Below are 223,422 nucleotides of genomic sequence, written 5' to 3'. Positions count from 1 at the left end.
TGCGCCTTGAAGTTGGGGGACCATCATTGCGGGATAAGCGAACAGGCCGTGGCCCAGCTCCCGCCTTCCCGCTCCGGTGTGTGACCAGTAATCCGGGCATTCCAGTTCACGCTGTTCTAGGGCGGCCTTCAGCCTGACCGCAGCTGGGGCGGACTGGTCTTCCCGCATGGGTTGACCCACAGTCGGTTCGCCCGAGGGCTTCGCCTGGCCTGCAAGCGCGTCTGAGGCAGTCTGTCGGCTTCCAGACAGACAGCTAGCGGTGTTTGTGCTACCTGGTCTCACGGCTAGCTGCTCCACAGCATGATCCTAGACATTCGGTGCGCCGGATGTCTGCCTCCGATGTGTCCCTCTCAGATAATTGACCAAGAGGTCGACGCGCCGGCTCACATCGTCGTGAGGGAACAGGCCGTGTAGCGCCTCCTCGGCGGCAGAAGCGGAAAGAGCTGTTCGGCCGGACTGAGGCTGTTGCCGGTGCTAGTCGACGCTCGGCAGCTTCGGCCCGAGGACGTCGTCGGCGTCCACGATGGTGTATGCGTACCCCTGCTCGGCCAGGAACCGCTGCCTATGAGCCGCGTACTCCGTGTCGATCGTGTCCCGCGACACCACGGTGTAGAAGTGCGCCTGCCGCCCATCCGCCTTCGGCCGCAGCACCCGCCCCAACCGCTGCGCCTCCTCCTGCCGCGACCCGAAGGTCCCCGACACCTGAATAGCGACGGCAGCTTCAGGCAGGTCAATGGAGAAGTTCCCGACCTTGGAGATGACCAGCGTCTTCACCTCACCCGACCGGAACGCGTCGAACAACCGCTCCCGCTCCTTGTTGGTCGTCGACCCCTGCACGATCGGCGCGTCCAGATACTCCCCGAGCTGGTGCAACTGGTCGATGTACCCGCCGATGACGAGCACCTGCTCGTCCGGATGCCGCTCTACGAGCGCCCGAACCACAGGCAGCTTCGTCCGGGCGGTGGCCGCCATCCGGTATCGCTCCTCGGCCTCGGCCGTCGCGTACGCCATCCGCTCCGCGTCGGTCAGCGTCACCCGGACCTCGGTGCACTCGGCCGGGGCGATCCAGCCCTGCTGCTCGATGTCCTTCCACGGCGCGTCGTACCGCTTCGGCCCGATCAGGCTGAACACGTCGCCCTCGCGGCCGTCCTCGCGTACCAGAGTCGCCGTGAGGCCGAGCCGGCGGCGGGCCTGGAGGTCCGCGGTGAACCGGAAGATCGGCGCGGGCAGGAGGTGCACCTCGTCGTAGACGACCAGGCCCCAGTCGCGGGCGCCGAACAGGTCGAGGTGGGTGAAGGCGCCCTTCTTGCGGGAGGTCAGCACCTGGTACGTGGCGATGGTGACCGGGCGGATCTCCTTGCGCTCGCCCGAGTACTCGCCGATCTCGTCCTCGGTGAGCGACGTGCGGGCGATCAGCTCGCGCTTCCACTGCCGGCCGGCGACCGTGTTGGTCACCAGGATCAGCGTGGTCGCTTTGGCCTCGGCCATGGCCGCTGCCCCGACGAGGGTCTTGCCGGCGCCGCAGGGGAGCACCACCACGCCGGAGCCGCCGGCCCAGAACGCCTCGACGGCCTCCCGCTGGTACGACCGCAGCGTCCACGGCTTGCCGCCGTCCTTGCCCGCCTCGGCCAGCTCGATGGGGTGCGCCTCGCCGTCGACGTAGCCGGCCAGGTCCTCGGCGGGCCAGCCGAGCTTCAGCAGCGCCTGCTTGAGCCGGCCGCGCTCGGAGGGGTGCACCTGGATGGTGTCGTCGTCAAGCTTCGCGCCGAGCATCCCGGCGAGCTTCTTGCTCTTGGCGACCTCGACGAGCACCACCCGGTCCAGGGCGCGGAGCACCAGGCCGTGCGCCGGGTCGTTGGCGAGCTGGAGCCGGCCGTAGCGGTCCATCGTCTCGGCCACGTCGACCAGCAGCGCGTGCGGCACCGGGTAGCGGGAGTACTTGATCAGCGTGTCCACCACGCCCTCGGCGTCGTGGCCGGCGGCCCGGGCGTTCCACAGCCCGAGCGGGGTGAGCCGGTAGGTGTGCACGTGCTCGGGGGAGCGCTCCAGCTCGGCGAAGGGCGCGATGGCCATCCGGCACGCCTGGGCGTCGGGGTGGTCGATCTCCAGCAGCAGGGTCTTGTCCGACTGCACGATCAGTGGTCCACCGCTCACGCCAGCGTCCTCTCCAAGAGCCGGAAATTCTCGCCCGCACGGCGGCTGACCTGCCGAAGGCGGACCATCCAGTGTTGCACGCCGACAGGTGTCCGGAAAAAGTCTCGCTGGACCTGCAACGTCACACTGCTCCCGTACGTCTAGCAAGCGGGACAACTGTCCAGGGGGAGGGCCCATGAAGCGTGTCCGGTTCGCCGTCCGGGCCGTCTGCCTGGCAGCGGTCGTGCTGGTCGGCGTCGGTGCGTGCGCGCGCGATCCGCAGGGCGACGGGACCGGGGCCGCCGCCCCGGCGCCCGTCGGCGTGACGGAGGAGGCATCGGGGGCGAGCGCGCCGCCCACGCCGGAGCAGCCGGCCGCGTCCCCGACGGCGACGCCGAGCCGGCCGGCCACGCCGAAGCCGAGCCGCACCACGCCCAAGCCGACCACGCCGAAGCCGACCAAGCCCGCCGGGTGCCCGGAGGGGGAGCAGCAGAAGGCCGTGGAGACGTATCTGAGCCGGCTGGGCGGTTTCGGGACGCTGAGCGTGGACGGGAAGCAGTCGGCCGCCGACTGCGCCGCGATCAAGAAGTTCCAGCTCCGGTACGGCATCAGCCCGGCCACGGGTCGCGCCGGCCCCACCACGTACGACGTGGCGAAGCGGCTGGCGAACACCGACACGGGGCGCTGCAACGCGGGCTCCCGCACCACCTTCTGCGTCGACCTGACCCACCAGACCGTCTGGGCCATGCGCGGCGGGAAGGTGGTCATGGGCCCGACGGTCACCCGCACCGGCATGGCGGGCTACGCCACCCCGACCGGCACCTACTCGGTCGGCGGGAAGAACATGCGCGAGTGGTCCAACCCGTACGAGGTGTGGCTGCCCTACTGGCAGCGGTTCAACGGCGGCATCGGCTTCCACGAGACGACGACCTACCTGCACAACGGCTCGATCGGCTCGCACGGCTGCGTGAACCTGCTGCACCGCGACGCCGTACGCCTCTGGGAGCTGGGCTCGGTCGGCACCCGGGTGGTCGTCTTCGGCCACCGCCCCGGCACCTGATACCCCGCCGTCCGTGACCCGCGCGCCCGGTTCAGGGTTTTATCCCCTGTCCGGGTGACCCCCTCCGGTGCCACGCTGGAGGCCGGGTCCACCACGGTGCGGGGGAGGGGCTGCAGATGACGGTCGACCACGACGTGCTTCCCGAGGACGACCGGGCGCGCCAGCCGGAGGTCTCACCGGCGGCCCTGTTCGGCTACGCGGCCGCCGCCACCGGCATCTTCGGCTGGTTCCTGTTCGGGTTGCTGGTGCAGCGGCAGGGCTTCGTCGACTCGGTCGGCGAGTCGGCCGGTGCCGCGTTCGCCCTGCTGCTGGCGGTCTCGGTGGTCGGCACCCTGCGCCGCAACGGCGACTAGTCCTCCAGCACCGCCGCGGTGATCCGGTGCAGCGCGAAGGTGTGCAGCATCTCGGTGCGCTCGTCCTCGGCGCGCAGGTAGCCGGCCCCCATCGAGACCGGCCGGACCAGCCGGGACCCGGTTGCCCCGTGCGCGTCGACGTAGCCGACCCAGACCAGCGCCTTGTCCCGTACCGCCTGCTGAAGCACTGCCAGGGCGTCGCTGTGGGTGTGCGCCGGCCCCGGGCCCTTGCGCGCCGTCCCCCGGACCACGTCCGGGGCGCGCCGCGCCGCGCGGGCCGCCGCGTCGCCCCGGCGGATCTGCTCGACCACGCCGAGCAGGCGGGGCATCGGCAGCCGCGGCGCCGCGAGCGGGTCGAGGGTACGGCCCGCCGCGTGCACCCGGGCCGGTGCCCGCCGCGTCTTCGGCCGGGCGAGCACGGCAGCGCCGCCCGCATCCTCGGCGACCGGCGCGTAACCGGCGTCGCGCAGCGCGGTCAGCATCCGGTTCACCTGGTACGGGGTGATCAGCACCGTCGGCGCCAGCCGGCGGAAGGCCAGCGCCTCCAGCCGCCTGTCGGCCTGCACCTCGGTGAGCAGCGCCTCGTCGTCGCTGCGCACGTAGCCGCCGGCCGAGCCGACCCGCAGCCCGCCGTGCTTGCGCGCCACGTCGTCCACCAGGTAGGTCAGCCCCTGCGGCACCGGGGTACGCGACCGGCGGCGGAACAGCGCGTGCAGGTCGTCGGCCGAGTAGCCGGCGTCCAGGGCGCGCCGGACGCTGGCCGTGGTGACCCGGTAGACGCTCGCCCCGCCGGCCGACTCGTGCTCGGCCACCACGTCCAGCTCGCCGGCGAGCGCCGGGTCGGGCGGGCCGGGCACCACCACGGTCAGGTCGGCCTGCACGAGGAAGTGGTCGACGGGTGCGGGCAGCAGCGCGTCCAGCGCGCGGACGGCGGTGGACGGCTCGCCCGACTCGGCCTCGGAGTGCAGCCCGAGCGGGTCGGCGGCCCGCTCGTCGGCGTCGCTCAGCTCGGCCAGCAGCAGCCGCCCGTACGAGGTCAGCGCCCCGAGCCCGGTCACCCCGAGCTGGGCCGCCTCGGCCAGCACCTCGCGGTGCGCCGCCTCCCGGCCGCGGGCGCGCCGGGGCGCCCGCCAGTCCAGCAGCTCCAGCACCTCCTCCGGGGTCGGTGCGGTGCCCGGGGGCAGGTCGGCCAGCTCGGCGAGCACGGACCGCCGGGCGGCCGGCGCGCCGGCCCGTTCGGCCTCGGCCGAGAGCACCGAGATCGGCCGGTCCCGGTCGTCGCGCTGGCCGACGAGGCCCACCTGGCGGGTCATCATGAGCCACGCCCGGGCCAGCTGCTCCCAGCGCTGGGCCAGTGAGGCGGCCCGCCACACCTCGTACCCGCCGGTGGGCAGGATCTGCTGGTCGCCCCCGTACCGGGTGGTGACCGACCCGGTCAGGTCCAGCTCGCCGGCCAGCCCGGCCGCGTAGGCGACCTCGAAGAGCAGCGCGGTGGTCGGGTCGTCCAGCCCGAGGTTGCGGGCCAGCCGGCGCAGGTCGCGGACGCCCACGCCCCCGGACCGCAGCACCGGGGCCGGCTCGGCGGCCAGGGCCTCCAGCAGGGCCTCGGTGTGCCGGACCACCTCCATGGTCTGCCCGGCGCCGGCCGAGTCGACGGACTTGGCCTCCCGCGGCGGGCTCGACACCTCGGGCGGGGTGGTGCGCATCGGGCCGAGCGGGCCGGTGTCCCGCCGCAGCAGCAGCCCGACCTCGCGGGGCAGTTCGACGCTGCCGCCGCCCTTGACGGCCGACATCCGGACGAGCAGCCGGTGCTCCACGAGCCAACGGATCGGGGAGCCGGTCGCCGCCCCGCCGTTGACCAGGTCGGGCGGGAGGACGTCCTCCTCGCCGGTGGCGGGGGCCTCCAGCGCGCCCGGGGGCACGGTGCCGACCGGCGGCCCGGCGGCGAGCCGGTCCAGGATCGCCCGGGCCGAGGGCGGCGCGGCCAGCAGCGTCCGCCGCAGCTTCGCCGGGTCCGTGCACACCGCCGCCGCGCGCGGGTCCAGCTCCGCGGCCGGCCGGCCCAGACCCGCGAGGTACGGGGACACCTCGTCGACGCCACCCACCACGTGCAGGTCGTGCTCCGGCCCGTACAGGAGGAAGAGCGCGCGGAGCCGGTTCACCGCGCCGCGGACCGCGGCCGGGGCGGGCGGGTGCGGGCCGGAGGTGGCCAGGGCCAGGATGGCCTCGGTGGCGGTGCCGCCGCCCTCCGGATCCCGGGTGAGCCGGGCGGCGTCCAGGATCTGGAGGGTGAACTGGTCCAGCCCGTCGAGCGCCCGCGCCACGGAGACCCGCGACTGGGCGCGGATGGCGAGGGCGGAGACGTCTGCCGGCACCGGTACGACGAGGTCCGGCCGCAGCTGGAGGAGGGCGGCCAGGGACTCGTCGGGAAGGGTCCGCAGGTGGTCGGCGAATGAGGTGGTCATCGTCGTTCCACGCTAGCCCGGCCGGGGCCGGTCGCGCCCCTCGGACGGGTACGTTCTCGACATGCCCTCGCTCATGGTCGGCTTCGACCTCGACATGACCCTTGTCGACTCGCGCCCCGGCATCGCGGCCGCCTACCGGGCGCTGACCGCGCAGACCGGTGTGCCCGTCGACGCCGAGCTGGCGGTTTCCCGCCTCGGACCGCCGCTGCGCACCGAGATCGCGCACTGGTTCCCGCCCGAGCAGGTCGAGGAGGCGGTCCTCGCCTACCGCGAGCTGTACCCGGCGTACGCGATCACCCCGAGTCTGCCGCTGCCCGGCGCGGAGGCCGCGATCAAGGCGGTGCACGCGCGCGGCGGCCGCGTCATGGTGGTGACCTCCAAGATCGGCCGGCTGGCGAAGCTGCACCTCGACCACCTCGGCCTGGCCGTCGACGAGCTGGCCGGCGACCTGTTCGCCGAGCAGAAGGCGACCGCGCTGCGGGAGCACGGCGCCACCCTCTACGTGGGCGATCACGTGGCCGACATGGCCGCAGCGCAAGCTGCGGGAATCCCGGGCGTGGGAGTGGCGACCGGCCCCTGTACGAGGGATGAGCTGAGCGCCGCCGGAGCGCACGTGGTGCTGGATGATCTCACCGAATTCCCGGGGGCGCTGGACCGGATCATCGGGCTAGCCTTGGAGGGGTAGAGGTTCCGAGCGAAGCAGGGGTTTCAGGTGCCGACGGGTCGAGTGAAGTGGTATGACGCGGCCAAGGGATACGGGTTCGTCACCAGTGACGAGGGTGGCGACGTATTCCTGCCCAAGGGCGCGCTACCGGCGGGTGTCGCCGACCTGAAGGGCGGCCAGCGGGTCGATTTCAGCGTGGTGGACAGCCGGCGGGGCGCCCAGGCCATGGGGGTCAAGCTGCTGGAGGCGCCGCCCTCGGTGGCGGAGCTGCGCCGGCGGCCGGCCGAGGAGCTGCACGGCCTGGTCGAAGACATGATCAAGGTGCTGGAGGCGAAGGTCCAGCCGGACCTGCGCCGGGGCCGCTTCCCGGACCGGAAGACCGCGCAGAAGATCGCTCAGCTGGTCCACGCGGTGGCGCGCGAGCTGGAGGTCTGAGGGACGAGCCCGGCGTCGGCGGCCCGGCCCAGCAGCGCCTCCACGGCGGCGAAGCCGGCCTCTCCCAGGTCGGCGGTGAACTCGTTGACGTAGAGGCCGATGTGCCGATCCACCACGTCGGGCTCCATCTCCTGCGCGTGCGCGAGCACGTACTCCCGGCTGGCCTCCGGGTCGGCCCACGCCTGCCGCACCGACTCGCGGATCCAGGCCGCGGCCTCGACCGGGTCGACCGCGCCCTTGCGGGCCAGGATCGCGCCGAGCGGGATCGGCAGCCCCGTGTCGCCCTCCCACCACTCGCCCAGGTCGACCAGGGCGGTCAACCCGTGCCGCGGGTAGGTGAAACGCGCCTCGTGGATGACCAGCCCGGCGTCGTACCGCCCGGCCGCCACCCCCGGCATGATCTCGTGGAACGGCACGACCTCGATCCGCGCCGGAGCCTGGTCGGCAGCCCAGAGCCGGAACAGCAGGTACGCCGTGGTCCGCTCACCCGGCACCGCCACCGTCGCGCCGGACAGGTCGGTCCGGTCGCCGCGGGTGAGCACCAGCGGACCGCAACCCCGGCCCAGCGCGCCCCCGCAGGGCAGCAGGTGGTAGTCGTCGAGTAGCCACGGCAGCGCCGCGTAGCTCACCTTCACGAGGTCGAACGCCCCACGCTCGGCGGCCGTGTTGGTGACGTCCACGTCGGCGTAGGTCACCTCGACGGCCGGCGCGCCGGGCACCCGGCCGTGCACGAGGGCGTCGAAGACGAAGGTGTCGTTGGGGCAGGGCGAGATCGCCAGAGAGAGTGCCACGCCCCCACCGTAACCCCGCCCGATCCGGTGCCCGCCACCCCGACCCCGCCAGGTGTGACGGGCGACCTGTCGAGCCTGTCGGCCCGTCAGCCCCCGGGACCCGCAACGGCGTGCCGGCGTTGGGTGGGCCTCGCCGCCTCGGCTTGGGACCTCTCGTCAGCCGCTAGGAACTTGATGACGTGAATGGATCGCGGCAGTCCGTTGACAACGTGCGCCCGATGCATGGCGTCGGCGTTTTGGGGCCGGTGCGCCGAGTCCGCCGCTGCGCCGAGTCCGCCGCTGCGCCGAGTCCGCCGCTGCGCCGAGTCCGCCGCTGCGCCGAGTCCGCCGGTTCGCCGGTTCGCCGGTGCGTCGAGTGCGTCGAGTTCGCCGGTGCGCCGGCTCACCGCTCGGCCTGGGCACCTGTTGTCCAGCGGCTAGGAACTTGATGACGTGAACGGGTCGGGGCATGCCCCCGGCCACGTGCGCCCGGGGTCGTGACGTCCGCAGCAGCCCTGGCCTGACCCGCCTGGGACCTCAGTGATGTTGTCAACGAGCACACCGGAGCCGCACTGCCTGAGGTCCTGACTCGTCCACGTCATCAAGTTTGTAGTCGCCAGCGACCTCACCCGTCCCCAGCCACCGCTGTTTTCCACATGGTTATCCACAGGTGGAAAGGCCGGGTTGAGGGTGGTCGCGGCAGCGCCCCAACATGGCTCGGTGACCGACGCCGAGTCCGTGACCGACCTGGCTGCGACCCTGCGGGCACTGCGCCGCGCCGCTGATCTGAGCCAGCGGGAGCTGGCCTGCAAGTCCGGGGTGCCGCAGGCCACGATTGCCCGCATCGAGTCGGGGCAGTCGTCGGATCCGAGCTTTCGCACCGTCGAACGTCTCTTCGGTGCCGTGGCCGGTCGGATCGTTCTCGAAGGGCCGGTGACCGGCGAGTTGGCGGCGGTGCCGCACGAGGACCTGCGGGACGCGGCGGGGCGGCACTGCCCCGCCCACCTGGACGCCCGCGAGGTGCGTGAGCCGAAGGACTGGCCCGGTGCCTGGTGGGCGCACTGGTTCAACGTGCCACCAAACCGCTGGCCGCAGTTGCCGGCCGTGACGTTCCGGCTCGATCGCACCATGCGGGACCGGGACCGGCAGCGTGAGCGGGTGCGCAGCGACTACCTGGTCCGCCGACACGTCGATCCGGCTCTGCCGTCGACCTCCTGGCGGTTCGTCGCCGAGTTGCCGGATGGTGATCTCGTCGGTGAGCTGCGTGCGCACGAACGCAGCTCCGACCTGCTCATCGGGCATCCCGAGCTGGGTCAGCGGCAGATCGTGGTGGACGGTGTGCTCGTCGCGCCGGCTTACCGCTTGCTGGGCATCGGGCGCCGGCTGGTCGCCGCGTTTTTGGCGGAGATGGACCGGGCCGGCGTGCGGTCGGCGCACGCGATCGCCGAGAGCGGCGGCGCGAGCTTCCTGCTCGCCTGCGGATTCGAGTTGGAGGCGAGCCGGCCGGCGGCCTTGCGCTTCGAGCGGCCGGTCCGCCGCGGGCAGCCACCGCCCACAAGCGAAGGGCCGGCGCCGGTCAGCGGAGGGCGGCTGCGGCCGCGGTGAGTGCGGCGAACGCCTCGCGCATCCGCCACGAGCCGCGGTCGCGGGGGCCGATGGGGTTGGAGATCGTGCGCAGCTCGGCGAAGGGGAGGTCGGCCTGGGTGGCGGCGACCGCGACGCCGTACCCCTCCATGGCCTCGGCCACGGCGTCGGGGTGACGGTCGGCGAGGGCTGCGGTGCTCGCGGCGGTGCCGGTGACCGTGCTGATCGTGAGTACCGCGCCGACGGTGGCGTCCGGCAGGGCGGTGCGGAGGGCGCCCAGCAGGCCGGGGTCGGCGGGTACGACGCTGCCGCCGCCCAGCAGCTCGGCGGGCATGCCCAGGTCCTCCAACGGGATGAAGCCGGTGGGGGACTCGGCGCCCAGGTCGGCGGCGACACTGCGGGTGGCCAGGACGGTGCCGCCGACCGGTGCGCGGCCGACGAAGCCGCCCGCGATGCCCGCGCTGACCACCGCCCGGTACGGGCGTCCGGCTGCCTCGGCGAGCGCCAGCAGCCGTGCGGTGGCGGCGCCGGCGACGGCGGGACCCACCCCGACCGGCGCGACGGTGACCGTGGGGTCGGTGAGGCCCGCCCGGACCGCGTCGGCCTCGGCGGGCACCGCGGTCACCACCAGCAGTCCGCTCACGCCACCGGTCCCCGGGGTTCCCGCCGGTTCTCCTCCTCGCTGCCGCCCGGTCCGCCGACGGAGGAGGAGGGGCGGTAGATGTGGAAGCCGGGTGGCGCCAGCCCCTCGTCGTCGGCCGGGTGCTGCGGCGGGTCCGCGCGGTGCGGGGCCGGGGAGGTGGGGGCGGGGTCGTCGAACTCCGTGCCCGCCTCGGTGGCCAACTCGTCGTCGCCGAGCGGGCGGCCGACCAGGTGCTCGCTGCGCAGCCGGGTGGCCACCAGCACGCCGCGGGCGGCCACCAGCGCGGCCACGCAGGCGGCGACCGCCACGCCGACCGGGCCGGTGAACGGGACCAGGCCGAGCCCGCCGCCGGCCACGAAGGCCAGCATGAGCGCGGTCTCCGAGTGGGCGAACGAGCTGGCCCGCAGCCGCTCCGGGATCCGCTCCTGGATCGAGGCGTCGACCGCGAGCTTGGCGATCCCGCTCATCATCGAGGCGACCAGGCAGAGCAGCGCCACCATGGGCAGCGAGAACTTCAGCGCGGCCAGCACCGCCACCCCGGCCACGATGACCGTGCCGCTGGACTGGATCGCGGCCGGGCGGTGGATGCGCAGCCGGGTGCCGATCGCGGTGGCCAGGAAGGTGCCCACCGCCAGGGCGCCGCCGACCAGGCCGAGCGCGCCCTGGGCGCCCAGGTCCCGGCCGAAGAAGTCGGTGGTCAGGTCGCCGGCCTTGATCGCGAAGGCCAGGAAGAGCAGGAGGAAGCCGTAGAGCCCGCGCAGCGCCGCCGCCCCGATCAGCGTGGCGATCACCAGCCGGCCGGCGGGACGGCCCCGGCCCAGCGGGCGTTCCCCGTCCCGGCGGCGCAGCGCCCGCAACGGCCGGGGCACCCGCTCCGGCGGCTCCGAGTCGGCCCGCGGCGGCAGCCGCAGCGAGATCACCATGCCGATCAGGAAGATCACGGAGGCGACCCGGAGCGGCCACTGCGGTCCGAGCCAGAAGGCGGCGAGCCCGATCGGGGCGACCAGCGCGCCGGCCACCGTGCCGTAGACGCTCGCCCGGGCGCCCACCTGCGACAGCCCGAGCCCCTCGGGCAGCAGCCGGGGCACCGCGGCCGAGCGGGCCACCCCGTACGCCCGGGAGAGGGCGAGCACCCCGAACGCGGCGGGATAGAGCCCGAAGCCGCCGATGTAGTCGGAGATCAGCCAGGCCAGGAAGGCCCGGCCCAGCATGGTGGCGGCGAGCGCGTAGCGGCGGCCGTGCCGGAAGTGGTCCAGCAGCGGACCGACCACGGGGGCGAGCATGGCGAACGGGACCATGGTCACCAGCAGGTAGAGCGCGACCTTGTTGCGCGCCTCACCCAGCGGGACGTCGAAGAAGATCGTGCCGGCCAGCCCGATGGCGATCAGGGTGTCCCCGGCGCAGGAGAGGGCGTGCAGGTCGAAGAGGCGGACCATGCCGACCTCGTTGCCGGCGCTGCGGGCCCGAGCCGTGCCGGCCCGCCGGGTCATCCAGCGGCCGCCGTGCAACGAGCCCCGGAGCAGCAGGCGGGTGGCACGGATGCCGGTGCCGACGGTCCGCCCGAGGACGGACCGGCCGGAGCGGGAGGACAGCGGCATGCGTCCCATCCTCGCCCATCTGATCCACGCGTGCCGCATCACCCGGAGAGAACGACTCCGGGGAGTCCCTGTCACCCGACCGTGGGCATGGGGAACAATGGTCCGGTGACCAGGCCCGCCTCCGCCCGCGCTCCCCGGCTCGACCAGGTGTGCGCCGCCGCCGTCGACGTGGCCCGCGCCGCCATCACCGAGGTGGACCCCGCCGACGTCGGCGAGCACCTCCAGGCCGTCGCCGAGGGCGACCGGCTCGTGACCCACTACTTCGAGTGCCGCCTGGCCGGCTACCGGGGCTGGCGCTGGGCCGTCACGGTCACCCGGGTGCCGCGCAGCCGCACGGTCACCATCTGCGAGACGGTGCTGCTGCCGGGCTCCGACGCGCTGCTCGCCCCGGGCTGGGTGCCCTGGCAGGAGCGGCTCAAGCCGGGCGACCTGGGCCCCGGCGACCTGCTGCCCACCCCGGCCGACGACGAGCGGCTCGCCCCCGGCTACCTGCTCTCCGACGACCCGGCCGTCGAGGAGACCGCCTGGGAGCTGGGCCTCGGCCGGGCCCGGGTGCTGTCCCGCGAGGGCCGCGCCGACGCGGCCCAGCGCTGGTACGACGGCGACCACGGCCCCGACGCCGCGATCTCGGTGGCCGCGCCGGCCGCCGCCCGCTGCGGCACCTGTGGCTTCTACCTGCCGCTGGCCGGAGCGATGCGGCAGGCCTTCGGCGCCTGCGGCAACTTCTACGCCCCCGACGACGGCCGGGTGGTCAGCGCCGACCACGGCTGCGGCGCGCACTCCGAGACGCTGATCGAGGCGGCCGAGACCCCGGTGGACGAGCTGCCGACGGTCTACGACGACAGCGCGGTGGAAGCGGTGTCGGTGAGCCGGGCCCCGGGCTCGGTCGAGGCGGCCGAGCCGGCGGAGCCCTACGGTCACCCCTGACGGATCAGCCCTGACGGCCTGACGGGATCAGCCCTGGCGGGCGGTGGCGGCCCGGCGGCGGCGCCGGTTGGCGTCGTGCCGCATCATCACGGCCAGGCCGGGAAAGCCCCACAGGAAACCGGCCAGGCAGGTCCAGAGCCAGTTCTGGTGCCCGTGCGCGGTGAGCCAGTCGCGGAAGAAGAGCAGCAGCACCAGCCCGGCCACCGCCCAGGCGATCAGCCCGGCGACGGCGAACGGCACCATCGGCGGGTCGAGCGGCTCGGGCCGCGGCGGTTCCTCCTGGGGCACCCGCCCAGCGTACGCGATCGTCCTTCCCTGCCCGCGAGTGATCTGGGACGATGCGCGCGACACCCGGTCGATCAATATGTGAGGACCCGATGGCGATAGCGCCGCCGCCCGACCACGGCACTCCACCCGATCCCGCGCACCCGCGTAACGCCTTCGACCGCTTCTTCGAGATCTCCGCCCGCCGGTCGACGCCGGGCCGGGAGGTCCGGGGCGGGCTGGCCACGTTCTTCACGATGGCGTACATCGTGGTGTTGAACCCGCTGATCCTGGGCAGCGCGGTCGACGGCGACGGGCGCAAACTGGCCATCCCGGCGCTGGCGGCGGCCACCGCGCTGGTCGCGGGCGTCATGACCATCCTCATGGGCGTGGTGGCCCGGTTCCCGATCGCGCTGGCCGCCGGGCTGGGCGTCAACGCGCTGGTCGCGTTCGAGATCGCGCCGCAGATGACCTGGGCGGACGCCATGGGCCTCGTGGTGATCGAGGGTGTGCTGATCGGCATCCTGGTGCTCACCGGGCTGCGTACGGCGGTGTTCCGCTCGGTGCCGACCCAGCTCAAGACGGCGATCGGCGTGGGCATCGGCCTCTTCCTGACGATCATCGGCCTGGTCGACGCCGGCTTCGTCCGGCGGGTGCCGGACGTGGCGAACACGACCGTGCCGGTCGGGCTGGGCATCGGCGGCAAGATCGTCAGCTGGCCCCTGCTGGTCTTCGTGGTGGGCCTGCTGCTCACCCTGGTGCTGGTGGTACGCCGGGTGCGCGGGGCGATCCTCATCGGCATCCTCGTCTCCACGGTGCTGGCGATCGTGGTGGAGGCCGTCGGCAACATCGGCCCGTCGTTCGTCGACGGGAAGCCGAACCCCAAGGGCTGGGCGCTCAACGTGCCGGAGCTGCCGAAGAAGGTGGTCGACATCCCCGACCTCTCGCTGCTCGGCAACTTCAACGTGCTGGACTCGTGGACCCGGGTCGGCTGGCTGGTCCCGCTGATGTTCGTGTTCACCCTGCTGATCACGGACTTCTTCGACACCATGGGCACGATGGTCGCCATCGGCCAGGAGGGCGACATGCTCGACGAGCGGGGCACCCCGCCGCGGGCGCGGGAGATCCTGCTGGTCGACTCGATCGCCGCCGCCGCGGGTGGCGCGGCCTCGGTGTCGAGCAACACGTCGTACATCGAAAGTGCCGCCGGGGTCGCGGAGGGCGCCCGGACCGGGGTGGCCAACCTGGTCACCGGCGGCCTGTTCCTGCTGGCCATGTTCCTGGCGCCGCTGTCGGCCGTGGTGCCGTTCGAGGCCGCGTCGACGGCGCTCGTGGTGGTCGGGTTCCTCATGATGACCGCGGTGCGCACCATCGACTGGACCGACTACGAGATCGCCATCCCGGCGTTCCTCACCATCGTGCTCATGCCCTTCACCTATTCGATCTCGAACGGCATCGGCGCCGGCGTGATCACCTTCGTGCTGCTGAAGCTGGCGAAGGGCAAGGTCCGCGATGTCCACCCCCTGCTGTACGGGGTGGCGGCGCTGTTCATTCTCTACTTCCTGCGCGGGCCGATCGAGTCCGTGCTGCCCTGACCCCTCTGACCCCTGGTGAGCCTGGTCATATCGCATGTCGTTAGCCAGGCTCATTAGTTAAGCTAACTAGTGTGACGGAGCGGACGGTGACGGCGAAACGCGTGCCACCGGCGCAGCTGGCCCCTCAGCTGCGTGATGCGATCACCCGACTCAACCGGCGGGTCCGGCAGGCCCGACCGGTCGGCGACCTCACGGTCACCCAGCTCTCGGCGCTCACCAGCCTCAACCTGGCGGGCGCCCTGACACCCCGGGAGCTGGCCGACATCGAGCGGGTGCAGCCGCCCACGATGACGAAGATCGTTGCGAAGCTGGAGGACCGCGGCCTCGTGCAGCGGACCCCCCACCCGACCGACGGACGGCAGGTCATCCTGGCGGCTACCGAGGGGGGACGGGCCGTGCTCGACCAGTTCGAGCGGGCCCGCAACGAGTGGCTGGCCAGTCGGCTGGCCGCCCTGACCGAGGAGGAACGCGACACGCTGCGACGTGCCGCCGACATCCTGCAGGGCATCGCTCGCGCCTGAGCGGGTACCCGCGTCCCGCGGTCCGCTTCGTCCGCTGTGGATGAGGCGTACCTGACCGCGAGGAGGCGCACCTAGAGTGCAGGCCAAGTTGAGCACGATGTTCCAGTCCCTACGAGTCCGCAACTACCGACTCTTCGCCACCGGGCAGCTGATCAAGTTGATCGGCGTCTGGATGATGTACATCGCTCAGGACTGGCTCGTCCTCGACCTCAGCGGCAACTCCGCGACCGCGCTCGGCGTGGTCACGGCGCTCCAGTTCACCCCGGTGCTGCTGCTGACGCTGATCTCCGGCCGCCTCGCCGACCGCTACGACAAGCGGATGCTGCTCTTCGTCGCCAACATCTTCTGGACCGTGCTGGCGCTGGCCATGAGCCTGCTCGTGGTCACCGGGCTGGTGCAGCTCTGGCACGTCTTCGCGTTCGCCGCCCTGCTCGGGGTGTTCAACGCGGTGGAGACCCCGGTGCGGCAGGCGTTCGTCTCCGAACTGGTCGGCATGCCGCTGCTGCCGAACGCGCTCTCGCTCAACGCGGCCACCTTCAACTCGGCCCGGATCCTCGGCCCGGCCGTCGCCGGCCTGGCCATCGCCGCCTTCGACGTCGGCCCGGTCTTCCTGATCACCGCGTTCAGCTCGATCGCCCCGCTGGTCAACGTGGTCCGGATGCGCACCGACGAGCTGTACCGCAAGGACCTCCCGCCGGCCGGCGAGCGCGACCAGGCCAAGGTCGTGGACGGCCTCCGGTACGTCGCGCGCCGCCCCGACATCCTGCTGCCGATGGCGCTCATGTCGGTGGTCGGGATGACCCTGTTCAACTTCCAGCTCACCCTCGCCGCGCTGGCCAAGACCGTGTTCAAGACGGGTGCCGCCTCGTTCGGCCTGTTCACCACCGCGCTGGCGGTCGGCGCGCTGGTCGGCGCCCTGGCCGGCACGGGGCGGCGCAGCCGGCCCACCGTGTGGCTGGTGCTCGGCGCGGCCGTCGGCTGTGCCAGCTTCGGCACGCTGGTGGGGCTCGCGGGGTCGTACTGGCTGGTGGTGGCGCTGCTGCTGCCCACCGGGTTCTTCATGGTGTTCTTCGCGCAGGCCGCCAACCAGCGGGTCCAGCTCGGCGTCGACGCAGCCTTCCGGGGCCGGGTCATGGCGCTGTGGGTGCTCGTCTTCCTGGGCACCAACCCGGTCGGCGCGCCGATCATCGGCTGGGTGGCCGAGACGTTCGGCGCCGGCGCGAGCATCTGGATCGGTGGCCTGATCTCGCTGGCCGCCGCCCTGCTGGCGCTCACCTGGCAGCTGCGCCGCTCCGGCGCCCGGCTGCGGCTGCGCGTGCTGCCCATGCCGCGCTTCTACGTGGTGTCGCCCGGAGCCGAGTGACCCGTCGACCACCCGAAGGGCCGGTTCCCGCCCGCGGGTACCGGTCCTTCCTCATTCATTCGCGTCCGGATCTCGCCAATCGGGTGGCGGGCGGCGACAACGAGGCTTAGCGTCGATATGTGGGAGTGGGGCGGGGACTACTGCTGGTGCTGGCGATCCTCGCCGTCTGCTGCCTGCCCGCTCTCTTCGCACTGGTCTTCTGCGCCGACGAGATCCTCGACCGGGTGGCCTGCGGCTGGGCGGAATGGCGGGAGCGGCGGCGGACACGCCGCACCATCGCGCGGCTGGACCGGGCCATCGAGGCCGAGTCGCTCACCCGCGACATCGACCTCACCGAGTTCGACCGGGAGAACCGCCGCCCGCTGGAACAGCTCGCCGTCGACCTGCGCCGCCTCGGCGGCCACCGGCTCGCCGCCGCCGACCGCTCGGTGGTGTGGCACGGCGCGGTCATCGACGCGTACGACGAACGGCTGCGGGCCGCCTGCGCCGCACTCGGCATCGCCGAGCACCTGGCCGAGCTGGACGGCGTCGACCGGGAGATCGAACGGGTACGCGTCGAGGGCCTCCTGCACGCCGCCGGGCTCACGCTGCCCGCCGCCCGCCCGGGCCACCACCAGCGACACCGCTGAGCGGTGCGGCTCTTCGTCGCGGTCTACCCGCCGAAGCCGGCGGTCGACGACCTGAGCGCCCAGGTCGCCCGGCTGCGCACCGGGGCCGCCGCGGCGGCCGGCACCAACGTCCGGCTGGCCGACCCGGCCAACGCCCACCTCACCCTGGCCTTCCTCGGTGACGTGCCCGACGACCGGCTGGTCGACGTGGAGAGCGCGCTCGGCTTGGCCGCGCAGACCTTCCGGGAGGCACGGGGCAGCTCGCCGCGGCTGCGGCTCGGCGGCGGGGGCAGCTTCGGGCGCGGCCGGTTCACCGTGCTGTGGGTGGACGTGCGCGGCGAGGTCGACGGGCTGGCCGTGCTGGCCCGGCTGATCCGGTCCGGGCTGCGCCGGGCCCGGCTGCCGCACGACGAGAAGCCGTTCCGGGCCCACCTGACCATCGCCCGCCCCGGCGACCGGATCGACCGCGCCGACGTGCTCGCCGACCGGGAGACCCTGCACGAATACCTCGGCCCCGAGTGGAGTGCCGGCGAACTAATCCTGATGCGCAGCCACCCGGGGCCGCGCCCCACCTACGACCGCCTCGCCGCCTGGCCGATCTGACCGGGCCGGCAGGGAAGGCCCGGCCGGCCCGGTCAGCGGGTCACCAGGCCCAGGCCTCCGGCCCCGGACCGCCGTTGCCGACCGGCGGGAAGAGCTCGTCGAGCTTCTCCAGCGTGGCCTCGTCGAGCTTCACGTCCAGCGCGCCGAGGTTACGGTCGAGCTGGTCCATGGTGCGCGGGCCGACGATCGGGGCGGTCACGCCCGGCCGGGAAAGCAGCCACGCCAGCGCCACGTCGGCCGGGTCGTGCCCCAGGTCGGCGCAGAGCTTCTCGTACGCCTCGATGGTGGTCCGGTGCTCGGCCAGCGCGTCGGCCGCCCGGCCCGTGGTGCCGCGGGCCGCGCCGCCCTCGGCCATCTTGCGGATGACCCCGGAGAGCAGCCCGCCGTGCAGCGGCGACCAGGGGATGATGCCCAGCCCGTAGTGCTGCGCGGCCGGGACCACCTCCAGCTCGACGTGCCGGGTCAGGAGGTTGTAGATGCACTGCTCGGAGACGAGGCCGAGGAAGTTGCGGCGGCCGGCCGCCGCCTGCGCCTGGGCGATGTGCCAGCCGGCGAAGTTGGACGAGCCGACGTAGAGGACCTTGCCCTGGGCGACCAGGGTCTCCATGGCCTGCCAGATCTCCTCCCACGGCGTGGTCCGGGAGATGTGGTGCATCTGGTAGAGGTCGATGGTGTCGGTCTGGAGGCGGCGCAGCGAGTCCTCGCAGGCCCGGATGATGTGCCGGGCGCTCAGGCCCTGATCGTTGGGCCACTCGCCCATCTTGCCGTAGACCTTGGTGGCCAGGACGACCCGGTCGCGGCGCCCGCCGCCCTGGGCGAACCAGCGGCCGATGATCTGCTCGGTGACACCCTCGCCGAGCTTCCAGCCGTAGACGTTCGCGGTGTCGAAGAAGTTGATCCCGTGTTCCAGCGCCCGGTCCATGATGGCGAAGCTGTCCGGCTCGTCGGTCTGCGGCCCGAAGTTCATGGTGCCGAGGCAGAGCCGGCTCACCGACAGGCCGGTGCGTCCCAGGTTCGTGTACTCCATGGGTCCACCCTGGCACGCGGGCACTTAGAGTGCCTCGCCGTTGCCAGGGTGGACGGACGGTTGGTCAGGAGGACTCGCGGGCCGCCGGACCGGTGCCGAAGAGGACGTCGTCCCAGCTCGGCAGGCGCTTGCGCGGCTTGCCACCGGCCTCGGTGGACTCGGTGCCGGTGCCACCGGTCGCCGCCGGGGCGCCGGTGCGGCGCGGCCGGAGCACGGCCAGCGACGGCACGGCCGGGATCTCCTTCGGCGCGTCCGAGTCGTCGTCGAACGCGGAGCCCTGGCCGCCGCCGAGCAGCGCGGCCGCGCCCCCGGTGACCGCCCGCTGGCGGGGTGCGTCGGACCCGGCCAGCGCGGCCGGGGAGCGGGTGTCCAGGCCACGACCGGACGTGCCGCCGAGCGGCCGGTCCAGCGAGGCGAGCAGCGCGTCGCGGCCGGCACGGATCGGGTCCCGCCCCGGACGGGCGTGCTCGCCGGGCGACGGCAGGCCGTGCCCGCCCCGGCTCGGCTCGCCGCGCGACGGGCCGGGCAGCGCGTGACCGCCCCGCTCCGGCGCCGGCTCCTGACCGAGGATCGGCGTGGGACGCTCGGCGCACAGGTATTGCGCCATGTCGTCGTGCGGGCTGACGTTCTGCCGGGTCTTGTCGAGATCCCAGACCGCCTGCGCCGTGGCCTTGCCCGACGGCCAGGTGGCGATGATCCGCCAGGTGCCGTCGTCGCGGCGGTAGGCGTCCCAGGAGATCTTCTCGGTGTCGATCCCGTGCTGGGCCAGCCGGCCGTTGACCACCTCGGCCAGCGGGGTGGGCTTCTCGGCGCCCTTGAGTCGGGTGCGCCGGGCGTGCTGGGCGAGCATGGCCCGCTCCTGGAGCACCGGGCCGGCGTAGCGCAGGACGCGGTCGACCGGCACGCCGGCGATGCGGGCGACGTCCTCGGCGGACTCGCCGGAGCGGATCCGGGCCTGGATGTCGCGCGGGGAGAGCGACGGCGTCGGATCGGCGGCGCTCGGCACCACGGCGAGCGGGGGCGCGCCCGGCTCGGCGTGCAGTGCCGAGGCGATGCGCTCGTCGATCGGCAGGGCGAGCAGGCGCCCGACCTCGTCGGCGAGCACCAGAGCCTGGCCGTCCTCGGAGAGGGCGACGAAGCGTACTGGGCGCATGGGCTTGCCTCCGTCCCGCTTCGCTGGCCGTCACGCCACGAGCCGGCCACCCGGGCGTCTCGGACCACCGTACGCTCATCTACCCGAAGCTGGGGGATGCGACACTCGGCATGTCGCGACTGAGCTGCAACGATGATCACGGTGGGTGGTCGTCGGGGCCCCGACGACCACCCACCGTGATCAGCTGATCAGAGTCGCTCGACCACGTAGTCGATGGACGCGGTGAGCGCCTCCACGTCGGCCGGCTCGATCGCCGGGAAGAGCGCGACGCGGAGCTGGTTGCGGCCGAGCTTCCGGTAGGGCTCGGTGTCGACGATGCCGTTGGCGCGCAGCGCCTTGGCGATCGCCGAGGCGTCCACCCCGTCGGCGAAATCGATGGTGGCGACCACGTTGGAGCGCAGCGCCGGGTCGGTCACGTACGGGGTGGCGAACGAGGAGCGCTCGGCCCAGCCGTAGACGATGCCGGCGCTCTCGGCGGTGCGCTTGGCCGCCCAGGCCAGCCCACCCTGCGAGTTCATCCAGTCGGTCTGCTCGGCGGCCAGGAAGATGGTGGCCAGCGCGGGCGTGTTGTAGGTCTGCTCCAGCCGCGAGTTGTCGATCGCGGTGACCAGGTCGAGGAAGGCCGGGATGTAGCGGCCCGACTCCTTGATCTCGGTGGCCCGGGCCAGCGCGGCCGGCGACATGAGGGCCAGCCAGAGGCCGCCGTCGGAGCCGAAGCACTTCTGCGGGGCGAAGTAGTAGACGTCGGTCTCGCCGACGTTGACCTCCAGGCCGCCGGCGCCGGAGGTGGCGTCGACCAGCAGCAGCGAGCCCTCGTCGGCGCCCGGCACCCGGCTGATCGGCACCGCCACGCCGGTGGAGGTCTCGTTGTGCGGGGTGGCGTAGACGTCCACGCCCGCCTCGGCGACCAGCGTCGGCGCGCTGCCCGCCTCGGACCTGCGAACGGTCGGCTCACCCAGGAACGGCGCGTCCTTGACCGACTTGGCGAACTTGGCGCCGAACTCGCCGAAGCTGGCGAACTGCGCCCGGTCGCGGATCAGGCCGAAGGCGGCGACCTCCCAGAAGGCGGTGGTGCCGCCGTTGCCGAGGACCACCTCGTAGCCCTCGGGGAGGGCGAAGAACTCGGCGAGGCCGCGGCGCAGCCGGGCCACCTGGTCGCGGACCGTCTTCTGCCGGTGCGAGGTGCCCAGGTAGCTGGTGGCGACGTCGGCGAGTGCGGAGACCGCCGCGGGACGGACCTTGGACGGCCCGCAGCCGAAGCGGCCGTCGGCGGGCCTGATGTCGTCGGGAATCCGGATGGTCGGTGCGTCAGCCACGGTCTTCTCGATCCTTCCGCGTGGGCGAGCGGGCCCTGTCAGCGGGGCGCGGAGCGGCGGCGGCCACGCGCGGGCGCGCGGCGGAGCCGGGTCCGAGCCCGGTCCGGCGGCACTGCCGGCCTTCATCCTCGCACCCGCGCGGCCCACCCCGGCGGCTGGTCCCACACCCGGGGCTGAGGGATGCGCCACAGAAACGCCAGGGCCCGGTCCGCGACGGACCGGGCCCCGGCAGGGGTACGCGGGGAGGATCAGACGCCGTGCGGGATGGCGTCCCAGCCCTCGACCTCCTGCGGCTTCCGGCTGCCCGGGCCGACGTAGCGGGCCGACGGGCGGACCAGCCGCTGGAGCTTCTTCTGCTCGAGGATGTGCGCGGACCAGCCGCCCATCCGGGCGCAGGTGAACATCGAGGTGAACATGTGGGCCGGGACCTCGGCGAAGTCGAGCACCACGGCCGACCAGAACTCGACGTTGGTGGCGAGCACGCGGTCCGGGCGGCGGGCCTGCAGCTCGGCCAGGGCGGCCTTCTCCAGCGCCTCGGCGATCTCGAAGCGCGGCGCGCCCAGCTCCTTGGCGGTGCGGCGGAGCACGCGGGCGCGCGGGTCCTCGGCCCGGTAGACCCGGTGGCCAAAGCCCATGAGCCGCTCGCCCCGGTCGAGGACGCCCTTGACGTAGCCCTCGGCGTCGCCGCTGCGCTCGACGGCCTCCAGCATGCTGAGTACCCGCGACGGCGCGCCGCCGTGCAGCGGGCCGGAGAGGGCGCCGATGCCGGAGGAGATGCAGGCCGCGGCGTCGGCGCCGGTGGAGGCGACGATCCGGGTGGTGAAGGTGGAGGCGTTCAGGCCGTGCTCGGCGGCCGAGATGAAGTAGGCGTCGACGGCCTTGACGTGCCGCGGGTCGGGCTCACCCCGCCAGCGCTTCATGAACCGCTCGACGATGGTCTCCGCCTTGTCGATCTCCTTCTGCGGCACCGCCGGCAGGCCGAGGCCGCGCGCGGACTGGGCGACGAAGGAGAGCGCGGTGACCGACACCCGGGCCAGGTCCTCGCGGGCCTGCTCGTCGGAGATGTCGAGGAGCTGGCTGAGCCCCCAGTACGGGGCGAGCATGGCGACCGCGGACTGCACGTCGACGCGGATGTCACCGGAGTGCACCGGCACGGGGAACGGCTCGGCCGGCGGCAGGCCCGGGCCGAAGCGCCCGTCGACCAGCAGCGCCCAGACGTTGCCGAAGGAGACCTGGCCGATCAGATCCTCGATGTCCACGCCGCGGTAGCGCAGCGCGCCACCCTCGCGGTCCGGCTCGGCGATCTGGGTCTCGAAGGCTACGACGCCCTCCAGGCCCGGTTTGAAATCGGACATGTCGTCTCCTGGCTTCCGGCGGTGGTGGTGGCCGCGCGGGCTGGACGGGCCCGCGGCTCGGGCGACCCCTCAGGGATGTGTTCGGAACATCTTGCCTGCTCGGTAACCGGATTCGCGACCCGCAGCGACTGTGCGCCACATGACATCCCCGCCGGTGGACAAGCTCACGGGCTGGAGAAGACTGGGTGGTGGGGCCTGGCCAGCGTCGGGGGACGCCGGCATCCCCGGGAGAGGGACGACGAGAGTGACGGGCGACACACCCGCCCCGGCCGGCATGCGTAACGAGTACGCCGCCGACCTGGGCCTTTCCGAATCGGATCTCGCGCCGGACTGGCACACCCAGTTCGCCCGCTGGTTCGCCGACGCGGTGGCGCATCCGCTGCCTGAACCGAACGCCATGGTGGTCGGCACGGCCGACGCCGACGGGCGGCCGAGCGGCCGCACCGTGCTGCTCAAGGGGTACGACCCGGACGGGTTCGTCTTCTACACCAACTACGACTCCCGCAAGGGCGGCGAGGCGACCGCCAACCCGTGGGCCAGCCTGGTCTTCCCCTGGTTCCCGATGCAGCGGCAGGTGACGGTCACCGGTCGGGTGACCCGGGTCGACCGGGCCGAGACCGAGGCGTACTTCGCCGTCCGGCCGCGCGGCTCCCAGCTCGGCGCCTGGGCGAGCACCCAGTCCCGGGTGGTGCCGGACCGGGCGGCGCTGGACGCGGCGTACCGGGCGGCGGCCGAGCGCTTCGCCGACGTGGCGGAGATCCCTGCCCCGCCCAACTGGGGCGGGTTCCGGGTGCGGCCGGAGACGGTGGAGTTCTGGCAGGGCCGGGCCAGCCGGCTGCACGACCGGCTGCGGTTCCGGCGTACCGGGGACGGCGCCTGGGCGATCGAGCGGCTCGCCCCGTGACGGGGGTGAAGGAGGCCCGGCCGCGCGGAGCGCGCCGCTGGGCCATCGACCTGCGGCCGCTGGGCGTGCCCGCGTACCGGCGGGTGTGGCTCGGCAACGCCGTGGCGATGTTCGGCTTCCAGTTCACCGCCGTGGCCGTGCCGGTGGAGATGTTCGACCTGACCGGCGGCTCGTTCTGGGTCGGCCTGCTCGGGATCGCCGGCTTCGTGCCGCTGCTGGTCTTCGGGCTGTGGGGCGGCGCGGTCGCCGACGCCCGGGACCGGCGGCGGGTCCTGCTGGGCGGGGGCGCCCTGCTCTGGGCGTCGACGCTGGCGCTGCTGCTCCAGTCGCTGCTGCGGGTGGGCAGCCCGGTGCTGCTGCTGGTCCTGGTCGCGGTGCAGTCGATCGCGTTCGCGATCACCTCGCCGACCCGCAGCGCCATCCTGCCCCGCCTGGTGCCGGCCGACCTCGTGCCGGCGGCCAGCACGCTGAACTTCACCACGTTCACGGCGACCTCGGTCTTCGGGCCGCTCGCCGCCGGCCTGATCTTCGCCACCTGGCGCACCGACATCGGGCTGCCGATCGCGTACGGCGTCGACGGGCTGCTGTTCACCGTTTCGCTCTGGGCCACCCTGCGGCTGCCGGCCATGCCGCCCGAGCCCGATCCCGACGGTGCCGCCACCCCGCGCAAGGCGGGGCTGGCCAGCATCGTCGACGGGCTGCGCTACCTGGCCACCACGCCGGTGCTGCTGCTCTCCTTCGCCATCGACCTGATCGCCATGATCCTGGCCATGCCCCGGGCCCTCTTCCCCGAGCTGGCGCACGAGCGGTTCGGCGGCGGGGCGGCGGTGGGCTGGCTCTACAGCGCCATCGCCATCGGCGCGATGCTGGGCGGCCTCACCTCCGGCTGGATCGGCCGGGTGCGCCGGCAGGGGGTCGTGCTGGTGGTGGCCGTGGTCGGCTGGGGCGTGGCCATCGCCGCCGCCGGCCTGGCCCGCCAGCTCTGGCTGGTGGTGGCCCTGCTCGGCCTGGCCGGCGCCGCCGACCTGGTGAGCGCGACCCTGCGGCAGTCGATGCTGCTGATCTACGCGCCGGACCGGATGCGCGGCCGGCTCCAGGGCGTCAACACGGTGGTGGTCGCCGGTGGCCCGCGCCTGGGCGACCTCCGGGCCGGCGCGATGGCCGCCGCCTCCGGCACCACCATCGCCATGGTGGGCGGCGGCATCGCCTCGGCCGTGCTCGCGGTGCTGCTCGTGACGGTCTTCCCGGCCCTGCTCCGCTACCGGGCCGCCGGGGCGGGCGAGCGGGACCGGACGGGCTAAGGTCGCCGACATGGAGACCGACGCGCGCCCGTCCCCGTCGGGGGCACAGTGGACCATTGCCGCCGACGGCCACGAGGCCGTCGTGGTGGAGGTCGGCGGTGGCCTGCGGGCCTACCGGCACGACGGGACCGACTACCTCGACGGGTACGAGGCGGACGAGCTCTGCCCCGGTTCGGCCGGTCACGTGCTGGCCCCCTGGCCGAACCGGATCCGGGACGGCGCGTACACCTTCGGCGACCGGTCGTTCCAGCTCGACCTGACCGAGCCGGCCCGGCACAACGCCATCCACGGCCTGGTCAACTGGGTGCGGTGGCAGCTCGTCGAGCAGTCGCCGGACAGCGTCACGATCGGCTACGAGCTGCCGCCCAGCCCCGGCTACCCGTGGGCGTTGCGGCTGCGGAGCCGGTGGAGCGTCGGTGCGGACGGCCTGCGCGCCGAGCACGAGGTCACGAACCTGTCCGGCGAGCCGGCCCCGTTCGGCTTCTCCGTCCACCCCTACCTGCAGTTGCCCAAGGTCGGCGTGGACGAGCTGACCATGCGGGTGCCGGGGCGGACCCGGGTGCTGCTGGACAACCGGCTGCTGCCGGTGGCCGCGACCGGGGTGGCCGGCACCGAGTACGACTACAGCGAGCCCCGCGCGATCGGCGCCGCGGTGCTCGACCTGGCCTTCGGCGACGTGGTGCGGGACGCCGACGGCGGCTCGTCGGTGACCCTGGCCGCCCCGGACGGCTCGGCCGCGGTGCACATCTGGGCCGACGGCGAGTTCGGCTGGTGGCAGGTCTTCACGGGGGACACCCTCACCGGGGAGCGGCACCGGCGCTCGGTGGCGGTCGAGCCGATGACCTGCCCGGCCGACGCGTTCCGCTCGGGCCGGGACCTCATCACGCTGGCCCCCGGGCAGACCTGGCGGGGCGCCTGGGGCATCCGGCCCGGGGCCTGAGCGTGGAGTTCGCCGAGGTCGTCCGGCGCCGCCGGATGGTCCGCAACTACGACCCGGACCGCCCCGTCCCGCCCGAGGTGGTGGACCGGCTGCTGGACCACGCCGTGCGGGCGCCGTCGGCCGGGTTCGCCCAGGGCTGGGGCTTCCTGGTGCTGGAGGAGCCGGCGGACCGGGACCGGTTCTGGGCGGCGGCCAGCCCGGGCGGCGGCGGCCGGGAACGCTGGCTGGCCGGGATGCGCAAGGCCCCGCTCATCGTGGTGCCGCACGCCAACCGCTCGGCGTACCTGGACCGATACGCCGAGCCGGACAAGGGCTGGGCGGACCGCTCCGAGGACCGCTGGCCGGTGCCCTACTGGCACGTCGACACCGGCTTCGCCGCCCTGCTGATGCTGCTCACGGCGGTGGACGAGGGGCTGGGCGCGTGCTTCTTCGGCATCCCGCCGCAGCGGATCGGGGCGTACCGGGAGGCGTTCGGTGTGCCGGCGGAGTACCACCCGATCGGCGCTATCACGGTAGGTTACCGGGCACCCGACCACCGGTCGCCGTCGCTGCGGCGCGGCCGCCGGCCGGTGGACGAGGTGGTCCGGCGGGGCCGCTGGAACTGAGGGTGGTTCAGCGCGTCCGGGCTGGGTACCGGCGGTAGCGAACCCGACATGAGGGAGTAAAACGCGGTGTGGCGGGTGCGGCTAGGCTGGCACCGACATCAACAGCCCGGCCGGGGGGAGGGGAGCGTGCCGTGATCTTCAGGGCGGTCCGGGACGGGCGTCCCTACCCGGAGCACAACCTCACGCTCAAGCAGTGGGCCGAGATCCCGCCGCGCCCGCTGCGGCTGGACCAGCTCATCACCACCAAGCGGGAGCTGGCGCTCGACAAGCTCCTCGCCGAGGACTCCACCTTCTACGGCGACCTCTTCCCGCACGTGGTGCAGTGGAACGGCGGCCTCTACCTGGAGGACGGCCTGCACCGGGCGCTGCGCGCGGCGCTCCAGCAGCGCAACCAGATCCACGCCCGGGTGCTGGTGCTCAGCGGTCAGGGCGAGTGACGCGCCCCTGAGTCTTCGTTAAGGTGACGCCATGACCCCTCTCGACCTGCTGGACATCGACGCGTCGCTGAGCGAGGAGGAGCGTCAGATCCGCGCCGTCGTGCGCCAGCTCGTCGACGACCGGGTCCGCCCGCACGTCGCCGGCTGGTACGAGAACGGCCACGTCCCGGCCCGCGAGCTGGCCCGCGAGTTCGGCAAGCTCGGCCTGCTGGGCATGCACCTCACCGGCTACGGCTGCGCCGGCGCGTCGGCCGTCGCGTACGGGCTGGCCTGCCTGGAGCTGGAGGCCGGCGACTCCGGCATCCGCTCGCTGGTCTCCGTGCAGGGTTCGCTGGCCATGTACGCCATCTGGCGCTTCGGCAGCGAGGAGCAGAAGCAGCGCTGGCTGCCCGCCATGGCGGCCGGCGAGGCGATCGGCTGCTTCGGGCTGACCGAGCCGGACCACGGCTCCGACCCGGCCTCGATGGCCACCCGCGCCCGCCGCGACGGGGACGACTGGATCCTCACCGGCAGCAAGCTGTGGATCACCAACGCCCCGATCGCCGACGTCGGGGTGATCTGGGCGCGCACCGACGAGGGCGTCCGCGGCTTCGCCGTACCCATGGACACGCCCGGTGTGACGGCGCGGGAGATCCGGCACAAGATGTCGCTGCGCGCGTCGCTGACCGGCGAGATCGCCCTCGACGACGTGCGGCTGCCGGCGGACGCCCGGCTGCCCGAGGCGATCGGGCTCAAGGCGCCGCTGAGCTGCCTCACCGAGGCCCGGCACGGGATCGTCTGGGGTGCGCTCGGCGCGGCCCGGGACTGCCTGGACACCGCCCTGTCCTACGCGACCACCCGGACCCAGTTCGGCCGGCCGCTGGCCGGCTTCCAGCTCACCCAGGCCAAGCTCGCCGACATGGCGGTCGAGTGGAACAAGGGTCTGCTGCTCGCGCTGCACCTGGGCCGGCTGGCCGACGCCGGGAAGCTGCGCCCCGACCAGGTCAGCGTGGGCAAGCTGAACAACGTGCGGGAGGCCCTGGCCATCGCCCGGGAGTGCCGCACCATCCTGGGCGCGAACGGCGTCTCGGGCGAGTACCCGGTGATGCGGCACGCCAACAACCTGGAGAGCGTGCTGACGTACGAGGGCACCTCGGAGATCCACCAGCTGGTCATCGGGCAGCGGCTCACCGGGCTCTCCGCGTTCGCCTGAGCTGCGGATTCACCCGTTCGGGTCGCTCGACGAGCGACTGTCGCACGGTGGCCGTACCGTCATTCTCAGTCGATGTGTCGGACGAGGACGGTGAGGGGCGATGGCCCGCGACGGTGACATCAACGAGCCCACCAGGGAGTTTCCGGAATACCCGACCGGCGAGTCCCTCCGGGCCCGGTCGGACGTCCCGTCCGACCCCCGGCCCGCTGGCCCGGCGTCGCCCGGTGCCCCGGCCCGCGGCCTGCTCTGGGTGCTCGGCGCGGCAGCGCTGGCCGTGGTGGTGCTGCTCGGCGTGCAGGCGACCGGCCTGCTGCCGGACTTCCGCAACCCGTTCGCCAAGGAGCAGACCGACCGCAGCCAGCCGCCGCTGCTCAAGTCGATCCGCGACCTGAGCCGCTACGTGGCTGCCGAGGGCAACTTCCAGGTGGTGGTCGACGTGCAGAAGGACCGGCGCAACGTGCCCGACTTCCTGCTCAACGAGCGCACACTCTTCGTGGGGGCGGGCCGCATCGAGGCCTACGTCGACTTCGCCAAGATCGCCGACGGGGCCGTGGTGGTCTCCGACGACGGCAAGTCCGTCGAGATCAAGCTGCCCGCGCCGCAGCTCGGCGAGACCGACCTGGACATGGACAAGAGCTACGTCTTCGCCGAGCAGCGCGGCCTCATCAACCGGCTGAACGACCTGGTCGGCGGCGACCCCAACCGGCAGCAGCAGGTCTACCAGCTCGCCGAGGACCGGATCACGGCGGCCGCCCGCGACAGCGGGCTCACCGCCCGGGCCGAGGAGAACACGCGCAAGATGCTGGAGGGCCTGCTCCGCTCCCTCGGCTACGAGAAGGTGACGGTCACCTACACGGCGACCTGACGCCATCTGCGCCACCCGCCCCGGTCCCACGGGGGCGGGTGGCGCACTGGTCAGCTCGCCGCGGGGGACGGGGCGGGGCTGAGCGCCTTGCACGCCGTCAGGGCCTCGGCGACCTTCGCGTCGGACGTGTTCTGGCCGGCGGTCAGCTGTACGCCCCGGTCGGCGAGACAGTTGGCGTACGCCGTGTTCGTGCCCTGCCCGCCGTTCTGCCCGGGCCCGCGGTTCCCGCCCGGCCCGCCGGTGGGCAGCGCGGAACGGCAGGCATCCTGCGCCTTCTGCCAGGCCGCGTCGTCGACCCCGTCCGGGCGGAACCGGTCCATGCCCCCGCCGGGTCCACCGCGCCCACCGCCCGGTCGGCCGGAGAAGCCGGGCGACGGCGTGCCGGACGGGAAGGGCCGCCCCGAACCGTCGGGCCGGGGCTGGCCGGACGGCCGACCGGTCGGCAGATTGTCGGGGAGGTCGATGCCCTGTTCCTTGAGGCAACTCGCGTACGCGGCGAAGCCGCCGGCCGGATCACCGGCCCCCGGCGTGCCGTCGCCCGCCGCGCCGTCGTCCGATCCACCACACGCCGCTGTCACGAACAACGCGGCACATCCCGTCGCCAGGGCCAGGCCCCATCGCGCTCGCCGGTTCAGCACCGAAACCTCCTCTGTGTGGCGCCCCGGGTCCGTCCGGCTTCCGCGGCGTCGATCCAGGCAACCCGGGCCACCTCCGGGCCACGTCGGACGAAGCTGGTAGCTGCCTCGGAATTCGCCGCGCGGCGCCGTTCCGGCCCGCTGCCTCTGAGGCAACTCCGAGGTTTGGCCGAGGGAACTGCGAGGCGCTGCCCGCAGACTCCTCGCCATGGGGATCGGTCTGAGTGCGTTGCGGCGGCTGGGACGTGACCGGCGGGCGCGGTGGACCGCCGGTGGCCTGGTCGTGGTGGTCGGAGTGCTCGCGTCGACCACGGCGTACGCGTTGACGGGGGAGTCGCGGTCGCCCGAAGCGCCGACGACCGTTCGCGTGGACCGGGGGGACGTCACGCTGGCCGTGGCGACGACGGGTGCGCTGCAACCGGCGCAGACCCGGAGCCTCAGCTTCGGCACGGCCGGCACGGTCAGCGAGGTCAGGGTCCGCGCGGGTGACGAGGTGCAGGCCGGCCAGGTGTTGGCACTGATCGACGCCACCGATGCCCGGGACCGGGTGGATTCCGCCCAGCAGGCGCTGGACAAGGCGGAAGCGGCACTCGACACCGCCGAGGCCAGCCAGGACGACCAGTCCGTCGACACCTGCCCCGTTGCCGCCAGCGGCGGCGGGGCGGCGGTGGTGCTGGCGGTGGCGCCCACAACGGTCCCGGCGTCCCCCACGCCTGCCTCGTCCGCCACGCCCACGCAGTCCCCGAGGCCCACGGTGTCGCCGACGCCCACCGCGAAGCCCAGCCCGGCCGGCCCGACCCCCACCCGTGACCCGGCCGGACAGCCGGGCCGCTCCGGCCCGTCGGCGCCTGGCGGCGACAGCGGGGCGACCTGCCCGAGCCGTGGCGGGCAGTCGGGCGCCGGGCAGTCGGGCGCCACCGGCACCGACCCGGTGCTGCGGGCGCAGCAGCAGCTGACCAGCGCTCGGCTGGCCGTGGCGGAGGCGGAGGAGGCACTGGCCGGTACCACGATCACGGCGCCGCTGGCCGGCAAGGTGCTGTCGGTCGCGGGCGCGGTGGGCGGCAGGGTCAGCGACGGCGGCACCTTCATCACCCTGGGCGATGTCGCCGGCATGGCGGTGTCGGCGAAGTTTCCCGAGGCGGACGCCGGGCGGCTCGCGGTCGGTCTCGCGGCGACGGTCACCCTCGCCGACCGCCCGGGCGAGGAGTTCGCGGCCACGGTCTCCCAGGTGGACCCGGTCGGTACGACGGACGGGCAGATGGTCCGGTACGGCGCCCTTCTCGACTTCGTCGACGTGCCGACGGGGACCCTGGTCGGGCAGAGCGCGAACGTCCGCGTCAAGATCCAGTCGGTGTCCGGTGTGCTCCGGGTGCCCGTCACGGCGGTGGGGGCGATCACCGGCGACGCCGGCACGGTGTTGCTCCGAACGGCTGTCGGCACCGAGTCCCGGCAGGTCACCGTCGGCGTACGCGGTGACCAGTACACGGAGATCACCGCCGGTCTCGCGGAGGGTGATCAGGTGGTCGTCAACGGGTGACCGCCGGCACCGACGCGCCGACCGCCCACCGAGCCTCAGCGGGAGCAGGGGTAATTCATAGGTGGCTCTCAGCCGACGCCGATAGAGATTCTCCGGGATCCGAGGCGAGGAGGAGAGCGGTGCGCCAACTGGCAGGGGAGCAGGCCCGGCGGCCGGCCAGGGTGCTCGTGGTGGACGACGAGCCGAACATATCCGCCCTGTTGTCGGCCACACTGCGGCTGATCGACTTTGACGTACGGGTGGCGAACGGCGGGCGGGAGGCGCTGACCAGCGTCGCCGAGTTCGAGCCGGATCTCGTGGTCCTCGACGTGATGATGCCGGACCTCGACGGCTTCGCCGTGGCGCAGCGGCTGCGGGCCACGGCCAACGGCCGGCAGGTACCGGTGCTCTTCCTGACCGCGCGGGACGCGGTCGAAGACCGGATCTCGGGACTCACCGCCGGCGCGGACGACTACGTCACGAAGCCGTTCAGTCTGGAGGAGGTGGTGCTGCGCATCCGGGCCATCCTCCGGCGGAGCCGGGTCGATCCGGACAGCGGTGTGCTGGGCTACGCCGACCTGGAACTCGACGATGACGCCCACGAGGTGCGCCGTGACGGCCGGCTGATCGAGCTGTCCCCCACCGAGTTCAAGCTGCTGCGCTTCCTGCTCCTCAACGCCGGCCGGGTGGTCAGCAAGGCACAGATCATGGACCGGGTGTGGGGCTACGACTTCGGCGGCGACGGCCGGATCGTCGAGTCGTACGTCTACTACCTGCGCAAGAAGATCGACAGGTGGGACCCGCCCCTGATCCACACGCTGCGCGGGGTGGGCTACACGCTGCGCCTGCCGCGGACGACGGACGAGTGAGCCGGGCGCCGGGCCCGGCGGCTGCCGCCATGGTGCGGCGGCTGCCACTCCCGCGCCGGTGGGGTCACTGGACGCTGCGGTCCCGGTTGGTGGTGGTGATCGCGACACTCGCCGCAGTGGCCCTGATCGTGGCGAACACCGCGGGTCTGGTGCTGCTCCGGTCCTATCTCACCGACCGGGTCGACGAACAGTTGGCGCGCATGGCCCGGATCTACCAGAACGGGATCCCGCCCGACCTGGGACAGGGCTTCGCCCGACCCGGACGGCCCCCGGGCGGCGGCCCGGGACAGGCGGTGCTGATCTACCGCGCGGACGGCACCGCGCTGCCTGGCCTGCTCTCCGCCGAGGATCTCTCGCCGCCGGAGTTGCCCGGCCATGCCGAGCTGCTGGCGCGAGCCGTCGACCGGCGGCCGTTCACAGTCGACGCGGAGGACGGCGGGAGCGACTGGCGAGTGATCGTCGTACCCACCGGAGACGGCGGGCTGGCCGTCGCCGGGCAGTCCCTGCGCGACGTCGAGGCGACAGCCGACGGGTTGCTGCTCATCGACGGCGCGGTGATGCTGCTCGTGGTCCTGGTGCTCGTCCTCGTCGCGGCCTCGGTGGTGCGCATCGGGCTGCGACCGTTGACGCGGATGGAATCGATCTCGGCGGAGATCACCGCGGGTGACCTGTCCCGCCGGGTCGAGGACACGGACCCGCACACCGAGCCCGGCCGGCTCGGCATCGCGTTGAACGTCATGCTCGACCGGATCGGTGCCGAGATGGCCGCGCGTAGCGCCTCCGAGCAGCGACTGCGGCAGTTCGTCGCGGACGCCTCCCACGAGCTGCGTACGCCGCTCACCTCGATCCGCGGCTTCGCCGAGCTGTACCGCCGGGGTGGTGCGCCGCCCGGCCCCCTGCTGGACGAGTCGATGAGCCGGATCGAGGCGGAGGCCGCCCGGATGGGTGTGCTCGTCGAAGATCTGCTGCTGCTCGCCCGGCTGGATCTGCACCGCCCGCAGCGGCGTGCGCCGGTCGACCTGCTCGCGATCGCCGCCGACACCGTCCGGGACGCGCATGCCCGGGTGCCCGACCGGCCGGTCCGGCTGGCCACCATGCGTGCCGGGGAGAGTGGACACGCAGACGGCGGCCCCGAGGACGGCGGGTTCGAGCCGGTGACCGTGCACGGCGACGAACACCGGCTCCGCCAGGTGGCCACCAACCTGGTGGCCAACGCGCTGCAGCACACCCCACCCGAGGCGGAGATAACCGTCCGGGTGGGTCGACTGGACGCAGCCGGGTTGGCGGTGCTGGAGGTCGCCGACACCGGTCCGGGCATCCCGGCGGAGCACGCCGGCCGCGTCTTCGAGCGGCTCTACCGGGTCGACGCCAGCCGTACCCGCGGCCGGGGGGTCGGATCCGGGCTCGGCCTGGCCATCGTGGCGGCGATCGTGGAGAGCCACGGCGGCCGGGTCGGCCTGGTCACCGGCGTGGGTCGGGGCGCCACCTTCCGGGTCCTGCTGCCGGTCGGCGCGGCCGGTCCCGCGCCGGCCCGGGACCGGGCCGGCGGTCACGGTTCCCAGCCTGCTCCGAGCTAACCCCGGGTTCGCTCCGAGCCCGGCGGTCCAGGCTGAGCGCCATGCCTGTGCGACGTCTGCCCTCCGTGCGCCGCCCCGCGGTGCTCGTCAACGCCGTACTCGGGGTGGCGATCGCCGCCGGCGGAACCTGGGCCTACACCATCTTCGTCAAGCCGGAGTCCAGCGCCGCCGCGGGCAGCGCCGGCACCCGGACCGTCGCCGTCGCGCAGGGCAGGGTGACCTCCACCGTCTCCGCCTCCGGCACCGTGCGCAGCGCCGTCACGGCCAGCGCCGAGTTCGCCACCGCCGGCACGGTCAGCGAGATCCGGGTCAAGGTCGGTGACGTGGTCAAGAAGGGTGCGGTACTGGCCCGGGTGGATCCGTCCTCGGCAAAGCGGCAGCTCACGGCCGCCGAGGCGAATCTGGACGCCGCCGAGGCGGCGCTCGACCGGGCCACCGACGCCGACAGCGACACGACGGACGCCGAGGCGCAGGTGACCAGCGCCGAGCTGGCGGTCGAAGAGGCGCAGGAGGCGGTTGACGGCAGCGTCCTCAAGGCACCGATGGCCGGTACGGTCGTGGCGGTCAACGGCAGCGTCGGCGGTTCCTCCGGCGGCGGGTCCAGCGGCAGCAGCAACGGGAGTTCCGGGGGCAGCGCGCCGAGCGGATCCACCAACAGCAGCTCCACCTCGTCGTCGAGCGGCTCGTCCGGCGGCTTCATCGAACTTGCCGACCTGAACAGGTTGGAGGTCTCCGCCTCTGTCGCCGAGGCGGACGCGACGAAGTTGAAGGTCGGCCAGGCGGCGACCGTCACCTGGAACGCGTTGGCGGGTGCGACCGCCACCGGCAAGCTGACCTCGATCGACCCGAACGCGAGCACCTCGAACAACGTGGTGACCTACGGTGTGGTGTTCAGCCTGGACCGGCTGCCGGACGGCGTACGTGCCGGGCAGACGGTCGAGGTGTCGGCCACGGTCGGCCAGGTGGACGACGTCGTCTACGTCAACTCGGCCGCACTGACGACCGTCGGCAACCGGCACACCGTGACCGTGCTGCAGAACGGCCGACAGGTGACCCGGACCGTCGAGGTCGGGCTGACGGGCGACCAGGCCGTGGAGATCACGTCCGGCCTGGAGGTCGGGGAGCAGGTCGTCCTGAAGACCTCCTCGACCAGCACCAACGGCAACAACGGTTTCCCCGGCGGTGGCCCGCCGGGCGGCGGGTTCCCGGGTGGCGGCGGATTCACCGGCGGCGGCATCAACGGCGGCAGGGCGGGCCGATGATCGGGCCACTGGGGAACGGTGCGGATGACCGGTCGACCGGGTCCGGCCACCCGCCGGTGCTCGACGTCCGCGAACTGACGAAGGTGTACGGCGAGGGCGAGGCGGCCGTCCACGCGCTGCGTGGCGTGAACCTGGTCGTCGAACGCGGCGACTACGTGGCGATCATGGGCTCGTCCGGATCCGGCAAGTCGACCCTGATGAACATCGTCGGCTGTCTGGACGTGCCGACTTCCGGCCGGTACCTGCTGGACGGGGTGGACGTCAGCCGGCTCAACGACCGTCAGCTCGCGCTGGTCCGTAACCGGCTGATCGGCTTCGTCTTCCAGGCGTTCAACCTGATCCCGAGGACCAGCGCGCTGGCCAACGTCGAGCTGCCGCTGGCGTACGCCGGGGTGCCGGCGGCCGAACGCCGCCGCCGGGCGCTCGCCGCGCTGGACATGGTGGGCCTGGCCGGCCGGGCCGGCCACGAGCCCAACCAGCTCTCCGGCGGCCAGCAGCAGCGCGTCGCGGTAGCTCGGGCGCTGGTCACCGAGCCGGCGCTGGTGCTCGCCGACGAGCCCACGGGCAACCTGGACAGCCGCTCGACGGCGGACATGCTGACGATCTTCGACGAGCTGAACGCCGCCGGCCGGACGATCGTGCTGATCACCCATGAGCCCGAGGTGGGCAGCCGGGCGCGGCGGCTGATCAAGCTCTTCGACGGGCAGATCTCCGCCGACGTTCGCCAGGACGGTCCGGCCGGGGCTGGCGGTGCGGATCGGATGCTCGACCAGCCGACCGCCACGATGGAGCGAATCCCGTGAATCTGTTCGAGATCCTGCGGTTCGCCGTCCGCGGGGTGACCGCCAACAAGCTGCGCTCGGCGCTGACCACGCTCGGCATCCTCATCGGCGTCGGCGCGGTGATCCTGCTGGTCGCGGTCGGCAACGGCTCGGCCAAGCAGATCACCGACCGGATCGCCGCTCTGGGCACCAACACGCTCACGGTGCAGAGCACGTCGCGCGGCGGTGCCAGCAGCACGGCGATCACCGTGGAGACCGCCGAGGCGCTCCGGGATCCCGTCCTGGCCCCGGACGTGCGGTCGGTGTCGCCGGTGGTCAGCGCCTCGGCCACCATCACGTACCAGGGTGCCGACCACTCGGTGCAGCAGTTCGTCGGCACCTACCCGACGTACTTCGGTGCGTCGAACACGCCGGTCGGCACCGGTACGGCGTTCACCGAGGAGGACGTCGCGCAGGGCCGGCGGGTGCTGGTGATCGGGCGGACCGTCGCCGAGGAACTCTTCCCCGGTGTCGAGCCGGTCGGCGCGGAGGTGACCGTCGGCGGCTCGCTGTTCACCGTGGTCGGCGTACTCGAGGAGAAGAGTTCGTCGTCCGGCTTCCAGGACGCCAACGACGTCGCCATCGCGCCGTTGACCGCTGTGCAGCAGACGTTGACGGGGTACGGCCCGGTCAGCTCCGTCGTCGTCGAGGCCGCCGGCTCGGACCGGGTGGACGAGGCCCAGGCGCAGATCGCCACGATCCTCGACCAGCGACTCAAGGTCTCCACCACCGGCTCCGGGAACGGCTCGAACCCGAATTCGAGCCCCTACCGGATCCAGAACGCGTCCCAGCTGCTGGAGACGCAGTCCGAGACGGCGGACACCTTCACCGTCCTGCTCGGCGCCGTGGCGGGGATCAGCCTGCTGGTCGGCGGGATCGGCATCACGAACATCATGCTGGTCACGGTGACCGAGCGGACCCGGGAGATCGGCATTCGCAAGGCCCTGGGCGCACCCCGCCGGGTGATCCTCACCCAGTTCCTGGCCGAGGCGACGATGCTCAGCCTGACCGGTGGTGGCCTGGGCGTGGCGGCGGCGCTGATCGGCAGCCGGTTCACCGTCGTCGGCGTCAAGCCGGTGATCGTGCCGAGTTCGATCGCGCTGGCACTCGGCGTCTCGGTCGCGATCGGGCTGTTCTTCGGCAGTGTCCCGGCCAGCCGCGCCGCCGGCCTCCGGCCGATCGACGCGCTCCGCTACGAGTGACTTCGGGGAAGTGACCATGACCAGAGCAGTGAAGTGGGGCCGTCAGGGGCGGGGAGTTCACCGCGGCGCCGACGGGCCGGGCCCTGATCTGACACCGCCGGCCGACGGATCCGGCAGCGGCGACGGGCTCGCGGGCGACCTGGCCGCGGCGGCGGGCCGGCGCTGGTGGAACCGGGGAACTCTCTACCTCGGGGCGTTGGTACTCGTGACCGGCGGCTTCCTCGGCGGTGTCCAGGTGCAGAAGTCGTACGGTGAATCGACTGCCGGGCCGGCCACCGCGGCCAGCCGTGGGCAGCGGGGAGCGGGCGGCTTCGGCTTTCCGGGCGGACCGGCGGCCGCCGGCATGCCGACCGGGGCGCCGGGCGGTGCCGCGCCGAACACCGGCAACTCGGGCGCCGGCGGCGCGAGCACCACCACCGGCACGGTGAAGCTCGTCGACGGCACGACCCTCTACGTGGAGACCGCGGACGGCACCGTGGTGACCGTACGGACCAGCGGTGACACCGCGATCAAGCTCGCCAGGGACGGGGCGCTGAAGGACCTGAAGGCCGGCGACGCGGTCACCGTGGAGGGGGCCAACTCCGCCGGCACGGTCGCCGCGACCACCGTGACCGGGCCGGCGAAGTAGCGGTCCGCCGGCCCGGCCGGGCGGGTCAGTGGCGGATGGTGGCGAGGTAGCGATCCTCGTTCGGCATGAGGACCCAGAGGATCAGATAGACGATCACCTGGGTGCCGGGCAACAGCAGCGACAGCAGGAACAGCAGCCGGACCAGGCCGGCGGACATGCCGAACCGCTGGGCCAGGCCGGCGCAGACGCCGGCGAACACGCGCCCCTGGCGGGGCCGGACCAGTTTGCGACTCATCGTCGAACTCCCACTTCTGCGGCGATCCGCCGCGCTGATTCCACGGTAGGAACGGGTGCACGTCCCGCCCTCGGCCCCGAGGAGGATCGGCGACCCGGGAACCCGTAGGTGCTTTACCCCGGCGGTCCATGACCGATTCACCGGCCGGCCAGCCGGTGACGGTGGGTTGACGGCAGGCGCGGAGGGTAGGCTCGCCGGTCGGGCGCCCACACCCCGGGTGCCGCCCGCCGCCTCCCGGAACCGGGGAGCGGCACACACCGGGCCGGACCCGCACGACGGGGACGACGGCGAGGAAAGTGCAGCCATGATCAGTGTTTTCGATCTCTTCAGCGTCGGTATCGGGCCGTCCAGCTCGCACACCGTGGGGCCGATGCGGGCCGCGCGGACGTTCGTGGCCGGGCTCAAGGCCGACGGCCAGCTCGCCGACGTCGTGCGCGTGCAGGCCGAGCTGTTCGGCTCGCTGGGCGCCACCGGCCACGGCCACGGCAGCGACCGCGCCGTGCTGCTCGGGCTGGAGGGCGAGGCCCCGGAGACGGTCGACACCGACACGGTCGGGCCGCGGGTGGAGCGGATCCGCGCCGAGCGGCGGCTCAGCCTGCTGGGCAGCCAGGAGATCGACTTCGACCCGGACCGGGACCTGGTGCTGCACCGCCGCCGCTCCCTGCCGTACCACCCGAACGGGATGACCTTCGCGGCCTTCGACGCCACGGGGGAGCAGGTCCGCGCGCGCACCTACTACTCGGTCGGCGGCGGGTTCGTGGTCGACGAGGCGGCCGCCGGGGCGGACCGGATCAAGCCGGACAGCACCCGGGTCCGCCACCCCTTCCTCACCGGCGCGGAACTGCTGGCGGTGACCACGGAGACCGGCCTGTCGATCAGCGAGGTGATGCTCGCCAACGAGCTGTCCTGGCGCAGCGAGGCGGACGTCCGGGCCGGGCTGCTGGAGATCTGGCGAGTCATGCAGGAGTGCGTCGAGAGCGGCTGCGCCCGCGACGGCGTCCTGCCGGGCGGGCTGAAGGTGCGCCGCCGGGCGGCCGAGCTGCGCCGCAGCCTGGCGGCGGAGGGCGACGCCACCGACCCGCTGCACGCCATGGACTGGGTCACCCTCTTCGCGCTCGCGGTCAACGAGGAGAACGCGGCCGGCGGGCGGGTCGTCACGGCGCCGACCAACGGCGCCGCCGGGATCATCCCGGCCGTGCTGCACTACTACACCCGGTTCGTGCCGGGCGCCTCCGAGGAGGGCGTGATCCGCTTCCTCCTGGCGGCGGGCGCCATCGGGGTGCTGTTCAAGGAGAACGCCTCGATCTCCGGTGCCGAGGTGGGCTGCCAGGGCGAGGTCGGCTCGGCCTGCTCGATGGCGGCGGCCGGGCTGGCCGAGGCGCTGGGCGGCACCCCCGAGCAGGTGGAGAACGCGGCCGAGATCGGCATGGAGCACAACCTCGGCCTCACCTGCGACCCGGTCGGCGGCCTGGTGCAGATCCCCTGCATCGAGCGCAACGCGGTGGCCAGCATCAAGGCCATCACGGCGGCGCGGCTGGCGCTGCGTGGCGACGGGGTGCACGCCGTGTCGCTGGACAAGGTCATCAAGACCATGCGGGAGACCGGCGCCGACATGAAGATCAAGTACAAGGAGACGGCGCGGGGCGGCCTCGCCGTCAACGTGATCGAGTGCTGAACCCGAAGGGGTGACCCGGCGCGTCCGTGCGCCGGGCCGGGACACCCGGGGCGAGGATGGGACGGTGACGTCCGGCGTCGCCGCGCTCTGGTCCGCCCGCACCTCGCTGCGCATCCTGGTCCGGCGCGATCTCGCGGTGAAATACCAGCAGTCCGTGCTGGGCTACCTCTGGTCGCTCATCGAGCCGCTCGGCATGGGCCTGATCTACTGGTTCGTCTTCGGCGTGCTCTACTCCGGCGCGACCCGGCGGCACCTGGGCGACGCGGCCGGGTCGTACCCGCTGTTCCTGATCACCGGGATCTTCGCCTGGATGTGGGCCAGCTCGGCGCTCACCGAGGCGACCAACGCGCTGACCGGGCAGTCCCGGCTCATCACCACCATGAACCTGCCCCGGCAGGTCTTCCCGATCGGCCGGGTCACCGGCCGGTTCGCCGAGTACCTCGCCGGCCTGCCCATCCTGGCCGCCATCGCGATCCTCTACGCCGCGCACGGCCGGATCCACCCCGGCTGGAACCTGCTCGCGCTGCCGCTGGCCGTGGCGGTGCAGTTCGTCCTGCTGGTGGGGCTGGCGCTGCTGCTGTCGGCGGGCAACGTGCTGATGCGCGACATCGAGCGCTTCATGCGGCTGATCATCCGGGTGCTCTTCTACGCCACCCCGATCATCTATCCGCTGAACCTGGTGCGGGACTCGGGCATGCCGGCCTGGCTGAAGATCGCGTACGAGCTGAACCCGCTGGTCGGGATCTTCCAGCTGCACCACGCGATCTGGTACCCGGACGAGTTCCCCGACGCCCGGCTGCTCACCGTCACCGTGGCGGGCAGCCTGCTGGTGTTCGCGGTCGGCTGGTGGTCGTTCCGCCGCCTCGAACCGGCCGTGCTCAAGGAACTGTGAATGGCGGCGATCATCGAGGCGGACGGGCTCGGCATCCGGTTCGTCCGCAACCGCCGCCGCCAGCTCCGGCTGCGGGAACTGCTCATCCACCGGGGCTCCCGCGACCCGGACGCCGGCCGGTTCTGGCCCCTGCGGGACGTCTCGTTCCGGATCGAGCCGGGCGAGACGGTCGGCGTGGTGGGGCGCAACGGCACCGGCAAGAGCACGCTGCTGCGGCTGATCGCCGGGGTGCTGATCCCCGACGAGGGCGCGATCCGGGTGCACGGCCGGGTCGCACCGCTGCTGGAACTCTCCGCCGGTTTCTCCGGCGACCTGACCGGCCGGGAGAACCTCTACCTGGTGGGCGGGCTGCACGGGCTGTCGTCGGCGTACCTCCGGCGGCACTTCGACGAGATCGTCTCGTTCGCCGGTGAGCAGGTGGAACGTGCCATCGACACCTCGGTCCGGCACTACTCGTCGGGGATGAAGGTGCGGCTGGGCTTCGCGGTGATCGCCCACCTGCCGCACCCCGTGCTGCTGGTGGACGAGGTGACCGCGGTCGGGGACGCGGAGTTCCGCGCGAAGTGCTATGCGACCATCGAGCGACTTCTCGCGGAAGGGCGCACGCTGGTGCTGGTGTCACACAACGACAAGGACCTCACCCGGTTCTGCCGTCGGGGGCTCTACCTCGACGCCGGGCGGTTGACCGTCGACGGGACGATCGACGAGGCGCTGCAGGCGTACGCCAGCGCGACGCAGCGGTGACGCTCGCGATCGTGCTCGCCGCCGGGCCGGCGGCGGGCCTGACCACCGAGGCCGGGGAGCGCCTGGCCGACCGGCTCGCCGGGCAGTGGCGCCGGGCCGGGGCGGACGAGGTGCGGGTGGCCGCCGACCTGTCCGAGCTGGCCGACCTGGTGGCCGCCGCCACCGGGCCGGTGCTGGTCAGCGGGGCCGACCTGGTGGCGCACACGGCCGTACTCAAGCATCTGGCCACCAGCCCGGTCGGGCCGACGGTGGCCCTGGTGCTCACCGATCCGCCGGCCGCCGGGCAGGCGACGGTCCGCGAGGAGCGCGGCCAGGTGGTGGCGGTGGACGACCCGGCGGGCGCGACCGGCGTGTTCGGCGGCGCGCTGCGGGTCGGTCCGGCCGACCTGCCGGCCCTCGCCGCCGCGGCCCGGAGCGCGGCCGGGGGCGGCGTCGACCGTCTCTTCGCCGAGCTGGCCGGCTGCGGCACGCTGACCTTCGCCCACCGGGTACGCCTGCTCGTGGCGCACCGGGTCGGCGACCCGGCGGAACTGGCGGCGGCGCAGGCCGCCGTGGCGGCGGTCGACGAGGACCGGGCCGAGCTGCGGCTGTCGGTGAAGGAGCGCGACGACTTCTTCACCACGTTCTTCGTGAGCACCTGGTCCCCGTACGTGGTGAAGGCGGCCGCCCGGATCGGGCTGGGCCCGACCGCGGTCACCATGATCTCGGTGGCCTTCGCGGTGGCCGCGGCGGTGCTCTTCGGCGCCGGCGGTCGGCCCGCGCTGGTGGCCGGCGCGGTCCTGCTCTACCTGGGCTTCGTGCTCGACTGCGTGGACGGCCAGCTGGCCCGCTACACCCGGCACTTCAGCGCCTGGGGCGGCTGGCTCGACACGATGGCCGACCGGGCCAAGGAGTACGTGGTCTACGCGGGTCTCGGTTACGGGGCCACGCATGCCGGCTTCCGCTACGGCTGGGCGCTGGCGATCGCCGCCATGACCCTCCAGACCGTGCGGCACATGACCGACACCTGGTACGGCGTGCTGCACGACGAGGCGGCCCGCCGCCCCCGTGCGGCGACGGCTGACACGGGCGGCATCGGCGGGAAGCTGAACGCCGCCTCGACGAAGGTGCAGGCGGACACCGGCTCGGTGTCCTACTGGCTGAAGCGGACGGTGGTCTTCCCGATCGGCGAGCGGTGGGCGCTCATGGCGGTGGCCGCCGCGCTGTTCGGGCCGCTCGTGGCGCTCTGCGCCGTGCTGGTGTGGGGGGTGCTGGCGTTCGCGTACACCGGGGGCCTGCGCACCCTGCGGGCGCGGTGGATGCGGGTGCCGGTCATGAGCAGCGTCGACACCGGCCTGCACCGCGACGACGGGCCGCTGGCCCGGACGCTACCGGCGCCCGGGCGGCTGCCGGCGGTGCGGCAGCCGCTGGTGCTGGCGGTGCTCGGCGCGCTCGGTGCGACGGGCCTGCTGCTGTGGGCGTTGCTCGCCGTCCGCGCCGGGGACGACCTGCCCGGCTGGGCGGTGGCGTTCGCGTTCGTCGTCCTGCTGGGCGGGGCGCACGGCGCGCGGGCCGCGCACGACGGGCCGCTGGACTGGCTGGTCCCGGCGGCGTTGCGGGCCGGGGAGTATCTCTTCGCGATCGCCGTCGGGGTGGCCGGGCGGGTGTCGCCGTGGCTCATCTTCGGGTACGTCTTCGTGCTGACCCTGCACCACTACGACCTGACGGCCCGGCTGGAGAAGCGGCAGGCCGCCCCGCCGCTGCACGCCGCCACGGTGGGCTGGGAGGGGCGTTCGGCGCTGCTGACCATCGGCTCAATCGCCGGAATTGCGAGCATCGCTCTAGCTACACTCGGTGCGTACCTTCTCGTGGTTTTTGTCGCGAGCGTGGTCCTCGCCTGGGTGGTCCTGCCGGCCCGCGCCCGTGGGGGTGACCGCTCGCCGGGCTGACGGAGGGCCGGCCGGGATGACCCTGATCAGCTTCGTCGTACCGGCCTTCAAGGTGCAGGGTTACCTCCGGGAGTGTCTCGACTCGATCCTCGACCAGCCGTTCGACGACGTCGAGGTGATCGGGATCGACGACGCCTCCCCGGACGACAGCGGCGAGATCCTGGTCGAGTACGCCGAACGCGACCCCCGGGTCCACCCGGTCCGGCTCGCCGAGAACGTCGGGCTCGGTCCGGCCCGCAACATCGGGCTGGACCGGGCCACCGGCGAGTACGTCTGGTTCGTGGACGGCGACGACTGGCTGGTCCCCGGCTGCCTGCCGCACGTGGCCGACCGGCTCCGCGCCACCCGCCCCGACGTCCTGATCGTGGACCACGTCCGGGCGCACTGGAACAACGTCGGCACCCGCAGTGCCATGCGGGACGTGTTCCCGGAGCCGCCCGGCGAGGCGACCTTCCGGCTGCGGGAGCGGCCGGAGACCCTGCGGCTGCTGCACACCGCCTGGAATCGCCTGGTCCGCCGGGACTTCCTGGTCGGGCAGGGGCTGCGCTTCGCGCCCGGCTGGTACGAGGACGTCTCGTTCAGCTATCCCGTGCTGCTGGCCGCCGAGCGGATCGGCGTGCTGAACCGGGTCTGCCTCAACTACCGGCAGCGCCGCACCGGGGCGATCACCCGCACCCGCGGCGACCGGCACTTCGAGGTCTTCGCCCAGTGGCACCGGGTGTTCCGGCTCATGGACCAGTGGGGTCCGGCCGTGGTGGACGGGCTGCGCCCGGCCGTCTTCGAGCGGATGATCTGGCACTACCTGACCGTGCTGGGAAACGGCCAGCGGATCGCCCCCGAGCTGCGGCCGCCGTTCTTCGCCCAGATCCACGCGGATTACGTGCGCTTCCTGCCGCCCGAGGGCTACCCGGTCCCGCCCGGCCTGGAGGGGGTGAAGCACCGGCTCGTGGCAACCGGGCGGTGGCGGGTGTTCACCGCCCTCCGGGCCGCCCATCAGGCCGGGGAGCGGGCCCGGCGCTCGGCCCGGCGGGCCAAGCGGCGGGTGCTGCCGGTGGCCCGGCGCAACGCCCGCAGGGCCCGGGACGCGGCGCTGCGTGAGTACTACCGGGCCGAACTGCACCGGCCGCTCGACCCGACGCTCGCCGTCTACGCCGCCTACTGGTACCGGGGTTACTCCTGCAACCCGGCCGCCATCTACACGGCCGCCCGCCGGCTCGCCCCGCAGGTGCGCGGCGTCTGGATCGTCCGCCGGGACCGGGTGGCCGGGCTGCCGCCCGGCGTGGAGTACGTGGTGGCCGGCACCCCGGACTACTACCGGGTGCTGGCCCGCGCCCGCTGGCTGGTCAACAACGTCAACTTCCCGGACTTCGTCCGCAAGCGGCCCGGCGCCGTGCACGTCCAGACCCACCACGGCACCCCGGTCAAGGTGATGGGGCTGGACCAGCAGCGCTATCCGGTCGGGGCGATGGGGATGAACTTCGCGAACCTGCTGCGCCGGGTGGACCGCTGGGACTACAGCGTCAGCTCGAACAGCTTCTCGACCCAGATGTGGGAGCGGGCGTATCCGGCCGACTACACCACCCTGGAGGTCGGCTACCCGCGCAACGACCGGCTGGCCCTGGCCACCGACGAGGAGTGCCGCCAGGCCCGCGCGGGGCTGGGCATCGGCCCGGACGAGTACGTGGTGCTCTACGCGCCGACCCACCGGGAGCACCTGCCCGGCTGGCGGCCGCCGTTCGACCCGGACCGGCTGCGTGACGTGCTCGGCCCGTCGGGCCGGCTGCTGATGCGCAGCCACTACTTCCACGACCGGGAGCGGCAGTTGCGCGGCGTGTCCGACGGCGCGGTGCTGGACGTGAGCGGGTACGACCGGGTGGAGGACCTCTACCTCGCCGCGGACGTGCTGGTCACCGACTATTCCTCCGCGATGTTCGACTACGGCGTGCTGGACCGGCCGATCGTGGTCTACGCGCCGGACTGGGACGCGTACCGCGTCTCCCGGGGTGTCTACTTCGACCTGCTCGCCGAGCCGCCCGGCGCGGTGGCTGTCGACTTTCCCGGGCTGCTCGACCTGTTCCGCAGCGGCGCGGTACGCGGAACGGCGGCCGAGCAGGCCCGGCAGCGGTTCCGGGCCCGGTTCTGCGCGCTGGACGACGGGCACGCCGCCGAGCGGGTGGTCCGCCGGGTCTTTCTGGACGAACCGGCCTGAAAAGTCATTACTGAGCGGTCGCTTTACCGATGGAAGACCGCCAATCTCATTAATGGTTCTTTCACGAGCTGAACATGGCACGTTTACCCGATGTGCGGAGGCCATGATCCTGGTCACAGTCATTCCCGGGTTCGGCCGAGAGCTGGGGAGGCAGACGGTGACCACCGTCGCGCTCAAGGATGTCACCAAGGTGTTCCAGGACGGGACAGTCGCGGTGGACACCATCAATCTGGACGTCAACGACGGCGAGTTCATGGTGCTGCTCGGCCCTTCGGGCTGCGGCAAGTCCACCGTGCTGCGAATGGTCGCCGGGCTTGAGGATCCCACCTCGGGCGCGGTGATGCTGGGCGGCGAGGTGGCCAACGACCTGCCGCCCCGGGAGCGGAAGATCGCCATGGTCTTCCAGGACTTCGCGCTCTACCCGCACATGACCGTCGGTGACAACATCGGCTTCCCGCTGCGGCTCTCCGGCATCGAGCCCGGGCCGCGTGGCGAGCGGATCCAGGACGTGGCGAGCGCCCTGGGCATCGGCGACGTGCTCGCGCGCAAGCCCAGCCAGCTCTCCGGCGGCCAGCGGCAGCGGGTGGCCATGGGGCGGGCCATAGTGCGCCGGCCCGGCCTGTTCCTCATGGACGAGCCCCTCTCCAACCTGGACAGCGGCCTCCGCGCCGAGCTGCGCGCCGAGATCTCCGGCCTGACCCGCGAGCTGGGCGTCACCACCATCTACGTCACGCACGACCAGGCCGAGGCGCTGACCATGGCCGACCGGGTCGCCATCATGCGCAAGGGCGTGCTCCAGGACGTGGGCACACCCACCCAGGTGTACGGGCGCCCGGCCACCCTCTACGTCGCCGCGTTCCTCGGCAGCCCGCGGATGAACCTGCTGGAGGCGTCGGTCTACGTCCACCTCGACCGGTACGTGACGTTGAACCTCGGCGAGCAGGCGCTCTACCTGCCCTGGGACGACATCCGCAGTCGGGCCGTGGCGCACTACCACGGGGAGCGGATCGTGGTCGGCATGCGGGCGGAGGCGCTCACCCCGGTCACCCCGGACACCGCCGGCGACGTGCTCCACGGCCGGATCCGCTATCTGGAGCACCACGGCCACGAGTCGCTGGCCTTCCTCGACATCGGCGCCACGGCCATCGTGGTGGACGAGATGGGCAGCCGGGGGGAGAGCAGCGCCCCCGGCCAGCGCGGCCTGCGCCGGTTCGGTCAGGTCATGCAGCGGATCGCGGGGCGCTCGGCGGACGCACCGGTCTCCGCGGCGCCGAGCGGCAGCGGGAACCGGACCAGCGTGCTGCCCGACCCGGGCCGGCACCACCGGCGTCCCGCGGAGCTGGCCGTGCGGCTGGCGCCGTACCCGGCGGTGTCGGCGGGCCACCCGCTCACCGTCCAGGTGCGGATGGACGCCCTGCACTTCTTCGACGAGCGCGGCGACCGGATCGACGTCGGCTGGCGCTGACGGGCTTCGCCCGTGGGATTTCCCGCCGTGGCGCCGGCCGGCGACCGCGTGCTGCACGAGACGTCGTTCATCCGCCGCGGGTCACGCTACGTGACGCGCCGCCCCACCCGGGGAGGACCTCGTCCGCGCCTTTGCTCTGCAGCCACGGACGCAGCACTTGCGCTGAGTGACCGCGATGACCCAGGGGAGCGTCGGGGCGCCGGAGAGAAGCAGCAGCTCAAGCGTGTGATGCATGGATGGCTGCAGAGCAAAGGCGGCGGAAGGGCTTTCCCAGGGTCGGCCGGAGGCATTACTCAGGGTGAGACCGGGGGCCGTGCACGCACAGTGACCTCATCGGTCGAGTGGAGCGGCTGACCGGTGAACGGGGAACGCGGGAGTGGCTCGGCGGCGAGTGGGTGACCAACGAGCAGGAGGCGACCGCGCTGCGCAGCTTCCAACCGCTGGTGGTTCCGGGGCTGCTGCAGACCGAGGCGGCCCTTGCCGGGAAAGTTACTGCCGAGTAGCGTCTGGGCATGTCCATCGACTCTCGCCAGGTTGCGGCCGGTTTGCTGGAGGCCGTGCCGTTCGCCCGCACGCTCGGTATCGAATTCGTCGAGGTGGCCCCCGAGGCCGCGGGCGGGGTCCGCGCCGTGGTCCGGCTCCCCGATGTCCCGGAGCACCACAACCACGTCGGCGGCCCGCACGCGGGCGCCATGTTCACCCTCGGGGAGACCGCCTCCGGCGCGGTGGTGCTCGCCGCGTTCGGGCAGGTGCTCGACCGGGCCGTACCGCTGGCCGTGACCGCCACCATCCGCTACCAGAAGGTCGCCCTCGGGCCGGTGCTGGCGACGGCGCGGCTGGGGCGTACCCCGGCCGAGGTCGTCGCCGAGCTGGACGCCGGCCAGCGGCCGGAGTTCCCGGTCGAGGTGGAGATCGGCACCGAGGACGGCACCGTGACCTCTGGGCTCACGGTGATCTGGACACTCCGCCCGAACCGCTGACGTCCGAATCGGGTTTGCCCGGCCGGTGCCCTGGATAGATTCAGGCAATGCTGGGTCTACCCGCGCAGGTGACCGCCTGTCTCTTCGATCTGGACGGCGTGCTGACGCAGACCGCCAAGGTGCACAACGCCGCCTGGACCGAGACGTTCAACGCGTTCCTGAAGGCGCGCGCGGTGGCCACCGGCGAGCCGTTCCGCCCGTTCGACCCGGGCCCGGACTACAACCGGTACGTGGACGGGAAGCCGCGGGCCGACGGCGTGCGCTCCTTCCTGGCCTCGCGCGGGATCACCCTGCCCGAGGGGTCGCCGGACGACCCGCCCGAGGCGGAGACCGTCAACGGGGTGGGCAACCGGAAGAACGTCATCCTGCTCAAGCGGATCCACACCGACGGCGTCGAGGTCTACGAGGGCTCGGTGCGCTACCTGGAGGCGGCCGCCCGGGCCGGGCTGCGCCGGGCGGTGGTCTCGGCCAGCGCCAACTGCCGGGACGTGGTCGCCGCCGCGGGGCTGGACCCGCTGCTGGAGGCCCGGGTGGACGGGCTGGTGGCTCGCGAGCGCGGGCTGCGCGGCAAGCCCCACCCGGACACCTTCCTGGCCGGCGCGCAGATGCTCGGGGTCGAGCCGGCGAATGCAGCCGTCTTCGAGGACGCGCTGGCCGGCGTCGCGGCCGGGAAGGCCGGCGGTTTCGGGTACGTGGTCGGTGTCGACCGGGTCGGCCAGGCCGACGACCTGCGCGCGCACGGCGCCGACGTGGTGGTCACCGACCTGTCGGAGCTGCTGACCGGGGCGCACGCGTGATCCGGGAGCGGGCGTACCCGGTCGAGCCGTGGCACGTCCGGGAGACCCGGCTCGACACGGACGTGCTGGCCCAGTCCGAGTCGGTCTTCGCCCTGTCCAACGGCCACGTGGGGCTGCGCGGCAACCTCGACGAGGGCGAGCCGCACGGCCTGCCCGGCACCTACCTGAACTCCTTCTACGAGCTGCGCCCCCTGCCCTACGCGGAGGCCGGCTTCGGCTTCCCGGAGTCCGGGCAGACCGTCGTCAACGTGACCAACGGCAAGCTGCTCCGGCTGCTGGTCGACGACGAGCCGCTCGACGTCCGGTACGGCGAACTCATCTCCCACGAGCGGGTCCTCGACCTGCGCGCCGGCACCCTGCACCGCGAGCTGCACTGGCGCTCGCCCGCCGGCCGGGACGTGAAGGTCCGCAGCACCCGGCTGGTGTCGTTCACCCAGCGGGCGGTCGCCGCCATCCAGTACGAGGTCGAGGCGCTCGACGGGCCGCTGCGGCTCATCGTCCAGTCCGAGCTGGTCGCCAACGAGACGCTCCCGCCGCAGAGCAAGGATCCCCGCGTCGCCGCCGTCCTCGAATCGCCGCTGCAGGCCGAGGAGGAGCTGACCACCGACGACGGCGGCCTGCTCATCCACCGCACCAAGGTCAGCGGCCTGCGGGTCGCCGCCGCCATGGCCCACGACGTGGAGGCCCCGGAGCGCACCACCATCGAGTCCGAGGGCTACGAGGACTGGGTCCGCACCACCATCGGCTGCGTGCTCAAGCCCGGCCAGACGCTGCGGGTCGTCAAGTACCTGACGTACGGCTGGTCCAGCCGGCGGTCCCTGCCGGCGCTGCGCGACCAGGTCGGTGCGGCGCTGGCCGCGGCCCGCCTGGACGGCTGGGACGGGCTGCGCCGGGAGCAGCGGGAATACCTCGACGAGTTCTGGGACGCCGCCGACGTGCGGGTGGAGGGCGACCCGGAGGTGCAGCAGGCGGTCCGGTTCGGCCTCTTCCACGTGCTCCAGGCCGGCGCCCGCGCGGAACGCCGGCCCATCGCCGCCAAGGGCCTCACCGGCCCGGGGTACGACGGCCATGCCTTCTGGGACACCGAGATGTTCGTGCTGCCGGTGCTCACCTACACGCAGCCCGGAGCGGTGCGGGACGCCCTGCACTGGCGCTACTCGACCCTCGCCCAGGCGCAGGAGCGCGCCCGGACGTTGAATCTCTCCGGGGCCGCCTTCCCCTGGCGGACCATCGAGGGGCCGGAGTCGTCGGCGTACTGGCCGGCCGGGACGGCCGCGTTCCACATCGCCGCCGACGTCGCCGACGCGCTGCGCCGCTACGTGCTGGTCACCGGCGACGACGCGCTGGAACGGGAGATCGGGCTGGAACTGCTGGTCGAGACGGCCCGGCTGTGGCGCTCGCTCGGCCACCACGACCGCACCGGCCGGTTCCACATCGACGGGGTGACCGGCCCGGACGAGTACACCGCTGTCAAGAACGACAACGTCTACACCAACCTCATGGCACAGCGGAACCTGCTCACCGCCGCGGACTGCGCGATGCGGCACCGCGACCAGGCCCAGGACCTCGGCGTCACCGAGGAGGAGGCGGCCGCCTGGCGGGACGCCGCGAACGCCATGCACCTCCCGTACGACCCGGAGTTCGGAGTGCACGGGCAGGTGGAGGGCTTCACCCGCTTGCAGGAGTGGGACTTCGAGCACACCCCGCCGGAGAAGTACCCGCTGCTGCTGCACTACCCGTACTTCGACCTGTACCGGAAGCAGGTCGTCAAGCAGGCGGACCTGGTGCTCGCCATGCACTGGCGGGGTGACGCGTTCACCGGCCCGGAGAAGGTGCGCAACTTCAACTACTACGAGCGGCGGACCGTACGGGACTCCTCGCTGAGCGCCTGCACCCAGGCCGTGATGGCGGCCGAGGTGGGCCACCCCGAGCTGGCCCACCGCTATCTGCGCGAGGCCGCGCTCATGGACCTGCACGACCTGAACGAGAACACCCGCGACGGGGTGCACATGGCCTCGCTCGCCGGGGCCTGGATCGCCCTGGTCGCCGGCTTCGGCGGCCTGCGCGACCACGACGGGACGCTCTCCTTCTCGCCCCGGCTCCCCAGCCGGCTGGGCCGGTTGGAGTTCGCTCTCCAGTGGCGCGGGATGCGGCTGCGGGTCGACGTCCGGCCGCACCAGACCACCTACTCGCTGCGCAGCGGAGGGCCGGACACCGTCGTGGAGCTGCGCCACCATGGTGAGCCGATCCGGATCACGGGTGCCCAGCCGGTCACCGTGCCGGTGCCGCCGGCGCACCCGTCCGGGCCGCAGCCGGAGCAGCCGCCGGGCCGGGCGCCCCTGCTGCACCTGCCCGAGAACCTGAGCTGAGCGAAGCCCCGACCCGCATGCGCGGGCCGGGGCTTCGTCGTGGCGTACCTCAGAACTGGCGGCCGTTGGACGGTCGGCCGCCGGCGTCACGCGGAGCCGTCGCCCGCGCGTCGTCGGCGGTGCGGGCCACGGAGGCGCGGTCCGCCCAGTCCGGCGACTGCTTCAGTTCCTGTTTGCGGCGTTCCTGGTCGGTGAGGCCCTGTTCCCGGGACCTGTCCTGTTTCGCCATCACGATCCTCGCGATCCGTCGGGGTCCGTGGTCACCCCGCGCCTTCCCGATCCGGGCCGGCTCACGCCTCGAGGTGCCGGGCGAAGCTCAGCCGCAGGTGGTTCTTCGGCCGGGCGCCGACGATGGAGCCGACCACCTGGCCGTCCCGGAACACCAGCATCGTGGGCATCGACATCACCTGGTAGGCGCGCGTGCTGTGGGGGTTCTCGTCCGAGTTGACGGTGACGAAGCGCAGGGCGTCGCCGAACTCCTCGGCAAGCTCCGCCAGGTGCTTGGAGACCGGGCGGCAGGGCGGGCACCACTCCGCCCAGAAGTCGACCACCACGGGCCGGTCGGCGGCCAGCACGGTGGCCGCGAAGGTCTCGTCGGTGACCGGGGTCAGTCGGCCCTGCTGCGTGTCCTGAGGCATGTTTCCTCCCGATGGGCGATCGCGCGGGCGAGCTGGTCGTGCAACTGGTGACGGACCGCACCGAGCCGGTCGAGGTAGTCGTCCACCTCGGCCAGCTTGCGCCGCAGCACCGCCACGGAGTCGGGGCAGACGTCGCCGGAGCTGTTGCCGGCCCGCAGGCAGGCCACGAACGGCCGGATGTCGTCCAGCCCGAAGCCCACCGCCAGCAGCGCCCGGATCTCGTGCACGACGCGCAGCTCCGCCTCGTCGTAGACCCGGTAGCCGTTCGCCGACCGACGCGGGCACACGAGCCCCTGCGACTCGTAGTAGCGCAGGGTCCGGGTGCTGGTCCCGGCCCGCTCGGCCAACTCTCCGATCCGCACCCCACCCGCCCCCCAACCTGCCTGCTCGCCCCCTGACCACCGTCACGCTAAACCTTGCCGCCGACGTCAAGGCAAACCCTCGCGGCCATCCCCGAAGCCCGCCGACGCTTTCCGGCCCGCCAACTTCATGATCAGCGCGCCGGTGGGTATGAGCGGGCGGGAGGTGTGGGGTTATGGGGGACACGCGTGAGGTGAGCGTGCCGGTCGTGGACGGCGGGTTGGTCGCGGACGTGATCGTGCCGTCGGGGGCCGTGGGGGTGGTGTTGTTCGCGCACGGGAGCGGCAGTTCGCGGCACAGCCCGCGCAACGTGGCGGTGGCGCACGAGTTCAACGGGCGGGCGCTGGGCACCGTGCTGGTCGACCTGCTCACCCCCGAGGAGGACGAGCGGGACGCGGTCACCGCCGAGCTGCGCTTCGACATCGGGATGCTCGCCGAGCGGCTGGCCGCGATCGTGGACTGGATGGCCGCCGAGCCGACCCTGGGCCGGCTGCCGATCGGGCTCTTCGGGGCCAGCACCGGCGCGGCCGCCGCCCTGGTCGCCGCGGCCGCCCGGCCCGAGCAGGTCGGTGCGGTGGTCTCGCGCGGCGGCCGGCCGGACCTGGCCGGCAGCTCGCTGTCGGCGGTGCGCGCACCGACGCTGCTGCTCGTGGGCGGGCTCGACGAGCAGGTGATCGTGCTCAACGAGCAGGCCCGGTCGGAGCTGGGCGAGGTCGCCGAGCTGCGGATCGTGCCCGGGGCCACTCACCTCTTCGAGGAGCCGGGCACCCTGGAGCAGGTGGCCGACCAGGCGGGGGCCTGGTTCACCACCCACCTCCGCCAGCCGCACCCGGCCTGATCCGCGGCCGGGCGGCCGGGCGGGTCAGTCGGGCAGGGCCGCGCGGTGGCGTTGCACGGTGTCCAGCACCCGCCAGGTGACCGCGGCGATGGGCACCGAGACGAACGCACCCGCGATGCCGGCCACCAGCGTGCCGGCGGTGACCACCACCAGGATGACGGCGGGGTGGAGCTGCACCTGCCGCTTCATCACCAGCGGCTCCAGCAGGTTGCCCTCGATCTGCTGCACGGCGATCACCGCGGCGAGGGTGAGCAGGGCGGTGGTCGGGCCGTTGGCGGCCAGGGCGACCAGCACCGCGATGGCACCGGCCACGGTGGCCCCGATGATCGGCACGAAGCCGCCGAGGAAGGTGATGAGCGCGAGCGGCAGGGCCAGCGGGACGCGCAGCAGCACCAGCGCCAGCCCGATGCCGATGGCGTCGATCGCCGCGATGATCATCGTGCCCCGGCTGTACGCGCCCAGCGTCCGCCAGCCGGCCCGGCCCGCCTCGGCCGTCACGTCGCGGCGCGGCCCGGTCATCCGGCGCAGCACCCAGTGCCACATCGACCGGCCGTCCTTGAGCAGGAAGAAGAGCAGCACGAGGCCCAGCAGGAGTGAACCGGCCACCTCGGCGGCGGTGCGGGCCCCGGCGACCGGGTCGGGGGCGCTGCCGCTCAGCCCGTTCCGGATCTGCTCGATCTGGCGGTCGAGCTGCTCGTCCGTGACGGGAAGGCTGGAGGTGACGAAGTCCCGGCTGCGCTCCAGACCCTGGTCGAGCTGCTGGCTCAGCTCGCCGAACTGGCTCGCGGTCAGGTTCCACACCAGCGCGCCGACGCCGACCAGGACGCCGAGCAGCAGCAGGACACTGAGCAGGGCGGCCAGCGCCGGGGGCACCCGGAGCCGGCGCAGCCGCAGCAGCACCGGGTCGAGCAGCGCGGTGAGGAAGAGCGTGCCGGCCAGCGCCACGGCTAGCGGGGCCAGCAGCACCGCGATCTTCCCGAGCAGCCAGAGCGCGGCGACCACCACCACGAGACAGGCGCCCCAGGTGACCGCCGTCCGTACCGGCCAGGGCAGCCCGGCCCAAGCCTGCCGCGGGCCCGCCGCTCGGCCCGGTGCCGCCGGCTGCGGCGTTCCAGCGTCCTCGTCCACGTCGCCTCCTCGATCGTGGCCGTTGGTACCCGACGCACGCGAATCCGACACCCGGGCACCCATGGGACGGGGTGAGTTTGTGCCGCCGGCGCCAGGGAAGGCATTCACGGTATCGAAGGGAGAACCGACATGAGTGACTTCATGGACAAGGCCAAGGACTTCGCCGACAAGCACGACAAGCAGGTCGACCAGGGGATCGAGAAGGGCGGCGACATGGCCGACAAGCGGACCCAGGGCAAGTACGACCAGCAGATCGACAAGGGCGTGGACATGGCCCAGCAGCGGACCGGTCAGGGCGACACCGGCCGCTGACCGGGCTCCGATCCCGGGCCGTCCCGCGCGGGCGGCCCGGGATCGTCGTCCCGAAGACCGGAATCGCCCTCTGGTCTTCATCGACCACTCTCGCTACCATCCGCAGTCGGGGCATGACTCAGCGTCGAGTCGTGCGGAGTCGACCCGCACCGCCCGCGGTGCCGTGGACGAGAGCGAGCCAGCCGGTGACCGACACTTCCCAGGCGACCATCCCGCAGCGCTACCCGTTCAACGCCCCTGTCCGGCTCGACCTGGACGCCCGCTACGCCGAGCTGCGCGAGCAGCCGCTGGTCCGGGTCCAACTGCCCTACGGCGAGCCGGCCTGGCTGGCCACCCGACACGCCGACGTGAAGACGGTGCTCGGCGACCCCCGGTTCAGCCGGGCCGCGTCGGTCGGCCGCGACGAGCCGCGGAACACCCCGCGCCAGCAGGAGACCGGGATCCTCTCGATGGACCCGCCGGAGCACACCCGGCTCCGCCGGCTCGTGGCGAAGGCGTTCACCGCGCGCCGGGTCGAGGAACTGCGGCCGCGCACCCGGGCGGTCGCCGACGAGCTGGTCGACGGCCTGCTCGCCGCCGGACCGCCCGCCGACCTGGTGGCGCACCTGGCCACGCCGCTGCCGATCCGGGTGATCTGCGACCTGCTCGGCGTGCCGGTGTCCGATCAGGACAGGTTCCACACCTGGTCCGAGGCCATCGTCTCGACCACGTCGCTGGAGCCGGAGCTGGCCCAGCAGTACGTCGACAACCTGCTCGCCTACATGGGCGGGCTGGTCGCCCGGCGCCGGGTGGAACCCACCGACGACCTGCTCAGCGCCATGGTCCGGGCGCGCGACGACAACGCCGACCGGCTCACCGAGGAGGAGCTGGTCACCCTCGCCGCCGGGCTGCTCGCCGCCGGCCACGAGACCACCGTGACCCAGATCCCCAACATGGTGTACGTCCTGCTCACCACGCCCGGCGCCTGGGACACCCTGCGGGACCGGCCGGAGCTGGTCCCGGTCGCCGTCGAGGAGCTGATGCGGTTCATCCCGCTCGGCGCCACGGCGGCCTTCCCCCGCTACGCCACCGAGGACGTCGAGCTGGGCGGGGTGCTGGTCCGGGCGGGCGAACCGGTGGTGGTCAACATCGCGGCGGCCAACCGGGACGACGCCGTCTTCGCCGACGCCGACCGGCTGGACCTGACCCGCCAGGTCAACCCGCACCTCGGCTTCGGGCACGGCGTGCACCACTGCGTCGGCGCGCAGTTGGCCCGGATGGAGCTGCGCGTGGTGCTGGAGACGTTGCTCGACCGGGCCCCGGGCCTCCGGCTCGCCGTGCCCGTGGAGGAGCTGACCTGGAAGAGCGGCCTGCTGGTGCGGGGCCTCGTGGCGATGCCGGTGGCCTGGTGACCCGGGCCGGGACGGGGGAGGGCGCATGAGCGGAGAGATCGAGTGGCGGCTGCACGTCGACCCGACCCGCTGCATCGGCTCGGGGATCTGCGCCGGGGTGGCGCCGCGGCACTTCGTGCTGGTCGACGGCCTGTCCCGGCCGGTGGCCGAGCGGATCGCCGCCGACGAGTCGGTGCTCGACGCGGCGGAGTCCTGCCCCGTCGAGGCGATCGTGGTCTCCGAGGAGGAGAGCCTCCGGCGGATCGCCCCGGAGGGCTGACCGTCACCGGCCGGGGTATCGCGCCCCGTTGACGTTGACCCGCAGGCTGAACAGCGAGCTGGAGGCGCAGATGTAGAGCTGGTTGCGCTTCGGGCCGCCGAAGGTGAAGTTGGCGACCACCTCCGGCAGGTGCAGCTTGCCGAGCAGCGTGCCGTCCGGGTCGAAGCAGTGCAGCCCGTCGTGCGCGGCCGCCCAGACCCGGCCGGCCTCGTCGAGGCGTACGCCGTCGAAGGAGCCCGCGTCGCAGGTGGCGAAGACCTCGCCGCCGCGCAGCGTGCCGCCCTCGGTCACGGCGAACCGGCGCAGGTGCTTCGCCCGGGTGTCGACCACGTAGAGCAGCGACTCGTCGGGGCTGAACGCCAGCCCGTTCGGCTGCCCGAAGTCGTCGGCGACCCGGCGCACCTCGCCGTCGTGCGGGTCGACCCGGTAGACGTGGTTGCCGCCGATCTCGCTCTCGGCCCGGTGGCCCTCGTAGTCGCTGTCGATGCCGTAGCTCGGGTCGGTGAACCAGATCGAGCCGTCGGAGTGCTCGACCACGTCGTTGGGGCTGTTCAGCCGCTTTCCGCGCCAGCGCTCGGCGAGCACCGTGTCGGTGCCGTCGGCCTCGGTCCGGGTGACCCGCCGCCCGCCCTGCTCGCAGCTCACCAGCCGTCCCCGCCGGTCGACGGTGTGCCCGTTGGCGTAGCCGGCCGGCTGGCGGAACACGCCGACCGCCCCGGTGGTCTCGTCCCAGCGCAGCAGCCGGTCGTTGGGGATGTCGCTGAAGACCAGGTAACGGCCCGCGGGGAACCAGGCCGGCCCCTCCAGCCAGCGGCCGCCGGTCCAGAGGCACTCCGTCCACTCGTCGCCGTTGACCCGGCGGAACCGCTCGTCCCGCACCTCGAAACGCGTCCTGAACCGATCCATGCCGACCGCCTCCGCCCGTGACTGATGTTCGGCATGACGCTAACATGGCCGAACGAGAATCAGCCGTGAGGCAGAACACCGAACGGAGGCGTGGTCGTGGACGATGTGGACCGGAAGCTGCTCGCGGCGCTGCAACACGACGCCACCCAGTCGTACGCGGCGCTGGCCGGGCAGGTCGGGCTCTCCACCGGCGCGGTCCACGAGCGGGTGCGCAAGCTGCGCGAGCAGGGGGTGGTCCGGCGGACCACGGTGGACGTCGACCCGGCCGCGGTCGGCCGGGGCGTGCTGGCGTTCGTTCTGGTGGAGGCGAACGCCTGGATGGGCGACCGGCCCACCCGCGAGGCGCTCGCCGCGCTGCCCGAGGTGGAGGAGGCGCACGTGATCGCCGGCCCGGCCTCGCTGCTCGTGAAGATCCGGGTCGGCACGCCCGAGCAGCTCCAGGCCAGCCTGCGCCGGCTGTTCCAGGTCGAGGGCGTCACGGGCACGCAGACCGTGGTGGTGCTGGAGAGCTTCTTCGAGCGACCGCTCGACCCGTACCCCCAGACCCCCTGACACGCGGCGGCGGCCACGCCCCCGGGCAGGGAGCGTGGCCGCCTCGGTCGGTGGGTCAGTTCTTCTCGCGCAGCTCCCGCATGGAGGTGGGCCGGCCGCTGAGCGCGTCCCGCATCCGGTCGACCAGGCCGGTGCCCGGGGCGAGCAGCTTGTTGGCCGGCGGGTGGTCCGGCGCCGCCGGGTGCGGGCGGGTCGGCGCCGACTTCTTCGCGGCCTCGACCTTTCCGGCCAGCTCGACCAGCTCCTCGCGGGCGCAGGCCGCGCGCAGCCGCGGGAAGAGGTCGGCCTCCTCGTCCTGCACGTGGTGGCGGATGGTCGCCGTGAGCTGGGTCAGCAGCTCGTCGAAGCGCGGCTCGGAGGGATCCAGCGACTCGAGTTCCTTCATGGTGCGCTCGGCGTCGGAGTGCTCGGCGATCTCGTGCTCGGCGAGCTGGTCGCCGTCGGGGAGCGCCTTGCGGGCGGCCGGGTAGACATAGGCCTCCTCGGCCACGGAGTGCCGGACCAGCTCGGCGATCACCACGTCGGCGAGCCGGCGCCGGTGCTCCGGGGTGCCCTGCCGGCTCTCCAGCTCGACGAAGATCGCCTCGACCTCGCGGTGGTCGGTCATCAGGACGTCGACGACGTCCCGTTCCGTCTGTACGTCGGTCATCTTGGTAGCCCCTTACCGGTGGGTTGCGGAACGGCTTGCCTGGGCCACTACCCCCGTGCGGTCGGCCGAACCAGCCGGATTGCCGTTGCCTCGGGCGACAAAAGTCCCGGCAACGGCCGCCGCCCGTTAATCCGCCGGCCAACTGCCCGGCCGGTGGCTGCGGTTGCGTGGGGCCTGCAAACGTTCCATCCGCCAGGAGGAAACCCGTGACATTCCGTTCCCGCCGCTGGCTGCTGGCCCCCGTCGTCGCCGGGGCAGTGGCCGCCGCCGGACTGAGCCTGGCCAACCCGATCACCGCCGCCGACGCCGGCGTGGCGAAGGGCAAGGCCCGCAACGTCATCTTCATCAACGGCGACGGCATGGCCGCCGCCCAGCGCGAGGCGGCCCGCCTCTACCTGGCCGGCCTCGACGGCCAGCTCACCATGGACAAGCTGCCCTACTCCGGCCAGCTCACCACCAGCCCGCACGACCCGAAGACGCCGATCACCGACTCGGCCGCCGCGGCGACCGCCTGGGCCACCGGCGAGAAGACCTACAACGGCGCGATCAGCGTCGACGTGGACGGCAACCCGCTGCCCGTCCTCGGCGCCCAGGCCAAGGCGGCCGGCAAGTCCACCGGCCTGGTCACCACCGCCCAGGTCACCGACGCCAGCCCGGCGGCCTTCTTCGCCAACACGGCCGACCGCGGCAAGCAGGACGAGATCGCCCGGCAGTACCTGGAGGTCACCCGGCCGGACGTGATCCTGGGCGGTGGCGAGGACTGGTGGCTGCCGGCCGGCACCGCCGGCGCGTACCCCGACCAGCCGGCCGAGGACCCGTCCGAGGCCAGCAAGGGCACCAAGGGCGACCTGATCGCCGAGGCGAAGAGCAAGGGCTACCGGTACGTCTCCACGGCCGCCGAGCTCCAGGCCGCCAAGGGCGGCAAGCTGCTCGGCCTCTTCGGCAACGAGGAGCTGTTCCAGCAGCGGCCCGAGGGCCAGGGCGACGTGTACGCCCCGCCGGCCAGCCTGGCCACGATGACCGAGAAGGCGCTCTCGACCCTGTCGACGAACAAGAAGGGCTTCTTCCTCCTCGTCGAGGAGGAGGGCATCGACGAGTTCGCCCACAACAACAACGGCACCCGGATGCTCCAGGCGCTCGGCGAGCTGGAGAAGGCCGTCGCGGTCGCCCGCAACTACGCGGCCGGCCACCCGGACACCCTCGTCGTGGTGACCGGCGACCACGAGTGCGGCGGCCTGACCGTCGAGGACACCGACGCCTCCGACGAGTCCGGTGACGGCATCTCGGCCGAGGACGGTCCCTTCGCGATCAAGGGCAGCAGCCAGAGCTTCAAGCTGGACTGGACGACCAGCGGCCACACCGGCGCCGACGTGCCGGTGACCGCGTACGGGCCGCTGGCCGAGCAGTTCACCGGCAAGCACCCGAACACCCACGTGCACGAGGTGCTGGCCCAGATCCTCACCCACTGACCGGCGGCTCCCGGCGCCCTCCCGTCCCCGTGGCGGGAGGGCGCCGCCGGGTCAGCGCCCCCGGGCCGGCTCGTGGAGCAGGTCGGGCAGCTCGCCGAGGGCGGTCAGCGCCCGGCCGGCCCAGCTCGGGTCGGTGTCGTTGTGCTCGGTCGTCCGGACCACCGTCATGCCGACCGCCGCGGCGCCGGCCAACTCGCCGTCCGCGCCGTCGCCGACGAAGACACAGTCGCCCGGCGCGACACCGAGGCGTTCGGCCGCGAGCCGGTAGATCGCCGGGTCGGGCTTGGCCAGGCCCACGTCGCTGGAGAAGACCGAGACGTCGAAGCGGCGGGCCAGGCCGGTCGACGGCCACGCCTCGGCGGTCTCCGCGGTGGCGTTGCTGACCAGCCCGATCGGGTGGCCGTCGGCACGCAGCGCGTCCAGCACCGCCAGGGTCGACGGCCGGACACGGCCCAGCAGCCGCCGGGCCAGCTCCCGGCGGTGCGCGGCCGCCCGGGCCACCTGCTCCTCGGTGGGCGTGCCGCCGAGCCGCCGGGCCAGGACGCGTACGGTCTCCGCGGCGTCCCAGCCGGTCATCCGGTCCCGCCAGGTGGCGTGGTACGCCTCGACCAGCGCGGCCGGCTCCACCCCCACCATCAGCGCCATCTCACCGACCACCCGGTCCCGTTCGGGGTCCCCACCGGGCACCAGGGTGTGGAACAGGTCGAAGATCACCGGTCGCGGCACGGTCAGACTCTAACGGGGCCGCCCCGGGGCCGGAGACGGAAAGGGCCGGCCTCCCGCTCGGGGAGACCGGCCCTTCGATGCTCGGTCAGGAGCTGTAACCGCGGCCGGCGATCCAGTTGGCCAGCTCGGTCACGTCCATCCAGTACGTCGGCTCGTTCGGGCTGGCCGGGTCGGCGATCAGCACCGTGTTGCCGTCGTCCTTGTACTCCACCACGGTCAGGTAGTGGCCGGGGTAGCTGTGCTCGACACCGTCGATGTCCAGCGCGCCGCCCAGGATGTTGGCGACGACCGGCCGGCCCTGGTCCACGGCGGCCCGGACGTCCGCCCGCAGCCGCTCGACCTGCTCCTTGGTGGCCACGTCGTCCCGGATCTCGGTGGTCTTGTACTTGCCACCCGTGTACTCGTTCAGCACCCGGGTGATGTCGATGGCCGAGTCGGTGCCGTTCTCGGTGGTGCCCAGCTTGGCGGCCAGCTCGTCCTGGCTGACCTCCTTGCCCTCGGCCGACAGGGCGATCCGGGTCGAGGCGGGGCCGCAGTAGAAGAAGTTCGGCTGCGCCTCGTACTCGTAGCCGGCGCTGCGCTCGCCCTTGCCCTTGCCGGCGGTCGCCGGCGCGGCCTGCGCGGCGACAGCCGGACCGACGACGGTCCCGCCGCACACCATGAGGCCGGCGACGGACAGCATGCTCTTACGGAAGATCGAGTTCATGTCGAAGCTCCATTCGGGGGTAGACGTCGCCGGGGTCCGGAGACGCGGCACCGGGAGTGGCGCTCGGCGTGCCTCGGGGATTCTCGGTGCGCTCCAGGGCGCGGCCCCGCTCGCTCACCGGGGGCGGCGGGCCTGCCGCCCGCTCGCTGGTATCGCTCGTTGGTTTCGCTCGTACGAGAGGTGCAACGGGCCGCTGCCGGCCCCGATTTCCGCAGGTGGCGGTCGTCACGGTTTAACCGGACATCGGGCGCGGGCGGGTCGCCGGCGCGGTGACGGGTGGGTCAGTCGGTGCCGGTGGGAAGGCTGCCGAGGAGGCGGGTCACGGCGATCTCGATGACCACCCGCTCCGGATTCGGACGCGGGGTGCGATAGCGGGCGGCGTACCGCCGCTCGGCCTCGGCCACCGACTCCGGATCGCGGCGCAGCACCGCCCGGCCCTCCACGGTCAGCCACCAGCGGCCGTCGAGCTGGCAGACCGCCACGGGCGTGCCCGCCGGGCCCGCCGCGGCGACGTGCCGGGCCTTGGCCGAGGTGCCGGAGGTGATCACGCGGGCCAGGCCCGCGTCGGCGTCGAAGGTGACCCCCACGGGTACGACGTGCGGGGTGCCGTCCGCGCGCAGGGTGGTCAGCGTGGCGAGGTGGCGGTCACGGAAGAACCGGGCGACCCGCTCATCGTGTGGGTCCAGCCGGTGGTCGCCCGCCATGTCGCCCCCTTCCTCGATCGACACGATCCTCACACGCCGGAAGGTCGTTCGCCGCGAAGCGGCCTCACCGCCGCGAGGTGCGTCCGCTGTGACCCTGTTCACCGCCGGGCGGGCAGCGGGTGAACCCGGGACATTCATACGGTGGTGTTCGTCGGATTGGTGAAGCGGGATCGGGCGTCGGGCGATCGGGGTGATGGTGAGCCGGAGACTGGTTCTGGTGCTGTCGGCCACGGCCACGGTGGTGGTGCTGTTGCTGGGGCTGGGTGGGTACGTCGCGATCCGCTTCGTGCTCCGGGAGGCGCCACGAGCGATCCCGGCTGACGTGGTCGGCGACTGGGGCGGCGCCGACGGCGCGTCCCTGAGCCTTCGCGACGACAGCGGCTTCGCGGCGCTGAACCTGCCGGTGCAGATTCAGGTTCCGGCCCGTTTTTCCGCACCGTGGAGCGGGTCGGGCGGCTGGCGCCTGTCGAATCCCGACCGGTACGGGAGTCAGTATGTGATGGTCACCCTCGACGGCTACGGGGTTCCGCTCCAGGTCGAGAAGACGGACGAGGACACCCGGTTGTACCTGATCTACAACGAGCCCGGTCAGTCCCGCCGCTTCTGGCTCGACCAGAAGTAACGCCGTCACCGTCGGGGGCCGGTGGGCGGGGCGGCAGGCAGTGTTCCCGACGACGCGTCCCCGGCGGCGCGCTGCGCCGCCCGTTGCTTGGCGGCCAGCCGGCCCAGGTAGATCAGCGCACCGGCCAGCACACCCATGTCGTCCAGGTAGATCGGGTCGGGGAGCACGTCCACCGGCAGGATCGTGTAGATCAGCGCGCCGTAGAAGGCGACCTTGCCGCCGACCCCGAGCGCGCCCAGCATGCGGCGGGTGCGGACCACCCGGACGGCGAGCAGCACCGCCCCGACCAGCGTCGCCAGTGCGGCGACGGCGGCGAGCACGACAAGTACCCAGGCTTCACGGGACACGAAATCACGCTAACCGAGCCGGGCCAGCTCCGCCCGGAGGCGTCAGTACGCCGGCACGGCCGCCCGCCCCCGGGCCACCGGGGTCAGCTCGCGGGTCGTCTCGGCGGCCCGGGTGGACGTCGGCAGCTCACGGGTGGCCTCCGGCCCGGTCAGCTCCACGATGGACAGCGAGGAGTTCGGCTCGGTGGCCGGGCGGGTCGCCGCGTACGCCTCGTCGCGCAGGCTCCGCGCCGCGGCGGCGGCCAGCTCGGCGGCCCGCCACGCGGCCTGCTCCCGCTCCAGGGCGGCCTCCTGGCGGGCCCGGAGGTTGTCCCGGACCAGCCGGCGCAGCAGCAGCTCCTGCTCGACCGGGTGCCGGCGCGGATCCCAGCCCCGGTGGCCGAGGATGTCGCTGAGCTGCTGCACCGTGATCTCCTTGCGCCACTGGGCGTCCAGCGCCGCCCGGTGCAGCCACCGCTCCCGGTCCGCGTACTCGGCGGGGGTCCGGACGGTCCGGGGCAGGGGCAGCGCCGCCGCGGCGGCCAGCCGGCGGACGTCCTCCTCCGCCGCCTCGTACACCCGCCACGCCTCCTCGACCTCCTCCTGAGCGGCCAACCACTCGGCCCGGCGCCGCTCGGCGGTCGCCGCCGCCCGGGACGCGGCCACCGCCACCTCCTGCGCGTACCGGGACTGTTCCCGGGCGTGCTCGCGGGCCTGCTCGGCCAGTTCGATGCTGCTCGGCCGGGCGGCCTCGCTGATGCGGTCGCCGAACACCGACCGGAACCGGTCCGGGCGGACGATCAGGGCGGCGACCACGATCGCCGCCACGGCGAGCAGGGCCAGCCAGATCACGGCGGCCCGGGGAACGTCGGGCAGGACGGTGGAGAAGACGGTCTGCATCACCAGCACCTCGTGGTGGAACGGTCGGAGTCAGCGGTCGGGCCCGGTCGACGGGCGGGTCGCGACGCACGCGAACAGGACAGCGGCGGGGTGCGACGGGGAGCGGTGCGGCGGCGCCGGGGCGTACCCCGGGGGGCGGCACGGTCAGGCGCGCGGCGGACCGCGGCGGGCGATGGCGGCCCGGCCGGGGTCGGAGGCGGCCACGACGACCGTGCCCGCGGCGGGCGCGGCGACGTCGGCGACGGCCCGGTGCGGCGGACCGGCCGGGGCCGGCGCGGCGAACGCGAGCCGGGCGGGGGAGTCGGCGGCGGGCCGGATGCCGGACGCCTCCGTGGCCTGCCGGCCGATCCGGGCCACGTCGACGGGGCCGGTGGCCGGAGCGTCGACCCGGAGATCGACGGCCGGGCGGGCCGACGCGGTCGGGTGGAGGTGGCCGGCGGCCGGCGTGGCGGCCGGGCCGGCGACGCCGGCGATGACGGCCAGTGCGGTCACGGCCGTGCGGGCGATCCTGCGCAGCGTCGCCGTCCAGAGGGACGAGGCGAACGCTACGGGCAGCACCGTTTCAACCTATCGGTCAGTTCCGCCTCATGCAGCTCGACGATCTTCCCGGCCGACGTGACCCGTCCCACGATTCGCTGTGGACGAACCCCTACCGGGCCGCCCGACGCGAAACGGCGCGGCGTCCCGTGGGGGACGCCGCGCCGTCGTGAACCTGCGGTCAGTTGCCGCCGAGCACCGGCGGCGGAGCCGCCTCGCCGTCGGTCCAGACCATCTCGTCCTCGGTGAGCCAGGTCAGCCGGCCCTCGGACTCGTCGTCCCCGTCGCCGCGCGCGCCCAGCACGCCGTTGCGGCTGGCCATGGCGGGCCGCCCGGTCGTGCCGCCCTTGCCGGTGGTGCGGCTCTCCGTCTCGATCGTCACGCCGCGGCCGGAGGCGAGGCGGCCGGTGCCGGCGGCCGACCGGCTCTCCGCGCCGATCCCGCCGACCCGGCCGGAGGTCGCCGAGCCGCCGCCCGAGCTGGCCAGCGACCCGGTGCCACCCAGCACGCCGGGCATGCCGTAGAGCGAGCCGCCGCCCCCGGCGGTCGGCAGCGTCTGGCTGGTGCCGCCGAGCCCGGGGCCGCCCGCCAGGCCGGTGGTCGGGCCCGTCGTCAGCGGGGCCGCACCGGCGAGCGAGGTGCCGGTCGGCTCGACCGTGCCGCCCGCACCGATGGTGCCCGGGGTGCCGGCGCCGGGCTGCCCGCCCGCCGTGTCACCGCCCGGCGCGCCGCCGCCCACGGTGCCGCTGCCCGGGGCGGTGTGGTGCACGCCCGAGGTCGTCGCGGTGCCGTTGGCCGCGGGGCCGAAGCTGCCGACACCCGGCCCCGCCGACGGGGTGCCGACCGACGGGCCGCTCTTCAGCGTCGGGTCCGTGGGATCGCCGTGACCCGGGAGCCCCGAATCCGGCGGCTCCGGCACGACGATGCGGCCGTAGGCCGAGAAGTCGTAGCCCTCGGCCAGCTTCGCGACGACCTGCACCATCCGCTGGTGCGCCTTCTCCTGCTCGGCCTTGTCCTGCTCGTGGCCGACGATGCCGCCGACCACCGCGCCCGGCAGGCCGCCGACCAGGAAGCCCTTCCCGGCGCCGGAGAGCAGCTTGTCGTTGTCGTCGGTCTCCTCCGGGCTCTCCGCCTTGGCCTGGGCCGTGCGCAGCTCGCCGGCCATCATGTCGAGCCCCTGCCGGATGCCCGTCATGCCCTCGGCAAGGTTGCCGGAGTAGTCGGCGACCAGGTTGAGCCGGCGGTGGAACTCGCGGGCGGCGTCGCCCGTCCAGGTCTTCAGCAGCGCGTCGAGGTCGCCCGTCAGGTCCCGGCTGAGGTCGTCGAGGGTGCCCTTCATCGACGTCCACTGGGCGCTGAGCCCGTCGATCTGCTTCGGGTCGCCGGCGTTGACGCCCTGGTAGAGCTCCTTGTGGCTGACGTGCTCGTAGCGCTGGGTGTATTCAGACACGCGGATCCTCTCCCTTCGGCTTCATCGCCTCGGTCAGCCCGGAGAGAGCGGCGACGATGTCGGCCGCGGCGGCCGCGTTGCGTGCCTCGGCGGTCTTGTAGTTGGTCATGATGGTCTTGGTGGCCTTCTGGGCGGCCACGATCGCGCGCCGCAACCGCTCGACGTGGTTGACGTAGCTCTGGTGCGTCTCGGAGTAGCGACGGGAGTTGTCGGTGGCGTCGGTGAACGTGCCGAGTGCCGGCGGCCGGCACTGCATCTCGGTGTTGAGCTTCTTCAACACCGACTCCGCCTCGCTCAGCCGGCGCTCGAGCCGCTGGTGGAAGTCCTCCAAGGACAGTACGTCTACTGTCGTGCGCCCGCTCATGGCTGCATCCCCGTAGTCATCGTCGAGAACCGTTGGCCACGTTCAGGTTAGTCGAACCGGGCCAGCCGGGGCGACCCGTCATCGAGCCGCATCCACTTCGGACCAATCCCGTTCAGGTCATCCGCCCTGCGCCGGGGCCGTGTCGTCGGCCGGCCCGGGCGTCGCACCGCCGCCGGGCACCGCACCCGGATCGAAGTGGTTCATCGCAGCCTCGCGCTCCAGCGTCGGCCCGGTCGGCACCAGCGCCAGCAGGGACGCGGGCACCGCGAGCGGGGTCACGTCGCCGTATCCGAGGGCGCTCTTCGCGTCGCCCGAGGCGGTGCCGAGCGGGAACCGGACACCCTGCGCGGTGATCAGGTAGACCGTCGAGCCGGCCGCCGCCGTGCCGCTCTCCCCGGCCGTGGTCTGCACCAGCACGCCCTTGCCGCCGGGCAGCAGCACGCTCTCGGCGGTCCGCACCGCGTCGCGGCCGCTCTGCCGCGCGGGCACCCCGGTCGCCGCCGTCAGCTCGGCCGGCGGCTGGTCGAAGACCTCCAGGGTGGTGGTCGGCTGGCCGGCCGGACCGGAGCGGTAGGTGGCGCAGAGCACGGTCCGGCCGGCGCGCACCTCGTGCAGGGTGGGCAGCCGGTCGGGCAGCCCCTCGGCCTCCAGCCGCTGGTCGGTGAGGAGCTGGCCGGCCTGGTCCGGCGTGATGTCGGTGACCTGACCGCCGCCGCCGAGCAGCAGCAGCGCCGTCACCTCCCGGATCGCCACCAGGCCCTGCTTGGCCAGCACGTAGTACTGGCCGGCGGCCCGGTAGACCTGGCCGACCCGGGCCGGACGGTCGCCGACGGTCAGCCCGCTGGGGCCGCCCTCGCCGTCGATGGTCGGCTTGCGCAGCGCCGGGCCGACCGGCACGGCGTTGAGCAACTGCTGCCCGACCGTGAGGGTGGCCGCGCCGGCCATCTTCAACGCCACCAGCGCCTGCTCGTCGCCGACCACCCGCAGCCGCGCGCCGCCGGTGAGCAGGTAGCGCGCGTCGTTCGCCTTGACCAGGACCGCCCGGTCGGTGAGCGGGGTGCCGCCGGGCAGCGGCCGGTCGATCACCAGGCGGGTGGTGGAGCGCTGCGGATCGTTCGGGTCGGGCACGTCGCACACCGACCAGGGGAGGCCGACCAGCGACTTCTTGTCCGGCACGTCGTCCGGCGCGCCCACGATGCCGACCGCCCGGCCCCGCGGCCGGTCCTTGATCGAGGCCTGGGACACGGTGCGGACCGGCGTCGAGGCGTCGTTGAGGATGAGCCGCGCCGACGCGTAGTTGAGCGTCGGGTGCAGCAGCTTGTCGTCGGTGAAGACGTAGGTCGCCCCGGTCTCCCGCTCGATCACCAGCGTGTTCGGCTCCAGCGGGGCGGAGTTGCTGGTGAACTGCCCGTACGCCCCCGCGCCGCCGAGCACGACGGCGGCCGCGATGACGCTGCCGAACACCGCCATGCCGAGGCGCCGCATCGGCAGGTCGTTGGTCTCCGGGTCGCCGGAGAGCAGCGCCGAGACGATCCGGCGGGTGACGAAGCGGTACGCCTGCACCTGATCGCGGCGGGTCCGCATGACTAACCTCCGGCAGGGGTGGGTCCGCGGCGATCAGGTCCGAACGCCGCCGCGGGCTTCCCTACGATAAGGGTCCGTCGACGGTTCACCGGGACCCCGCCCGGCCCCCGCCGACGCACCGCACCGGCGGATGCCCAGGATGTCCAGAAGGGACGCTCAGCGATGACCCAGGTCCAGGCGCCACCCGGTCGTACGGCCACCGCCCCCGCCGTGCCGGCGGACCGACCGGTCACCCCCGTCGACCGGCGCCGCCGCGGCCGGCTCGGTCCGGTGGTCGTCGGCCAGCTCGTGGTGCTCGAGTGTGCCGCGCTCGCCGTCTGGTTCGCCACCGGAGGCCCGTCCTGGCTGCTCGCCGTCGTCGCCGTGCTGGCGCTGCTGGCCGTGGTGGCCGCCTTCGCCCGCCGCGGCGGCCGCTGGTGGTACGAGGACCTGATGCTCCGCCGCCGCCTGCGCCGCCGCCGGAACGCGGCCCGGGGCGCGGCGCCGGCCGGTGACCCGCGGCTGGCCGCGCTCGCACCGGAGCTGTCCGTCGTCGAGCTGGCCGAGCGCGGCACCCGGCTCGGCATCGGCCAGGACGACCGGGGCTGGTTCGCCGCCGTGGCGCTGACCGGCCGGCCCGGCACGCCGGCCGGGTCGATCGAGGCGGCCGTGCTGGACCGGGCGCTCGCGGTGCTCGCCGACTTCACCGCGCCGGTCACCCAGACCCAGGTCGTCTCGCACACCCTCGTCTGGTACCCGGCGCCCGGCGCGCCCCCGGCGGCGCACCGCACGGTGTGGGTGGCGCTGCGCCTGTCCGTCGCCGACGCCCGCACCGAGACGGTGAGCCGGGGCGGCGGCATGCGCGGCGTGCACCGCACCGTCGCGGCCGGCGTCGGCCGGCTCGGCAAGGCGCTCAACGCCGCGGGCCTCGGCCACCGGGTGCTCGGCCGGGACGAGCTGCACGCGGCGGTCGTCTCCGGCGCCGGGCTCGACCTGGCCCCGGAGTCCCCGGTGGAGAGCTGGAGCGGCCTGCGCGGCGGTGGCTGGACCCAGCGCTGCCTGGCGCTGCGGGTCCGCCCCAACGGCTCGCTGGGCGCCCTGGTCGACGCGGTGACCGCCACCTCCGCCCCGTCGCACACGGTCGCCGCCGTGGTGCTTCCCGGCGGCCGGCAGCTCCCGCCGCTGCTCCGGGTGGCGGCCATGGACGGCCACGCCGAGGCGCTGGTGAAGGTCGTCCGGGACGTGGCCCGCCGCGCCGGCGTGCCGGCCCGCCCGCTGGACGGCCAGCACGGCCCGGGCGTCTACGCCACGGCGCCGGTGGGCACCGCGATGGGCACGGTCACGGCCGAAGGTTGACGATCCAGCCGTAGAGGCCGCAGACCCAGACGGCCAGCGGAACCAGGGCGACGATCAGCAGGATCTCGACGATGTCTAGGGTGCGGCCCCAGACCGGCGAGATCCGCTTGCCCGCCACGGTGAGCCCGTAGATCAGGCTGATCACGGCCACCACCAGCAGGCCGCCCAGGATCAGCCCGAGCCGGACCGAGAGCGGGTTGGCGCCGAAGGTGGCCGCCGCGGCCAGCCCGAGGCCGACGGTGCCGGCCAGCAGCACCGGGGTGCGCTGGCCGCGGCCCAGGAACGGGCGGGCCCGCAGCAGCGCCAGCAGGGCCAGCACGAGGCAGAGCAGCACGGCCGGCAGCCGGCCGTTGTCGGCGAGCACCAGCTCGCCGCCGAGCACCAGCACCGAGACCGTCCAGAGCAGACCGGTGAGGAACGCGTCGGCCCGCTCGCTGTTGCGCAGCACCTGCGGGCCGTCCACCGACTCGGTGTCGCTCTTCAGGTCGTCCGGGCCGGTCGGGATCGACGGCACCGGCAGCCGGGCCAGCCGGTAGGAGATCATCGGCAGCGCCGGCAGGGCGCCGAACGCCACCGTCGCCACCACCGCGGCGGCGGCCGCCGCCCCGATGCCGAAGGCCAGGCAGAGCGCCGCGCCGAAGCCGACCGCCACGCCCACCCCGACCGCGCCGAGGAAGAGCGGCAGCCGGTCACCGACGGCCAGCGCGGCGACCGCGCCGAAGAGCACCACCGCGGTCGCGGCAAGCAGCACGTGCGGGCTGGCCAGCTCGGCGAGCCGCCGGTCCCCGGCGAGCACCAGCAGGCCGCCGATCGCGGCGTAGCCGAGGCCGCCCATCGCCAGCATGGCGCCGGTCCGGCTGTCGCCGGCCGCCCGGGACAGCACCGCGGCGGTGACCAGCAGCGCGACCGCGACCACCAGCGCGGCGAGCGCGCCGGGCAGCTGCGGTGGGCCGGCGAACAGCGTCACCGCCGCACCGGCCGCCAGTGCCGCCCCGGCGAGGAGCACCGAGAACGCCCGGGTGGTGCCGACCTGCCAGGCGCCGGCCCGCTGGTTGGTCGCCGTGGCGACCGCGTCCACCACGTCGTCGAAGACGATCTCGGGCGCGGCGGCGGCGCGCGGGTTGAAGTAGAGCACCTCGCCGTCGCGGACGCCGAGCTGCGCGGCGGTGCGGCCGCCGTCGAGCGGCTGCCCGCCGAGCCGGGACAGGCTCCAGCCGCCGTGCCGCACACCCTCGTCGGCGAGATCCTCGCCGGCGTAACGCAGGAGTGTCGGCAACAGGTCGGCCAGCGGCACGTCGGACGGCAGCGCCAGATCCATCCTGGTCCGCGGCGCCACGATGGTGATCCGGCTCAGCCCGCCGGTCGCCGTCTTCGTCGCCACTGTGGCCTCCTCGTGCTCGCCTACGATCCACCTCGGCCGCGCGCGCCGCCCCCGTGGGTCCACGGCGCCTCCGGGAGATTACCTACGATGGCGGTCGCACAGGTTGCCCACCCGACGACTCGGGTGCGTCGGCCGACGACGTGCAGGGCCGCTTCTGGGGAGGAGACAAGGTTGAGCACGGTGGTGTTCCGCCGGCTTCCGCGTCAACCGGGGCCCGCGCTGCCGCGCGGGGAGGTGCTGCTGGAGTCCCCGCCCGAGCTGCCGGAGCCGCAGGCCAAGGGCATGGGTCAGGTGCTGATGATCCTGCCGATGCTCTGCGGCGTCGGCGCCATGGCGTTCCTCTACGCCGGCCGCGGCGGCGGCATGATGACGTACGTGGCCGGTGGCCTGTTCGGCGTGTCGATGCTGGGCATGGCGGTCGGCACGCTCGGCAACGGCGGCAACGACAAGGCCGAGCTGAACGCCCAGCGGCGCGACTACATGCGCTACCTGGCCCAGATGCGCAAGCGCACCCGGCGGGCCGCCGAGCAGCAGCGCTCCGCGATGACCTGGCGGCACCCGGAGCCCGACGCGCTGTGGTCGGTCGCCGCCTCGCGCCGACTGTGGGAGCGGCGGATCACCGAGGACGACTTCGGCGAGGCCCGCATCGCGCTCGGCCCGCAGCGGCTGGCCGTGGAGATCGTGCCGCCGGAGACCAAGCCGGTGGAGGACCTGGAGCCGATGAGCGCCATCGCGCTGCGCCGGTTCGTCCGGGCCCACTCCAGCGTGCCGGACCTGCCCACCGCGCTCTCGCTGCGCGCGTTCAGCCGGATCGCGCTGCGTGGCGACCGCGAGCCGGTGCTCGACCTGGCCCGGGCCGCGCTGGGCCAGCTCGTCACCTTCCACGCGCCGGACGACCTTCTCGTGGCCGTGGTGGCCGCGCCCGACCGGCAGCCGGTGTGGGACTGGGTGAAGTGGCTGCCGCACGCCCAGCACCCGGGGCGTACGGACGCGGCGGGCGCCCGCCGCATGGTCTTCGCGAGCCTGGCCGAGGCGGAGGCGGCGCTCGCCAACGAGCTGGGCGGCCGGCCCCGGTTCGCCCCGGAGGCGAAGCCGCTCACCACGGCGCCGCACCTCGTGGTGGTGCTCGACGGTGGCGAGGTCTCGTCGACCTGCGCGCTGATGGGGCCGGGCCTGCTCGGTGCCACGGTGATCGACCTGTCCGGCGCGGTGCCCCGCGACGCCGGCCGCTGGCTGCTCTGCCTCGACGCGGGCGACGGCAGCGGGCTGGACCTGGTCCGCGGCACGGCCACGTCCCGGCTGGGCCGGCCGGACCGGCTCAGCATGGCGGCCGCCGAGGGGCTGGCCCGGCAGATCGCCCCCTACCGGCTCTCCCAGCAGCAGGGCGCCAGCACCGAGGAGCCGCTGGCCCGCAGCATGGAGCTGCCGGACCTGCTCGGCGTGGGCGACGCGGCCACCGTGGACACCCAGCAGACCTGGCGGCCGCGCAGCCACCGGGACCGGCTGCGCATCCCGCTCGGCGTCGGGCCGGACGGCAACGTGGTCGAGCTGGACTTCAAGGAGTCCGCGCACGAGGGCATGGGCCCGCACGGCCTGGTCATCGGCGCGACCGGTTCCGGCAAGAGCGAGCTCCTGCGTACGGTGGTCGGGGCGCTGGCCGTGACCCACTCGTCCGAGGAGCTCAACTTCGTCCTCGTCGACTTCAAGGGTGGCGCCACCTTCGCCTCGCTGGACGCGCTGCCGCACACCAGCGCGGTCATCACGAACCTGTCCGACGAGCTCCCGCTGGTCGACCGCATGCGGGACGCGCTGGCCGGTGAGATGAACCGCCGGCAGGAGGTGCTGAGGGCGGCCGGCAACTACGTCTCGCGTTACGACTACGAGAAGGCCCGGGCCGCGGGCGAGCCGCTGGAGCCGATGCCCAGCCTGCTCATCATCTGCGACGAGTTCTCCGAGCTGCTCGCCGCGAAGCCGGACTTCATCGACCTCTTCGTGATGATCGGCCGGCTCGGCCGGTCGCTCGGCGTCCACCTGCTGCTGGCGTCGCAGCGGCTGGAGGAGGGGAAACTCCGGGGACTCGACACCCACCTGTCGTACCGGATCGGTCTGCGGACCTTCTCGGCGGTGGAGAGCCGCATCGTGCTGGGCGTGCCGGACGCGTACGAGCTGCCGAACGCGCCGGGCCACGGCTATCTGAAGACCGACACGACCACGATGCTGCGGTTCCGGGCCGCCTACGTGTCCGGCCCGTACCGGGCGCCGGGGCAGGTGCAGCGGTCCACCCGGGCGCAGGTGCAGCGGCGGATCGTTCCCTACGGCATCGACTACGTGCCGGCGCCGGCCCTGCCGAGCCCCGCCGAGACGGCGCCCGAGCCGGAGCAGACCGGCGACGGCAAGGCCGTGGCCATGCTCGACGTGCTCATCGACCGGCTCAAGGAGCGGGGCCGCCCGGCGCACCAGGTCTGGCTGCCGCCGCTGGCCGAGCCGCCGGCCCTGGCCGAGCTGCTGCCCCCGCTGGCCGTGCACCCGACGTTCGGCCTGACCACCGCCAACTGGCCGGGGCGGGGCCGGCTCACCGTGCCGGTCGGCATCGTCGACCGCCCGTACGAGCAGCGCCGCGACCCGATGATGGTGGACCTGTCCGGCGCCGGCGGCAACGTGGTGATCGTCGGCGCCTCGCTGAGCGGCAAGAGCACCATGCTGCGCACGATGCTGGCCTCGCTGGCGCTCACCCACACCCCGCGGGAGGTGCAGTTCTTCTGCCTCGACTTCGGCGGTGGCGCGCTGCGCAGCCTGGACGGGCTGCCGCACACCTCCGGGGTGGCCGGTCGGCGCGACGTCGAGGCGGTCCGCCGGACGGTGGCCGAGGTGGTCGCCGTCATCGACGAGCGGGAGAACCGGTTCACCCAGCACGGCATCGACTCGGTGGCCAGCTACCGCCGGCGCCGGGCGGCCGGCGAGTTCGCCGACGACCCGTTCGGCGACGTCTTCCTCGTGATCGACGGGTGGAACACGCTGCGCCAGGAGTACGAGGAGCTGGAGCAGACCATCACCAACCTCGCCAACCGCGGGCTCGGTTTCGGCGTACACGTGGTGATCACCGCCGTGCGGTGGGCGGAGATCCGGATCAACATGCGGGACCTGCTCGGCACCAAGCTGGAGCTGCGGCTCGGCGACCCGGCCGAGTCGGAGATCGACCGGCGGGCCGCGCAGAACGTGCCGGTCGGCACGCCCGGCCGCGGCCTCACCCGCGACAAGCTGCACTTCCTCACCGGCATCTCGCGGATCGACGGCAAGCGCGACATCGAGGACCTGACCGAGGCGTCGGTCGCCCTGGCCGGGCACGTCGCGGCCAACTGGCCGGGGCGTCCGGCGCCGAAGGTACGGTTGCTGCCGCGCAAGCTGGCCGTCACCGAGCTGGCGAAGGTGGTCGACCGGTCGGCACCGGGCATCCCGATCGGCGTCAACGAGTCGGCGCTCGCCCCGGTCTACCTGGACCTGACCAGCGAGCCGCACCTGACCGTGTTCGGCGACGCCGAGTGCGGCAAGACCAACCTGCTGCGGCTGATCGCCCGGGGCATCGCCGAGCGGTACACCCCCGCCCAGGCCCGGCTGGTCATCGCCGACTACCGGCGTGGCCTGCTGGGCGCGGTGGAGGGCGACCACCTGCTCGACTACGCGCCGTCCAACCAGGTCTTCAGCCAGGGCCTCGGCTCGATCCGCAGCGCCCTGCAGAACCGGCTGCCCGGGCCGGACGTGACCACCGCCCAGCTGCGCGACCGGAGCTGGTGGAAGGGGCCGGAGCTCTACATCCTGGTGGACGACTACGACCTGGTCGCCTCCGGTGGCAACAACCCGCTCAGCGCCCTGCACGAGCTGCTGCCGCAGGCGCGGGACATCGGCCTGCACCTGATCATCACCCGCCGGGTGGGTGGTGTGGCCCGCGCCCTCTACGAGCCGGTGCTGCAACGGCTGCGCGAGCTGGACTCGCCCGGCCTGCTCATGTCCGGCAGCCGTGAGGAGGGCGCGGTCTTCGGCAACCTGCGGCCGAGCCCGCAGCCGCCGGGCCGGGGCACCCTGGTCCGCCGCCGGGACGGCCAGCAGCTCATCCAGACCGCCTGGACCGAGCCCGCCTGACGGGACGGACGTCCGATGATCGGGTCCGGTAGCGTCGGCCGGACCGTCAAGTCGAGGAGAGGACAGTCGTGAGCACCTCGTGGGGTTACGGCGGCGGCGCCGTGGAGAACCTGCTGCGCCAGGCGCAGGAGCAGCAGCGCCGGCTGGCGGAGTTCCAGCAGCAGCGCGCCGAGCTGCGGGTGACCGGGGAGAGCCCGGACGGCCTGGTCCGGGTGACGGTCGACGGTGACATGAAGGTCGGCGGCATCGACCTCAACGCCCGGGCGATGCGGCTGGACAGCTACACCCTGGCGGAGTCGCTCCAGGCCGCGATCGACGCGGCGTACGCGGCCTTCGCCGAGCGGCAGCAGGAGCTGATGAGTGATGTGCTCGGCGGCTCGGACCTGGTCCGCCGGGCGCAGGCGGGCAACCTCACCCCGGAGGACTGGTTCCGCGAGTTCGGTGTGGACCTGACCGACCCGACCCGCGGCCTGCGCCGCTGACCAGGAAGAGACGCCGTGGCGAACAAGGTCGACGTCGACGCGATCCGCAAGGCGAGCACGAAGCTCGACGCCCCGGACGGCCCGATCCAGTACCTGCGCAACGTGCAGACGCTGCTGGAGAGCGTGAAGCTGCCGGACGGCGCGCTGACCCTCTTCGGTGGTGCGACCGTGCAGGCGCACAACGCCTCGGTGGACGGTCACCTCGAGAACGTCAAGACCGGCATCGAGCACCTGCACAAGGCGGCCGAGCAGCTGGAGCAGACCGCCAAAAACTGGGAGAAGTCGGACCAGCCCTGGGTGGTCAAGTGACCGGCCGGGTGGACGGGGAGAGAAGCTGATGTCGGAGATCCTGATCGCCAACGCGGCCGGCGCGGTGACCGGCACGCACACGGTGGCCGCCGCGACGGCGCCGGTGCGCGGGCTGCTGCCGGCGGCCCGGGCCAACTGGATGTGGCTGGTCTTCGCCGGGGCGCTGGGCGCCGCCATCGCCTACCTCGAGACGTTCGACAACGACGAGGTCAACAAGTCCATCAAGGAGTGGGGCGACGCGGCGCGGCTGCTCGGCGGCGACCAGTTCGGCGCGGCGCTGGAGCAGGTCCCCCCGTCGGACACCGAGTGGGACTTCGACGACCGGGACGCGTTCGACCTCTTCCTCCGCAAACTCGGTGCCGAGATCAACTCGCTGGCCGAGGCGTTCAACGCCAACAAGGACACCCTGACCTCCGCCCGGGACGCCTTCAACGACGCGGTCAACGCGCTGGTCGACGCGCTCATCCCGATCCTGATCGCGGTGATCGCGTCGGTGGCCCTCCAGGCGTTCCCGCCGACCGCCCCGATCGCGGAGGCGATCGGTGTGGCCGGGATGGTGGCGAGCGCCGCGATCCTGGCGCTGGTCTTCGGCGACATCAGCGCGGTCTTCTCGGCCGTCATGGCCGGCTTCCAGGGCAACGACCGGTTCGCCTTCGTGTCGGATTCCCGCCCCGGCTGGGCGGCCACCGGCCAGGACCCGGACATCAAGGACATCAAGATCGACTGGGTACAGGACTCCAAGTTCTACCAGTGACGGGGAAGGGGTCCGAGGTGACCTTGGTGCTCTTCGTGTACTTCCTGGTGACCGTGCCGGTCTTCCTCGGGCTGGCGCTGGTCGCCCAGTTGTCCCGCGCCGCGTGGGCGAAGCGGGCCGGCGAGGTGGTGTTGCTCACCGGGGTCGCCGCGCTGATTCCGGTCGTGCTCGACCGGGCGCTCGACCGGCCGGTGCTCTGGCTGTTCGTGGCGCTGCTGGCGGTGGTGCTGGTCTTCGGCGTGCTGATGCACGTCCGGTCCTACCGCCGGCCGTCCTGACCCCCTGCTGGCGCCGCCGACCGTCCACGTCGTACGGTCTGATCGCCGGACGTCGTTGTGCGCCATGGGGAAGCAGGGCTGCGCGGATTGGACGTCGTCCGCTACGGTTCGGTTGAAGTGTCCGTCGGTGGGGTGTGTACGCCTTGCCGCGGGGGAGGGGCGCGGCGGATCCGCCGCCACAGAGATGACGGAAGGGTGTGAAGCATGGCGTTCGAGGTCAGTGCAGCGACTCTGCACACCGCCGCGAGTGACGTGCGGTCCACGCGCAGCGACGTCGACGGTGAGCTGAAGAAGCTCTGGAACGTGGTCGACGACCTGGCCATCGCCTGGAAGGGCGGGGCGTCCACGGGTTTCCAGAACCTGATGCAGCGCTGGAACGAGGACACGAACAAGCTGCTGACGGCGATGGACAACATCGCCGACCTGCTCGACAAGTCGGGCACCACGCACCAGGTCAACGACGAAGAGCAGCAGCAGATGCTGGACAAGTTCCACTCTGCTCTCAACCCGTGATCCGCAGAGACAGGCAGAGGAGGAACCGATGAGCATCAAGGTTGACTACGCCGTTCTCGAGAGCAGCAACCAGCAGATGCAGACCATCTCGCGGACCATCGACGAGAAGCTGGACACGCTGCGCTCGATGCTGACGAAGCTCGAGTGGGAGGGCCAGGACCGCGTCGCCTACCAGCAGCACCAGGCTCAGTGGGACGCCGCCGTGCGGGACATCAACAAGGTCCTGAACGACATCGGCCACGCGGTGGGCATCGCCCGCGAGAACTACATGACCACCGAGATGAGCAACTCGAAGGTCTGGGGCTGACCCGACCGGTCCGCTGCGGCTCCGCTCCGGCTCACGCCGGGGTCGGGGCCGTGGTGCGTTTTCGGGGCGTGCTGCTGTTCGGCGCCGGACCGCCGCTCAGGCGTCCTGTGGCGTGGTGCCCCGCCCGGGGCGCCAGCCGCGCCGGCGGCCCCGCACCAGGATCGGCCGCAGCGCCAGCAGGGCGCCGGCCAGCACCGCGCCGATCACGGCCGCCCAGATCGCCACGGTGCGCTGCCAGGCCAGCGGGTCGGTGTGCGGCGCGGGCGCCGGCATGGCGCCCAGCGGCGGGTCGCTGCGGGTGCCCAGCAGGCTGGTCACCGCCCGGTACGGGTTGACGACCCCGTAGCCGACCAGCGGGTTGTGCCCGTCGGGCGGGTTGTCGGCGGTCCGGGTGAGCCGGAACGCCACGTCCTGCGGGCTGATGTCCGGGTGCGCGGCCCGCACCAGAGCGGCGACCCCGGAGACGTATCCGGTGGCGAAGCTCGTGCCGCCCTGCGGCTCGGCCAGGTAGCCGGAGCCCTGCGGGGCCGGGCCCATGATGTTCAGGCCGGGCGCGGCGATGTCCACGTAGTCGCCGGTGACCGAACTGCCGACGTGGCCGCCGTTCTCGTCCACCCCGGCCACCGCGATGACGCCCGGGTACGAGGCCGGGTACGCCGGCTGGTCCTGCTGATTCTCCTGCCGGTTGCCGGCGGCGGCCACCAGGATCACGCCCTTGCCGAGGGCGTAGTCGACGGCCGCCTTCAGGGCCGGGTCGTCGAGGGTGACCAGCGACAGGTTGATCACGTCGGCGTCGTGGTCGGCCGCCCACCGGATGGCCTTGCCGATCTCGGCCGGGATGGACTCGTCGAAGGCCTTCTGGTTGTCGGCCAGCACGCGCACCGGCAGGATCCTGGCCTCCGGCGCGATCCCCGTGTAGGGCGTGCCGGTGCCCTCCTTGCCGGCGATGATGCCCGCGATCAGGGTGCCGTGGCCGACCAGGTCGCACTGGCCGTCGAGCTTGGCGAGCTGGTTGAAGTCCTCACCGGGGAGCACCCGCCCGCGCAGCAGCGGGTGGGTGGGGGAGACGCCGGAGTCGATGACCGCGACGGTGATGCCCTGCCCCTTGGTGACGCGCCAGGCTCCGGCCGGGTCGAGCCGGGTCAGCGCCCAGGGGGCCGCGGTCGGGGCGGGCCCGCCGGCCGGGCCGCACTTCGGGGCCGCCACGGCGGGCGCGGGCACCGCCAGCACGCCGCCGAGCAGGGCGGCGACCGACGCTCCGGAGAGGACGGATCGGATCCGGTGTCCGGGCCGGACGCGCTCCGTCGTTCCGTCCGGCCGCAAGCTGTCGCGCACGCGGTGAGATTACCGTCGTCGGGCCGTGCACGGTGACGGGCGTACGCGAGGAGCGGTCAGCTCCCGGTCACCGGCTCGGCGGTGAAGAGGGCGAGCAGGGCACCCACCTGCTGGTCGGCCTCGGCCGGGTGCCGGAAGTGCCCGCTCGGGTTGACCGTGTACTCGTTGCGCCGCCCCACCCGGGTGCGACGCAGGTAGCCACCGGCTTCCAGGTCGGCGACGATCGCCTGGGCGGCCCGCTCGGTGACCCCCACCTCGTCGGCCACGTCCCGTAGCCGGGCGGTGGGGTTGCGGGCGATGGCCAGGAGCACGTGCCCGTGGTTGGTGAGGAAGGTCCAGTTCCGGCCGCTGCCTCTCGCACCCGGTGTCGTCGCCATGGTGGTCATCGTATGGCCCCTGCGCGCCTGTCCCGGTTCTGCCCTCGCTCGCCGGGCGCTGCGGGGCCCGCCGTCAAGGGTGACGCAACGTATGAAATCCGTATCACGTAAATCTTGACGTACCTTGGGCTGCGTGTGACCGTGGGTGCCGAGGCCGCCTCCGCCGCCGGCCAGCTGACCAGGGCTTTCATGCGCGAGGACGAGGTGAGGACCAGTGCCGCCGACCACTCCCGAGCAGGCGCTCGCCGAGCTTTACGCCGGTAACCGACGGTTCGTCACCGGTGCCCCGCACCATCCCAACCAGGACGCCGGACACCGGGCGGCGGTCGCCGACGGCCAGCACCCGTTCGCGGTGCTCGTCGGCTGCTCCGACTCCCGGCTCGCCGCCGAGATCATCTTTGACCGCGGCCTCGGTGACCTCTTCGTCGTCCGCACCGCCGGCCACACCGCCGGCCCGGAGGTGCTCGGCAGCGTCGAATACGCGGTGACCGTGCTGGGCACCCCGCTCGTGGTGGTGCTCGGCCACGACTCCTGCGGCGCGGTCCAGGCCGCCCGCGAGGCGGTCCGCACCGGCACGTCGCCGTCCGGGCACCTCGGCGCGGTGGTGGACGCCGTCGCGCCCAGCCTGCTCCGGGCTGCCCGGGAGGGCGTCGAGGATCTCGACGGGATCGTCGACGTCCACATCGCGCAGACCGTGGAGGCGCTGCTGGCCCGCTCCACGGTGCTCGCCGGCGAGGTGGCCGCCGGGCGGTGCGCCGTGGTCGGCCTGTCGTACCGGCTCAGCGCCGGCGAGGTACGCACGGTGGCCCAGGCCGGTTCGCCGGTCACCCCGGTGCCCGCCCCGGCCGCGCCCGCGGATTCGGCGCTGGCGGGCTGACCGGCCGGGGAAACGTCGAAGGGCCGGCCCGCGCATCGCGGGCCGGCCCTTCTGCGTACGTCGTCAGAGCAGCGACATGTGCACGTGGTCGGTGTGGTTGGAGGGCCCGCTGTAGGACTTCCAGCCGGTGGCCGGGAACCAGATCTGCCGGTTCCAGATCACGTAGTAGATGCCGAGCCGGTCGGCGTTGCGGATGAGGAAGGCGGCCACGTTGTTGCCGTACATCCGCTGGTCCTTGGTGCGCCACGGGGAGAAACCGCTGTTCTGCAGGGACCAGTCGCAGGCCCGGCCCTTGGGGTGCTCCCACGGGCCGCCCGGGCGGTAGCAGCCCACGAAGCGGTTGAAGCCGGCCCGCTTGACCTCCTTGTAGGCGTGCAGCGTGCGGGGGGTGATGCAACCCGAGGTGGTCGGGTCGTTCTCGCTGCACGACTCCGGCTTCCAGTCGCCGTCGGAGGTCCGGCCGGGGCCGATCCGGGCGACCGGTGAGGTGGCCGAGACCAGGCCGCCGGTGAAGCCGATCCCGCCGACCAGCTTGAGCGCCTTCTCCGTCTCGGCCTTCTCGCGGGCCATCGCGTTCTTCTGCTTCTCCTGCTCGCGCACCTCGGCGTCGAGCGCGATCTTGGCCTGCTCGGCACGGGTCTTCGCGGCGTTGATGGCCGCGAGTTTCTGCGCGTTCAGCAGGTTGAGCTCGTCGAGGGCGGCGACCCGCCGGACGAACGAGTCGGGGTTGTTGCTGTCCATGAGCATGGCCATGGCGCCCATCCGGCCGGTCCGGTAGGACTGGGCGGCCATCTCGGCCACCTGCGGGCTCAACGCGTCGAGTTCCGCCTGTGCCGCCTTCACCTCCAGAGCGAGCTGGAGCTGGCGCTTGCGGGACTTGTCCAGCTTCGATTTGGCCTGGAGGTAAGCCCGGTTGGCGCTGTCGATGGCCTCGGTGATGAGGGGGTCGTCGTCGTCCTCCGAGTGCCCCGAGGGGGTGGGGGTGCTCGGGGCCGCGGTCGCCGGCGCCGGCCCGGCCAGCACGGTGAGCGCGGCGAGCACGGCCACCACGGGGGTCAGCCAGCGGCGCAGGGGTGCCGTCACAGTGTTCCCTTCCGTCGGCCGCCGACCGGGTTAGCTGCCGGGTTCGGGACGGAAGTGGCCCCTACCGCTCGCGCGGATTCACCCCATGTACCTGGTTCCCCGGCTCGCCCGCGGGCGATTGGGCGGCGGCACCGCTGGCGCGGGTGCGCGCCTTCGGCGGTGACCGGCAGCGAGGTTACCCGAGAGTCCTCCCGGTGTTCTACGTCCGGAAGCCGACCAATAGCGAGAATTCGTCCTCGCCCTGCGTGACCAGGATCGCGTTTGAATTCCATCGTCACGCTGCGGAGTGTCACCATGCGGCCTCCGTGCTCCTGTCCCCGCCGAGGGCCTCCAGCGCCTCGTCCCGTCGGGCCGGCGGTCGTGGGGCCGGCGGCTCCGCCGGTGCCGCGGTGGTGCGGCGCCGCCCGGCGGTGGTGACCACCGCGGCCAGTCCGGTGGTCAGGGGTACGGCGGCGATCAGGCCGAGCGTGGCCACCGCGCTGCGGACGATCTCCTGGGCCAGGAACTCGCTCGTCAGGATCTCGCTCACCGGCCGGGAGTCGGCGACGAGCAGGAGCAGCAGTGGCAGCGAGGCGCCCGCGTACGCCAGCACGATGGTGTTGACGGTGGACGCGATGTGCGCCCGGCCCACCCGGGTGGCCGCCCGGTAGAGGTGTCGACGGGAGAGCGCGGGGTTGGCGTGGGCCAGCTCGGTGACCGTGGCCGCCTGGGTGACCGTCACGTCGTCCAGCACGCCGAGCGAGCCGATGACGATGCCGGCCAGCAGGAGCCCGTGCAGGTCCACGTCGCGCTGGAACATCGACAGGGTGGTCGCGTCCTCGCTGCCGAAGCCGGTCAGGTGGGTGGCGGCGGTGGCCAGGGTGCCGAGCACCCCGGTCAGCACGAGGCTGCCGAGCGTGCCGAGCACGGCCACCGAGGTCTGCGCGGTGATCCCGTGGGTCAGGTAGAGCACCACGAACATGATCAGCGCGGCGCCGACGATCGCCACGAGCAGCGGCGGCTGGCCGGCGCCGATGCCGGGCAGCACGAAACCGAGCAGGATGGCGAAACTCGCCACCAGCCCGGCGAGCGCGGCCAGCCCGCGCCAGCGGCCGAAGGCCACGATCGCCACGGCGAACAGCACCGCCAGCCAGACCAGCGGCGTGCCGCGGCGGTGCTCGGCGATGTTGTAGGTCTTCACGGCCGGGTCGGCCGGGTCGGTCAGCTCGACCAGGATCACCTTGTCGCCGACCTCGACCCGGGGCGCGCCGGGGCCGACGGGCACCGGCGTCTCCACCTGCCGGCCGGCGTCCGGGCCCTGCTCGGCGGTGACGGTCACCGTCCCGCACGGGCCGGCGGACCCGCCCGAGGCCCCGTCCGGCGCCTCCGGGGTCGGCGGGCACGGCTCGGTCACCACCCGGGTCACGGTGCCGTGGTAGCGGGGCAGTGCCGGGGCGTCCGCCGGCTCCGGGCCCTGCCGGGGCCAGAGCACCAGCGCGGCGACCACGGTGATCAGGAAGAGCGGCACCACCGTCGCGACCAGGATCCGCCGTACGCCCGGCGGGGCGGACGGCGCCGGGCGGGTGTGGTCGGCCCCCATGGCGTCTCTCCCAACGATTCGCGACGGGACACGTGTCACCCGGTGCCCGCGGAAACGACGCGGGCCGGGTCCTCGCCCGGAATGGTAGCCAGGTGGCCTGATCGCACCGGGGACGCGACCGGCGGTTCCGGGCCGGGGCGCCCGGTTGGTTGGCTACCGTGGGGGCGTGGCGGCGCGGACGGCGGTGAGCGGGCGGTGGGTCCGGCTCCTGCTGCTGCTCAGCACGCTGGTCGGGTTGACCGCGATGCACACTCTCGGCCACGGCGGGCACGAGCCGGCGGAACGGCCGGCCGCCCACGCCGCCGGACACACCGGAGCGGCCGCCACCGCCGCGGACTGCGGGGACGGCGGCTGCCCGGTGCGCGCGCTGCCGCTGACCCACCCGGGCAACGACTCGTCCGGGTGGAGCGTCTGCCTGGCCGTGCTGGGCGCCTTCGCCGTCGTGCTGCTGCTCGCCGTGCTGCTGGGGGCCGGGTCGCGGAGCGCCTTTCCCACGGTCCCCGGCCCGCTCCGGCTCGCCACCGGCCCACGGGCCCCGCCACCCCGGTCCCACGGGTTACGCCTGGCGGCGACGTCGGTGCTGCGCAGATAGGACGCCCGACGCGGGGACCGGACCACCGGTACCCGCGTCCGCCGACCGCTGCGTTCGTTCCGACACCCGAAAGGCTCACTCGTGTTCACTCGTACCCTCGCGCGCCCGGCCGCCCTGGCCGGCGCCGCGCTCACGGCCGCGTTCGTCCTGTCCGCCTGCGGCGGCGCCGACCACCCGACCGCCGGCCACGATCCGTCGGCCGCCACCGGCACGCCCACCGCCGGGGCCGCGGCCTCGTTCGGCGCCGCGGACGTGATGTTCGCGCAGATGATGATCCCGCACCACCAGCAGGCCGTGGAGATGGCCGGGCTGGCGGAGACCCGGGCTGCCGACCCGGAGGTCAAGCGGCTGGCTGCGCAGATCAAGGCGGCCCAGGCGCCGGAGATCGCCACCATGACCGGCTGGCTCGCCGCCTGGGGCCGGCCGGCGCCCTCGGCGAGCGCCGGGCACGGCATGCCGGGGATGGACCACGGCACGTCCGGGATGATGTCGGAGGCGGACCTTGCGAAGCTGGCCGCGGCGTCCGGCAGCGACTTCGACCGGCAGTTCCTGACCATGATGATCGCCCACCACGAGGGCGCCGTCACCATGGCGAAGGAGGAGACCGCCCGCGGCACCCACCCGGACGCCACGGCGCTCGCCCGGCAGATCGTCATCACCCAGGAGGGCGAGATCGGCGCCATGCGGAAGCTGCTCGACCGACTCTGAGCGGGTGACGGTTCGGGTGTCCGGTCGCTCGCGGCGGGGCACCCGAACCGGTCCGGCGGGGCCGGCAACGGCGAAGGTCGTGCTCAGCCGCGCTTCATGAGGCGGCCGACGGCGGCCATCATCTCGGTGGCCATCTCGTCGGCACGGCCCTCGGCGGCGCCCTCGTGCATGCAGTGCCGGGCGTGCCCGTCGAGCAGGCCGAGGCCGACCTTGTCCAGCGCGGCCTGAATGGCGGAGATCTGGGTCAGCACGTCGATGCAGTAGCGGTCGTCCTCGACCATCTTCTCGATGCCGCGGACCTGGCCCTCGATGCGGCGGAGCCGCGCGAGCAGCTGGTCCTTGCTGGCGGTGTAGCCCCGGGTCGGGGTCGTCGGTGCGGTCATGACGTCAAGGATACCGTACCCCTCGGGGGTATGGTACGGTCCTCGCTGTAGCCGATACCCCCACCGGGTAGCGGTACAACGAAGTGGCAGCCGTCTCTCCTTTTCTTACCCCCGGGGGGTATAGGATGAGGCGGCGGGAAGGGAGATGCGCGATGGTCACCACCACGTACCAGGTGCAGGGCATGACCTGCGGGCACTGCGTCAACTCGGTCAGCACCGAGGTGAGCGCGCTGCCGGGCGTCACCGACGTCCAGGTCGACCTGGCCTCCGGCCGGGTCACCGTCACCAGTCAGAGCCCGCTGGACACGGACACCGTCCGCGCCGCCGTGGACGAGGCCGGTTACGACCTCGTCGGGGCGTGACGGGTCCGCGGACCCGAAGGAACCGAGGTACCACGATGAACACGGCGACGAAGCTGAGCGGCTTCGCCCTGGGCCTCGCGGCGGTGTTCGGCACGGCGTACGGGGTCGGCCACCTGGCCGGCCCCGTCACCCCGGCCGCCGAGACCCGCCACGACGCCACCGACGCCGGCCACGACTCCGGCGCGTCCGACCACGGCGACGGGGGCCACGCGGCCACCGCCACCGCCCACCTGCCCGGCGGGCTGCTCGTCTCCGACCGCGGCTACACGCTCCAGCCGGTGACCGCCCCCGCGGGCGAGTTCGCCTTCCGGATCACCGGCCCGGACGGCCGGCCCGTCACCCGCTACGACGTGGCGCACGACAAGCGGATGCACCTGATCGTCGCCCGCCGCGACCTGTCCGGCTTCCGGCACGTCCACCCCGAGCTGGCCGCCGACGGCACCTGGCGGGTCGCCTCGCCGCTCGCCGGGCCCGGCGTCTGGCGGGCGTTCGCCGACTTCACCCCGACCGGCGGCGAGCCGCTCACCCTCGGGGTCGACGTCACCGTCCCCGGCGCGCTGGAGCACCGGCCGCTGCCCGCGCCGGCGACGAGCACCACGGTCGACGGCTACACGGTCACCCTCACCGGTGCCCCGCAGCCCGGCCGGACCAGCCGGCTCACCCTGACCGTCAGCCGGGACGGCCGGCCGGTCACCGACCTCCAGCCCTACCTCGGGGCGTACGGGCACCTGGTGGCGCTGCGCCAGGGTGACCTCGCGTACCTGCACGTGCACCCGGAGGGCGCGCCCGGCGACGGGCGGACCCCCGCCGGGCCGGCCGTCACCTTCGCCGCCGAGGTGCCCTCGGCCGGCGCGTACCGTCTCTACCTGGACTTCCGGCACGGCGACACGGTGCACACCGCCGAGTTCACCGTGCTGGCCGGGGACCAGACCGCTCCGGCGCCCGCCGCGCCGGCCCCCACGACCGCACCGACCCCGGACGCCGGACACGGCACCCCGGGGCACGGGCACAGCTGATCGGAGGTGACGCGATGACATCCGCGAAGTCCCTGCCGGTCGCGCCGAACCTGATCGAACTCGCGATCGGGGGCATGACCTGCGCCTCCTGCGCCGCCCGCATCGAGAAGAAGCTCAACCGGATGGACGGCGTCGAGGCCACGGTCAACTACGCCACCGAGAAGGCCACCGTCCGGTTCGCCGAGGAGGTCAGCCCGGCCGACCTGATCGCGACGGTGGAGAAGACCGGCTACACGGCCGTCGTCCCCCCGCCGCCCACGCAGGCCGCCGCCGGGGCGCCCGCCGAGCCGGTGGACGAGCTGCGCGGGCTGCGTACCCGGTTGTGGGTGTCGGTCGTGCTGACCGTGCCGGTGATCGTGCTGGCCATGGTGCCGGCCTGGCAGTTCGACTACTGGCAGTGGCTGTCGCTGACCCTGGCCGCCCCGGTGGTCGTCTACGGCGGGCTGCCGTTCCACCGGGCCGCCTGGATCAACCTGCGGCACGGCGCGGCGACCATGGACACGCTGGTCTCGCTCGGCACCCTCGCCGCGTTCGGCTGGTCGCTCTGGGCCCTCTTCCTCGGCGACGCCGGGATGCCCGGGATGACCCACCCGTTCCGCTTCGACATCGCGCGCACCGACGGGGCCGGCAACATCTACCTGGAGGCCGCGGCCGGGGTGACGGTGTTCATCCTCGCCGGCCGCTTCTTCGAGGCCCGGTCCAAGCGGACCGCCGGCGCCGCCCTGCGCGCCCTGCTGGAGCTGGGCGCCAAGGACGTCGCGGTGCTGCGCGGCGGGCAGGAGGCCCGGATCCCGGTCGACCAGCTCGTGGCCGGCGACCGGTTCGTGGTCCGGCCGGGCGAGAAGGTCGCCACCGACGGCGTGGTCGAGGAGGGCACCTCCGCGGTCGACGCCAGCATGCTCACCGGCGAGTCCGTGCCGGTCGAGGTGGGGCCGGGCGACAGCGTGGTCGGCGCCACCGTCAACGCCGGCGGCCGGCTGGTCGTCCGGGCCACCCGGGTCGGCGGCGACACCCAGCTCGCCCAGATGGCGCGGCTCGTGGAGCAGGCGCAGACCGGCAAGGCGGCCGTGCAGCGGCTCGCCGACCGGATCTCCGGCGTCTTCGTGCCGATCGTGATCGCCCTGGCCGCCGGCACGCTGGGCTGGTGGCTCGGCACCGGGTCCGGCACGACCGCCGCCTTCACCGCCGCCGTGGCGGTGCTGATCATCGCCTGCCCCTGCGCGCTCGGGCTTGCCACGCCGACCGCGTTGCTGGTCGGCACCGGGCGGGGCGCCCAGCTCGGCATCCTGATCAAGGGGCCGGAGGTGCTGGAGTCCACCCGCCAGGTCGACACCGTCGTGCTGGACAAGACCGGCACGGTCACCACCGGGAAGATGACGCTGGTCGACGTGCTGCCCGCCGAGGGCGAGGACGCCGCCGACCTGCTCCGGCTGGCCGGCGCGCTGGAGGGGGCGTCCGAGCACCCGATCGCCCGCGCCGTCGCCGACGGCGCCGCCGCGGCAGGACCGCTGCCCGCGGTCACCGGCTTCGCCAACGCCCAGGGCCTCGGCGTGACCGGCACGGTCGACGGCCGGGCGGTGGTGGTCGGGCGGCTCCGGCTGCTGGGCGAGCGCGGTCTCGACGTACCGGAGGAGGTCGTGCGGGCGGTGACCGCCGCGGAGGCGGCCGGCCGGACGGCGGTCCTGGCCGGCTGGGACGGCCGGGCCCGCGGCGTCCTCGCGGTGGCCGACGCCGTGAAGCCGACCAGCCGGGCGGCAGTCGCGCGGCTCCGCGAACTGGGGCTCACCCCGGTGCTGCTGACCGGCGACAACGCCACCGTGGCGAAGGCGGTGGCCGCCGAGGTCGGCATCGACGAGGTGATCGCCGAGGTGCTGCCGGCCGACAAGGTGGCCGTGGTCGAGCGGCTCCAGGGCGAGGGGCGGACCGTGGCCATGGTCGGCGACGGCATCAACGATGCCGCCGCCCTGGCCCGGGCCGACCTGGGGCTGGCCATGGGCACCGGCACCGACGTGGCCATCGAGGCGTCCGACCTGACCCTGGTGCGGGGCGACCTGACGGCCGCCGTCGACGCCATCCGGCTCTCCCGGCGGACCCTCGCGATCATCAAGGGCAACCTCTTCTGGGCCTTCGCCTACAACGTGGCCGCCCTGCCGCTGGCCGCCGCCGGCCTGCTCAACCCGATGCTCGCCGGCGCCGCGATGGCCTTCTCGTCGGTCTTCGTGGTGGCGAACAGCCTCCGGCTACGGCGCTTCCGCCCGGTCGGCTGACGGTCGCCGCCGCCGGCCCAGGTGCAGCCGGGGCCGGCGGCGGTCCGTCCGGGGCGGACGGGACGGGATTCAGCCGGGGGACGCCGGGGTACTTGCCTGACGTCACGGAACTGCTGAATGGAGGTTCCCCATGGGTATCGACGACAAGATCGACAACGCGACCGAGAACACCGCCGGCAAGGTCAAGGAGGGCGTCGGCCGGGCCACGGACGACGAGCGCCTCGAGGCCGAGGGCCGCAACGACCAGGCCGCCGCCAACCTCAAGCAGGCCGGCGAGAAGATCAAGGACGCCTTCAAGAGCTGACCACCGCCGTACGCGTCGCCGGGCCGGCAGGGACTGCCGGCCCGGCCCGCTGCGCGGGGCGGTGGTCCGGCCACCCCGCGTCGTACGCCACGATCCGGCCGGGTGCCCGGCCGCCGACCGCACGGGAGAACGATGTCCGGTACCACCGCGATCCGCGCCGCCGCGCTGGTGACGATCACCGCCCTCGCCGCCGCCTGCCAGCCCACCGTCGAGGACGACGCAGCGCCGGCCGGAGAACCCACGGCCGCGGCCACGCCCTCCGCCACCGCCGCGCCGGCGCCGTCCGCCAGCGCCTCGCCGTCGCGCGTCACCGCCGCGAACACCGCCGCCGTCTGCGCCGCGGTCGACAAGCTCATCATCGCCAAGAGCAAGGAGATCGCCGCGGACTCCGCGGCGGCCACCCGCCGGCAGCTCACCCCCGAGCAGATAAACGCTGAGGTCAAGGCCGATCTCGCCGACCTCGCCGACGGCGTACGCGGGCAGGCCGCCCGGGCCGAGGACCCGGAGATCAGGGCGCTGGTCTCCGACGCGGCTCGCAGGATCGACGCCGGGGCGAGGTCGTCGACCGCGGTCGCCTGGCTGGGCTCGACGTTCGTCGAGATCCCGCAGCGGCTCACCCGGGAGTGCCGCGCCTGACGGCAGCGCACATCCACATCGGACCGTCCACTGTCACCCATGGATGGCCGCTCGTCAATGAACCCCTGGGAGTCACGCCGTGAGCTTGATCAGCTTCGCGCTCGACCAGTACCGCCTGCCGGTCTTCGAGGTCGGCGACCCGCGGTACCAACCGCTCGGCGGCTGGATCATCACCGACATCTCACGCGACATGCTGGCCTGCCTCGACGGCCTGGCAATGGCGGACGACATCACCAAGGGCCGGGCTCCCTTCGAGCCGTGGAGCAGCGAGAACTACGAGGTCTCCTTCACCCCGGAAGGATTCTCCTTCCGCAACGAGTGGGTCGAGGGCGACGAGGCCCGGTACTCGGTGGCGGAGATTCGCGAGGCGCTCGAGACGTACTGGCGTTTCCTTTCCGCTCTGCCGGAGCGGCGGCAACTCGTCCGGGACTACCACCCTGAGCTTCCCGAGTGGCAGGCCGACCTGCTGCGCTGGGAGGAGAAGTGGGGTCGACCGCACCCCTACCGGGGACGGCTGTTCTGATCCAGCAGGAGCTCACTGCGAAGCTGGACCTTCCCGTCTGCGTTCCTCATCGGTCGGTCGCGAGTCGCGCGGCGCGTACCTCGAGGTAGTGCCGTTCGGGCAGGCTGGTGGTGGCGCGGGCGGCGGCCAGGTAGGCGGCCCGGGCGTCGTCCCGGTCGCCGGCCAGTTCGAGCAGGTGGGCCCGGACGGCGGCGAGCCGGTGGTGGTTGGCGGTCCGCTCGTCGACGTCCAGGGGTGCCAGCAGGGCGAGCCCGGCCCGCGGACCGTCCACCATGGCCACCGCGGCCGCCTGGTTGAGGGTGACCATCGGGTTCGGCGCGAGCCGGGCCAGCACCCGGTAGAGCGCGACGATCTGCGGCCAGTCGGTGTCGGCCGCCGTGGGTGCCTCGGCGTGCACCGCCGCGATGGCGGCCTGCACCTGGTAGGGGCCGGGGGCCGACCAGGTCAGCGCCTCGGTCACCAGGGCCACGCCCTCGGCGATCTCCACCCGGTCCCAGCGGGTGCGGTCCTGCTCGGCCAGTGGCACCAGCTCGCCACCCGGGCCGGTACGCGCCGCCCGGTGCGCGTCGGTGAGCAGCATGAGGGCCAGCAGCCCGGCCACCTCGCCGTCGTCGGGCAGCAGCCGGCGCAGCTCCCGGGCCAGCCGGATGGCCTCGCCGGTCAGTTCGGCCCGGTGCAGTTCGGCCCCGCTGGACGCGGTGTAGCCCTCGTTGAAGACCAGGTAGAGGACGTGCAGAACGGCGCGCAGCCGCGCGTCCCGGTCGGCCGGCGAGGGCATGGCGAATCGGGCCCCGGCCGCCTCGATCCGCTGCTTGGCACGGCGGATCCGCTGGCTCATGGTGGCCTCGGGCACCAGGTACGCCCGGGCGATCTCGGCGGTGCTCAACCCGCCGACCGCCCGCAGGGTGAGCGCCACCTGGGCGCTGACGGTGAGCGCCGGATGGCAGCAGAGGAAGAGCAGCTTCAGCGTGTCGTCCCCGCTCGGCGGCTCCTCGTCGGCGGGCGGGGCGACCGCCGCGTACGCCGGTTCCCGGACCGCCACCGCGACCTCGCGGTCCCGGCGGGCCCGCTCGCTGCGCCACTCGTCGGTGAGCCGGCGGGTCGCCACGGTGACCAGCCACGAGCGGGGGTGGTCCGGCACGCCCTGCGCCGGCCACTGGGTCGCGGCGGCGAGCAACGCCTCCTGGACGGCGTCCTCGCACGCGTAGAACTGGCCGTGCCGGCGGACGAGCACGCCGAGGACCTGCGGCGCGAGGGCGCGCAGCAGGTCCTCGACCGCCCGGTCGGTCACATCTCCGTCCCGGCCTGCTCCATCACCGGCCGCACCTCCAGCACGCCCACGCCGTGCGCGACGTCCGGCCAGCGCGCGGCGATCTCGGCGGCCCGTTCCGGGGTCTCGCAGTCGACGGTCAGGTAGCCGGCGAACTGCTCCTTGCTCTCCACGAACGGCCCGTCGGTGATCTCGGTGCCGCCACCGGCGGCGGGCCGGACGGTGCGGGTCTGTGCCGGGTGGGCCAGCGCCTCCCCGCCGACCAGCTCACCGGACTCGGTCAGCTCCTTCATGATCACGTCGACCTCGCCGAAGATCGCGTTCCGCTCGTCCTCGGACAGCTCCTCGACGAAGCCCGGCCGGTTCCAGATCAGCAGCATGTACTTCACGGTCCACTCCTCGGGTCGGGGCCACCGGCGGTGGCGCCTCTCGCAGACGGGTCGGAGCCGGCTCGTCTGATCCGACATCCTCCCCGAGGAAAAGTCAGCGGGCCCCGCGCAGCGGCCGGCGCGTCGGCGCGCCGGGGTCCAGGGAGGCGCGGTCCGCGGCCGTGGTGCCCGAGGTCCAGCCCTCCGCGTCGCGGACCTGGAGCCGGTGCCGCGTGACCCCGGGGAAGAGCTGGTCGACCCGCTCCTTGACGGCGTCCGAGCGGGCGGCGAGCACCGGGAGCAGGCGGTCGTCGGCCCGTTCCTCGGCCGCCGCCGCGGTGGCCGCCCTCAGGCGCTCCCCGATCCGCAGCGCGAACGCGTTGAGGAACGACTCGTCGTAGCCCTTGGTGCGCCGGTCGCTGCCCGTGCGGCGCTCGCCCCGGCCGCGCAGCATCGCGGCGGTGGCCTGCACCAGCAGCGAGGTGTGCAGCAGCTCGACGGCGGCCAGGTCGGCCGGGAAGCCCAGCACGGTCGCGAAGCCCAGGTCGTCGGACCAGATCGACTCGCAGCGGTTGGCCCCGGCCACCTCCTGGATGAGCAGCGCCTTCGCCGCCGCGTACGGGGCGTCCGTGCCGAGCCGCACCCCGCCGGGCCGGTCGGGACGCTCGGCGGCGGCGTCGAGCAGGGCCGCGTCGATGCTGTGCCGGGCCATCAGCTCCTGCGCCTTGCCGGTGAGCGCCTCCGCCTCGGCGGGGAACGTGGTCGACTCGGCCTTGGCCAGCAGCGCGCGTACCCGGTCCAGCATCCGCGAGCCGGTGGCCGGGGTGGTGGTGCGGGTGGCGGCGGCCGGTCCGCCCGGCGGCGGGCGGAGCACCGCGATCGGCGGCAGCCCGGCCACCAGGGCGAGCGCGTCGACGGCGTCCCGCAGCGCGCTGATCCGATCGCCCTCGGCGCGCCGGTCCAGCCAGCCCGCGTCGCCGTCCCACCGTGCGCCCAGCTCGGCGAGCTGGTCGTCGAACCAGGACGGGACCGGATCGGGCAGTGCACGCCGCTGGGCGGCCAGCACGTCCCGGAGCAGCCGCGCGCCCCGCGGGGTCAGCCGGCGGGCGGCGATCCGCTCCAGGTCCACGGGCTGCCAGCCGCGTGGCCAGAGCCGTGCCACGCCCCGGGTCAGCCGGGTGAGCAGCGCCACGTCGACGGCCGGCGGGTCGGCCACCACCAGCCGGTCCAGGGCCCGCTCGGCCGCGCGTACGTCGGTGCCGCGCGCCGCCGCGAGGGCGTCGGCGAGCACCTGCTCGGCATCCGGCACGGGTGGCTCCCTCTCTGGCGGCAGGTGGCGGGTCGCGCACCCGGCAACGAACGGTACCGGCGCGGGAGCGACCCCGACCCGTGAGCGCGCTCACCGTTCATCCGTCCGGGCCCGGCGTCCGTACTTCTGACCGGATCGGGGCGGCGCGACGGACGGAGACCGACGTGGGCGGGCGGGGCGGGCGGGACCGGGGTCTGCACCGTCGGCGGCGGGCGTCCCGCGCCGGCACCCTGACCCTGGTGCTGCTGCTGGTCGCGGCCGGCCTCGCCGGTTACGCGGCCCGGCGTCACCCGGACCTGCTGGTCGCGGCCGGCGTGCGGCCCGGCGCCCCGGCCCCCGGGCCGACCCGCCCGGCGGTGACCAGGCCCGCCGCGCCGCCGGTCCCGGCCGCCGGCCGGGTGCCGACCGGCATCAGCTACCCGGACCGGGGTACGGGCCGGTTCCGCACCGCCACCGGCGTCGGCGCGGTGGCCGGCCGCGGTGGCGAGCTGCTCCGCTACCGGGTCGCCGTGGAGGCCGGCATCGGCAACGTCGACGTGGAGCGCTTCGCCCGGGAGGTGGCCGCGACGCTGGCCGATCCGCGCGGCTGGACCGGCGACGGCCGCTGGCGGCTGCAACGGGTGGGGCGCGACGATCCGGCCGACTTCACGGTGCTGCTGACCACGCCGGTGACCCGGGGCCGGCTGTGCGCCGACACCACCGACCACTACACCTCCTGCCGCAACGGCGATCAGGTGGTGATCAACGTGGCGCGCTGGGTGCACGGCGTGCCGCAGTTCCCCGACCTCGGCCTCTACCGGCAGTACCTGCTCAACCACGAGGTGGGGCACCGGCTCGGCCGGGGCCACGAACTCTGCCCGCGGGCCGGCGGCCCGGCGCCGGTGATGGAGCAGCAGACCCTCGGCCTGCACGGCTGCCTCCCCAACGCGTGGCCCCGCGTCGGCGGTGCACCGCACAGCGGCCCCTCCGGCCAGTACGACGACCCGATCCCGGCGGAGGACTGACCGACCCGCGGCGCGGGTCAGATGGCGGTGAACGGCCGGGCCGCAAATTGCAGATAGTGCCTCTGACCTGGGGTTTTACCGCTTTCCGTGGCTACCGTGGAGGGGCGCCCAACGCAGTGCGTCGCCGGGGAGCGACAGCGGTGGCGGCGGAAGGGCTAAGGGCTGTGGACGATGAAAACAGAGCGAGCCATGAGGATCTTCCTCGATGGCGGCTGCATCCTCGTGGGACTCGGCGGGATAGTCCACCAGACGACAATCGTGCCGCCCGGTCAGGCCAACGCCATTCTCCTGGGGACGTACGTGACCATCCTGGGGATCCCGGCGGGGGTTGGGCTCCTGTCGCTGCGGCGCAATGGCGTCAGCGATACGACCAGTTCGCCATCGGCATCTCCGTTGCCGGACTCGCGGCCGCCGCCGTCGCCATCGCCGCCGCCCTGTGGAAGGGGTGAGTGAGATGACCGCCGCGCAGTGGCACCTGGGCTCCCGCACCACCCGCCTGATGATCGCGTCCTTCCTGTTCGCGCTGGTCGCGACCATCTCGTCCATGGTGTACGCCAACGCCGTAGCCCGGGAATCCGTGCAGAACCTGTGCGCCCTCGTGGTGACGCTCGACGACACCTACCGGGCCACGCCCCCGCAGACCCCCACGGGCCGCCAGATCGCCGACCAGGTCAGCAAACTGCGCACCAGCCTCGACTGCCCGGCGCCCGCCTGACCCTCGGGCCGTCGGGCGACGTCACCGCGGGAACGAGGCCCAGATGTTCTTCGTCCCCTCGGTGGCGTACCAGCCGACGGCGAGGGACACCGACTCGGCCAGCATCAGCCCGCGGCCGCCCGAGTCGAGCGGGTGGATGTCGCCCAGCCCGGGGACGGTTCTGAGGTCGTGGTCCGCCACGTCGAGCAGGAAGGTGTCGTCGGTCGCGAGCAGGGTGACGATCGTCGGCGGCCGGCCGTGCCGCAGCGCGTTGGTCGCCAGTTCGGTGGCGACGAGCACCACGAGGTGGGGCACCTCGTCGAGGTCCTCGCCCTGCACCAGGCCGTGCCGGGTCAGCGCGTCGCGCAGCGAGGCCCGCAGCTCACGCAGTTCCTCGGCCGTGCTGAGCACCCACTGCTCCAGCTCGGTGGCCTGCGGCGGTGGCGGCGAGGTGCGCAGCTGTCCCATGGACGGGTCTTACCCTGGGTAGCCGTCGGCTAAGCCGGCCCGACCGGCTCCCGGCGTGGCACCGGGAGCCGGTCCGGCGGTCAGCGGCGGAGCAGGGCGAAGACGCCCCAACCCAGGTGCTCCCGCTGGTAGCGGACGTGCCGCAGCGGGTCGTCGGTCAGTTCCCGGCGCAGCTCTCCGGCCAGCTCGTCGTCGGGGTTCGCGTCCAGCCAGCGGCGCAGGTTGAGCCAGTGCGCGGCGGCGTAGCGGTCCCAGCTGTCCTGGTCGGCGAGGACCATCTCGACCAGGTCCCAGCCGCACTCGCCGAAGAGCTCGACCAGCCCGGGCAGGTCCCGGAACTCGTCCCGCGAGCGGGCGTGGCACCCGGCCACGGTCTCCTCGTCGGGCGGGTCGAGCCGCCAGTACGGCTCGCCCACCAGGGCCATCCCGCCGGGACGCAGGGCGCGTTCCAGGATCTCCAGGGTCCCGGGAACACCCCCGCCGATCCAGGTCGCCCCGACGCAGGCGGCCAGGTCGACGCGCTGCTCGGGTACGTGGGTCGCGGCATCCCCGTGCACGAACCGGACCCGGTCGGCGACGCCCAGCTCGGCGGCGCGCGCCCGGGCGGCGGCGGTGAAGGCGGTGCTGATGTCCACCCCGGTGCCGGTGACGCCGTGGTCCCGGGCCCAGGTGCAGAGCAGCTCACCCTTGCCGCTGCACAGGTCGAGGATCGACGCGCCGGGCCGGAGCTTGAGCGCCCGGCCCAGGGTGGCGAGCTTGGCGTCGTCGAACGGGTTGAGGATCCGGAGGTCGCCCTCGCGGATGGTGAAGCTACGTGGCAGATCCAAAGCGGTCACTCCAAGGGAAGGGTGCAAAGGTCGGAACGAGACGGGAAGCGCTCGGCACGGGCACCAGAACACCCTCTTCAGGCAGTCGGAGTGACGTTGGCGGCGAGGCTAGCCAGCGGCACGCCGGCCGCCAAGCGAATTAACCGGCCGGCTGGTCCACGGGGCAGGCGTACGCGGTCCGGCCACCCACCTGCCACGTCCGCACCGGGCTTCCGCAGCGCCGGCAGTGCTCCCGCTTGTACACCCACCGCTCGTCCGGCGCGGCCGGGTCGCTGACCACCTGGCCCAGGTCGCGGCCGAGCGCGAGGTGGACCACGGCGAGCTGCCACAGCCGCTCCGCCGCCGGGGCGCCGACCGCCCGGGCGTCCGGGTCCAGCCCGGCCAGGAAGAGCAGTTCGGCCCGCCACGCGTTGCCGATACCGGCCCAGACGGCCTGGTCGAGCAGCGCCGCGCCGACGGGCGCGCCGGTCGCGGTGAGCCGGCGGACCGCCTCGACCGGGTCGGCGTCGGCGCGCAGCGGGTCCGGCCCGAGCGAGGCCCGTAGGGCGTGCTCCGCGTCGGCGGGCAGCGGCTCGCAGCGGATGGGCGCGATGAGGTCGTACGCCACCGACGCGCCGGCCAGCCGCAGCCGGGTGCCGGAACGGGGTGGCGCGGCCGGGTCGTCGTAGCGCAGGAACAGCCCGCGCATGCCGAGGTGGACGTGCAGGACGGGGGCGTCGGGAAAGTGGTAGAGCAGGTGCTTGCCGTCGGCCTCGACCGCCCGCAGTGGCCGGCCCGCGTACGGGGCCGGGTCGAAGCGGCCCTGCGGGCTGGAGAGCGTGACGGCACGCCCGGCGAGGGCCTCGTGCTGCTCCCGCGCGTACCGGTGGATGAGGTGGCCCTCGGGCATGCCTGGCGCGTACCCCGCCCACCGGTGCGGAAACGACGGGTGGGCCGGCCACACCTCCACCTCCCCCGAGGTGTCGGCCGCCCGGATATCTGCTGTGGTCTATGTCACGTTAGCGTGCCGGCACGCCGGCCGTCCCGCCGGCGCTCCGACGGGAGAACGCCATGAAGACACCGTGGAAGGCCGTCACCACCCTCGCCGCCGCCCTCCTCCTGATCCTGCCCGGCGGAGTCGCCGCCCGGGCCGCGAGCACGCCCTACACCAAGACCCCGGTGGCGGGCTCGCTGCGCACCTACCCGATCTCCGCCGTGTACGTCGCCGGGGTCTCCTCCGGTGGCTACCTGGCCACCCAGCTCCAGGTCGCCTACTCGGCGCGGATCCGGGGCGCCGCGATCTTCGCGGCCGGCCCCTACTACTGCGCCCAGAACAACGTCTCCCAGGCCCTCTACGGCTGCGGCGACAACCTCTACCCGACCCACGTCGCCACCCTGGAGAGCTACACCCGCACCTGGGCGTCCTACGGCTGGGTGGACGGCACCGGCAACCTCGCCGGCCAGCCGGTGTACGTCTACCACGGCAACAACGACGGCACGGTGAAGAAGTCGGTCACCGACGACCTGGTCCGCTACTACCAGGACTTCGGGGCGAGCGTCCGCTACGACTCCGGCAGCGCGGCCGGCCACTCCTGGGTCACCCCCTACGGCACGGTCGGCTGCACGGCCACCGCCTCGCCGTTCCTCGCCGACTGCGGCACCGACCCGCAGGGCGCGCTCCTCGGCAAACTGCTCGGTTCCGTCTCCGCGCCGAACACCGGGCCGCTGGGCGGGACCCTGATCCGGTTCGGTCAGGACACGTTCGCCACCAACGGCTGGGCCAACGGGCTGAGCATGGACGCCAACGGCTTCGCGTACGTGCCGAGCGCCTGCGCCGCGGGCACCACCTGCCGGCTGCTGGTCGCCCTGCACGGGTGCGCCCAGGGATACGCCAAGGTCGGCACCGCCTTCGTCGACCGGGCCAACCTCAACCAGTACGCCGACACCAACCGGTTGATCGTGCTCTATCCGCAGGCGGTCGCCGGCGCGGTGAACCCGAACGGCTGCTGGGACTGGTGGGGCTACCTCGGCGCGACGAACTATCCCATCAAGGGTGGCGCCCAGGTCGAGACGATCATGAACATGGTCCGCCGCCTCGACGGCTGAGCCGGGATCCGGCCCGTACCGGCAGGTGCGGGCCGGTCGGCTGCTGCGCTACCGTCACCACGTGATGGTGGAGGAGCACTGGTGGAACGGGGTCACCGCCCCGCGTGGGCGTCGTGACGTCTACATCCGCACCGACGGGCAGCGCTGGGAGGTGCAGGCCCAGATCGGCGGCGCCAGCGGCCGGTCGAAGATCCAGGAGTGCCCGAGCCGGGGCTCGGCGAGCATCCTGGCGGGTGCGTGGCGCGGCAGCGGCGCCGGGTGGCGCGAGGTGCGGCGCTGACGCCGGTGGCCCGGTCAGTCCCGCGGCCCGGTCCCGGCGCCGTCGACCTCTCCTAGTTTCCGGCCGGATCCCCTGTCGATCGGACTGCCGATCGACAGGGGATCCGTCGCCGTACGTTCCATTCCGCCCCCCGGCGATGATCTCCCCGGGCGCCCACCGCAGGGTGCGCGACGTGGTTGAGGCTCTCGTCGCCACCGGTGCCGACACGAACCGCTGAGTTCCGGGTGACCCGGCTCACCGTGCGGGCCGGTCCGCGTGAAAGACGCGTCAAGAAACCGGCCGCGGCCGTCACGGTCGCGTTATAGCCCCTGTCCGCGCGCCCGATCCGGCGTTGTGATGGCTCGGCGCGACCGGAAGGCGGTCGCCCGACAACGTCCGGTAAGAGGAGTCAGCCGTGTCTGACGTGCTGTTCGTGTTGCTGACGGTGGGGCTGTTCGCGGCTCTCGCCCTCGTGGTGAGGGGCGTGGAGAAGCTGTGAGCGCCGTCAACGCTGTCGGCCTGGTGCTGGCGATCGGCCTGGCCGTGTTCCTGGTCGTCGCCCTGCTGTTCCCGGAGCGGTTCTGATGAGCATGACAACAGCCGGGGTGCTCTTCGTCCTGTCGCTGGTGGTGGCGCTGGTCGCCGTGCACCGGCCGTTCGGCGACCACCTGTACCGGGTGGTCTCCGGCACCCGGTCCTCCCGCGTCGAGCGCGGGATCTACCGCCTGGTCGGGGTCAACCCGGCCGCCGAGCAGACCTGGGGCGTCTACGCCCGCAGCGCACTGGCCTTCTCGGCCGTCTCGATCCTGTTCCTTTACCTGTTCCAGCGGGTGCAGGACAAGCTCTGGCTCTCGCTGGGCTTCGACCCCGTGGTGCCGCACGGCGCCTGGAACACGGCGGTCTCGTTCGTGACCAACACGAACTGGCAGTCGTACTCGGGTGAGTCGACCATGGGCCATCTCGTGCAGATGGCCGGCCTGGCCGTGCAGAACTTCGTCTCGGCCGCGGTCGGCCTCGCCGTGGCGGTGGCCCTGATTCGCGGGTTCGCCCGCAGCCGCACCGGGGAGCTGGGCAACTTCTGGGTCGACCTGACCCGGATCACGCTGCGGATCCTGCTGCCCGTCGCGGTGCTCGGCGCGCTCGCCCTGATGATCGGCGGCGCCGTGCAGAACCTGTCCGGCGGCACCGATGTGACCACGCTGACGGGCGGCACGCAGCACATCACCGGCGGCCCGGTGGCCAGCCAGGAGGTCATCAAGGAGCTGGGCACCAACGGCGGCGGCTTCTACAACACCAACAGCGCCCACCCGTTCGAGAACCCGACGACCTGGACGAACTGGCTCCAGATCTTCCTGATCCTGGTGATCCCGTTCAGCCTGCCCCGGGTGTTCGGCCGGATGGTCGGGCAGAACCGGCAGGGCTACGCGATCGCCGCGGTCATGGCGATCCTCGCCCTGGCCAGCATCACGCTGACCAACGTCTTCGAGCTGACCGGCAACGGCACCGTGCCGCAGGCGGTCGGCGCGGCGCTGGAGGGCAAGGACGTCCGGTTCGACGTGTCGAACTCGGCCACCTTCGCCGCGGCCACCACGCTCACCTCGACGGGCGCGGTCAACTCGTTCCACGACTCGTACACCGCGCTGGGCGGGATGATGACGCTGGGCAACATGATGCTCGGCGAGGTCGCGCCCGGTGGCGTCGGCTCCGGCCTCTACGGCCTGCTGATCCTGGCGGTCATCACGGTGTTCGTCGCCGGCCTGATGGTCGGCCGCACGCCGGAGTACGTCGGCAAGAAGATCGGTTCGCGCGAGATCAAGCTGGCCTCGCTGTACTTCCTGATCACTCCGGCGCTGGTGCTGGCCGGCACGGCGGCGGCGTTCGCCACGGGCAACAACGCCACGGCGCTCAACGTGGGCCCGCACGGCCTCTCCGAGGTGCTGTACGCCTTCACCTCGGCCGCCAACAACAACGGATCCGCGTTCGGCGGCATCACGGTGAACACGACCTGGTGGGACCCAGCTCTCGGACTCTGCATGCTGCTCGGCCGGTTCCTGCCCCTCATCTTCGTGCTCGCCCTGGCCGGTTCGCTGGCCCGACAGCAGCCCACTCCCGCGTCCGAGGGCACCCTGCCGACCCACCGACCGCTCTTCGTCGGGATGGTCGTCGGGGTCACGGTGATCCTCGTGGCGCTGACCTTCCTTCCCGCGCTCGCGCTCGGCCCCCTCGCTGAGGGGCTGTGACCACCATGAGGAACGAGAAAATGTCCGTCACGCCCGTGACATCCGGCACCGACGAGGAGCCGGTGCCCGGCACGCCCGCGATCCACGGCAACCGGGTCGGCGGGGGGCTGCTGGACCCGAGGCAGCTGATCCGGTCGCTGCCCGACGCGCTCCGCAAGCTCGACCCCCGCACGCTCTGGCGCAACCCGGTGATGCTCATCGTCGAGATCGGCGCCGTCTTCACCACCGTCCTGGCGGTGGCCGACCCGTCGGTCTTCGCGTGGGCGATCACCATCTGGCTGTGGCTCACCGTGGTCTTCGCGAACCTCGCCGAGGCGGTCGCCGAGGGCCGGGGCAAGGCCCAGGCCGCGGCCCTGCGGCAGGCGAAGCAGGACACCATCGCCACCCGCCTGATCGACTGGAAGCCCGGTGCGGCGGCGAACGCCTACCGCGACGAGGCGGTCCCCGCGCCGCAGCTCCGGCAGGGCGACATCGTCCTGGTCGAGGCCGGCAACATCATCCCCGGCGACGGGGACGTGGTCGAGGGCATCGCCAGCGTGGACGAGTCGGCCATCACCGGTGAGTCGGCGCCCGTGATCCGGGAGTCCGGCGGCGACCGCAGCGCGGTCACCGGTGGCACCCGCGTGCTGTCCGACCGGATCATCGTGAAGGTCACCCAGAAGCCGGGCGAGAGCTTCATCGATCGCATGATCGCCCTGGTCGAGGGCGCCAACCGGCAGAAGACCCCGAACGAGATCGCGCTGAACATCCTGCTCGCCGCGCTCACGATCATCTTCCTGCTGGCCGTGGTGACCCTCCAGCCGCTGGCGATCTTCGCCAAGGGCTACCAGGCGGCCGCCCCCGACACCGGTGCGCTCACCGAGGCCGGTGTCAGTGGCGTGGTGCTCGTGTCGCTGCTGGTCTGCCTGATCCCCACCACCATCGGGGCCCTGCTGTCGGCGATCGGCATCGCCGGCATGGACCGCCTCGTGCAGCGCAACGTCCTGGCCATGAGCGGCCGGGCGGTCGAGGCGGCCGGCGATGTCAACACCCTGCTGCTGGACAAGACGGGCACGATCACCCTGGGCAACCGGCAGGCCGCCGAGTTCCTGCCGGTCGAGGGGGTGACCGCCGCCGAGGTCGCCGACGCCGCGCAACTGTCCAGCCTCGCCGACGAGACCCCCGAGGGCCGTTCCGTCGTGGTGCTCGCCAAGAACGAGTTCGGGCTGCGTGAGCGCGAGCCCGGCCTCATCCCGCACGCCACCTTCGTGGCGTTCACCGCGCAGACCCGGATGAGCGGCGTCGACCTCGGCGCGGCGGGCGTCGACGGGGGTGTCCGCCGGATCCGCAAGGGCGCCGCCGCCGCGGTGATGAAGTGGGTACGCGAGAACGGCGGCCACCCGACCGAGCAGGTCGGTCAGCTCGTCGACGAGATCAGTGGCATCGGCGGCACCCCGCTCGTCGTCGCCGAGCACACCGACGGCCAGACGGCCCGGACCCTCGGCGTCATCCACCTCAAGGACATCGTCAAGACGGGTATGCGGGACCGGTTCGACGAGATGCGTCGGATGGGCATCCGGACCGTGATGATCACGGGTGACAACCCGCGGACCGCGAAGGCGATCGCGGACGAGGCCGGCGTGGACGACTTCCTCGCCGAGGCCACGCCCGAGGACAAGCTCGCCCTCATCAAGAAGGAGCAGGAGGGCGGCCGCCTGGTCGCGATGACCGGCGACGGCACCAACGACGCGCCGGCCCTCGCCCAGGCCGACGTCGGCGTGGCCATGAACACCGGCACGTCGGCCGCCAAGGAGGCCGGCAACATGGTCGACCTCGACTCCGACCCGACCAAGCTCATCGAGATCGTGGAGATCGGCAAGCAGTTGCTGATCACCCGGGGCGCGCTGACGACCTTCTCGATCGCCAACGACATCGCGAAGTACTTCGCCATCATCCCGGCCATGTTCGCCGGCATCTTCCCGAGCCTGGACGCGCTCAACGTGATGCGGCTTGCCAGCCCCGAGTCGGCGATCCTCTCCGCGGTCATCTTCAACGCGATCGTCATCGTCGCGCTCATCCCGCTGGCCCTGCGCGGTGTGCGCTACCGGCCCGCGAGCGCGTCGAAGCTGCTCAGCCGCAACCTGTGGCTCTACGGCCTCGGCGGCATCATCGTGCCGTTCATCGGCATCAAACTCATCGACCTGCTCATCCAGCTCATTCCGGGGATCTCGTGATGCGCCTCCCTGCCTGGCTCGCCCACCATCTGGCCGCCCTGCGCGCGCTGCTCGTGTTCACCGTCCTGCTCGGCCTCGCCTACCCGCTGGCCCTGGTGGCCGTCGGCCGGATCCCCGGTCTCGACGGCAGGGCCGACGGCTCGCTGGTGAGCGTCAGCGGCACGACCGTGGGCAGCTCGCTCATCGGCCAGTCCTTCACCGATGCGGACGGCAACCCCGTACCGCGCTACTTCCAGTCCCGGCCGTCGGCGGCCGGCGACGGCTACGACCCGACCGCCACCGCGGCCAGCAACCTGGGCCCGGAGAGCGTGGTCGACACCATCGCCGCCGACGCCGACGACTCCACCCAGAGCCTGCTCACCCAGGTCTGTTCCCGGAGCAAGGCGGTCGGCGAGCTGGACGGCGTCGACGGCCGGCGCCCCTACTGCACAGCGGACGGGGTGGGCGCGGTCCTGGCCGTGTTCCGCGCCGACGGGTTCACCGGCCCGATCACCCGGGTGGTCAGCGTCAACCAGGTCGCGCCCGCGACGCCCTTCGTGGCCACCTGGCAGGGCGTCCCGGTCGAGCTGGCCCAGCCGGACCACGACTACGTGGCCGAGGGCGGCATCGTCACGCCGGTCCGGGGCGACGCGCCGGCCAGGCCGGCCGTGCCGGCCGACGCGGTCACCGCCAGCGGCAGCGGCCTCGATCCGCACATCTCCCCGGCGTACGCGGAGATCCAGGTGGCCCGGGTGGCGCGTGAGCGCGGCGCGGACCCGGCGGCGGTCCGGAAGCTGGTCGCGGAGCACACCACCGGCCGGTCCCTCGGCTTCATGGGCGAGCCCGGCGTGAACGTCCTGGAGCTCAACCTCGCGCTCGACGAGAGGTTCCCGGCGCGCTGAGTTCGTTCGCGTGGAAAGGGGTCCCGGGATGAGCCGGGGCCCCTTCCCGCCGGTCAGGGAGGATGAACCTGTGGCCAGGGGTGAACTGCGGATCTACCTGGGCGCCGCCCCGGGGGTCGGCAAGACGTACGCCATGCTCGAGGAGGCCCAGCGCCGCGCCGAGCGCGGCACCGACGTGGTGATCGGGCTGGTCGAGACGCACGGCCGGCCGCACACCGCCGCCATGATCGGTGACCTGGAGGTGGTGCCCCGGCGGACGCTCACCTACCGGGGCGCCGACTTCACCGAGATGGACCTCGACGGCGTCCTGGCCCGGCGGCCGGAGCTGGCCGTGGTCGACGAGCTGGCGCACACCAACGTGCCCGGCTCCCGGCACGACAAGCGCTGGCAGGACGTCCAGGAGCTGCTCGACGCCGGAATCAGCGTGCTGACCACGGTGAACATCCAGCACCTGGAGTCGCTCAACGACGTCGTCGCGCAGATCACCGGCACGGTCCAGCGGGAGACGCTGCCCGACCAGGTGGTCCGCGCCGCCGAGCAGGTCGAGCTGGTGGACATGACCCCGGAGGCGCTGCGCCGCCGGATGGCCCACGGCAACATCTACCGGCCCGACAAGATCGACGCGGCGCTCGGCAACTACTTCCGGGTCGGCAACCTCACCGCCCTGCGCGAGCTGGCCCTGCTGTGGCTGGCCGACAAGGTCGACGAGCAGCTCGACGCGTACCGGGCCCAGCAGGGGATCTCGGCCACCTGGGAGGCCCGCGAGCGGGTGGTCGTGGCGCTGACCGGCGGGCCGGAGGGCGAGACGCTGATCCGCCGGGCCGCCCGGATCGCCGCCCGCAGCAAGGGCGCCGACCTGCTCGCCGTGCACGTGGCGCGCAGCGACGGGCTGGCCGGGGCCGACCCGGCCCGGCTGGCCCGGCAGCGGGTGCTCGTGGAGAGCCTGGGCGGGACGTACCACCAGGTGCTCGGCACGAACGTGCCGGCGGCGCTGCTCGACTTCGCGCGGGGCGTCAACGCCACCCAGCTGGTGCTCGGCGCGAGCCGCCGGGGGCGGTTCGCCCAACTGCTGTCCCGGGGCGTCGGGGTCACCACCACCGCGCTCTCCGGGCCGATCGACGTGCACCTGGTGACCCACGCCGAGGCCGGCCGGGGTCGGCGGGCGGCCGAGGCGCCGGCCGCGCTGTCCCGGCGCCGCCGGCTGCTGGGGTACGCGCTGGCGGTCCTCGGCATGCCGCTGCTGACCCTGCTGCTCGCGGCGCTGCCCGACCTGACCCTGACCAACGACATCCTGCTCTTCCTCACCGGGGTGGTCGGGGTGGCGCTGGTCGGGGGGATGTGGCCCGCGCTGGTCGCCGCGCTCGGCGGCTCGCTGCTGCTGAACTGGTTCTTCACCCCGCCGTTCCACACGCTGACCATCGCCGAGGCGGACAACCTGCTCGCCCTCGGCGTGTTCGTCGGGGTGGCCATCGCGGTGAGCTGGGTGGTCGACGTGGCCGCCCGGCGTACCCGGGAGGCCGCCCGGGCCTCGGCCGACGCGCAGACGCTGGCCACCGTGGCCGGTGGGGTGCTGCGCGGCGAACGGCCGCTGCCCGCGCTGCTGGACCGGCTGCGGGAGACCTTCGCGCTCCGGGCGGTGAGCGTGCTGGAGCTGGTGGCGGAGGCCGAGGGACGGCCCGGCCGGGCCCGGGAGGCGGCGGCCTGGCGGGTGGTGGCGAGCGTCGGGGAGGCCCCGCCGGGCAGCCCGGGCGCCGGGGAGACCACCGTGCCCGTGGACGAGCGGCTCACCGTGGTCCTCGCCGGCCGCCGGCTGGAGGCCGCCGACCGGCGGGTGGTCGAGGCGTTCGCCGCCCAGGCCGCCGTGGCGCTGCGCCAGGAGCGGCTCGCCGAGGAGGCCGCCACGGCCCGCCCGCTCGCCGCCGCCGACCGGATGCGCACCGCGCTGCTCGCCGCGGTCAGCCACGACCTGCGTACGCCGCTGGCCTCGGCGAAGGCGGCCGTGAGCAGCCTGCGCAGCCACGACGTGGAGTTCGACGCCGACGACCGCGAGGAGCTGCTGGCCACCGCCGACGAGTCGCTGGACCGGCTGGGCCGGCTCGTGGCGAACCTGCTCGACATGAGCCGGCTCCAGGCCGGGGCGCTGGGCGTCACGGCGACCGCCATCGGGCTGGAGGACGCCGTACCCCGGGCACTGGACGAGCTGGGCGCGGCGGCGGCCGAGGTGACCACGGACATCCCGCCCGACCTTCCGGCGGCCCTCGCCGACCCCGGCCTGCTGGAGCGGGTGCTGGTCAACATCGTGGCCAACGCGCTGCGCCACAGCCCGCCCGGACACCCTCCGGCGATCACCGCCAGCGCGCACGCGGGCCAGGTCGAGCTGCGGGTCATCGACACCGGCCCGGGCATCCCGGAGGACCGGTGGGAGCACGTCTTCCTGCCATTCCAGCGGCTTGGCGACCGGGACAACCAGACCGGGGTCGGGCTGGGGCTGGCGCTGTCCCGGGGTCTCGCCGAGGCGATGGGTGGCAGCATCACCCCGGAGACCACCCCGGGCGGTGGGCTGACCATGGTGCTGCGGCTGCCCGCCGCCGAGGAGAGGGGCGAGGCGTGACCCGCATCCTGGTCGTGGACGACGAGCCGCAGATCCTCCGTGCCCTGCGGATCAACCTGCGGGCCCGCGGCTACGACGTCGAGGTGGCCGACAGCGGGCGGGCCGCGCTGAAGGCCGCCGCCGGCCATCCACCGGACCTCGTGGTGCTGGACCTCGGCCTGCCCGACCTGGACGGCACCGAGGTCATCCGGGGTCTGCGCGGCTGGACCGGTGTGCCGATCATCGTGCTCTCCGGCCGGGCCGGCAGCGAGGACAAGGTCGCCGCGCTCGACGCGGGCGCCGACGACTACGTCACCAAGCCGTTCGGGGTGGACGAACTGCTCGCCCGGATCCGGGCGGTGACCCGGCGGCTCGCCGGCTCCCCGGCCGACGCCGCCGGTCCGGGATCCGCCGCCACCCAGCGGATCGGCCGGCACACCGTCGACCTCGCCGACCGGGTGGTGACCCGCGACGACGGCGTCGAGGTGAAGCTCACCCCCACCCAGTGGGCGATGCTGGAGAAGCTGCTGCGGCACCCGGGCAAGCTGGTCAGCCAGCGCCAGCTCCTGCACGAGGTGTGGGGGCCGGAATACCACGACGAGACCAACTACCTGCGCCAGTACATGGCCCAGCTGCGGCGCAAACTGGAGGACGACCCGGCCCGGCCCCGGCACCTGATCACCGAACCGGGGATGGGCTACCGCTACCGCCCGTGAACCGGTCGGGTTTGCCCCGGCCGCTCAGGGGGACTCGGCGAGCCGGCCGAGGAGCGGGGGAGGGCATGGCGGACAACCGGTTCCCGGCGCCGGCGGAGGGGTTCGGCCGCCGCCTGGACGAGCACGCGATCGACGCGCGCTCGGCGGAGCCGGAGCGACCCGCCGGGCTCGTCGACAGCGGGGTCTACGTCGACGGGGTGCGGCGCGCCTCCCCGGTCAGCCTCGCCGACACGTACCGGTGCCTCCAGGAGCTGGACCGGGCCGTGGCCTGGATCGGGCTGTGCCGGCCGAGCCCCGACCAGATCGGCTCGTTGGCCGCCGAGTTCCAGCTCCCGGAGCTGGCGGTCGAGGACGCCATCAACGCCCACCAGCGGCCGAAGCTGGAGCGGTACGGCGACACCCTGTTCGTGGTGCTGCGCGCCGCCCGCTACCTCGACGCGCGCGAGGCGGTCGAGTTCGCCGAGCTGCACCTGTTCCTGGGGCCCGGGTTCGTGATCACCGTCCGGCACGGCGGCACGCCCGACCTGGCCGGCGTCCGGCGGCGGCTGGAGGCGGAGCCGGCCGTCCTCGCGCTCGGCCCCGAGGCGGTCCTGTACGCGGTGCTCGACCGGGTGGTCGACGGCTACGCCCCGGTGGTCGCCGGGCTGGAGAACGACATCGACGAGATCGAGACCGAGGTGTTCGGCGGCGACCCGAACGCCAGCCGCCGCATCTACGAGCTGAGCCGCGAGGTCATCCAGTTCCAGCGTGCGGCCCGCCCACTGCTGAAGGTGGTGGACGCCCTCACCGCCGGCTTCGACCGGTACGGCACCGACGAGGAGCTGCGCCGCCGGCTGCGCGACGTGGCGGACCACCTGACCCAGGTCGTCGAGCGGGTGGACGGCTTCCGGCACCTGCTGCAGAACATCCTCACGGTCAACGCGACCCTCGTCTCGCAGGCCCAGAACGAGGAGATGCGCAGCCTCACCGCGGCCAGCTTCGAGCAGAACGAGGAGATCAAGCGGGTGTCGGCGTGGGCGGCGATCCTGTTCGCACCCACCCTGATCGGCACGGTCTACGGCATGAACTTCGCGCACATGCCGGAACTCGGCTGGCGGTTCGGCTACCTGTTCGCGATCGGTCTGATGGCCGCCGTCTGCGGCGCCCTCTACCTGCTGTTCAAGCGCCGCGGCTGGCTGTGAGCGGGTCCACGGCCGGCCCGGTGCCGTTCTCCGGTCGCCGCCGGCCGTCGCCGCGCGAGACGGCCCAGAACACCGCCGTGCCCAGCAGCGCGGCCGCCGGGGCCACGGCCAGCCCGTACCGGAGGTCGGTCGACACGAGCGGGCCGGCGAGCGCGGAGCCGGCGGCGCTGCCGACCACGAACGCCGTGCTCACCCAGGCGAACGCCTCGGCCACCGTGCCCGGCACGGCGAGCCGCTCGGCGGTGAGGAAGATGGCGGTCAGCACCGGCGGCAGCGCGAGCCCGCTGACGACGAGCAGGCCGGCCATCGGGGCCGGGCCCGGGGCGAGCAGCAGCGGCAGGTAGCCGACCGTGAGCGCGGTGGCCAGCAGCGGCAGCCGCCCGGGCCCGCCCGGCCGTGCCCGCGTGTAGAGCAGGCCGCCGGCCAGGGCGCCGGCCGCCTGCGCCGCCAGCAGCCAGCCACTGAGCCGCCGGTCGCCGGCCGCCTCGGCGTAGCCGGTCACCGCCACCGCGATGCTCCCGACCGCCGCGCCGACGCCGACTACGCCGGCCATCAGGAGGCTGAACCGGGGTACGCGCAGCGGGCCGGCCCAGTGCCGGACGGCCGGCACGCCGCGCCAGGCGCGGACGGCGGGGCTGAGCGCGTACGCCGCGGTGCCGGCCAGTTGCAGCACCCCGGCGGCGACCAGCCCGGCGGGCGGGCCGGCCAGGGTCACGGCCAGGAGGGTGACCAGCGGGCCGACCACGAAGATCACCTCCTGCACGGCGATGTCCAGCGTGTACGCCGTGGGCACCGTGGCGGGCGGGAGCAGGGCGGGCCAGAGGGTCCGCAGGCACGCCTCCAGCGGCGGCGTGCCGAGACCGGCCACCGCCGCGCCGAGCACGGCGCCGGTGAGGTGCCCGCCGGTCAGCGCCACCGCGCCGAATCCCAGGCCGGAGAGCACCGCGGCGGCCCACAGCACGGGTGGCTGCCGCCAGCGGTCCACGGCCCGGGCGAGCAGCGGCGTGCCCACCGCCATCCCGGCGGTGTACGCGGCCACCAGCAGGCCGGCGGCCGCGAGGCTCAGCGACTGGCGGGCGAACAGGAGCAGGGCCAGCGGCCCGCTGGCGGTGGGCAGCCGGCCGACCTGGCTGCTGAGGAGGACCCGGAGGACCTGGGGTGCGCGCAGCACCGCCCGGATCCCGGAACTGTCGACGGACATGAGGCATCGCTCCCGGTGCGACGTGGGGGAAAGGAGGCGTCGGGTGCCGGGGCGTTTCAGGGAGCGAAGTCGGCCCGCTCGTGGTCGTTGCCGTAGAGCGGCAGGGCAGGGGTGAGCCACTGGGCGTACGCGGCCGCCGCGGCCTCCACCGGGATCACCCGCCGACGGTAACCCACCCGGGGTCCAGGGGGAAAGCTGCCGATTGGAGCTTTTGCGGTATTACGCCCGGATAGGCTCGGGCCTGCCGTGCCAGCCGCTGACCCGGGAGACAGCCATGTCGCACCACCTCGACACCCCGCTCGCCGCCCAGAGCGGCCAGCTCTACCTCGACGACCTCTACGTCTTCGACGGTGAGCGCGGCACCGTGCTGGTGATGGACGTCAACAGCTCGGTGACCAGGGCCGACATCAAGCCCGGCTTCCACCACGAGGCCCGGTACGAGTTCAAGGTGCACCTCGACGGCAGCGAGATGGAGCAGCTGACCTACCGGGTCGCGTTCGGCGAACTCGACGGCGAGGGCCGGCAGGACCTCACCGTGCACGCCCTCACCGGCGCCGAGGCCTACGACGACGGCGCCACCGGCACGATGGTCGCCCAGGGCCGCACCGGGGAGGAGGTGACCGGCGGCAACCTGCGGGTCTGGGCCGGGCGGATCACCGACCCCTTCTACATCGACCTGGACCAGCTCGCGACCGTCAACGACGCCTTCAAGAACGGCGCCCGGCTGGACCGCTCGACCTGGCGCCCGGAGAACGCGAAGAACAGCTTCGCCGGCACCACCGTCGACTCGATCGTGCTGGAGGTGGCCCGCGACGAGCCGACGCTGCGCGTGGGCAACCGCATCGGCGTCTGGGCGGCCACCAAGCTGGCCACCGACGCCGGGGGATGGCGGCAGATCAACCGCGCCGGCCACCCCATGATGTGGCCGGTCTTCTGGCCCACCGACACCGACTTCTCGAACCCCGCCAACACCCGCCACCCCTGCGAGGACCTGCGGGCCGACGGTGCGGAGATCGCGTCGACGGTCGCCCGGGTGGTGGCGGCCAACGGCACGGCGACCGACCCCGGGGCGTACGGCTGGAGCGTGGCCCGCGAGCTCTACCCGGACGTGCTGTCCTACCAGGTCGGCACCCCGGCGAACTACGGGTTCGCCGCCCGCAACGGGCGCACGATGGCCGACAACGCGCCCGAGGTGATGTTCTCCCTGGTGCTCAACACCGGCCTCACGTCCGGCCTCACCCCCGACGTCACCCGGGACGCCCGCGCCGCCTCCTTCCCGTACGTGGTTCCCGCCGGGCGGTGAGTTCCTGAGCGAGGACGCGCCCGCCGTTCCGCCCCCGACGGTGCCGCGACTGCTGGTGCTGCTGGCCGTGGCGTCGGGGGTGCTGGACGTGGTCTGCGTGACCCGGCTCGGCGGCTTCTTCGCCAGCGTGATCACCGGCAACCTGGTCCAGGCCGGCCGGGCGCTCGCCGCCGGAGACCTCCGCGCCCTGGCCGGCGGGGCCGTCGCGGTGGGCGGGTACGCGGTCGGGGTCGGCGTGGGCAGCCAGGCGTTACGCCGCGCCGGGCCGGGGTGGCGCCGGCGTACCACCGCGGTCGTGACGGCCGAGGGGGCGCTCCTGGTCGCGGTGGCCGGCGGCTGGCTGGCGACCGGCGCGCGGCCCGGCTCCGGCGCCGGCCTCGTCCTGCTCGGCCTCGCCGCGGCCGCCAGCGGTACGCAGACCGCGCTCACCCTGAGCGCCGGGGTGCCCGGCGCGTCGACCACGTACTTCACCGGGTCGCTGACCGACGCGGTGCGGCGGGTGCTGGCGGGCCCGCACCGCTTCGCCGCCACACGGGGCGGGCTGGGCCGGCTGGCCGGGCTGCTCGCCGGGGCCGCGCTCGGCGGGGTCCTGCTGGAGGTCGCACCGGCCTGGGCGCCGGTGCCCGCGGCGGCCCTGGTCGGGCTGGTTGCCCTCGTCGCGCTCCGCCGCATGTAGGAAATCTTCGTTCGAGTTATTGACTCAGGTGATTTCTAACACAACAATCGCCATCTATATCTACATCCATCGTTGTCGATCAACGACGGGAAGGAGGTATCCATGGCGGCCATACGAGGCGAGGTGTCCTGGTTCTGCTGCGGCACCGCCTGGGGACCGTGCGGCACCGCCGGGGGCGGCGCCTGCGGCACCTGCAGGTCGGGCAACTACCAGCACGCCTGGCCGAACACCTCGGACGCGTGCTATGCCATCACCCACCCGGACACCTGCGGGCTCAGCATGAGCCGGCGGACCTGCGGCTTCCGCCACTACACCACCAACCTCTGCAACGGCTCCCGCGTCGGCACGACCATCGCCGACTGCGGCCCGCAGACGGACCTGTTCTGCGGTGAGCGCACCTGCTGCGGCTCGGCCTGCGGCAGCAACCGGATCATCGACCTGACGCCCGCGGCGTTCAGTGCGATCGGCAGTCTCTCCGTGGGGCTGCGGCCCTGCTCGGTCGACACCGTCTGAACAGGAGGGTTCCGTCATGCCGCAGACCCTGGACCGTCGCCGTCTCCTCGCCACCGCCGCGCTCGGCGGCGTGGTGGGCGCCACCGGCCTCGGCTCGCTCGCCCCCGAGGCGGCCTTCGCCGCCGAGCCGGCGGCCGTCGAGCCCGGCGCGCCCGACCCGAACTTCGTCGAGGGCCGGATCAGCAAGATCTCCGGCCACCTCCTGCTGGTCACCGGATCCGACACCGTGCTGCACTCGATCCGGATCACCGACGGCACGAGCATCTGGAAACTGCACCCCACCACGTTCGACCAGGTCGCCATCGGCGACGGGCTCTATGCCCGTGGCGTCCGCCTGCCCGACGGCACCCTGGCCGCCGACTCGGTGTGGGTCAACATCGTCAACCTGCACGCGCACATCGCCGCCGTCGGACGCAACCTGCTGCACCTCGACCACAAGGGCCAGCGGATCGTCGCCCACGTCGTGCCCGGCCGCTCCGCCGCCGTCTACAACGGCACCCCGGCCATCAGCGACCTGTCCCTGCTCCGGGTCGGCCGGCACGTCCAGGTGCTCGGCGCCTGGCACCCGGACACCAACGAGATCGACATCGCCACCGTCTACGCCGCCGCCTGACCGGTACGCCCGACGGCTCCAGACCGCGGCGCCGGACGCGCCGAACTGGAGCCGTCGCAGGGCGGTCCACCCTGCGGACCGCCCGGGCGTCACCCGTCGGCCCCACCGAGGGGAGAACCCATGATCGACCTGATCGCGGCGCTGCAACCGCTGGTCGTCGGCGCGGTGCTGATCTGGTCCGCCCGCGTCAAGCTCCTCGACCGGCACGCCGCCACGACCGCCCGGCGGTCCGCGCTCGCCCGGCTGCTCGGCGAACACCGCGCGCTGCCCGCGTACCGGCTGCTCGGCGGCATCGAGCTGGCCCTCGGCGGGCTGCTCCTGCTGCCGCCCGCCCGGCGTCTGGAGACCGCCGCCGCGACCGCCCTGGCCGTCGGCTTCCTCGGCTACCTGGCGTACGCCCGCCGGGCCGCGCCGGCGTCCTCGTGCGGCTGCCTGAGCAGCCGCCCTACCCCGGTCGCCGGTCGCAGCCTCGGCCGGGCCGCACTGCTGGTGGTGGCGGCGGGGCTGGCCACCCTGGCGCCCGGCGACTGGCCGGCCGCGCTCGCCGACCGACCGCTGGCCGGCGGCGCCGTGCTGCTGGCCGAGGCGGCGGCCGTGGTGGCGCTCTCGCCCGAACTGGACGCCGCCTGGCTGCTGCCGCTGCGCCGGCTGCGCGCCCGGCTGACCGACCCGCTGCGCGGCGGCACCGGGCTGCCACTGCTCGCCACCGTGCAGCAGGTGCAGCTCAGCGACTCCTACCGGCGGGTCGCGCCGCTGCTCCGCTCCGACGTCCGCGAGCACTGGGACGACGGCGAGTGGCGGTTCGTCGGCCACGCCGCGCGCTACCAGGGCCGGCCGGTCACCGCGGTCTTCGCCGTCCCGCTGGCCGACGGCGAGCCCGACGCGGTACGGGTCGCCGTCGTCGACGACGCCACCGGGCAGACCCTGCTGGCCCTGTCCGGCGCCGGGCGACCCGCCGGCCCGCGGCTCCACGTGGTGCCCGCGTAGCGGGCGTGACGGGACCGCCGGCTCCGGTGGTCCCGTCACGCCGGCCGGACGGACGCTTGTGGAGGGTTGCCATCATCGATGCGTGACGTGGAATGACCTGGCCCGTCCGAGAAGTGCTCCACCGGGCGACGAAACGGCAGCCGCTCGCGTCGACAACCGCACCAACCTGCTCGTCGCGGAGTACAACGCGATCCGGGCCGTCATGGCGCAGAAGTCGGCCGCGTCGCACGCCCTCGTCGGCGCGTACCTGACCGTGGTGGCGGTGATCCTGGGGTTCGTGGTCGCCAACCGGGCCGACCCCCGCCTGCTGCTCGCCGTTCCGGTGCTGGCGGCGATCTCCGGCATCACCATCCTGCGGCGCCGGCGGGATCGCGAGGCGGCGAACAGATACATCCGCGAGGTCCTCCGGCCGGTCGCCGTCGAGTGCTCGGGCGACGACCGGGTCTTCCGGTGGGACGACTTCTACGCGCAGCAGCGGGGTGCCCGGTCCCTGCTGTACGAGTTCGGCCTGCAACTGGTCTTCCCGCTGTCCGGTTTCGTCTGCCTGTTCGTGACCCTGCCGCTCCTGGGCTCGATGGGCGACTGTTCGGCCTGGTTGACGGGGCTCGGTTTCCTCGTCGCGTTGATCTCCGCCTACGTCCGGCAGAACCGGGCCCACCTCGGCCGGTCGGTGTCCGGCGCTCGCGCCCGGGCCCGCGCCCTGGCGCGGAGGGTGCGCGGGCTGCTCCGCTGACCGTCGGACCGACCGGGCCGCCCTACGCCGACATCGCCGCGTACGGGCAGATCGCCGGCCTGGCGAGGCGGCGTCCGGGCTCGCGCAGCCCCGGGCGCCGCCACATCGGGTGGGTGGTGGTGCCGTCGGGAAGGGTGAACGGCTCGTGCGCGACGTAGCCGTGGCGGGCGTACAGGTCACGGTCCGCCGGCGTGGTCGCCTCCGTGTAGGTGGGGAGCCGGGCCTGACCCATCCGGGCGTTGCTGGCGGTCAGCAGGGCGGTGGCGCGTCTGATGCGGTGCGGCTGTGCGGTGACCGCGAAGAACGCCAGGTGGTTGTGGGGGTCGGCGGGACGGTGCGCGGCCAGCGCGTCGTCGAGCTGCAGGAAGCGGTCCAGGTGGTCGGCGCAGGCGACGGCGAAGCGTTCGCCGTACCCGGTGGGCTCGGCGACCGGGCCGTACCGGTGCAGCCAGACGGCGGCGGCGGAGCCATCCTCCAGGAGGTAGGCCTCGCCGGAGAGCAGCGCCTGTTCGGTCCAGACGCGGACGACGGCGGTGAGCACCCTCCGCCGGCGGCGGTCGTCCGGCACCAGCCAGGCGCCGGTGGCGCTGTCGGCGAAGGGACCGGCGACGAGACCGACGATGTCGCTGATGTCGCGCCAGGTCGCGCGGCGGACGGGCAGGGCGTGGTTCACGGAGTTCTCCTGGTGACGGTTGCGGTGGGTTCGTGGCCGATCGGCCGCCGGCCGTTCCGGAGTTCCGGGCCGACGGCCGGGTGGTGGGCGGCGACGCCGGGCGTCGTCGCGCGGGTGCAGGTGACAAGTCAGCGGGCCGGCGGCGACAGCTGCTCACCGGGCCGGCCTCGCCGCGGCCGGCCGCCCGGTGGCGCGGGCCGCCTGAGCCCTCGGGCAGGCGGACCGCCCGGCGTCGGGCCGTTCAGCCGCAGGTGCGTCAGGCGGGTCCGGGCTCCGGCCGGCTCGACCGGCTCACGAGTTCGTCGCAGCGACCGCGGTCGTGTCCCACCACCCGCAGCTCCGGCTCCCACCGGTGCGGGACACCGTCGGCCGGGATGCCGGGCCCGCCGGCACCGGCACCGGAACCGGCCGTGGTGCCGGGGACAGCAGGGGTGGCGGGCATTCCGTGGGGGCCGGGGGCGGGCTCACCGGGCGGCGGAACCCGTACCCCGGCCGGCCCGGACGGCACCTCGTCACGGCCTGCTGACCAGGCCGCCGGTCGGGGTGACGGGGCCTTCGTGGGGAGCGCGAGCGTCGGCGGCGCAGGGCGGGTGGACGGTGCGGCGGTGCGCGCCGTCGGCGTCTCGCCGGCCGGCGCTGGTGCGCCGGTGATCGGCTCATCGCCGCTCGGACCAGCGGGAGGAGCGGACGGCGCAGCGGGTGGCCCGATGATCGGCTCGGTCAGGTCGAGCACCGGGGCCAGGGCGGGCCGCAGCAGCTCGACGATCGGCTCGGTCACCGGCCGGAGGGCACCGGAGACCGGCTCCAGCAGCCGGACCGGCGCGATCGTCTCCACGACGGGAGACACCAGGTCCACGACCGAACGCGTCACCGGCGTGATCGCCTCGGTCACCGTCGTCTGCTTCACCGGAGGAACCCGCGGACGCGCCGGCCGGCCCCGGTCCGCCGCGGCCGTGCCGCCCTCGATGTCAGCTCCGCCGCTCCTGGCCGGCGACGGCGCCGGCAGGTGCAACGGAGGAGGCACGGACTCCCCGACGATGGTCCGGGCGCCGTCGAGCAGGTCGGCCAGGACGCCGGGGCGGGCCGGCTCGGCCGCGCGAGCCGCGTCGGGTGCGACGGCGTCGGACAGGGCCCACGCGCCGACCAGGCCACCGCACAGGAGTACGCCCCGCAGCGCCCACCGAGCCAGTCGGCCTGGACACCGCGTCAACGGGCACCTCCGGGCGAGCACCTCTTGCTCACGTCAGGTCACCGATTGTGCCCGCCGCACCCGGTGGGGCACCGTCAACACACCGGAGCGGACGCCCGTCGCGTGGCCGTCGGAGGGTCAAGGCGGGTCAGTCCCGGCCGACGCGGGCACCCCACCGGTCGCTAGACTGGCGGCTCGCGCCCTCGTAGCTCAGGGGATAGAGCATCGGTTTCCTAAACCGTGTGTCGCAGGTTCGAATCCTGCCGGGGGCACCGCGAAGACCGACGCTGATCAACGGGTCGGCGCACCGACCCGGGACCCGACAGAGCCCGGAGGGAGTCGGCTGATGGCTGGCAGCACCGTCCGACCGATGAGGCCGGAGGACGCCGACGCGGTGCTGGCCATCTACCAGGCCGGGCTCGACGCCGGTGACGCCAGCTTCGAGACCACCGCGCCCACTTGGCCGGCGTTCGACGCCACCAGGCTGGCCGACCACCGGTTCGTCGCGGTCGCCGCCGACGGCACCGTCCTGGGCTGGGTCGCCGTCTCGCCGACCTCGACCCGCGCCGTCTACGCCGGGGTGGTCGAGCACTCCGTGTACGTCAGTCCCGCCGCTCAGGGGCGGGGCGCCGGCCGGCTGCTGCTGGACGCGCTGATCGCCTCCACCGAAGCGGCCGGCGTGTGGACCATCCAGTCCGGTGTCTTTCCGGAGAACACCGCCAGCCTCGCCCTGCACCGGCGGGCCGGTTTCCGGGTCGTCGGCACGCGGGAGCGGATCGGCCGGCACCACGGCCGGTGGCGTGACGTCGTGCTCCTGGAACGCCGCAGCCCGGCCGTCGACTGAGGCCGGGCCGAGTCGCCGGTCAGCCGGGCAGGCGGTAGACGGAGACGTGGGACCGGGACTCGGCCGTGAACTCCGCGCCGGACCAGTCCGCGTGCCTCGACTCCAGCTCGAACCCGGCGAGCTGGCCCATCAGGTCCAGCTCGGCGGGCCAGATGTAGCGGTGCGGGCTGCGGCCCAGCCGCGCCTCGCGGCCCTCGCCGAAGTGGAAGTGGTGGGACACGACCTGCTGGCGCAGCACGTCGTAGGTGTCCAGGCCGATGTAGCCGGGCTCGGCGCACCACACCGTGGCCTGCTGTCCGGGGGGCAGTTTGCGCAGCTCGGGCACCCACAGCTCGATCACGAACCGCCCGCCGGGGCCGAGGTGGCGGGCCGCGTTGCGGAAGCAGGCGACCTGCGCCGCCTGGTCGAGCAGGTTGGAGATGGTGTTGTAGACCAGGTAGACGAGGGTGTAGTCGCCGGGCGCCGTGGCCGTCGCCATGTCGCCGACGACCACCGGGAGCGTGGCCTCGTCGGCCTTCGTCCGCAGCTGCGTGACCATCGGTACGGACAGCTCGATCCCGGTGACCGGCACGCCGCGTTCCGCCAGCGGGACGGCCACCCGGCCGGTGCCGACGGCGAACTCCAGGGCACGTCCGCGACCCGCGAGTGCGGCGAGGCGGTCCACCGTGGGCCCGAGGACCTCCGGCGCGAACATTCCGGTGCCCGGTGTGTCGTAGCGCTGGGCCGTCTCGGCGTCCCAGATCTCGTCCTGTCGCATGCCGCCACGATCGCCGTCGATGGCGGCCCTGTCCAACGGGTTTCTCCGGGTTTCCACCCGCCCGCGCGGTAACCTGCGTGCGAGGGGCCGCGCCGTGTGGTCGCGGCCTCGACCGGGCGCCAGCCCCGGGCCATCGGGGTGGCAGTGGCTCACGTCGGTACCCTGCTAGTCCTGGCCTGCCCGCGACGACATGGTGGTACTTCGTGAACGATCTTCGAGTGGTGGCGTTCGACCTGGACGACACCCTGGCGGTTTCCAAGTCCCAGATCGATCGCCGGATGGCGGAACTCCTCGGCCATCTGCTCACCGAGGTGGATGTGCTGGTCATCTCCGGTGGCCGGTTCGAGCAGTTCCAGACGCAGATGCTGGCGCACCTCGACCTGACCGAGGAGCAGCGCGGCCGGCTGCACCTCATGCCGACCTGCGGCACCCGCTACCACCGGTGGCTGGACGGCGACTGGCGGCAGGTCTACGCCGAGGACCTGAGCGAGGCCGACAAGGCCCGGGTCGTCGCCGCGCTCACCGAGTCGGCGCAGGCGCTCGACCTGTGGGAGTCGAAGACCTGGGGCGACATCATCGAGGACCGGGGCAGCCAGATCACCTTCTCGGCGCTGGGCCAGTCGGCGCCACCGGCCGAGAAGTACGGCTGGGACCCGGACGGCAGCAAGAAGAAGCGGCTGCGCGACGCCGTCGCCGCGAAGCTGCCCGACCTGGAGGTCCGCGGCGGCGGCTCGACCTCGATCGACGTGACCCGCAAGGGCGTGGACAAGGCGTACGGCATGCGGAAGCTGCTGGAGTGCCTCGACCTGAAAATCGACAACGTGCTCTTCGTCGGTGACCGGCTCGACGTGGGCGGCAACGACTACCCGGTGAAGGCCATGGGCATCCGCTGCGTCGCCGTCACCCGCTGGGAGGAGACGGCCGACTACGTGGAGAGCCTCGTCGACGACCTGGTGAAGCTGCGGGCCGAGCCGGCCTGACCGCCGCCGTCGGATCACGGGGCGGCGGCCAGGCGCGGGCGTCAGAGCGCGGCGCGGATCGCCTCGGCGAGCGTGGTCGGTGTGCGGCCGAGCAGCCGGGCCAGGTCGTCGCCGACCTCCAGCTCGCCCTGGGCGATGCCCCGGTCGGCGTCGGCGAGCATGGCCGCGTACCCCTCGGGCAGGCCGGCCGCGACCAGCAGCTCGGTGTACTTGTCCACGGGCAGGTCGAGGTAGGAGACCGGCGCGCCGGTCTGCCGGGAGACCTCGGCGGCCAGCTCGGCCATGCTGAACGGCGCGCCGCCCAGCTCGTACACGCTGCCAGCCTGGTCCGGGGCGGTGAGCACCGCCGCGGCGGCGGCCGCGTAGTCGGCGCGGGTGGCGGCGCTGACCCGCCCGTCACCCGCCGCCCCGGCCACCCCGTGCTCGCGGTACGTGGCGAGCTGGCCGGTGTAGTTCTCCAGGTACCAGCTGTTGCGCAGGAACACGTACGGCAGGCCGGAGTCGCGGATCAGCTGCTCGGTCGCCTTGTGCTCGGCGGCGAGCGCCAGGGTGGAGGTGTCCGCCTTCGCGATGCTGGTGTAGACGACCAGCCCGACGCCGGCCTCCCGCGCGGCGGTGACCACGTTGCCGTGCTGCACCACCCGATTGCCGACCTCGCTGCCCGAGACGAACATCAGCTTCTCGGCGCCCGCGAAGGCTGCCTGGAGCGACCCGGGGTCGTCGTAGTCGGCCCGCTGGGTGACCAAGCCCAGCTCGGCGAGGCTGGCGAGCCGGCCGACGTCCCGGCCGACCGCCACGATCTGGTTGGCGGGTACGCCCCGCTCGAGCAGCGAGGAGATGATCTGGCGGCCGAGCGGACCGGTGGCGCCGGTGACGACGATGGACATGGGCACTCCCTGTTGTGGCGACATCAACTGTCTTCCCACGCCAACGGGAACAACTCCTCAGTACTTCCCGTTGGAGAGTAGGCACCTTGAAGTTCGGTACGCACTGAAGGAGAGTGACCACGTGCAGGCGGACCCGTTCAACCGGAACTGCGGCAGCCGGAAGGTCCTCGACCGGATCGGCGACCGCTGGAGCGTGCTGGTGGTGCTCACCCTCGCCGACGGCGACAAGCGCTACGGCGAACTGGCCGAGCGGGTCGACGGGATCAGCCAGAAGATGCTCACCCAGACCCTGCGGGGCCTGGAGCGGGACGGCCTCGTGACCCGCACCGTGCACGCCAGCGTGCCGCCGCGGGTCGACTACGCGCTCACCGATCTCGGCCGCAGCCTGCTCGACCTGGTCGCCGGCCTGGAGGCGTGGGCCACCACCCATCTGACCGAGGTGGAGGCCGCCCGGGCCCGCTACGACGCCCGGGGCTAGTTCCGGTACCGGCCATGGCTGGCGGGATCGGTGTCGATGCGGTAGGAACGCGCAGAGAGCGCTCTCCGTCCCCATCACCGAACAGGCAGGCAGATGAGACCACTCGCCCCCTCCCGCCGCCGCTTCCTCGCCCTCACCGCCGCCTCGGCGGCGTCGGTCACCGCCCTCGGGCTCCCGGCCGGCCCCGCCGCCGCGTCCCCGGCCGGCGCCGCCACCGACGCCGAGCCCGACTTCGGCCCCAACGTCTTCGTGTACGACCCGACCACCCCGGTCGAGGAGATCCAGTCCAACCTGGACCAGATCTTCGCCGGCCAGGAGCACAACGAGATGGGCTTCGACCGGTACGCCGTGCTGTTCAAGCCGGGCCGGTACGAGGTGAACGCCCGGCTCGGCTACTACACCACGGTGGCCGGCCTCGGCGCGCACCCCGACGACGTGGAGATCCACGGTGCGGTGCGGGTCATCGGCCAGCCCGACCCGAACTCCGAGGCCGGCATCTCCGCGCTGACCAACTTCTGGCGCTCGGCGGAGAACCTCGCCGTCACCCCGACCGACTGGTCGAACCAGTGGGCGGTCTCGCAGGCGTCCCCCATGCGCCGGGTGCACATCAAGGGCATCCTCTGGCTGGAGCCCGGCCAGCAGGGATTCTCCAGCGGCGGCTACATCGCCGACTCCAAGGTGGACGGCATCACCATCAACGGCTCGCAGCAGCAGTGGCTGACCCGGGACAGCGAACTCGGCGGCGACTGGACCAACGGGGTCTGGAACCAGGTCTTCTCCGGGGTCGTCGGCGCGCCCGCGCAGGGCTTCCCCGACCCGCCGTACACCACGCTGGCGACCAGCCCGGTGACCCGCGAGAAGCCGTACCTCTTCGTGGACGGCGCGGGCCGGTGGCGAGTGGCCGTGCCCCGGCTGCGCCGCGACACCGCAGGCACGACCTGGGGCGCCGGCGCCCCGCCGGTCCCCTCGCTGCCGCTGTCCGACTTCTTCGTCGCCAAGCCCACCGACACCGCCAAGCGGATCAACCAGGAACTCTCCCGGGGGCGGCACCTGCTGCTCACCCCGGGCGTCTACCACCTGGACCGGGCGCTGCGGGTCAAGCGCCCGGACACCGTCGTGCTCGGCCTCGGCATGCCGAGCCTCGCCCCGACCACCGGCGACGCCGCCCTGCGGATCGAGGACGTGGACGGCGTCCGGATCGCCGGGGTGCTGGTCGACGCCGGGCCGGTCGAGTCGGAGGTGCTCGTCGAGGTCGGCAAGCCGCACAGCCACCGGTCGCACGCGACCAACCCGATCTCCCTCCAGGATGTCTTCTTCCGCATCGGCGGCCCCTACGCCGGCCGGGCGGTGACCAGCCTGGTGGTGAACAGCCGGCACACCCTGATCGACAACATCTGGGCCTGGCGCGGCGACCACGGCCGTCCGGGCACCATCGGCTGGACCGTCAACACCGCCGACACGGGTGTGGTGGTCAACGGCGACGACGTGACCGCGTACGGGCTCTTCGTCGAGCACTACCAGCGCTGGCAGACCATCTGGAACGGCGAGCGCGGCAGGACCGTCTTCTACCAGAGCGAACTGCCCTACGACCCGCCGAGCCAGGCCGCCTGGCGCAGCCCGACGGGCAACGGCTGGGCCTCCTACAAGGTCGCCAACCACGTGCGCGAGCACGAGGCGTGGGGGCTGGGCGTGTACTCGTACTTCAACCAGGAGGTGGACATCCGCTGCGACCGGGCCATCGAGGCGCCGCGCCGGGCCGGCGTGCGGTTCCACGACGCCATCACCGTCTTCCTCGACGGCAGCGGCGGCATCGAGCGCACCGTCAACGAGGCCGGCACCCCGGTGGTCGGCTCGTACGGCACCAGCCCGGTGGTCAGCTACCCCTGACCCGCCGATCGGGGCTCCCGGCCGGCCGCGCCCACGGCCGGCCGGGGCTGGCCCGGCCCGATGTAACAAGAATCCGCCCGAACACGCTGCACCCGTCGTCCCGTGCGGGCTGGGAATCCCGCCCATAGGCTCGATCCGGCGGCACCGCGGCCACCGAGGGGGCGACGGACGCGATCGAGGGGGCGCGTCCGGAGCCGGCCGGCCGCGTTGTCGGCCGCCCGTTCAGCCGGGAAGCTGCTCCGCCCGGGTGACCACCTGGTCGATGAGGCCGTACTCGCGGGCCTGTTCGGCGGTGAACCAGCGGTCCCGGTCCCAGTCGCGCTGGATCTCGTCCAGCGTGTGCCCGCTGTGCCGGGCGATCAGCTCCTGCATCGTCCGCTTCACGTGCAGCATGTTCTCCGCCTGGATGGTGATGTCGGCGGCCGTGCCGCCCATCCCCCCGGACGGCTGGTGCATCATCACCCGCGAGTGCGGCAGCGCGAACCGCTTCCCCGCCGCGCCCGCGCAGAGCAGGAACTGCCCCATCGAGCCGGCCATCCCGAGGGCGAGCGTCGCCACGTCGTTCTTGACGTACCGCATGGTGTCGTAGACGGCCATGCCGGCGCTGACCGAGCCGCCGGGCGAGTTGATGTAGAGGAAGATGTCCCGCTCCGGGTCCTCGGCGGCCAGCAGCAGGATCTGCGCGCAGATCTGGTTGGCCGAGGCGTCGGTGACCTCGGTGCCGAGGAAGATGATCCGTTCCTTGAGCAGCCGCTCGAAGACCCGGTCCCCGAGGCTCGGCTGCGCGTCGTCCAGCATCCAGATGCCGTGTCCCATGACCTGACCACCCTCCGTGCCCGCCGGTGGGCGAGGGGCCGCCCGGCAACCGGCGGTCTCCAGCCTCCGGCGGGTGGCACCGTGCGGCCCAGGGTTTCTGCCCGGGGCAGATCCGCCCTGGGCAGAACCGGCCGGGCCTAGGCGGCGGCCAGGCGCCGCCGGCCGGCCCGGGCGCGCCGCCGGGCCAGCGTGACCGAGGTACGCGGACGGTGGCGGGCGGCCGGCGCGGAGGGGATCAGCCAGATCCGGGTGCCGGTGCCGAACGCGGTGGGCGAGGCGTACCCGAGGTCCGGGCCGACCGGTGCGGGCGCGGTGCCGGGCAGCCGCAGCGCCCCGCCGAGCAGCGGGGTCGGGGCGACCGGCCGGCGGGTGGCGTGCAGCCGCGGCGAGCCGACCCGCAGCTGCGGGCCCGTGCGGGTGGCCGGCACCCGGTCCAGCCGGGCCAGCGTCACGCCGGAGGCCACCGGCGCCCGCCGCTCGGCCCGGCGCAGCTCGTCGCGAGCCTCTTCGAGCAGGTCGGAGAGGTGGATGCCGAGGGCCCGGCAGATCGCCGCCAGCACCTCGGAGGAGGCCTCCTTGCGGCCGCGTTCCACCTCGGAGAGGTAGGGCAGGGAGACGCCGGCCGCCAGCGCCACCTCGCGCAGTGTGCGGCCCTGGCGCAGGCGTACCCGGCGGAGCACCCCGCCGATCACCCGTCGCAGCAACGACATGCGGGCCTCCTCGCGGTCGTGGTCCCTGGAGTCCCCATCATGCCCCGTCGCGGCGAGGCGGACCGTCCGGCCGGCCCGCATCTCGCCCCGGCAGGCCGGATCCCGGCGTACCCGCTATGTTGTGGGCGTGCAGGCGACGGTGGCGGAGCAGGGCCGACGGTGATCCATTTTCCCGCGCAACGGCGGGGGCCGCTGAGCGCGCTGAGTCTGCGCCTGCTCGCCGCCCTGGGCCTGGTCCTCGCCGTGGTGGCGGCGGTCTGGATCGACCGCGACGGCTACCGCGACGTCAACGAGGACGGCCTCACCCTCCTCGACTGCTTCTACTACGCGGTGGTCTCGCTCTCCACCACGGGCTACGGCGACATCACCCCGGCCGCTTCGTCGGCGCGCCTCGTGAACGTCCTGTTCGTCACCCCCGCCCGGGTGCTCTTCCTGATCATCCTGGTCGGCACCACCCTGGAAGTCCTGACCGAGCAGTACCGGACCGGCCGTCGCCTGTCGCGGTGGAGGAGAATCGTGAAGGACCACGTCATCATCTGTGGCTACGGCACCAAGGGCCGCAGCGCCGTCTCCGCGCTGCTGGAGAACGGTCTGGACAAGTCCAAGATCGTGGTCGTGGAGCGGAGCGGTGCCGCGCTGCGGCAGGCCACCTCGGCCGGGCTGGTCGCCATCGAGGGCTCGGCCACCCGCTCCTCCGTGCTGGAGGAGGCGCACGTCCGCACCGCCAAGGCGGTCATCATCGCGACCGACAGTGACGACGCCTCGGTGCTGGTGGCGCTGACCGTCCGGCAGCTCACGGCCGGCCAGGTGCGGATCATCGCGGCGGTCCGCGAGGCGGAGAACGCGCCGCTGCTCAAGCAGAGCGGGGCGCACCACGTGATCGTCTCCTCGGCGACCGCCGGGCGCCTGCTCGGCCTGTCCACCTCCGCCCCGCCGCTGATCGACGTGGTGGAGGACCTGCTCACCCCCGGTCAGGGCATGGCGCTGGCCATGCGCTCCGCCGAGCGCAGCGAGGTGGGCCGGTCGCCCCGGGAGCTGGAGTCGCTGGTCATCGCCCTGGTCCGCCGGGGCAAGGTGGTCACGTTGAACGACAAGGCGGGCGCGGTGATCGAGACCGGCGACATGCTGGTCCACGTCCGTGACGACCGGCCGCAGTCCGCGGCGGTCTGACCTTCCCCCGCCCGCCCGCCGGCCCGGCGGTCAGCAGATCGGGTCCGGCTCGTCCCCGGAGGCCTCGACGCAGCTCACCGGGCGGCCGCTGGTCGCCCGGCGGAGCAGGTCGTAGAGCGTGTCCCGCTCGGCCGGCTCCAGCGCGCCGAGCACCTCGTCCTCGGCCACGGCCAGGGCGCACTCTGCCTCGCGGAGCCGCTTCGCGCCCGTGGCGGTGAGGCTCACCACGTGACGGCGGCGGTCCTCGGGTGACCGTCGCCGCTCGACCAGGCCCTCCGCCTCCAGGTCGTTGAGCAGCCCCACCACGTTCGTGCCGTCGATCTGGAGCGTGCCGGCCAGTGCCTGCTGGCTGATGCCCGCCGAGTCCCGCAGCACGGTGAGGGCCACGAGGTGGCGGGGCCGCAGGCCGAGCGGCGCCAGCACCGACTCGGAGCGCAGCCGCATGCGCCGCGCCAGATGGTCGAGCAGGGGCCCGGAGCGGCGCTCCGACTCCTCGACCGGCAGGGCTGGCATGTGACCCAGTTTACGCACGGCGCGGAACATCGGCCTGCTATAAATGGTTGGCGCTACACAAACGATCCGTGGAGGGTTAACCACATGGCACACCTGCTGTACATCGACTCCAGCATCCGGGGCGAGCACTCGGTCAGCCGGCGGCTCACCGCCCGGGCCGCCGCCGCGTGGCGCGCCGCCCACCCGGGCGGCACGGTCACCCACCGGGATCTGGGCCGCGACCCGCTGCCGCACCTCGACGAGGCCGGTGGCCTGGCCCGGATGGTCCCGGCGGACCAGCACACCCCGGCGCAGCGCGCCTCCTGGCAGCTCTCCGAGCGCCTGGTGGACGAGGTGAAGCGGGCCGACACGATCCTGCTCGGCCTCCCGCTCTACAACTACGGCGCGCCGAGCAGCGTGAAGACCTGGGTCGACCACCTCATCGCGCCGGGCATCGCGTACGACCCGGCCACCGGTGCCGGCCTGCTGGGCGGTCGCGAGTTCATCGTGCTGGGCACCCGGGGTGGCGGCTACGGCCCGGGCACCCCGCGCGAGGGCTGGGACCACGCCGAGCCCTGGCTGCCGCACGGCCTGTCGATGACCGGCCTGGAGCCGCGCTTCATCTCGGCCGAGCTGACCCTGGCTCCGGTCACCCCGGCCATGGCCGAGCTGATCCCGCTGCACGAGCAGAGCCTCGCGGCGGCCGAGCGGACCATCGACGAGCTGTGGGTGCCGGCCTCGGCGGTGGCCTGACCCGACGACGAAGGGCGGGCCGCTCCCCTCGGGGAACGGCCCGCCCTTTCCTGTGGGTCAGGGACGCGTCAGAGGATCGTCCAGGTGTCGCCGGCGGACAGCAGGCCGGCAAGCTGCTCCTCGGGGGTCTGGTCGACGCCGGCCTTCGCCGCCGCCACCTGCTCCTGCACCACGGTGTCGTAGGAGGAGCGGTTCACCGAGCGGAAGACGCCGATCGGGGTGTTCCGCAGGTCCAGCCCCGGCAGCCGGGACAGCGCGAAGGCGTACGCCGGGTCGGCGACCCCCGCGTCGTGCACCACGATCTCCTCGGCCGGGGTGGCCGCGGTCTCCCGGACCTCCAGCCCGAAGCCGCCCGGCGGGTGGACGACGCAGAACTGGCCGTCCTTGCCGAAGGTGATCGGCTGCCCGTGCTCCAGCCGGATCAGGAAGTCGTCCCGGGTGGCCGGCTCCTTCAGCGGGTCGAACGCGCCGTCGTTGAAGATGTTGCAGTTCTGGTAGATCTCCACGAACGCGGAGCCCTGGTGCTCGGCGGCGGCCCGCAGCACCGACTGGAGGTGCTTACGGTCGGAGTCGATGGTCCGGGCCACGAAGGTGGCCTCCGCGCCGAGCGCCAGCGACAGCGGGTTGAACGGGGCGTCCGCGGAGCCGACCGGCGTCGACTTGGTGACCTTGCCGATCTCCGAGGTCGGCGAGTACTGCCCCTTGGTCAGGCCGTAGATCCGGTTGTTGAACAGCAGGATCTTGAGGTTGACGTTGCGCCGCAGCGCGTGGATCAGGTGGTTGCCGCCGATGGAGAGGGCGTCGCCGTCACCGGTGACCACCCAGACCGACAGGTCCGGCCGGCTCACCGACAGGCCGGTCGCGATGGCCGGGGCGCGGCCGTGGATCGAGTGCAGCCCGTAGGTGTTCATGTAGTACGGGAAGCGGGACGAGCAGCCGATGCCCGAGATGAAGACGATGTTCTCCCGGGGGATGTTCAGCTCCGGCATGAAGCCCTGGACGGCCGCCAGGATGGCGTAGTCGCCGCAGCCGGGGCACCAGCGCACCTCCTGGTCGGACTTGAAGTCCTTGGCGGTGAGCTTGAGGGCGACGGGCTCAGACATTCTTCAGGACCTCTTCCAGCATCGTCTCCAGCTCGGCGGCGGTGAACGGCAGGCCGCGGACCTGGTTGTAGCCGATCGCGTCGACCAGGTACTTCGCCCGGATCACGTGGGCGAGCTGGCCGAGGTTCATCTCCGGGATGACCACCCGGTCGTACGCCCGCAGCACCTCGCCGAGGTTGGCCGGCATCGGGGCCAGGTGGCGCAGGTGCGCCTGGGCGATGGAGAGCCCACGCTGCCGCAGGCCCCGGCAGGCCGCCCCGATCGGCCCGTACGTCGAGCCCCAGCCGAGCACCAGCACCCGGGCGTCGCCGTCCGGGTCCTCCACCTCGACGTCCGGCACCGGGATCGTCTCGATCCGGGCCGCCCGCGTGCGCACCATGAAGTCGTGGTTCGCCGGGTCGTACGAGATGTCGCCGGTCTTGTCGGCCTTCTCCAGGCCGCCGATCCGGTGCTCCAGCCCCGGGGTGCCCGGGATGGCCCAGGGCCGGGCCAGGGTCTCCGGGTCCCGCAGGTACGGCAGGAAGGTGGTGCCGTCCTCGCCGTTGGGCCGGCTGGCGAACTCGACCCGCAGGTCGGGCAGGCTCTCCACGTCCGGCAGCAGCCACGGCTCGGAGCCGTTGGCCACGTAGTTGTCCGACAGCAGGAGCACCGGGGTGCGGTAGGTCAGCGCGATCCGGGCCGCCTCCAGGGCCGCGTGGAAGCAGTCCGCGGGGGACTTCGGCGCGATCACCGCGACCGGGGCCTCGCCGTGCCGGCCGTACAGGGCCATGTTGAGGTCGGCCTGCTCGGTCTTGGTGGGCATGCCGGTGGACGGCCCGGCGCGCTGCACGTCGACGATGACCAGCGGCAGCTCCAGCGCCACGGCCAGCGAGATCGTCTCGCTCTTCAGGGCCACGCCCGGGCCGCTCGTGGTGGTGACGCCGAGCGCGCCGCCGTACGAGGCGCCCAGTGCCGCACCGACGGCGGCGATCTCGTCCTCGGCCTGCATCGTGACCACGCCGAACTTCTTGTGCTTGCTCAGCTCGTGCAGGATGTCCGAGGCCGGGGTGATCGGGTAGGCGCCCAGGAAGACCGGCAGCCCCGAGCGGACCCCGGCGGCAACCAGGCCCAGCGACAGCGCGGCGTTGCCGGTGATGTTCCGGTAGGTGCCCGGCACCATCTTCGCCGGCTTGACCTCGTAGCGGACCGAGAAGTCCTCGGTGGTCTCGCCGAAGTTCCAGCCGGCCCGGAAGGCGGCCACGTTCGCCGCGACCAGCTCGGGGCGGGCGGCGAACTTGCGCTCCAGGAAGCGCAGCGTCGACTCGTACGGCCGCGAGTACATCCAGCTCAGCAGGCCGAGCGCGAACATGTTCTTGGCCCGCTCGGCGTCCTTCTTGGACACCTCGTGCTCGGCCAGGGCGCCGATCGTCATCGAGGTGAGGGCGACCGGGTGCACCACGTAGCCGGCGAGGGAGTCGTCGTCCAGAGGGCTTGTCGTGTAACCCACCTTGGCCAGGTTTCGCCGGGTGAACTCGTCGGTGTTGACGATGATGTCCGCGCCGCGCGGCAGGTCGGTCAGATTGGCCTTGAGCGCGGCCGGGTTCATGGCCACCAGCACGTTCGGCGCGTCACCGGGCGTCAGGATGTCGTAGTCGGCGAAGTGCACCTGGAAGCTCGACACGCCCGGCAGCGTTCCTGCGGGGGCGCGGATCTCGGCGGGGAAGTTGGGCAACGTGGAGATGTCGTTGCCCAGCTGCGCCGTCTCCGAGGTGAACCGGTCGCCGGTGAGCTGCATGCCGTCGCCGGAGTCGCCGGCGAACCGGATGACCACCCGGTCCAGTTGACGGATCTGCTTGGTCACGCCCGCACCTCGCTTCGCTGAGCGCCGTCGCACGGGCGGCTGAACGTGATGGTGACCCCGCCTTGCCCGGCCACGTGCCCTCCTAGACGCGCTGCTGCCGCGGCCGTCCGTCACTCGGCCGGCCCGCTTCAATTCTCACGTCAGAGCCTACGTCGGTCCGTTAGGGCAACCTTGGTGGAGGTCCGACGTATGGGACCTGATCGGGCCGGTGTATGCCCGGCTTTGCGGCGTTTAGTACCGCAGCCGTAATTCAGATCACCGCAATCCAGAGGACGTTTCCGCGACTCACTCCTCGGCGGGGCGGGCGACCGGCTCCGCCACCGCGGATCCGGCGCGGCGGCGCAGCGAGGTGGTCGCCAGGGCCAGCGCGAGCACCACCAGCAGCCCGGAGACCCCGATCAGGGTGACCGCCGTCCGGTGCACGGAGGTGTCGTCGTCCTCCTCCGCCGCCGCGGCGGCCACCACGCCCTGCGACCCGGTCGGGGCGGGCGCCCCGACTGCTGCCGGAGTGGCCAGCGCGGCCGCGGCGGTGATCCGGAAGCTCATCTGCACCTGCCGGTCGCGCCCGCTGCGCGGATCCAGCCGGCCGATCACGGCGCCGGACAGCGGGGCCCGGCGCTGGGCCTCCGCCGAGGCGGTCACCGGCAGGCTCAGGTCGACGGCCCGGCCGGCCGGCACGGTGCCCAGCTCGCAGCGGGTCCGGTCCGGGGCCGCCGCGGCGCAGCCGGCCGGCGGGTCGGTGACGGTGACCCCCGCGGGCAGGACCACGTCGACCCGGCCGGCGGCGTCGACCCTGCCGGTGTTGCCGAGGCGGACGCCGAGGGTGGTCGGCGCGCCGCTGATGTCGAAGAGCACCTCGTCGGCGCGGAGCGAGATGCCGGGCACCGGCGGCCCGGGTGGGAAGAGGACCGCGAAGCCCTCGTCGTCGCCGGCAGCGCCGGCCACGCCGGGCGCGGTCGCGGTGACCCGGACCGACCCGCTCAGCGGCATGGACCGCCAGGCGGCCCCGGCGACCCGGACGCGGATCGAGGCGCGGAACTGCGCTCCCGGCCCGGCGGTCCACTCGCCGCAGCGGTGGCTGCCACCGCCGGCCGAGGCGCAGCCCGGCGTGCCGGCGTCGGTCAGCCCGGGCGGCAGGGTGTAGGCGAGGCGGATCTGCTCGCGCTGGCCACCGGTGTTGGTCACCGTCACCCGCAGCGTGGTCACCGTGCTGGCCGCGTTCCAGTAGGCGGGCGTCAGCACGACGTCGTCGGTGGTGACCCGCACGCCCAGCGGGCTGCCCGTCGGCTGCCCCGGCGGGGGCGGGGCCACCACGGGCGGCGGTCCGACCGGCGGGGGAGCCGGCGCGGTCGTGGTGGGCGCCGTCGTGGTGGGCACCGGGTCGGGGGCCGTGGTCGTCGGCGCGGGAGCGGTGGTGGTCGGCGCCGGCGTGGTCGGCGGGATCTCCTCCGTGGGCGGCGGGCTGGTCGGGGCCGGCTCCGTCGTCGTGGGGTCCACGGTGGGCGTGGCCTCGGTCGGGTCGGTGCCGGGATCGCCGCCCGGGTCACCCGGATCGCCCGGATCGCCCGGTTCGGCCGCCAGCGCCACGGCGGTCACGGTCGGCGAGGCCGCCGCCCAGGCCGGCGCCACCGCGAGGGCCGCCGCGATCCCGGCAGCCAGCGCGGGCACGAGCAGCGCGGGGGTGCCTCGAAGCGCGGTGCGCCGAGCAGGCCGTACGCGGGGGCGGGCCATCTGTCCTCCGTGACGCTCAGTGAAGTCTCATTATTTGGCAACAGTTGCCTTCGAGCACTAGTCCCGCGAGGAAACGAATCCGTAACGTGTTCGGGGTGCCCCGACGGCCGGACCGGTAGGCTCCCGGTCGTGACCGGTTACCTCGGGTCCTACGCCACGCTCGGTCTCCTGCTGCTGGCCGCCGTGCTCTTCTTCGTTACGGCGTTCTCAGCCAATCGGTTGTTACGTCCTGGCCGTCCGGCCGATCCCTGGGGCAAGCGGGCCACCTACGAGTGCGGCCTCGACCCGGTCGGCGGCGACTGGGCCCAGATGCAGATCCGCTACTACGTCTACGCCTACCTCTACGTGCTCTTCGCCGTGGAGGCGGTCTTCCTCTTCCCCTGGGCGCTGGTCTTCGACCGGCCCGGGTTCGGCGTGACCACCGTGGTGGAGATGGGCGTCTTCGTCGCGGTGGTGGCGCTCGGCATCCTCTACGCCTGGCGCCGGAACATCCTCCGCTGGACCTGACCCGGCTCAGGCCAGCCCGCGCCGGGCCACGGCCGGTGGCCGGTCCCCCCGGATCGACGCCACCATGTCCAGCACCCGGCGGGTCTCCCGGACCTGGTGGGCGCGGAACACCCGCGCGCCGAGCCAGGCCGAGACGGCGGTCGCCGCCAGGGTGCCCTCCAGCCGGTCGGGCACCGGCAGGTCCAGCGTCTCGCCGATGAAGTCCTTGTTCGACAGGGCCACCAGCAGGGGCCAGCCGGTGTCGGCCAGCTCGCCGAGCCGTCGGGTGATCTCCAACGAGTGCCGCGTGTTCTTGCCGAAGTCGTGCGCCGGGTCGATCAGGATCCCGTCCCGGCGTACGCCGAGGCCGGCCGCGCGCTCCGCGAGGCCGGTGACCGTACCGACCACGTCGGCCACCACGTCGTCGAATGCGGCCCGGTGCGGCCGGGTCCGCGGGCTGAGCCCCCCGGCGTGCGAGCAGACCAGCCCGGCGCCGGTCGCCGCGGCGACCCGGGCCAGCGCCGGATCCGCCCCCGACCAGGTGTCGTTGAGCAGGTCGGCGCCGGCCGCCACCGCCTCCACCGCCACCTCGGCGCGCCAGGTGTCGATCGAGATCACCACGTCCGGGAAGGCGGCCCGGACCGCCGCGATGGTGTCCACCGTGCGGCGGATCTCCTCGGCCACGTCGACCTCGTCGCCCGGCCCGGCCTTCACCCCGCCGATGTCGATGATCTCCGCGCCCTCGGTCACCGCCCGCTCGACGGCGCGCAGCGCGCTGTCCTGCGCGAACGTCGCCCCCTTGTCGAAGAACGAGTCCGGCGTGCGGTTGACGATCGCCATCACGACCAGCTCGCCGGGGGAGAAGGTCCGCCCGCCGAGCCGCAGCGCCCCGGTCATGCCCGCCTCCTCGTCGCCGATCTTCCCCCGGTCGCCCCCGACGCTATCCGGTCCGGCGATTCCGATCGGAGGCGGCGGAGGGCTCGCCCGATCCCCGCCCGCATGCCACGATCTCCCCATGGGTGAGGTTCTGCTCCTCTTGGTCGTCGCGCTGACCGTGGCGGCGGTGGTGTTCGGGGTGACGGTGCTGGTCTCCGGGCGGGATCCGGGCCTGGCGCCGGCCGAGCCGGACGGGCGGGCCGTGCCCCTGCCGGGCAGCCGCCCGCTGGACGAGGCGGACGTCGCCGAGGTGCGCTTCGACACCGCGCTGCGGGGCTACCGGATGGCCCAGGTCGACGCCGCCATGCGCCGGGCCGCCTACGACATCGGCTACAAGACCGAGCTGATCGGTGTTCTGGAGGCCGAGAACGCCGCGCTCCGCGAGGGCCGGATTGAGGAGGCCGACGCGCTGCGCCGGGCCCGTGCCGAGGCCGCCGCGACCGGTACGGAGGACGCCCCCGCCGCCCCGGCCAGCGCCGAACCGCCGGCCGCCGCGCCGCTCACCGCCGAGGCCGGCGTGGCGGAGGCCCCGGCCGCCGCCGCCGTCGAGGACGTGGCGACGCTGCCGTCCGCCGCCCCGTCGGCGCCCGCCGGAGGCCCGGCCCCGATCGCCCCGGTGGCGGCCCCGGTCGACCAGACCCCACCCGAGGTCGGCCTCCGGCCGCCCGCCGACCCGACTGCCACCCCGGCCGACCGTGACTCCACCGCCGACGCCGCCGCCGCGGCCAACGGGGCCGCCTCGACCGCCGACACCGACCGGGAACGCGGGCCGGTGGTCCGCTCGGAGTCCGCGTGACCGGCGCCGGCTTCGCCGAGGCGGCGCAGCCCGGGGCCGCCGAGGTCACCGCCACGGTGATCGTCGACGCGCCGGCCGAGCGCGTCTTCGCCGCGCTGACCGCCTGGGAGCGGCAGTCCGACTGGATCCCGCTCACCACCGTCCGGGTGGTCGAGGGCGACGGCGGCGAGGGCAGCCTGGTCGAGGCGGTCACCGCGCTCGGCCCGGCCGTGCTCCGCGACGAGATGCGGGTGGTCCGGGTGGACGCACCGTACGAGGTCGGCGTGGTGCACTGCGGCAAGCTGCTGCGCGGCCCCGGCGTGCTGCGCTGCACGCCGCTGGAGCGGGACCGGACCCAGGTGGTCTGGCACGAGTGGTTCCACCTGCCCGGCGGGCCGGCCGGCCGGGTGGCCTGGCCGGTGCTCTGGCCCGGCTCGAAGTTCAGCCTGACGCAGGCGCTGAAGAAGTTCGCCCGGCTGGTCGAGCAGGGCCGGCTGCCCTGACCGCCGGTCGCCGCCGTTGTCGGTGGGCTGACCTACCGTGTACGACGTGACTGACCTGGTGACCGGCGCCGACGGGCTGCCCCGCTGCGCCTGGGGAGCGAGCACCCCGGACTACGCCGTCTACCACGACGAGGAGTGGGGCCGGCCGCTGCGCGGCGACGACGCGCTCTACGAGCGGCTGACCCTGGAGGCCTTCCAGTCCGGCCTGTCCTGGCTGACCATCCTGCGCAAGCGGCCCGCGTTCCGGCTCGCCTTCGACGAGTTCCGGATCGAGAAGGTCGCCGGCTACGGCGAGGCCGACGTGGCGCGGCTGCTGGCCGACGCGGGGATCGTCCGCAACCGGGCCAAGGTCGAGGCGGCCGTCGCCAACGCCCGGGCCGCCCTGGCGCTGCCCGACGGCCTCTCCGCGCTGCTCTGGTCCTTCGCGCCGCCGCCCCGGGCGGCCCGGCCGCGGTCGTTCGCCGAGGTGCCGGCGCTCACCCCCGAGTCCACCGCGATGGCCAAGGCGCTCAAGAAGAGCGGGTTCCGCTTCGTCGGCCCGACCACGGCCTACGCGCTCATGCAGGCCACCGGCATGGTCGACGACCACCTCGCCGGCTGCCACGCGGCCGGCGGCCGTCCGGGGGCGTGACCCGGCCGGCGGACGTGCCGGGACCGGCCCCGGTCCGGCGTGATGGGATTGGGACATGACCGACACCGAGCCGCGGACGAGCGGGACGATCGAGGGCGGCGCCGGGCCGGGTGCCTGGGCGGTGCTGCTGCCCGCGGAGCGCTACGAGGCCGAGCGGCTCGTGCACCACGACACCCTGGAGTTGACCGGGCTCGACGGGGCCGTGCGTCCCCGGCCCGGTGACCCGGTAGCGGTGCTGGTCGACGAGCCGCTGCGGCTCGTGGCGCTCGGCCGGGTCGCCCTCGCCACCGGCGAGACCCGGGAGGACCCGGACGACCCGCAGTCCGAGGCCGGTCCGGGGGCACTCGTGGTGACGTACACCCGGCGGGTGCTCGACGAGCCGGTGCCGGTCGGCGGCCTGGCGCTCGACGGGCCGGTCACCGGGCTCGACCCGGCCGGCTTCCGGGAGCTGGCCGACCGAATCGGCCCGCCGCCGGCCCGCCGGTCCTGGCTGGTCAGCCTCGACCTGCCCATCGAGGCGGCCTCGCCCGCCGAGGCGGTCCGGCTCTTCTGGGCCTACGTGCAGGAGCTGGGCCCGCGCGAGCTGCCCGCCTTCGTCTCGCCGGCCGGTGACGAGCTGGCCATGCAGGCGTTCGTGCTCGGCGCCGAGGCCAACCAGGATCCCGAGGAGGACGACTGACCCGCGCGGGTCAGTGACCCTCGAAGACCGGCTTCTCCTTGTTCACGAAGGCCATGGTCGCGGCCCGGTGGTCGGCGGTGGCACCGCAGATCGACTGGGCCTGCGCCTCGGCGGCCAGCGCGTCGGCCAGGGTGCCGGCGTCGGCGATGGAGAGCTGCCGCTTGATCGCCCCGTACGCGACGGTCGGGCCGGCGGCGAGCCGGGCCGCCAGCTCCTGCGCGGCCGGGAGCACCTGCTCGTCGTCGTCGACGAGCCGGGTCAGCAGGCCCAGCCGGCAGGCCTCCTCGGCGCCCACGGGCTCGGCGAGCATCAGCAGCTCGACGGCCTTGGCGTGGCCGACCAGCCGGGGCAGCGTCCAGGAGGCGCCGGTGTCGGCGGCGAGCCCGATGCCGGCGAACGCCATGAGGAACCGGGTCTTCGGGCCGCCGATGCGGAAGTCGGCGAGGAACGCGAGCGAGGCACCGGCCCCGGCGGCCATGCCCCGGACCGCGGCGATCACCGGCTTGGGCAGGTTGGCCAGCCGGGCGGCGATCGGGTTGTAGTGGGCCCGCACGGTGCCCAGCGGGTCGGCGTCGGCGGATTCCAGGGTCTGCACGTGCTCCCGCAGGTCCTGCCCGGCGCTGAACGCCTTGCCCGCCCCGGCCAGCACGACCGCCCGGCAGGACCGGTCGGCCTCCAGCTCGGCGAGGGTGTCCCGGAGCGCCTCCTTGAGCGCCACGTCGAGCGAGTTCAGCGCCGTGGGGCGGTTCAAGGTCAGGGTGACGACGGCGTCGGTGCGGTCGACGAGCAGCGGCTCGGTCACGTGTCTAACGACCCTTCTGTCGGGCGAGGCGGTTGCCGGCGTCGAGGCACTGCTCGACGTACCGGTCGGCGGCCGGCCGGAGCCGGGCCGCGTGCCGGTCGAAGAAACTGGCGGCGCTGCTGCCGGGCCAGCGCTCGGGGAGCAGCGCCGGTGGCAGCTGCGGGTCCCGGAACAGGAAGGTACGCCACGCGTGCACGAGCCGGAACCGGGCCGCGTAGGCCTCCTCGTCGCTGCTGCGCACGGTGACCCCGCTGAGCAGCGGCTTCTGCTCGGCGACGAACCGCTCGTAGGCGCGGCCGATCTCGCCCAGGTCCCAGGCGCGGCGGACCACCCCCATGGCGCCGGGGGTGCCGGCGGCGTGCGCGGCGGTGAACCGCTCGTACCGCACCCCGGCCTCGGCGAGCAGGAGGTCCACGTCCTCGCCCGGACGGGTCGCCACCCAGGTGCAGTCGTCCAGCGTGCCGTAGCCGAGGAAGGTCAGGTTGGCGGCGAGCCGCTGCCGGTCCCGGCGGGACGCGGGGGCGTCCAGCACCAGCAGATCGAAGCGGCCGTCCCAGGCGTGCCGCCCGGTGCGGTAGATCCGGGCGCCCGCCTCGTCGAGCCGGCGGGCCGCCTTCGGTGTGATCGAATATCCGGGCCCGGACGCGAGCCGGAGCGGTTCGAGCCAGCCCTGACGGACCATCCGGGAGACCGCCGTGCGGACCGCCGGCGGGGCTATCCCGAGCGGTGCCAGCAGCTTGACCAGGGCGGCGACCGGTGCGCGGCCACCCCTCGCCCGAAGGTGGTCGCCGTACAGGTCGAAGAGTGCCGACCGTGCCTGCATGACCGCACATTGTGACAGGCCTATCCAAGATAAGCTAGATGCTGTTACATCAATGCTGCTTCGGTTTGGGTCCGGCGGTGTTCATCAGGGAAAATCGTTGGTCGACGCCCCCGCGACGGTTGCGGGTGGTCATGACGAAGTGGCTGTGGGGCAACCCACCAACCCTGGTGTAGGTCTGAGGGGAGACAACATGGCGGCGATGAAGCCGCGGACGGGCGACGGTCCGCTGGAGGTCACCAAGGAGGGCCGGGGCATCGTCATGCGGGTCCCGCTGGAGGGTGGTGGCCGGCTCGTCGTCGAGATGACTCCCGACGAGGCCACCGCACTGGGTGACGCGCTGAAGGCGGCTGCCGGCTGATGCGGGGAGCGGTCCGCGCGACGTCCGTCGTGCGGGCGGTTCGTCCTACCCTGAGCCACCGGCCGAGCCGGTGGCTCAGGGCCTTCCGCAGCCGGTAACCGGCAAAGCGTCCCGTTTCAAGCAGTTTCGGAGGTACGGTCCAGCGTGCTGGCCATTCGTCTGGTGAGCGGTCCCACGCGGCCCGACACCCTCGTCCTGCCCATTCGTCCCGAAGGGCCGGACGCCCCGGCCGCGCTGGTCCCCACCGCCGCCCCGCCCGGTGACGACGTCCGGGCCGAGGCGGTGGCGCTGCTGTCCGCCGCCCGGCTCACCGGCGCCGCCGGCGAGGTGCGGGAGCACCTGCGGCCCGGCGGCACCCCCGCCCGGCTCTGGCTGCTCGGCGTCGGCGACGGCGACGAGCACGGCTGGCGGCACGCCGGCGCGGCGCTGGCCCGGGCCGCCAAGGATGAGACGCACATCACGATCGTGCTGCCGGACGACGCCACGGACGCGCTGCGCGGCCTGGCCGAGGGGCTGTTGCTGGGCTCCTACCGCTACCGGCTGACCCAGGCCGGCGGCACGCCCGCCCTGGCCGAGGTGGACGTCGTGGTCGGGGATCCGGAGGGGCTCGCCCCGACCCTGAACACCGCCCGGACCACCGCCGAGATGACCCGGCTGGCCCGGGACCTGACCAACACCCCCTCGTCCACCAAGAACCCGGAGTGGTTCGCCGCCCAGGTGGCCTCGGCCGCGTCCGGCCGCACCGACCTGCACCTGCGGGTGCGCGAGCCGGAGGAACTGGTCGCCGAGGGCTTCGGCGGCATCCTGGCCGTCGGCGGCGGCTCGGCCAGCGGCCCCCGCCTGGTCGAGCTGGACTGGCGACCGGCCGGCGCGCGTACCCACGTGGTGCTGGTGGGTAAGGGGATCACCTTCGACACCGGCGGCATCTCGATCAAGCCGGTGCCCGCCATGAAGCTGATGCGCAAGGACATGGCCGGCGCCGCCGCCGTGATCGCCGCCACCCTGGGCGCCGCCGCGCTGGACCTGCCCGTGCGGGTCACCACGCTCGCCCCGCTCGCCGAGAACATGGTCAGCGGCTCGGCGTTCCGCCCCGGCGACATCATCCGCCACTACGGCGGCCTGACCAGCGAGAGCACCAACTCCGACGCCGAGGGCCGGCTGGTGCTCGCCGACGCCATGGCGTACGCGGTCCGGGAGCTGAAGCCCGACCTGCTGGTCGACCTGGCCACCCTGACCGGTGCGAACGCCGTGGCGCTGGGCAAGCGGCACGCCGCCCTCTACAGCGAGAACGACGACCTCGCCGCCGGCCTGCTGGCCGCGATCACGGCGGCCGGCGAGCGGGCCTGGCGGATGCCGCTGGCCGACGACTACGTCGAGTACCTGGGCAGCGACATCGCCGACCTGCACAGCTCGCCGAACCGGGGCGCCGGCTCCGTGGTGGCCGCGCTCTTCCTCCGGGAGTTCACCGGCGAGCTGCGGGACCGCTGGGTGCACGTGGACATGTCCGCACCCTCCTGGTCGGACGACGTGCACGGCGAGCTGGTCAAGGGCGCCACCGGCTGGGGCGTCCGCGGCCTGCTGCGCTGGCTGGCCACGCTGGGCTGACCGGCCGGGGCGGTCAGCCCTTCACGGCCGCGAGCAGGCCGTGCCCGACGGGCAGCAGCGCCGGCACCCAGTGCTCCGACTCGCGGATGGCCTTGATGGTCTCCCGCACGCTCACCGTCTCCACGTCGCGGGCGGCCGGGTCACCGATCCGGCCGCCGGCCAGGGCCCCGTTGAGCGCGAGCACGCCACCGGGGCGCAGCAGCCGCAGCGCCGCGTCCACGCAGGCCGCGAAGCCGGCCGCCTCGGCGTCGACGAAGACCAGGTCGTAGGCGCCGTCCGCGAGCCGCGGCAGCACGTCGAGGGCCCGGCCCGTGATGATCCGGGTACGCCCCGACGCGAAACCCGCCTCCTGGAACAGCCGCCGGGCGATGCGCTGGTGCTCGACCTCCACGTCGATGGTGGTGAGCACCCCGTCGGGGCGCATGCCGCGGAGCAGCCAGACGCCGCTCACGCCGGTGCCGGTGCCGATCTCGACCACCGCCCGCGCGTTCCCGGCGGCGGCGAGCAGGCGCAGCGCGGCGCCGGCGCCCGGCGTCACCGCGTCCACGCCCACCTCATGGGCCAGGGCGCGGGCCGTCCGCAGCACGAGATCCTCGGTGACGTACGACTCGGCGAACTGGAGCACCTGGGCGGTCGAGTTGCCGGAGCCGGCGACCGTGGCGATGGGACACCTCCGGGCGGACTGGTGCGAGGGGTCGGTTGGCACTGAGAGCCTAGAGGCGTGCCTCAACGGGCGCAGCCGCGAGTCGGCCCTCGGACGATCACGCGCGGCAACCCCTGACTCCACTCGGGGCATCCGTGCAATCCTGGACGGAGTCCCGTGCGGCACGGCCGGCTCCGCCGACCGCCCGGCGCGGGGCGTGGGGGACGGACTGGGAGGCACCGACGTGACCGACGGCTGGGACTGGCGCCAGCCCGGCGGGAGCCCGGCACCGGCGGGAGGGCCGGCGCAGGGGCAGCCGCCGCAGGGCGCCGGGGGCGGCACCTCGCCCTGGTGGTCCGACGCGCTCGCCGACCCCTGGCGCGACCCGTACGCGCCCGCTGCCGTTGTGGTGCCGGCCGCCCCGGTCGCCGGGAGCGGCGAGCCGGAACCGGTGACCGACCCCGACGCGCCGAGGCGGCCGGGCCTGCGCCAGGTGGTGCTGGTCTCGCTGATCACCGCCCTGCTCGCCGGCTCGCTCGGCAGCGCCCTGACCTACGCGTTCCTGCGCGGCGGAGGGGGCGTGCCGACCCTGGGCGCGCAGTCGGGCCAGGCCCCGGCGCTCGCCCAGCGCAAGCCCGAGTCACTGGCCGGGGTCGCCGAGAAGGTGCTGCCCAGCGTGGTCACGGTCCGGGTGGCCAGCCTCGGCGGCACCAGCGAGGGCTCCGGCTTCGTGGTGAGCGCCGACGGGCACATCGTCACCAACGACCACGTGGTGGCGGGCGGCCCCGGCAAGGCCACGGTGGTCTTCAACGACGGCAGCACCGCCCCCGGCACGGTAGTCGGGCAGGACCCGGAGTCCGACATCGCGGTCATCAAGGTGACCCGCGCCGGGCTGAAGCCGGTGGAGTTCGGCGACTCCGACGCGCTCGCCGTCGGCGACCCGGTGCTCGCCATCGGCTCGCCGCTCTCCCTGGCCAACACGGTGACCGCCGGCATCGTCAGCGCGCTCGACCGCACCATGATGGCCGGCGAGCCGGGCGGGCCGACCCGCTACTACGCGGCGATCCAGACCGACGCGGCCGTCAACCACGGCAACTCGGGCGGCCCGCTGGTCGACGGGGCGGGCCGGGTGGTCGGCGTCAACTCGACGATCAAGTCGCTGGTCGCCGACGGGCAGGAGGCCGGCAACATCGGGCTCGCCTTCGCCATCCCGATCAACCAGGCGAAGCGGGTCACCGAGGACATCATCGGCACCGGCAAGGCCCGGCGCACGGTGATCGGCGCCCAGGTCGGCGGCACCGGCGTGAGCGGCGGCGGCGTCCGCCTCAACGGCGTCGAGCCGGCCGGCCCGGCCGCGGCGGCCGGGCTGCGTACCGGAGACGTGGTGCTCCGGCTCGACCGGCACCCGATGAACGATCCGACCGACCTGGTGGCCCTGGTCCGCAAGTACGCCCCCGGCTCGGTGGTGACGGTGGAGTACCGGCGCGGGTCGGATCGGCAGAACGCCTCGGTGACGCTCGCCGCAGACGCCAAGTGAGCATGCCTCACCCCCTCCCGGCCGGCCACCTGACGTGCGTAGTCTTGCCCTGACGCGCCACGAGGAGGCCGAGTGTTCGAGAACCTGAACTGGTGGGAGATCGGCGCCCTGCTGCTCCTGGCACTGTTGATCTTCGGGGACCGGCTGCCCACGGTGATCAACGACGGCCTCCGGATGGTCCGCAACCTGCGCAACATGGCGCGGAACGCCACCGGTGACCTGAGCCGCGAGCTGGGCACGGACATCCAGCTGGAGGACCTGCACCCGAAGGCGTTCATCCGGAAGCACCTGCTCAGCGAGGAGGACGAGCAGGCCCTCCGGAAGCCGCTGCAGAGCATGTACGACAACCTGCGCTCGGACGTCACCGGCGTGCACGAGGACCTGAAGGACGTGGCCAAGGCGGCCGATCTGCGGACCAACGGCACCCGGCCGGCCACCGCCACCGGCGGGGCCCCGGCGCCGGCGCCGCGCCCCTCCTACGACGACGCCACCTGAGCCCCACAGACCGAGCGACCCTCCCCGGCCGGTGCCGGAGAGGGTCGGTGGCTGGGCTGTCCGGGGTCAGCGACCGGAGGGCTTGAGACCCAGGGGCTTGCCGAGCAGCGACTCGCGGCGCACCGCGAGGCGGTCGGCGACCTGCACCAGCGCGCGGGCGGCCGGGGCGTCCGGCTGGGCCAGCACGATCGGGGTGCCGGCGTCGCCGCCCTCGCGCACCCGGGTGTCCATGGGGATCTGCCCCAGCACCGGCACCTGCGCGCCGATGGTCCGGGTCAGCGACTCCGCGACGGCCGCGCCGCCGCCGGCCCCGAAGACCTCCATCCGGGAGCCGTCCGGCAGCTCCAGCCAGGACATGTTCTCGATCACGCCGACCACCCGCTGGTGGGTCTGCAGCGCGATGGCGCCGGCCCGCTCGGCCACCTCGGCGGCGGCCGCCTGCGGGGTGGTGACGACCAGGATCTCAGCGTTCGGCAGGAGCTGCGCCACCGAGATCGCGATGTCGCCGGTGCCCGGGGGCAGGTCGAGCAGGAGGACGTCCAGGTCACCCCAGTAGACGTCGGCGAGGAACTGCTGCAGGGCCCGGTGCAGCATCGGGCCGCGCCAGACGACTGCCGCGTTGCCCGGGGTGAACATGCCGATCGAGATGACCTTCACGCCGTGCGACTGCGGCGGCATGATCATGTCCTCGACGCGGGTGGGCGCGCCGTCGGCGCCGAGCATCCGGGGCACCGAGTGGCCGTAGATGTCGGCATCCACCACGCCGACCGAGAGGCCGCGGGCGGCCAGCGCGGCGGCCAGGTTGACCGTGACGCTGGACTTGCCGACGCCGCCCTTGCCGCTGGCGACCGCGTAGACGCGGGTGCGGGAGCCGGGCTGGGCGAACGGGATGACCGGTTCGGCGCTGGCGCCGCCACCGCGCAGCTTCGACTGGAGCTCCTGGCGCTGCTCCGGGCTCATCACGCCGAACTCGATCTCGACGCCGGTCACGCCGGGCACCGCCCCGACGGCGGCGGTGATGTCGGTGCGCAGCTTGTCCTTCAGCGGGCAGCCGGCCACGGTGAGCAGCAGCTCGACCCGGACCACGCCGTCGTCGCCGACCACGGCGGAACGGACCATGCCGAGCTCGGTGATCGGCCGACGGATCTCCGGGTCGTTGACGGTGGCCAGGGCGGCCTGAATCGCGTCGGAGATGGTGCTGACGGGTGCTGACATGTCCGCAATGCTACGTCGGTGGTCATCGGCGTCCGCCGCTGGCGGGGGCCGGTGTGAGCGAATCGATGGCCGCCCGAGGGGTGGACGGGCCGTGCCGCGAAGTGGGACGATCGAACCGAACGCCGCTCGCCTGGCCCCTTGAGGCGCACGGCGTTCAATACGTGCCGGGGCAGCCTCAGCCGTCGAAGCGCCCGTCGTGGGCGAAGTCCCCGTCGAGGTCGTCGCGGGGCTCGTCGAGCGGCTCCCCACCGGCCTGCCGGCGGGCCTCCCGCTCCTGCTGGCGGCGCTCCAGCTTCCGCCGCCGCTCGGCCGCCTCGTCCAGCTCCTCGGCCAGCCGGGCCAGCTCGGAGCGGAGGAAGTCCCGGGTCGCCACCTCGCCCAGCGCGATGCGCAGCGCGGCGATCTCCCGGGCCAGGTATTCCGTGTCGGCCTTCTGCATGGTGGCCCGCCGCCGGTCCTCCTCCAGCGCGATCCGGTCCCGGTCGGCCTGCCGGTTCTGCGCGAGCAGGATCAGCGGGGCCGCGTACGAGGCCTGGAGCGAGAGCACCAGGGTCAGGAACGTGAAGGTGTACGGGTCGAAGCGCAGGTTCTCCGGCGCCAGGGTGTTCCAGGCGAACCAGGCGGCGATCACCAGCGTCATGTAGACGATGAAGTTCGCCGTGCCCATGCCCCGGGCGATGCCCTCCGACCAGCGGCCGAAGGTCTCCGCGTCGATCCGGGGCAGCCGGAGGCCCCGGGGTGCGCGCGGCTGGTCCAGCCGCTCGGTGCGTCGCTGGTCAGCCATTGCCGCCGTCCAGGGTCTCCTCGTCGGCGGCGGGCGCGGTCGCCATGGCGTCCCGGTCCCGCCAGTCCCGCGGCAGTGAGTGGTCGAGCACGTCGTCCACGGTCACCGCGCCGACCAGCCGCATGGACCGGTCGACCACCGGCATGGCCACCAGGTCGTACGTGGCCATCCGGCGGGTGATCTCGGGCAGCGGGGTGGTCGGCCGCAGCGGGTCGATGTCGTTGACCACGATCCCGCCGAGCAGGTCGGCCGGTGGCTCCCGGAGCAGCGCCTGGAAGTGGACCATGCCCAGGTAGCGCCCGGTCGGCGTGGTGAGCGGGGCGCGGGTGACGAAGACCTGCGCGGCCACGGCGGGGGAGAGCTGCGGTTCGCGGATGCGGGCCAGCGCCTCGGCCACCGTGGCGTCCGGCGGCAGGATCACCGGCTCGGAGGTCATCACGCTGCCGGCGGTGCCGGAGGCGTAGCGCAGCAACTGGCGGACCGGGGTGGCCTCGTCCGGCTCCATGAGGTCGAGCAGCACGTCCTGTTCGGGCGGGGGCAGCTCGTTGAGCAGGTCGGCGGCGTCGTCCGGGTCCATCTCCTCCAGCACGTCCGCGGCACGTTCCCGGTCCAGCGCGGCCAGGATCTCCACCTGGTCGTGCTCGGGCAGCTCGCCCAGCACGTCGGCGAGGCGCTCGTCGTCCAGCGCGGCGGCCACCTCGTTGCGCCGGGCGTCGGGCAGGTCCTGCAGGGCGTTGGCCAGGTCGGCCGGGCGCATGTCCTCCAGCACGGCGAGCAGGTTGGCCGTACCCCGGTTGTCGGCGATGCCGCCGAGGCCGCGCACCCGGTCCCACTCCACCTGGTGCAGGTGGCCGCGGCGGGCGAGCCGGCTGGTCTGCTCGCGGACGGCGACCCGGGTCAGGGCCCACTCGCCGCCGCGGCTGCTCTCCATCGCCACGTCGACCACCGAGCCGGCCTGCCCGGTGTCCAGCTGGACCCGCCGGTCCAGCAGCTCCTGGAGCACCAGCAGCTCGTTGGGGCGCTTCTCGAACCGGCGCAGGTTGAGCGTGCCGCTGCCGAGCACCACGGCGTCCGGGTCGATGGAGGTGATCCGGTTGATGGAGAGGAAGATGCGTCGCCGCATCGGCATCTCGGCGACCAGCCCCACCACCTCCGGCGGGCGTTGGGTCGGCCGCACCCGGGCGACGGCGTCCCGGATCCGGCCCACCTGGTCGCCGTTCGGGTCGAAGACGGCGACTCCGGCGAGTCGAGCGATGTAGACCCGGTTCGGCGTGCTCACGGGCACCAGCCTAAGGGCCTAGTGTTTATCAACATGTCGACCTTGGCCTACGAGATCGTGGACGTCTTCACCGATCGCCCGTTCGCCGGCAACCCGCTGGCCGTGGTGTTCGGCGCGGAAGGGCTCGCCACCGAGCAGATGCAGGCGCTCGCGCTGGAGTTCAACCTGTCCGAGACGGTGTTCGTGCTGCCGCCCACGCAGGTCGGTGCGACGTACCGGGCGCGGATCTTCACCCCGGCCGAGGAGCTGCCGTTCGCCGGGCACCCCAGTGTGGGCGCCGCGGTGACCGCGAGCCGGCGCGGCCTGTTCGATGTGGGCAGGGTCACCCAGGAGTGCGGCGCGGGCGTGCTGCCCATCGAGGTCACCCCGACCGGCGCGACGCTCACCGGCGGGACCCCGACCCTGGGGCCCGAGCTGGACCCGGAGCCGCTGCTGGAGATGGCCGGCCTCACCGCCGTGGACCACGCCGGCCCGGCGCCCCGGGTCGCCGGCTGCGGCCTGGAGTTTCCCTACCTTCCGGTACGCCCGGACGCGGTGGCCCGCGCCAAGGTGAACGCGGCGGCGGCGGAGCGGTACGGCGTGGAGCACGTCAGCGTCTTCTCCTGGGACGCCGACACGCAAACCGCGCACGCTCGCGTCTTCGTGCCGGGCCTCGGGGTGCCGGAGGACCCGGCGACCGGCTCGGCCGCCCTGGGCCTGGGCGTGTGGCTGGTGGCCAGCGGGCTGCTGCCCGGCGAGGGCCGCTCCGAGTACGCGGTCCGCCAGGGCATCGAGATCAACCGGCCGTCCGCGCTGGCCTGCACGGTGACCGCGGCCGGCGGGGTGGCGGTGGGCGCGACCGTCGCCGGCCACGTCATGCCGGTGGCCCGGGGCGAGATCGCCGTCCCGCCCTTCGTCGGCTGAGGTGGCCGGTCGCGGCGCGGTAGCGTGCCGCTGAGGACGTGCCCGGCCGGGCCGGGATGCGGGAGGATGCCGGAGTGAGCGACGAGGTCGAGCGGACCGCCACACCGCTCGTGGACGAGGCCGTGAAGAAGGCGGCCGTCTGCTGGGTCAGCGTCGACGGCGGCCCGGCGTACGGTCTCTGGTGCCTGCCGCTGGACGGCGCGCTGCTGGTGGTGACCGGCCCGGGCGAGCAGTCCGCTCCCGGGCTGGCCGACGCGGGCGTGGCCGAGGTGACCCTGCGCGGCGACCACGGCGGCCGGATCGTCACCTGGCCGGCCCGGGTCACCCGCCTGCGACCGGGAAGCGCGGAGTGGGAGACCGCCGCGCCGCTGGTCGCCGCGAAGCGGCTGAACGCACCCGGCCCCGCCGCCGACCTGGTGGCCCGCTGGGCGGCCGAGGGCTGCGCCCTGACCCGGCTGAGCCCGGCGGGCACCGCCGTGGCCGGAGCCGACCTGCCGGCCGGCTCGCTGGCCGAGCAGCCCCGGGAGACGCCGGTGGTCCGGGCCACCCGCAAGCCGTTCCGGCTGCACAAGGTCCGCCGCCGCTGAGCCGCCGCGCCCGGTCGGTCACCCCACGGCGACCGGATCGAGCAGGTCGAGCACCTCGGTGAGCGAGGTCAGCACCGGGCCGTGCCAGCCGTGGTCGGCGTTGAACACCATGTGACCGGCCAGGTCCGGTGCGGCCAGCCGGACCGCCGTCATGCCGGCCCGCTCGGCGCCGGTGAGTTCCTGGCTGCCGCCGTCCCCGACGTAGAGGCAGTCGGTCGGCGTGAGGTCGAGCCGGTGGCAGGCGGCCAGGTAGAGCGCCGGATCGGGCTTGCAGCGCCCGACCTGCACGGAGAAGACCCGGACGTCGAGCAGCGGGGCGACCGCCAGTTGGGGCAGGAACGCCGGCAGCTCGTGGGTGCAGTCGCTGATGAGGCCGGTGCGGACGCCCTGCCCGCGCAGCGCGGCCAGCACCGGCACCGCCTCGGCACGCAACCGGGTGTCGGCGCGCACCGCCCGGTGCCGGCAGGCGACGGCGGCGCGTACCGCCTCGTCGGAGGGGTGCACGCCGGCCTGCCCGCAGACCCAGCGCAGGGTCGCCTCGGCGTTGCCGAACCGCCCGCTGGCCCGCTGGTAGTAGCTGCGGTCGAGGACGTCGATGAGGGTGTCGACCGAGCAACCGAGCAGCTCGGCGATGGTGCGGTGCGCGGACCCGCGCTGGACGCAACGGGTCAGCGTGCCGAAGAAGTCGAACAGCACCGCCTGGAACCTGGGCATGGGGGAACGCCTCCGGACGTCGAGGGGGATCGCCGGGACGCGCATGATCGTAACGGACCGATGACCGTCCGTGGTGCCGGGCGGCGTGTGAGTATTGCTCTCCGTGTCCCACCCTCCGCACCGCCCGCCGCTCGACGCACCGACCGTCGGCGCGCTCGCGCTGGCCGTCACCGCCGTCTCGTCCTCCGCGCCGCTGGTCGCGTTCGCCGCCGCGCCGGCCCTCGCCATCGCCTTCTGGCGCAACGTGCTCTCGCTGGCCGTCCTCGGCCCGGTCTCGCTGACCCGGCGGCGGGCCGAGTTCCGGGCGCTGACCGCCGGCGCGGGCCGGCGGGAGGGGCTCTTCTGCGTACTCTCCGGGGTGGCGCTGGCCGCCCACTTCGCCACCTGGATGCCGAGCGCGCAGCTCACCTCCGTGGCCGCGGCCACCGCGCTGGGCGCCACCCAGCCGGTCTGGCAGGGGCTGATCGCCCGCTGGCAGGGGCGGCGGCTGCCCGCGGCGGTCTGGGCCGGCATCGCGGTGGCCGTGCTCGGCGCGGTGCTGGCCACCGGCGCCGACTTCGGCGTCTCCGGCCGGGCGTTCGCCGGCGACCTGCTGGCCGTCGCGGGCGGCATGTTCGCCGCGGTCTACACCGCCTTCGGCGAGCGCGCCCGCGCCAGCATCAGCACCACGACCTACACCACCATCTGCTACGGGGTCTGCGGGTCGATCCTGCTGGTCGTGTGCCTGGTCGGTGGGGTGCGCCTGCACGGCTACGACGGCGGCACCTGGCTGGCGATCCTCGGCCTCGTGGCGGGCGCCCAACTGCTCGGCCACTCGATGTTCAACTACGCCCTGCACCGCGTCTCGGCCACCACGGTCAGCGTGCTGATCCTGCTGGAGGCGCCCGGCGCGGCGCTGATCGCGGGGGTCTGGCTCGGCCAGTTCCCCCGCCCGCTCGCCCTGCCGGGACTGGCGCTGCTGCTGGCCGGCGTCGCCGTCGTCATCCTGGGCGGGGCCCGGGCCGGGCGCCGCACCGAACCGGTCGCGGTGCCCGCCGACCCCGCACCGCTGGCGGACTGACCCTGCTTTCCCGGAAAGTGCTCCCCGCCGGACCGGTTTCCGTGACAGTGCGGGGGTGGGGGCGGCAGGGAACGGTGGCGACGAGGCCGAGCGGGGGACGGTCGTCACCCCGTCGGCCGAGTTCCCGCCGCTCGGCCACGAGGAGCGGGCGGCCCTGGGACGGATCGGGGAACGCTGGCGGGAGCCGCGCAACCCGGACGACCTGCCCGTCGACCCGACGCTCGGCCGCAGCGGCCGGCCTCCGCAGCCGACCCGGTTCGGCCGGCTGGCGCCGATCGAGATGTTCACCGTCGAGGAGCCGGACGAACTGGTGGCCACCGGCCCGGCTCACGTGCCCGGCTCGCGGGCCGGGCGGCTGCTCAGCCGGGCCCGCCGGACGCTGTTCGGCCCACCGATCTCCAGCGCCTCGGTGCTCTACGAGCGGATGCGCAAGCTGGTCGCCCTGCCCGTGCTCTCCTCCGACCTGCTCAGCTCGGTGGCGTACGGGCCGGAGGCGATGCTGAGCGTGCTGGTGCTGGCCGGCAGCGCCGCGCTCGGGCTCTCGCTGCCGCTGGCCGCCCTGCTGGTGGTGCTGATGATCGCGGTCGGGGTGTCCTACCGGCAGACCATTCCGGCGTACCCGCACGGGGCCGGTTCGTACATCGTGGCCAGCGACAACCTGGGACCCACCCCGGGACTGGCGGCGGCGGCCGGGCTGATGCTCGACTACGTGCTGACCGTGTCGGTGTCGGTGGCGGCCGGGGTGCACGCGGTCACCTCGGCGCTGCCCGGGCTGGCCCCGGTCACCGTGCCGCTCGGTGTGCTGGTGATCGCCGTGCTGCTGGCCGGGAACCTGCGCGGTGTGCGCACCGCCGGCAACCTCTTCGTGCTCCCCACGTACGCCTTCGTGGTCGCGCTCCTCGCGCTGCTGGTGGTCGGTTACGCGCGGGCGGCGGGCCGGGGTTTCGCGCCGGTGCCGCCGCCGGCGGTGCCGGCCGCCGAAGGGCTGGGGCTGCTGGTGGTGCTGCGCGCGTTCGCCTCCGGCGCGGTGTCGATGACCGGCATCGAGGCGGTGTCGAACGCGGTCCCCGCGTTCCGGCCCACCGAGTGGCGCAACGCCCGCACCACGCTCGGCTGGATGGTCGCCATGCTCGTCGCGCTCTTCGCCGGCCTGATCGGGCTGATCCATCTGGACGGCCTGGTCCCGCGGCCGGGCGAGACGCTGCTCTCCCAGGTGGGCCGGGCGACCTTCCCGGCCGGCCCCTGGTACGCGCTCCTCCAGGCCACCACCGCGCTGATCCTGCTGCTGGCGGCGAACACCGCGTTCAACGACTTTCCCCGGCTGCTCTTCTTCATGGCCCGGGACGGCCATGCGCCGCGCCGGTTCCTGCACATGGGTGACCGGCTGGCGTTCAGCAACGGCCTGGTCGCGCTCTGTATCGCGGCGGGGCTCATCTTCGTCGCCTTCCGCGGCAACACCGAGTCGCTGATCCCGCTCTACGCCGTCGGCGTCTTCCTCGCCTTCACCCTGTCCCAGGCCGGCATGGTGGTGCACTGGCGGCGCCACCGCGGGCCGGGCTGGCACCGGCGCCTGGCGCTCAACGCCGTCGGCGCCACCCTGTCCGGGCTGGTGCTGCTCACCGCCGCGGTGGCCAAGTTCAGCGAGGGCGCCTGGGTGGTGGTGGTCGCCGTGCCGCTGCTGGTCCTGCTGTTCCGGCGGATCCACCGCCACTACGCCACGCTGAACGAGGCGCTGGCGCTGCACCCGCCGGCCACCGCGCCGCCCGGGGCCGCCGGGTCCGCCGAGGGCGAGGAACTGCCCCAGGAGGTACGCCACCTGGTCGTCGTGCCGGTGGCCCGGCTGAACCGGGCGTCGTTGCGCGCGCTGGCGTACGCGGCGTCGCTGGGCCAGCCGGCGCTGGCCGTGCACATCGCGCCGGAGGAGGCCGAGGCGGACCGGTTCCGCGAGCAGTGGCAGGCCTGGGGTGACCACCTGCGGCTGGAGACCATCGTGTCGCCGTACCGGGCGGTGATCGGGCCGCTCGCGCACTACCTGGAGGCGCTGCGCACCAGCCGGCCCGAGCTGACGCTCACGGTGATCGTGCCGGAGGTGGTGCTCCGCCGCCGCTGGCACCGCCCGCTGCACAGCCGCGCCGAGCAGCGGCTCCGCGCCGCCCTCCGGGCGCTGCCCGGCGTGGTGGTCACCAGCGTCCCGGTCCACCTCGCCGAGTGAGCGTCAGACGTCGTGGACGTCGAGGACCTGGGTGGTGGGGGCGGCGTCGCCCAGCGCGGCCCGCAGCGCGACCCGCTCCGGGTCGACCAGGAAGGCGTCGTAGCCGGCCCGCGCCGCGAACCGGATCACGTGCACCTCGGTCTTCCCGTCCCCGGTGCGCAGCCGGCGCTCCAGCCGCCCGCCGTGCCGCCCGAGCAGGGCGAGCACCGCGTCCTCGTAGCGCCGCCCGGCCTCGGGATCGGCGCTCAGGTCGACCAGGGCGACCAGCAGGGGCGCTTCCGCGTGTTCGGTCATGCGGCGGAGTATGGCAGCGACCCGCCCCCCGGGGCACCCGGAGACGGCTCAGGCGTCGATCCCGACGGCCTTGGCGCTGGCGGTCCAGAGCCGGGCGGCGAGGGCGGGGTCGGCCGCCTTGGGCAGCGGCCGGCGGGGCCGCCGGTCGGCGTAGTAGCCGCCGGTGACCAGCCGGGCCGGGTCCTGGTTGGCCAGCCAGACGAGCGTCTCGGCGCCCTTCTCGGGGCTGCGGAACGGCAGCAGCCGCATGCCGAGGGCGACCAGCCGGCTCTCGTTGCCGAACCGGGTCCGCACCACGCCCGGGTGGAACGAGTGCGCCGGGATCTCCGGCCAGCGCCGCGCCGCCTCGGCGGTGAACAGGATGTTGGCCTGCTTGCTGGTGCCGTACGCGCGCATCGGCCGGTAGCGGCGCAGCGCGGCGTTGAGGTCGTCCGGGTCGAGCAGGCCGCTGCGGTGCGCGCCCGAGGCGGTCACCACCATCCGGCCGACCCGGTCCCGCAACAGATTGCTGAGCAGGAACGGCGCGAGGTGGTTGGCCTGCATGCTCAGCTCGAAGCCGTCGACGGTGGTGACCGGCTGGAGCACGATCGCCCCGGCGTTGTTGGCCAGCACGTCGATCCGGTCGTACGCGGCGCGCAGCCGCTCGGCGAGCCCGCGTACGTCGTCCAGCACGGCGAAGTCGGCGCGGAACAGTTCGGGCTGCTCGCCGGAGGACTCGCGCACCCGGTCCCCGGCGGCGCGCAGCCGGGCGGGATCGCGGCCCACCAGTACCACCCGGTCGCCCCGGCGCGCCAGGTCGACCGCGGCGGCCAGGCCGATGCCCGAGCTGGCGCCGGTCACCACCACGGTCCGACGCTCAGTGAGATCTTCCACAGGTCCATTCACCCCGGTCACGGCACGAGGTTACCGTGGCGTCACAACGCCCTTTGGGATCGTTAAGTTCTCGTCTTCTACCTGGTGGCGTCGGCGTGCCCGCCGGACGCTGGAAGGAGCGCACCCATGGCCGCAGTCGGTCGCCCCCGCCGGTCCTGCCTCGCGGTACCCGGCTCCAGCGTCAAGATGCTCGGCAAGGCCCAGGGCCTCCCCGCCGACCAGGTCTTCCTCGACCTGGAGGACGCGGTCGCCCCGCTGGCCAAGCCGGACGCCCGCAAGAACATCGTCGCCGCGCTGAACGAGGGCGACTGGGCGGGCAAGACCCGGGTGGTCCGGGTGAACGACCTGACCACGCCGTGGACCTACCGGGACGTCATCGAGGTGGTCGAGGGCGCCGGGGCCAACCTGGACTGCATCATGCTGCCGAAGGTGCAGAACGCCGAGCAGGTGCACTGGCTGGACCTGCTGCTGACCCAGATCGAGAAGACGCTCGGCCTGGCGGTCGGCCGGATCGGCATCGAGGCGCAGATCGAGAACGCGGCCGGCCTCGTCAACGTCGACGCCATCGCGGCCGCCTCGCCCCGGGTCGAGACGATCATCTTCGGCCCGGCCGACTTCATGGCCTCGATCAACATGAAGTCGCTGGTGGTCGGCGCGCTGATCCCGGACTACCCGGGCGACCCCTACCACTACATCCTCATGCGGATCCTGATGGCCGCCCGGATGCACGACAAGCAGGCCATCGACGGCCCGTTCCTGCAGATCCGGGACACCGACGCGTTCCGTGAGGTGGCGAAGCGCTCCGCGGCGCTGGGCTTCGACGGCAAGTGGGTGCTGCACCCGGGCCAGATCGACGCGGCCAACGAGGTCTACTCCCCGGCCCAGGCCGACTACGACCACGCCGAGCTGATCCTCGACGCGTACGACTGGTACACCTCCGAGGCCGGCGGGAAGCTCGGCGCGGTGATGCTCGGCGACGAGATGATCGACGAGGCGTCCCGCAAGATGGCCCTGGTGATCGCGGCCAAGGGCCGGGCCGCCGGGATGAGCCGCACGTCGTCGTTCACCCCGCCGTCGGAGTGACCGGTCCGGCCGCCCCGAGTTCGCACCCGGGGCGGCCCGCCGGGTTCAGTCGGTCGTGCTGTCGAAGCTGGACGGGTCCTGGTTGGCCGCCCAGACAATGAAGATCACGATGGCGATGGTGGCCAGCACGGCCAGCGCGGTGGCGATCCAGCCGACGATGATGCCGGCGGTGGCGAAGCCCTCGCCGCCCTCGCCGCGCTCCCTGATCTGCTTGCGGGACACGTGGCCGAGGATCGCGCCCACCACGCCGATGTAGCCGCCCAGGCCGTAGCCGCAGAGGCCGAGGGCGCCGATGATCGAGACGATCATCGCGGCGATGGCCAGGCCGTTCTGCTTCGGTGCGGGCGGGTAACCGTATCCGGGATAACCGGCCGGAGGCGGGTACGCCCCCGGCTGCGGATATGCGCCCGGTGCGTAACCGGCCGCGTACGGGTCGCCGCCGGCCGGGGCTGAGTAGGGCGACGCGGCGCCCGCGTAGGGGTCGGCCGCGGTGGGCTGGCTGGGGATCGGAGCGCCCGCCATCGGCAGTGTCGGGTCGGCCGGCGGGCTCGACTGCGGTCCGGCCGCCGCCGACGGGTCGTGCCAACCACCGGACGGTGGGGGATAGGTCATCAGATCATCTCCATGGACGTGGTGCGGTCAGGGTAGCCACCACCGGGCAAGTCGCAGGTACCCCTTTCCGGGTGCCGCGTTGCCCGGAACGTCCACAGCGGGCAGGATCGCGGCATGGCACTTGACGCGCGCGGTGGTCGGTCGCGACGGGACGTCAGCCGGCCGGGCCTGGTGCGCCGGCCGCGCGGCGGCGCCCCCGCCGGCTCCGCCGACCAGGACCAGCCCGCACCGTTGGAAGAACCGGCCACCATGCGCCTGGACGGCCGCGTCGCACTGGTCACCGGCGCGGGAAGTCCGGACGGCATCGGGTACGCGACCGCGCGCCGCCTGGCCGACCTGGGCGCCCGGGTGGCCATCGTCTCCACCACGCGGCGCATCCACGACCGGGCCGGCGAGCTGGGCGTCACCGGCTTCGTCGCCGACCTCACCGACGAGTCCGAGGTGGGCGCGCTCGCCGACGCGGTGGCCGAACAGCTCGGCGACGTCGAGGTGCTGGTCAACAACGCGGGCCTGGCGAGCCGGGCCAGCCCGGAGGTGCTGCGGCCGGTGGCCCAGCTGACCTACGACGAGTGGCGCGGCGAGATCGACCGGAACCTGACCACCGCGTTCCTGTGCAGCCGCGCGTTCATCGGCGGGATGGCCGAGCGGGGCTGGGGGCGGATCGTCAACCTGGCGGCCACCGCCGGGCCGGTCAACGCGCTGCCCACCGAGGCCGGCTACGCGGCCGCGAAGGCCGGCGTGGTCGGGCTGACCCGGGCGCTGGCCATGGAGATGATCGCCGACGGGGTGACCGTGAACGCGGTGGCGCCGGGCATCATCCACACCGCGGCGTCCACGATGGTCGAGATCAAGCAGGGCCTCGGCACCCCGGTCGGCCGCCCGGGCACGCCCGACGAGGTGGCCGCGGCGATCGCCTTCCTCTGCTCGCCGGCCGCCTCCTACATCACGGGGCAGATGCTGGTGGTCGACGGCGGCAACAGCGTGCGGGAGGCCGAGTTCCGCTGACGGTCAGTAGGTGCTGCCGTTGTCCGAGTTGGCCCAGATGGCCAGGCCGATCCAGCCGCAGCAGACCAGCAGGCCCAGCGCGGTGAAGACGTAGCTGAGGATCAGCCCCCAGGTGGCGAGCTGCTCGCCCTCCTCGCCGGTCTGCCGGATCTGCCGCTTGGCCAGATGGCCGCAGACGATGCCGGCCGGGGCGAAGACGAAGGCGAAGACCAGCGACAGGATGGCGAGCACGTTCGGGCCGCCGCCGCGGGGCTGCGGGCCGGGGCCGGGCGGCCCGTACTGGCCGTACGGGGGTTGCGGGGCGTACGGCGGCTGGGCGGCCCCGGGCGGCTGGTGCCCCCAGTGCGGCTGCTGCTGCCCGTACGGCTGCTGCTGCGGCTCCCCGTACGGCTGGCCGTAGGCCGGCGGCTCGTACGGCGACGGTGGCTGATCCGGCTCACCGGGTGGTTGGCTCACGCCTCCTCGCCCCCTCGCTCGCAGGTCCACGGCCCTCTCTCTTGCGGACGCTACCCGCAGCGGTGAACCTTTTCACAGCGGTTGTGTGGACTGGTCACCTTGGCTCCGCCGGTCCCGGGGCCGATACTGACCCAGCGTTCAGTTACCCACGAGTAATGCGCCGATCCCCCGGAGGCTGAGATGGCCCGACTCGCCCAGACGCCCGGCCTGACCGACGTGCAGCGGTCGATCCTGGAAACCGTCCGGGAGTTCGCCGACAAGGAGATCATCCCGCACGCCCAGCGGCTGGAGCACGCCGACGAGTACCCCACCGACATCCTCGACGGGATGCGCGAGATGGGGCTGTTCGGCCTGACCATCGACGAGGAGTACGGCGGTCTCGGCGAGTCCCTGCTGACCTACGCCCTCGTGGTCGAGGAGCTGTCCCGGGGCTGGATGTCGATCTCCGGCATCGTCAACACCCACTTCATCGTGGCGTACCTGATCTCCCAGCACGGCTCGGCCGACCAGAAGGCCCGGCTGCTGCCCCGGATGGCCACCGGCGAGGTGCGCGGCGCCTTCTCGATGTCGGAGCCCGAGTGCGGCTCGGACGTCTCGGCGATCAAGTCCAAGGCCGTCCGCGACGGCGACAACTACGTGCTCAACGGCCAGAAGATGTGGCTGACCAACGGCGCGTACTCCTCGGTGGTCGCCACCCTCGTCAAGACCGACACCGGGGCCGACTCGGTCTACGGCAACATGAGCACCTTCCTGCTGGAGAAGGAGCCCGGCTTCGGCGAGACCGCCCCGGGCCTGACCATCCCCGGCAAGATCGACAAGATGGGCTACAAGGGCGTCGAGACCACCGAGATGGTGCTCGACGGCGTCACCGTCCCCGCCTCGGCCGTCCTCGGCGGGGAGGAGAAGGTCGGTCGCGGCTTCTACCAGATGATGGACGGCATCGAGGTCGGCCGGGTCAACGTGGCGGCCCGTGCCTGCGGCATCTCGATCCGCGCCTTCGAGCTGGCCGTCGCGTACGCCCAGCAGCGCCGCACCTTCGGCCAGCCCCTCGCGAAGCACCAGGCCGTCGCGTTCAAGCTCGCCGAGATGGGCACGAAGATCGAGGCCGCTCACTCCCTCATGGTCAACGCGGCCCGGCTCAAGGACGCCGGCCAGCGCAACGACGTCGAGGCCGGCATGGCCAAGCTGCTCGCCTCCGAATACTGCGCCGAGGTCGTCCAGGAGGCGTTCCGCATCCACGGCGGCTACGGCTACTCGAAGGAGTACGAGATCGAGCGGCTGATGCGGGAGGCCCCGTTCCTGCTCATCGGCGAGGGCACCTCGGAGATCCAGAAGACCATCATCAGCCGCGGCCTGCTGAAGGAGTACAAGCTCTGAGCCGCCGCGCCGGCACCGCGTTGATCAAGAAGTTTGCGTCCGATCCCGTCACGCCGGTGACGCAAACTTCTTGATCAACGGGGCCGGGTGGGGTCCGGGGTGGACAGGTGCCGGCGGGCGCGGGTCACCAGGGCCTTCGGGTCGTCGGCGTACAGGCGGATCTCCCGGACCGGCTCGCTCGGTCCCTTGGGCAGGCGCACCGACAGTGGTTCCCGCAGCACCACGTCGACCGCGGTCTGGCTGCCGACGCCGAGGTTGAGCACCGTCGGGTCGTCCGGGTCGTACTGCACGGCGCGGCTGGACGGCAGCGACCGGTAGCGCGCCTCGACCCGGGCGACGGCGGACCACGGGATCCGCACGTCGAGCGAGACGCCGTTGCGGATGCGCAGGCCGGCGTCGTCGACCACGTGCGGGTGGAGCCGGAGGCTGGCGAACAGCCCGATCATCCAGAGCACGCCCCAGACGCCGAGCCCGATGAAGACGTGCCGGACCGTCGGCCAGCCCACGGTGTGCCGGAGGATCAGGTCGAGCACCGGGATCTCGATGACCGACAGCACGATGAACACGCCGAGGATCGGCTGCACCACGCCGACGTAGCGGAACGTCTCCGCGCCGGGCGCCACCGGGTAGGGCCGCCGCAGGACCCACCGGGCGAGGCTGCGCCACATGCCCCACTCGTAGACGACCGCACGGCGGGCCAGCCGGACCACGTCGATCTGTGCCATGTCCCGCCCACCCTCCCTTTGCATTGCAGTTGCAATGTAAACGCTGGCCGGGGAGGTGTCAATGCAGTCGTATTGTGAAAGCATGGGGGGATGCCGAAGCGGGTCGACCACCGGGAACGCCGGGCGCTGATCGCGGACGCGCTCATGCGGGTCGCGGCCGAGCAGGGCCTGGAGGCGGTCAGCCTCCGGCACGTGGCCGCCGCGGCCGGGGTCAGCGCCGGAATGGTGCAGCACTACTTCCGCACCCGCGACGAGATGATGACCTTCGCGCTCGCCGTGGTCCGCGAACGCAACGAGGCCCGGGTGACCCGGGCCGTCGCGGCACTCGGCGCGACGCCGGCACCGCGCACGCTGCTGCGCACCATGCTGGCCGAACTGCTGCCCCTCGACGAGGAACGCCGTGCCGACGGCCGGGTCGCGCTGGCGTTCCTGGCCTACACGGCCGTACGCCCTGCCGTCGCCGCCGCGCTGCACGACGAGACGGCCGCCCTGCTGGGCTTCGTCGCCGGTCTGATCCGCGCCGGGGCGGGCGAGCGGGTCGATCCGGAGCGGGCCGCGGTCGGGTTGCTGGCCGTGATGGAGGGGCTCGGCATCTACCTGCTGGGCGGGCACTACCCGCCGGCGACCGCACTGGCCGCCCTCGACACCCAGCTCGACCTGCTCTTCGGCCCCGGCGCCTGATGTCTCGGGGCTAGCCGAGGCGGGTCAGGCCTCCGGCCGCCCGTTCGATGATGAGGCAGCGGTCCTCGACGTAGTCGATACCCGCCTCCTCGGCGATCTGCCGCGCCTCGGCCGAGAAGATCCCGAGCTGCAACCAGACGGCCGGCGCGCCGATCGCCACCGCCTGCCGGACCACCTCGACGGCGTCCCGGGCCGGGCGGAACACGTCGACCAGGTCGACCGGGTGCGGGATGTCGGCCAGCGACGGGTACGCCTTCTCGCCGAACAGCTCGTCCACGGTCGGGTTCACCGGGATGATCCGCCAGCCGTGCCGCTGCATCTCCAGCGGCACGCGGTGCGCGGCCTTGCCCGGGTCGCGGGACGCGCCCACGACGGCGATCACGGCGGAATCGGCGAGGATCTGCTGGGCGGAACGCATTCCCCGAGCCTAGCCCGGCCCGCGGCGCACGGCCCGGCTCCCGGTCACAGCAGGGAGAGCTGCTCGGCCGCCGGAGCGGGGGGCGCCTCGGGCACCGGACGGTTGTCGCCGGCCTCGCCCCGGTGCAGCCCGTGCCGGCGGGCCGCCATCCGCACCCGTGCGGTCACCTCCCGCTGGTACGCCTGCGGCGCGTAGGACCCGGCCTGGTAGAGCTGGCGGTAGCGGGGGACCAGGTGCGGGTACTCCCGGGCCAGCCAGCGCGCGTACCACTCGCGGGCGCCGGGGCGCAGGTGCAGCGGCAGCGGGGTGACGCTGGTGGCCCCGGACGCGGCGATCGCGGCCACCGTGGCGTCGATCGACTCGTCGTCGTCGCTGAGCCCCGGCAGGATCGGCGCCATCAGCACCCCGACGGAGAACCCGGCGTCGGTGAGCCGGCGGACGGCGTCGAGGCGGCGACGCGGGCTCGGTGTGCCCGGCTCGACCGCCCGCCACAGCGCCTCGTCGACGAACCCCACCGAGTAGGACAGCCCGACCCGGGTCACCTCGGCGGCCTGGCGCAGCAGCGGCAGGTCCCGCAGCAGCAGCGTGCCCTTGGTCAGGATGGAGAACGGGTTGGCGAAGTCGCGCAGCGCCGCGAGGATCTGGGGCATGAGCGCGTAGCGCCCCTCGGCCCGCTGGTAGCAGTCCACGTTGGTGCCCATGGCGATGTGCGCGCCGCGCCACTTCGGGGCGGCCAGCTCACGCCGCACCAGCTCACCGGCGTTGACCTTGACGATCACCCGCCGGTCGAAGTCGGCGCCGGCGTCGAGGTCGAGGTAGGTGTGCGTGTTGCGGGCGAAGCAGTTGTGGCTGACCACCCCGTTGGCGATGAAGTCGCCGGTGCCGGTGGTGATGTCCCACAGCGGAAGCTCCAGCCCGAGATCCTCGATGCTCGCCACCCGCAGCCGGGCCCGGCACTTGAGGGCCGTGCCCTCGATCGAGCGCTTGCGGGTGACCGCCGGGTCGGTCAGGTGGAAGAAGCGCAGCCGCTCCGGCAGGCCGCCGGTCAGCCGGACCTGGCGGGCGTGGTTGAGGTTGCCCGGGTCGTCGAGCGCCCACCGGAAGTCGAACCGCTCCAGGGCGGCGCCCATCCGCCGCAGGCTCTCGTCGTCGGCGACGCTGATCCGGAACACGCCCTGCCGGCAACTGCCGACGGCGTCGAAGGTGCCGGCGAGGAGGCCCAGCCACCAGTCGTCCGTGGGCTCGTCGGCCGGGCGGATCAGTTCGGCGACCGCCTCGGCGTCACCGGGCCGGGACGTGCGGATCGCGGTCGTCGACCGGCGGCCGGCCCGGACCGGCTGGCCGGGCATCCGTTCCGTGCCGATCCCGGCGTCGGCGAGGAACCGCTCCGCGCGCTCCAGCGCCTCCTCGTCGGCGGTGGCCAGCCGGAAGCGGCTGCCCGGGTGGTCGGCGTCGCGCACGACCGCGCAGAGGTAGCCCCGCCGGTAGTCGGCCGAGCGCTTCGGAGCGGTGGCGAACCCGCCCGTTCCGAGCAGGCGGTTGCGGGTCGTCAGGTAGGGCCGCCGCCCGCCACCCCGCATGCTGCCGGTGACGTGCTTCCAGCCGCGCTCGGTGAGGAACCGGTGGTCGCCGCTGGCGACCAGCGTGGTGCCGTCCTCCAGGGTCACCCGGTAGGCCCGCTTCACCGTCGACCACTTGTCGCGCACGGTGGTGACCACGTAGTGCCGGTAGGCGCCCCGCCGCTCGGTGCCGTAGATCCGGTCGCCGACCTCCAACTCGCTGATCGGCTTCGTGCGGCCGTCGGCCATGAGGATCGGCGTGTCACCCGCGAGGCAGTACACACACGCGTGGCTGCAGCCCCGGTAGGGGTTGATCGTCCACTCGAACGGGACGCGGGACTGGCCCGGCACCCGATTGATGATCGACTTGGCCCGCACCTCGTAGAAAGTCATGCCGGCGAAGCCGGGGGTGTCGAACGTGCGCGCGATGGCGCCGGGGAGCGCCAGCGGCAGGGGTGGAGCCGCTGGCGCTGCCCCGTCGGGAGTCCCCTCGTCCGGGGGAGCGGAGAGGTTGTCCCAGCGCATGTGCTTCATTCGAACATGCGTACGAAAGAAGCGCAAGTGACCCGCCGGACACCGCGCACCGGAGCGGGGTGGGCGGGGTGCAGGATGGTGGTATGGAGACGTCGACCTTCGTCTACGACGGCGACTGCGCGTTCTGCACGCAGTGCGCGCGGGTCATCGAGCGCTGGATCCCGACCGGGGCCCGCGTGCTGCCCTGGCAGTTCGCCGACCTCGACGCGCTCGGCCTCACCGCCGCCGAGTGCGAGGAGGCGGTGCAGTGGGTCGGCGCGGACGGCGTACGCGCCGCGGGCCCGGACGCCATCGCCCGGCTGCTCGGCGACAGCAACGCGCTCTGGCGCGTCGCCGGGGCCGGTCTCCGCTTCCCCCCGGTACGCGCCGCGGCCTGGCCGGCGTACCGCTGGGTGGCCCGCAACCGCCACCGCCTGCCCGGCGGCACGGCGGCCTGCGCGGTGCCGTCCGCCGGGCGCGACTGACGCCTGACCCGACGGTCAGGCCGGCACGCCCGTGCAGGCCGCGCCGTCGATGGTGCACGCCGTGGGCGTGGCGCTGAGCGCCGAGCCGTTCACCCGGAAGGTGACCCGGACCGTGCCGTGGCCGGGCACCCCGCCGCCGTCCTCCTCCGGCACGAAGGTCCACGTCGCGCCGTCCCGGGTGGCCCGCGCCCCGGTGACCGAGGTGACCCGGAGCGACTCGCGGGGCAGCACGATGACCAGGGTCCACGTCCGCGCGGACGCCGGACCCGGGTTGTCGATCGTCACCGCGGCGCCGTAGCTCAGCAGGGCGTTCTCCTCGACGGCGAACGCGGCTCCCAGCGGGACGGGTCGCGGCGGCGCCGGGGAGGTGGTCGCCGGCGCCGCCCCGGTCGAGGGGAGCGTGGCCGGCGGCGCGGGGGCCGCGGGCGCGGCCGTGGTCACGGGCGGTGCGGACATCCGGGGGCCGGCCACGGTCGGCGCCGGCCGGTCCTCCGGCGTCCCGGTCACGACCGGCTCGGTCGCCGGCACGCCCCCGCCGGGCCCGACGGCGACCGGTGTCAACCGCTCCGGCGTGCGCAGCACCGTGACGATCGAGTACGCCGTCGCCAGCAGCACGCCCAGCGCGGCGACGATGGCCACGTAGGCGAGTCGCGAGCCGTCCCGCCGGCCGACGACCGCGCGGCGCACGGCGCCGGCCGCGGCGACGAGCCCGTCCAGCAGGATGATCGGCAGGGTCCGCCGTGGCGGGGACGGTGGTGCCGGCACTGGGCCTTTCCCCCTTCGAGTCGTCCGTCGGGCCGGAGTCCGCGGTTCCCGCCGCCCCTCAGAGCGTGCGGAGACCGTCGAGCAGCGCCTCGAGCAGTTCCCTGGACGGCGCCCCGGACAGTGACGGCGGCTCGTGCGTCTCGATCAGCCCCGCCTCCAGCAGATCGCCGAGCAGTACCCGGACGGTACCCAACGGCAGCTCCAGGTCCGCGGCGACCTCCGCCACCGACAGTGGACGCCGGCACCGCTCGACGATCCGCGCCTGCTCGGGAAACAACCGCGCGGAGGGAGGCACCGCCCGCCGGGTCACCACGAGGGAGATCAGGTCGAGCTGGCCGTGCTTGGACGTGAGGCGGCCGCGCGTCACCGTGTACGGCCGGGCCACCGGCCCGGCGTCCTCGTCGTACCACGCCTCGTCACGGTCTCCAGTGGTGCGCACCGCTGGTCCCGCCCATGACCGTCCGGGCTTCCAGGTAGACGGGCAGGGCCCGCTCGGCCTGTGCCGCGAACAGCGCCACCTCGTACGCCATGTCGCCGACGTCGGCGTCGCCGCCCATCCGGACGGTGAGGATCGCCCCGCCCCGGGTGGTGGCGACGAACACGAACGAGCGCGACATCTGCACGACGACCTGCCGCAGCCCACCGGCGAGGCACACCCGGCCGGCGGCCTGACCCAGCGCGTACAGCCCGCTGACCAGGCTGGCGAGATGCTCCGCGAGCTGGTCCGCCACGTGCCGGGACCGGCCGAGCAGCAGGCCGTCGGGGGAGAGGACCACGGCCACCTCGGCCCCGGGGACCCGGTCGACAAGGCCGTCGAGGGCGGCGGTCAGGCTGTCGGTGGCGACCGCTGAATGTGTCATACAGGTCCTCTCCCGCTGTTGCGGAGCGTTGTCGCGAGGGTGTCGGGGATGGTGGGTGCGGGCGGAACCGCCCCAGGCGGGCGGATCCGGGTGGGCAGCCCGCCCCCGTCGACCGCCGAGGCCGGCGGATGCGCGGGCGGCACACCACCGCCGGAGGGTGTGGCCGGGGTGACCAGACCGGGCGGGAGCAGGACGACGGCGGCGGTCCCGCCGCGCGGGCCGGGACGCAGCGAGACCCGGGCGCCGCACCGGGCGGCGAGCAGGCCGGCGGCGTGCAACCCGGCGCGGCCGGTGGGCGGGCCGCCCGGGGGCGGCCGGTCCAGGAGTTCGTTCGCGTCGGCCAGCGCCGCGGTGTCCAGACCCGGCCCGTCGTCGAGGATCACCACGGCACAGCCCTGCGGCCCCGGCTCACCGGCGATCCGCACCGTCGTGTGCTCCGGGGCGCAGGCCAATCCGTTCTCGATCAGCTCGGCCAGCAGGTGGACGACGTCGGTGACGCCGGATCCGGCGAGCGTCCACGGCCAGTGCGGAGCGATCAGCACCCGGTGATAGTCGGGAACCTCGGCGACCGCGCCGCGGACCACGTCGAGCAGCGGCACCGGCCGCCGCCAGCGGCGGGCCGGCACCCCACCGGCGAGGATCACCAGCTTCTCCACGTTGCGCCGCACCCGGGTGGCGAGGTGGTCGAGCCGGAACAGGTCGGCCGTCTCCTCCGCCGTCCGCTCGCGCCGCTCCATGGCGCCCAGCAGGGTGAGCTGCTCGTGCAGGAGGGCCTGGTTACGCCGGGTCAGCCGCAGGAACAGCTCGTCGGTCGCGGCCGGTGGGGAAGCCGGGTCGTCGCCGGCCCGGCGGCGGACGGCGCGGGCCCAGCCGACCAGCACGACGAGCACGGCGATGAGCCCGAGCCCCACCACCACGCCGGTCCGCGTGACCACCAGCGCGGCGCCCGGGGCGGCCCGTTCGACGCTGCCGCGTGCCGTGCTGGTCACCAGGTCCCGCAGCCCGCTCAGGGCCGGGTCGACCGCCTCCCGCCAGCCCTGCGGACCCATTCCGGCCGTGCCGTCGGCGCCCGCCGTCCGCAGCAGCCGGTCCTCGATCCGCAGCAGGCCGGCGAACCGGGGGCTCTCCACCAGCCGCTGGTGCCGGTCGCGTCCCTCGGGCGGCAGCGCCGCGACGGCCGACGTGCGGGCGTACCGCTGGATGGCCACCAGCTCGACCAGGCGGCGCCGGTCGTCGTCGCCCAGCCCACCGCCGGCCAGGGCCGCGCTCATCAGGGTGTCCTCGCGGGCGAGCAGCTCGCGGGCGCGGGCCAGCGCGACGACCGCCCGGGTCTCGGCGGAGAGTTCGTCCTCGCGCCCGCCCCACTCCGGGCCGTACACCGCGAAGGCGGTGTCGATCAGCCGGTCGTACGCCGCCACCGCGCCGGGCCGGTCGAGCCGCCCGCCGTCCACCTCGGACCGGAGGGTGGCCAGCCCGGCCAGCTGCCGGACCAGCTCGTCGGCGCGGCCCCGCACCGCGCCCGCCGTGAGCAGCCGCGGATCGTGGCCCTCGGTGAACGCGCGCACGGGGGCGACCGCGCCGTCCGTCCGGTCGCGCGCCTCCGCCAGTGCGTCCCGCGTGCGCCCGGCACCGGCGAGCGTCTCGGCGGTCAGCCGGCGTTCCGACTGGAGGGTGAGGATCAGCAGATCGGTGGGCTGGCCGAGGGTGTCCGCCAGGGCCCGGATCCGGACCAGGCCGGCCGCGTCCCGGGCGGTCAGCACCGCCGCGTACGCCCAGAGGGTCAGCAGCACGGCGGCCAGCGCGCCGAGCCTCAGCCGCAGGCCGGGGTCACCGGCCCGCCCCGCCGCCCGGTTCACCGCGGGTCCCGTTCCGGCCAGGGTCGCCGGCCGGCCACGCTGGACCGGTCGGCCACGACGGTGCGCAGCAGGGCCAGCAGCTCCGCCCGGTTGGCGCAGTTCAGCCGCGACCGCATCCGGGCCACGTGGTGCTCGACCGTCTTCGCCGAGATGAAGAGCCGGTCGCCGATCTCCCGGTAGGTCAGACCGGCCAGCACCAGCTCGGCCACCTCGTGCTCGCGGTCGCTGAGCCGGTACCGGGTGGGGCCGGTGCCGGTGTCGGCCACCGGCGCCGAGCCGTCGTCCGCTGCGCCCGTGCGGGGGGCCGGCCGGGCCTGGAGCACCCGGGCGCACTCCAGCAGGGTGGTCATGGCACGCCGGTCCGAGGTGCGGATCGCGGCCTGCCCGGCCAGGCGGGCGGCGTCCCAGCACAGGCCGGCGTCGTGCAGCCCGCGGGCGGCGGCCTCCACCCGGACCGGGTCCACGACGCCGCGCAGCACCTCGACCCAGCTCGCGGCGGCCGCGGCGGCCACCGCGGCGTACCGGCTGTGGTCGGCGGCGGCGAGCAGGGCGGCGACGTGCGCGTCGGCGACGGCCGGCTCCTCGGTGAGGATCGCGGCGTGCAGGCCGGTCCAGTGCAGCGGTGCGCTCCACAGTGCCGGGCCGCCCAGCCGGTCCAGCAGCGACCAGGCCTCCCGCAGGTAGGGCTTCAGGCGGGCCAGGTCGCCCAGCCGGGCACCGGCGACCGCCAGCTCGCCCAGCGGCAGCAGCGTGAACAGGTCCACCGGGTGCCGGACGACCGCCTCCAGCGCCGGGCCCCAACCGCGTTGCAGCGCCCCGACGTCGCTGGTGCGCCGGGCGATGCCGAGCTGGAGCGCGCTGGCCAGGAGCAGGTCGCGCGACTCCAGCGGCCGGTCGCCGGCCGTGGCCGCGGCGAGCCGGTCGGCCGCGGCGGCCGTCTGGCCGCGGACCATCAGGATCCAGGCCTGCAACAGCCGGTGGCGGCGGGCCATCAGCGGCCCACCGATTCCGGTCGTCACGGCCCGGTCCAGCACGCCCTCGGCGATGTCCAGCTCGGCACAGTGGACGGCGGTCAACGCGGCGAGCGCGGCCGGGCTGTCCGGCAGGAGCACCCGGCGCCCGTCCGGCTCCAGCAGCGCGGTCGCCTGCACCAGCCGGGACAGCGCGGTGGTCGGCGGGGCGCTGACACTCTCCCGTACGCCCTCGGCCATCAGCCGCGCGGCGCTGGCGTGCAGGGTCGGCGGCCCGCCGGCCGGGTCGTCGGGCAGGTCCGCGCCCGCGGCCGGGCGGCCGAGGGCGAGCGCTCCGACGGCGGCGAAGGCGGCGGACGGGGCGAGGCGCGACCACCGGTAGAGCTCGACGCTGCGCTCCACCTGGCCCCGGTGCGCCAGCGCCGTCGCGGCCACGGTGGCAGCCTCCGCCCGCTCGGCCGGCGGGGCTGTCGCCAGCAGGCGGTTCGCCAGCCGCAGCGCGGCCTCCAGGTCACCGGCGAGGGCGGCGGCGACGGCCTCCCGGGCACCGGCCGGCCGGCCTGCCGCGGTGGCCGCGGCGAACAGTTCGGCGGAGAGCGCGGGCTCGCCGGCCAGCGCCTCCTCGGCCGCGGCCTCCAGTGCCGCGGCCGGGCAGTCCGCCAGCGCGCGGGCCGCGCGCAGGGACCGGACCAGCGGGAGCACCGCTCCACCGCGACCGAGCTGCACCTCGGTGAGGCGGCGCCAGATCGCCGTGCGTTCGGTGGCCGGGCTCAGCGCGACGACCGCCCGCCGCACGATCGGCGCGAGCCGGCCGTCGGCCCCGAGCAGGCCGGCCGCCCTGGTGTACGCCACGAGGTCGTCCACCGCCGCCGGCTCCCGGTCGAGCAGCGGGCCGAGCAGGTCCACGGGCAGCGGCACGCCCGCGGCGACGGCCAGCAGCAGCCGCCGGACGTCCGGCGGCAGTTCCTCCAGGTCGGGGCCGAACGCCAGGATGGCCGGACGCGGCGGCTCGGACGGGAGACCGGACGGGCGCTCCGGCCCGCGCAGGCCGCCGACCAGCCGCTCGACGTCCCGTGGGACCCCGCCGGTCTGCCCGTGCACGAACGCCGCCAGCTCGCCGCCCGGAACGAGGTCGGGGACGCCGCCGAGGTAGTCGCGCGTCTGCTCGGCGGTGAACGGACCCAGCACGATCTGCTGCCCGTCCCGTTTCAGCGCGTCGGCCAGCCGGGCCAGCGCGGCCGATCGGGGCCACGGCCGGTAGCCGACCAGCACCCGATGCCGGCGGTCGACCACGAGCCGGCGCAGCGTCTCCAGCCGCGCGTCGTCCAGCAGGTGCGCGTCGTCGACCACCAGTGTGGCCTCCGGGTCGACCGGGCGGTCCGGGCTCGGGGCGCCGTCGCGCACGGTGCCGCCCGCGTCCCGGTGGGCGCGCGCCAGCTCCCGGAGCAGGACGCTCTTCCCGTGGCCGCCGGGACCCGTCACGCCGACGGCGAGGGGGTGCCCGGGATCCCTCGCGACCGCGCCGAGCAGGGCGGTCGGCTCGGGGCCCAGCACGAGCCGGGCGTCCGTGGCGGTACTCGTGATCATGACGGTCATCCTTCGCGGTCCCGGCCACGGCCCCGGGCCAGCGCGAGGCGGGACGCCTTCGGCAGGTTCAGCGGGGTGATCCGGACCGGGGGGCGGGCCGGCGGCTCGCCGTACCGGGGCTGGTCGGGTTCGGTGTGCCGCCAGGCGGGGAGGGCGGGACCGGCGTCGCTGACGGGGGCGGCGGCAGGTGCCGGCACCGGGCGGCGCGGGCGCGGGGACACCACCTGGCAGGCGGCCAGCGCCGCGCCGGTGGCGGCGGTGAGCTGGGGGTCCGGCTCCACCTCGACGGGTACGGGCAGCGCCGCGGCGAGCAGTTCGCTGACCAGGGGGATCCGGGCCGAGCCGCCGGCCAGGAGGACGGCGTCGAGCTGCGCCGGCGTCAGCCCGGCGGACTGCACGGTCCGCACCAGCAGGTCGACGGTGGTGCGTACCGCGGGCCGGATCAGGTCCTCGAACTGCGCCCGGGTCACCGGCACCCGCGCCGGTCCAGCCGGCAGGGTGAGCATGACGTCGGTCTCCGTGCCGACGGTCAGCTCGCGCTTGACGCGTTCGCACTCCGCCAGCAGCCCGTGCAGGGCGACGTCGGGGCCGAGCGCGGCGCGCACGTGTTCGGCGAGCGCCTCGTCGAAGTCGGTGCCGCCGAGCGACTCCAGGCCCTGCGGGAGGCCGAACGTCTCGTACCTGCCCCGCGCGTTGCGGCGGACCAGCGCCGCCTCGAAGGTGTTGCCGCCGAGGGCGTAGACCGCGGCCGTGGTGCCCGGGAAGCCCCGCGCGGCGTGGCTCTCGGCCACCGTGACCGTGCGGGGGAGCAGCGTCACCGCGCGCAGGTCGAGGGCCCACAGGGCCCGGTGCAGCAGGTCCCGCCGGTGCGGGCCCCACCCGGCGGGATGGCTGAGCACGACGGCCTCGGCGAACGCGCCCTCGTGCGCAGCCACGCGGTGGACCGCCCACGCCGCCAGCTCCGCGACCAGCGTCTCCGGCGGGCACGGCTCGCCGCCGAGCAGGAGGGGCACGTCGTCGCCGACCCGGCGGACGAAGTCGCGGGTGGTGCGGCTGCCGTCGTCGGTGGCCGGCTCGCCCACCACCAGCGACCCGTCGGGCGCCAGGTGCAGCACCGACGGTACGACGGCCGACCGGCCACCCAGCGCGACGGCCTCGGGACGGGCCCAGGTCTCGCCCCGCCGTCTCGCGACGGTGGCGGCCGTGCCGGTGTTCCCGATGTCCAACCCCAGGACGTACGGCATTCGTTCTTCCTCCACCGCGAGTGGCCTGGGGACGGTGTCGGCACCGTGTGGACCCGCCCCGGCGAACCCCGTGGGCTCCTACGTTCGTACCAGAGATCACCACCGACCCGGTACCCTAACTCCGGCCGGGCCGGCTCCCCCTGTCCCCCTAACGCAGGAGGGGGCGAGGGCCCTAATCGGCGGGGGCCGGTTGCGGGTCGCGCCCCGATGACCACGGCGGCCCCCCGGCCCTAGCGTCACTGTCGCGGCACGACGGTGCTGACGCTACGTTCGAGGAGAAGCCCCCATGGATTCGCACCAGACCCTGCACGACTTCGTGCTCAACCTGCTCACCGACCCCGACGCGCGGTCGGCCTTCGACCTCGACCCGGAGGGCGCGCTGCAGGCCGCGGGGCTCACCGACGTCACCGCCGCCGACGTGCAGGACGTCGTCCCGCTGGTGGTCGACTACGCCCCCGGCGCGGCCGGGCTCGCGCCGGTGGCCCCGGTGGTCGGGCAGCTCGGGCTCGACCCGCTGACGAGCGACGCCACCGACGTGGTCGGCCAGGTCCAGGCGTTGCCGTACCAGGTCGGCGTGAGCAGCTCCCACAGCGGTGTGGACGTGTCGGCCGGCACGCTGGGTGCCATCGCGGTCGACCCCGCCGGCCTGTACGCCGGGGCGTCCCTGGTCCCGGGCATCGGCCTGGGCGTCGGGCCGGGTGGGCTCGGCACCGACCTGACCGCGGTGCACGACGTGGCGGACACCCTCGACTCGGACGTGGTGGGCGCGGTGGACACCGCCGTCGACCCGGTCGTCGGGGACGTCGCCGGAACGGCCGGTGACCCGCTCGGCACCACGTCCGGCGTGGACGTGCTGCACGACGGCGGCGTGCTGGGCGGCGGCGACCTGGGCGTCCTGGGCGGCACGCAGGGCCAGGTCCACGGCGTTGTCGGCTCCCTCGGCGTCGACCAGACCCTGGGCGGGCTCGGCCTGGGCGACGGCTCGGGCGTGGTCCCGCCGGTGCACGTGCCGGCCACCGTGGACGGTGTGACGCACCAGGTGGACAGCACCCTCTCCGGTGTCACCGGCACGGTCAGCGGTGTGACGGGCACGGTCGGTGGTCTGACCGGCGGGATCACCGACGGGGTGACCGGCGACGCCGGGGTCCACGGTGACGTGCACGGCTCGACCGACGGTGGCCTGCTGGGCGGGCTGCTCTGACCGAGTGCTCAGCCCGGGACGGGAGGCCCGATCCGGCCTCCCGTCCCGGTTGGCGTTCGCGACCCTCTTGATAATTGCGCTGAAATGCGCACACTTGGTGCGTGATCGCGGGGATCTGGCTGGACGTGCTCGACGAGATCGCCCGTACGTGCGGCGCACACGGGCGGGGCGACCTGCTTCAGACGGTGCGGCAGAAGCGGGTGCAACTGCTGGACCCCCGGCTGCGCGTCCTGGTGGTCGGCGAGTCGCAGCAGGGCAAGAGCCAGCTCATCAACGCCATCGTCAACGCACCGGCCTGCCCGGTCGGCGACGGCCGCACCACCGTGCTGCCCACCGTGGTGCAGCACGCGGAGGTCCCGTCGGCGGCCCTGGTCCAGGCGCCGCCCGCCACCCCGGGCCGGTCCGCCGCGGCGCTTCCCGGGACCGGCGAGCGGACCCCGGTGCCGCTGGACCAGGTCCCCGCCGGGGTGGCCGGCACCCTCGGCCGCCGGCCGGGCGGCGGCCCCGCCTACGTCGAGATCGGACTGCCGCGCGCGCTGCTCGGCTCCGGGCTGGTGCTGGTGGACACCCCGGGCACCGAGGAGGCGGCCGCGCTGGGCGCCGCCGGACCCACCGCCGCGCCGGCCTGGGCGGACACCGTGCTGCTGGTCTCCGACTCCACCCGGGAACTCTCGGCCGGTGAGCTGACCATGCTGCTGCACCTCGCGCGGTCGCACCCGAACGTGGTGCTGGTGCAGACCAAGACGGATCTCGTGCCGGACTGGCGCGCGGTCGCCGAGCGCAATCGGCAGCACCTCGCCGAGGCCGGCGTGGCGGCGCCGGTCATCCCGGTCTCGGCGGCCCTGCGGCTGCGCGCCGCCGCCGGCGACGACCGGGAGCTGAACGCCGAGTCGGGCTTTCCCGTGCTGATCGGCCGGCTGCAGCGGGACCTCGCGGGCAAGTCCGACCGCCTGGCCCGGGCCGCGGTCGGCGTGATCGCCCGGACGGTGGTGGAACAGCTCGCCGCGCCGCTGCGCGCCGAGCTGGAGAGCCAGGAGGTCGAGGAGCAGTCCGGCCCCATCTCCCGGCTGCACGCGGCGCAGCGTGAGGTCGACGAGCTGCGTCGCTGCTCCACCAGGTGGCAGAACACGCTCGCCGACGAGATGGCCGACCTGCTCTCCGACATCGAGTACGACCTGCGCGACCGGACCCGGCAGATCCTGCGGGAGGTGGACGACGCGTTCGACAGCGCCGATCCGCTGGTCAGCTGGGACACCTTCCAGGAGTGGCTGGAGCGCAGCCTCACGGAGGCGGCGGAGGCCAACCACGAGTGGCTGGTCCGGCGCTGCGACTGGGCCGCCCGCCGGGTGGCCGACACCTTCGCCCGGTACGGCGGCGACGTGCTGCCACCCTGGTCGGTGACGGCGCCCGCGGACCCCGCCGAGGGCGTGCCGGAGCTGGAGCGGCCCGCCGTCGACCGGTTCACGACGAGCCAGAAGCTGATCAGCGGCATGCGGGGTTCGTACGGCGGCCTGCTGATGGTCGGGCTGGCGACGACGCTCGCCGGGATGCCCATGATCAACCCGCTGTCGGTGGGGGTCGGCGCGCTGTTCGGCGGCAAGAGCATCCGCGATGAGAGCAAGCAACTGCTCCGCCGCCGCCAGGCGGTGGTCAAGACGGCGATCCAGCGCCATGTCGACGACTTCTTCGTCCGGGTCACCAAGGACCGCCGGGACGCCGTCCGGCAGGTGCAGCGGATGCTGCGGGACCACTTCACGGCGCTGACCGAGGAACTCCAGGAGGGCATCATCCGGTCGTTCCGCAGCGCCAAGCAGGCCGCCGACACCGACGCGGCCGTCCGCGACCAGCGGCAGCGCGAGATCCGGCTGAAGATGACCCGGCTCGCCGGCCTCTTCGACCAGGCCCAGCAGTTGACCGGCGGCCGGCCGGCACCGGCGCCGCTGGAGCCCCGCCCATGACGGTCGGGCTGCGGCTGGACGAGGCGGTCTGGGGGTTGCTGCACGAGGCGCTCCAGCACTACCGGGACAATCCCCGGGCCACGGACCACCTGCGGCACCAGTTGGCCCGGCTGGAGCAACCGCTGCGGATCGCGATCGCCGGCCCGTGGCGGTCCGGCAAGTCGACCCTGCTGAACGCGATCATGGGCGAGGAGGTCGCGCCGGTCGACGGGGTGGACGGCAGCGCCGTCTTCACCTGGTACGAGGACGGGCCCCAGCCGAGCGCCACCGCGTACGCGAGCGGGCAGCCGCCGCAGGAGCTGGCGATCGCCAAGTCGGCGACCGGGATGCGGGTGGACCTGGTCGGCTGGCGGGCGGGCGAGCTGCGCGACATCGTGGTGCAGTGGCCGACCCGGACGCTGCGCCAGGTGACGCTCATCGACACCCCGGCCACCGGCCGCGACGAGCAGGGCCGGGCGCCGGTGATGGAGCGGGTGCTGCGGGACGCCGACGCGGTGCTGTACCTGACCCGCGACGGGCGCGACAGCGACCTGCGGGTGCTGGAGACCAGCCGGGAGAGCTCGGTCGGGCAGGCCGCCGCCGTACACGTGATCATGGTGCTGTCCCGGGTGGACGAGACCGGCGGTGGACGGATCGACGGCCTGCTGACCGCCCGCCGGCTCGCCCGGCGACAGCACCGGGACCCCCGGGTGAACGAGCTCAGCGTGCACGTCGTCCCGTGCAGCGGCCTGCTCGGGCTGGCCGGCCGGATCCTCAGCGAGTCCGACTACGCCGTGCTCGCGGCGCTGGCCCGGGTGCCCCGTCCGGAGCTGGAGACGCACCTGCTCTCGGCCGACCGGTTCCTCCGCGGCGATCTGCCCGTCCGGCTCGACACCGGGGTACGCGCGGGGCTGCTGGACCGGCTCGGGCTCTTCGGGATCCGGCTGGCGACCACGCTGGTCCGCACCGGCTGCGACAGCCGGGCGAAGCTCTCCGCCGAGCTGATCCGGCGCAGCGGCCTGACCGAGCTGCGCGAGTCGATGGCCCGCCTCCTGATCGACCGGCGGGAGACGCTCAAGGCGCGCTCGGCGCTGGCGGCCGTCGAGGCGCTGCTGCGGGCCGACCCCGGCCGGGGTACGGACGACCTGCTGGGCCGGGTCGAGCAGATCCTCGTCGGGGCGCACGAGTTCCGCGAGCTGCGCCTGCTCGCCGCGCTGCGGACCACCCGGCTCGGGTTCGACGCCGACCTCGCGGCCGAGGCGGCGCGGCTGGTCGGCGGCGACGGGGTCGGCCTGGCGGCCCGGCTCGGCGTCGAGCACGACGCGACGGTGCACCGGCTCTGGGACGTCGCCTCGGAGGCCCAGTGGCGGTGGCGGAACCGCGCGGAGGATCCGCTGCTACGGCTGGCCCAGCGGCGCGGCGCCCAGGTCGTCGTCCGCAGCTGCGAGGGGATGCTCGCCGAGCTGGCCGAAGGAGGCCGGTGACCGGCGCCGGCGGAGCCAGGCGATCGGGCGGACCTTCTCCAGGGGCAGGAAGCTCGTCATCGCCACCAGGTGCGGCGCGAACGAGATGGTGATCGTCGCGATGGTCACCAGGTGGAACGAGTAGAAGAAGCCGACGGCGGCCAGCCGCCACCGCTCCCGCAGCAGGAAGACCACCGGGCTGAGCAGCTCGAAGGCCAGGATGCCGAACTGGGCGACGATCAGCAGGTGCGGCACCTGGGCGATCACGTCGGCCAGGTCGGTGCCCCGCCGGATGATCGCCCGGGCCAGCACCGAGCCGGTGGCCCAGTCCAGGCCGCCGAAGCGGAACTTGGCCCAGGCGGCCAGGAAGTAGGTGCAGATGACCCCGATCTGGGTGACCCGCAGCGCCCAGCCGCCCGCCTCGGTGCGGGTCGGGTCGCCGTGCCGGGCCCGCCCGGCGGTGGGCAGCGCGGCCAGCGCGACGAGCAGCCCGAACCGGTCGTGGTCGACCTTGCCGTAGCTCATCGCCACGATCATCCACTCGAAGTAGAGGGCGAAGACCGTCCAGCCGAGCAGCCGCGGCGCCCGGCCGGTGGCGGCGAGCAGGGAAACCGCCAGCAGTACCCAGAAGATCACGCCGACCAGGGCCGGGGTGGGTGTGGGCAGCGGGAGCAGCCGGCCGATCAGCAGCGGCTGGTAGAGGTCGCCGGGCACGTCGACCCGGGTGCGTACCCAGGGGGTGAAGACCACCAGGTCGGCGGCGACGAAGAGGTAGACGAGGGTGCGGAAGGCGGCCACCCGGCCGCGCGGGACCGCCTCGGTCAGCCAGCCGGTCACGGGACGGTCTCCCAGCGCACGGTGGTGCGGTCGGTCCAGCGGCCGGTCGGCCGGCCACCCCGGATGTCGTACCAGCGGACCACGATCCGGACCTCGACCAGCGCGGGTGCGGCCGGGTGGCGCTCGGCGTACGCCTCGGCGACCTGGCGCAGCAGGCTCGGGTCGGCGGCGTACCGGTCCTGCTGACCCTCGATCTCGGCGCGCCGGATGCCGGTGGCGTCCTGGCCGAGGGGCACCACGGCCCCGGTGCGGTCCACGCCCTCGACCCGGGTGTCGGGGGCGGGCGCGTCCGGCGGGTCGGAGGTGGAGTACATCCGGAACGGCCCGAACGGGAAGTCGTCGTCGACGCCGCGCACGGTGCCGAGGAGGAGCAGCGCCAGCCCGAGCAGCGTGGCGCCCAGCCGGACGGCACGCCCGCGGGTGGTCAAGGTCTCCATCGGCTGGTGACGTTACGGGATGAACGTGTCCGGAAGGCGTCGGTCCGTCGTCCATTCCTCGCTGCCCGTGTCGCCCTTTCCGGGCGGCCCGGACGACACCGGCCGGGCCCCCGTGGGGGGCCCGGCCGGTGTGTCGGAGCCGGTGGCTCAGTGCTTGTGGCCGTGCTCGGCGAGCTTCTTGCGGACGTCCTCCATGTCGAGCTGCTCGACCTGCTCGATGAGGTTCTCCAGCGCCGACTCGGGCAGGGCGCCCGGCTGGGCGTAGACGATCACGCCGTCGCGGATGGCCATCACCGTCGGGATGGAGCTGATGTTGAACTTGGCACCCAGCTCCTGCTGCGCCTCGGTGTCGACCTTGCCGAAGACGATGTCCGGGTGCTTCTCGGACGAGCGCTCGTAGACGGGGGCGAAGCGCTTGCACGGGCCGCACCAGTCCGCCCAGAAGTCGAGCAGCACGATGCCGTCGCGTTCGGTCACCTCGTCGAAGTTGGCCGTGGTCAGCTCAACCGTTGCCATTGCACTCTCCGATCAGCGCGGATTTCCTACGTCCGGTGGAACCAGGGTGGATGCCTCCGCATTCCCGTGACGTGCGCGACGAAACACTCCGCAGCCCGGCGGTGACGCTGCGAGGCATCGAGCGAGGTCTGTCCGCCCCGTCCTGCGGAACGCAAGTGCATGCCGCATTTGCGTGACGGGACGTGATGGGAGCGCTTCCAGCGCGATCACGCGGCGTGCTCGCTACGAATCGGTAACTTGACGCTTGACAAGCGGCGATCCGGCCCGCGGAGATCGCTTGTGGAGTGATCGCGAGTCACTACGAGTAGTGTTACGAAAAGATAAATGTGACGTCCGTCTCTGTCGTTGCAGTACCGGCGTACGGCAGAATCTCTCGCATCAGAGCGTGGGCGGCGGGTGCCGGGGAGGGCCCCGCCGCTCATTGCGTCTCCACCCGGGTCGGTCCGGGTGTGACTTTTCCGCACCGGCGGCGCCCCGCCCTTCGCCTTAACAAGCGGTAAGGCATGCTGTGCCGAACTCCATCGCCGCCCGTCGAAGGGGACAAGGATGCAGTTCGGCCGCTACTACGAGGAGTTCGAGGTCGGCGCCGTCTACCGGCACTGGCCCGGCAAGACGGTCACCGAGTACGACGACCACCTCTTCTGCCTGCTCACCATGAACCACCACCCGCTCCACATGGACGCCCACTACGCCGAGTCGGCGAGCCAGTTCAAGCGCAACGTGGTGGTCGGCAACTACATCTACTCGCTCCTGCTCGGCATGTCGGTGCCGGACGTCAGCGGCAAGGCGATCGCCAACCTGGAGATCGAGTCGCTGCGGCACGTCGCGCCGACCTTCCACGGCGACACCATCTACGGCGAGACCACGGTGCTGGACAAGCGGGAGTCCGCCTCGAAGCCGGACCGCGGCGTGGTCGCGGTGGAGACCCGGGGCTACAACCAGGACGGCACGCTGGTCTGCGTGTTCCGCCGCAAGGTCATGGTCCCCAAGAAGGAGTACGCGGCCGCGGCCCTGCCCGAGGGTGTCGACCCCGAGCGGCCCAGCTTCCCCGAGCCGCGCTGACCCCTCCCGTACGCCCGGAAGGGCCCCTTTTCCGATCCGCGGGGAAGGGGCCCTTTTCCCGTTCCGGGGCATATGCTGACGCCGGAGGTCACCATGAGCCACTCCGTCGCCGGAGAGCCGCCCTCTGCCGGCCGCCGTGCCGCACCGCTGACCACCGCCGTCTACTCCGCGGCGGAGTGGGACCTGCTGACCGGCCTGCCGGGCCGCGTCCTCGTCGCCGCCGCCACGCCTGGTCCGGGGCGCCCGCCGCGCGGAGTCGCCGCCGGGCTCGCCGGGCTCGACGCGGTGGCCGCCGGCCGCGCCTTCGACAGCGACCTGATCCGGGCCGTGGTCGCCGCGATCTACGCCCGCCACGACGGCGCCGCCGAGCGGGACGAGCGCCTGACCGACCTGGTCGACCTGCTCGCCGCCGCCCGCGCCGCCGTGCGGGTGCTGCGGCGGCGCGCCGACCCCGCCGACTCGGCCGCGTACCGGCAGTGGGTGGAGTCGGTGGCGGCCCGGGTGTGCCGGGCCGGCGAGGCCGTACCGAGTCCCGCCGACCGGCGCTTCCTCGACCGGCTCGCCGGCGCGCTGGACCTCCGCTGACCGCCGAACCCGTGGCGTCCGGCCCGCCGGACGGGCCGTACCCTCTTCAGACCGTGACCGACGACCAGCTCGACGTGGGTGTGGGGCCCTGGCCCGGCGACCCGCCGGACGACCCGCGCTACGACCCGGAGCTGCTCGCCCGGGGCGACCGGCGCAACGTCGTGGACCGCTACCGCTACTGGCGGCGCGAGGCCGTGGTGGCCGACCTCGACCGGCGCCGGCACGACTTCCACGTGGCCGTCGAGAACTGGCAGCACGACTTCAACATCGGCACGGTGGTCCGCAACGCCAACGCCTTCCTCGCGGCCGAGGTGCACATCGTCGGGCGGCGGCGGTGGAACCGGCGGGGCGCCATGGTGACCGACCGCTACCAGCACGTCCGGCACCACCCGACCATCGAGGAGTTCGTGGCCTGGGCGGCGGGGGAGCGGCTGCCGGTCGTCGGCATCGACAACCTGCCCGGCTCGAAGCCGCTGGAGACCGGCACCCTGCCGCGCCGCTGCGTGCTGCTCTTCGGCCAGGAGGGGCCGGGCCTCTCCGAGGTCGCGAGGGCCGCCTGCGACCAGCTCTTCTCGATCGCCCAGTACGGCTCGACCCGCTCGATCAACGCCGGCGTGGCCAGCGGGATCGCCATGCACGCCTGGATCCGGACGTACGCCGGGCCGCCACCGGAGTGACCGATCCGGCCGCTCCGCTTGACGCCCCGCCGGTCCGGGGTGACCGTGAAGGCGTGAGTGTCGCGGTGAGTTGTCCCAGGTGCGGGGGCCCGGTCCGGGAGCCGGACCTGATGCACGGCGAATACCGGTGCCTGCGCTGCGGTCCGGTGCCGCCGCTGCACGTGCCGGGGCACATCGGTGCCGAGATCATGGCGAGCGTGGTGGAGCGGGTGGCCGCCGACGCCGATCCGGCCGGGCGGCCGGGAATGCCGCTCTGGTGCCCGTGGCCGTTGCCCACGGGGTGGACGCTGACCGGGGTGGCGTGGGTGGGGGACGACCGCTCCGGGGTCCGCGCCACGGCGGTGGCCTGCGCCGGTCCGGCCCCCCTGGACGGTGGACCGGCCGACCTCCTCTTCGTCGCCGAGGAGCCGGGTGTCGGGCTGGGGTCCCGTCTCGCCGGCCTGCCCGGCCCCGACCCGGGGCCCGAGGTGGCGGAGGCGCTCGCCGATCCCGGCCCTGGTCACCCCGAACGGGTGCCGCACGCCAAGATCCGGGTGGGCGGCCACCCCACTCCACTGTGGCTCGTGAATTCCCCGACCGATCGAAGCGCGTACGCCGGCGAGGCTCGGGGAATGTGGCTCCATGCGATAGCCTGGCCGGCGAGCGCGGGTCACCTCCTCGCGGAAGAAGTCGTGCTGCACGACCTCACCGAGTGGACACCGCCCGAGCTCGTGTACGGCGCACCATCTCCGTACCTGCACGGGCGGGCCTGACCGGCCGGCACCGGCGGGTCGGGGAACAGACGCAGATATTCACTCTACGACACCATACTGATACTCTGGGTGCCGCTGCGGTAAACGGACCCGGCTCCGCGCGAGAGGATGGCCCGCTATGGTCAAGAAGGTCCTCACCTGGGCCGGCATCGCATTCTTGATCTTCTTTGTCGCCTACCGGCCGAACTCCGCCGCCGACGTGTTCAAGTCCCTGGGCGGCGGCATCATGGACATCGCGCAGGGCTTCGGCGACTTCTTCACCAACCTGGTCGCCTAACCGCCCATGGGAAGCCCCTCCGGTCCACCCTTCGACCCCGACGATCCCGACCGGGAGCGCCGGGAGCGCGACACCGAGCCGATTCCCCGGATCGACCCCGACGACGGTCCGGGCTTCGGCGCGGGCACCGGCTACGGCCCCGGTCCCTCCCTTTCGGACGACGCCGCCTTCGGAGACGGCCCGGCCTACGCCGGGGAGGGGCGGTCCGGCCGCGGCTGGATCCGCGACCCGGAGGCCGGCTACCAGAGCCCGCAGATCTCCGAGGAGGAGCTGGCCGGCCTGCGCGCCGACGCCTCCGGCATGGCCCCGCGCCGGGTGCTGCCGATGGAGGACGAGCCGAGCGCCCTGGCGGCCCGCTACCTCTTCCCGACGGAGCGGTTCCGGGGCGAGTGGAAGCGGCACTGGGTCCACCTCTCCACCCCGATCATCGTCGGCATCGCGGCGACCTTCGTGCTCGGCTACCTCTCCGGCTTCCTGGCCGGGCGCGACGTCGGGGCGCTGACCACCGTCGCCGTGCTGCTCTGGTTCGCCGTGATGGGCTGGGTCGCCTGGCGGGTCGCCGACTGGTGGTACGACCGCTTCATCCTCACCAACAAGCGGGTCATGGTGGTCAACGGGATCATCACCCGCCGGGTGGCCATGATGCCGCTGGTCCGGGTCACCGACATGAAGTACGAGCAGACCCCGACCGGCCGCGCGCTCAACTACGGCACCTTCGTGCTCGAGTCGGCCGGCCAGGAGCAGGCGCTCCGCGAGATCAAGAACCTGCCCAACCCGAACGAGCTCTACCTGCGCGTCGTGGAAGAGATGTACGAGCCGCAGGCCGTCGAGGCGCGGATCGGCAAGGAGCAGGACGAGGCCAAGGCCGACGACGGCGCCTGAAGCTTTCTGTCCGAACATCGGAGGAACTGCGCACCTTTTGCCGTCGCCCCACCGCGCTCTACCGTGGGAGCCTGCCAGGCAGGACGGGGTGTGGAGGTGTGCGTGGCCAGCAGGGATCCGCTGGAGGAGGAGTTCCGCGACTTCGTCGCGGCCCGCTCCGGCGCCCTGCTGCGCACCGCGTACCTGCTGGCCGGTGACTGGGCCACGGCCGAGGACCTGCTCCAGACCGCGTTGACCAAGACCTACCTGGCCTGGAAGCGGCTCGGCGGGATCGACGCCATCGAGCCGTACGCCCGCCGGGTCCTGGTCAACACCTCGACCAGCTGGTGGCGCCGGCGCTGGCACGGTGAGCGCCCGACCGAGGTGCTGCCCGAGCGGGCCGGGGTCGACGAGATCGAGCAGCAGCTCGACCGGGACGCGCTGTGGCGGCACCTCCAGGCGCTCCCGGCCCGGCAGCGGGCCGTGCTCGTGCTCCGCTTCTACGAGGACATGTCCGAGGCGCAGACCGCCGCCCTGCTGGAGATCTCCCCGGGCACGGTCAAGAGCCAGACCTCGCGGGCGTTGAACACGCTGCGCCGCCGGCTCGGCTCCGAGGCCGCCCTCGGCCTGCCGGCCGCGCCAGAGGAGCAGGTCACTCCGCCCGCGCCGCGCACCCCACCGCGGGTGGTCCGGCAGCCCGCCGCGCCGCCGCCCGCCCCGGCGCCGCCGCCCGCGCCCGCGCCGCCGGTTGTCCGGCCGGCGGCGCTCCCCGACGCGGCTCCCGCGCGGCCCGCCGCGTCCGTCCCGGTGAAGTCCCGATGAGCCGCACGTCAGGAGACTGCGACAACCGGACGGGCGGCCCGAAGCGTCAACTACCCGTGACCGAGGACGAGCTGGAACGGGCGCTGCGGCAGACGCTGGCCGGCCGCGTCGCCACGTCCCGGCCGCTCGCCGCCGATCCGGCCGGCGCCGCGCTCCGGCGGGCGCGGCGGACCGCGCGGCGTCGCACGCTGACCGGGCTCGCCCTGGCCGGCGTGGCGACCGTGCTCGTCACCACCGGCATGGCCCAGCTCGGCGGGCCCAGCGGGCACGGCGGCACGCCGACCGTGGTGCTCGGTGACCCGGACGGGTTCTCGCCCTCACCGCTGCCCACGACCGCCAGCCCGGTGCCCGGCCCGGGCCCGGTCCGCGCCGAGCTGGACCTGATCGTCGGCTCGTGGCTAGACACCAGCGGGGGCGAGCGCCGGGAACTGACCGGGGTGAGCGGCGTCGAGCGGGCGCAGCGGGTCCCGGACTACGGCGGCTGGCTCGTCACGTCGGCGGCCACCGCGGCCGGCCGTACCCTCTGGTGGGTGCCGCCCAACGGCAGCGACCCGCAGGTGCTGCTCGCCGGGGCGGACGCCGTGGTGGTGTCCACCGACGGGCGGCAGGTCGCCTGGCGCGACGGCGGCTACCTGGCCGCCGCCGGCGTGGTCGGGGGCCAGCTCGTGGCCAGCACCCGGACGACGGCCCCCGCGGGCGCGACGCCGGTCGGCTTCGCCGGCGACGCCGTGCTGATCCGGCAGCCCGACCACGGCGGGGTCGGCGTCTGGCGACGGTCCGCCGGCGGGACGCCGGGCGGGGCCAACCGGGACGTGCTCACCGTCTACGGCACGCTGCCCGACGGCCGGGTGGTCGGCCTGGTCTCCGCCGGCACGCCCCGGCGGCCCTGCGTGGCCCTGCTCGACCCGACCCGCGACCTCGCCCCGCTCCGCACCGGCTGCGGTCCGGCCGTGGCCACCGACGGCCTCGGCGGGGTCTCCGCCGACGGGCGGTGGCTGCTGCTCAACGCGCGCACGAGCGCCCTGCTGGTCGACCTGGCCGGCCTGGGCGCCGGCGCCACCAGCCACCCGGCCGGCCCGGCGGTCGCCGGGGCGGTGGCCTGGACCCGCAGCGGAGCCGCGCTCCACGTCGACGCCACCGGCGGCCTGGTCCGGGTCCGGCCCGACCGGGTGCTGGCCGGCGAGCCTCCCACCACCTCGGCGCTCGACGGGGTGGGCCCGGACGAGCGCCTCGTGGTGGTCGCCGACACCCGCTCCTGACCGGGGCGTAGCGTCGGCGGGGTGAGCGCGGCCGCCCGGATCGACCTGCACACCCACTCCACCGCCAGCGACGGCACCCTCGGCCCCGCCGAGCTGGTCCGGGCCGCCGCAGCGTCCGGTCTCGACGTCGTGGCGCTCACCGACCACGACACCACGGCCGGCTGGGAGCCCGCCGTGGCGGCACTGCCGCCCGGGCTCACCCTGATCCGGGGCGCCGAGCTCTCCTGCCGCTGGTTCGGTGTCGAGCCGGCGATCCCGCTGCACCTGCTCGCGTACCTCTTCGACCCGACCGAGCCGGACCTCGTCGCCGAGCTGGCCCGGGTCCGGCGCGGGCGGGAGGAGCGCGGCGAGCGCATCGTGCGGCTGCTCCAGGCCGACGGGATCCGGGTGAGCTGGTCGGAGATCCTGGCCGGCGCCGCCGGGGGCACGGTCGGCCGGCCGCACATCGCGCAGGCGCTGATCCGGGCCGGGCTGGTCGCCACCACCACCGAGGCGTTCGGGCCGCGCTGGCTGGGCGAGCGGTACCGGCTGCCCAAGGAGGACATCGACGTGTTCCGGGCCGTGGCGCTGGTCCGGGCGGCCGGCGGGGTGCCGGTCTTCGCCCATCCCCGGGCCAGCCGGCGGGGCCGGATCGTGCCGGACGAGCTGATCGTGGAGCTGGCGGCGGCCGGGCTGGCCGGCCTGGAGGCCGACCACGAGGACCACAGCCCGGCCGAGCGGGAGCACGTCCGCGCACTGGCCGCCGAGCTGGGGCTGCTGGTCACCGGTTCGTCGGACTTCCACGGCACGCACAAGACCGTCCGGCTCGGCGCGTTCACCACCGGGATCGAGGCGTACGAGCGGATCGTCGAGCTGGCCCGGGGGGTGACCCCGGTCGCTTCGAGCTGAAGCCTTGCGGCCACGCGGCTACCGTGTCCGAGTGGATCTCAAGCTCTTCGGCGAGGTCTTCGTGACCCTGCTGGTGATCGTCGACCCGCCCGGCATGATGCCGATCTTCCTGGCGCTGACCGGCCCGCTGGCCGCCCGCGACCGGAACCGGGCCGCCTGGCAGGCCGTCGCGCTGGCGCTCGGGGTGATCGTGGTGTTCGCCGTGGCCGGGCAGACGATCCTGGCCTACCTGCACGTCGACCTGCCCGCGTTGCAGGCCGCCGGCGGGCTGCTGCTGATCCTCGTCGCGCTGGAACTGCTGACCGGCAAGTCCGACGACCCGAACCAGCAGGCCACCTCCAACATCGCGCTGGTGCCGCTGGGCACCCCGCTGCTGGCCGGCCCCGGCGCCATCGTCGCCACCATGCTCTTCGTGCAGCAGGCCGGTGGCTTCACCGACTACCTGGCCATCGCCGCCGCGATCGTCGCCGTCATGGTCGCCGTCTGGGTGGTCCTGCGCTTCTCCGGCGGCATCGTCAAGGTCCTCCGGCCGGGCGGCATCGAGGTGCTGACCCGGATCGCCGGCCTGCTGCTGGCCGCCATCGCCGTGCAGCTCATCGCCGACGCGATCGCCGCGTTCGTCACGCAGTACCTCACCATGGGCTGAGCCGTCTCGGCACTGTCGTAGGCGGATGGCAGGATCTCAGGCGTGCGACGACCCTCCCCGACCGGGCGACCCACCGGCGGCCGGCCACCCCGGCCCCGGGCCGAGCAGGCCGAGCAGCTCGGCTTCGAGGGCATGCCTGAGCGGCTCTTCGTCTGCACCCCCAGCAAGCTCGGGGCCTACGCCGACTGCCCCCGGCGCTACCGCTACTCGTACGTGGACCGCCCCGCGCCGCCCAAGGGCCCGCCGTGGGCGCACAACTCGCTGGGCGCCAGCGTCCACACGGCCCTGAAGAACTGGTACGCGCTGGCCCCCGACCGCCGCCGCCCCGAGGTGCTGGGCACCCTGCTCAAGGGCACCTGGGTCCGCGAGGGCTACCGCGACGACGAGCAGGAGCGGGACGCGTTCCGGCGGGCGCTGTCCTGGCTGGAGTCCTACGTGGCGGGGCTCGACCCGGCCGACGAGCCGGTCGGGGTGGAGCGGGTGGTCGCCGTGAAGACGGCGGTGCTCGCCTTCAACGGTCGCACCGACCGCATCGACTCCCGCCCCGGCCCCGACGGCCGGCCAGAGCTGGTCATCGTCGACTACAAGACCGGTCGCACGGGCCTCGACGGCGACGACGCGCGGGGCTCGCAGGCCCTCGCGCTCTACGCCTACGCGGCCGAGCGGGTGTTCCGCCGCCCGTGCCGCCGGGTCGAGCTGCACCACCTGCCCACCGGCACGGTCGCCGCGCACGAGCACACCCCGGAATCGTTGCAGCGGCAGCTCACCCGCGCCGAGGACACCGCGCGGGACATCATGGCCGCCGAGCGGGCCGTGGCCGACGGCGCCGACCCCGACGAGGCGTTCCCCACCGAGCCGGGGCCGCGCTGCGGCTGGTGCGACTACCGGCGCACCTGCCCGGCCGGCGCCCGGACCCCGGCCAAGGATCCGTGGGCGGCCGTGGAGCGCCCCGCCGAGCCGGCCGCCGACCAGGACTGAGCCGGGGCGGCCGTCCAGCAGGACTGCCGCCGGGCCCAAGCCGCGGCGAAGCGGCCGTCGACCAGATCGCGCTGCTGGCGGTTCAGGCCGCGGCGACGCGGGCGGCCCGTTCCTTGGCGGCCTGCAGCAACGGGCCCTCGCGATAGCGCCGTGGCACCGCCGCCAGGGCGAGCCGCAGGGCGCGGACGCTCAGGTCCGCCGAGAGCGCCGTGGTGGGCAGGCCGAGGCCGCCGTACAGCCGCTGGGCCCAGGCCGGCAGCAGCGCCAGCGCCGTGCCGGCGATCCCCAGGTACGCCCAGCGCGGCGGACCGAGGTGCAGGCCGAGCCGCACCGGCAGGCTCAGCTTCCACGGGATCGGCGGGGCGGTCAGGAAGAGCGCGGTCTCCGCCGCCTCTCTGGTCATCCGCAGCTCGGGGCGGACCCGGCGGTAGTAGTCGGCCACCTCGGCGGCGGTGCCCGGCACGTCGGCCGGGTCCAGCCCGACCAGGGCCGCCGCCCGGCGCTGCTCGGTGTAGTAGCCGTCCACCTCGTCGTCGGTCAACGCGAGCCCGGCCCGCCGCGCGGTGCTCACGAACGACTCGACCTCGGTGACGTGCACCCAGCGCAGCAGATCGGGGTCGTCGATGCGGAACTGCTCGCCGGTGAACGGATCGGTGGCCCGCATGCGGGCGTGCAGCGTACGCAGCCGCCGGCCGGCCGCCTCCGCCTCGGCGGTGGTGCCGTAGATGGTCGTGGCCACGTAGGTGGCCGTGCGGACCAGGCGACCCCAGGCGTCCGTCTTGTAGTTGCTGTTCTGGGCGACGCCCGCCATGGCGCGAGGGTGCAGCGCCTGGAGGTAGAGCGAACGCAGGCCGGCGACGATCAGGATCGGCTCCTCGTGCACCTTCCACGTGACCGATCCCGGACCGAAGAGGCCGAGGTCATCGGAGTCCACCGACCAAGAGTGCCACGCGCCGGGCGCACCCGGCCGTCTCCCGGCCCGAGGCGGTCAGTCGTCGGCGGAGCGGCGGGCCTGGCAGGCCGGGCAGAGCCCCCAGAAGGTCACTTCCGCCTCGTCGACCTCGAAGCCGTGCGCGACGTTCGGGTCGAGGCAGGGCGCGTCGCCGGTGGCGCAGTCGACGTCGGCGATCTCGCCGCAGCCCCGGCACACCACGTGGTGGTGGTTGTCGCCGACGCGGGCCTCGTAGCGGGCGGGACTGCCGGCCGGCTCGATCCGGCGGGACAGCCCGGCCCGGGAGAGCGCGCCGAGCACGTCGTAGACGGCCTGGGTGGAGACCGAGTCGAGACGCTCGCGGACCCGGCGGGTGATCTCGTCGACCTCCAGGTGACCGCCGGCGGCGAGCACGTCCAGCACGGCGAGGCGCGGTCGGGTGACCCGCAGGCCCTTCGACCGGAGCAGCTCCTCACCTGTGGACATGCGTCCATGACAGCACGGTGCCCCTTGGCCGACAAGCGAGCGTGACCACGGGTGGTCCGAACCACAGGTGAACCGCGCCGGTGAGCCGTGCGTGTGTCGATGTACGGAAGCGTGCCGGCGGATCATGACGTCGTACGCTGGCCGCGCGATCCCGTCCACTCGCCGGAGGTGTCGGTGTTCAGGGAAGTCAACGGTCTACCGGGCCACGTCCTGGTCGTACACGCCGCGGTGGTGCTGGTGCCGCTGCTGGCGTTGCTCTCCGTCGCGTACGGGGTGCTGCCCCGCTGGCGGCCCCGGATGGGCTGGGCGGTGGCGGTCCTCGCCGTGCTCACCCCGATCGTCACCTGGGTGGCGACGGAGTCCGGCGAGGAGCTGGAGGAGGTGCTGCGTAGTCGCGGCTACCCGCCCGAGGGGCTCCAGAAGATCCACGAACACTCCGAGTACGGCGAGAACCTGTTCTGGTTCACCGTCGGGCTGGCCGTGGCGGCGCTCCTGCTGCTGCTGGTGACCAGCGGCCTCGCCCGGACCCGCGACCTGCCCCGCTGGCTGCCCCTGGTGCTCACCGCCGTGGTGGTCGTGCTCGCCGTGTTCGCGCTGATCTACGTCTACCTGACCGGCGACAGCGGCGCCAAGATGGTGTGGAGCGGCATCGTCTGACCCGGTCCGGCCGGGCCGGCTCGGTGGCGGCGGTCCGGCTGGCGGTGGCGGCGGTCCGGCTGGCGGTGGCGGCGGTCCGGCTGGCGGTGGCGGCGGTCCGGCCGGCGGTGGCGGCGGTCCGGCCGGCTCAGAAGAGCAGGCGCGAGCAGAGCAGGCAGGTGAGCAGCACCAGCACGACGCCGACGACGGCGCCGATGCCGTAGGTGAGCCGCTGCGCCTGCCCCTCGGCCTGGTCCATGGCGGCCATGTCCTGCGGCGGGAGCCGGCGCGGCGGCGTCGGCTGCACGTGCACCGGCGGCCGCCAGCCGGGCGGTGGCGGAACGGTCGGGGGCGGGCCGGCATACCCGGCCGGCACGCCACCAGGACCCCAACCACCGGCCGGGGCGGCGTGCTGCGGCCACCCACCGGCCGGGGTGGGCTGCTGCGGCCCGCCACCAGGGGCGGCGTGCCCAGGCCACCCACCCGGCGGGGTGGGCTGCTGCGGCCCCCCACCGGGGGCGGCGTGCCCAGGCCAACCACCCGTAGACCCGGCCTGCCCGGGCCAGCCGCCGGCATGGGCCGGATCCTGGCCGGGCCGCGCCCACGGGCTGTCGGTGTGGCCGGCGCGCGACCAGGGGCTGGCCTCTTCGGGCGAAGCGTCGCCGGTCGAGCCGTCCGGCTGCTCGCTCTCGATCGCCGAGCCCCGAGGCGGATTCTCGCCGGCTGCCGTGCCGACCGCCTGTTCGGTGCCGGCTGGTTGGCCGGTGCCGGGCCGGTCCGTGGCGGCGGATTGGTCCGTGCCGGGCTGGTCGGCGTCCGCTGGTTGGGTGGTGGCAGGGCGGTCCGCGCCGGCCGGTTGGTCCCGGCGTCGCCAGATGTCGTCCTCAGGGCTGCCACCGCTCGGCGTCGTCACGCCGTCCGACGCTACCAACGGCCCGGCCGGTCGGCCGCCCGACGCGGCGGGCCACCGTGTCACCCGCTCCGCCGGTCCGTGATCGACTCCGCCTCGGCGAGGTGGCGGCATCGGGGGGCGTCGGATATCGCAAGCTCGGCGACCTGGAGTGGACCAGGGCGGGTGGAACCCCCCGTGCCGCGGGTCTGGGGTGTGGAGCACATCGGGCGCTCCGGCGTGAGCGGTCGAACCGTTCCCCGTCCGGCGGTATCCTTGCCGCTCGTGAGCGATCCCGGCATTCGTGTCCCGCGCGGCGACGACGACCGCGTGGTCGACCTCAGCGAAGACTTCGTGGTGCTGCCCGAGCAGACCACCGACGACACCGACCGTGGCTGGGGCGAGCGCTCGTCCGGCAACGACGACTGGCTGCTGGCCGAGCGCCCTCCGCACTGGGGCTGAGCCACCGGCCGGTCATTCGCGTACCACCACGGCGAAGCGGCTGCCCTCGGGCAGGCCGACCGCCCGCTGGGCCTGCTCGGGGCGGAGCGCCAGGTAGAGCGCCGAGGAGCCGTCGACCGCCCCGGCCGCACCCACCACGTCGAGGACGAGCGCCCGCGGCGCGAGCAGGGTGGCGGTGCCCGCCGCCCCGCCGGCCGGCACGACAAGCAGGTCCACGCGGGCGCCCGGGCGGAGCACCGCCAGCGCGGCCGGCTCGGCCAGCCGGATCGGCACCCCCACCGCCCCGGACGGCAGCGGCAGGGCGGCGGCCCGACGATCACCACCGGCCTGGGTGCCACCACCAGCCGGGACGCCACCACCAGCCCGGACGCCACCAGGCGCAGCGCCGCCAGCAGAAGCGCCACCAGCCGGAACGCCGCCAGCAGGAGCACCACCAACCGGGGCGTCGATCGGGGTGGGAGCCACATCCGGGACCGCGCCCGGGGGACAGCCACCCGGGGTCTGCAGGACGGCCGCGGCCAGCCCGAGCAGCACCGCGACCAGCACCACCCGCAGCAAGGTGCGCCCCCGGGGCAGCCCGCGCCAACGCACCGGCCGCAGCGATGCCTCCCCACCCGCCACCAGCGCCCTCCCACCCACAGCTCCGACCGGTATGCGGGCAGGCTAGGCGGCGAACGAGAGCCGCCGCCGCCCCCGCCGGCCACCTGTGGAAAACCGACCGGCCTGTGGAAAACCGACCGACCCATGGACAAACACCGGGGAACGTCGGAAGAAGCTGATCGCCGAAGACGACGACCTCGGCGTCGTGACCCGCCTGCGCGCCGGGGATCAAGGAGTTTGCGTCAGCCTGGCGCCGGATTTTGACGCAAACTTCTTGATCAACGCCGGGTGGGCAGGGCATCCGGGTGCGGGGAAACACCCCCGGGAACGCGGAAAGTGGTCATCCGCGCGGGATGACCACTTTCCGGGAGCCTGACCGGGTCAGGAGGAGGAGGAGCTGCTGGCCGCCGGCGTCTTGCTGGCCGACGAACTGGAGGTCGAGCTGGACGACGAGCTGGACGAGCCGTTGGTCGACCCGCTGGACGAACTGTCGGACGAGCTGCTGGTCGACGACTCCGACTTCGCCGGCTTGCTCGTGGTGCTCGTGGCGCTGTCGGAACCCGACGAACGGGAGTCCGTGCGGTAGAAGCCGGAGCCCTTGAACACGATGCCGACCGAGTTGAAGACCTTGCGCAGCCGCCCCTCACACGCCGGGCACTCGGTCAGCGGGGCGTCAGAGAAGGACTGCACCGCCTCGAGCTGGTGGCCGCACGCGGTGCAGGCGTACTGGTACGTGGGCACGTTCTCCTCCGGATCTTGGCTCGGCCGCTTGGCACTCGACGGATTCGAGTGCCAATGGTGCGTCATGGAACCCGGGTTCGTCCAGCGGAAGCGCCTTGGGCCACATCCGGCACCGCCACCAGGCCGCCGCCCGGCGTGATCACGAACCGCACCGGCCGGTCGTGGGGCTGCGCCGGAACGGCCTCCACCAGCTCCCCGTCGTGCAGCAGTGCCACCGTGGGAACCGTGGCGGGCACCCGGGCCAGCGCACGGTCGTACGAGCCGCCGCCCCGGCCCAGCCGGAAGCCCCGGCGGTCCACCGCCAGCGCCGGCACCACCACGAGGTCGGCCCCGGCCACCGCCGCGCTGCCCAGCGGCGGGCCGGTCGGCTCGCGCAGGCCCCGGCCGGCGGCCCGCAGCGACTCGGGGCCGGTGTAGGCAGCCCAGTCCAGGTCGAGATCGTCGAGGAGCACCGGCAGCAGCAGCTCGGCCTCCGGCGGCAGCGCCGCCCGCAGCACCGCCGGCAGGTCGCTCCCGCCCGGCTCCGAGCCGACCGGCACGTACGCGGTCATCCGGGCCGGGCGCAGCCGGCGTACCAGATCGACCAGCCCGGCCCGGACGGCGGACGCCGCCTCGGCCCGGCGCGGCGCGGGCAGCGACCGGCGGTGGGCGAGCAGCGCGACGCGGAGGTCCCGCTTGGCCACATCCGCTCCATCAGAAAATTCCGGCACGCAACACTCCTGACGCAACGCTTGCCTCCCGGTCGCTCTGTGTCAGCATCGCAGGGAGGGGCGCGGTACTTCCGGGGGGAAGCTTGACGCTACGCGGGCGGTTGACGGCGGCCTTCCTCACGGTGGTGTTGGGCCCCGTTCTGCTCGGCGCGTTCTTCGTCGGGTCCACCCTGAGCGCCGTCGACCGCGGCCGTGCGACCGAGCGGCTGGGCGTCGCCGCGGCCGGGGTGCGCACGTCCGTCGACGCCCTCTGCCAGCAGCTCCGCGCGGCGGCCGACGCGGTCGCGCTGGTCGCCGACCCGGCCGCCCGGCCCCGGGCGGCCGACCAGGTGGTCGGCCGGGGCCTGGCCGCCGCCGTGCTGATCGCCGATCCGGCCGGCCGGACCAGCTACGCCACCCCCGGCGGCCCGGCCGGGCCCTGGCAGGACTGCGCCGCCGACGCGACGACCGGCCCGGTCCGCGCGCTCGCCGCCCAGGTCCGGCTCCGCGACCCGGCCGGCGCCGACCTGGGCACGGTCGCCGCCGCGCAACCCGTCGACCCGGCCTTCGTGGCGCGGCTCGCCGCGGTGACCGGGGCCGGGGTCACCCTCCTCGACGACCCCGGCCGGATCACCCACACGACCGAGGACCGGGAGGTACGCGCAGCGGTGCTGGCCGCCGCCCGCCAGGCGGACGGGGACCGGGTGACCGGCACCGCCGACGGCCGGTACGTGCGACGGGTCGGCCCCGCCCCCGGCCAGCCGCTGGCGCTGGTGCTCTCGGTGCCGGGGGAGCGCCCGGCCGGGCTCTACGAAGCCCTGGTCGGTGCCGTGGTGCTGGCCGCCCTGCTGGCCGTCGTGGCCGCCTGGCGGCTGGCCCGGGTGACGACCCGGCCCCTGGTCGAGCTGGCGGGTGCGGTGGACCGGGTGGCGCACGGCGACCTCACCACCCGGGTGCCGGTCCGCACCCGCGACGAGATCGGGCGGCTGGCCGGCGCGTTCAACCGGATGACCCGGGAGACCGGCAGTTACGTGGCCGCCCTGACCAGCAGCCGGGACCAGCTCCGCGGCCACCTGACCGTGCTCGGCGACACCCTGGCCAGCACCCATGACCTGCAACGCATCCTGCGGGTGATCCTGCACAGCGCGATCGCCGCCACCGGCGCCCGGGCCGGTGCCGTGCTGCTGGTCGACGGCGACGGCGCGCTGGTCGGCCAGTGCGTCGAGGGGCTGGACGGGCGCTGGCCGACCGAGAACCCGGCCGACCCGGCCACGCTGCGGGTGCCGGTCGGCGCCGGGGTGCTCGGCACGGTGGCCGCCACCGGGGAGCCGCTGCGCGGCCGGTGGGAGCCGGTGGACCCGCCGACGGGAGAGCCGACCTGCGAGACGTACGTGGCGGTGGCGTTCGCCGCCCCCCGCGGCGCGGAACCCCGCCCGGACCGGCCCGGCCACCCTCCGGCCGACGGCGACGCGGCCGACCCCGACTGCGCGCTCGGTGTGCTGGCCCTCTACGACCGGCCCGGCGCCGACGAGTTCGACGACGACGACCTGGTCACCCTGCGGACCTTCGCCGGGCACGCGGCCGTGGCGGTGGAGAACGTCCGGGTGCACGAGGAGGCGCAGCGGCTCTCGCTGACCGACCCGCTGACCGGGCTGTGGAACTACCGCTACCTGCGCGAGTCGATCCGCCGCGAGGTGGAGCGGGCCAACCGCTTCGGCCGGATGCTCAGCGTGCTCGCCCTCGACCTGGACCGGTTCAAACACGTCAACGACACCTGGGGCCACGCCGCCGGGGACGCCGTGCTGGTCGAGTTCGCCCGCCGGGTGCGCGGCGAGATCCGGGAGGTCGACCTCGCGTTCCGGCAGGGTGGCGAGGAGTTCGTGGTGCTGCTGCCGGAGACCGACGCCCGGGGCGCCACGATCGTCGCCGAGCGGCTCGGGGCGGTGGTCCGGGACCAGCCGGTGCCGGTGGACGGGCACGCGGGGGAGCCCGTCCGGGTGCCGGTGACCGTCTCCATCGGCATCGCCGTCTACCCGGATCACGCGGCCGGCGGGCAGCAGGTCCTCGACGCCGCCGACGACGCGCTCTACGCGGCGAAGGCCGCCGGCCGCGACGGCTACCGGCTGGCCCAGGCCCCCGATCCGGTCCCCACCCAGGAGATCCCGGTGGTGGTCGCCGCGGCCAGCCCGCCCGACGGACTGCCCCGGGCGGGCGCCGCGGACGCCGCGGCGGTGGCACAGGGCGGCGCGTCTTCCGGTCCTCAGCCGCCGCGGCAGAGCCGTGGCCGATAGTCTCGCGACATGTCGGAGCACTCAGCGAACCCCTCAGCGACCGCCGCGACCGGTCGCTCCCGCGCCGTCAAGGCCGTCATCCCGGCCGCCGGCCTGGCCACCCGGTTCCTGCCGGCCACGAAGGCGGTCCCCAAGGAGCTGCTGCCGGTCGTCGACCGGCCGGTGCTCCAGTACATCGTCGAGGAGGCCGCCCAGGCCGGGCTCAACGACGTGCTGCTGATCACCGGGCGCGGCAAGACGGCCATGGTGGACCACTTCGACCGCCGGCCCGACCTGGAGGAGCGGCTGGAGAGCAAGCCCGAGCTGCTGGCCGCCGTCAAGCGCACCGAGGACCTGGCCGAGATCTACACCTGCCGCCAGCCCGAGCAGCTCGGTCTCGGCCACGCCGTCGGCTACGCCGAGTCGCACGTCGGCGACGCGCCCTTCGCGGTGCTGCTCGGCGACGAGTTCGTCAAGATGGACGAGCCGCTGCTGCCGGCCATGCTGGACCTCCAGGCCCGCACCGGCGGCATCGTGCTGGCGTTCTTCGAGGTCGACCCGTCCGAGACCGCGCGCTACGGCATCGCCTCGGTCGAACCGGCCGGGCCCGAGTTCGGCGACCTCGCCGAGGTCGTCCGCGTCACCGGCATGGTGGAGAAGCCGAAGCCGGAGGACGCGCCGAGCAACCTGGCCGTCCTCGGCCGCTACGTTCTCCCTGGGAAGATCTTCGACGCGATCCGGCGCACCGAGCCGGGCAGCGGCGGGGAGATCCAGCTGACCGACGCCATGGAGATCCTGCGCAACGAGGGGGTGCCGGTGCACGCCATCGTCTACCGGGGCACCCGCTACGACACCGGCCAGCCGCTCGGCTACCTCCAGACCGTGGTGCAGATCGCCGTCGAGCGCGAGGACCTGGGCGCCGAGTTCCGCAAGTGGCTGACCGAGTTCGTCAACAACGGCGACGAGACGGTCACCGCGGCGATCCTGAACGGCATGCGCGACCAGTCCGGCGGTGCCGGTACATGACCGCGACGGCCGACGCCGAGGCGGCCGCGAACGAGTTGACGCCGCTCGCCGACTACCTGGGCAGCGTGCTGCGCAGGTTACGCGCGCTGCCTCCGCTCGACCTCGACCTCACCCAGGCGTACGGCAACGTCCTCGCCGAGGACGTGGTCGCACCGCACGCGTATCCCGCCTTCGACCAGGCGGCGGTGGACGGGTACGCCGCGCGCTGGGAGGACATCTCCGGAGGGAGCCGGGGGCCGGGCTACGTCCCGGCCCCCTCCGGTATCCCCGGTGGCCGCAGCATCCGGCTGAACGTGGTCGGCGACCTGGGCGCGGCGAGCTGGCGCCCGGTCCGGCTCACCCCCGGCTCCTGCTTCTCGGTGGCGGCCGGCGCGCCGCTGCCGGTCGGCGCCGACGTGGTGGTTCCCGTGGAGTGGACCGACCAGGGCATGGCCGCCGTGGAGATCTTCCGCGCCCCGAAGCGGGGCTACGGCGTCCGCCGCGCCGGTGAGGAACTGCCGGCCGGCACGCTGCTCGCCCGCGCCGGCACGTACGTGTCGCCGGCCCTGGTCGCGGTCTTCGCGGCCACCGGCATCGGGCACGTGGTGGTCCGGCCCAGCCCGCGGGTGGTCATCGTGGCCACCGGCGACGAACTGGTCGACGTGGGCCGGGGCAGCCAGCCCGGCCAGGTGGTGGACACCAACTCGCACGCGCTGACCGCAGCCGCGGCCGAGGCGGGCGCGCTGGCGTACCGGGTCGGAATCTGCGACGACGACCCGGAGGCGCTGCGCGGCCTGCTGGAGGACCAGACCCTGCGGGCCGACCTCATCATCACCACGGGCGGCACCGGCACCGGCCCCGGCGACATGGTCCGCCGGATCCTGTCCCGCCGCGAGGGCGGCCGGGCCGGGCCGGTCACCTTCACGGAGGTCGCCCTCTATCCCGGAACGGCCCTCGGATTCGGTACGGTCGGCGCCGAGGAGGTGCCGGTGGTGTGTCTTCCCGGTGAGCCCGGCGCGGCGCTGATCGGCTTCGAGGTGCTGGCCCGCCCGGCAATCCAGCTGCTGGCCGGCGCCGAGCCGGTGTTCCGGCCCAGCGTCCGCGCGCACCTGCTCGAGACGGTCTCGTCCCCGGTGGGGCTGCGCGAGTTCCGCCCGGCGCACGTCGCCGAGCGGCGCGGCGGCGGCTACACCGTGCAACCGCTCGCCGGTGGGCCGTTCACCCTCTCCGGCCTGGCCGAGGCCAACGGCCTGCTCGTCCTCGGCGAGCGGGTCACCACCGCGGCGGCGGGGTCCACCGTGGACGTTCTCCTGCTGGACCGGCGCCGGTGAGTTGGTTCCGGCGGCCGCCAGGGTGGCCGGCGGTGCTGGTGGACGGTCCGGTGGTGCTGCGGCCGTACCGGCGTTCCGACGCGACGAGCTGGTCGGAGATCCGGCGGGCCAACCGGGCCTGGCTGGCGCCCTGGGAGTCGCACCTGCCGGGCAGCTGGGACGAGATGAACTCGACGGCCGCGTTCCGCTACGTGCACGCCGACCAGCGGAAGTCCGCGCGGACCGGTGACGGCATGCCGTTCGCCGTCTGCCTGCGCGAGAACGGCGCGGAGCGGCTGGTCGGCCACCTCAACGTCGGCAGCATCGTGCGGCGCGCGTTCTGCTCCGGCTACGTGGGCTACTGGGTGGACTCCCGGGTCGCCGGTCGCGGCGTCATCCCCACCGCGGTGGCTTTGGCCGTGGACCACGCATTCGGCCCCGGCGGGCTGCACCGGATCGAGGTGAACATCCGGCCGGAGAACCAGCCGTCCCGCCGGGTGGTGGAGAAGCTCGGCTTCCGCGAGGAGGCCTATCACGTGCGCTACATGCACATCGACGGCGCGTGGCGGGACCACATCGGATACGCGATGACCAGTGAGGAAGTGGTTGCCGAGGGCGGGCTGCTTGCCCGGTGGCACCGCGTGCGTGACAGCCGCGGGTGAAGGCTCCCACTCGCCACGCCCGGCGCGGCGCACGGTGAAGTCGGTCGGCGGCCCGTAACCTCAAGTAACTGCAAGCTGTGGCAAGCGCTGCCTGCCCGCACGATCTGCGCCATAAACGACGGGCGACGGAAGAAGTTGCGGTCGTGTGGCGCTCGCCCCGAACTTGGTGACGGGAGGGGTGAGGGTGCCGACCTCGGTGCTCCTCGCCGTCCTCGCCGCCGCCGGTCTGCTCGCCCTCGCGCCGGCGCTGGTCCGCCGGTACGACGCCACCGAGCGGCTGGTGGCGGAGCGGGCGCAGTCGACGGCCCGGGTGCTCGAGCGCCGCCGTCGACGGCGCACCGTGCCCGGGCGGCGGCCGGTGCACCCGCCCCGCTCCCTGGTCGTCACGCTGAGTGAAGATTCCGACACGGGTAGTCTCTCCCGTCCCGTGTCGGCGCCACCCGCCCGCGGCCGCTCGGGGCGGCTCCGCGCGGTCCCGCCCGCTCCCGCCAAGTCCCGCCGACGGCACCCGCCGAAGCGGCGGCACACCCCCGCCGTCTACCGCCGCCGCCGGGTGCTCGCCGCGCTGCTGCTGCTCAACTTCGTCGAGCTGATCGGCGTGGTGCTGGTCAGCCCCGGATTCTGGATCAGCGTCTCGGTCACCGGCGCGCTGCTCGTGGCGTACGTCGTACACCTGCGGCAGCGGGCCCTCGCCGAGCGCCGGCGGCGGCGCGCGGAGGCCCGGGAAGCGGCGTGGCTGGCCGCCCGCCAGGCCGAGGTGCGCCGCGAGCAGGCCCGGCGCGCCGCGGCCCGGCGGGAGGCGCAGCGCCGCCTGGCCGCCCAGCGCGAGGCGGTCCGGCGTACCGCCATGGGGCTGGACCGGCCCGCGGACCTGCCGCCCGCCGCGAGCGGTGGCTCGGTCTCCTACCGCCGGGCCGGGGGCCTGCGGGGGCGGCCGTACCAGAGCGGGCGGGGCGCCTAAAACTTTTTCTGCCGGTGCTGTCGAATCCGGCGGGGGTCGTTCGACGGGTTGGTGAAGGCCGGTGCGGAGCCGGCCCGCGGACAGGGAGCTTCTGATGGCCAAGATCGTGTCGAACTTCTTCATCTCGCTCGACGGTGTCGTGGAGCGGCCGGAGCAGTGGCACTTCCCCTACTTCGACGACGAGATGGGCGCCGCCGTCGGGCGCGGGGTGGAGGAGACCACGGCGTTCCTGATGGGCCGCACGCAGTACCAGGAGTGGTCGGAGTTCTGGCCGAACCAGACCGGGGACGACATGGAGTTCGCGTCGTTCATCAACTCGGTGCCGAAGTACGTGCTGTCCAACACCCTCACCGAGGCGACCTGGCAGAACTCGCACCTGATCTCCGGCGACCCGGACCAGGTCGCGGCGCGGCTGCGGGAGATCAAGGAGAGCGCCGACGGGCAGATCGCCATGTCGGGCGGCGCCACCACGGTCCGGTGGCTGCTGGCCAACGGCCTGCTGGACGAGCTGCGACTGCTGGTCCACCCGATCGCCGTGGGCCACGGCCAGCGGCTCTTCGAGGACACGCCGACGCACCCGCTGCGGCTGGTGAGCAGCGAGACCTTCAAGAGCGGCGTCCTGAACCTGACGTACGTGCCCGCGTGAGGTCCGCTTCGAGATCTTGGAGGCTTCCGGCCCCTCGGGGGGCCGTTTCCCTCCAAGATCTCCTGCTGCGGTGGGGCGGTTCGCGTCGTGGGGGCCGGACCTGTTAGCCTTGGCGCCGGCCCGCCCGGTGAATGCCGGGTGGGACCGACGCTGGTACGCCAGCGGGGGGCTGTGGCGCAGACCGGTAGCGCACCTCGTTCGCATCGAGGGGGTCAGGGGTTCAAATCCCCTCAGCTCCACCCAGACAAAGGCCGTTTCCGTTCGCCGGAAGCGGCCTTTCCCGTCGTCTGGCCGGATCGGCGGTGCCACGTCCGCCTCGGCACTATGGTCGGGGAATGATCAATGGTGCGCACGTGATCATCTACAGCCGGGACGCGGAAGCGGACCGCGCCTTCCTGCGGGACGTGCTCGGCTACCACCACGTCGACGCCGGTCACGGCTGGCTCATCTTCCGGCTCCCGCCGGCCGAGGTCGCCGTGCACCCGGCCGAGGGCGAGACGTCCCACGAACTGTTCCTCATGTGCGACGACATCGCGGCGACCATGGCCGACCTGGCCGCGAAGGGCGTCGAGTTCACGATCCCGGTCACCGAGGAGCGGTGGGGGCTGCGTACCGCCCTGCGGCTCCCCGGCGGGAGCGACCTCGGCCTCTACGAACCGCGCCACCCGGTCGCGATCTGAACTGGCTCGCGCCCCGCCCCGGCCGGCAGCGAACGCGTCAGATCCGGCGTACCTCGGTGACCATGACCGGATAGGGGCCGGCGGGCATCTCGGCGGTGGCCTGGTCGGCGGGGATCACGTTGTCCATCCGCATGCGCAGGTGCCCGGCGTCACCCGCGTCGAACACGATCCGCCACGCCCAACCGCCGCCGTACTCGCCCGTCAGCTCGAACGTCGCGCCCGTCCCCGGGCCGCCGGTCAACGACATCGGCGTCGGCTGCTGGTGCCACGAGTCGCCCCAGACGGCGACCAGCGAGCCCTCCCGGTCACCGGCCCCGACGACGACCAGGCCGTCCTGCGGCCCGTCGTCCGGGTGCGTCCAGCAGTAGGCGATCGAGGTCAGATGACCACCGGCGGCCGTGGTCACGGTGACCGTGGCCGGCGACTCGGCCAGCGGGTCGGGGGGCATCAACCGGAACCCGTTGGTGCCGGCCCAGGACCCGGCGAAGTCAGCGAGGATCATCCGCCCACCATAGGGGCGCCGCGGGGCTGTCGAAGGTCTGCGACGACATGTTCGGCTGACCATCCCGGCCCGTCGCCCTGCTCCGCCCGGCCCGTCAGCGGTTTCGTCTATGCCCGCCAGCGGCCCGACCGCCGTGATAGGACTGCCTGAAACCGGTGCGAAGCGGACAGGAACGCGAGCGGTAGATGACGATCGGTGGCTGGCGATCGCTGTTGCAGGGCCGGGAGGGGGAACTGCTCCTCGACCTGGTCTACGTCTTCGTGCTGACCCGGTTCTCGCAGCGCCTCATCGAGGATTTCACCACGGACCGGCAGGTGGTCCTGCCCGAGGTCGGCCAGACGGTGCTCCTGCTGCTGGCGCTGTGGATGGTCTGGGTCCACGCGGCATGGGTGACCAGCCGGGCCGACCCGCAACAACCGGTGACCCAGCTGCTGATCGTCTGGACCATGTTCGGCAGCATGATCATCGCGGTCACCCTGCCGCACGCGTTCGGCGCGCGAGGGCTGCTCTTCGCGATCACGTACGTCGCCATCCAGGCCGGCAAGCCCGTCATCCTGCTGATCGCGCGCCGGGACGTCGAGCGGCACAGCCCGGCGCGGCACCTGTGGTGGGCCACGATGTCCGCCGTGCCGTGGATCGCCGGAGCGGCGCTGTTCCCGCAGAGCCCGGCGCGCGGGGTGCTCTGGACCGTCGCCGTCGCCATCGACTACGCGGGGCTCGTGTCCGGCTGGCCCGTGCCCCGGCTGGGCCGGACCGGAGCGGAGGACTGGCGGGTCGCGGGCCAGCACCTCGCGGAGCGGTATCAGCAGCTCATCGTCATCACGATCGGCGAGACCATCCTGCTCACCGGCGCGACCTTCGCCGACGACTTCACGCCGGACCGGGTGGCACCGAGCGTGTTGTCCTTCGCCACCGCGGTGCTGATGTGGCGGATCTACTTCCACCGGGCGGGAGCGGTGTTCTCCGCCGCCGTCGAGGTCGCCCCGCGCCCCGACAAGCTCGGCAAGTCCGGGTACTACACCCAGTTGGTCATCGTGACCGGCATTCTCGCCACCGGCGTCGGCTACGCGCTGGTCATCCACGAACCGGAGGGGCACCAGGATCCGCTCTGGCTGGCGGTCATCCTCGGTGGTCCCGCGCTCTTCCTCGCCGGGCGGGCCCGCCTGGAGTACGAGGTGTTCGCCCGGCTGTCCCCGTCCCGGGTGGTCGGACTTGTCGCGCTCGCCGCCGTGACGCCCGCGCTGCTGTACCGCGCGCCGCTGCTGGCGGCCGCTGCCGCCACGGTGATCCTGGCCGGCGTTGCGGCATGGGATGCGCAGGGCGAGCGCCGGCACCCCGAAGAGGCTCCCTCGCCACCGTCCTGACGACGGCCTGAACAGGCGCCCCGCAGCGTTGATCAAGAAGGTTGCGTCAGGAGTCGGGTCGGATCTGACCCAAACCTCTTGATCAACACCGCGGGGGGGCGTCTGCGGGGGGCTGTTGGTCTGGCTTGGGCCCGGCGAGCTGTCATCGGCAGGTTTGCGGTGTCACTCACTGCGCTCTCAGGCGGCCCGCCACCGGAGTCGACTGTCCGTGGCAGAGGTCTTGCAGCGCATCAAGGTGCCCTTGCTCGTGAGCCCGAGCGCTCCGGCGGGGCTGCAGAATGCGCCGGGATGCACGCCGGTGCGAACGGAGCTGGTGGTCGGCTTGGTCGTGCGCGGCGCGCTGGTGGTCCGCTTCGGTGCCGGCTTGGGGCTGGTCCGTGTCGGCTTCGGCGTCGGTTTCGGGGTCGGTCGGACCGTCGGGGCCGGCTTGCTCGTCGTCGCTGCCGGGGTCGGCGACTCGGCCGAACGCGTGGCTGCTGGCGAAGAGGAGTCGGATGGCTCCTCCAGTAGGTGCTGCGCCGAGGCGGAGGCGGTGGCGGAGCTGGCTGCGGACTTCTTGTCGTCCGAGCCGCCGATGGCAGACAGACCGCCTCCGCAGCAGCAGAGGAGAAGCACGCCGAGGACGGCCCCGCCGATCTTCTGACCCCTCGTCAAAGCGCGCCGCTGGCCGTTTCGTGCGCCGCCCTTGACCGAAGTGGGCGGAACAGGCGGCGGGAAGCTCTGGCGGTTGTGAACGCCCGGAGGCACCTGCGCCACTGGATACGGCGGGACCGCGCTGAACCGGGCGGTCGGCGGCTGCTGGGGTGGCGGAGGAGGTGGCGGCGCCTGCCCGCGCCATGGGTCCTGCGGTGGTGGGTACGTCACGCCTCTCAGTGTGCTTTCAGTCGCAACAATTGCCACCGGCTAACCGGCCACCCTGCGTGCCGACACCTCGACCCCCGGTCATATCGGAACGGTCCCACCGGTTGCCCGGAGCGACGAGTGGTGATCATCCACCCGGCCGGTGGGAAACGCTGGTCAGCCCGGTTCCGGTCCGACCGGCGACGGATCGCGGGACGTCCGCCGCTCGTAGCCGGCCAGCGCCACGAGCACCGCCGTGAGCAGCCCGAACGCGACCAGCGCGGGCAGCGCCCGAGCGACCGGCGCCAGCACGAGCACCAGGCCGACGACGACCGGTGGTGCGGGCGGGACGCCGGCGGCCGGCCACCCGAACAGCAACCGGCCGACCAGGTAGAGCGCCGCGCCGCCGTAGAGCACGCTCGCCGGGATCCAGCCGAGTGCGGCCGGCCGGTCGTCGCTCGTGAGCTGGGCGAGTACGAGGTGGATGCCGAGCGCGAAGTAGCTGATCCCGGCGATCAGCGGCAGGTGGGCCAGGGTGTAGGCGTCGGAGGCCAACTGCTGGCGGTGGCGGGTGTGGCGCGGGGCGGCGGCCAGCGCCCGCCCCACGGCCGGCGCGGTGCGCTGAAAGTAGAGCCACCACAGGCACACCGTCGCGGCGAAGCCCAGTAGGGCGGCCGCCAGCACCGGCGCGCGGGTGACGGCCGGACCGGTGCCGGCGCCCACGGACAGCAGCGACTCGCCGAGCGCGATGATCAGCACCAGGTTGTGCCGCTCGGCGAAGTGGGCGGCGCTGCGCACCTCGCCGAGGCTGGCGGCGGTGACGATCCGCCCACCGCCGTAGTCCACGAGGAAGGCCACCGTCCACAGGACGACCTGCGCGGTGCCGCCGTACACCGCGCCCAGCACGAGTGGCACCCAGGCGAGCGTGGTCGAGGCGGCGAAGTGGGCCGCCTGGCGGCGGATGCGCGGGTCACCGGCCGCCGCGCGGAAGAAGAGGGCCAGGTGCAGCGCCCGTACGGTGGCGTAGGCGACGGCCAGGGCCAGCGCGGCGTCCAGGGACCCGCCCGTGTGTTGCCACGCGTCGGGGATCACCAGTGCGGCCACGAAGATGGCCGCCATCGCCACGGTCGTCCCGGCCCGCACCACGCCGACGTCGGCCCGGACCAGGTTGCCCAGCCAGGTGTAGCAGCTCCACGCGTACCAGAACCAGAGCAGGAGCAGCAGGCCCTGGAACAGGCCGAGCGGGGTCGGGGCCTCGGCCATGAAGCTGATGATCCGGGTCAGCGCGAAGACCAGGACGAGGTCGAAGAAGATCTCGAACGTGGTGGCGCGGTGGGTTTCCGCGACCGGCACCGGCCGAGACCGGGACACCTCAAGCGGTGAAGTCGTCCCGCGCGTCCCCGGCGTCCTGCTGGACGTGCTCGCCGGGCCGCTTGCCCCGGATCTCGTCCTGGCGCCGCACCTCGTCCGCCTCGGACCGCTCGTTCCGGTTCATGTCGCCCAACCGCGCCCGGGCCGGGCCGGCCAGGTCCTCGAGGTCGTCCTTCGCCCGTTCGACGCTCATGCCGCCTCCCTCTGGTCGTGGCGATGCCGGGGGCTCGCCACCCCGTCCCGGTGGCGTCCCCGCTGGCCGGTGCCGCAAACCAGCCGGGACCGCGGGGACGCCGGCGAGGGTGGCCGCGGCTCAACCCGACAGACCGGCGGCCAGGTCTTCCGCGTGCCGCAGGGTGGCGGCCAGCCGCTCCCGGTCCTCGTCGCTCACCGGCACCGACCCCGCCCGCGCCAGCAGCTTCCGCGCGACCGCCGGCTCCACCAGCACCAGCGCCAGCTCGGCCCGGTAGATCAGCGCCTCGATGTGGACGACCGGGTCGTCGGCGGCGTCCGGCCGGGACAGCGCCGTGTCGAGGATCCGCGCGGCTTGCCGGTGGTCCCCCCGCGAGTCCGCCTGGACCACCGCGTTCTCCAGCGACCGGCTCAGCCGCCCGGTGGTCGCGTGCTCGCCGCCCGCCGAGGGGGCCGCGGTGCGGGCCACGAACCGGATCCAGTTGCCGCCGGGGTCGACGATGCTGAAGCCGCTGTGCCCGTCCTGGTTCTTCCGCACCCGGGGCCGGGTCATCCGCGGCACGCCGGAGACGAGCACCTTCCCGTACGCGGCCCGCAGGCCGGCGGCGAAGTCGCGGTGGATCCCGACGAGATCGTCCACGATGACCAGACAGGAGCCGTACGAGGTGGCCGGGTCGAACTCGGGCATCCCGAAGAAGTGCAGGTGAAGGTCCTCGCGGTGCAGCGCGAGATACGGGTTGGGTCGTGCCTGCCGGTAGCCGACCTGGAAGCCGAGGGCCTCGTAGAAGGGCGCCACGTCGTCCAGGGACCGGCAGGGCAGCAGGGGGATGGTCGTCTCGTGGGCCATCCGTTCTTCCTAGCGGCGCGGCGGCGGCGTTCGCACATGGAAATGTCCGAACGGATGAGGGGCCGGCCCCTTCCGGGACCGGCCCCTCGTGGGGTCGCGGAAGCTGTCACGGCTTCCAGGAGCCGGCGGTACGCAGGTGGTGCTGGTACTCCAGCGTGCCGTTCTTGTTCTTGACGTCGAAGATGAGCTGCCCCGTGCGCTTGGTGCCGCTGGGCAGGTTGTTGCCCGAGCCCATCAGCTTGCCGCAGCCGGAGAAGGCGCCGCCCACCCCGCTCTCCTCGGTGCCGTCGGAGCCGACCCACTTGAAGTAGAACGGGTTGACCGAGCCGGTGCCCTTGGTGACCTCGGCGGTCACGTCGGCGATCAGGTACATGCCGTTCTTCGGCCCCGGCATGTACTGCTGGCAGGCCTTGTCCTTGGTCCGGAAGTTGCTGACCGTGATCTCGACGGTGCCGTCGTCGTCGTTGATGATCAGGGTGTCACCCGAGGGCATGTTGAAGGTCTCGCCGTCGGTCCTGCCCGGCTCCGGCGTCGCCGAGGCGCCGCCGGTCGGCGCGTCGTCGATCGGGTTGCCGTAGGTGACGCCCGGGGTGGGCAGGTTGTCGATGGCGTCCTTGGTCTTCTGCGCCCCGCTGTAGATGGCGAAGATGCCGCCGCCGCAGCAGAGCAGCAGCATGACCGCCACCACGATGCCGACGGTGATCCAGACGTTCTTGTTGGACTTCTTGGGCGGCGGGCCGAACTGCCCCGGCGCGGGCGGGTACGGCCCGGTCGGCGGGTACGCCTCGCCGGGCGGCGGCGGGTACTGCCCGGGCGGCGGGGGGAACGCGGCCCCCGTGGCCGGGTACGCCGGCTGCGGCGCGCCGGGCGGCGGGTACGGCGTGCCCGAGATCGGCGGCTGCGGCGCGTACGGCGACTCCGGGGCGGGCGGGTACGCGCCACCCGGCGGCGGGTACGGCGCGCCGGAGGTCGGCGGCTGCGGCGCGCCCGAGACCGGCTGCTGCGGCGGCTGCGGGCTGCCGGGCACCGGCGGCATCGGCGCGGTGGGGAACGCCTGGGTCGGCGGTTCCTGAGGCTGCTGGTTCGGGTCCTGCGGTCCGAACGGAGGCTGAGGGTGGCTCACCGTACTCCTTGGGCGCCTTCGAGATCGTCAGTCGGGACGACGGTACAAGCCGACCGCAACGCGACCGTCAGGCCCTCACTCCGGTACCAGAACGGCCGCGGTGCGCACCAGATCGGCGTCCACGGCGAACCGGCCGGCTATCGACGACGGCGGATCGTCCACTGGGGCGGCGGCGAGGCGGGCCGGCGCGATCCGGGCGGTGAACGTGCCCGCCGCGGGGTCGAGCGTGACGCGGGCGTCGGGGAAGTCCAGCCAGGTGCCGACGAGCGGGTGCCAGACCTTGTAGACGGTCTCCTTGACGCTGAACAGCACGACCGACCAGGCCACCCCGCGGGGCAGGCGGGCCAGCTCCGCCTCCTCCTCGGGCAGGCAGACCTTCCGGCGTACCCCGGTGGGAAGGTCCCGGTGGCGCTCGGCGTCGATGCCCACCGCGCGGATGTCGGCGGCGCGGGCGGCGGCGGCCGCGCAGTAGCCCCGGGTGTGGGTGATGGCCCCGACGACGCCGGCCGGCCAGACCGGGGCGCGGTCGGTGCCCGTGGGCACCGGCGCCGCCGGCAGTCCCAGCCCGGCCAGCGCCCGGCGGGCGCAGACCCGGCCGGCGGTGAAGTCCCGGCGGCGGCCGGCCACGGCCCGCTCGCCCAGGCCGGCCCGCTCGGCCGGGAGCAGCGCGCCGGTCCAGTCCGCGGCTCCGGCCACCGCCACGGCGACCTCGGGCGGCAGAAGGTCCCGCATGACGCCGAAACGTACCGCAACCATGTAACGCCGGAGCGTCCCGGGACGCTGTTCGATCGTTCCGGGGAGGCACAGTCCACAAGCATCTCGTCCACTCACGAGAGGATCGGCCGATGACGCCTGGCGCGAAGGCGTCGGGATCACGACCGGGCGAGCACGCCCCCGTGACCCCCGACTGGACCTGTGGTTCCTGCGGTGAGGACTGGCCCTGCGCCACGAAACGCCGGCAACTGTTGGACGAGTACCAGGTGGACCGCGCCTCGCTGAGCGTCTATCTGGGCTCCTGCCTGGCCGCCGCCACGCAGGACCTGCGCGCCGCCCCGGTCGGCTCGCTCCAGGACCGGTTCATCGGCTGGGTGCCGCGCACCCCGCGTAGCCTCTGACCCGCGCTTCCGGTGGCCGCCGCGTCGGGTTCGCGGCGGCCACCGGTCGCGGGCTCAGGGCCGGCGGGCCCGCCGGGTCAGGGCGAACCCCACGACGCCCGCCACGGCGGCGAGTACGCCTCCCGCGCTGGTCCACACCCAGCGCGACCCGGGCTCCGGCAGCCAGCCGGTGAGGCCGACCTCGTCCTCGGCGACCGCCTCGGGCGCCGGCTCCGCCGTGAGCACCGTGCCGGCCCTGGTGTTCGCCACCAGCGGTGCCGCCAGCTCCCCGTCGTCGCCGGACCCGCCGCCGCCGGTGGCGGCCCCGACCAGCAGGTCCACGTCGACCGGCAGGCCCAGGTCGGGCTCGGGCAGGTCGGTGACCGAGAGCCGGAGGTAGTAGGTGCCGGGCAGCGGGTCGCCGGACCACGGCTCCGCCCAGGGCCGGACCCGGCGCAGCGTGCAGCCCAGCGCCACGCTGGCCGCGGTCGCCGCCGCGGTCGGGGTCTGCGCGCCGGCCGTGCACGCCTGGCGGCGGCGCAGGCCGTCGAAGACGTCGACGGTCCAGGTGGACGCTCCGGTGCGCGCCGTGCCGAAGGAGACCGTGGCCGTGACCTCGTGGACCTGGCCCGCCTCGGCGCGGAACGACCAGTAGAGGTGGTCACCGGTCGAGGCGGCCACCCGGACCGGCTGGCCGGGGGTGATGGTCGTGGCGGTCAGGAACGAGGTGCCGGCCTTGGTGACGGTGGCCGCGCCGGGCGACGGCGTGGGCGCCGCCGCGGCGGCCGCCGGGGTGAGGGCCAGCCCGGCGGCGGCCAGCGCCGCCGCGGAGCGGATCAGCGTACGCATCCTCAGTTCTCCCTCCAGGTGGCCACCCACCAGCGGGTGAGCAGCCCGGCGACCAGCCCGGTGACCAGACCGGCCAGGGTGAGCAGGAGCAGCAGTGCCCAGCCGCGGCCGAGGTCCGGCCCGTCCGGGGCGGGGGACGCGGCGACCACGTCCACGGTCAGCTCCACCGGCATGCCCGGGGTGACCTGGGTGCCGGCGCGCGGCGCGAACGAGTTGCTGACCACGAGGCACACGGTCCGCGCCGGCTGCACCCCGCTCGGCGCGGGCTCGGGGCTCTCCTCCTCGGCGGCCGACCAGCGCAGTCCGGCCGACACCACGTCGGTACGCCCGCTGCCGGCGTCGACACCCCGGACCAGTTCCCGCCCGTCCGGCGCGGTGGCCCGCAGCAGCACGCCGTAGTCGGGGTTCACCGGCCGGTCCAGCGCGACGCTCACCGAGGCGCGCAGTTCCTGCCCGGGGCGCACCGGAACCCGGTACCAGCGGTGCTCGGCGAACGCCTCCCGGTCGGTGTAGACGCCGGGGGCCAGCAGCGGTGCGTCGTCGCAGGCGGCCGACCCGCCGACCACGGTCGGGGTGGCCGTGTAGGTGTCCCGGGCCCGGTCCACCAGCTGCTTGATCCGCCCGGTCAGCTCGTCGGCGCTCTGCGCCGCGGTGTACGTGCCGCCGGTCGCCCCGGCGATGCAGAGCAGCTGGCGGCGGACCTTCTCGTCGGGGGCCAGGCCGAGCGTGTCGACGACCAGCCGGGTGCCCTGGGCGGCCAGCTCGCGGGCCACCTGGCAGGGGTCGGGTGGGGCGCAGGTGTCCTCGCCGTCGGTGATCAGCACGATCCGGCGGGCGGTGCTGCCGGTGCCCAGGTCCTGCGCGGCGGAGCGGAGCGCCAGCCCCACCGGGGTGAAGCCGGTCGGGCGCAGCGTGGCAACGGCCGCCTTGGCCTGCGTACGGTCCACGGGGCCGACCGGCACGATCTGCTGGGTGTCCCGGCAGCCCTGCGTCTTGTCCTTGCCCCGGTAGGTGGCGCCGAGCACCCGGATGCCGAGCTGGGTCCCGTCCGGCAGCGCGTCGACCACCTCGTTGAACGCCTGCTGCGCCACCGCGATCCGGCTACGCCCGTCGATGTCCCGGGCCCGCATCGAGCCGCTGACGTCCAGGACCAGTTCGACCTTGGGTGGCTCGGCGGGAGGCTCGGCGGTCTCGTCGTCGGCCGCGGCGGGCGGCGGACCGATCAGCGCGGTCGCCGCCAGCAGTCCGAGAAGGACGGCCGCCGGTCGTCTCTTGTTGATCACCGGGCGAAGTGTAGTGAGATCCACTGTGGAAGATCATCGGGGTCCGGCCATCAGGATCGCTCGATGCATCAGGCGGCATGATCAGGGGCTGGTCCGCGCGTCGGCGAATGGTAAGGAATTCGTGACGTTTCCGCAGCGTGACGGACCGTAAGGTGCCCGATGTAAACCTTTTGCGGGGTGGCGCATTCGTCGGAAATCTGACCACGGCCGACCCGTTGTGCCGCTGCCGCACTGTGGTTAAGCTCTGTCTTGCGCGCCCCAATCGCCCGCTTCCCCCGTGGCAGGCGATCGGGGCGCGCTTTTTCGTACTCCCGGGTTTTCGCGCCGCGGGCGCCCGACAGGGTCCGGCCCCGATCGCAACCGATTTTCCGGCGGCGCCGCTCAGATCCAGCGACCGTCCAGCCACATCCGGGCCGACCAGTCCGCGTAGGCCATGAGCCGCCCCACGAAGATCGGGTAGAAGTAGCCGAAGCAGAGGGCGACGAGCAGCACGTACGCGCCCGCGACGATCCCGCCGACCAGACGGCGGTCGGAGGTGTCCTCGGCGCTCGGCGGCGCCGCCGTGCCCGGCGCCGGGGCGGGCGAGATGATCGCGCCGAGCACGTAGACCACCGCGAGCACCAGGAACGGCACCGCCGGCGCGGCGTAGAACGAGAACATCGTGCGGCCGTCGAGGGCGAACCAGAACCAGGGCAGCAGGCCGGCGGCCACGCTGAGCAGGATGGCGCCGGCCCGCCAGTCGCGCCGCGCCAGCCCGAGCCAGACGGTCGCCGCCAGCGCCGGCAGGAACGACCACCAGAGCAGCGGCGTGCCCAGCAGCAGGATCTCGGAGGCGCAGCTCGGCGCGCCGCAGTTGCCGTCGCCGGACCAGTAGAAGGCGACCGGACGGCCGAGCAGCAGCCACTGCCACGGCCAGGACTGGTACTTGTGCGGATCGTCGAGCTGGGTGTGGAAGCCGTACGCGGCCTTGTGGTATTCCCACAGGTTGATCAGGGGCCCGATGACCGGGGTGTCGCTCAGCCCCGGGGTGTTCGGGTAGCGGCTGGCCAGGCGGTAGTAGCCCTCGTCGCCGAGCAGCCAGCCCGACCAGGTGAGCACGTAGGTGACGACCATCAGCACGCCGGCCGCCAGCAGCCAGGGCAGCTCGTCCAGCAGGGCGTCCCGCCACGGGCGGCGGACCCCGGCCGAGCGGCGGACGCCGACCTCCCAGAGGAGCACCAGCAGCGCGAAGGCCGGGACGAAGTAGAGGCCGCTCCACTTCACCGCGCAGGCGCAGCCGAGCAGCACCCCGGCGGCCAGCCGCCACCACGGCCAGTCGCGCCACGTCGACGGGGGCCGGCCCGCCCGCCCCGGCAGCGACGGGTCGAGCCCCGCCTCCAGCGCCCGGGCCCAGCGCCGGCGCCGGGCGTCGCGGTCGAGCACCAGCGCGCCGAAGGCGGCCAGCACGAACAGCAGCAGGAAGATGTCGAGCAGCGCGGTGCGGGAGAGCACGAAGTGGAAGCCGTCCAGGGCGAGCAGCAGCCCGGCCGCGCAGCCCAGCGTGGTGGACCGGAACATCCGCCGGCCGATGCGCACCAGCAGCAGCACCGACAGCGTGCCGGCGACGGCCGCCGCGAACCGCCAGCCGAACTCGGGGGCGGTGGTCATGAGGTGCCCCGGCACGGAGATCTTGGTCTCGGCGTCCTGGTAGCCGAAGGCCCACTCGCCGAGGCCGATGAGCCACTTGCCCAGTGGCGGGTGCACCACGTACGACGGGCCGTTGTCCTTGTAGTTCCACTCGACGCCGCGGTCGATCAGCCCGTAGGCGTCGCGCGCGTAGTAGATCTCGTCGAAGATCTTCCCGTTGGGGCCACTCAGCCCGACGAAGCGCAGGATCGCCGCGATCGCCACCACGACCCCGGTGGCCAGCCAGGCGCGCCCCCGATCGAGGCGGGCATCGAGGGTGTCGAGCCGTCGCCGGACGACGGCCGGGATCCGGCCACCGCCGCCGCTCGTCGCGGGGCCGGCGGCCCGGTCGGCGGTGGTCGCCTCGACGGCGGACCCGCCCGCGTTCGCGCTCTGTGCTGTCGACGCACTCGTCACCCGGCGATCGTAGGCTGCGAAGGTGCCCGGTGGCGCCCGTCGTCTCCGAGATTGGTACGGCCGTCGATGAAGGAGCGCACGTCGTGGGTGAAATGTCCGAGGTTGGTCGCCTGGTGCTGCTCGGCGCGCCACTGGGCAACCCGGCCGACGCCTCGGCCCGCTTCCGGGAGGTGCTCGCCGCCGCCGACGTGGTCGCCGCCGAGGACACCCGCCGGCTCACCCGGCTGGCCCGCGACCTGGCGGTCACCGTGCCGGGCCGGATCGTCTCCTACTTCGAGGGCAACGAGGAGCGGCGCACCCCGGAACTGGTCGACGTGCTCGCCGCCGGCTACACGGTCGCCCTGGTCACCGACGGCGGCATGCCCAGCGTCTCCGACCCCGGCTACCGGCTGGTCCGGGCCGCCCTCGACGCCGGGATCCCGGTGACCGCGGCCCCCGGCCCGAGCGCCGTGACCACCGCCCTGGCGCTGTCCGGGCTGCCCTGCGACCGGTTCTGCTTCGAGGGCTTCCTGCCCCGCACGCCCGGCGCCCGCCGGTCCCGGCTGCGCGCGCTCGCCGCCGAGGAGCGCACCCTGGTGCTCTTCGAGGCGCCGCACCGGATCGCCGGGGCGCTCGCCGACCTGGCCGAGGCGTTCGGTCCGGACCGGCCCGCCGCGCTCTGCCGCGAGCTGACGAAGACCTACGAGGAGGTGGTCCGCCGGCCGCTCGGCGAGCTGGCCGAGTGGGCCGCGGCGGGCGAGCCGCGCGGCGAGATCACCCTGGTCGTGGCCGGGGCGCCACCGGTCGCGGCGGTCCGGCCCGACGACGACACCCTGCGCGCCGCCGTGGCGGCGCGCGAGGCGGCCGGGCTGTCGCGGCGCGACGCCATCACCGAGGTCGCCACCGAGTACGGGCTACGCCGCCGCGACGTCTACACGGTCGTGCACAGCTGACCGTCGTCACCAGGCCGAGGCCAGGAACCCGACGGTGATCAGCAGCGGGCCGGCCAGCGCCACCCCCACCGCCCAGCGGCGGTGCCGGGGGTCCGGCAGCCGGGTCGCGCCGGTCCACCGGGCGATCCCGGCCGCGCAGCCGGCCACCAGCAGCAGGCCGAGCAGCCAGCGCAGGTGCCGGCCGGCGCCGGTGTCCGCGTAGGCGGTGCCGGCGGCCGGCCCGGTCATCCGCGCGGGCAGCACCGAGCCGGTGGCGCTGCGCTCGGCCGGCACCCCGCTGACCCGTACCCCGTGGGCCAGGAAGCCCTGGCCGTCGGCCAGGAACAGCCCCCGGCAGCGCTGGGTCAGCCCGCCGCCGGTGCAGTCGGTGATCACCACCGAGCCGTCGGTCCCGTGCCCCACGGCCAGCCAGAGCGGGCCGGCGCTCACCCAGGCGAAGAACGCGGCCAGCAGGGTCAGCGACAGCAGGACGGACAGCCCGGTGACCGGGTCCGGAGGCCGGGCCGCGCGGGCCCGCTCGCGCCGGGTCGCCCACCGGCGCACCGGCCACGGGGCGGACCGGCGGCGCGGCTCCTCCCGCAGCGGGGTGCCGTCCCAGTGCACCTCCTCGATGGGCGCCCAGGGGGTCCCGCCGTCCGCCGTGCCGAACCGCCGCTGCCAGCGCGGTTGCCGGACCGGCACCCGCCGGGGGACGGCGTCCACGGGCGCCCCGGTGGTCGGCTCCACCTCCACGGGCGGGTCCGCCGGGTCCGCCCGGGGCTGGGGAGCCACCGACGCCGCGCGCGCCGGGGTCCGCCGCGCGGCCTCCTCGGCCGCCGGCGCGGAGGAGGGCCCACCGGGCCCGGGCGCCGCTGGTCTGCTGGTCACGCCGTTCATTTCACACCGGCAGGTCGGGGCTGCCGGGCAGCTCACACCGCGTGTCGGCGACAAATCGGACGTACGGCCGGGGTCGGCTGGTGGGACGCGCCCTATTGGTTCGCAGGTGGCCCGTGGCAATCACTAGGCTTGACGCTCATGAGTCACGTTCTCGCCGCGGTCGCCTGGCCCTACGCCAACGGCCCGCGCCACATCGGCCACGTATCCGGATTCGGCGTTCCCTCCGACGTCTTCGCCCGGTACATGCGGATGGCCGGTCACGACGTGCTCATGGTCTCGGGCACCGACGAGCACGGCACCCCGATCCAGGTGCAGGCCGACGCCGAGGGGGTCACCCCCCGCGAGCTGGCCGACCGCTACAACCGGGTGATCGCCGAGGACCTGCGGGCGCTGGGCCTGTCGTACGACCTGTTCACCCGCACCACCACCCGCAACCACTACGCCGTGGTGCAGGAGCTGTTCGAGGGCCTCCACCGCAACGGCTACATCGTCCCCAAGGTCACCACCGGTGCGATCTCCCCGTCGACCGGCCGGACCCTGCCCGACCGCTACATCGAGGGCACCTGCCCGATCTGCGGCTACGACAGCGCCCGGGGCGACCAGTGCGACAACTGCGGCAACCAGCTCGACCCGATCGACCTGATCAACCCCAAGTCGAAGATCAACGGCGAGACGCCGGAGTTCGTGGAGACCGAGCACTTCTTCCTCGACCTGCCCGCCCTGGCCGACGCGCTGCGGCAGTGGCTGGACACCCGGGAGGGCTGGCGGCCCAACGTGCTGCGCTTCTCGCGCAACCTGCTCGACGACCTCCAGCCCCGGGCCATCACCCGGGACCTGGAGTGGGGTGTGCCGATCCCGCTCGACGGCTGGCGTGACCGGCCCGACAAGCGGATCTACGTCTGGTTCGACGCGGTGATCGGCTACCTGTCCGCCTCCATCGAGTGGGCCCGCCGCACCGGGGACCCGGAGGCCTGGCGCAAGTGGTGGTCCGCCGACGGCGAGGGCAAGGACGCCCGCGGCTACTACTTCATGGGCAAGGACAACATCGTCTTCCACTCGGTGATCTGGCCGGCGCTGCTCGGCGGCTACTCCGGCGAGGGCTCCCGGGACGGCGAGCCGGGCGAGCTGGGCCGGCTCAACCTGCCCACCGAGGTGGTCTCCAGCGAATACCTGACCATGGAGGGCCGCAAGTTCTCCTCCTCCCGCAAGGTCGTCATCTACGTCCGTGACTTCCTGGAGCGGTACGACGCCGACGCGCTGCGCTACTTCATCGCGGTCGCCGGTCCGGAGAGCAACGACACCGACTTCACCTGGGCCGAGTTCCTCCGCCGCAACAACGACGAGCTGGTCGCCGGCTGGGGCAACCTGGTCAACCGGTCGATCTCGATGGCGGCGAAGAACTTCGGGGTGATCCCGCCGGTGAGCCCGGCCGGGCTCACCGACGCCGACCGGGCCCTGCTGGAGACCGCCCGGGCGGGCTTCGCCACCGTCGGCGACCTGATCGCCCGGCACCGGCAGAAGCAGGCCATCGGCGAGGCCATGAAGGTCGTCGCCGAGGCCAACAGGTACCTGTCCGAGCAGGCGCCCTGGAAGCTCAAGGGCGAGGACGACAAGCCGCGGATGGGCACCATCCTGCACGTCGCCCTCCAGGTGGTCAGCGACGCCAACACGCTGCTCACGCCGTTCCTGCCGCACTCCGCGCAGAAGATCCACGAGCTGCTCGGCGGCACCGGGGTGCACGCGCCCATGCCCAGGATCGAGGAGGTCGAGGACCTCGACGGCGGGCCGGGATACCCGGTGCTGACCGGTGACTACACGGTCGGTGCGCGCTGGGAGTCCGTACCCCTGGAGGCGGGCCGGCCGCTCGCGGCGCCCAAGCCGGTGTTCCGCAAGCTCGACCCGTCGATCGTCGACGAGGAGCTGGCCCGGCTGGCCGGCTGAGCCGACCGACGCACGACCGCGGCCCCGGGGTCTCCCCGGGGCCGTCGTCGTCGGTGGCTCAGGCGCGGGCCATCTGCGGCGCGCCGATGAACTCCATGATCGCCTTGTTGACCTCGGTGGGGTGCGTCCACGGGGTGCCGTGCGGCGCGCCCTTCAGGGTGACCATCTGGCAGTTGGACAGCATGTGCTGCAACCGCTGACCCGTGGCCGGGTACGGCAGCACGTTGTCCTTGTCGCCCTGGATGATCAGCACGGGGATGTTGATGTTCGGCAGGTCGCCCCGGAAGTCCGTGAGCCAGGCGTCGACGGAGTCGTGGCTGCCCTTCGCCGATGCCCGCGCGCCGATCTCCCAGTGCGCCCGGTACGCCTCCTCGCTCACCCATTTGCCCTTGGTCTCGCTGTAGTTGAAGAAAGCGTTGCAGAACTGCGTCAGGTAGGCGAACCGGTCCTGGATGATGGCCGCCTTGAACCCCTCGAACAGGCTCTTGTCGACCCCCTCCGGATTGTCGGCCGTCTTCAGCAGGAACGGCGCCAACGGTGCCATCAGGACCGCGCGGTCCACCCGGTCCGACCCGTACGCCCCCAGGTAGCGGGTCACCTCGCCGGTGCCCATCGAGTGCCCGATCAGGATCGCGTTGCGCAGGTCCAGCTCGGTCATCAGCACGTCCAGGTCGGCCGCGAAGGTGTTGTAGTCGTAGCCGAACGACGGTTGGGCGGAGTTGCCGAAACCGCGCCGGTCGTACGTGATCACCCGGTAGCCGGCCGCGAGCAGCGGATTGGCCATCTTCTCCCAGGTCGCCCCGTTGAACGGGAATCCGTGGATCAGGACGATCGGCTGGCCGGAGCCGTGATCCTCGTAGTAGAGGTCGATGGGTGCGGAATTCTCCGTACCGACGGTGACGAAAGGCATGTCGGGTTCTCTCCTTGCGTGCGTCTCGGACGCCCGCGCTTTCCCGGCCCGCTCCCCGTTATGCCGTCCGGTACGGCAGATCCACCACCTGGTCGTCGGTCAGCTCGGCCCCCGGCGCCCACGTCTCGTAGACGCCCCGCTCGTGGCACTGCGCCCCGGTGGTGGTCACCGCGTCCGGATCGGGCCGGCACAGCCGCAGCCGTAGCCAGCCCGCCTCCTCCCGGAGCACCAGGCAGGGCACCCCGCGCCAGGCGGCGTAGCGCAACCGGCGGGCCGCCGACTCCACCGGGTAGCGGGCCGCCCGGGTCATGGCCAGCACCCGGAACCCGCCCGGCTGGTCGGCCACCGCCTCGTACTCGGCGCCGCCGTAGCCGCCCACGAGCTGGGTGGAGCGGGGCGCGTCGCCGGTCGGCACGTACTCCTGGTCGGGGGAGAGGCCGGGCACCGCGGCCAGCAGGTGCCGCCACTGCGGGCCGACCATGCGCAGCCAGCCCCGCTGCTCCGCCTGGTAGGAGTAGAGCACCACCTCCACCCCCTCCGCCGGATAGGCGAGCAGGGTGGCGTTCGCCGGCATCGGAAGGTCGGCGAAGTCGCGGGTGATGAACTCGGGGATGAGCTGGGCGTTGCTCGGCACGAACCCGGTGCCCAGCACCGGCGGCCCGAGCCGGTCCCGCGGCGGCAGGGCGGTGAGCCCCTGGTGCGCCGGGCCGACCGGCACGTCGTAGTCGGCCGGGTCGGTGGCGCGCCAGCGCAGCGCGTACGCCACGTCGCCGCCCTCCGAGTCGCCGCGCAGCACCGCCATTCCCGCCGGGGTGCGCAGGTGCGCCACGTCGTGCTCGCGATGGCAGAAGCCGTGCGGCAGCCAGCCCCGCACGTAGCCGGCGAGCTGCCGCGCGGAGAGCACCTTCACCATCCGGGTGCCCGGCCGGATCAGCGCCGACCCGCGCACCGCCGCGAGGGTCGGGTCGCCGGCCGCGCCCGGCTGCTGGCTGAGCTGGTGCAGGTACGCCCAGCCGTGCTCGCGGTGCAGCGGCATCAGCAGCGGCGGGTCGAGGTCCTCGGTCGGCTCCGCCGCCCCGTGCACCGCGCTCACCTCGGTGACGTGCACGAACCTCCGCCACGGGTACGCCACCCCGGGCCGGGGCGCCCACTCGAAACCGGGCGCCTCGTCGGCGCTGAACAGCTCGTACGCCGCGCCCCGGGCGATCTCCTCCGCCGGGTGGACGCGGCCGTCGTACGTCACGCGCAGCCCGGTCCGCTCGGGGGCGGTGCCGCTGGCCTGGGGAGTGACGGTCACCCACGGACCGTAGGCGCGGCAGATGTTGGGCACATGAACAGTCGATGGCGGTCCGGAAACGCCGGCCCGTGGCGGTGTGTGATGCTGGCCGCGATGAGCGAGCAGACCGAAACCCGCAAGCAGCGCGCCGCCCGCCGGGCCGGTGAGTTCCCACCCGCCCCGGAGGCGCTGGCGGTGCCCGTGCTGGACAGCCACACCCACCTCGACATCACCGTCAGCGAGGCGGGTGTGCCGGGCGGACCCGCCGACGACCCGGTGGCGGCGGCGATCGCGGTGGCCGCCGGTGTCGGCGTGGACCGGCTCGTGCAGGTCGGCGTGGACGTCGAGTCGTCCCGGTGGGGTGCCGACGTCGCCGAGCGCTACGGCGCGGTGCTGGCCACCGTGGCGCTGCACCCGAACGAGGCGCCCCGCCTGCCCGACCTGGACGAGGCGCTGCGCCAGATCGAGGCGCTCGCCGGCCGGGACCGGGTCCGCGGCATCGGCGAGACCGGGATGGACTTCTTCCGCACCGGCGACGAGGGGCGGGCCGCGCAGGAGGAGAGCTTCCGGGCGCACATCGCCATCGCCAAGCGGTACGGCAAGGCGCTGGTCATCCACGACCGCGACGCGCACGCCGACGTGCTGCGGGTCCTCGACGACGAGGGCGCCCCGGACACCGTGGTCCTGCACTGCTTCTCCGGCGACGCCGACTTCGCCCGCGAGTGCGTCCGCCGCGGCTACCTGCTCAGCTTCGCCGGCACCGTCACCTTCGGCAGCGCCACGGCGCTCCGCGCGGCCGCCGCCGTCACCCCGCCCGCGCAGCTGCTGGTGGAGACCGACGCGCCGTACCTGACGCCGATGCCGCACCGGGGGCGGCCGAACGCCTCGTACCTGATCCCGCTGACCGTGCGGTTCCTGGCCGAGACCACCGGCGCCGACCTCGACGAGCTGTGCGCGGCCATCTCCGCGACCGGCGAGCGGGCGTTCGGGCCGTGGTGAAAGGATGCCCGGCGTGACCGGACTCCTCGGCCCGGCGGAGATCCGGGAGCTCGCCGCGCGGCTCGGCGTGACGCCGACCAAGAAGCTCGGCCAGAACTTCGTGCACGACCCGAACACCGTGCGCCGGATCGTCACCACGGCCGGGCTCGCCCCGGACGACGTGGCGCTGGAGGTCGGCCCCGGGCTCGGCTCGCTCACCCTGGCCCTGCTGCCGGTGGCCGCGCACGTGCACGCCGTGGAACTCGACCGGGCCCTGGCCGCCGCGCTGCCGGAGACCGCCGCCCGGTTCGCCGGCCCCGACGCCGCCCGGCTCACCGTGCACCCCGCCGACGCGCTGCGGGTCACCGCCGCCGAGCTGGCCGACCCCGCGCCGACCGCGCTCGTGGCGAACCTGCCGTACAACGTGGCCGTGCCCGTGGTGCTGCACCTGCTCGCCGAGCTGCCCACCCTGCGCCACGGCCTGGTCATGGTGCAGAAGGAGGTCGCCGACCGGCTCGTCGCCGGTCCCGGCTCCAAGGTGTACGGCGTCCCGTCGGTCAAGCTCGCCTGGTACGCCCGCTCCCGGGCCGCCGGCAAGGTGCCGCCGAACGTCTTCTGGCCGGTGCCGAACGTCGATTCCGGGCTGGTCGCCTTCACCCGGCGCGAGCCGCCCCGCGCCGACGTACCCCGGGAGGCCGTCTTCGCGGTGGTCGACGCGGCGTTCGCGCAGCGCCGCAAGACCCTGCGCGCCGCCCTCGCGGGCTGGGCCGGCGGCGCGGACCGGGCCGCCGCGGCCCTCACCGCCGCTGGTGTGGACCCCGGCGCCCGCGGCGAGTCACTCACCGTGGAGCAGTTCGCCGCCGTCGCCGCGTCGGCCCCGGCCGCCCCGGCCGCCGCCCGTTAGGCTGGCGCCGTTGCCCACCCCGCCGAGGAGCTGACCGTGCAGAAGCCGTTCGACATCCGCCTGCGCCCGCGGGACATCGCCCCGTGACCGAGGCCTGGCGACCGGACGACGAGGACGGGCAGCGGCGCGGGGCCAGCGGCCCGGTGAAGGTGCGGGTGCCGGCCAAGGTCAACCTGCACCTCGGGGTGGGGCCGCTGCGCCGCGACGGCTACCACGAGCTGAACACCGTCTACCACGCGATCTCCATCTACGACGAGCTGACCGCCCGCCGGGGCGACACCCTCACCCTCACCATGGAGGGCGAGGGCGCCGGCGAGCTGGCCCTGGACGACACCAACCTGGTGATCCGGGCCGCCCACGCCCTCGCCGGCTACGCGGGCGTCCTGCCGCACGCCCGGCTGCACCTGCGCAAGCAGATCCCGCTCGCCGGAGGGCTGGCCGGCGGCAGCGCCGACGCGGCCGCCGCGCTGGTCGCCTGCGACGCGCTCTGGGGCACCGGGCTGTCCCGCGACGAACTGGCCGGGATCGCCGCCGACCTCGGCTCCGACGTGCCGTTCCTGATCCACGGCGGCACCGCCCTGGGCACCGGGCGGGGCGAGGCGGTCAGCCCGGTGCTGGCCCGCCCCACCTCCTGGCACTGGGTGGTGGCCGTCGCCGACGGCGGCCTCTCCACCCCGGCCGCCTACCGGGAGCTGGACCGGCTCCGCGACGCGGGCACCGCGGGCGAGCCCCTGGGCAGCACCGACACCCTGCTGGGCGCGCTGCGCCAGCGCGACCCGCGGGTGCTCGCCGCCGCCCTCGGCAACGACCTCCAGGCCGCCGCGCTCACCATGCGCCCATCGCTGGCCGAGACGCTCAAGGCGGGGGAGGCGGCCGGCGCGCTCGCCGGCCTCGTGTCCGGCTCCGGCCCGACCTGCGTCTTCCTCGCCACCGACGAGGCGCACGCCGGCCGGATCGCCGCCGACCTGGCCGCCGCCGGCGTCTGCCGGGACGCCCGGGTCGCGCACGGCCCGGTCCCCGGCGCCCGCGTCGTCTGAACCCCGCCGGCCGGCCCGCGTACCCTTGAGTCGGGCGTCCCGGGCACCGGGGCGCCTTGATCATGAAAGGTGGGTTCGTGGCCAACATCGTCAACCTGGACCGGGTGTCCAAGGGGTACGGCGCCGCCGGGCCGCTGCTCACCGACGTGTCGCTCGGCCTCGACGACGCCGACCGGGTGGGCGTGGTCGGCCTCAACGGCGCCGGCAAGTCCACCCTGCTGCGCCTGCTCACCAAGCAGGAGGACCCCGACGACGGCCGCGTCACCCACCGCCGGGACCTGCGGGTCCTGTGGCTGCCGCAGACCCTGGACCTGGCCCCCGAGGCCACCGTCCGGGACGTGGTGCTCGGCACCGCCTGGCTCGGCCAGAGCATGGGCGCCGAGCACGAGTGGGCCGGCGACGCCGGCGTGCGGGCCATCCTCGACGGCCTCGGCATGGCCCACCTCGGCCTCGACGCGCCGGTCGGCCCGATGTCCGGCGGCGAACGCCGCCGCGTCGCGCTCGCCGCCCTGCTGGTCCGCGACGCCGACCTGCTCATCCTCGACGAGCCCACCAACCACCTCGACGTCGGCGGCGTCGACTGGCTGGCCCGGCATCTCGTCACCCGCAAGGGCGCGCTCGTCGTGGTCACCCACGACCGCTGGTTCCTCGACGCGGTCTGCACCGCCACCTGGGAGGTCGCCGACCAGACCGTCCGGGCCTACGAGGGCGGCTTCGCCGCCTGGACCCTGGCCCGCGCCGAGCGGCAGCGCGTCGCCGCCGCCACCGAGGCCCGCCGGCAGAACCTGCTCCGCAAGGAGATCGCCTGGCTGCGCCGCGGCGCGCCGGCCCGCACCTCGAAGCCGAAGTTCCGGATCGACGCCGCCAACGCGCTCATCGCCGACGTGCCGGAACCGCGCGACACCATGTCGCTGCAACGGCTCGCCACCGCCCGGCTCGGCAAGCAGGTGTACGACCTCGACGCGGTCTCCCTGCACGCCGGCCCGAAGGAGATCCTGCACGACCTCACCTGGCAGGTCGGCCCCGGCGACCGGGTCGCCATCCTGGGGCGCAACGGCGCCGGCAAGACCACCCTGCTGCGCATGCTCGCCGGGGTGACCCGCCCCGACGGCGGCCGGTTCGCCGCCGGGCAGACCGTCCGCCCCGCGTTCCTCTCCCAGGAACTCGCCGAACTCCCCGGCCACCTGCGCGTCCTCGAAGCCGTCGAGGAGGTGGCCCGGCGGGTGCAGCTCGGCGACCGGGAGATCAGCGCCGCCCAGCTCGCCGAGGTCTTCGGCTTCGACGACCGGCGGCTCTGGACCCCGGTCAGCGACCTCTCCGGCGGCGAGCGCCGCCGGCTCCAGATGCTGCGGCTGCTCGCCGGTGAGCCCAACGTGCTCCTCCTCGACGAGCCCACCAACGACCTGGACACCGACACCCTCGCCGCGCTGGAGGACCTGCTCGACTCCTGGCCCGGCACGATCGTCGTGGCCAGCCACGACCGCTACCTGATCGAGCGGGTCACCGACGTCGCGTACGGCATGTTCGGCGACGGCCGGCTCGTGCACCTGCCCGGCGGCGTTGACGAGTACCTGGCCCGCGCCGCGGCCCGCGGCGGCCCCGCGCCCGCCGACCTCACCCCGGCCGCGGCCGGCCCGGCCCGCGAGGGCATGTCCGCCGCCGAGGTACGCACCGCCAAGAAGGAACTCAGCCGGCTGGAACGCCAGATCGCCAAGCTCGAACAGAAGGAGGCGACGCTGCACGAGCAGCTCGCCGCCAACGCCACCGACTACGCGAAGGTCGCCGAGCTGGACGCCCAGCTCAAGGAGATCCGCGCCGAGCGGGACCGCACCGAGGAGGCCTGGCTGGCCCTCGCCGAGGAGCTGCCCGCCGGCTGACCCGCCCGGGGTGGGGGGTGTGCGGCGTCACTGACGGGCGTGCGGGACAATCGCAGGCGACCCCTCTTCCGTTCGGTCTTGGAGACGCACAGATGGCCCACACCCCCGTCAACCACCCCGCGCGGCCTGTCTACCGGGCGATCGGCGGGCTCGTTGGTCTGTACTTCGTCGTCTTCGGCGTGCTCGGCATCATCGCCAGCGCCGGCGACGACGTGCTCGCCCAGGACGACACCAAGGTCCTCGGCCAGGGCAGCAACCTCGGCTTCTCGATGCTCGTGATTTTGCTCGGCGTCGCGATCCTGATCGGCACCGCGATCGGCCGCAACCTCGACGTGGCGATCAACCAGTGGCTGGCCTACGCCCTGATGGCCCTCGGCCTGGCCGAGCTGGCGTTCCTGCACACCGACGCCAACATCTTCAACTTCTCGATCATGACCGACATCGTGGTGCTCACCCTCTCCCTGGTGCTCCTGATGGTCGGCATGTACGGCAAGGTCGGCAGCGACGAGGAGCACGAGGCCTGGCAGAAGGCCCGGCTGGTGCTCTGACCCCCAACCGTCCCCGAAGGCCCGGCACCCGCCGGGCCTTCGGCGTTTTCCGGGGACGGGACGGGGCGACGCGGGGGACAATTGCGCCAAATCAGTCAGCCGACCGGAGGCTCCCATGGCGCACTTCCCGGTGAACCACCCCGCACGGCCGCTCTACCGGGTGCTGTCCGGGCTCATCGGCCTCTACATCCTGGTCTTCGGCGTCTGGGGGGTCTTCCAGACCTGGGGCGACGGGCTGTTCAGCCGGGAGAGCAACACGGCCCTCGGCCTCCGCACCAACCTGGCGTTCTCCCTGGTCTCCGTGGTCTTCGGCGCCTTCCTGCTGATCGGCGCCTCCCGCCGCGGCAACCTCGGCCACTACATGAACCTGACCGCCGGGGCGGTCTTCCTGGTCACCGCCATCCTCATGATGTCCGTGCTGCAGACCTCGGCGAACTTCCTCAACTTCTCGATGTCGACCGTCCTCGTCTCGCTGGTGTTCGGGCTGGTCCTGCTCGCCACCGGCCTCTACGACAAGGTCGGCACGGACGAGCACGCCGCCGAGGAACGGCGCCGCCGCGAGCACCCCATCGCCGAGGCGAACCGCTGAACCTCGCTCAGCCCCGCTTGCGGACGGTGATCAGACCCGGCTTCGCCTCCAGGTGCGACAGGCCGTTCCAGGCCAGGTTCACCAGGTGCGCCGCCACCGTCTCCTTCCGCGGCTTGCGCACCTCCAACCACCAGCGCCCGGTCAACGCCACCATGCCCACCAACGCCTGCGAGTAGAGCTCCGCCAGCTTCGGGTCGTAGCCCCGGCTGGAGAACTCCGCGCCCAGGATGTGCTCCACCTGGTGCGCCACGTCGTTCATCACGCTGCTGAAGTTGCCCGTCGCCGACATCAACGGCGACTCCCGGACCAGCACCCGGAACCCGCTGGTCTCCTCCTCGATGTACGTCAGCAGGGTCAACGCCGCCTGCTCCAGCAACTCCCGCGGATGCCCCGCCGTCAACGCCGTGGTGATCCGGTCCAGCAGCGAGCGGACCTCCCGGTCCACCACCACCGCGTAGAGCCCCTCCTTGCCGCCGAAGTGCTCGTAGACCACCGGCTTCGAGACCTTCGCCCGGGCCGCCACCTCCTCGATCGAGGTGGCGTCGAACCCGCGCTCGGCGAAGATCTGCCGGGCGATCGAAATCAACTGCTCGCGCCGCTGGGTCGCGGACATCCGCACCCGGGAGGGCTTCGCCGCCGGGACGGCCCGCCGCCGGGCGGTGCTGGCGTCGCCGCCGGGAACGTCGGTCACCCGGCCCATCCTGCCAAACCCGCCCCGCGTCGATCGACCGGTTACCGCGCCGGCCGGCCGCGCACCCGCCCCGGCTCCACCAGCTTCGCCGTGATCCGGTCCGGTTTCGGCCACCGCACCGACCAGGCCGCCCCCGTCTTCTCCAGCAGCCAGATCACCCGCGCCGACGGATCGACCTGCCCGCGCAGCACCCCGTGCCGCGCGCTGGTCGGCTCCGCGTGGTGCAGGTTGTGCCAGCTCTCCCCGAACGACAACAACGCCAGCGGCCAGAAGTTCGACGCCCGGTCGCCCTGCCGCACCGCGAACGGGCGCTCACCGTAGACGTGGCACACCGAGTTGATCGACCAGGTGACGTGGTGCAGCAGCGCGATCCGGACCAGACCACCCCAGAAGAACGCGGTCAGCGCGCCCCACCACGACCCGGTGAGCACGCCGCCCATCGCCGCCGGCCCCAGCACCGACACCACCACCAGCACCGGGAACAGCCGGTCGACGCGACGCGTGATCGGATCGGCCAGCAGGTCCGGGGCGAACCGCTCCCGGTTCGACAGCTCACGGTTGAACAACCAGCCGACGTGCGCGTGGAACAGTCCCCTGGTCAGCCCGCCGATGCTCTCCCCGAACCGCCACGGCGAGTGCGGGTCGCCCTCCTGGTCGGAGAACGCGTGATGCCGCCGGTGGTCGGCCACCCACTGGATGATCTCGCCCTGCACGGCGAACGAACCCGCCACCGCCAGGGTGGCCCGCAGCCACGGTTTCGCCTTGAACGAGCCGTGGGTGAAGTAGCGGTGGTAGCCGACGGTGATGCCGAGGCCGGACACCACGTACCAGAAGGCGGCCACCAGCACGTCGGTCCAGCCCAGCCAGCCGCCCCAGGCCACCGGCACGGCGGCCAGCAGGGCGAGGAACGGGACGACCACGAAGGCCCACAGTGCGATCAGGATGCCGGGGGACTGGTGGCCCTGGGTCAGCGGCTTCGGTCCGCTCTCCGGGCCGGTCAGGGTGGTCGACATGGCACCTCCCAGCGGTACGGGCTACGCCTACGTCACCGTAACCAGGAACGGCCTAGATCGCAGCGGACACGTCACTTCGTCGATGCCCGACCTGTCGTACGCCCGTCCTAACCTGCCGGAGTGACCGACCGTGAGCCTTCCGCCACCGCGCCCCGCCCCTACCGTGGCCGGAAGCCGGCACTCCATGCGGAGGCACTTCTCCTGCGGCGGGAGGGCTGCCCGGTCGGTGAGATCGCGGAGCGGCTGGGGGTGTCGAAATCGACCGCCTACCTCTGGACCCGGCACCTGCCGCTCGCCCCGGATTTGGTGCGGCGAAGGCGTCAGGCCGGTCAGCGGGCTCGTGCGGACGCCCAGTGGAGGGTGCACCGGGCGGCGCGAGACGCGGCCCGGGCCGAGACCGTGGCGGCGGCCGCCCGTTGGGTCCGTCAGCTGCGTTACCGGGAGCTGGTGCTGATCGGCGCGGCGATCTACTGGTGCGAGGGCGGCAAGGCCAAGCCTTGGCGTCCGCACGACTGCCGCATCAAGTTCGTGAACAGCGACCCCATGCTCGTGGGGCTCTTCCTTCGTTTCCTCGACGCCCTCGGCGTGCCGGCGGCCGACCGGCGCTACCGGGTGAGCATCCACGAGACCGCCGACGCGCCGGCCGCGGTCCGCTGGTGGGCCGGGGTGATCGGAGTGCCGGCCGAGCGGTTCCAGCCCACCTCGCTGAAGCGGCATCGGCCACTCACGACCCGGAAGAACGTCGGCGCCGACTACCGCGGCTGCCTGACGGTTCACGTTGTCGGGGCGAGCCGGGTCTACTGGAGGATCGAAGGGATCATGAAGGGAATGACCGATGAGGATCCAGCTCGCGACCGGTAAGGTGTAGGCAGCCGCCAAACGGGCTCCCTTTTGCCCGTTTTCGACCGTCCCGGGTCGTCTAATGGCAGGACGTCAGGTTTTGGTCCTGATTATAGGGGTTCGAATCCTCTCCCGGGAGCTTCTGCTGTTTGCATCCGGCCGCGTGGTTAGCATGGCCGCGAGACTGTCGCCCACCCGACGGGAGCCACGTCGTGTCCCAGCCCCACCTCCGCACCGTTGTCGTGCTCGCCGCCGGTGAGGGCAAGCGGATGAAGTCGGCCCTGCCCAAGGTGCTGCACCCGCTGCTCGGTCGTACCCTGCTCGGTCACGTGCTGGCCGCGGCCGCGCCGCTCGGCGCGGACCGCCAGGTGGTCGTGGTCGGCCACGGCGCCGACCAGGTGCGCGCGCACCTGGCCGAGATCGCCCCGGCGGCCACCCCGGTGCTCCAGGCGCAGCAGCTCGGCACCGGGCACGCGGTCCGGATCGCGCTGGACGCCGTCCCGGAGGCCACCGGCACCGTCGTGGTGATCAACGGGGACGTGCCGCTGCTGCGGCCGGAGACCGTGGTGGCCCTGGTCGAGGCGCACGAGGGCGCCGGCGCGGCGGCGACCGTGCTGGCCGCCGAGGTGCCGGACCCGACCGGCCTGGGCCGGATCGTCCGGGACGCCGACGGGCGGCTGGCGCAGATCGTCGAGGAGCGCGACGCCACCCCGGAGCAGCGGGCGCTGCGGGAGATCAACGCGGGCATCTACGCGTTCGACGTGGCGCGGCTGCGGGACGCGCTGGGCAAGCTCTCCACCGACAACGATCAGGGCGAGGAGTACCTGACCGACGTGTTCGGCCTGCTCCGGGACGCGGGGGAGCCGGTGGCGGTGCACTGCGCCGCCGACCACGTGGAGACGTTGGGCTGCAACGACCGGGTCGAGCTGGCCGCGCTGCGCCGGCTGCTGCGGGACCGGGTGAACGAGGGCTGGATGCGCACCGGGGTGAGCATCCTGGACCCGCACACCACCTGGATCGACGTGACCGTCACCGTCGAGCGGGATGCGGTGATCGACCAGAACACGCAGCTGCAGGGCGCGACGGTGGTCGGCGCGGGAGCGGTGGTGGGGCCGGACACGACGCTGGTGGACACCACGGTCGGCGCGGGCGCGAGCGTGGTGCGCAGCCACTCGGTGGGTGCCGAGGTGGGCCCGGAGGCGAGCGTCGGGCCGTACGCGTACCTGCGGCCGGAGTCGCGGCTGGGCCGCAAGGCGAAGGTCGGCACGTTCGTGGAGACGAAGAAGGCCGACATCGGCGAGGGTTCGAAGGTGCCGCACCTGTCGTACGTGGGTGACGCGACGATCGGGGAGCACAGCAACATCGGCGCGGCGACGGTGTTCGTCAACTACGACGGGGTGCGCAAGCACCACACGACGATCGGCAGCCACGCGCGTACCGGGGCGGACAACATGTTCGTGGCGCCGGTGCGGGTGGGCGACGGCGCGTACACGGCGGCGGGTTCGGTGATCATCTCGGACGTGCCGGCGGGGGCCATGGCGGTGGCGCGGGGTCAGCAGCGCAACGTCGAGGGCTGGGTGCTGCGCAAGCGGTCCGGCACGGCGGCCGCGGAGGCGGCGCAGCGGGCCCGTGAGGGTGCGTCGGAGGCCGGCCCTGCCGCAAGCGAAGGTGACTGAATCCACGGGGGGCCGGAGACCGTGGGAGGACCGGTGAACACGGGGGATACTGCAACCGAATAGTCCCCGGCTCACCGCCGCCGGGAACCACCGACATACGGGAGCAGACGGGCCCATGGGCAGCATCGTCGCCGAAAACCGCAAGAGCCTGATGCTCTTCTCCGGACGGGGTTTTCCGGAGCTGGCCAAGGAGATCGGTGAGGTGCTCGGCGTCGCGCCGACGCCCTCCGACTCGTACGATTTCGCCAACGGTGAGATCTTCGTACGTTTCAAGGATTCGGTACGCGGTTCGGACGCCTTCGTGGTGCAGTCCGTGACGCACGGGGTCAACACCTGGGTCATGGAGACCCTGATCATGGTCGACGCGCTGAAGCGCGGTTCGGCCAAGCGGATCACGGTGGTCCTGCCGTTCTACCCCTATTCGCGGCAGGACAAGAAGCACCGCGGCCGGGAGCCGATCTCGGCCCGGCTGGTGGCCGACCTGCTGAAGACGGCGGGCGCGAACCGGATCCTGACGGTCGACCTGCACACCGCGCAGATCCAGGGCTTCTTCGACGGCCCGGTGGACCACCTGTTCGCCATGGACGTGCTGGCCGAGTACGTGGAGCACAAGTACGCGGGCCGGCCCATGACGGTGGTCGCGCCGGATTCGGGCCGGGTGCGGGTGGCCGAGCGGTGGACGGACCGGCTGGGTGGCTGCCCGCTGGCGTTCATCCACAAGACCCGGGATCCGCTGAAGCCGAACCAGGTGGTGGCGAACCGGGTGGTCGGCGAGGTCGAGGGCCGGGTCTGCCTGATCGTCGACGACATGATCGACACCGGTGGCACGATCACGAAGGCCGCCGACATCCTGAAGGAGTCGGGCGCGGCGGAGATCGTGGTGGCCTCCACCCACGCGCTGCTGTCGGACCCGGCGACCGAGCGGTTGAAGAACAGCCCGATCAGCGAGGTCGTGGTGACGAACACGCTGCCGTTGCCGCCGGAGAAGCAGCTGGACAAGCTGACCGTGCTGTCGATCGCCCCGCTGCTGGCCCGGGCGATCCGGGAGGTCTTCGACGACGGCTCGGTGACCACCCTCTTCGGTGGCCTGAGCTGAGGTCCGCGCCCCGCCGGCGGCGGCCTCTTTCGAGGGTCGTCGCCGGTCGGGGAAGTGGCCGGCACGGTGTGGCCGGCGATGATATGGGGACTGCCGGATAGCTCGGAAATCCCTCGGGTAGACTGGTGCGGTTGCCACGGCGAGGGTGCCCGGCGGGCCGCTGAAAAGCACCGCACGGAGGCGCCGTCATCGACGCGGTGCTCCGGGCGGTCGTTCATGACCTTGAGCCCCAGCGAGCCCCTCGCCCCAGCACCGCCAGACGACAAGCCGCCGCAGCGAAGCATCAGGAGTTTCCCCGTGTCCGAGGTAAAGATCAGCGCCGAGCCCCGTACCGAGTTCGGCAAGGGTGGTGCCCGTCGTACCCGCCGGGCCGGCAAGGTGCCCGCCGTGCTGTACGGCCACGGCGAGAAGCCCAAGCACATCGCGCTCCCGGCGCGTGAGTTCGCCGCCGCGATCCGCAAGGGCGGTGCGAACCAGCTCTTCGCGATCGAGGTCAGCGACGGCACCCAGGTGCTGGCGCTGCCGAAGGCGATCCAGCGTGACCCGATCAAGGACACCTTCGAGCACGTGGACCTGCTGCTGGTCCGCCGGGGCGAGAAGGTCACCGTCGAGGTCCCGGTCCAGCTGACCGGTGAGGCCGCGAAGGACACCCTGATCGTGCACGACCACGACACCCTCTCGGTGACCGCCGACGCCACCAAGGTGCCGGACCACCTGGAGGCCTCCATCGAGGGCGCCGAGGCCGGCACCCAGATCACCGCCGGCGACGTCGAGCTGCCGGCCGGTGTGGAGCTGGCCGCGGACGCGGAGCTGCCGGTCGCCTCGGTGACCGCCGCCCCGACCGCCGAGCAGCTCGAGGCCACCCTCCCCGAGGTCGAGGTCGCCGAGGAGGAGGCCGAGGCCGAGGTCGGCGAGGAGACCGCCGAGGCTCCGGAGGGCACTCCGGCCGAGGGCGAGCCGGCTGCCGAGGAGCCGAAGACCGAGGCCTGATCGGCCCGCAGGCTGTGCGACAGGCGTCCCCGGTTCCCGGGGGCGCCTGTCGGCGTATCGGGCGCGGATCGGTGGGCAGAGCGGAAAGGGACGTGGCGTGACGGACGAGGCGGGGCCGTGGCTGGTGGTCGGCCTGGGCAACCCCGGTCGGGAGTACGCGGGCAACCGGCACAACGTCGGCTTCATGGTGGCCGAGCTGCTGGCGGGCCGGCTGGGCGGTAAGTTCGGCCGGCACAAGCGGGCGATGGGCGAGGTGGCC

General features: G+C 73.8%; 232 protein-coding genes, 3 tRNA genes, 4 pseudogenes and 1 riboswitch (2 of these 240 cut by a window edge). Of the genes and pseudogenes, 144 read left to right on the top strand and 95 right to left on the bottom strand.

Translation table 11 applies throughout. The features are described from left to right. Nucleotides 1-168 carry the beginning of a TRM11 family methyltransferase gene (locus GA0070214_RS08485; protein WP_139141774.1) on the bottom strand. It extends 1,200 nt beyond the left edge of the window, so 168 of the gene's 1,368 nt are visible here — the first part of the coding sequence; it begins with the start codon at nt 166-168; the stop codon falls past the left edge of the window. A 306-nt stretch (nt 169-474) separates the two neighbouring features. Then, nucleotides 475-2,154: a DNA repair helicase XPB gene (locus GA0070214_RS08480; RefSeq protein WP_091261044.1), complete on the bottom strand. Its 1,680-nt coding sequence runs from the start codon at nt 2,152-2,154 to the stop codon at nt 475-477. A gap of 175 nt (nt 2,155-2,329) precedes the next feature. Here GA0070214_RS08480 and GA0070214_RS08475 point away from each other — a divergent pair, with 175 nt between their 5' ends. Both GA0070214_RS08475 and GA0070214_RS08470 read left to right on the top strand, forming a co-directional pair. Next, nucleotides 2,330-3,193 carry a L,D-transpeptidase family protein gene (locus tag GA0070214_RS08475; RefSeq protein ID WP_091261042.1) on the top strand — a complete coding sequence of 288 codons (864 nt, stop codon included), beginning with the start codon at nt 2,330-2,332 and terminating at the stop codon, nt 3,191-3,193. Nucleotides 3,194-3,309: 116 nt separating this feature from the next. Continuing rightward, nucleotides 3,310-3,546 (top strand): hypothetical protein, encoded by a 237-nt coding sequence (locus tag GA0070214_RS08470; protein WP_091261040.1) that lies wholly within the window; start codon nt 3,310-3,312, stop codon nt 3,544-3,546. Here the strand turns inward: GA0070214_RS08470 and GA0070214_RS08465 are convergent. Further along, nucleotides 3,543-6,011 (bottom strand): helicase-associated domain-containing protein, encoded by a 2,469-nt coding sequence (locus GA0070214_RS08465; protein ID WP_091261038.1) that lies wholly within the window; start codon nt 6,009-6,011, stop codon nt 3,543-3,545. The two genes, GA0070214_RS08470 and GA0070214_RS08465, sit on opposite strands and share 4 nt — an antisense overlap. Nucleotides 6,012-6,072: 61 nt before the next feature. Here GA0070214_RS08465 and GA0070214_RS08460 point away from each other — a divergent pair, with 61 nt between their 5' ends. Both GA0070214_RS08460 and GA0070214_RS08455 read left to right on the top strand, forming a co-directional pair. Then, complete coding sequence (locus tag GA0070214_RS08460) at nt 6,073-6,696, top strand: HAD family hydrolase (protein WP_091261036.1); 624 nt, start codon at nt 6,073-6,075, stop codon at nt 6,694-6,696. Between the two features lie 27 nt (nt 6,697-6,723). Beyond that, nucleotides 6,724-7,110 (top strand): cold-shock protein, encoded by a 387-nt coding sequence (locus GA0070214_RS08455; RefSeq protein WP_026267952.1) that lies wholly within the window; start codon nt 6,724-6,726, stop codon nt 7,108-7,110. On the opposite strand, the gene GA0070214_RS08450 is transcribed toward GA0070214_RS08455, so the two are convergent. After that, nucleotides 7,071-7,901, bottom strand: a complete 831-nt coding sequence (locus GA0070214_RS08450) for a 1,4-dihydroxy-6-naphtoate synthase (RefSeq protein ID WP_091261034.1) — start codon at nt 7,899-7,901, stop codon at nt 7,071-7,073. The genes GA0070214_RS08455 and GA0070214_RS08450 overlap by 40 nt on opposite strands. 669 nt (nt 7,902-8,570) lie before the next feature. Here GA0070214_RS08450 and GA0070214_RS08445 point away from each other — a divergent pair. Then, entirely contained in the window at nt 8,571-9,485 is a 915-nt protein-coding gene (locus GA0070214_RS08445) for a GNAT family N-acetyltransferase (RefSeq protein WP_425255618.1), read from the top strand. Here GA0070214_RS08445 and GA0070214_RS08440 read toward each other — a convergent pair. After that, nucleotides 9,457-10,107 carry a futalosine hydrolase gene (locus tag GA0070214_RS08440; protein ID WP_091261032.1) on the bottom strand — a complete coding sequence of 217 codons (651 nt, stop codon included), beginning with the start codon at nt 10,105-10,107 and terminating at the stop codon, nt 9,457-9,459. The genes GA0070214_RS08445 and GA0070214_RS08440 overlap by 29 nt on opposite strands. Next, nucleotides 10,104-11,705, bottom strand: coding sequence for an MFS transporter (locus tag GA0070214_RS08435; protein WP_091261030.1), 1,602 nt, complete (start codon nt 11,703-11,705; stop codon nt 10,104-10,106). The genes GA0070214_RS08440 and GA0070214_RS08435 overlap by 4 nt, the downstream gene beginning before the upstream one ends. An 87-nt stretch (nt 11,706-11,792) precedes the next feature. Here GA0070214_RS08435 and GA0070214_RS08430 point away from each other — a divergent pair, with 87 nt between their 5' ends. Continuing rightward, nucleotides 11,793-12,632 carry a DUF3027 domain-containing protein gene (locus GA0070214_RS08430; protein WP_091261029.1) on the top strand — a complete coding sequence of 280 codons (840 nt, stop codon included), beginning with the start codon at nt 11,793-11,795 and terminating at the stop codon, nt 12,630-12,632. A gap of 27 nt (nt 12,633-12,659) precedes the next feature. On the opposite strand, the gene GA0070214_RS08425 is transcribed toward GA0070214_RS08430, so the two are convergent. Continuing rightward, on the bottom strand, nt 12,660-12,920 hold the full coding sequence (locus tag GA0070214_RS08425) for a DUF2530 domain-containing protein (protein WP_091261028.1): 261 nt from the start codon (nt 12,918-12,920) through the stop codon (nt 12,660-12,662). A gap of 89 nt (nt 12,921-13,009) precedes the next feature. Between GA0070214_RS08425 and GA0070214_RS08420 the strand changes: the two genes are divergently transcribed. The 5 genes from GA0070214_RS08420 to thpR all read left to right on the top strand — a co-directional run bounded on the left by GA0070214_RS08420 (nt 13,010) and on the right by thpR (nt 17,586). Further along, on the top strand, nt 13,010-14,491 hold the full coding sequence (locus GA0070214_RS08420) for an NCS2 family permease (RefSeq protein WP_091261027.1): 1,482 nt from the start codon (nt 13,010-13,012) through the stop codon (nt 14,489-14,491). 71 nt (nt 14,492-14,562) lie between these two features. Then, the gene (locus GA0070214_RS08415; RefSeq protein WP_208602683.1) at nt 14,563-15,012 is read left to right on the top strand and encodes a MarR family winged helix-turn-helix transcriptional regulator; all 450 of its coding nucleotides are present in this window, start codon (nt 14,563-14,565) and stop codon (nt 15,010-15,012) included. A 76-nt stretch (nt 15,013-15,088) separates the two neighbouring features. Continuing rightward, nucleotides 15,089-16,375: an MFS transporter gene (locus tag GA0070214_RS08410; RefSeq protein WP_091261024.1), complete on the top strand. Its 1,287-nt coding sequence runs from the start codon at nt 15,089-15,091 to the stop codon at nt 16,373-16,375. A gap of 119 nt (nt 16,376-16,494) precedes the next feature. Next, on the top strand, nt 16,495-17,004 hold the full coding sequence (locus GA0070214_RS08405) for a hypothetical protein (protein ID WP_091261022.1): 510 nt from the start codon (nt 16,495-16,497) through the stop codon (nt 17,002-17,004). A 3-nt stretch (nt 17,005-17,007) separates the two neighbouring features. Beyond that, nucleotides 17,008-17,586, top strand: coding sequence for an RNA 2',3'-cyclic phosphodiesterase (thpR, locus tag GA0070214_RS08400; RefSeq protein WP_091261021.1), 579 nt, complete (start codon nt 17,008-17,010; stop codon nt 17,584-17,586). A 40-nt stretch (nt 17,587-17,626) separates the two neighbouring features. Here thpR and GA0070214_RS08395 read toward each other — a convergent pair whose 3' ends face one another. From GA0070214_RS08395 to GA0070214_RS08380, 4 genes are all read right to left on the bottom strand, one after another. Continuing rightward, on the bottom strand, nt 17,627-18,613 hold the full coding sequence (locus GA0070214_RS08395) for an aldo/keto reductase (RefSeq protein WP_091261019.1): 987 nt from the start codon (nt 18,611-18,613) through the stop codon (nt 17,627-17,629). A gap of 64 nt (nt 18,614-18,677) precedes the next feature. Beyond that, nucleotides 18,678-19,766 (bottom strand): septation protein SepH, encoded by a 1,089-nt coding sequence (sepH, locus tag GA0070214_RS08390; protein WP_091261017.1) that lies wholly within the window; start codon nt 19,764-19,766, stop codon nt 18,678-18,680. A gap of 188 nt (nt 19,767-19,954) precedes the next feature. Further along, nucleotides 19,955-21,082, bottom strand: a complete 1,128-nt coding sequence (gene serC, locus GA0070214_RS08385; protein ID WP_091261014.1) for a phosphoserine transaminase — start codon at nt 21,080-21,082, stop codon at nt 19,955-19,957. A gap of 248 nt (nt 21,083-21,330) precedes the next feature. After that, nucleotides 21,331-22,437 (bottom strand): citrate synthase 2, encoded by a 1,107-nt coding sequence (locus GA0070214_RS08380; protein WP_091261011.1) that lies wholly within the window; start codon nt 22,435-22,437, stop codon nt 21,331-21,333. A gap of 274 nt (nt 22,438-22,711) precedes the next feature. Here GA0070214_RS08380 and pdxH point away from each other — a divergent pair, with 274 nt between their 5' ends. The 7 genes from pdxH to GA0070214_RS08345 all read left to right on the top strand — a co-directional run bounded on the left by pdxH (nt 22,712) and on the right by GA0070214_RS08345 (nt 28,681). Continuing rightward, entirely contained in the window at nt 22,712-23,341 is a 630-nt protein-coding gene (gene pdxH / locus GA0070214_RS08375; RefSeq protein ID WP_208602695.1) for a pyridoxamine 5'-phosphate oxidase, read from the top strand. Then, nucleotides 23,338-24,642: an MFS transporter gene (locus tag GA0070214_RS08370; protein WP_091261007.1), complete on the top strand. Its 1,305-nt coding sequence runs from the start codon at nt 23,338-23,340 to the stop codon at nt 24,640-24,642. The genes pdxH and GA0070214_RS08370 overlap by 4 nt, the downstream gene beginning before the upstream one ends. A gap of 10 nt (nt 24,643-24,652) precedes the next feature. Then, complete coding sequence (locus GA0070214_RS08365) at nt 24,653-25,582, top strand: aldose 1-epimerase family protein (RefSeq protein ID WP_091261004.1); 930 nt, start codon at nt 24,653-24,655, stop codon at nt 25,580-25,582. Between the two features lie 2 nt (nt 25,583-25,584). After that, a complete protein-coding gene (locus GA0070214_RS08360) occupies nt 25,585-26,187 on the top strand; it encodes a nitroreductase family protein (RefSeq protein ID WP_091261002.1) in 603 nt (200 codons plus the stop codon). A gap of 131 nt (nt 26,188-26,318) precedes the next feature. Beyond that, the gene (locus GA0070214_RS08355; protein WP_046566293.1) at nt 26,319-26,624 is read left to right on the top strand and encodes a type II toxin-antitoxin system VapB family antitoxin; all 306 of its coding nucleotides are present in this window, start codon (nt 26,319-26,321) and stop codon (nt 26,622-26,624) included. 31 nt (nt 26,625-26,655) lie between these two features. Next, on the top strand, nt 26,656-27,816 hold the full coding sequence (locus GA0070214_RS08350; RefSeq protein WP_091261000.1) for an acyl-CoA dehydrogenase family protein: 1,161 nt from the start codon (nt 26,656-26,658) through the stop codon (nt 27,814-27,816). A 100-nt stretch (nt 27,817-27,916) separates the two neighbouring features. Then, nucleotides 27,917-28,681 carry a DUF4230 domain-containing protein gene (locus GA0070214_RS08345; RefSeq protein WP_091260998.1) on the top strand — a complete coding sequence of 255 codons (765 nt, stop codon included), beginning with the start codon at nt 27,917-27,919 and terminating at the stop codon, nt 28,679-28,681. A 50-nt stretch (nt 28,682-28,731) separates the two neighbouring features. On the opposite strand, the gene GA0070214_RS08340 is transcribed toward GA0070214_RS08345, so the two are convergent. Beyond that, nucleotides 28,732-29,319, bottom strand: a complete 588-nt coding sequence (locus tag GA0070214_RS08340) for a hypothetical protein (RefSeq protein ID WP_091260995.1) — start codon at nt 29,317-29,319, stop codon at nt 28,732-28,734. 205 nt (nt 29,320-29,524) lie between these two features. Between GA0070214_RS08340 and GA0070214_RS08335 the strand changes: the two genes are divergently transcribed. From GA0070214_RS08335 to GA0070214_RS08305, 7 genes are all read left to right on the top strand, one after another. Next, nucleotides 29,525-30,853: an efflux RND transporter periplasmic adaptor subunit gene (locus tag GA0070214_RS08335; protein WP_091260993.1), complete on the top strand. Its 1,329-nt coding sequence runs from the start codon at nt 29,525-29,527 to the stop codon at nt 30,851-30,853. Between the two features lie 128 nt (nt 30,854-30,981). After that, nucleotides 30,982-31,701, top strand: coding sequence for a response regulator transcription factor (locus tag GA0070214_RS08330; RefSeq protein ID WP_091261480.1), 720 nt, complete (start codon nt 30,982-30,984; stop codon nt 31,699-31,701). Further along, on the top strand, nt 31,698-33,278 hold the full coding sequence (locus tag GA0070214_RS08325; RefSeq protein ID WP_377462774.1) for a sensor histidine kinase: 1,581 nt from the start codon (nt 31,698-31,700) through the stop codon (nt 33,276-33,278). Before GA0070214_RS08330 ends, GA0070214_RS08325 begins: the two co-directional genes overlap by 4 nt. Before the next feature lie 41 nt (nt 33,279-33,319). After that, nucleotides 33,320-34,540: an efflux RND transporter periplasmic adaptor subunit gene (locus GA0070214_RS08320; RefSeq protein WP_091260990.1), complete on the top strand. Its 1,221-nt coding sequence runs from the start codon at nt 33,320-33,322 to the stop codon at nt 34,538-34,540. Further along, the gene (locus tag GA0070214_RS08315; protein ID WP_091260988.1) at nt 34,537-35,343 is read left to right on the top strand and encodes an ABC transporter ATP-binding protein; all 807 of its coding nucleotides are present in this window, start codon (nt 34,537-34,539) and stop codon (nt 35,341-35,343) included. Before GA0070214_RS08320 ends, GA0070214_RS08315 begins: the two co-directional genes overlap by 4 nt. After that, nucleotides 35,340-36,563, top strand: coding sequence for an ABC transporter permease (locus GA0070214_RS08310; protein ID WP_091260986.1), 1,224 nt, complete (start codon nt 35,340-35,342; stop codon nt 36,561-36,563). The genes GA0070214_RS08315 and GA0070214_RS08310 overlap by 4 nt, the downstream gene beginning before the upstream one ends. Before the next feature lie 16 nt (nt 36,564-36,579). Continuing rightward, on the top strand, nt 36,580-37,191 hold the full coding sequence (locus GA0070214_RS08305) for a hypothetical protein (protein ID WP_244167598.1): 612 nt from the start codon (nt 36,580-36,582) through the stop codon (nt 37,189-37,191). A 25-nt stretch (nt 37,192-37,216) separates the two neighbouring features. Here the strand turns inward: GA0070214_RS08305 and GA0070214_RS08300 are convergent, their stop codons facing one another. Beyond that, nucleotides 37,217-37,426: a PspC domain-containing protein gene (locus tag GA0070214_RS08300; protein WP_091260984.1), complete on the bottom strand. Its 210-nt coding sequence runs from the start codon at nt 37,424-37,426 to the stop codon at nt 37,217-37,219. 304 nt (nt 37,427-37,730) lie between these two features. On the opposite strand from GA0070214_RS08300, the gene GA0070214_RS08295 reads away from it, so the two are divergent. The 10 genes and pseudogenes from GA0070214_RS08295 to GA0070214_RS08255 all read left to right on the top strand — a co-directional run bounded on the left by GA0070214_RS08295 (nt 37,731) and on the right by GA0070214_RS08255 (nt 50,485). Continuing rightward, nucleotides 37,731-39,101: an L-serine ammonia-lyase gene (locus tag GA0070214_RS08295; protein WP_091260982.1), complete on the top strand. Its 1,371-nt coding sequence runs from the start codon at nt 37,731-37,733 to the stop codon at nt 39,099-39,101. A 64-nt stretch (nt 39,102-39,165) separates the two neighbouring features. Beyond that, nucleotides 39,166-39,993 (top strand): ABC transporter permease, encoded by an 828-nt coding sequence (locus GA0070214_RS08290; protein ID WP_091260980.1) that lies wholly within the window; start codon nt 39,166-39,168, stop codon nt 39,991-39,993. Beyond that, nucleotides 39,994-40,737 carry an ABC transporter ATP-binding protein gene (locus tag GA0070214_RS08285; RefSeq protein WP_091260978.1) on the top strand — a complete coding sequence of 248 codons (744 nt, stop codon included), beginning with the start codon at nt 39,994-39,996 and terminating at the stop codon, nt 40,735-40,737. Beyond that, entirely contained in the window at nt 40,734-42,665 is a 1,932-nt protein-coding gene (locus GA0070214_RS08280) for a DUF5941 domain-containing protein (protein WP_091260977.1), read from the top strand. Before GA0070214_RS08285 ends, GA0070214_RS08280 begins: the two co-directional genes overlap by 4 nt. Nucleotides 42,666-42,681: 16 nt before the next feature. Continuing rightward, nucleotides 42,682-44,874, top strand: a complete 2,193-nt coding sequence (locus GA0070214_RS08275) for a bifunctional glycosyltransferase/CDP-glycerol:glycerophosphate glycerophosphotransferase (protein WP_091260975.1) — start codon at nt 42,682-42,684, stop codon at nt 44,872-44,874. A 157-nt stretch (nt 44,875-45,031) separates the two neighbouring features. Then, entirely contained in the window at nt 45,032-46,339 is a 1,308-nt protein-coding gene (locus GA0070214_RS08270) for an ABC transporter ATP-binding protein (RefSeq protein WP_091260973.1), read from the top strand. Between the two features lie 392 nt (nt 46,340-46,731). Beyond that, a pseudogene (locus tag GA0070214_RS31365) lies at nt 46,732-46,812 on the top strand (Scr1 family TA system antitoxin-like transcriptional regulator); the annotation flags it as partial. A 39-nt stretch (nt 46,813-46,851) separates the two neighbouring features. Further along, a complete protein-coding gene (locus tag GA0070214_RS08265; RefSeq protein ID WP_091260971.1) occupies nt 46,852-47,319 on the top strand; it encodes a DUF4442 domain-containing protein in 468 nt (155 codons plus the stop codon). A gap of 47 nt (nt 47,320-47,366) precedes the next feature. Next, nucleotides 47,367-48,116 (top strand): beta-phosphoglucomutase family hydrolase, encoded by a 750-nt coding sequence (locus GA0070214_RS08260; protein WP_091260969.1) that lies wholly within the window; start codon nt 47,367-47,369, stop codon nt 48,114-48,116. Continuing rightward, nucleotides 48,113-50,485 carry a glycoside hydrolase family 65 protein gene (locus GA0070214_RS08255; RefSeq protein ID WP_091260967.1) on the top strand — a complete coding sequence of 791 codons (2,373 nt, stop codon included), beginning with the start codon at nt 48,113-48,115 and terminating at the stop codon, nt 50,483-50,485. The genes GA0070214_RS08260 and GA0070214_RS08255 overlap by 4 nt, the downstream gene beginning before the upstream one ends. Before the next feature lie 49 nt (nt 50,486-50,534). Here the strand turns inward: GA0070214_RS08255 and GA0070214_RS08250 are convergent, their stop codons facing one another. The 3 genes from GA0070214_RS08250 to GA0070214_RS08240 form a co-directional block, all read right to left on the bottom strand. Next, entirely contained in the window at nt 50,535-50,714 is a 180-nt protein-coding gene (locus GA0070214_RS08250; RefSeq protein WP_091260965.1) for a hypothetical protein, read from the bottom strand. Between the two features lie 61 nt (nt 50,715-50,775). Further along, nucleotides 50,776-51,123 (bottom strand): thioredoxin, encoded by a 348-nt coding sequence (trxA, locus tag GA0070214_RS08245; protein ID WP_091260963.1) that lies wholly within the window; start codon nt 51,121-51,123, stop codon nt 50,776-50,778. After that, nucleotides 51,093-51,485: a MerR family transcriptional regulator gene (locus tag GA0070214_RS08240; protein ID WP_091260961.1), complete on the bottom strand. Its 393-nt coding sequence runs from the start codon at nt 51,483-51,485 to the stop codon at nt 51,093-51,095. Before GA0070214_RS08240 ends, trxA (GA0070214_RS08245) begins: the two co-directional genes overlap by 31 nt. A gap of 173 nt (nt 51,486-51,658) precedes the next feature. Between GA0070214_RS08240 and GA0070214_RS08235 the strand changes: the two genes are divergently transcribed. Further along, nucleotides 51,659-52,321, top strand: coding sequence for a dienelactone hydrolase family protein (locus GA0070214_RS08235; RefSeq protein ID WP_091260959.1), 663 nt, complete (start codon nt 51,659-51,661; stop codon nt 52,319-52,321). 24 nt (nt 52,322-52,345) lie between these two features. On the opposite strand, the gene GA0070214_RS08230 is transcribed toward GA0070214_RS08235, so the two are convergent. Next, nucleotides 52,346-53,449: an AI-2E family transporter gene (locus GA0070214_RS08230; protein WP_091260957.1), complete on the bottom strand. Its 1,104-nt coding sequence runs from the start codon at nt 53,447-53,449 to the stop codon at nt 52,346-52,348. 129 nt (nt 53,450-53,578) lie between these two features. Here GA0070214_RS08230 and GA0070214_RS08225 point away from each other — a divergent pair, with 129 nt between their 5' ends. The 3 genes from GA0070214_RS08225 to GA0070214_RS08215 all read left to right on the top strand — a co-directional run bounded on the left by GA0070214_RS08225 (nt 53,579) and on the right by GA0070214_RS08215 (nt 55,411). Continuing rightward, nucleotides 53,579-53,761, top strand: a complete 183-nt coding sequence (locus tag GA0070214_RS08225) for an antitoxin (RefSeq protein WP_091260955.1) — start codon at nt 53,579-53,581, stop codon at nt 53,759-53,761. Nucleotides 53,762-53,946: 185 nt separating this feature from the next. Further along, a complete protein-coding gene (locus GA0070214_RS08220; RefSeq protein ID WP_208602682.1) occupies nt 53,947-55,152 on the top strand; it encodes a cytochrome P450 in 1,206 nt (401 codons plus the stop codon). 25 nt (nt 55,153-55,177) lie between these two features. Next, on the top strand, nt 55,178-55,411 hold the full coding sequence (locus tag GA0070214_RS08215; protein ID WP_091260952.1) for a ferredoxin: 234 nt from the start codon (nt 55,178-55,180) through the stop codon (nt 55,409-55,411). Between the two features lie 3 nt (nt 55,412-55,414). Here GA0070214_RS08215 and GA0070214_RS08210 read toward each other — a convergent pair whose 3' ends face one another. Further along, a complete protein-coding gene (locus GA0070214_RS08210; RefSeq protein WP_091260950.1) occupies nt 55,415-56,317 on the bottom strand; it encodes an SMP-30/gluconolactonase/LRE family protein in 903 nt (300 codons plus the stop codon). A 90-nt stretch (nt 56,318-56,407) separates the two neighbouring features. Here GA0070214_RS08210 and GA0070214_RS08205 point away from each other — a divergent pair, with 90 nt between their 5' ends. Beyond that, on the top strand, nt 56,408-56,869 hold the full coding sequence (locus tag GA0070214_RS08205; RefSeq protein WP_244167597.1) for an Lrp/AsnC family transcriptional regulator: 462 nt from the start codon (nt 56,408-56,410) through the stop codon (nt 56,867-56,869). Nucleotides 56,870-56,924: 55 nt separating this feature from the next. Here GA0070214_RS08205 and GA0070214_RS08200 read toward each other — a convergent pair whose 3' ends face one another. Continuing rightward, nucleotides 56,925-57,518, bottom strand: a complete 594-nt coding sequence (locus GA0070214_RS08200; RefSeq protein WP_091260948.1) for a hemerythrin domain-containing protein — start codon at nt 57,516-57,518, stop codon at nt 56,925-56,927. A gap of 206 nt (nt 57,519-57,724) precedes the next feature. Between GA0070214_RS08200 and GA0070214_RS08195 the strand changes: the two genes are divergently transcribed. Beyond that, on the top strand, nt 57,725-58,987 hold the full coding sequence (locus GA0070214_RS08195) for an alkaline phosphatase (RefSeq protein WP_091260946.1): 1,263 nt from the start codon (nt 57,725-57,727) through the stop codon (nt 58,985-58,987). A 51-nt stretch (nt 58,988-59,038) separates the two neighbouring features. Here GA0070214_RS08195 and GA0070214_RS08190 read toward each other — a convergent pair whose 3' ends face one another. The 3 genes from GA0070214_RS08190 to GA0070214_RS08180 form a co-directional block, all read right to left on the bottom strand. Continuing rightward, nucleotides 59,039-59,713, bottom strand: a complete 675-nt coding sequence (locus GA0070214_RS08190) for an HAD family hydrolase (protein ID WP_091260944.1) — start codon at nt 59,711-59,713, stop codon at nt 59,039-59,041. An 85-nt stretch (nt 59,714-59,798) separates the two neighbouring features. Next, nucleotides 59,799-60,419 (bottom strand): C39 family peptidase, encoded by a 621-nt coding sequence (locus tag GA0070214_RS08185; protein WP_091260943.1) that lies wholly within the window; start codon nt 60,417-60,419, stop codon nt 59,799-59,801. A gap of 281 nt (nt 60,420-60,700) precedes the next feature. Beyond that, nucleotides 60,701-61,123, bottom strand: a complete 423-nt coding sequence (locus tag GA0070214_RS08180; protein WP_091260941.1) for a pyridoxamine 5'-phosphate oxidase family protein — start codon at nt 61,121-61,123, stop codon at nt 60,701-60,703. 217 nt (nt 61,124-61,340) lie between these two features. On the opposite strand from GA0070214_RS08180, the gene GA0070214_RS08175 reads away from it, so the two are divergent. Then, nucleotides 61,341-61,745, top strand: a complete 405-nt coding sequence (locus GA0070214_RS08175; RefSeq protein WP_139141773.1) for a hypothetical protein — start codon at nt 61,341-61,343, stop codon at nt 61,743-61,745. Between the two features lie 5 nt (nt 61,746-61,750). Here the strand turns inward: GA0070214_RS08175 and GA0070214_RS08170 are convergent, their stop codons facing one another. The 6 genes from GA0070214_RS08170 to eccB form a co-directional block, all read right to left on the bottom strand. Continuing rightward, entirely contained in the window at nt 61,751-62,092 is a 342-nt protein-coding gene (locus tag GA0070214_RS08170; protein WP_091260937.1) for a YkvA family protein, read from the bottom strand. A 42-nt stretch (nt 62,093-62,134) separates the two neighbouring features. After that, on the bottom strand, nt 62,135-62,971 hold the full coding sequence (locus tag GA0070214_RS08165; RefSeq protein WP_091261472.1) for a hypothetical protein: 837 nt from the start codon (nt 62,969-62,971) through the stop codon (nt 62,135-62,137). A 144-nt stretch (nt 62,972-63,115) separates the two neighbouring features. Then, entirely contained in the window at nt 63,116-63,529 is a 414-nt protein-coding gene (locus GA0070214_RS08160; protein ID WP_091260935.1) for a hypothetical protein, read from the bottom strand. Between the two features lie 160 nt (nt 63,530-63,689). After that, complete coding sequence (locus tag GA0070214_RS08155; protein WP_091260933.1) at nt 63,690-64,958, bottom strand: WXG100 family type VII secretion target; 1,269 nt, start codon at nt 64,956-64,958, stop codon at nt 63,690-63,692. Further along, entirely contained in the window at nt 64,951-65,322 is a 372-nt protein-coding gene (locus GA0070214_RS08150; protein ID WP_091260930.1) for a hypothetical protein, read from the bottom strand. Before GA0070214_RS08150 ends, GA0070214_RS08155 begins: the two co-directional genes overlap by 8 nt. Nucleotides 65,323-65,439: 117 nt before the next feature. After that, a complete protein-coding gene (gene eccB / locus GA0070214_RS08145) occupies nt 65,440-66,906 on the bottom strand; it encodes a type VII secretion protein EccB (protein ID WP_091260928.1) in 1,467 nt (488 codons plus the stop codon). A gap of 162 nt (nt 66,907-67,068) precedes the next feature. Between eccB and GA0070214_RS08140 the strand changes: the two genes are divergently transcribed. After that, entirely contained in the window at nt 67,069-68,241 is a 1,173-nt protein-coding gene (locus GA0070214_RS08140; RefSeq protein ID WP_091260925.1) for a type VII secretion protein EccE, read from the top strand. On the opposite strand, the gene eccD is transcribed toward GA0070214_RS08140, so the two are convergent. Then, on the bottom strand, nt 68,225-69,622 hold the full coding sequence (gene eccD / locus GA0070214_RS08135; RefSeq protein ID WP_091260922.1) for a type VII secretion integral membrane protein EccD: 1,398 nt from the start codon (nt 69,620-69,622) through the stop codon (nt 68,225-68,227). The genes GA0070214_RS08140 and eccD overlap by 17 nt on opposite strands. Before the next feature lie 171 nt (nt 69,623-69,793). On the opposite strand from eccD, the gene eccCa reads away from it, so the two are divergent. From eccCa to GA0070214_RS08100, 7 genes are all read left to right on the top strand, one after another. Then, nucleotides 69,794-73,759, top strand: coding sequence for a type VII secretion protein EccCa (eccCa, locus tag GA0070214_RS08130; RefSeq protein ID WP_091260920.1), 3,966 nt, complete (start codon nt 69,794-69,796; stop codon nt 73,757-73,759). A gap of 68 nt (nt 73,760-73,827) precedes the next feature. After that, entirely contained in the window at nt 73,828-74,241 is a 414-nt protein-coding gene (locus GA0070214_RS08125; protein ID WP_091260917.1) for a YbaB/EbfC family nucleoid-associated protein, read from the top strand. A 15-nt stretch (nt 74,242-74,256) separates the two neighbouring features. Beyond that, a complete protein-coding gene (locus GA0070214_RS08120; protein WP_091260914.1) occupies nt 74,257-74,550 on the top strand; it encodes a hypothetical protein in 294 nt (97 codons plus the stop codon). Nucleotides 74,551-74,578: 28 nt separating this feature from the next. After that, complete coding sequence (locus tag GA0070214_RS08115) at nt 74,579-75,304, top strand: hypothetical protein (RefSeq protein WP_208602681.1); 726 nt, start codon at nt 74,579-74,581, stop codon at nt 75,302-75,304. 17 nt (nt 75,305-75,321) lie between these two features. Then, the gene (locus GA0070214_RS08110; protein WP_139141772.1) at nt 75,322-75,582 is read left to right on the top strand and encodes a hypothetical protein; all 261 of its coding nucleotides are present in this window, start codon (nt 75,322-75,324) and stop codon (nt 75,580-75,582) included. A gap of 204 nt (nt 75,583-75,786) precedes the next feature. Continuing rightward, on the top strand, nt 75,787-76,095 hold the full coding sequence (locus GA0070214_RS08105; protein ID WP_091260910.1) for a WXG100 family type VII secretion target: 309 nt from the start codon (nt 75,787-75,789) through the stop codon (nt 76,093-76,095). A 28-nt stretch (nt 76,096-76,123) separates the two neighbouring features. Beyond that, entirely contained in the window at nt 76,124-76,402 is a 279-nt protein-coding gene (locus tag GA0070214_RS08100; RefSeq protein ID WP_091260908.1) for a WXG100 family type VII secretion target, read from the top strand. Nucleotides 76,403-76,498: 96 nt separating this feature from the next. Here the strand turns inward: GA0070214_RS08100 and mycP are convergent, their stop codons facing one another. Further along, nucleotides 76,499-77,737, bottom strand: coding sequence for a type VII secretion-associated serine protease mycosin (gene mycP / locus GA0070214_RS08095; RefSeq protein ID WP_208602680.1), 1,239 nt, complete (start codon nt 77,735-77,737; stop codon nt 76,499-76,501). A 56-nt stretch (nt 77,738-77,793) separates the two neighbouring features. Beyond that, a complete protein-coding gene (locus GA0070214_RS08090) occupies nt 77,794-78,123 on the bottom strand; it encodes a helix-turn-helix transcriptional regulator (protein WP_091260906.1) in 330 nt (109 codons plus the stop codon). Nucleotides 78,124-78,328: 205 nt separating this feature from the next. On the opposite strand from GA0070214_RS08090, the gene GA0070214_RS08085 reads away from it, so the two are divergent. After that, a complete protein-coding gene (locus tag GA0070214_RS08085; RefSeq protein ID WP_091260904.1) occupies nt 78,329-78,991 on the top strand; it encodes a carbonic anhydrase in 663 nt (220 codons plus the stop codon). A gap of 63 nt (nt 78,992-79,054) precedes the next feature. Here GA0070214_RS08085 and GA0070214_RS08080 read toward each other — a convergent pair whose 3' ends face one another. After that, the gene (locus GA0070214_RS08080) at nt 79,055-80,074 is read right to left on the bottom strand and encodes a coiled-coil domain-containing protein (RefSeq protein WP_091260902.1); all 1,020 of its coding nucleotides are present in this window, start codon (nt 80,072-80,074) and stop codon (nt 79,055-79,057) included. Between the two features lie 4 nt (nt 80,075-80,078). Further along, nucleotides 80,079-80,209: riboswitch (cyclic di-AMP (ydaO/yuaA leader) on the bottom strand. A gap of 154 nt (nt 80,210-80,363) precedes the next feature. Next, the gene (locus tag GA0070214_RS08075) at nt 80,364-81,653 is read right to left on the bottom strand and encodes a YibE/F family protein (protein ID WP_091260899.1); all 1,290 of its coding nucleotides are present in this window, start codon (nt 81,651-81,653) and stop codon (nt 80,364-80,366) included. Nucleotides 81,654-81,819: 166 nt separating this feature from the next. Between GA0070214_RS08075 and GA0070214_RS08070 the strand changes: the two genes are divergently transcribed. Both GA0070214_RS08070 and GA0070214_RS08065 read left to right on the top strand, forming a co-directional pair. Continuing rightward, complete coding sequence (locus tag GA0070214_RS08070) at nt 81,820-82,245, top strand: DUF6153 family protein (RefSeq protein ID WP_091260897.1); 426 nt, start codon at nt 81,820-81,822, stop codon at nt 82,243-82,245. 81 nt (nt 82,246-82,326) lie between these two features. Continuing rightward, complete coding sequence (locus tag GA0070214_RS08065; RefSeq protein WP_091260895.1) at nt 82,327-82,953, top strand: DUF305 domain-containing protein; 627 nt, start codon at nt 82,327-82,329, stop codon at nt 82,951-82,953. 83 nt (nt 82,954-83,036) lie between these two features. On the opposite strand, the gene GA0070214_RS08060 is transcribed toward GA0070214_RS08065, so the two are convergent. Then, entirely contained in the window at nt 83,037-83,336 is a 300-nt protein-coding gene (locus tag GA0070214_RS08060) for a metal-sensitive transcriptional regulator (protein WP_046568942.1), read from the bottom strand. A gap of 152 nt (nt 83,337-83,488) precedes the next feature. On the opposite strand from GA0070214_RS08060, the gene GA0070214_RS08055 reads away from it, so the two are divergent. The 6 genes from GA0070214_RS08055 (at nt 83,489) to GA0070214_RS08030 (ending at nt 88,444) form a co-directional block, all read left to right on the top strand. Further along, nucleotides 83,489-83,698, top strand: coding sequence for a heavy-metal-associated domain-containing protein (locus tag GA0070214_RS08055; RefSeq protein ID WP_030504324.1), 210 nt, complete (start codon nt 83,489-83,491; stop codon nt 83,696-83,698). Nucleotides 83,699-83,733: 35 nt separating this feature from the next. After that, complete coding sequence (locus GA0070214_RS08050; RefSeq protein ID WP_091260893.1) at nt 83,734-84,714, top strand: hypothetical protein; 981 nt, start codon at nt 83,734-83,736, stop codon at nt 84,712-84,714. A gap of 14 nt (nt 84,715-84,728) precedes the next feature. Then, on the top strand, nt 84,729-86,981 hold the full coding sequence (locus GA0070214_RS08045) for a heavy metal translocating P-type ATPase (RefSeq protein ID WP_091260891.1): 2,253 nt from the start codon (nt 84,729-84,731) through the stop codon (nt 86,979-86,981). 130 nt (nt 86,982-87,111) lie between these two features. Next, on the top strand, nt 87,112-87,285 hold the full coding sequence (locus tag GA0070214_RS08040; RefSeq protein WP_091260889.1) for a CsbD family protein: 174 nt from the start codon (nt 87,112-87,114) through the stop codon (nt 87,283-87,285). A 132-nt stretch (nt 87,286-87,417) separates the two neighbouring features. Then, nucleotides 87,418-87,921, top strand: coding sequence for a hypothetical protein (locus GA0070214_RS08035; RefSeq protein WP_091260887.1), 504 nt, complete (start codon nt 87,418-87,420; stop codon nt 87,919-87,921). Between the two features lie 79 nt (nt 87,922-88,000). Then, nucleotides 88,001-88,444: a hypothetical protein gene (locus GA0070214_RS08030; RefSeq protein WP_091260885.1), complete on the top strand. Its 444-nt coding sequence runs from the start codon at nt 88,001-88,003 to the stop codon at nt 88,442-88,444. 46 nt (nt 88,445-88,490) lie between these two features. Here GA0070214_RS08030 and GA0070214_RS08025 read toward each other — a convergent pair whose 3' ends face one another. The 3 genes from GA0070214_RS08025 to GA0070214_RS08015 form a co-directional block, all read right to left on the bottom strand. After that, nucleotides 88,491-89,735, bottom strand: a complete 1,245-nt coding sequence (locus GA0070214_RS08025; RefSeq protein ID WP_091260883.1) for an RNA polymerase sigma factor — start codon at nt 89,733-89,735, stop codon at nt 88,491-88,493. Continuing rightward, complete coding sequence (locus tag GA0070214_RS08020) at nt 89,732-90,094, bottom strand: YciI family protein (protein ID WP_244167617.1); 363 nt, start codon at nt 90,092-90,094, stop codon at nt 89,732-89,734. The genes GA0070214_RS08025 and GA0070214_RS08020 overlap by 4 nt, the downstream gene beginning before the upstream one ends. Nucleotides 90,095-90,197: 103 nt before the next feature. After that, nucleotides 90,198-91,391, bottom strand: coding sequence for a DUF2786 domain-containing protein (locus tag GA0070214_RS08015; protein ID WP_091260878.1), 1,194 nt, complete (start codon nt 91,389-91,391; stop codon nt 90,198-90,200). Between the two features lie 164 nt (nt 91,392-91,555). On the opposite strand from GA0070214_RS08015, the gene GA0070214_RS08010 reads away from it, so the two are divergent. Together GA0070214_RS08010 and GA0070214_RS08005 are read left to right on the top strand one after the other, a co-directional pair. Further along, nucleotides 91,556-92,395, top strand: coding sequence for a DUF3152 domain-containing protein (locus GA0070214_RS08010; protein ID WP_244167596.1), 840 nt, complete (start codon nt 91,556-91,558; stop codon nt 92,393-92,395). A 454-nt stretch (nt 92,396-92,849) separates the two neighbouring features. Further along, nucleotides 92,850-93,110: a hypothetical protein gene (locus tag GA0070214_RS08005; RefSeq protein ID WP_091260876.1), complete on the top strand. Its 261-nt coding sequence runs from the start codon at nt 92,850-92,852 to the stop codon at nt 93,108-93,110. A 21-nt stretch (nt 93,111-93,131) separates the two neighbouring features. Here the strand turns inward: GA0070214_RS08005 and GA0070214_RS08000 are convergent, their stop codons facing one another. The 3 genes from GA0070214_RS08000 to GA0070214_RS07990 all read right to left on the bottom strand — a co-directional run bounded on the left by GA0070214_RS08000 (nt 93,132) and on the right by GA0070214_RS07990 (nt 95,273). After that, a complete protein-coding gene (locus GA0070214_RS08000) occupies nt 93,132-93,557 on the bottom strand; it encodes an ATP-binding protein (protein ID WP_091260874.1) in 426 nt (141 codons plus the stop codon). Nucleotides 93,558-93,637: 80 nt separating this feature from the next. Further along, nucleotides 93,638-94,393 (bottom strand): SAM-dependent methyltransferase, encoded by a 756-nt coding sequence (locus GA0070214_RS07995; protein ID WP_208602679.1) that lies wholly within the window; start codon nt 94,391-94,393, stop codon nt 93,638-93,640. 130 nt (nt 94,394-94,523) lie between these two features. Next, the gene (locus tag GA0070214_RS07990) at nt 94,524-95,273 is read right to left on the bottom strand and encodes an Fpg/Nei family DNA glycosylase (protein WP_091260872.1); all 750 of its coding nucleotides are present in this window, start codon (nt 95,271-95,273) and stop codon (nt 94,524-94,526) included. Between the two features lie 161 nt (nt 95,274-95,434). Between GA0070214_RS07990 and GA0070214_RS07985 the strand changes: the two genes are divergently transcribed. The 9 genes from GA0070214_RS07985 (at nt 95,435) to GA0070214_RS07945 (ending at nt 106,549) form a co-directional block, all read left to right on the top strand. Then, nucleotides 95,435-96,469: an extracellular catalytic domain type 2 short-chain-length polyhydroxyalkanoate depolymerase gene (locus GA0070214_RS07985; protein ID WP_091260870.1), complete on the top strand. Its 1,035-nt coding sequence runs from the start codon at nt 95,435-95,437 to the stop codon at nt 96,467-96,469. A gap of 64 nt (nt 96,470-96,533) precedes the next feature. Further along, nucleotides 96,534-96,749: a hypothetical protein gene (locus GA0070214_RS07980; protein ID WP_244167616.1), complete on the top strand. Its 216-nt coding sequence runs from the start codon at nt 96,534-96,536 to the stop codon at nt 96,747-96,749. Nucleotides 96,750-97,223: 474 nt separating this feature from the next. Then, nucleotides 97,224-97,313, top strand: a complete 90-nt coding sequence (gene kdpF / locus GA0070214_RS07975; protein WP_074475088.1) for a K(+)-transporting ATPase subunit F — start codon at nt 97,224-97,226, stop codon at nt 97,311-97,313. Further along, a complete protein-coding gene (gene kdpA / locus GA0070214_RS07970) occupies nt 97,313-98,968 on the top strand; it encodes a potassium-transporting ATPase subunit KdpA (RefSeq protein WP_091260868.1) in 1,656 nt (551 codons plus the stop codon). Before kdpF ends, kdpA begins: the two co-directional genes overlap by 1 nt. 20 nt (nt 98,969-98,988) lie before the next feature. Next, nucleotides 98,989-101,181 carry a potassium-transporting ATPase subunit KdpB gene (kdpB, locus tag GA0070214_RS07965; RefSeq protein WP_244167595.1) on the top strand — a complete coding sequence of 731 codons (2,193 nt, stop codon included), beginning with the start codon at nt 98,989-98,991 and terminating at the stop codon, nt 101,179-101,181. Then, the gene (locus GA0070214_RS07960) at nt 101,181-102,062 is read left to right on the top strand and encodes a potassium-transporting ATPase subunit C (RefSeq protein WP_091260866.1); all 882 of its coding nucleotides are present in this window, start codon (nt 101,181-101,183) and stop codon (nt 102,060-102,062) included. Before kdpB ends, GA0070214_RS07960 begins: the two co-directional genes overlap by 1 nt. 70 nt (nt 102,063-102,132) lie before the next feature. Then, nucleotides 102,133-104,673 (top strand): sensor histidine kinase, encoded by a 2,541-nt coding sequence (locus GA0070214_RS07955; RefSeq protein WP_091260864.1) that lies wholly within the window; start codon nt 102,133-102,135, stop codon nt 104,671-104,673. Continuing rightward, the gene (locus tag GA0070214_RS07950) at nt 104,670-105,368 is read left to right on the top strand and encodes a response regulator (protein ID WP_091260861.1); all 699 of its coding nucleotides are present in this window, start codon (nt 104,670-104,672) and stop codon (nt 105,366-105,368) included. Before GA0070214_RS07955 ends, GA0070214_RS07950 begins: the two co-directional genes overlap by 4 nt. A gap of 65 nt (nt 105,369-105,433) precedes the next feature. Then, entirely contained in the window at nt 105,434-106,549 is a 1,116-nt protein-coding gene (locus GA0070214_RS07945; RefSeq protein WP_091260859.1) for a magnesium and cobalt transport protein CorA, read from the top strand. Here the strand turns inward: GA0070214_RS07945 and GA0070214_RS07940 are convergent. After that, complete coding sequence (locus GA0070214_RS07940; RefSeq protein ID WP_091260857.1) at nt 106,527-107,750, bottom strand: MFS transporter; 1,224 nt, start codon at nt 107,748-107,750, stop codon at nt 106,527-106,529. The two genes, GA0070214_RS07945 and GA0070214_RS07940, sit on opposite strands and share 23 nt — an antisense overlap. Nucleotides 107,751-108,024: 274 nt before the next feature. Between GA0070214_RS07940 and GA0070214_RS07935 the strand changes: the two genes are divergently transcribed. The 6 genes from GA0070214_RS07935 (at nt 108,025) to GA0070214_RS07910 (ending at nt 112,575) form a co-directional block, all read left to right on the top strand. Beyond that, nucleotides 108,025-109,053, top strand: coding sequence for a DUF4331 family protein (locus GA0070214_RS07935; protein ID WP_091260856.1), 1,029 nt, complete (start codon nt 108,025-108,027; stop codon nt 109,051-109,053). A 4-nt stretch (nt 109,054-109,057) separates the two neighbouring features. Next, the gene (locus GA0070214_RS07930; protein WP_091260854.1) at nt 109,058-109,729 is read left to right on the top strand and encodes a DUF1275 family protein; all 672 of its coding nucleotides are present in this window, start codon (nt 109,058-109,060) and stop codon (nt 109,727-109,729) included. Nucleotides 109,730-109,831: 102 nt separating this feature from the next. Then, on the top strand, nt 109,832-110,242 hold the full coding sequence (locus GA0070214_RS07925) for an RlpA-like double-psi beta-barrel domain-containing protein (RefSeq protein ID WP_091260852.1): 411 nt from the start codon (nt 109,832-109,834) through the stop codon (nt 110,240-110,242). Nucleotides 110,243-110,258: 16 nt separating this feature from the next. Continuing rightward, nucleotides 110,259-110,855: a cell wall protein gene (locus GA0070214_RS07920; RefSeq protein ID WP_091260850.1), complete on the top strand. Its 597-nt coding sequence runs from the start codon at nt 110,259-110,261 to the stop codon at nt 110,853-110,855. Nucleotides 110,856-110,975: 120 nt separating this feature from the next. Further along, nucleotides 110,976-111,842 carry a MauE/DoxX family redox-associated membrane protein gene (locus GA0070214_RS07915; RefSeq protein ID WP_208602678.1) on the top strand — a complete coding sequence of 289 codons (867 nt, stop codon included), beginning with the start codon at nt 110,976-110,978 and terminating at the stop codon, nt 111,840-111,842. Between the two features lie 82 nt (nt 111,843-111,924). Further along, complete coding sequence (locus tag GA0070214_RS07910) at nt 111,925-112,575, top strand: hypothetical protein (RefSeq protein WP_139141771.1); 651 nt, start codon at nt 111,925-111,927, stop codon at nt 112,573-112,575. A 22-nt stretch (nt 112,576-112,597) separates the two neighbouring features. Here the strand turns inward: GA0070214_RS07910 and GA0070214_RS07905 are convergent, their stop codons facing one another. Then, the gene (locus GA0070214_RS07905; RefSeq protein WP_091260844.1) at nt 112,598-113,248 is read right to left on the bottom strand and encodes a hypothetical protein; all 651 of its coding nucleotides are present in this window, start codon (nt 113,246-113,248) and stop codon (nt 112,598-112,600) included. A 256-nt stretch (nt 113,249-113,504) separates the two neighbouring features. After that, nucleotides 113,505-114,155, bottom strand: a complete 651-nt coding sequence (locus GA0070214_RS07900; RefSeq protein ID WP_139141770.1) for a hypothetical protein — start codon at nt 114,153-114,155, stop codon at nt 113,505-113,507. Between the two features lie 481 nt (nt 114,156-114,636). Here GA0070214_RS07900 and GA0070214_RS07895 point away from each other — a divergent pair. Both GA0070214_RS07895 and GA0070214_RS07890 read left to right on the top strand, forming a co-directional pair. Beyond that, nucleotides 114,637-114,709 (top strand) — tRNA-Arg (locus GA0070214_RS07895). A gap of 98 nt (nt 114,710-114,807) precedes the next feature. Next, nucleotides 114,808-115,281: a GNAT family N-acetyltransferase gene (locus GA0070214_RS07890; protein WP_167364212.1), complete on the top strand. Its 474-nt coding sequence runs from the start codon at nt 114,808-114,810 to the stop codon at nt 115,279-115,281. Nucleotides 115,282-115,300: 19 nt separating this feature from the next. Here the strand turns inward: GA0070214_RS07890 and GA0070214_RS07885 are convergent, their stop codons facing one another. Then, on the bottom strand, nt 115,301-116,038 hold the full coding sequence (locus tag GA0070214_RS07885; RefSeq protein WP_091261461.1) for a class I SAM-dependent DNA methyltransferase: 738 nt from the start codon (nt 116,036-116,038) through the stop codon (nt 115,301-115,303). 203 nt (nt 116,039-116,241) lie between these two features. On the opposite strand from GA0070214_RS07885, the gene GA0070214_RS07880 reads away from it, so the two are divergent. Next, entirely contained in the window at nt 116,242-117,018 is a 777-nt protein-coding gene (locus GA0070214_RS07880) for an HAD-IIB family hydrolase (RefSeq protein ID WP_091260837.1), read from the top strand. Between the two features lie 41 nt (nt 117,019-117,059). Here the strand turns inward: GA0070214_RS07880 and GA0070214_RS07875 are convergent, their stop codons facing one another. After that, on the bottom strand, nt 117,060-117,905 hold the full coding sequence (locus GA0070214_RS07875; RefSeq protein WP_091260835.1) for an SDR family oxidoreductase: 846 nt from the start codon (nt 117,903-117,905) through the stop codon (nt 117,060-117,062). A gap of 121 nt (nt 117,906-118,026) precedes the next feature. On the opposite strand from GA0070214_RS07875, the gene GA0070214_RS07870 reads away from it, so the two are divergent. Both GA0070214_RS07870 and GA0070214_RS07865 read left to right on the top strand, forming a co-directional pair. Then, complete coding sequence (locus GA0070214_RS07870; protein WP_244167594.1) at nt 118,027-118,383, top strand: winged helix-turn-helix transcriptional regulator; 357 nt, start codon at nt 118,027-118,029, stop codon at nt 118,381-118,383. A 93-nt stretch (nt 118,384-118,476) separates the two neighbouring features. Further along, nucleotides 118,477-120,270 (top strand): adenylyl cyclase, encoded by a 1,794-nt coding sequence (locus tag GA0070214_RS07865; protein WP_091260831.1) that lies wholly within the window; start codon nt 118,477-118,479, stop codon nt 120,268-120,270. A 222-nt stretch (nt 120,271-120,492) separates the two neighbouring features. Here the strand turns inward: GA0070214_RS07865 and GA0070214_RS07860 are convergent, their stop codons facing one another. Further along, on the bottom strand, nt 120,493-121,086 hold the full coding sequence (locus GA0070214_RS07860) for an ATP-dependent Clp protease proteolytic subunit (RefSeq protein WP_091260829.1): 594 nt from the start codon (nt 121,084-121,086) through the stop codon (nt 120,493-120,495). 137 nt (nt 121,087-121,223) lie between these two features. Next, a complete protein-coding gene (locus tag GA0070214_RS07855) occupies nt 121,224-121,796 on the bottom strand; it encodes a helix-turn-helix domain-containing protein (protein ID WP_091260827.1) in 573 nt (190 codons plus the stop codon). Between the two features lie 159 nt (nt 121,797-121,955). Between GA0070214_RS07855 and GA0070214_RS07850 the strand changes: the two genes are divergently transcribed. Then, nucleotides 121,956-122,966, top strand: a complete 1,011-nt coding sequence (locus GA0070214_RS07850; RefSeq protein WP_091260825.1) for a potassium channel family protein — start codon at nt 121,956-121,958, stop codon at nt 122,964-122,966. A 30-nt stretch (nt 122,967-122,996) separates the two neighbouring features. Here the strand turns inward: GA0070214_RS07850 and GA0070214_RS07845 are convergent, their stop codons facing one another. Then, nucleotides 122,997-123,479 carry a MarR family winged helix-turn-helix transcriptional regulator gene (locus GA0070214_RS07845; RefSeq protein WP_244167593.1) on the bottom strand — a complete coding sequence of 161 codons (483 nt, stop codon included), beginning with the start codon at nt 123,477-123,479 and terminating at the stop codon, nt 122,997-122,999. An 84-nt stretch (nt 123,480-123,563) separates the two neighbouring features. Here GA0070214_RS07845 and GA0070214_RS07840 point away from each other — a divergent pair, with 84 nt between their 5' ends. Further along, on the top strand, nt 123,564-124,211 hold the full coding sequence (locus GA0070214_RS07840; RefSeq protein WP_091260820.1) for an FMN-dependent NADH-azoreductase: 648 nt from the start codon (nt 123,564-123,566) through the stop codon (nt 124,209-124,211). Between the two features lie 68 nt (nt 124,212-124,279). Here the strand turns inward: GA0070214_RS07840 and GA0070214_RS07835 are convergent, their stop codons facing one another. The 3 genes from GA0070214_RS07835 to GA0070214_RS07825 all read right to left on the bottom strand — a co-directional run bounded on the left by GA0070214_RS07835 (nt 124,280) and on the right by GA0070214_RS07825 (nt 128,885). After that, on the bottom strand, nt 124,280-125,314 hold the full coding sequence (locus GA0070214_RS07835; protein ID WP_091260818.1) for a 2-oxoacid:ferredoxin oxidoreductase subunit beta: 1,035 nt from the start codon (nt 125,312-125,314) through the stop codon (nt 124,280-124,282). After that, nucleotides 125,307-127,154, bottom strand: coding sequence for a 2-oxoacid:acceptor oxidoreductase subunit alpha (locus GA0070214_RS07830; protein WP_091260816.1), 1,848 nt, complete (start codon nt 127,152-127,154; stop codon nt 125,307-125,309). The genes GA0070214_RS07835 and GA0070214_RS07830 overlap by 8 nt, the downstream gene beginning before the upstream one ends. Nucleotides 127,155-127,439: 285 nt before the next feature. Continuing rightward, nucleotides 127,440-128,885, bottom strand: a complete 1,446-nt coding sequence (locus GA0070214_RS07825; protein WP_167364211.1) for a hypothetical protein — start codon at nt 128,883-128,885, stop codon at nt 127,440-127,442. A gap of 129 nt (nt 128,886-129,014) precedes the next feature. On the opposite strand from GA0070214_RS07825, the gene ndhC reads away from it, so the two are divergent. Beyond that, on the top strand, nt 129,015-129,392 hold the full coding sequence (ndhC, locus tag GA0070214_RS07815) for an NADH-quinone oxidoreductase subunit A (RefSeq protein WP_091260812.1): 378 nt from the start codon (nt 129,015-129,017) through the stop codon (nt 129,390-129,392). 6 nt (nt 129,393-129,398) lie between these two features. On the opposite strand, the gene folP is transcribed toward ndhC, so the two are convergent. Continuing rightward, nucleotides 129,399-130,268: a dihydropteroate synthase gene (gene folP / locus GA0070214_RS07810; protein WP_091260810.1), complete on the bottom strand. Its 870-nt coding sequence runs from the start codon at nt 130,266-130,268 to the stop codon at nt 129,399-129,401. Nucleotides 130,269-130,386: 118 nt separating this feature from the next. Between folP and GA0070214_RS07805 the strand changes: the two genes are divergently transcribed. From GA0070214_RS07805 to GA0070214_RS07790, 4 genes are read left to right on the top strand one after another with little or no spacing between them, the layout of a single operon-like run. Beyond that, nucleotides 130,387-131,103, top strand: coding sequence for a DivIVA domain-containing protein (locus GA0070214_RS07805; protein ID WP_091260808.1), 717 nt, complete (start codon nt 130,387-130,389; stop codon nt 131,101-131,103). Continuing rightward, nucleotides 131,100-131,585: an SRPBCC family protein gene (locus GA0070214_RS07800; RefSeq protein WP_091260806.1), complete on the top strand. Its 486-nt coding sequence runs from the start codon at nt 131,100-131,102 to the stop codon at nt 131,583-131,585. The genes GA0070214_RS07805 and GA0070214_RS07800 overlap by 4 nt, the downstream gene beginning before the upstream one ends. A gap of 46 nt (nt 131,586-131,631) precedes the next feature. Next, nucleotides 131,632-132,216: a DNA-3-methyladenine glycosylase I gene (locus tag GA0070214_RS07795; RefSeq protein ID WP_091261457.1), complete on the top strand. Its 585-nt coding sequence runs from the start codon at nt 131,632-131,634 to the stop codon at nt 132,214-132,216. A 55-nt stretch (nt 132,217-132,271) separates the two neighbouring features. Continuing rightward, nucleotides 132,272-132,895, top strand: a complete 624-nt coding sequence (locus GA0070214_RS07790) for a hypothetical protein (RefSeq protein ID WP_091260804.1) — start codon at nt 132,272-132,274, stop codon at nt 132,893-132,895. Nucleotides 132,896-132,905: 10 nt separating this feature from the next. Here the strand turns inward: GA0070214_RS07790 and GA0070214_RS07785 are convergent, their stop codons facing one another. Both GA0070214_RS07785 and GA0070214_RS07780 read right to left on the bottom strand, forming a co-directional pair. Next, nucleotides 132,906-133,697, bottom strand: coding sequence for an enoyl-CoA hydratase/isomerase family protein (locus tag GA0070214_RS07785; RefSeq protein ID WP_091260802.1), 792 nt, complete (start codon nt 133,695-133,697; stop codon nt 132,906-132,908). A 4-nt stretch (nt 133,698-133,701) separates the two neighbouring features. Then, nucleotides 133,702-134,520 carry a PaaX family transcriptional regulator gene (locus GA0070214_RS07780; protein WP_091260800.1) on the bottom strand — a complete coding sequence of 273 codons (819 nt, stop codon included), beginning with the start codon at nt 134,518-134,520 and terminating at the stop codon, nt 133,702-133,704. A gap of 190 nt (nt 134,521-134,710) precedes the next feature. On the opposite strand from GA0070214_RS07780, the gene GA0070214_RS07775 reads away from it, so the two are divergent. Further along, complete coding sequence (locus tag GA0070214_RS07775; protein WP_013283866.1) at nt 134,711-134,878, top strand: DUF3117 domain-containing protein; 168 nt, start codon at nt 134,711-134,713, stop codon at nt 134,876-134,878. Nucleotides 134,879-135,022: 144 nt separating this feature from the next. Continuing rightward, complete coding sequence (locus tag GA0070214_RS07770; RefSeq protein WP_091260798.1) at nt 135,023-136,483, top strand: leucyl aminopeptidase family protein; 1,461 nt, start codon at nt 135,023-135,025, stop codon at nt 136,481-136,483. A gap of 13 nt (nt 136,484-136,496) precedes the next feature. Here the strand turns inward: GA0070214_RS07770 and GA0070214_RS07765 are convergent, their stop codons facing one another. Beyond that, nucleotides 136,497-137,108: an O-methyltransferase gene (locus tag GA0070214_RS07765; RefSeq protein WP_208602694.1), complete on the bottom strand. Its 612-nt coding sequence runs from the start codon at nt 137,106-137,108 to the stop codon at nt 136,497-136,499. 247 nt (nt 137,109-137,355) lie between these two features. On the opposite strand from GA0070214_RS07765, the gene GA0070214_RS07760 reads away from it, so the two are divergent. Both GA0070214_RS07760 and GA0070214_RS07755 read left to right on the top strand, forming a co-directional pair. Next, entirely contained in the window at nt 137,356-138,663 is a 1,308-nt protein-coding gene (locus tag GA0070214_RS07760; RefSeq protein ID WP_208602693.1) for a S1C family serine protease, read from the top strand. Between the two features lie 72 nt (nt 138,664-138,735). Continuing rightward, nucleotides 138,736-139,158: a twin-arginine translocase TatA/TatE family subunit gene (locus tag GA0070214_RS07755; protein ID WP_091260793.1), complete on the top strand. Its 423-nt coding sequence runs from the start codon at nt 138,736-138,738 to the stop codon at nt 139,156-139,158. A gap of 66 nt (nt 139,159-139,224) precedes the next feature. Here the strand turns inward: GA0070214_RS07755 and GA0070214_RS07750 are convergent, their stop codons facing one another. The 3 genes from GA0070214_RS07750 to GA0070214_RS07740 all read right to left on the bottom strand — a co-directional run bounded on the left by GA0070214_RS07750 (nt 139,225) and on the right by GA0070214_RS07740 (nt 142,436). Further along, a complete protein-coding gene (locus GA0070214_RS07750) occupies nt 139,225-140,373 on the bottom strand; it encodes a P-loop NTPase (RefSeq protein ID WP_091260789.1) in 1,149 nt (382 codons plus the stop codon). A 175-nt stretch (nt 140,374-140,548) separates the two neighbouring features. Next, nucleotides 140,549-141,157: a DUF1003 domain-containing protein gene (locus GA0070214_RS07745; protein WP_091260787.1), complete on the bottom strand. Its 609-nt coding sequence runs from the start codon at nt 141,155-141,157 to the stop codon at nt 140,549-140,551. Continuing rightward, on the bottom strand, nt 141,150-142,436 hold the full coding sequence (locus tag GA0070214_RS07740; RefSeq protein WP_091260785.1) for a magnesium transporter MgtE N-terminal domain-containing protein: 1,287 nt from the start codon (nt 142,434-142,436) through the stop codon (nt 141,150-141,152). The genes GA0070214_RS07745 and GA0070214_RS07740 overlap by 8 nt, the downstream gene beginning before the upstream one ends. A gap of 33 nt (nt 142,437-142,469) precedes the next feature. On the opposite strand from GA0070214_RS07740, the gene GA0070214_RS07735 reads away from it, so the two are divergent. Next, nucleotides 142,470-143,339: a PhzF family phenazine biosynthesis protein gene (locus GA0070214_RS07735; protein ID WP_091260784.1), complete on the top strand. Its 870-nt coding sequence runs from the start codon at nt 142,470-142,472 to the stop codon at nt 143,337-143,339. A 56-nt stretch (nt 143,340-143,395) separates the two neighbouring features. Beyond that, nucleotides 143,396-143,926, top strand: a complete 531-nt coding sequence (locus tag GA0070214_RS07730; RefSeq protein WP_208602692.1) for a hypothetical protein — start codon at nt 143,396-143,398, stop codon at nt 143,924-143,926. Nucleotides 143,927-143,944: 18 nt separating this feature from the next. On the opposite strand, the gene GA0070214_RS07725 is transcribed toward GA0070214_RS07730, so the two are convergent. Continuing rightward, nucleotides 143,945-144,640, bottom strand: a complete 696-nt coding sequence (locus GA0070214_RS07725; RefSeq protein ID WP_091260780.1) for an HAD family hydrolase — start codon at nt 144,638-144,640, stop codon at nt 143,945-143,947. Between the two features lie 94 nt (nt 144,641-144,734). Between GA0070214_RS07725 and GA0070214_RS07720 the strand changes: the two genes are divergently transcribed. Beyond that, nucleotides 144,735-145,700: a DMT family transporter gene (locus GA0070214_RS07720; protein ID WP_377462740.1), complete on the top strand. Its 966-nt coding sequence runs from the start codon at nt 144,735-144,737 to the stop codon at nt 145,698-145,700. Nucleotides 145,701-145,755: 55 nt separating this feature from the next. Continuing rightward, complete coding sequence (locus GA0070214_RS07715) at nt 145,756-147,912, top strand: APC family permease (protein WP_091260778.1); 2,157 nt, start codon at nt 145,756-145,758, stop codon at nt 147,910-147,912. Between the two features lie 3 nt (nt 147,913-147,915). Here GA0070214_RS07715 and GA0070214_RS07710 read toward each other — a convergent pair whose 3' ends face one another. Together GA0070214_RS07710 and GA0070214_RS07705 are read right to left on the bottom strand one after the other, a co-directional pair. Further along, on the bottom strand, nt 147,916-148,206 hold the full coding sequence (locus GA0070214_RS07710; RefSeq protein ID WP_091260776.1) for a hypothetical protein: 291 nt from the start codon (nt 148,204-148,206) through the stop codon (nt 147,916-147,918). A gap of 48 nt (nt 148,207-148,254) precedes the next feature. Further along, on the bottom strand, nt 148,255-149,079 hold the full coding sequence (locus tag GA0070214_RS07705; RefSeq protein ID WP_091260775.1) for an SDR family NAD(P)-dependent oxidoreductase: 825 nt from the start codon (nt 149,077-149,079) through the stop codon (nt 148,255-148,257). Between the two features lie 126 nt (nt 149,080-149,205). On the opposite strand from GA0070214_RS07705, the gene GA0070214_RS07700 reads away from it, so the two are divergent. Next, a complete protein-coding gene (locus tag GA0070214_RS07700) occupies nt 149,206-150,162 on the top strand; it encodes an HpcH/HpaI aldolase/citrate lyase family protein (protein WP_091260773.1) in 957 nt (318 codons plus the stop codon). Between the two features lie 45 nt (nt 150,163-150,207). On the opposite strand, the gene GA0070214_RS07695 is transcribed toward GA0070214_RS07700, so the two are convergent. Beyond that, nucleotides 150,208-150,774 carry a DUF4190 domain-containing protein gene (locus GA0070214_RS07695; RefSeq protein ID WP_091260771.1) on the bottom strand — a complete coding sequence of 189 codons (567 nt, stop codon included), beginning with the start codon at nt 150,772-150,774 and terminating at the stop codon, nt 150,208-150,210. A gap of 114 nt (nt 150,775-150,888) precedes the next feature. Between GA0070214_RS07695 and GA0070214_RS07690 the strand changes: the two genes are divergently transcribed. Next, a complete protein-coding gene (locus GA0070214_RS07690) occupies nt 150,889-151,779 on the top strand; it encodes an SDR family NAD(P)-dependent oxidoreductase (RefSeq protein WP_091260769.1) in 891 nt (296 codons plus the stop codon). A 3-nt stretch (nt 151,780-151,782) separates the two neighbouring features. Here the strand turns inward: GA0070214_RS07690 and GA0070214_RS07685 are convergent, their stop codons facing one another. After that, nucleotides 151,783-152,235 carry a DUF4190 domain-containing protein gene (locus GA0070214_RS07685; RefSeq protein ID WP_091260767.1) on the bottom strand — a complete coding sequence of 151 codons (453 nt, stop codon included), beginning with the start codon at nt 152,233-152,235 and terminating at the stop codon, nt 151,783-151,785. A 180-nt stretch (nt 152,236-152,415) separates the two neighbouring features. On the opposite strand from GA0070214_RS07685, the gene GA0070214_RS07680 reads away from it, so the two are divergent. Next, nucleotides 152,416-153,612, top strand: coding sequence for an acyl-CoA dehydrogenase family protein (locus tag GA0070214_RS07680; RefSeq protein ID WP_091260765.1), 1,197 nt, complete (start codon nt 152,416-152,418; stop codon nt 153,610-153,612). Nucleotides 153,613-153,686: 74 nt separating this feature from the next. Here the strand turns inward: GA0070214_RS07680 and GA0070214_RS07675 are convergent, their stop codons facing one another. Further along, entirely contained in the window at nt 153,687-154,337 is a 651-nt protein-coding gene (locus tag GA0070214_RS07675; RefSeq protein ID WP_091260758.1) for a PH domain-containing protein, read from the bottom strand. A gap of 90 nt (nt 154,338-154,427) precedes the next feature. Between GA0070214_RS07675 and GA0070214_RS07670 the strand changes: the two genes are divergently transcribed. Beyond that, nucleotides 154,428-155,018 (top strand): TetR/AcrR family transcriptional regulator, encoded by a 591-nt coding sequence (locus GA0070214_RS07670; protein ID WP_091260756.1) that lies wholly within the window; start codon nt 154,428-154,430, stop codon nt 155,016-155,018. A 10-nt stretch (nt 155,019-155,028) separates the two neighbouring features. Here GA0070214_RS07670 and GA0070214_RS07665 read toward each other — a convergent pair whose 3' ends face one another. Both GA0070214_RS07665 and GA0070214_RS07660 read right to left on the bottom strand, forming a co-directional pair. Beyond that, nucleotides 155,029-155,436, bottom strand: coding sequence for a CoA-binding protein (locus GA0070214_RS07665; RefSeq protein WP_091260754.1), 408 nt, complete (start codon nt 155,434-155,436; stop codon nt 155,029-155,031). A gap of 44 nt (nt 155,437-155,480) precedes the next feature. After that, a complete protein-coding gene (locus tag GA0070214_RS07660) occupies nt 155,481-157,520 on the bottom strand; it encodes an intein-containing Rv2578c family radical SAM protein (RefSeq protein WP_091261452.1) in 2,040 nt (679 codons plus the stop codon). A gap of 92 nt (nt 157,521-157,612) precedes the next feature. Between GA0070214_RS07660 and GA0070214_RS07655 the strand changes: the two genes are divergently transcribed. Continuing rightward, nucleotides 157,613-157,993 carry a thiol-disulfide oxidoreductase DCC family protein gene (locus tag GA0070214_RS07655; protein WP_091260752.1) on the top strand — a complete coding sequence of 127 codons (381 nt, stop codon included), beginning with the start codon at nt 157,613-157,615 and terminating at the stop codon, nt 157,991-157,993. Nucleotides 157,994-158,008: 15 nt separating this feature from the next. Here the strand turns inward: GA0070214_RS07655 and GA0070214_RS07650 are convergent, their stop codons facing one another. Genes GA0070214_RS07650 through GA0070214_RS07625 form a run of 6 tightly spaced genes read right to left on the bottom strand, consistent with a single transcriptional unit; the run spans nt 158,009 to nt 165,276 of the window. Further along, complete coding sequence (locus GA0070214_RS07650; protein WP_091260750.1) at nt 158,009-158,758, bottom strand: cellulose binding domain-containing protein; 750 nt, start codon at nt 158,756-158,758, stop codon at nt 158,009-158,011. Between the two features lie 58 nt (nt 158,759-158,816). After that, entirely contained in the window at nt 158,817-159,197 is a 381-nt protein-coding gene (locus GA0070214_RS07645) for a DUF742 domain-containing protein (protein ID WP_091260748.1), read from the bottom strand. Further along, nucleotides 159,175-159,618, bottom strand: a complete 444-nt coding sequence (locus GA0070214_RS07640) for a roadblock/LC7 domain-containing protein (RefSeq protein ID WP_091260746.1) — start codon at nt 159,616-159,618, stop codon at nt 159,175-159,177. The genes GA0070214_RS07645 and GA0070214_RS07640 overlap by 23 nt, the downstream gene beginning before the upstream one ends. Further along, nucleotides 159,615-161,474, bottom strand: coding sequence for a sensor histidine kinase (locus tag GA0070214_RS07635; RefSeq protein WP_167364210.1), 1,860 nt, complete (start codon nt 161,472-161,474; stop codon nt 159,615-159,617). Before GA0070214_RS07635 ends, GA0070214_RS07640 begins: the two co-directional genes overlap by 4 nt. Further along, nucleotides 161,471-164,032, bottom strand: a complete 2,562-nt coding sequence (locus GA0070214_RS07630; RefSeq protein WP_091260742.1) for a helix-turn-helix transcriptional regulator — start codon at nt 164,030-164,032, stop codon at nt 161,471-161,473. The genes GA0070214_RS07635 and GA0070214_RS07630 overlap by 4 nt, the downstream gene beginning before the upstream one ends. A gap of 5 nt (nt 164,033-164,037) precedes the next feature. Further along, complete coding sequence (locus GA0070214_RS07625; protein WP_091260740.1) at nt 164,038-165,276, bottom strand: Hsp70 family protein; 1,239 nt, start codon at nt 165,274-165,276, stop codon at nt 164,038-164,040. Nucleotides 165,277-165,562: 286 nt separating this feature from the next. Here GA0070214_RS07625 and GA0070214_RS07620 point away from each other — a divergent pair, with 286 nt between their 5' ends. The 3 genes from GA0070214_RS07620 to GA0070214_RS07610 all read left to right on the top strand — a co-directional run bounded on the left by GA0070214_RS07620 (nt 165,563) and on the right by GA0070214_RS07610 (nt 169,898). Further along, nucleotides 165,563-166,477 carry an IniB N-terminal domain-containing protein gene (locus GA0070214_RS07620; protein ID WP_091260738.1) on the top strand — a complete coding sequence of 305 codons (915 nt, stop codon included), beginning with the start codon at nt 165,563-165,565 and terminating at the stop codon, nt 166,475-166,477. 101 nt (nt 166,478-166,578) lie between these two features. Continuing rightward, nucleotides 166,579-168,435: a dynamin family protein gene (locus GA0070214_RS07615; RefSeq protein ID WP_244167592.1), complete on the top strand. Its 1,857-nt coding sequence runs from the start codon at nt 166,579-166,581 to the stop codon at nt 168,433-168,435. Beyond that, entirely contained in the window at nt 168,432-169,898 is a 1,467-nt protein-coding gene (locus GA0070214_RS07610; RefSeq protein WP_208602677.1) for a dynamin family protein, read from the top strand. The genes GA0070214_RS07615 and GA0070214_RS07610 overlap by 4 nt, the downstream gene beginning before the upstream one ends. On the opposite strand, the gene GA0070214_RS07605 is transcribed toward GA0070214_RS07610, so the two are convergent. The 3 genes from GA0070214_RS07605 to trxA (GA0070214_RS07595) all read right to left on the bottom strand — a co-directional run bounded on the left by GA0070214_RS07605 (nt 169,812) and on the right by trxA (GA0070214_RS07595) (nt 171,667). Next, nucleotides 169,812-170,714, bottom strand: a complete 903-nt coding sequence (locus GA0070214_RS07605; RefSeq protein WP_139141769.1) for an HTTM domain-containing protein — start codon at nt 170,712-170,714, stop codon at nt 169,812-169,814. The genes GA0070214_RS07610 and GA0070214_RS07605 overlap by 87 nt on opposite strands. Further along, entirely contained in the window at nt 170,711-171,151 is a 441-nt protein-coding gene (locus GA0070214_RS07600) for a hypothetical protein (protein ID WP_091260737.1), read from the bottom strand. The genes GA0070214_RS07605 and GA0070214_RS07600 overlap by 4 nt, the downstream gene beginning before the upstream one ends. Before the next feature lie 147 nt (nt 171,152-171,298). After that, a complete protein-coding gene (gene trxA, locus GA0070214_RS07595) occupies nt 171,299-171,667 on the bottom strand; it encodes a thioredoxin (RefSeq protein WP_091260735.1) in 369 nt (122 codons plus the stop codon). A gap of 546 nt (nt 171,668-172,213) precedes the next feature. Between trxA (GA0070214_RS07595) and GA0070214_RS07590 the strand changes: the two genes are divergently transcribed. The 11 genes from GA0070214_RS07590 to GA0070214_RS07545 all read left to right on the top strand — a co-directional run bounded on the left by GA0070214_RS07590 (nt 172,214) and on the right by GA0070214_RS07545 (nt 180,474). Then, nucleotides 172,214-172,729, top strand: coding sequence for a MaoC family dehydratase (locus tag GA0070214_RS07590; protein WP_091260733.1), 516 nt, complete (start codon nt 172,214-172,216; stop codon nt 172,727-172,729). A gap of 93 nt (nt 172,730-172,822) precedes the next feature. Further along, a complete protein-coding gene (locus GA0070214_RS07585) occupies nt 172,823-173,314 on the top strand; it encodes a hypothetical protein (protein ID WP_091261445.1) in 492 nt (163 codons plus the stop codon). A gap of 53 nt (nt 173,315-173,367) precedes the next feature. Further along, entirely contained in the window at nt 173,368-173,991 is a 624-nt protein-coding gene (locus tag GA0070214_RS07580; protein WP_091260731.1) for a TrmH family RNA methyltransferase, read from the top strand. Further along, complete coding sequence (locus tag GA0070214_RS07575; protein WP_341845060.1) at nt 173,988-174,743, top strand: DUF6758 family protein; 756 nt, start codon at nt 173,988-173,990, stop codon at nt 174,741-174,743. The genes GA0070214_RS07580 and GA0070214_RS07575 overlap by 4 nt, the downstream gene beginning before the upstream one ends. Before the next feature lie 118 nt (nt 174,744-174,861). Continuing rightward, nucleotides 174,862-175,020, top strand: coding sequence for a hypothetical protein (locus GA0070214_RS31745; RefSeq protein WP_013283898.1), 159 nt, complete (start codon nt 174,862-174,864; stop codon nt 175,018-175,020). Between the two features lie 6 nt (nt 175,021-175,026). Further along, nucleotides 175,027-175,902, top strand: coding sequence for a PH domain-containing protein (locus GA0070214_RS07570; protein WP_091260727.1), 876 nt, complete (start codon nt 175,027-175,029; stop codon nt 175,900-175,902). Nucleotides 175,903-176,004: 102 nt separating this feature from the next. Further along, nucleotides 176,005-176,703, top strand: a complete 699-nt coding sequence (locus tag GA0070214_RS07565) for a SigE family RNA polymerase sigma factor (RefSeq protein ID WP_091261444.1) — start codon at nt 176,005-176,007, stop codon at nt 176,701-176,703. Nucleotides 176,704-176,759: 56 nt separating this feature from the next. Beyond that, nucleotides 176,760-177,962, top strand: coding sequence for a TolB-like translocation protein (locus GA0070214_RS07560; RefSeq protein WP_244167591.1), 1,203 nt, complete (start codon nt 176,760-176,762; stop codon nt 177,960-177,962). A gap of 21 nt (nt 177,963-177,983) precedes the next feature. Continuing rightward, nucleotides 177,984-178,850, top strand: a complete 867-nt coding sequence (locus GA0070214_RS07555; protein ID WP_091260723.1) for a PHP domain-containing protein — start codon at nt 177,984-177,986, stop codon at nt 178,848-178,850. Nucleotides 178,851-178,881: 31 nt separating this feature from the next. Continuing rightward, nucleotides 178,882-179,496, top strand: a complete 615-nt coding sequence (locus tag GA0070214_RS07550) for a MarC family protein (RefSeq protein WP_091260721.1) — start codon at nt 178,882-178,884, stop codon at nt 179,494-179,496. Nucleotides 179,497-179,628: 132 nt separating this feature from the next. After that, on the top strand, nt 179,629-180,474 hold the full coding sequence (locus GA0070214_RS07545) for a RecB family exonuclease (RefSeq protein ID WP_244167615.1): 846 nt from the start codon (nt 179,629-179,631) through the stop codon (nt 180,472-180,474). 82 nt (nt 180,475-180,556) lie between these two features. On the opposite strand, the gene GA0070214_RS07540 is transcribed toward GA0070214_RS07545, so the two are convergent. Together GA0070214_RS07540 and GA0070214_RS07535 are read right to left on the bottom strand one after the other, a co-directional pair. After that, a complete protein-coding gene (locus GA0070214_RS07540; RefSeq protein ID WP_091260716.1) occupies nt 180,557-181,408 on the bottom strand; it encodes an oxygenase MpaB family protein in 852 nt (283 codons plus the stop codon). Nucleotides 181,409-181,462: 54 nt separating this feature from the next. After that, nucleotides 181,463-181,891, bottom strand: coding sequence for a Fur family transcriptional regulator (locus tag GA0070214_RS07535; protein ID WP_091260714.1), 429 nt, complete (start codon nt 181,889-181,891; stop codon nt 181,463-181,465). Nucleotides 181,892-182,065: 174 nt separating this feature from the next. On the opposite strand from GA0070214_RS07535, the gene GA0070214_RS07530 reads away from it, so the two are divergent. Then, a complete protein-coding gene (locus tag GA0070214_RS07530; RefSeq protein ID WP_091261442.1) occupies nt 182,066-182,548 on the top strand; it encodes a DUF2231 domain-containing protein in 483 nt (160 codons plus the stop codon). Between the two features lie 127 nt (nt 182,549-182,675). Here GA0070214_RS07530 and GA0070214_RS32075 read toward each other — a convergent pair whose 3' ends face one another. Then, nucleotides 182,676-182,903, bottom strand: a complete 228-nt coding sequence (locus GA0070214_RS32075) for a hypothetical protein (RefSeq protein WP_208602676.1) — start codon at nt 182,901-182,903, stop codon at nt 182,676-182,678. A gap of 789 nt (nt 182,904-183,692) precedes the next feature. On the opposite strand from GA0070214_RS32075, the gene GA0070214_RS07520 reads away from it, so the two are divergent. Continuing rightward, nucleotides 183,693-183,878 carry a hypothetical protein gene (locus GA0070214_RS07520; protein ID WP_091260712.1) on the top strand — a complete coding sequence of 62 codons (186 nt, stop codon included), beginning with the start codon at nt 183,693-183,695 and terminating at the stop codon, nt 183,876-183,878. 12 nt (nt 183,879-183,890) lie between these two features. Here GA0070214_RS07520 and GA0070214_RS07515 read toward each other — a convergent pair whose 3' ends face one another. Continuing rightward, entirely contained in the window at nt 183,891-184,499 is a 609-nt protein-coding gene (locus tag GA0070214_RS07515; protein WP_091260710.1) for a flagellar biosynthesis protein FlgA, read from the bottom strand. 394 nt (nt 184,500-184,893) lie between these two features. Here GA0070214_RS07515 and GA0070214_RS32310 point away from each other — a divergent pair, with 394 nt between their 5' ends. Next, nucleotides 184,894-185,064 (top strand): hypothetical protein, encoded by a 171-nt coding sequence (locus GA0070214_RS32310; protein ID WP_244167624.1) that lies wholly within the window; start codon nt 184,894-184,896, stop codon nt 185,062-185,064. A gap of 14 nt (nt 185,065-185,078) precedes the next feature. On the opposite strand, the pseudogene GA0070214_RS32305 reads toward GA0070214_RS32310, so the two are convergent. Then, nucleotides 185,079-185,285, bottom strand: a pseudogene (locus GA0070214_RS32305) (FmdB family zinc ribbon protein); the annotation flags it as partial. Continuing rightward, nucleotides 185,282-185,929, bottom strand: coding sequence for a 5-formyltetrahydrofolate cyclo-ligase (locus GA0070214_RS07505; protein WP_091260705.1), 648 nt, complete (start codon nt 185,927-185,929; stop codon nt 185,282-185,284). The gene GA0070214_RS07505 and the pseudogene GA0070214_RS32305, both read right to left, overlap by 4 nt. An 83-nt stretch (nt 185,930-186,012) precedes the next feature. Between GA0070214_RS07505 and GA0070214_RS07500 the strand changes: the two genes are divergently transcribed. The 8 genes from GA0070214_RS07500 (at nt 186,013) to GA0070214_RS07465 (ending at nt 193,442) form a co-directional block, all read left to right on the top strand. Further along, nucleotides 186,013-188,199, top strand: a complete 2,187-nt coding sequence (locus tag GA0070214_RS07500; protein ID WP_167364209.1) for a GGDEF domain-containing protein — start codon at nt 186,013-186,015, stop codon at nt 188,197-188,199. Between the two features lie 9 nt (nt 188,200-188,208). After that, nucleotides 188,209-189,204, top strand: a complete 996-nt coding sequence (locus tag GA0070214_RS07495) for a UTP--glucose-1-phosphate uridylyltransferase (RefSeq protein ID WP_091260703.1) — start codon at nt 188,209-188,211, stop codon at nt 189,202-189,204. Further along, a complete protein-coding gene (locus GA0070214_RS07490) occupies nt 189,201-190,514 on the top strand; it encodes a molybdopterin molybdotransferase MoeA (protein ID WP_091260701.1) in 1,314 nt (437 codons plus the stop codon). Before GA0070214_RS07495 ends, GA0070214_RS07490 begins: the two co-directional genes overlap by 4 nt. A gap of 32 nt (nt 190,515-190,546) precedes the next feature. Next, the gene (locus GA0070214_RS07485) at nt 190,547-191,155 is read left to right on the top strand and encodes a GNAT family N-acetyltransferase (RefSeq protein ID WP_208602675.1); all 609 of its coding nucleotides are present in this window, start codon (nt 190,547-190,549) and stop codon (nt 191,153-191,155) included. A gap of 178 nt (nt 191,156-191,333) precedes the next feature. Next, complete coding sequence (sepX, locus tag GA0070214_RS07480) at nt 191,334-192,116, top strand: divisome protein SepX/GlpR (protein WP_208602674.1); 783 nt, start codon at nt 191,334-191,336, stop codon at nt 192,114-192,116. Nucleotides 192,117-192,210: 94 nt separating this feature from the next. Then, nucleotides 192,211-192,762 carry a dihydrofolate reductase family protein gene (locus tag GA0070214_RS07475; protein WP_091260694.1) on the top strand — a complete coding sequence of 184 codons (552 nt, stop codon included), beginning with the start codon at nt 192,211-192,213 and terminating at the stop codon, nt 192,760-192,762. Nucleotides 192,763-192,927: 165 nt separating this feature from the next. Then, nucleotides 192,928-193,001: transfer RNA gene (locus GA0070214_RS07470), tRNA-Ala, on the top strand. Between the two features lie 96 nt (nt 193,002-193,097). After that, nucleotides 193,098-193,442, top strand: coding sequence for a VOC family protein (locus GA0070214_RS07465; RefSeq protein WP_091260691.1), 345 nt, complete (start codon nt 193,098-193,100; stop codon nt 193,440-193,442). A gap of 37 nt (nt 193,443-193,479) precedes the next feature. Here the strand turns inward: GA0070214_RS07465 and GA0070214_RS07460 are convergent, their stop codons facing one another. After that, a complete protein-coding gene (locus GA0070214_RS07460; protein WP_091260688.1) occupies nt 193,480-193,944 on the bottom strand; it encodes a DUF1579 family protein in 465 nt (154 codons plus the stop codon). Between the two features lie 185 nt (nt 193,945-194,129). Here GA0070214_RS07460 and GA0070214_RS07455 point away from each other — a divergent pair, with 185 nt between their 5' ends. Continuing rightward, entirely contained in the window at nt 194,130-195,308 is a 1,179-nt protein-coding gene (locus GA0070214_RS07455; protein WP_091260685.1) for a low temperature requirement protein A, read from the top strand. 208 nt (nt 195,309-195,516) lie between these two features. Beyond that, on the top strand, nt 195,517-195,951 hold the full coding sequence (locus GA0070214_RS07450) for a hypothetical protein (RefSeq protein WP_091260683.1): 435 nt from the start codon (nt 195,517-195,519) through the stop codon (nt 195,949-195,951). Nucleotides 195,952-196,325: 374 nt separating this feature from the next. Here the strand turns inward: GA0070214_RS07450 and GA0070214_RS07445 are convergent, their stop codons facing one another. The 5 genes from GA0070214_RS07445 to GA0070214_RS07425 form a co-directional block, all read right to left on the bottom strand. Further along, entirely contained in the window at nt 196,326-197,501 is a 1,176-nt protein-coding gene (locus tag GA0070214_RS07445; protein ID WP_167364208.1) for a low temperature requirement protein A, read from the bottom strand. Between the two features lie 19 nt (nt 197,502-197,520). Continuing rightward, nucleotides 197,521-197,712 (bottom strand): general stress protein CsbD, encoded by a 192-nt coding sequence (locus tag GA0070214_RS07440; protein WP_091260679.1) that lies wholly within the window; start codon nt 197,710-197,712, stop codon nt 197,521-197,523. A gap of 120 nt (nt 197,713-197,832) precedes the next feature. After that, a complete protein-coding gene (locus GA0070214_RS07435) occupies nt 197,833-198,558 on the bottom strand; it encodes a VOC family protein (protein WP_091260677.1) in 726 nt (241 codons plus the stop codon). Between the two features lie 106 nt (nt 198,559-198,664). Further along, nucleotides 198,665-199,681, bottom strand: coding sequence for a DUF4352 domain-containing protein (locus GA0070214_RS07430; protein WP_091260675.1), 1,017 nt, complete (start codon nt 199,679-199,681; stop codon nt 198,665-198,667). 75 nt (nt 199,682-199,756) lie between these two features. Next, a complete protein-coding gene (locus GA0070214_RS07425) occupies nt 199,757-200,413 on the bottom strand; it encodes a 4'-phosphopantetheinyl transferase family protein (RefSeq protein WP_091260673.1) in 657 nt (218 codons plus the stop codon). A gap of 113 nt (nt 200,414-200,526) precedes the next feature. On the opposite strand from GA0070214_RS07425, the gene GA0070214_RS07420 reads away from it, so the two are divergent. Next, a complete protein-coding gene (locus tag GA0070214_RS07420) occupies nt 200,527-200,796 on the top strand; it encodes a hypothetical protein (protein ID WP_091260671.1) in 270 nt (89 codons plus the stop codon). A gap of 54 nt (nt 200,797-200,850) precedes the next feature. Here the strand turns inward: GA0070214_RS07420 and GA0070214_RS07415 are convergent, their stop codons facing one another. The 3 genes from GA0070214_RS07415 to GA0070214_RS07405 all read right to left on the bottom strand — a co-directional run bounded on the left by GA0070214_RS07415 (nt 200,851) and on the right by GA0070214_RS07405 (nt 204,989). Beyond that, entirely contained in the window at nt 200,851-201,624 is a 774-nt protein-coding gene (locus GA0070214_RS07415; RefSeq protein WP_091260670.1) for a peptidase, read from the bottom strand. 2 nt (nt 201,625-201,626) lie between these two features. Beyond that, the gene (locus GA0070214_RS07410) at nt 201,627-202,907 is read right to left on the bottom strand and encodes a VWA domain-containing protein (RefSeq protein WP_091260668.1); all 1,281 of its coding nucleotides are present in this window, start codon (nt 202,905-202,907) and stop codon (nt 201,627-201,629) included. A gap of 381 nt (nt 202,908-203,288) precedes the next feature. Next, a complete protein-coding gene (locus GA0070214_RS07405) occupies nt 203,289-204,989 on the bottom strand; it encodes a dolichyl-phosphate-mannose--protein mannosyltransferase (protein ID WP_091260665.1) in 1,701 nt (566 codons plus the stop codon). Nucleotides 204,990-205,081: 92 nt separating this feature from the next. On the opposite strand from GA0070214_RS07405, the gene rsmI reads away from it, so the two are divergent. After that, nucleotides 205,082-205,921 (top strand): 16S rRNA (cytidine(1402)-2'-O)-methyltransferase, encoded by an 840-nt coding sequence (rsmI, locus tag GA0070214_RS07400; RefSeq protein ID WP_377462979.1) that lies wholly within the window; start codon nt 205,082-205,084, stop codon nt 205,919-205,921. Between the two features lie 6 nt (nt 205,922-205,927). On the opposite strand, the gene GA0070214_RS07395 is transcribed toward rsmI, so the two are convergent. Then, nucleotides 205,928-206,797, bottom strand: coding sequence for a hypothetical protein (locus GA0070214_RS07395; protein ID WP_244167590.1), 870 nt, complete (start codon nt 206,795-206,797; stop codon nt 205,928-205,930). Nucleotides 206,798-206,935: 138 nt separating this feature from the next. Between GA0070214_RS07395 and metG the strand changes: the two genes are divergently transcribed. After that, on the top strand, nt 206,936-208,738 hold the full coding sequence (gene metG, locus GA0070214_RS07390; protein WP_091260657.1) for a methionine--tRNA ligase: 1,803 nt from the start codon (nt 206,936-206,938) through the stop codon (nt 208,736-208,738). 58 nt (nt 208,739-208,796) lie between these two features. Here the strand turns inward: metG and GA0070214_RS07385 are convergent, their stop codons facing one another. After that, nucleotides 208,797-209,648, bottom strand: a complete 852-nt coding sequence (locus GA0070214_RS07385; RefSeq protein ID WP_091260655.1) for an alpha/beta fold hydrolase — start codon at nt 209,646-209,648, stop codon at nt 208,797-208,799. 58 nt (nt 209,649-209,706) lie between these two features. Next, nucleotides 209,707-210,945, bottom strand: coding sequence for a hypothetical protein (locus GA0070214_RS07380; RefSeq protein ID WP_091261439.1), 1,239 nt, complete (start codon nt 210,943-210,945; stop codon nt 209,707-209,709). An 81-nt stretch (nt 210,946-211,026) separates the two neighbouring features. On the opposite strand from GA0070214_RS07380, the gene GA0070214_RS07375 reads away from it, so the two are divergent. The 6 genes from GA0070214_RS07375 to GA0070214_RS07350 all read left to right on the top strand — a co-directional run bounded on the left by GA0070214_RS07375 (nt 211,027) and on the right by GA0070214_RS07350 (nt 216,857). Then, nucleotides 211,027-211,923 (top strand): TatD family hydrolase, encoded by an 897-nt coding sequence (locus GA0070214_RS07375; protein ID WP_091260653.1) that lies wholly within the window; start codon nt 211,027-211,029, stop codon nt 211,921-211,923. Nucleotides 211,924-211,936: 13 nt separating this feature from the next. Then, nucleotides 211,937-212,806: a 16S rRNA (adenine(1518)-N(6)/adenine(1519)-N(6))-dimethyltransferase RsmA gene (gene rsmA / locus GA0070214_RS07370; protein WP_091260649.1), complete on the top strand. Its 870-nt coding sequence runs from the start codon at nt 211,937-211,939 to the stop codon at nt 212,804-212,806. Nucleotides 212,807-212,889: 83 nt separating this feature from the next. After that, nucleotides 212,890-213,843 (top strand): 4-(cytidine 5'-diphospho)-2-C-methyl-D-erythritol kinase, encoded by a 954-nt coding sequence (locus GA0070214_RS07365; protein WP_091260647.1) that lies wholly within the window; start codon nt 212,890-212,892, stop codon nt 213,841-213,843. A gap of 77 nt (nt 213,844-213,920) precedes the next feature. After that, complete coding sequence (locus GA0070214_RS07360) at nt 213,921-215,720, top strand: ABC-F family ATP-binding cassette domain-containing protein (protein ID WP_091260645.1); 1,800 nt, start codon at nt 213,921-213,923, stop codon at nt 215,718-215,720. Between the two features lie 92 nt (nt 215,721-215,812). Beyond that, nucleotides 215,813-216,268, top strand: a complete 456-nt coding sequence (locus tag GA0070214_RS07355) for a DUF4383 domain-containing protein (RefSeq protein WP_091260643.1) — start codon at nt 215,813-215,815, stop codon at nt 216,266-216,268. A gap of 115 nt (nt 216,269-216,383) precedes the next feature. Then, the gene (locus GA0070214_RS07350) at nt 216,384-216,857 is read left to right on the top strand and encodes a DUF4383 domain-containing protein (RefSeq protein ID WP_091260640.1); all 474 of its coding nucleotides are present in this window, start codon (nt 216,384-216,386) and stop codon (nt 216,855-216,857) included. 7 nt (nt 216,858-216,864) lie between these two features. Here GA0070214_RS07350 and GA0070214_RS07345 read toward each other — a convergent pair whose 3' ends face one another. Continuing rightward, complete coding sequence (locus GA0070214_RS07345) at nt 216,865-217,548, bottom strand: TetR/AcrR family transcriptional regulator (protein WP_091260638.1); 684 nt, start codon at nt 217,546-217,548, stop codon at nt 216,865-216,867. Nucleotides 217,549-217,589: 41 nt separating this feature from the next. Continuing rightward, on the bottom strand, nt 217,590-218,561 hold the full coding sequence (locus tag GA0070214_RS07340; protein WP_091260636.1) for an acyl-CoA desaturase: 972 nt from the start codon (nt 218,559-218,561) through the stop codon (nt 217,590-217,592). A gap of 120 nt (nt 218,562-218,681) precedes the next feature. Between GA0070214_RS07340 and GA0070214_RS32990 the strand changes: the two are divergent. The 7 genes and pseudogenes from GA0070214_RS32990 to pth form a co-directional block, all read left to right on the top strand. Then, a pseudogene (locus GA0070214_RS32990) lies at nt 218,682-218,834 on the top strand (helix-turn-helix domain-containing protein); the annotation flags it as partial. A 174-nt stretch (nt 218,835-219,008) separates the two neighbouring features. Beyond that, nucleotides 219,009-219,422: a hypothetical protein gene (locus GA0070214_RS32300; protein WP_244167589.1), complete on the top strand. Its 414-nt coding sequence runs from the start codon at nt 219,009-219,011 to the stop codon at nt 219,420-219,422. A gap of 47 nt (nt 219,423-219,469) precedes the next feature. Next, nucleotides 219,470-219,540 (top strand) — tRNA-Gln (locus GA0070214_RS07330). A 73-nt stretch (nt 219,541-219,613) separates the two neighbouring features. Further along, nucleotides 219,614-221,140 (top strand): annotated as a pseudogene (glmU, locus tag GA0070214_RS07325) (bifunctional UDP-N-acetylglucosamine diphosphorylase/glucosamine-1-phosphate N-acetyltransferase GlmU). Between the two features lie 52 nt (nt 221,141-221,192). Then, on the top strand, nt 221,193-222,173 hold the full coding sequence (locus GA0070214_RS07320; protein WP_091260632.1) for a ribose-phosphate diphosphokinase: 981 nt from the start codon (nt 221,193-221,195) through the stop codon (nt 222,171-222,173). A gap of 297 nt (nt 222,174-222,470) precedes the next feature. Then, nucleotides 222,471-223,163, top strand: coding sequence for a 50S ribosomal protein L25/general stress protein Ctc (locus GA0070214_RS07315; protein ID WP_091260630.1), 693 nt, complete (start codon nt 222,471-222,473; stop codon nt 223,161-223,163). Nucleotides 223,164-223,260: 97 nt separating this feature from the next. After that, on the top strand, nt 223,261-223,422 hold the 5' portion of the coding sequence (gene pth, locus GA0070214_RS07310) for an aminoacyl-tRNA hydrolase (protein ID WP_091260628.1). Its footprint extends 429 nt past the window's final position; only the first 162 of its 591 coding nucleotides appear in the window; the start codon lies at nt 223,261-223,263; its stop codon lies beyond the right edge, outside the window.

It is taken from the genome of Micromonospora chaiyaphumensis (assembly GCF_900091435.1).
GTDB lineage: Bacteria > Actinomycetota > Actinomycetes > Mycobacteriales > Micromonosporaceae > Micromonospora > Micromonospora chaiyaphumensis.
The sequence above is the reverse complement of the archived record's forward strand: the minus strand, read 5'-3'. Positions and strand labels throughout refer to the sequence as shown.

Coding starts and splice junctions, on each gene's coding strand:
- GA0070214_RS08335 (WP_091260993.1), top strand. CDS start 29,525: ATGGGGATCGGTCTGAGTGCGTTGCGGCGGCTGGGACGTGACCGGCGG.
- GA0070214_RS07775 (WP_013283866.1), top strand. CDS start 134,711: ATGGCGGCGATGAAGCCGCGGACGGGCGACGGTCCGCTGGAGGTCACC.
- GA0070214_RS07455 (WP_091260685.1), top strand. CDS start 194,130: ATGACGATCGGTGGCTGGCGATCGCTGTTGCAGGGCCGGGAGGGGGAA.
- GA0070214_RS07490 (WP_091260701.1), top strand. CDS start 189,201: ATGACCGCGACGGCCGACGCCGAGGCGGCCGCGAACGAGTTGACGCCG.
- GA0070214_RS08345 (WP_091260998.1), top strand. CDS start 27,917: ATGGCCCGCGACGGTGACATCAACGAGCCCACCAGGGAGTTTCCGGAA.
- GA0070214_RS07610 (WP_208602677.1), top strand. CDS start 168,432: ATGACGGTCGGGCTGCGGCTGGACGAGGCGGTCTGGGGGTTGCTGCAC.
- GA0070214_RS07440 (WP_091260679.1), bottom strand. CDS start 197,712: ATGAGCGTCGAACGGGCGAAGGACGACCTCGAGGACCTGGCCGGCCCG.
- GA0070214_RS07745 (WP_091260787.1), bottom strand. CDS start 141,157: ATGGCTGACCAGCGACGCACCGAGCGGCTGGACCAGCCGCGCGCACCC.
- trxA (WP_091260735.1), bottom strand. CDS start 171,667: ATGGCAACGGTTGAGCTGACCACGGCCAACTTCGACGAGGTGACCGAA.
- GA0070214_RS08090 (WP_091260906.1), bottom strand. CDS start 78,123: ATGACCACCATGGCGACGACACCGGGTGCGAGAGGCAGCGGCCGGAAC.
- GA0070214_RS07885 (WP_091261461.1), bottom strand. CDS start 116,038: ATGCGACAGGACGAGATCTGGGACGCCGAGACGGCCCAGCGCTACGAC.
- GA0070214_RS07835 (WP_091260818.1), bottom strand. CDS start 125,314: ATGTCTGAGCCCGTCGCCCTCAAGCTCACCGCCAAGGACTTCAAGTCC.
- GA0070214_RS07860 (WP_091260829.1), bottom strand. CDS start 121,086: ATGGGACACGGCATCTGGATGCTGGACGACGCGCAGCCGAGCCTCGGG.
- GA0070214_RS07640 (WP_091260746.1), bottom strand. CDS start 159,618: ATGACACATTCAGCGGTCGCCACCGACAGCCTGACCGCCGCCCTCGAC.
- GA0070214_RS07630 (WP_091260742.1), bottom strand. CDS start 164,032: ATGATCACGAGTACCGCCACGGACGCCCGGCTCGTGCTGGGCCCCGAG.
- GA0070214_RS07915 (WP_208602678.1), top strand. CDS start 110,976: ATGATCGACCTGATCGCGGCGCTGCAACCGCTGGTCGTCGGCGCGGTG.
- GA0070214_RS07990 (WP_091260872.1), bottom strand. CDS start 95,273: ATGCCCGAGGGCCACCTCATCCACCGGTACGCGCGGGAGCAGCACGAG.
- GA0070214_RS07690 (WP_091260769.1), top strand. CDS start 150,889: ATGGCACTTGACGCGCGCGGTGGTCGGTCGCGACGGGACGTCAGCCGG.
- GA0070214_RS07790 (WP_091260804.1), top strand. CDS start 132,272: ATGACCGACACCGAGCCGCGGACGAGCGGGACGATCGAGGGCGGCGCC.
- GA0070214_RS08235 (WP_091260959.1), top strand. CDS start 51,659: ATGGGGGACACGCGTGAGGTGAGCGTGCCGGTCGTGGACGGCGGGTTG.
- GA0070214_RS07945 (WP_091260859.1), top strand. CDS start 105,434: ATGGCGGACAACCGGTTCCCGGCGCCGGCGGAGGGGTTCGGCCGCCGC.
- kdpB (WP_244167595.1), top strand. CDS start 98,989: ATGTCCGTCACGCCCGTGACATCCGGCACCGACGAGGAGCCGGTGCCC.
- eccB (WP_091260928.1), bottom strand. CDS start 66,906: ATGCGGACCCGCCGCGATCAGGTGCAGGCGTACCGCTTCGTCACCCGC.
- GA0070214_RS07475 (WP_091260694.1), top strand. CDS start 192,211: ATGGCCAAGATCGTGTCGAACTTCTTCATCTCGCTCGACGGTGTCGTG.
- GA0070214_RS08275 (WP_091260975.1), top strand. CDS start 42,682: ATGACCCTGATCAGCTTCGTCGTACCGGCCTTCAAGGTGCAGGGTTAC.
- GA0070214_RS07415 (WP_091260670.1), bottom strand. CDS start 201,624: ATGCGTACGCTGATCCGCTCCGCGGCGGCGCTGGCCGCCGCCGGGCTG.
- GA0070214_RS07385 (WP_091260655.1), bottom strand. CDS start 209,648: ATGCCTTTCGTCACCGTCGGTACGGAGAATTCCGCACCCATCGACCTC.
- GA0070214_RS08300 (WP_091260984.1), bottom strand. CDS start 37,426: ATGAGTCGCAAACTGGTCCGGCCCCGCCAGGGGCGCGTGTTCGCCGGC.
- GA0070214_RS07655 (WP_091260752.1), top strand. CDS start 157,613: ATGGAGACGTCGACCTTCGTCTACGACGGCGACTGCGCGTTCTGCACG.
- GA0070214_RS07700 (WP_091260773.1), top strand. CDS start 149,206: ATGGCCGCAGTCGGTCGCCCCCGCCGGTCCTGCCTCGCGGTACCCGGC.
- GA0070214_RS08295 (WP_091260982.1), top strand. CDS start 37,731: ATGATCAGTGTTTTCGATCTCTTCAGCGTCGGTATCGGGCCGTCCAGC.
- GA0070214_RS08225 (WP_091260955.1), top strand. CDS start 53,579: ATGAGTGACTTCATGGACAAGGCCAAGGACTTCGCCGACAAGCACGAC.
- GA0070214_RS07545 (WP_244167615.1), top strand. CDS start 179,629: ATGCCTGAGCGGCTCTTCGTCTGCACCCCCAGCAAGCTCGGGGCCTAC.
- GA0070214_RS07935 (WP_091260856.1), top strand. CDS start 108,025: ATGTCGCACCACCTCGACACCCCGCTCGCCGCCCAGAGCGGCCAGCTC.
- rsmI (WP_377462979.1), top strand. CDS start 205,082: ATGTCCGAGGTTGGTCGCCTGGTGCTGCTCGGCGCGCCACTGGGCAAC.
- GA0070214_RS07925 (WP_091260852.1), top strand. CDS start 109,832: ATGGCGGCCATACGAGGCGAGGTGTCCTGGTTCTGCTGCGGCACCGCC.
- GA0070214_RS07805 (WP_091260808.1), top strand. CDS start 130,387: ATGGGTGAGGTTCTGCTCCTCTTGGTCGTCGCGCTGACCGTGGCGGCG.
- GA0070214_RS07420 (WP_091260671.1), top strand. CDS start 200,527: ATGACGCCTGGCGCGAAGGCGTCGGGATCACGACCGGGCGAGCACGCC.
- GA0070214_RS08100 (WP_091260908.1), top strand. CDS start 76,124: ATGAGCATCAAGGTTGACTACGCCGTTCTCGAGAGCAGCAACCAGCAG.
- GA0070214_RS07875 (WP_091260835.1), bottom strand. CDS start 117,905: ATGTCCATCGTCGTCACCGGCGCCACCGGTCCGCTCGGCCGCCAGATC.
- sepH (WP_091261017.1), bottom strand. CDS start 19,766: ATGCGCCCAGTACGCTTCGTCGCCCTCTCCGAGGACGGCCAGGCTCTG.
- GA0070214_RS08475 (WP_091261042.1), top strand. CDS start 2,330: ATGAAGCGTGTCCGGTTCGCCGTCCGGGCCGTCTGCCTGGCAGCGGTC.
- GA0070214_RS07660 (WP_091261452.1), bottom strand. CDS start 157,520: ATGCGCTGGGACAACCTCTCCGCTCCCCCGGACGAGGGGACTCCCGAC.
- GA0070214_RS07535 (WP_091260714.1), bottom strand. CDS start 181,891: ATGTCCACAGGTGAGGAGCTGCTCCGGTCGAAGGGCCTGCGGGTCACC.
- GA0070214_RS08045 (WP_091260891.1), top strand. CDS start 84,729: ATGACATCCGCGAAGTCCCTGCCGGTCGCGCCGAACCTGATCGAACTC.
- GA0070214_RS07710 (WP_091260776.1), bottom strand. CDS start 148,206: ATGACCGAACACGCGGAAGCGCCCCTGCTGGTCGCCCTGGTCGACCTG.
- GA0070214_RS08460 (WP_091261036.1), top strand. CDS start 6,073: ATGCCCTCGCTCATGGTCGGCTTCGACCTCGACATGACCCTTGTCGAC.
- GA0070214_RS08020 (WP_244167617.1), bottom strand. CDS start 90,094: ATGCTGCTGATCTGGAACCGGCCGGGCTTCGTCGAGGAGCTGTCCGAG.
- GA0070214_RS07725 (WP_091260780.1), bottom strand. CDS start 144,640: ATGCCCAGGTTCCAGGCGGTGCTGTTCGACTTCTTCGGCACGCTGACC.
- GA0070214_RS08320 (WP_091260990.1), top strand. CDS start 33,320: ATGCCTGTGCGACGTCTGCCCTCCGTGCGCCGCCCCGCGGTGCTCGTC.
- GA0070214_RS07890 (WP_167364212.1), top strand. CDS start 114,808: ATGAGGCCGGAGGACGCCGACGCGGTGCTGGCCATCTACCAGGCCGGG.
- GA0070214_RS07750 (WP_091260789.1), bottom strand. CDS start 140,373: ATGTCAGCACCCGTCAGCACCATCTCCGACGCGATTCAGGCCGCCCTG.
- GA0070214_RS08430 (WP_091261029.1), top strand. CDS start 11,793: ATGGGGAACAATGGTCCGGTGACCAGGCCCGCCTCCGCCCGCGCTCCC.
- GA0070214_RS07620 (WP_091260738.1), top strand. CDS start 165,563: ATGGATTCGCACCAGACCCTGCACGACTTCGTGCTCAACCTGCTCACC.
- GA0070214_RS08105 (WP_091260910.1), top strand. CDS start 75,787: ATGGCGTTCGAGGTCAGTGCAGCGACTCTGCACACCGCCGCGAGTGAC.
- GA0070214_RS08305 (WP_244167598.1), top strand. CDS start 36,580: ATGACCAGAGCAGTGAAGTGGGGCCGTCAGGGGCGGGGAGTTCACCGC.
- GA0070214_RS08150 (WP_091260930.1), bottom strand. CDS start 65,322: ATGAGCGGGCGCACGACAGTAGACGTACTGTCCTTGGAGGACTTCCAC.
- GA0070214_RS08005 (WP_091260876.1), top strand. CDS start 92,850: ATGACCGCCGCGCAGTGGCACCTGGGCTCCCGCACCACCCGCCTGATG.
- GA0070214_RS07585 (WP_091261445.1), top strand. CDS start 172,823: ATGAGCCACTCCGTCGCCGGAGAGCCGCCCTCTGCCGGCCGCCGTGCC.
- metG (WP_091260657.1), top strand. CDS start 206,936: ATGAGTCACGTTCTCGCCGCGGTCGCCTGGCCCTACGCCAACGGCCCG.
- GA0070214_RS08315 (WP_091260988.1), top strand. CDS start 34,537: ATGATCGGGCCACTGGGGAACGGTGCGGATGACCGGTCGACCGGGTCC.
- GA0070214_RS07780 (WP_091260800.1), bottom strand. CDS start 134,520: ATGCAGGCACGGTCGGCACTCTTCGACCTGTACGGCGACCACCTTCGG.
- GA0070214_RS07350 (WP_091260640.1), top strand. CDS start 216,384: ATGGCGCACTTCCCGGTGAACCACCCCGCACGGCCGCTCTACCGGGTG.
- GA0070214_RS07735 (WP_091260784.1), top strand. CDS start 142,470: ATGTCGACCTTGGCCTACGAGATCGTGGACGTCTTCACCGATCGCCCG.
- GA0070214_RS07600 (WP_091260737.1), bottom strand. CDS start 171,151: ATGGAGACCTTGACCACCCGCGGGCGTGCCGTCCGGCTGGGCGCCACG.
- GA0070214_RS07355 (WP_091260643.1), top strand. CDS start 215,813: ATGGCCCACACCCCCGTCAACCACCCCGCGCGGCCTGTCTACCGGGCG.
- GA0070214_RS07695 (WP_091260771.1), bottom strand. CDS start 150,774: ATGACCTATCCCCCACCGTCCGGTGGTTGGCACGACCCGTCGGCGGCG.
- GA0070214_RS08055 (WP_030504324.1), top strand. CDS start 83,489: ATGGTCACCACCACGTACCAGGTGCAGGGCATGACCTGCGGGCACTGC.
- GA0070214_RS07670 (WP_091260756.1), top strand. CDS start 154,428: ATGCCGAAGCGGGTCGACCACCGGGAACGCCGGGCGCTGATCGCGGAC.
- GA0070214_RS08035 (WP_091260887.1), top strand. CDS start 87,418: ATGTCCGGTACCACCGCGATCCGCGCCGCCGCGCTGGTGACGATCACC.
- GA0070214_RS07395 (WP_244167590.1), bottom strand. CDS start 206,797: ATGAACGGCGTGACCAGCAGACCAGCGGCGCCCGGGCCCGGTGGGCCC.
- GA0070214_RS08050 (WP_091260893.1), top strand. CDS start 83,734: ATGAACACGGCGACGAAGCTGAGCGGCTTCGCCCTGGGCCTCGCGGCG.
- GA0070214_RS08060 (WP_046568942.1), bottom strand. CDS start 83,336: ATGACCGCACCGACGACCCCGACCCGGGGCTACACCGCCAGCAAGGAC.
- GA0070214_RS07460 (WP_091260688.1), bottom strand. CDS start 193,944: ATGATCCTCGCTGACTTCGCCGGGTCCTGGGCCGGCACCAACGGGTTC.
- GA0070214_RS07960 (WP_091260866.1), top strand. CDS start 101,181: ATGCGCCTCCCTGCCTGGCTCGCCCACCATCTGGCCGCCCTGCGCGCG.
- pdxH (WP_208602695.1), top strand. CDS start 22,712: ATGCGTAACGAGTACGCCGCCGACCTGGGCCTTTCCGAATCGGATCTC.
- GA0070214_RS08260 (WP_091260969.1), top strand. CDS start 47,367: ATGCTGGGTCTACCCGCGCAGGTGACCGCCTGTCTCTTCGATCTGGAC.
- GA0070214_RS08185 (WP_091260943.1), bottom strand. CDS start 60,419: ATGAACTCGATCTTCCGTAAGAGCATGCTGTCCGTCGCCGGCCTCATG.
- GA0070214_RS07980 (WP_244167616.1), top strand. CDS start 96,534: ATGGTGGAGGAGCACTGGTGGAACGGGGTCACCGCCCCGCGTGGGCGT.
- GA0070214_RS08200 (WP_091260948.1), bottom strand. CDS start 57,518: ATGACCGACGTACAGACGGAACGGGACGTCGTCGACGTCCTGATGACC.
- GA0070214_RS07465 (WP_091260691.1), top strand. CDS start 193,098: ATGATCAATGGTGCGCACGTGATCATCTACAGCCGGGACGCGGAAGCG.
- GA0070214_RS08470 (WP_091261040.1), top strand. CDS start 3,310: ATGACGGTCGACCACGACGTGCTTCCCGAGGACGACCGGGCGCGCCAG.
- GA0070214_RS07855 (WP_091260827.1), bottom strand. CDS start 121,796: ATGTCGTTGCTGCGACGGGTGATCGGCGGGGTGCTCCGCCGGGTACGC.
- GA0070214_RS07825 (WP_167364211.1), bottom strand. CDS start 128,885: ATGGCCCGCCCCCGCGTACGGCCTGCTCGGCGCACCGCGCTTCGAGGC.
- GA0070214_RS08250 (WP_091260965.1), bottom strand. CDS start 50,714: ATGGCGAAACAGGACAGGTCCCGGGAACAGGGCCTCACCGACCAGGAA.
- GA0070214_RS07985 (WP_091260870.1), top strand. CDS start 95,435: ATGAAGACACCGTGGAAGGCCGTCACCACCCTCGCCGCCGCCCTCCTC.
- GA0070214_RS08365 (WP_091261004.1), top strand. CDS start 24,653: ATGGAGACCGACGCGCGCCCGTCCCCGTCGGGGGCACAGTGGACCATT.
- GA0070214_RS08380 (WP_091261011.1), bottom strand. CDS start 22,437: ATGTCCGATTTCAAACCGGGCCTGGAGGGCGTCGTAGCCTTCGAGACC.
- folP (WP_091260810.1), bottom strand. CDS start 130,268: ATGACCGGGGCGCTGCGGCTCGGCGGGCGGACCTTCTCCCCCGGCGAG.
- GA0070214_RS08000 (WP_091260874.1), bottom strand. CDS start 93,557: ATGGGACAGCTGCGCACCTCGCCGCCACCGCCGCAGGCCACCGAGCTG.
- GA0070214_RS07840 (WP_091260820.1), top strand. CDS start 123,564: ATGGCACACCTGCTGTACATCGACTCCAGCATCCGGGGCGAGCACTCG.
- trxA (WP_091260963.1), bottom strand. CDS start 51,123: ATGCCTCAGGACACGCAGCAGGGCCGACTGACCCCGGTCACCGACGAG.
- GA0070214_RS08265 (WP_091260971.1), top strand. CDS start 46,852: ATGTCCATCGACTCTCGCCAGGTTGCGGCCGGTTTGCTGGAGGCCGTG.
- GA0070214_RS08140 (WP_091260925.1), top strand. CDS start 67,069: ATGACCCAGGTCCAGGCGCCACCCGGTCGTACGGCCACCGCCCCCGCC.
- GA0070214_RS07675 (WP_091260758.1), bottom strand. CDS start 154,337: ATGGCACAGATCGACGTGGTCCGGCTGGCCCGCCGTGCGGTCGTCTAC.
- GA0070214_RS08350 (WP_091261000.1), top strand. CDS start 26,656: ATGACCCCTCTCGACCTGCTGGACATCGACGCGTCGCTGAGCGAGGAG.
- GA0070214_RS07665 (WP_091260754.1), bottom strand. CDS start 155,436: ATGCGTTCCGCCCAGCAGATCCTCGCCGATTCCGCCGTGATCGCCGTC.
- GA0070214_RS08420 (WP_091261027.1), top strand. CDS start 13,010: ATGGCGATAGCGCCGCCGCCCGACCACGGCACTCCACCCGATCCCGCG.
- GA0070214_RS07865 (WP_091260831.1), top strand. CDS start 118,477: ATGAGACCACTCGCCCCCTCCCGCCGCCGCTTCCTCGCCCTCACCGCC.
- GA0070214_RS08465 (WP_091261038.1), bottom strand. CDS start 6,011: ATGACCACCTCATTCGCCGACCACCTGCGGACCCTTCCCGACGAGTCC.
- GA0070214_RS08210 (WP_091260950.1), bottom strand. CDS start 56,317: ATGGATCGGTTCAGGACGCGTTTCGAGGTGCGGGACGAGCGGTTCCGC.
- GA0070214_RS08115 (WP_208602681.1), top strand. CDS start 74,579: ATGTCGGAGATCCTGATCGCCAACGCGGCCGGCGCGGTGACCGGCACG.
- GA0070214_RS07730 (WP_208602692.1), top strand. CDS start 143,396: ATGCGGGAGGATGCCGGAGTGAGCGACGAGGTCGAGCGGACCGCCACA.
- kdpA (WP_091260868.1), top strand. CDS start 97,313: ATGAGCATGACAACAGCCGGGGTGCTCTTCGTCCTGTCGCTGGTGGTG.
- GA0070214_RS07375 (WP_091260653.1), top strand. CDS start 211,027: ATGCTGGCCGCGATGAGCGAGCAGACCGAAACCCGCAAGCAGCGCGCC.
- GA0070214_RS08215 (WP_091260952.1), top strand. CDS start 55,178: ATGAGCGGAGAGATCGAGTGGCGGCTGCACGTCGACCCGACCCGCTGC.
- GA0070214_RS07920 (WP_091260850.1), top strand. CDS start 110,259: ATGCCGCAGACCCTGGACCGTCGCCGTCTCCTCGCCACCGCCGCGCTC.
- GA0070214_RS08285 (WP_091260978.1), top strand. CDS start 39,994: ATGGCGGCGATCATCGAGGCGGACGGGCTCGGCATCCGGTTCGTCCGC.
- GA0070214_RS07680 (WP_091260765.1), top strand. CDS start 152,416: ATGGCCCGACTCGCCCAGACGCCCGGCCTGACCGACGTGCAGCGGTCG.
- GA0070214_RS07940 (WP_091260857.1), bottom strand. CDS start 107,750: ATGTCCGTCGACAGTTCCGGGATCCGGGCGGTGCTGCGCGCACCCCAG.
- GA0070214_RS08395 (WP_091261019.1), bottom strand. CDS start 18,613: ATGGAGTACACGAACCTGGGACGCACCGGCCTGTCGGTGAGCCGGCTC.
- GA0070214_RS07340 (WP_091260636.1), bottom strand. CDS start 218,561: ATGTCGACCACCCTGACCGGCCCGGAGAGCGGACCGAAGCCGCTGACC.
- GA0070214_RS07495 (WP_091260703.1), top strand. CDS start 188,209: ATGTCGGAGCACTCAGCGAACCCCTCAGCGACCGCCGCGACCGGTCGC.
- GA0070214_RS08075 (WP_091260899.1), bottom strand. CDS start 81,653: ATGGGGGCCGACCACACCCGCCCGGCGCCGTCCGCCCCGCCGGGCGTA.
- GA0070214_RS07590 (WP_091260733.1), top strand. CDS start 172,214: ATGCAGTTCGGCCGCTACTACGAGGAGTTCGAGGTCGGCGCCGTCTAC.
- GA0070214_RS08435 (WP_091261030.1), bottom strand. CDS start 11,705: ATGCCGCTGTCCTCCCGCTCCGGCCGGTCCGTCCTCGGGCGGACCGTC.
- GA0070214_RS08040 (WP_091260889.1), top strand. CDS start 87,112: ATGGGTATCGACGACAAGATCGACAACGCGACCGAGAACACCGCCGGC.
- GA0070214_RS07435 (WP_091260677.1), bottom strand. CDS start 198,558: ATGGCCCACGAGACGACCATCCCCCTGCTGCCCTGCCGGTCCCTGGAC.
- GA0070214_RS08180 (WP_091260941.1), bottom strand. CDS start 61,123: ATGGCGGGCGACCACCGGCTGGACCCACACGATGAGCGGGTCGCCCGG.
- GA0070214_RS07320 (WP_091260632.1), top strand. CDS start 221,193: ATGGGCAGCATCGTCGCCGAAAACCGCAAGAGCCTGATGCTCTTCTCC.
- GA0070214_RS07625 (WP_091260740.1), bottom strand. CDS start 165,276: ATGCCGTACGTCCTGGGGTTGGACATCGGGAACACCGGCACGGCCGCC.
- GA0070214_RS31745 (WP_013283898.1), top strand. CDS start 174,862: ATGGTCAAGAAGGTCCTCACCTGGGCCGGCATCGCATTCTTGATCTTC.
- GA0070214_RS07570 (WP_091260727.1), top strand. CDS start 175,027: ATGGGAAGCCCCTCCGGTCCACCCTTCGACCCCGACGATCCCGACCGG.
- GA0070214_RS08165 (WP_091261472.1), bottom strand. CDS start 62,971: ATGCAGACCGTCTTCTCCACCGTCCTGCCCGACGTTCCCCGGGCCGCC.
- GA0070214_RS07425 (WP_091260673.1), bottom strand. CDS start 200,413: ATGCGGGACCTTCTGCCGCCCGAGGTCGCCGTGGCGGTGGCCGGAGCC.
- GA0070214_RS07845 (WP_244167593.1), bottom strand. CDS start 123,479: ATGCCAGCCCTGCCGGTCGAGGAGTCGGAGCGCCGCTCCGGGCCCCTG.